Below are 230,686 nucleotides of genomic sequence, written 5' to 3'. Positions count from 1 at the left end.
CTTCGCCAGCTCGCTGTCCTGGTTATGCATCGCCGTGATCGCATCAGAAAGCTGCTGCTCGACCATGCCGCCCATGGTCATCACCTGGGTGCGGATGCTTTCCAGCTCTGCGTTGAACTGGCCGGAAATGTGTTTATTAAGATTGAGGTTGTCCATGGTTCACTCCAAATCAACCGTAGCGGCCAGTAATATAATCTTCAGTTTGTTTCTTAGCGGGCCTGGTGAACAGCGCGTCCGTATCGCTGAACTCAATCAACTCGCCCAGGTACATAAACGCGGTGTGATCGGAACAACGCGCAGCCTGCTGCATGTTGTGGGTCACGATAACCACGGTGTAATCCTGCTTCAGCTCGGTGATCAGCTCTTCAATACGCCCGGTTGAGATGGGGTCCAGCGCTGAACACGGCTCATCCAGCAGCAGCACTTCCGGGCGAATGGCGATACCGCGCGCAATACACAGGCGCTGCTGCTGACCACCGGAGAGAGAGTACCCGCTCTGGTGCAGCTTATCTTTGGTTTCGTTCCATAATGCGGCCTTGGTCAACGCCCACTGCACGCGCTCGTCCATATCCGTACGGGAAAGCTTCTCAAACAGACGCACGCCAAAGGCGATGTTGTCGTAAATCGACATCGGGAACGGCGTGGGCTTCTGGAACACCATGCCCACTTTCGCGCGCAGCAGGGCGATATCCTGGGCCTGGGTCAGAATGTTTTCGCCGTCGAGGATGATTTCACCCTCGGCGCGCTGCTCCGGATAGAGCGAATACATCTTGTTAAAGGTGCGCAGCAGCGTGGATTTACCACAGCCAGACGGACCGATGAATGCCGTGACCTGGTTCTTCGCGATATCCAGGTTGATATTCTTCAGGGCATGGAATTTGCCGTAGTAGAAGTTCAAATCACGAACCTGAATCTTACCCGGGGCAGTATCAACCATACTCATTGACTCATTTCCTCATTCGACGCCGCGAGCTGCCGCGCCGTAAAAAATTAACCGTGTTTCTTCTTCGCGAAAATGACGCGCGCCAGAATGTTCAGCAACAGTACGCAAAGGGTGATGATCAGCACCCCGGCCCAGGCCAGCTGCTGCCATTCCACGAATGGGCTCATCGCAAATTTAAAGATTGTCACCGGCAGGTTGGCAATCGGCTGCATCATGTCGGTGCTCCAGAACTGATTGGAGAGCGACGTAAACAGCAGCGGCGCCGTTTCACCCGCAATACGCGCAACGGCCAGCAGGATGCCGGTCATAATCCCGGAGATTGACGCTTTTAGCGTAATCGCGGAGATCATCTTCCATTTCGGCGTGCCCAGTGCGTAGGCCGCTTCGCGCAGGCTGTCCGGCACCAGCTTCAGCATGTTTTCGGTGGTTCGGATAACAATCGGCACCTGCAGCAGCGCCAGGGCAATCACCCCCGCCCAGCCGGAGAAGTGCTGCATCTGCGCCACCACCACGGTGTAAACGAACAGACCGACAACGATAGACGGTGCGGACAGCAGAATATCGTTGATGAAGCGAATGACTTCAGCCAGCCAGGATTTACGTCCGTACTCCGCCAGGTAGATACCCGCCATGATGCCGAGCGGGGTACCGAAGACCGTCGCCCACAGGATCAGCAGGCCGCTGCCCGCGAGGGCATTCGCCAGGCCACCGCCCGCCGTGTTCGGCGGCGGCGTCATTTCGGTGAACAGCGCCAGCGACATTCCGTCGATGCCGCGAACCACCGTCGAGAACAGGATCCACACCAGCCAGAACAGACCGAATGCCATCGTCCCCATTGAGAGCGTCAGCGCGATACGGTTTTTAATGCGGCGCTTTGCCTGCATTTTGCGGCGGGATTCCGCCAGCTCGGTGGTGTTTTGCATGTCGAGAGTCGCCATTAGCGTGCCCCCTCATTTTTAGCAAGACGCATAACCATCAGCTTGGAAATCGCCAGAACGATGAAGGTGATAACAAACAGAATCAGCCCCAGCTCCATCAGCGCCGCAACGTGCAGCCCGGATTCCGCTTCGGCGAATTCGTTCGCCAGCGCAGAGGTAATACTGTTACCCGGCATGTAAAGCGAGATGCTGTCGAGCTGGTAGGTGTTACCAATGATAAAGGTCACCGCCATGGTTTCACCCAGCGCGCGACCTAACCCCAGCATGACGCCCCCGATCACCCCATTTTTGGTGAACGGAAGCACGATGCGCCAGATAACTTCCCAGGTGGTGCAGCCGATGCCGTAGGCCGACTCTTTCATCATCACCGGGGTTTGTTCGAAGACATCGCGCATAACCGCCGCAATGTACGGAATAATCATGATGGCGAGGATCACGCCAGCCGCCAGAATACCGATACCGAATGCCGGGCCTGCGAACAGCGCGCCTACAAACGGAATGGCAGAAAGCACGTTACCCACCGGCTCTTGGAAGTAGGTGGCGAACAGCGGAGCAAAGATGAACAGGCCCCACATGCCGTAAACGATACTCGGAATGGCTGCCAGCAGTTCGATGGCGATGCCAAGCGGGCGTCGCAGCCAGCCGGGCGCCAGCTCCGTCAGGAACAGGGCAATGCCAAAGCTCACCGGAACCGCAATCAGCAGGGCGATGAACGAGGTCACCAGCGTGCCGTAGATCGGCACCAGCGCTCCAAAGACTTCGTTCGGCGCGTCCCACTCTTTGGTCCACAGGAAGGAGAAACCGAATTTCTGGATGCTCGGCCAGGAGGAGAAAATCAGAGACACGATAATGCCGCCCAGCAGCAATAGCACAATCAGCGCAGCCAGTTTTACCAGCGCGCTGAAAATCATGTCACCTTTTTTACCCGGAGGGTTAAATGCAGGCTTGGTTGCAGCCATAAATCACTCTTCTGTTAAACGCGTTTACGAAATCGCCCGGTGGCGCTGGCGCTTACCGGGCCTACAGCCGGAACCGTAGGGCGGGTAAGCGCAAGCGCCACCCGCCATTTTCGTCAGAATGCTAAATTAATACAATGCCTTACCGCTGCTGTCCTTCACGTTGGTTTTCCATGCAGCACGAATCTGCTCAACCACGCTGTCCGGCAGGCTGGCGTAATCCAGGTCGTTAGCCTGTTTGCCGCCATTTTTGTATGCCCAGTCGAAGAACTTCAGCACTTCTGCACCCTGCTCAGGCTTCTTCTGCTCTTTGTGAACCAGAATGAAGGTGGTAGAGGTGATTGGCCACGCCTCGTCGCCTTTCTGGTTAGTCAGATCCTGCGCGAAGGATTTGCTCCAGTCAGCGCCTTTGGCGGCGTTGGCGAAGTTTTCTTCGGTCGGGCTAACCGGTTTGCCGTCGGCAGATACCAGCTTGGTGTAGGCCAGGTTGTTCTGCTTCGCGTAAGCGTACTCTACGTAACCGATGGAGCCCGGCAGACGCTGTACGAACGCGGCGATACCGTCGTTACCTTTACCGCCCAGACCGGTAGGCCAGTTCACGGTAGAGCCGGCACCGACTTTCGATTTCCACTCTTCGTTCACTTTCGCCAGGTAGCTGGTGAAGACGAAGGAGGTACCTGAACCGTCAGCACGACGCACCACAGCGATGTTCTGTGAAGGCAGCTTAACGCCCGGGTTCAGTTTGGTGATGGCTTCGTCATCCCATTTTTTGATTTTACCCAGGTAGATGTCGCCCAGGGTTTTGCCGTCCAGCACCAGCTCGCCTGATTTCAGGCCAGGGATGTTAACGGCCAGCACAACGCCGCCGATGACGGTCGGGAACTGGAACAGGCCTTCCTGATTCAGTTTCTCATCAGACAGCGGGGCATCTGACGCGCCGAAATCAACGGTATTAGCGGTAATTTGTTTTACGCCACCGGAGGAGCCGATACCCTGATAGTTAACCTTATTACCGGTTTCTTTCTGGTAGGTATCTGCCCATTTGGCATACACCGGCGCAGGGAAGGTTGCACCAGCGCCAGTCAGGCTTGCTGCTGCGAATGCAGAGAAAGCGCTCATCGATAAGGTCGCGGCGACAACAGTTGCGACAGTGGTACGCATAACTTTCATAATGTCTCCTGCAAGGATTTCGTAAATCATTGTTTAAGTGGCTACGATGAGCAAAATAGGACAAACAGGTGACAGATAAATGTACGAATTATGACAGTTTTATGACAACGAAAATTTCACTTAAGAAATAGCAAAACTGTATATATTTATCAGAGAGTTAGATTAAAAGATGACGACAGGATTTCAGTAATATTTTCTTTATGTGACACTGAAAAAATAGCTGAAAATGACGGATTGTCATAAAAAAAGCTCCACCCGAAGGTGGAGCCTGGAAGGATTATTCGACGGTAACGGACTTCGCCAGGTTACGCGGCTGGTCTACGTCGGTGCCTTTGATCAGCGCAACGTGATAGGCCAACAGCTGCAGCGGAACGGTGTAGAAGATTGGCGCAATGACCTCTTCCACATGCGGCATCTCGATGATGTGCATGTTGTCGCTGCTGGCAAAACCGGCATCTTTATCTGCAAAGACGTACAGGACGCCGCCGCGGGCGCGCACTTCTTCGATGTTGGATTTCAGTTTTTCCAGCAGTTCGTTGTTAGGAGCCACAACGATGACCGGCATATCCGCATCAATCAGCGCCAGCGGGCCGTGCTTCAGCTCGCCTGCCGCGTAGGCTTCCGCGTGGATGTAAGAGATCTCTTTCAGCTTCAGCGCGCCTTCCAGCGCAATTGGATACTGATCGCCACGGCCCAGGAACAGGGCGTGATGTTTGTCAGAGAAATCTTCCGCCAGCGCTTCAATGCGTTTGTCCTGAGACAGCATCTGCTCGATACGGCTCGGCAGCGCCTGCAGGCCGTGAACGATATCGTGCTCAACGGAAGCGTCTTCGCCTTTCAGACGCGCCAGCTTCGCCACCAGCATCAGCAGAACGGTCAGCTGAGTGGTAAAGGCTTTGGTGGAGGCCACGCCGATTTCGGTACCCGCCTTGGTCATCAGCGCCAGATCGGATTCACGCACCAGGGATGAACCCGGCACGTTACAGATAGCCAGCGAACCCAGGTAGCCCAGCTCTTTTGACAGACGCAGCGCGGCCAGCGTATCCGCCGTTTCGCCTGACTGGGAAAGGGTGATCATCAGGCTGTTACGACGCACCGCGGATTTGCGGTAGCGGAATTCAGACGCGATTTCCACATCGCACGGCACGCCCGCCAGGGATTCAAACCAGTAGCGAGAGACCATACCGGAGTTATAGGAGGTGCCGCAGGCCACGATCTGAATATGCTCAACCTTGCCGAGCAGTTCGTTGGCGTTTGCGCCTAGCTCGCTCAGGTCAACCTCACCGTGGCTGATGCGCCCGGTCAGGGTGTTTTTGATGGCGTTCGGCTGCTCGTAGATCTCTTTCTGCATGTAGTGACGGTACGCGCCTTTATCGCCCGCGTCGTACTGCAGGTTTGACTCGATCTCCTGACGTTTCACCTGCTCGCCTTTGGTATCGAATACGGTCACGCTGCGGCGCGTCACTTCCGCGATATCGCCCTCTTCCAGGAAGATAAAGCGACGGGTAACCGGCAGGAGCGCCAGCTGATCGGAAGCGATGAAGTTTTCGCCCATGCCCAGACCGATAACCATCGGGCTACCTGAACGCGCTGCCAGCAGCGTGGACGGGTCGCGGGAATCCATGATCACCGTGCCGTAGGCACCGCGCAGCTGAGGGATGGCGCGCAGTACCGCTTCACGCAGCGTGCCGCCCTGCTCCAGCTCCCAGTGCACCAGGTGAGCAATCACTTCGGTGTCGGTTTCTGAGACAAAGGTATAGCCACGCGCTTTCAGCTCTTCGCGCAGCGGTTCGTGGTTTTCGATAATGCCGTTATGCACCACCACAATGTGTTCAGACACATGCGGGTGTGCGTTGCCTTCTGACGGTTCGCCGTGCGTTGCCCAGCGGGTGTGCGCGATACCGGTGCCACCGTGCAGCGCGTGTTCTTCTGCAGCCTGGGCCAGCATCTGCACTTTTCCGAGGCGGCGCAGACGGGTCATATGCCCTTCTGCATCGACCACTGCCAGACCGGCAGAGTCATAGCCACGGTATTCCAGGCGACGTAAACCTTCGAGAAGGATTTCAGCAATATCACGCTGCGCAACTGCGCCAACAATTCCACACATAGTTTTAGATTCCGAATTTAGGCATGATGCCTGCGTTGTCGCTGACCTGTATTTGCCCTTTCCGGGCACCCCGAGCCTTGTAGAGAGTGGGGTTATTTTTATGGGTACTGCCGTTGGGGGGAGGATTATTTTATCCCCTCACCCCGGCCCTCTCCCCAAAGGGGCGAGGGAGAAAACACCGCACCGAACGATCCCCTCTCCCCTGTGGGGAGAGGGTTAGGGTGAGGGGTAAATCCGTTACTTGTTCTTCACCGGGCGTTTCCAGCCCTGCTTGTTGATCTGCGGCACGCGGCTTAACACCAGCTCGTTCTCAGCCACGTCGCGCGTGACGGTGGTTCCGGCGGCAATGGTCACACCGTTGCCCACGGTAACTGGCGCCACCAGCTGCGTGTCAGAGCCGACAAACACGTCATCGCCGATGATGGTTTTAAACTTGTTGGCGCCGTCATAGTTGCAGGTAATGGTTCCCGCGCCGATGTTCACGTTATCGCCAATTTCCGCGTCGCCCAGATAGGTCAGGTGACCGGCTTTAGAGCCTTTACCCAGGCGCGCTTTTTTCATCTCAACGAAGTTACCCACGTGAGCGCCTTCCAGCAGCTCGGCCCCCGGGCGCAGACGCGCAAACGGACCAATGGTGCACGCCGCTTCAAGATGCGCATCTTCCACCACGCTGTACGGGCTGATTTCGCAGTCGTCACCAATCACGCTGTTTTTAATCACGCAGCCGGTGCCAATTTTGACGCGGTTGCCCAGCGTTACGTTGCCTTCAACGATAACGTTAGTATCAATTTCAACGTCGCGCCCGTGAGACAGCGTGCCACGCAGATCGAAACGCGCCGGATCGCGCAGCATCACGCCTGCCAGCAGCAGCTTTTCTGCCTGCTCAGACTGATAAATACGCTCAAGACGAGAAAGCTGCAGGCGGTTGTTCACGCCGTCGGTTTCGCTGACGCGCGCCGGATGAACGGCGGCAATGTCGCGCCCTTCGTGGTACGCCATCGCAATGATATCGGTGATGTAGTATTCACCCTGCGCATTGTTGTTTCTGAGCTGCGACAACCAGCGCTTCATGTCTGCGCCGTTGGCAATCAGGATACCGGTGTTAATTTCCGGGATCTGACGCTGTTCTTCGCTGGCATCTTTATGCTCAACGATGCCGGTCACCTTGCCGTTTTCACGGGTGATACGGCCATAGCCGCTCGGGTCGTCCAGCACCACGGTGAGCAGACCAATGCCACCCTGCGGTTTAGCTTCACGCAGGCGGGTCAGGGTTTCAACAGAGATCAGCGGGACGTCGCCGTAGAGCATCAGGATATCTTCGTCGTCGGCAAAGAACGGGGCGGCCTGCTGCATCGCATGGCCAGTACCGAGCTGCTCGGCCTGAAGTACCCAGTTAAGGTTGTCATCGCGCAGCGTTTGCTTGAGAAGATCGCCGCCGTGGCCGTAGACCAGATGAACCTGCTTCGCGCCGAGTTCATTTGCCGCATCAATGACATGCTGCACCATTGGCTTTCCTGCCAGCGTGTGAAGCACCTTTGGGAGATCGGAATACATGCGGGTGCCTTTGCCAGCGGCAAGAATGACCACGCTCATCGTATTATTCAACATACGCGTCCTGACTGTAATTTGAGTGAGAAGTAAAACCCTTTGACGTTGAAAATTCTACATATTTTGCGTCATAAAATGGAGTGACGCGAAAACGTTCAACATCGGCCATTAATGGCTATTTGAAGATAGTTTTAGGGGCAGAGTAAATCACTTTTGCTCTGGAAAATAGCATTCTTGCGGCAAGTCGCTAACCCACACAATAGCTTAGCTATTTTTTTGGATCATGAATAAAGATCGCTATAAAACAAAACAGCGTTTTATTTACTCAATAGTGTGACACCACAAAAAGAAACAGCGTTTCATTCTGATGATAATGGCGCTCAATTATCACTCAGGAGAATAAGATGAACTATAATATACCTCTGTCCTTAATGATGTGCAGCGCCTTTGCGGCGGGGGCTGCGGAGCAACCCGTCTGGAAAGCCATTGCGTTCGGGCAGTCTACCGACCTGAATTTCTCATCGAACGTGCTGCCGGAAAAAATTGGCGTGAATGACGTCACCGTAGACGGTAAAAAGCTGGCCTCGCAGGATAAGGTTGGCCTGTCAAAACCCGTCACCCTGGAGAGCCGGGGCGGCAAGATTGCGAACTCGCATGACGGATTAACGTTTTTCTACACCGAACTGCCGACGAAAGCGAACTTCGTCTTACAGGCCACCGTTAAGGTGGATCAGTTTGGTCCGGAAAACGGCGCTAAACCCGCAGCTCAGGAAGGCGCCGGCCTCCTGGTGCGCGATGTGCTCGGCGCGCCGCGCCAGCAGCCGCTGAAGGAAGGTTACGAGGAGTTTCCCGCGGCGTCGAACATGGTGATGAACACCATTATGACGCAGGATAAAAAGGACCATCATCGGGTCAAGCTGCAGGCCATAACGCGAGAAGGTATTTCGCATCCGTGGGGGGACGCCGGGGCTGAAATCAAAAAGCAGAGCTATCAGGAAGAGGTGGATATCAGCAAGACGCCCGCGTTCCGTTTAAAGCTGGAACGTACCGATGACGGCTTTATCACCGCCTGGGCGCCTGCAGGCAGCGATGCCTGGGTGAGAAAAAGCGTTCCGCGCGCCGACCTGATTTCCGTGCAGAACAAGGATAGTTACTACGTGGGCTTCTTCGCTTCGCGTAATGCAAAAATCACCGTATCGGATGCGTCTCTTACCACCTCGGCTGCGCATACCGTGGCGTCTGAACCCTGGGAGGCAACGCCTCTGCCGGTTGTTGTCCAGATCGCCTCTGCAAGCAAAAGCGCCATTGAGCACTATCAGGTTCAGGCACGCGCAAACTACGACGGCGTTTTTAGCGTCAGACAAAATGAAGTGGTGATCGGGAGTGATAAACCGGTCAAAGCCGGAGAGATGTACAGCGTTCCCGCCACCCTGACCGAGAGTAATGCATTTAGCCTGACGTTTACGCCCACCAGCGGTGAGGCCGTTCATCAGACGTTTAGCGTTGATAGGATAAGCGGCATGGAAACGTCTGTACTCCACGTTTCACCTGACGGCAAAGCGGACGGGCGGGGTACGCTGGACTCACCGCTGGATTTAGCTACCGCGATCGGCCTGATTGCGCCGGGCGGGAAGATTATCCTCGGTGCGGGCGACTATCCCCGGAGTGCAATCCCGCTGACGGCCAGCGGCAGTCCGGAAAAAATCACGTCACTACAGGCGGAAGGTAAAGCCGTTATTCATGGACTGCTGGTGGACGCAGGCTACTGGCACATTAAAGGGATTGAGGTAACAGACAAAAGCTTGCGTATTCAGGGCAGCCACAACCTGATTGAAAACGTCACGGCTTACCGCAACGACGATACCGGCATCCAGATATCATCCCCGGAAAAAATTGGCCGACCGCTGTGGGCCAGCTACAACCGGGTGATCGATTCTGAATCCTATGCCAATGAGGACCCGGGGAAAATCAACGCCGATGGCTTTGCCGTCAAAATGCGCGTAGGGGAGGGGAACCGGCTGGAAAACTGCTATTCCCATGACAATATCGACGATGGCTTTGACCTGTTCAACAAGATTGAGGACGGGGCCAACGGCGTTGTGACGATCGAGAATTCCATTGCCCGCAACAACACCAGCAACGGTTTTAAGCTCGGCGGTGAAGGGCAGCCTGTGGCGCATGAAGTTCGCAACAGCAAAGCCATTGGTAATCATCTGGACGGTTTCACCGATAACTTCAACCCGGGGGCGCTGGTGGTGGCGAATAACGTCGCGGTGGACAACCTTCGCTTTAACTTTATCTTCCGGCCAAGCCCGTATGGAGATGCATCAACGCAGGGCGTGTTTACCGGCAATAAATCGGTGCGTACGCAGCCCGGCATGTATGACGATGCGGTAGTGGGGAATATTGATAAGTCGAACTATTTTATCGTGAAAGGGAAGAGCGTGAACGAGCGCGGAGAGATGCTGCCAGATGGCGCTTCGCTTATCACACAGCGGTAAGCGCGGCGCCACTCGGCATTCAGCAGATTAGTGGTTGAACGTACCGAAAGAGACGTTCATGTTGCTGAAAAGAGCGATGATCTTGTTGACCAGTTTCATGATGGCATCCTGATTTCTTGAGGTTTATTTTGTGACACACTTCACAAAAAAGGAGTCTACGCCTCATTTTTTAACCGATCAAGGTTTTTGTGATGTAAATCACAAAATATTAAAACACCTTTTCAGTTTCACTTTTCCTGAAACGACGCCATAAAAAAAGCCAGCCTGGTATCCAGACTGGCTTTTGTGCTTTTCAAGCCGGTGTTACATCGCTTTTTTGGTCAACTCGATAACGCGCAGTTTCGCGATCGCTTTGGCCAGCTCCGCAGACGCCTGAGCGTAATCCACGTCACCATGAGAGCTGTTAATGTGCTCTTCAGCCTTACGCTTCGATTCCAGGGCTCGCGCTTCGTCGAGATCCTGTCCACGGATAGCGGTATCGGCCAGAACGGTCACACTGCCAGGCTGCACTTCAAGAATGCCGCCAGAAAGATAGATAAACTCTTCATGACCGAACTGTTTAACGATGCGGATCATACCAGGCTTAATGGCGGTGAGCAGCGGTGCGTGACCCGGGAAAATACCCAGTTCACCTTCACTACCCGTTACCTGGATTTTCTCGACCAGACCAGAGAACATTTGTTGCTCTGCGCTGACGACGTCCAGGTGGTAAGTCATTGCCATATCACCCTCCGATTAAGGCGTTAAAGTTTTTTGGCTTTTTCCACGGCTTCGTCGATGGAACCAACCATGTAGAACGCCTGCTCCGGCAGGTGATCGTATTCGCCTTCCATGATGCCTTTAAAGCCACGGATGGTGTCTTTCAGGGAAACGTATTTACCCGGAGAACCGGTGAATACTTCCGCAACGAAGAACGGCTGGGACAGGAAGCGCTGGATCTTACGTGCGCGTGCTACCACCAGTTTGTCTTCTTCTGACAGCTCATCCATACCCAGGATGGCGATGATGTCTTTCAGTTCCTGGTAACGCTGCAGCAGGGACTGTACGCCACGCGCGGTGTCGTAGTGTTCCTGACCAACTACCAGTGGATCCAGCTGACGGCTGGTGGAGTCCAGCGGGTCAACGGCTGGGTAGATACCCAGAGACGCGATCTGACGGCTCAGTACCACGGTTGCATCTAAGTGCGCAAAGGTGGTTGCTGGTGATGGGTCAGTCAAGTCATCCGCAGGTACGTATACCGCCTGAACGGAGGTGATAGAACCGGTTTTGGTAGAGGTGATACGTTCCTGAAGAACACCCATCTCTTCCGCCAGCGTAGGCTGATAACCTACCGCAGAAGGCATACGACCCAGCAGTGCAGATACTTCAGTACCGGCCAGGGTGTAACGGTAGATGTTATCAACGAACAGCAGAACGTCACGGCCTTCGTCACGGAACTTCTCAGCCATGGTCAGGCCGGTCAGCGCCACGCGCAGACGGTTTCCTGGCGGCTCGTTCATCTGGCCGTAAACCAGGGATACTTTGTCCAGAACGTTGGAGTCGGTCATTTCGTGGTAGAAGTCGTTACCCTCACGAGTACGTTCACCTACGCCCGCAAACACGGAGTAACCGGAGTGCTCGATCGCGATGTTACGGATCAGCTCCATCATGTTTACGGTTTTACCTACACCCGCACCACCGAACAGACCAACTTTACCGCCCTTCGCAAACGGACACATCAGGTCGATAACTTTGATGCCGGTTTCCAGCAGTTCCTGAGAGCTTGACAGCTCTTCGTAGGAAGGTGCTGCGCGGTGGATAGCCCAACGCTCTTCTTCACCGATGTCGCCTTTCATGTCGATTGGTTGACCCAATACGTTCATGATACGACCCAGTGTTGCTTTACCTACCGGGACTTCGATCGGGTGCTCAAGGTCTTTAACTTCCAGACCACGACGCAGACCGTCGGAAGAACCCATTGCGATGGTACGCACGATACCACCACCGAGCTGCTGCTGAACTTCCAGCACCAGGCTCTCGTTACCATTCTGTACCTCAAGAGCATCGTACACGCGCGGTACGGCATCCTGAGGGAACTCGACGTCAACCACGGCGCCGATTACCTGGACAATTTTTCCAGTAGCCATCTTGAATCCTCTACGAATTAACCTGGTTATACCGCGGATGCACCACCGACGATCTCGGTGAGTTCCTGAGTAATGCTGGCCTGACGAGCTTTGTTGTATACCAACTGCAGCTCTTTAATCAGGCTGCCGCCATTGTCGGTCGCGGCTTTCATCGCCACCATACGTGCGGCCTGCTCGCTGGCCAGGTTTTCAACTACGCCCTGATAAACCTGTGATTCAACGTAACGACGCAGCAGGGTATCCAGCAGCGGTTTCGGATCAGGTTCATACAGGTAATCCCAGGCTTTTTGCTTCAACTCATCATCTTCTGAAGCCGGTAACGGCAGCATCTGAGTGATGGTTGGAACCTGAGACATCGTGTTAATAAATTTGTTGCTGACAACGTACAGTCTGTCCAGACGGCCTTCATCGTAGGCCTGCAACATCACTTTAACCGGACCGATCAGTTCGGACAGGGACGGGTTATCACCCATACCGGTCACCTGGGCAACAATATTGCCACCCACGGAGTTAAAGAAAGATACGCCCTTCGAGCCGATCATTGCGATATCGCACTGAACGCCTTTCTCGGACCATGCTTTCATATCCCCCAGCAGTTTTTTGAACAGGTTAATGTTCAAGCCGCCGCACAGACCACGGTCGGTCGACACCACCAGGTAGCCCACGCGCTTAACGTCGCGTTCTTCCAGGTAAGGGTGCTTATATTCCAGATTACCGTTCGCAAGGTGACCAATCACTTTGCGCATGGTATCTGCATAAGGACGGCTGGCCGCCATGCGATCCTGCGATTTACGCATTTTGGAAGCGGCGACCATCTCCATCGCTTTAGTGATCTTTTGCGTGTTCTGGACGCTTGCGATCTTACTACGTATCTCTTTTGCGCCGGCCATGAGCTTCTCCTCAATGCCAGGCGGCCTGTCGTGAGACAAGCCGCCGGACGATTACCAGGACTGGGTTGCTTTGAAGGAATCGAGGATAGCTTTCAGCTTGCCTTCGATTTCATCGTTATAGCCACCGGTCTGGTTGATCTCTTGCATCAGCGGAGCGTGATCACGGTCGACGTAAGCCAGCAGAGCGGCTTCGAAGCTACCGATTTTCGCCAGTTCCACATCTTCGAGGTAACCGCGTTCAGCCGCGAACAGTACCAGGCCCTGCTGAGCAACAGACATTGGAGCGTACTGTTTCTGCTTCAGCAGCTCGGTCACTTTCTGACCGTGGCTCAGCTGTTTACGGGTTGCTTCGTCCAGATCGGATGCGAACTGAGAGAACGCAGCCAGTTCACGATACTGTGCCAGCGCGGTACGGATACCACCGGACAGTTTCTTGATGATCTTGGTCTGAGCAGCACCACCAACACGGGATACGGAGATACCCGGGTTAACCGCCGGACGAATACCGGAGTTAAACAGGTTGGTTTCCAGGAAGATCTGACCATCGGTAATAGAGATTACGTTGGTCGGAACGAACGCAGAAACGTCACCCGCCTGGGTTTCAATGATCGGCAGAGCGGTCAGAGAACCTGTTTTACCCTTCACTTCACCTTTGGTGAAGTTCTCGACGTATTCCGCGTTAACGCGGGATGCACGCTCCAGCAGACGAGAGTGGAGGTAGAATACGTCGCCCGGGAATGCTTCACGTCCAGGTGGACGACGGAGCAGCAGGGAAACCTGACGATAAGCAACAGCCTGTTTAGACAGGTCATCGTATACGATCAGCGCATCTTCACCGCGGTCACGGAAGTATTCGCCCATTGCGCAACCGGCGTATGGCGCCAGGTATTGCAGTGCAGCAGATTCAGACGCGGTTGCCACAACAACGATGGTGTTAGCCAGCGCGCCGTGCTCTTCCAGTTTACGAACCACGTTGGAAATGGTGGACGCTTTCTGGCCGATAGCCACGTACACGCATTTGATGCCGGAGTCACGCTGGTTGATGATGGCGTCGATTGCCATCGCGGTTTTACCGGTCTGACGGTCACCGATGATCAGTTCACGCTGACCACGACCGATTGGGATCATGGCGTCAACGGACTTATAACCCGTCTGAACAGGCTGATCAACGGACTGACGGTCGATAACGCCTGGTGCGATAACTTCGATTGGAGAGAAGCCATCGTGCTCAACCGGACCTTTACCGTCGATTGGCGCACCCAGGGTGTTAACAACGCGACCCAGCAGGCCACGGCCAACCGGAACTTCCAGAATACGGCCAGTACACTTAACCTTCATGCCTTCGGCGAGGTCAGCGTATGGACCCATCACAACTGCACCTACGGAGTCGCGCTCCAGGTTCAGTGCGATAGCGTAACGGTTACCCGGCAGGGAAATCATCTCACCCTGCATACAATCGGCCAGGCCGTGAATGCGGATAACACCGTCACTTACAGAAACAATAGTACCTTCGTTGTGAGCTTCACTCACAACATTGAACTGAGCAATGCGCTGCTTGATCAGTTCGCTGATTTCGGTGGAATTCAGTTGCATGCTCCAGTCCCCTTAAGACTGCAAGACGTCTGCAAGGCGTTCAAGACGGCCGCGTACGCTGCCATCAATGACCATATCACCCGAGCGGATGATTACGCCTGCCATTACAGACTTATCGATTTTGCAATTCAGCTTAACTTTGCGTGACAGACGTTTTTCCATCGCGGCGGTGATTTTCGCAAGCTGTTCAGTACTCAGTTCAGTCGCAGAAGTCACTTCGACTTCGGCAGTAGCTTCACTCAGCGCACGTAAGTGCTCGAACTGCTCGAGAACATCCGGGAGCACACGGAGACGACCATTCTCAGCCATCACCTTAATCAGGTTCTGGCCGTTGGCATCCAGTTGCTCTCCGCACACGGCGATAAACGACGCGGCGAGGGTATCAGGCGCTAATGCACCAGACAGCAACTCGGCCATTTGTTCGTTTTTCGTCACCTCAGCGGCAAACGCCAGCATATCCTGCCAGCGATCGACATTTTGGTGTTCGACAGCAAAGTCAAAAGCTGCTTTGGCGTAGGGGCGAGCTACCGTAACAAATTCAGACATCAGCCCCTCCCTCCTTACAGTTCAGCGACAAGTTTGTCCACGATGTCGCTGTTAGCAGCTTCATCCACGGAACGTTCGATGATCTTCTCGGCGCCAGCAACAGCCAGAATCGCAACCTGCTTACGCAGTTCTTCACGAGCACGTTTACGCTCGGCATCAATTTCAGCCTGAGCTTGTGTCACGATCTTAGTACGTTCCTGTTCTGCTTCCGCTTTGGCTTCGTCCAGGATCTGAGAACGGCGTTTGTTAGCCTGTTCAATGATTACCTGAGCTTCCGCTTTGGCTTTTTTCAGCTGGTCTGTCGCGTTGGCCTGTGCAAGGTCCAAATCTTTCTTAGCGCGTTCTGCAGAAGCCAGACCGTCAGCAATTTCTTTCTGACGTTTTTCGATGGCAGCCATTAAAGGCGGCCATACATACTTCATGCAGAACCAGACAAAGAGAATAAACGCGATGGCCTGGCCGAGGATTGTTGCGTTCATGTTCACAGCACAATACCTCTTAAATTTCTGTGGCTTGGGGTTTTAAAACTACTACTACGCGACAGCAAACATCACGTACAGACCCAGACCTACAGCGATCATTGGGATTGCATCCACCAGACCCATAACGATAAAGAACTGAGTACGCAGCAGAGGAATCAGATCAGGTTGACGCGCTGCGCCTTCCAGGAATTTGCCCCCGAGGATGCCGATACCGATCGCAGCACCGATAGCCGCCAGACCCATCATCACAGCGGCAGCCATGTACAGCAGATCCATATTCAGGTTTTCCATGACAGTCTCCAGTTTGTTTCAATTAAAACGTAGTAGTGTTGGTAAAAAAATCAGTGCTCTTCAGACGCCATCGACAGATAGACGATCGTCAGAACCATGAAGATAAAGGCTTGCAGCGTAATGATCAGGATGTGGAAAATGGCCCAAGGCACATTAAGAATCCACTGTGACCACCACGGCAGAAGACCCGCGATCAGAATGAAAATCAGCTCACCCGCATACATGTTGCCGAACAGTCGCAGACCCAGTGAAACAGGTTTAGACAGCAGGCTAACGCCTTCCAGGATCAGGTTGACCGGAATAAACGCCCAGTGGTTGAACGGCTGCAAGGTAAGCTCTTTCACAAAGCCGCTTACGCCTTTCATTTTGATGCTGTAGAAAAGAATCAGGATAAACACGCCCAGCGCCATCGACAGGGTGATGTTCACGTCCGCAGACGGTACAACACGCAGTGCAGGCAGGCCGAAGATGTGCTCGCCGATAAACGGCAGAAGGTCAATTGGCAGCAGGTCCATCAGGTTCATCAGGAAGACCCAAACGAACACGGTCAGGGCCAGCGGAGCAATCAGCTTGCTCTTGCCATGGTACATGTCTTTCACGCTGCCATGGACGAAGCCGATGATCATCTCAACGAACGTCTGGAATTTCCCTGGAACACCGCTGGTCGCTCGTTTAGCAACACCGCGGAACATGGCCAGGAACAGAAGACCCAAAACCACCGAGAAGAACATGGAGTCGATGTTGATCGTCCAGAAGGTGGCCGGGGGGTTATGCGGATCCACCAGCGAGAATGTACGCAGGTCCAGCTGAAGGTTATTCAGATGGTGACCTATGTAATCCTGCGGCGTCATATTTTCTGAAGCCATGATGCCTTTTACCCTTTGTTATTGATTACAGCTGGAGCCAGAACTTGTACCACCAGCACCAAAACCCACGTTGCTATCAGCGGCATGAATACCACTTTCAAAACCGCCAGCGCCATCACCAGTAAAGCAAAGGTCAGCAACACCTTACACACTTCGCCGAGAGCGAAGGACCAGGCCACGCGGCCTTTGGCGGGTGTATGCGCCTGATGACGCCAGGCAAAAATCATAAACAACACGTTTGGCAGAACCACCGCCAAACCCCCGCACACGGCGGAGATGCCCCAGAAGGGGTCTTTGAGGCTAAACAGCAGTCCACTTGCTATCACAGCCAGAAACTGAATGAACAGAAGCTTACGAGCAACGTTTCTACTCAAGAGCGACACAGACATCACGTTTTTACTCCTGCTCCCTTCGAGGTATGCCGCGTGTCGTATAAAACGTCCTTTAAGGCTCGGAGTCAAGCATCAAAAAGCGGACAAATTATACGGTGCGTACCCGTGATTTCAAACATTAAGTAGCGAAAAGGTGAATAAATGTTTAAATATTTTTCCCCGGCGCTATTTTTTAACTTTTGGCTAAAGTGTCGACCTTCGGACAAAACTGCAAACAGCGCGAAAACGTTGGTGATAAAGCGTGCACGAGATCACAAAATACACATTTACGATAAGGTCGTATTTATCAAAGACGTAAATCGCTTTATTTCATCTTTATGAAATTAAAGACAAAATATCGTAACTATTTTCAAAACAGCCCTGTATACAACAAAAACCTTTTATTGACATTCTTAATAAATATTTAACATTCCATTCTCGTTGCTACGACCCACTTTTAGCAGACTGATATTTTCGTAGTTGACTATCTTCACGGTGAACAATAGTGACGAGGTTAACCGTAAGAAAATCCTTAGTAACAACGAGGTTAAATTAGCACCAGTAAAATCCCTTTAGATGTGCTGTTTTTTAACACAATGAGAACAGCACAAATTCCACAATTTTTATTATATTTTTAAAAATTGTTTGGCTTAATTATCACCAGATGCCGTTCGCCATCGAGTTGAGGAATCTGTAATTTCTCAATGGATTCGACGGCAAAGCCGGCCGGAAGCTGGTCAATTTCCTCTCCAGGCAGCAGCCCTTTCAGCGCATAGAAACGGCCATTTTCAGCGGGCAGATGTTTGCACCAGCTCACCATGTCGTTCAGTGAGGCAAATGCACGGCTGATAACGCCGTCAAACGGTGGCTCCGCCGGAAACGCTTCTACCCTGCTCTGCACAGGTGTGATGTTCTCAAGCTTCAGTTCATGCTGTACCTGACGCAAAAAGCGCACGCGCTTGCCAAGGCTGTCGAGCAGCGTGAAATGGCTCTCGGGGCGGACAATCGACAGCGGAATTCCCGGCAGGCCAGGGCCAGTACCCACATCGATAAAGCGTTCACCTTTCAGCCAGGGCGCAACCACAATGCTGTCGAGGATATGGCGAACCAGCATCTCGTTGGGGTCGCGTACGGAGGTCAGGTTGTACGCTTTGTTCCATTTGTTCAGCATATCGACATAGGCCACCAGCTGATTTTTCTGGCGATCGGTGAGCGAAATACCTGCCTGATCCAGCAGACGAGAAAGTTTATTGAGCACGGTGAATACCTGTTTAGCGATTTTTCGCCCGGTGGCGCTGTCGCTTACCGGGCCTACGAATAAGTAGGGCGGGCAAGCGAAGCGCCACCCGCCAAAAAGCAATGTTCAAGAGACTACGCGCTGCGGCGCAGCATACCTTGCTTTTTCAACCACACCAGAAGAATCGAAATCGCGGCCGGTGTGACGCCAGAGATACGGGAAGCCTGGCCGATCGACACAGGTTTGTGATCGTTCAGCTTAGCGATCACTTCATTGGAAAGGCCCGTTACCTGGCGGTAGTCCAGCATTTCCGGCAGCAGCGTGTTTTCGTTGCGCTGCTGTTTTTCGATCTCATCCTGCTGACGCGCGATGTAACCTTCGTACTTCACCTGGATCTCAACCTGCTCTGCCGCTTCAGCGTCTTCCAGTCCCGGCGCGAACGCGGTCAGTTTCACCAGGTTTTCGTAGGTGACTTCAGGGCGACGCAGCAGATCTTCACCGCTGGCTTCGCGCGACAGGGGCGCTGTTAAGTGAGCGTTTACTTCGGCAGCGGTCTCCGCCTGTGGATTCACCCACGTCGTTTTCAGACGCTGGCGTTCCTGCTCAATGCGCTCCAGCTTCTCGTTGAAGCGCGCCCAGCGTTCGTCATCCACCAGACCCAGCTCGCGGCCCATTTCGGTCAGACGCAGGTCGGCGTTATCTTCGCGCAGCATCAGGCGATATTCCGCGCGCGAGGTAAACATGCGGTACGGCTCTTTGGTGCCCAGGGTGCAGAGATCGTCAACCAGCACGCCCAGATAAGCCTGGGAACGGCCCGGCGCCCAGCCCTCTTTCTCAGCAGAGAAGCGCGCGGCATTAAGACCCGCAAGCAGGCCCTGCGCAGCGGCTTCTTCGTAGCCAGTGGTACCGTTAATCTGGCCTGCGAAGAACAGACCCTGGATAAATTTGCTCTCCAGCGTCGGCTTCAGGTCACGCGGATCGAAGAAATCGTACTCAATAGCGTAGCCGGGACGCACGATTCTTGCGTTCTCCATGCCCTGCATTGAGCGAACAATTTGCATCTGCACGTCGAACGGCAGGCTGGTGGAGATGCCGTTCGGGTAAATTTCGTTGGACGTCAGCCCTTCCGGCTCCAGGAAAATCTGGTGCTGGTTACGATCGGCAAAGCGCATAACTTTGTCTTCGATCGACGGGCAGTAACGCGGGCCGATCCCTTCGATCACGCCGGCATACATTGGGCTGCGATCGAGGTTATTGCGGATCACGTCATGGGTTTTTTCATTGGTGTACGTGATATAGCACGGTACCTGCTGCGGATGGTGATCCACGTTGCCCATGAACGAGAAGACCGGCATCGGGTTATCACCGTGCTGCTGTGCCAGTACGCTGAAATCAATGGTACGCGCATCAATACGCGGCGGCGTACCGGTTTTGAGGCGGCTTACGCGCAGCGGCAGTTCACGCAGACGGCGAGACAGGGGGATCGACGGCGGATCGCCAGCACGGCCACCGCTGTAGTTGTCCAGGCCGATATGAATTTTACCGTCCAGGAATGTTCCCACGGTCAACACAACTGATTTTGCGCGGAACTTGAGGCCCATCTGGGTCACAGCGCCCACAACGCGATCGTTCTCGACGATAAGATCTTCCACCGCCTGCTGGAAGATCATCAGGTTCGGCTGGTTCTCCAGTGCGGTACGCACCGCCTGACGGTAAAGCACGCGATCTGCCTGAGCGCGGGTGGCCCGAACGGCAGGACCTTTGCTCGCGTTTAGTATCCTAAACTGAATGCCTGCACGATCGATCGCTTTCGCCATCAGGCCGCCAAGTGCATCCACTTCTTTTACCAGGTGTCCTTTCCCAATGCCGCCAATCGCCGGATTACAGGACATTTGTCCCAGCGTGTCGATATTGTGTGTCAAAAGCAGGGTCTGCTGACCCATACGCGCTGCGGCCATTGCGGCCTCAGTGCCTGCGTGACCCCCGCCAATGATGATGACGTCGAAAGGATCCTGATAAAACATGGTGGTCTGCCTCGCGTAAAGCGGTATGAAAATGGATTGAAGCCCGGGCCGTGGATTCTACTCAACTTTAGTCTTTCGAGAAAGCATTGGGATCCAGGGCTATTAAAAAGAAGATCTTTTTATTTAGAGATCTGTTCTATTGTGATCTCTTATTAGGATCGCGAACCTTTGTGGATAAGTCCGATCTCGCAAATAAGATCATGCGGTTAGAAAGGATCGTTTGCTGTGAGTGATCGGTGATCTTGGGCCGTATAAGCTGGGATCAAAATGGCACTTTATACACAGGCCAAAAACGACTACAGAGTTGTTCTTTGGATAACTACGGGTTAATACGAGCTTTTAACCAGAGTTATCCACATCTGTTTGCGCGATCTTTAAGCGTTTTTGAGTAAATTTTTCCAATCTGCTAGCCAGATCTCGGCTGGATCTTCCGGAATGTCATGATCGAGGATGTTGATCTTGAGCGTTTCACCCAGCTGTTTTGCCCCACAGGCGGTAACAGCGGCTTCGACTTTCTCTATTGCACCGCAGAAGGTGTCATATTCACGACTGCCAATACCGACCGCACCAAAACGGACGTTTGACAGATCCGGCTGTTGTTCCTGCAGTTCATCATATAAAGGTTGCAGATTATCCGGAAGATCGCCCGCACCGTGCGTGGAGGTGATCAGCAGCCAGACCCCGTCAGACGGGAGATCTTCAAGTAACGGTCCGTGCAGGGTTTCTGTAGAAAAGCCCGCGTCTTCCAGCTTCTCAGCCAGATGTTCCGCTACGTATTCCGCACCGCCAAGAGTGCTGCCGCTGATAAGGGTAATGTCCGCCATTGATCGCTCGCTCAGATAAAGAGGCGGCCATTGTACGCTGTGAACGAGCTGGGATCTACCTGTGGAAAATGTGGGAATGAAATTGCCCGATCACGGGCGGATGGTGCGCATGATCGGGTTTTGCAGGGAGATCAGGGTCTCAGTGGACTGAATTTCATCGATTGTTTGGATCTTGTTGATAAGTACCTGCTGAAGGGCATCGATAGATCGGCACATTACCTTAATGAAGATGCTGTAGTGCCCGGTGGTGTAATACGCCTCGGTGACCTCGTCCAGCGCGTTCAGTTTTTCCAGTGCGGAAGGATAGTCTTTCGCGCTTTTAAGAATAATGCCGATAAAGCAGCACACGTCATAACCCAGCTGTTTTGGGCTGACATCGATATGTGCGCCGGTGATGATCCCCGCCTGCTTCATCTTTTCTACGCGAACGTGGATGGTTCCCGGGCTGACGCCAAACTGTTTCGCCAGTTCGGCGTAAGCGGTGCGCGCATTGGCCATTAACGCTTCCAGAATGCCGCGGTCCAGATTGTCGATCTGATAATTTTCCATAGGTTTTTCTTATGAAGATTAGTGAATCTCACTATTCTAGCGCCTTATTTTATCGAATCAAAAGTGAAGGAGGCTTTTTGTTGTTTGATTATTGAATTGAGTGCCATTTCTGTTGCTTAATCAATACCAACAGGACGCAGGAGTATAAATAATGAAAACCGCTTACATCGCAAAACAACGCCAGATCAGTTTCGTTAAATCCCATTTTTCCCGCCAGCTGGAAGAGAAGCTTGGGCTGATAGAAGTTCAGGCGCCGATCCTCAGCCGCGTGGGCGACGGGACGCAGGATAACCTGTCTGGATGCGAAAAAGCGGTACAGGTGAAAGTGAAGACACTGCCAGACGCCCAGTTCGAAGTGGTTCATTCCCTTGCGAAGTGGAAGCGTCAAACCCTGGGGCAACACGACTTCAGCGCGGGCGAAGGGCTCTACACGCACATGAAAGCCCTTCGCCCCGATGAAGACCGTCTAACCGCCATTCACTCTGTCTACGTTGACCAGTGGGACTGGGAGCGCGTGATGGGTGATGGCGAACGTCATATCGGTACGCTGAAATCCACCGTTGAGGCGATCTACGCCGGGATAAAAGCGACCGAAGCGGCAGTGAGCAAAGAGTTTGGTCTGGCACCGTTCCTGCCGGAATCGATCCACTTTGTTCACAGCCAGGAGCTGCTGAGCCGCTTCCCGGATCTGGATGCCAAAGGCCGCGAGCGTGCGATTGCCAAAGAGCTGGGCGCCGTGTTCCTGATGGGGATCGGCGGCAAGCTGTCTGACGGTAAGCGCCACGACGTGCGTGCCCCGGATTATGATGACTGGAGCACTACGGGTGAGAGCGAGTTTGCCGGTCTGAACGGTGATATCCTGGTCTGGAACCCGATTCTGGAAGATGCGTTTGAACTTTCTTCTATGGGGATCCGCGTGGATGCCGATGCGCTTAAGCGTCAGCTGGCGGTAACCGGTGATGAAGATCGTCTCAAACTCGAGTGGCACCAGGCGCTGCTGCGCGGTGAAATGCCGCAGACCATCGGCGGCGGTATTGGCCAGTCTCGTCTGACCATGCTTCTTCTGCAGCTCTCTCACATTGGTCAGGTGCAATGTGGCGTCTGGCCGCAGCAGGTTCGTGAGAGCGTCGGTTCCCTTCTTTAATTAGCGCCGCCAGCGTCTGAGCAGGCGGCTACGCAGCCCGGTATCAAAGCGCCAGATATGATCGAAGATGCGCATGATGCCGGGTTTTCCATGCGCCGACATCGCCACGGCATGAAAGCGGTGCTGGTGTACCCGCTGTAACTCCTTCACTTTATTCACCACGTCATCCGGCAGCCGCTGGGCGATAAAATCGGAAATCACCACCGCGTCGGCGTCGTACCAGTCCCCGCCCTGCATACGTTCGACGATGCTGCGAAAGCAGCTGGCCAGATCGGTACCGCCGCGAAAACGCTGGCTCAAAAAGCGGATCGCCTGCTCAATCCCCTGCTGGTTCGTCAGCTCATAGCCCACCACTTCGCTGGAAAAGAGCATGATGAAACAGCGACGGCGATCGGCGAGCGCCACGCGCATCAGGGCCAGGCAGAACGCCTTCGCACACTGCTCGTTAAAACCGCCCATCGAGCCGGAGGTATCAACACAGACAATGAATGGACCGCGCGGCTGTTCATCAAAGTCCTGATGGATGACCGGGCGCTGGCTAAGCTTCTCACGCCAGGATTCGCCGTGCAGCCGGTAGGTAAGGAGCTGTTTCTCCACCAGCCGACGATAAAACTCATACTCCAGCTCGGTCATCCCCAGCGTGCTTAGCTCGGTGGGCAGCAGGCGCAGGATGTCATCGCTTTGCTGCAAGCCATCGACCTGCTCCGGCACGGTGGCCGGTTCGCGTACCAGGGTACGGAAGGTTTCCATCGGCGCATCTTTCTTTGGGACAGATTTTGCCTCCCGCGAGCGGCCCAGCTGTTCCGCAAGCTTCATCAGCTCCGGCTGCTGGGTCAGAAAGTCGCCGTACTTCACGATCAGCTGGTAGTCGCCTCGCTTCAGCTGCCCGGCGCTCATGTCCCAGAGACGCCCGGCGGCGTTTTCATTTTCTACCAGCACCTCTTCAAGCTGACCGCTCAGCGTCATACGCTCCTGAACTTCGCTGAGCAGCTGTTCGCGCTCTTCATCCAGCAGCTGCTGGTTCAGCGTCGTGGCCTGGACAACAAGGCTCAGCCGCCAGCGCTGTAAAAACAGGGTATGCAGCGCCGGAGTAAAGGTGGCGTTATCCGTGACCAGCGCGCGGGCCTGGCTTGCAAACGGAGAATGTACTTTATCAAGCAGCGTAAGGGTTTGCGGTAGCTGGACGATAAACTGCGGTGTCGACAGCCGCTGGCACTGCTGATAGCTGGCGACTTCCTCCGTCAGCTCTGGCGGGACTTCCGTCTCCTTAAACCGCTGACGCAGGCTATCGCGCCAGCGCGGGAGATCGTCGGTCATCGCCTTTTTGAGCTTTGGGAATTTTTCAAAGAAGGCCGCCAGCTGGGGGGATGCCAGAAGGGTAATGACCACCTCTTCGATCAGCCCTTCCTCGCTGACCGCCAGCATGACGTTGAGCGTGTCCAGCGTTAGCATTGACGCGCCTGTTTGATCTGCGCGCTGACGTCCTGCAGGCTGGCTTCGATGCGGCCTAACCAGTCGCTATGAATAAAGAGGCATTTTTGCTGCTCGCTGAAGCGGGTGTGCTGCTGGTGCCATTCGGTATCAAGCGCTTCCAGCTGCTGCTTGATCTCTTCCGGCACGCTATCGGAAGCGGCGCCCGGCAGCGCCAGACGCGATCCCTGCAGGCTGACGTCGCGGATCACCAGATGCTGGCTGCTGTCCACCTCCATATTCAGCGGCTGGGCAAAACCGATGCCGTTGAGCTTGCCGCGGATCTCACCGCTTTTATCGAGCCACTGCGCCAGCGCGTCGCGCTCTATCGTAACGTGAACCACCTGCATGTCGTGAAGTTTAAGCGGCTGCTGAAGCAGCAGCGTTAGCGTTGCGCCGGTCAGTTCGGCAGGCAATTCATAATGCGGCTTACGCGAGAACATGCCGCCAAGGCGGGTCACCTTCAGGGCCGTTTTATCGCTTTGCTGCTGCTGGAGCTGAATGCGCCGTTGGGCAATTGCGCCCAGCTGGTTGAGCATCGACTGCTGGCCCCAGGCGTGCCCGGTCATCAATACTTCAAGCTGCTGCTGCATCAGGTTCATGCCTTCAGCATCGTGCCAGAGGCAGTCTTTCAGCAGGATCAGATCGATTGGCGCGACGGCATCGCGTCCACTGAACAGCGCGCTGGCCTGCAGCAGGCGAATGGCTTTTTTCCAGCGACGGTCGGAAACGTAAGGCGCAGAAGGCAGTAAATCGAGCTGCTGGCGCAGCATGAAGATCAGCTCAAATACGGCATCGGGCAGTTTGATTTTGCCGATGTCCTGCTGCCACTGGTCATACTCCTCATCCGTCACCTGCAGCGAAGCGGAGACCGGATTTTCATTTTCATCCTGCTGGCTCACCAGCATGGAGCGGAAGTTGGACTTATCCTGCACTTTGTCCAGCCACAGGCGGATCAGCATGCGGTCGTAGAGGGCTTCCAGGCTGCTGTCGGCTTCGGGCAGTTCGTTTGAGGCGGCCACCAGCAGGCGCATCGGGATTTTCTCTTCGCTGGCGCCGTTGCGGAAACGACGTTCGTTAATCGCCGTCAGCAGGGTATTCAGGATCGCCGGACCGGCTTTCCAGATTTCATCGAGAAAAACTATCTCTGCTTCAGGGAGATATCCTGCGGTCAAACGTTCATAGCGCCCCTCGTCCTTAAGCGCCTGAATGGAGAGCGGACCAAAAACTTCCTCGGGCGTGGAGAAGCGCGTCATCAGGTATTCAAACGCGCGCGCGTTTTGAAAGGCAAACTTCAGCCGACGGGCAATCAGGCTTTTGGCGATACCGGGCGGGCCCAGCAAGAACACGCTTTCACCGCTTAACGCTGCCAGCAAACAGAGGCGAATGGCGTGGCTACGCTCGTAAAGGCCTTTCTCCAGCGCGCTGCTGAGGCGGGAAATTCTTTCTGCTAATAAATGTGAGTGAGCCATAATAGTTTTGCATCCTTTCGCCGTCGCGGCGGCCAATTGAAGCGAGTATAGACGTTTCAGTCTGGCCTGGTAATAGACTGAAGTGCGGCGCAATTTTCTTTGCGCTACATTAACGCGGTTGCATTTAGGGGTACGATTTTGCAATGAATCGTGCATACTGTGCGCTTTTTGTGGGCCAAGGGACTAAGCACACATTTGTTATTTAAACGAAAAGACTAGTCTATGAGCACTGATAAAAAGCAATCATTACCCGCAATAACGCTTGCGGCGATCGGGGTTGTCTATGGTGATATCGGCACCAGCCCGCTCTATACGCTTCGTGAATGTCTGTCCGGTCAGTTTGGTTTTGGTGTTGAACGTGATGCCGTATTCGGCTTTCTGTCCCTCATCTTCTGGCTGCTGATCCTGGTAGTTTCTGTTAAATATCTCTCCTTCGTTATGCGCGCAGATAACGCGGGTGAAGGTGGGATCCTGACGCTAATGTCGCTTGCCGGGCGCAATACGTCCGCCAGAATGACGTCGGTGCTGGTCATTATCGGCCTGATTGGCGGCAGCTTCTTCTATGGGGAAGTGGTCATTACGCCGGCGATTTCGGTCATGTCGGCGATAGAAGGGCTTGAGATTATCGCACCGCAGCTTGATACCTGGGTTGTGCCGCTTGCGATAATCGTGCTGACGCTGCTGTTTGCTATTCAAAAGCACGGCACCGGGCTGGTGGGTAAGCTCTTTGCGCCGATTATGCTGGCCTGGTTCCTGATCCTGGCCGCGCTCGGTTTGCGCAGCATTATCGCTAACCCCGACGTGCTGCATGCGCTGAACCCTATGTGGGCGGTGCATTTCTTCCTCGAATACAAAATGGTGTCGTTCGTGGCGCTGGGTGCGGTCGTGCTCTCCATTACCGGCGTTGAAGCGCTGTATGCCGATATGGGCCACTTCGGGAAACTGCCTATCCGCGTGGCGTGGTTTACCGTGGTTCTGCCATCGCTGGTGCTGAACTATTTCGGCCAGGGTGCGCTGCTGCTTGAACACCCTGAAGCGATTAAAAACCCGTTCTTCCTGCTGGCCCCCGACTGGGCGCTGGTCCCGATGCTGATCCTCGCCACGCTGGCGACGGTGATTGCGTCTCAGGCGGTGATTTCCGGCGTCTTCTCCCTGACCCGTCAGGCTGTGCGTCTGGGCTATCTCTCGCCGATGCGCATTATCCATACGTCTGAAATGGAATCCGGCCAGATCTACATACCTTTCATTAACTGGCTACTCTATTTTGCGGTCGTGATTGTTATCGTCAGCTTCGAACACTCCAGCAACCTGGCCGCGGCGTACGGTATTGCCGTGACGGGAACGATGGTGCTGACGACCATCCTCTCCACCACGGTGGCATACCGGAACTGGCACTGGAATAAGTTGCTCGTAGGGCTGATTCTGGTGGGCTTCCTGTGTATCGACGTGCCGCTGTTCTCCGCCAACCTCGACAAGATTGTCTCCGGCGGCTGGCTGCCGCTGACGCTGGGCCTGGTCATGTTCATCGTGATGACGACGTGGAAAAGCGAGCGCTTCCGCCTGCTGCGTCGCATGCACGAGCACGGCAACTCTCTGGAGGCGATGATCGCTTCTCTGGAAAAATCCCCGCCGGTGCGCGTGCCCGGTACGGCGGTGTATATGTCCCGTGCGCTGAACGTGATCCCGTTTGCGCTGATGCACAACCTCAAGCACAACAAAGTGCTGCACGAGCGCGTGATCCTGCTGACGCTGCGTACCGAAGATGCGCCGTACGTGCACAACGTGCGTCGCGTCCAGATCGAGCAACTGTCGCCGACCTTCTGGCGCGTGGTGGCAAGCTACGGCTGGCGCGAAACGCCGAACGTGGAGGAGGTGTTCCACCGCTGCGGTCTGGAAGGGCTGAGCTGCCGGATGATGGAGACGTCGTTCTTTATGTCGCACGAGTCGCTGATTATCGGCAAACGCCCGTGGTATCTGCGCCTGCGCGGCAAGCTGTACCTCATCCTGCAGCGCAACGCCCTGCGCGCGCCTGACCAGTTTGAGATCCCGCCTAACCGCGTGATAGAGCTGGGGACGCAGGTCGAGATTTAAGTCTTTGTGCGGGCTGAAGCCCTCACCTCGACCCTCTCCCACAGGGAGAGGGCGCAAACATAAAAAACGGTAACCTTGGGGTTACCGTTTTGCATTTACCTCCGCTCCATTTCACTTAGCGAAACGTTTCGACGTCGATCACAATTCCGTTACGTCATGATGGTTTTCTGAACACTCTTGCGTCTAAACTACTTTTAGCGAAACGTTTCGCTAGTGGAGCAAGAAAATGAAGAAAGGCACGGTTCTCAACTCAGAAATCTCATCGGTTATTTCCCGTCTTGGGCATACCGATACGCTGGTGGTTTGCGATGCAGGCTTACCAGTTCCGCGCAGCACAGCCCGTATCGATATGGCGTTAACGCAGGGCGTTCCTTCGTTTATGCAGGTACTGGACGTGGTGACGGCGGAGATGCAGGTTGAGGCGGTCATTCTCGCGGCGGAAATTAAACAACATAATCCGCAACTCCACGAAACGTTGCTCAGCCACATTGAGCAACTGCAGCAACACCAGGGAAACACCATAGAAATTCGTTACACGACGCACGAGCAGTTCAAACAACAAACCGCAGACAGTCAGGCGGTGATTCGCAGCGGGGAGTGTTCCCCGTATGCGAATATCATTCTCTGTGCTGGCGTCACCTTCTGAGGCCATCATGGACGCATTACTGCAACTCAAAGGGATCGATAAATCGTTCCCGGGCGTAAAAGCCCTCTCCGGCGCGGCGCTGAACGTCTACCCCGGGCGCGTGATGGCGCTGGTGGGCGAAAACGGTGCCGGCAAATCCACCATGATGAAAGTGCTGACCGGTATCTACCAACGCGATGCCGGATCGCTCGTCTGGCTGGGAAAAGAGACCACCTTCACCGGCCCGAAATCCTCTCAGGAAGCGGGCATCGGTATTATTCATCAGGAGCTGAACCTCATCCCTCAGCTCACCATTGCGGAAAACATCTTCCTCGGCCGCGAGTTTGTTAACCGGTTCGGCAAAATCGACTGGAAAACCATGTACGCCGAAGCGGACAAGCTGCTGGCGAAGCTGAACCTGCGCTTTAAGAGCGACCGCCTGGTGGGCGATCTGTCCATTGGCGATCAGCAGATGGTGGAAATCGCGAAGGTGCTGAGCTTTGAGTCGAAGGTCATCATTATGGATGAACCGACCGACGCCCTGACCGATACCGAAACCGAATCCCTGTTCCGCGTGATCCGCGAGCTGAAGTCGCAGGGGCGCGGGATTGTCTATATCTCTCACCGTATGAAAGAGATCTTCGAAATCTGCGATGACGTCACCGTCTTCCGCGACGGGCAGTTTATTGCCGAGCGCGAAGTGGCGACGCTGACCGAAGATTCGCTTATCGAAATGATGGTGGGGCGTAAGCTCGAAGATCAGTATCCGCATCTGGATAAAGCGCCGGGTGAGATCCGCCTGAAGGTGGACAACCTCTGCGGACCGGGCGTGAACGACGTGACCTTTACCCTGCGCCAGGGCGAAATCCTGGGCGTGGCGGGCCTGATGGGTGCCGGACGTACCGAGCTGATGAAAGTGCTGTACGGCGCACTGCCGCGCACCAGCGGTTATGTCACTCTCGACGGTCATGAAGTGGTCACCCGCTCTCCGCAGGATGGCCTGGCGAATGGCATCGTCTATATCTCTGAAGACCGCAAGCGCGACGGCTTAGTGCTAGGCATGTCGGTAAAAGAGAACATGTCCCTGACCGCGCTGCGCTATTTCAGCCATAGCGGCGGTACGCTGAAGCACAAAGACGAACAGCAGGCGGTTAGCGATTTTATCCGCCTCTTTAACGTAAAAACCCCGTCGATGGAGCAGGCGATTGGCCTGTTGTCCGGCGGCAATCAGCAGAAAGTGGCGATTGCGCGCGGGCTGATGACGCGCCCGAAAGTGCTGATCCTCGATGAGCCAACCCGCGGTGTGGACGTAGGCGCGAAGAAAGAGATCTATCAGCTGATTAACCAGTTCAAGGCCGACGGTCTGAGCATCATTCTGGTCTCTTCCGAGATGCCAGAAGTATTAGGCATGAGCGATCGCATTATCGTTATGCATGAAGGGCATCTCGGCGGTGAATTCACTCGCGAGCAGGCCACCCAGGAAGTTCTGATGGCTGCCGCTGTGGGCAAGCTTAATCGCGTGAATCAGGAGTAAGAAGATGACTACCCAGGCTGTTTCTGGTCGCCGCTATTTCACTAAGGCATGGCTGCTTGAACAAAAATCGCTGATTGCCCTGCTGGTGCTGATCGCGATTGTTTCGACCATGAGCCCGAATTTCTTCACCGTGAATAACCTGTTCAACATTCTGCAGCAGACGTCGGTGAACGCCATTATGGCGGTCGGGATGACGCTGGTGATTTTGACCTCAGGTATCGATCTGTCCGTCGGTTCCCTGCTGGCGCTCACCGGTGCGATCGCCGCTTCGATTGTCGGCATTGAAGTCAACGCGCTGGTGGCCGTGGCCGCTGCCCTGGCGGCAGGCGCGGCGATTGGTGCCGTAACCGGCGTTATTGTGGCAAAAGGCCGCGTTCAGGCGTTCATCGCCACGCTGGTGATGATGCTGCTCCTGCGCGGTGTGACCATGGTGTACACCAACGGTAGCCCGGTGAACACCGGCTTTACCGATAACGCGGATCTGTTTGGCTGGTTCGGTATCGGTCGCCCGCTGGGCATCCCGACGCCGGTCTGGATCATGGCTATCGTCTTCCTGGCGGCGTGGTATATGCTGCACCACACCCGTCTTGGTCGTTATATCTATGCCCTGGGCGGTAACGAAGCAGCAACGCGTCTGTCCGGTATCAGCGTCAATAAAGTCAAAATTATCGTTTATTCCCTGTGCGGCCTGCTGGCGTCACTGGCGGGCATCATCGAAGTGGCGCGCCTCTCCTCTGCGCAGCCAACGGCGGGCACGGGGTATGAGCTGGATGCCATTGCGGCAGTGGTTCTGGGCGGTACGAGTCTTGCGGGCGGTAAAGGTCGCATTGTTGGGACGTTGATCGGCGCACTGATCCTCGGTTTCCTGAATAATGGTTTGAATTTGTTAGGTGTTTCCTCCTATTACCAGATGATCGTTAAGGCAGTGGTGATTTTGCTGGCGGTACTGGTAGACAACAAAAAACAGTAACTGACGACACTACAGGACATCTTAGATATGAACATGAAAAAACTGGCTACCCTGGTTTCTGCTGTCGCGCTGAGCGCAACCGTAAGTGCTAACGCAATGGCGAAAGACACCATCGCGCTGGTTGTCTCAACCCTGAACAACCCGTTCTTCGTCTCCCTGAAGGATGGCGCGCAGAAAGAAGCGGACAAGCTGGGCTACAACCTGGTGGTTCTGGATTCTCAGAACAACCCGGCGAAAGAGCTGGCGAACGTGCAGGATCTGACCGTCCGTGGCACCAAAATCCTGCTGATCAACCCGACCGATTCTGACGCCGTAGGCAACGCCGTGAAGATGGCAAATCAGGCAAAAATTCCGGTGATCACCCTGGACCGTCAGGCGACGAAAGGCGACGTGGTCAGCCACATCGCGTCTGATAACGTGCTGGGCGGCAAAATCGCGGGCGATTACATCGCGAAGAAAGCCGGTGAAGGCGCGAAAGTCATCGAACTGCAGGGCATTGCCGGGACGTCAGCTGCGCGTGAGCGTGGTGAAGGCTTCCAGCAGGCTGTGGCTGCACATAAATTCAACGTGCTGGCCAGCCAGCCGGCAGACTTCGACCGTACTAAAGGTCTGAACGTGATGCAGAACCTGCTGACCGCGCACCCTGACGTGCAGGCCGTGTTCGCACAGAACGACGAAATGGCGCTGGGCGCGCTGCGTGCGCTGCAGACTGCAGGTAAATCTGATGTGATGGTTGTCGGATTTGACGGCACGCCTGATGGTGAAAAAGCGGTAAACGATGGCAAACTGGCTGCGACCATCGCTCAGCTGCCTGAGCAGATTGGCGCGACCGGCGTTGAAACTGCCGACAAAGTGCTGAAGGGCGAAAAAGTTCAGGCCAAATATCCGGTTGACCTGAAGCTGGTCATCAAGCAGTAAAAGGCGATTCAGGCAGTCGCTGGCTGCCTGAGGGACACCCTATAAAGAAAAGTGTGGCATACGCCACCGGGTAACACCGGTGGCACTCTCAGATGGACACCTCAATACATGAAAACCGCAGGCAACCTCGTCGTCCTTGGCAGTATCAATGCCGATCACATTCTTAACCTTGAAACCTTCCCGACGCCGGGCGAAACCGTCACCGGTAATCAGTACCAGGTAGCCTTCGGCGGTAAGGGCGCGAACCAGGCCGTCGCCGCCGGGCGTAGCGGGGCGAACATCGCCTTTATCGCCTGTACCGGCGACGACGATACCGGTGAGCGCGTACGCAAACAGCTGGCAAGCGACAACATCGATGTTGCGCCGGTGAGCGTGGTTGAAGGGGAATCAACCGGCGTGGCGCTGATTTTCGTTAACGCAGAAGGTGAGAATGTCATCGGTATTCATGCGGGCGCTAACGCCGCGCTGACGATTGAACGTGTTGAAGCGCAGCGCGAGATCGTCGCGGATGCGCAAGCCCTACTGATGCAGCTGGAATCCCCGGTTGAAAGCGTGCTGGCCGCCGCGAAAATTGCGCATGAAAATCATACCACTGTCGTACTTAACCCGGCTCCAGCCCGTGTATTATCAGACGAGTTGCTGGCGCTGGTGGACATCATCACCCCGAACGAAACCGAAGCGGAAAAACTGACGGGCATTCGCGTCGAAAATGATGATGATGCTGCGCGAGCCGCGAATGCACTGCACGATAAAGGCATCGGAACGGTGATCATTACCCTCGGCAGCCGTGGGGTGTGGGCAAGCGTAAACGGTGAAGGCCGTCGCGTGCCGGGCTTTAAGGTCAAAGCCATTGATACCATCGCCGCGGGAGATACCTTTAACGGTGCGCTGGTGACGGCGCTGCTGGAAGGTAAGGGAATGGATGATGCGATTCGCTTTGCCCATGCCGCCGCCGCGATCGCGGTGACGCGCAAAGGTGCGCAGCCTTCCGTTCCGTGGCGTAAAGAGATTGATGAATTTCTAAGTCAGCAGGGGTAACGCTTGGCTACGATGAAAGATGTCGCCCGCATGGCGGGCGTTTCTACCTCGACGGTCTCCCACGTGATAAACAACGATCGCTTCGTCAGCGAGGCGATTCGGGAAAAAGTCGAAGCCGCAGTAAAAGATCTCAACTATGCGCCGTCTGCGCTGGCGCGTAGCCTTAAGCTTAACCAGACCCGTACTATCGGGATGCTGATTACGGCCAGTACCAACCCTTTTTATTCTGAACTTGTGCGCGGCGTCGAGCGCAGCTGCTTCGAGCGCGGCTATAGCCTGGTGCTGTGCAATACCGAAGGCGATGAGCAGCGCATGAACCGCAACCTGGAGACGCTGATGCAAAAACGCGTCGACGGGCTACTGCTGCTTTGCACCGAAACGCACCAGCCCTCGAAAGAGATCATCCAGCGCTATCCTTCTATCCCAACGGTGATGATGGACTGGGCGCCGTTCGACGGCACCAGCGATCTGATACAGGATAACTCCCTGCTGGGCGGGGATATGGCGACGCAGCATCTTATTGATAAAGGCTATACCCGCATCGCCTGCATTACTGGGCCGCTGGATAAAACCCCGGCACGCTTGCGTCTGGAAGGGTATCTTTCGGCAATGGAACGGTCGGGGCTTGCCATTCCCGACGGCTACCGTATCACCGGCGATTTTGAATTTAACGGTGGCTTCGAGGCGATGCAAAAACTGCTGGCCCAGGAACCGCGCCCGCAGGCGGTGTTTATTGGTAATGACGCGATGGCGTTTGGTGCCTACCAGGCCCTGTATCAGGTTGGGCTTCGCGTGCCGGACGATATGGCGATAATTGGCTACGATGATATCGAACTTGCCCGTTACATGACGCCGCCGCTCACCACGATCCATCAGCCGAAGGATGAACTGGGCGAGCTGGCCATCGATGTCTTGATCCACCGTATGGCACAGCCTACGCTGCAGCAGCAACGCCTGCAGCTTACTCCTGTTCTGATGGAACGCGGCTCGGTTTAGCCTTCTCTTTGTGGCGCTCTTTAATCAGGTTTCGGCCATCTTTCGGTTTCAACAGCATAAAGACCAGCGCCGATACCACGGTGAGTGCGCCCATGGTGATAAAGGTATAGTGGAACTGCTCTACGGTATTCGTACCGTCGAATCCTTCATAAAACCGCAGCACCGCCGCACTCACGGCAACGCCAAGACTTATCGACAGCTGCTGAGTGACCGCCAGTACGCTATTGCCGCTGCTGGCGTTCTCGTCGGTCAGATCGGCGAGGGTGATGGTGTTCATCGACGTGAACTGCGTCGACATCGCCATCCCCAACACAAACAGCGGTAGGATCAGCATCCAGACGGGTAGCGCGGCGGATTGCAGCGAGAACTGCGCAATCATCAGCCCGATAAAGACCGTCACGCCTACCAGCGTCTTACGATAGCCAAACCAGCGCAGCACCTGAGTGACCGTTGATTTCGCCAGAATCGATCCCATCGCCGTGGGGGCCATCATGCAGCCAGCAATCAGCGCCGGATAACCGAAACCGACCTGCAGCATCAATGGCATCAGGAAGGGAACACAGCCTGTACCCAGGCGAGAGGCAATGTTGCCCGCCACGCCGACCGAGAAGGTGCGGGTATTGAAGAGCGACAGCGAGATCAGCGGTGTCGGATGACGGCGTGCATGACGTATATAAAGAAGGAACAGCAAAACACCGCTAAGGATGACGGACAGCGCCAGCCACGTCGCTACGATTTTCTCACCGAAAAGCTCCATTCCGCTGGAGAACAACACCAGGCTCAGTCCAAACAGGAAAAAGCCGCCCATGTCGAAGCTGCGTCTCGGCGTGGTGAAGTTCGGCATATATTTGCGGGCATAAATCAGGCCCGCCACGCCAATCGGAATATTAATCAGGAAGATCCAGTGCCAGCTCGCCCAGGTAACGAGCACGCCGCCGAGCACGGGGCCCAGTATCGGGCCGACCAGACCAGGCATGGTGACGAAGTTGAGGACGGGAAGGAGTTCGCTGCGCGGGTAGGCGCGCAGTAACGCCAGGCGCGCCACGGGCATCATCATCGCGCCGCCAATCCCCTGGAGCACGCGGAAGATCACCAGCTCCGTTAAGGAGGTGGAGAGCGCGCAGGCCAGAGAGCCAAGGGTGAAAAGCGTCACGGCTAACATGAATATTTTACGGGTGCCGAAACGGTCGGCCAGCCAGCCGCTAACGGGGATCAGCATCGCGACCGTCAGAGTGTAACTGATAATAGCGGACTGCATCGCCAGCGGGGAACGGTTAAGGCTTTGTGCGATGGCGGGTAGAGCGGTGTTGAGGATTGTGGCATCCAGTGCCTGCATAAAGAACGCCATGGCTGCAATCCACGGCAATCCGGCCATGCTGCGCGCTTTTTTCTCTGTCATTTATTTACCTGCTGGTGGGTTGGTGCAACCAACAATGCCTGACACGCACTCAGGGCCTGCTGCCCGTCGCTCTCCTGAATGGCATCAACTATCGCCTGATGCAGATCCAACTTTACCACTTCATCTTGAGTAATCGCGGTGAAATAGGTGTGGTACACCGAATGGAATAAAGAAGCGAAGGAGGTCAGGAACGGATTGGCGCTCATCATATAGATGTGTTCGTGCCAGGCCATATCAATCTCAATCCAGCGTTCGCGGTTGAAGTGCTTTTTCAGGAACACCATCTCTTCCATCAAGGTATTAAGCTGCGCTTTTTGTTCTGCCGTGCCTAGCGTGGCGGCAAGCAGGCAGGCCTGAGGCTCAAGGCTACTGCGCATCACCAGGAAATGATCGACCACCTGGTGGAAATTGTCTTCGGTCATCCACCAGGAGAGTAACTCCTGATCGAGGAAGTTCCAGTTCGCCTGAGGCATCACGCGCGTACCAATACGCGGACGCGGTAGCACCATTCCTTTTGCCGTTAACGTTTTCACCGCTTCACGAACGGCGGTACGGCTTACCCCAAACTGCTCACCCAACTCCATCTCACCTGGCAGGATGCTGCCTGGGGCATATTTACCCGCTAGGATTAGCTGAGCCAGCTTTTCTGCCAGCACATAGGAGAGATTTTTTTGTGCTGCCAGCTGTTGTGCGCTTAAGGGCATCGCTCTTATTCCTTAATGATTCATGCGGGTAAGTATGCCACCTCGAATGTGATTGTGGTTGCAGAGACATCAAATAGAACAATTTGTAGCTTGATTTCACCGCTGTTGGTGAAAAAAAACACGGTCAGAAACTTTTTTTAAATTTCCTCTTGTCACGTCAGAATAACTCCCTATAATGCGCCTCCACTGACACGGAACAACGGCTTACAGGCCGCCGGGTTAGCGGAGAAAAGCGAAAATAAGCGCTTGACTCTGAATGAGGAAAACGTATTATACGGGACCTCGCAACGGTGAGCGAAAGTCGCGTTGCACTGCTCTTTAACAATTTATCAGACAATCTGTGTGGGCACTCAAAGTGACATGGATTCTTAACGTCGCAAGACGAAAAATGAATACCAAGTCTCTGAGTGAACATACGTAATTCATTACGAAGTTTAATTCACGAGCATCAAACTTAAATTGAAGAGTTTGATCATGGCTCAGATTGAACGCTGGCGGCAGGCCTAACACATGCAAGTCGAGCGGTAGCACAGGGAGCTTGCTCTCGGGTGACGAGCGGCGGACGGGTGAGTAATGTCTGGGAAACTGCCTGATGGAGGGGGATAACTACTGGAAACGGTAGCTAATACCGCATAATGTCGCAAGACCAAAGAGGGGGACTTTCGGGCCTCTTGCCATCAGATGTGCCCAGATGGGATTAGCTAGTAGGTGGGGTAACGGCTCACCTAGGCGACGATCCCTAGCTGGTCTGAGAGGATGACCAGCCACACTGGAACTGAGACACGGTCCAGACTCCTACGGGAGGCAGCAGTGGGGAATATTGCACAATGGGCGCAAGCCTGATGCAGCCATGCCGCGTGTATGAAGAAGGCCTTCGGGTTGTAAAGTACTTTCAGCGAGGAGGAAGGTGCTGAGGTTAATAACCTCAGCAATTGACGTTACTCGCAGAAGAAGCACCGGCTAACTCCGTGCCAGCAGCCGCGGTAATACGGAGGGTGCAAGCGTTAATCGGAATTACTGGGCGTAAAGCGCACGCAGGCGGTCTGTCAAGTCGGATGTGAAATCCCCGGGCTCAACCTGGGAACTGCATTCGAAACTGGCAGGCTAGAGTCTTGTAGAGGGGGGTAGAATTCCAGGTGTAGCGGTGAAATGCGTAGAGATCTGGAGGAATACCGGTGGCGAAGGCGGCCCCCTGGACAAAGACTGACGCTCAGGTGCGAAAGCGTGGGGAGCAAACAGGATTAGATACCCTGGTAGTCCACGCCGTAAACGATGTCGACTTGGAGGTTGTGCCCTTGAGGCGTGGCTTCCGGAGCTAACGCGTTAAGTCGACCGCCTGGGGAGTACGGCCGCAAGGTTAAAACTCAAATGAATTGACGGGGGCCCGCACAAGCGGTGGAGCATGTGGTTTAATTCGATGCAACGCGAAGAACCTTACCTACTCTTGACATCCAGAGAACTTAGCAGAGATGCTTTGGTGCCTTCGGGAACTCTGAGACAGGTGCTGCATGGCTGTCGTCAGCTCGTGTTGTGAAATGTTGGGTTAAGTCCCGCAACGAGCGCAACCCTTATCCTTTGTTGCCAGCGGTTAGGCCGGGAACTCAAAGGAGACTGCCAGTGATAAACTGGAGGAAGGTGGGGATGACGTCAAGTCATCATGGCCCTTACGAGTAGGGCTACACACGTGCTACAATGGCGCATACAAAGAGAAGCGACCTCGCGAGAGCAAGCGGACCTCATAAAGTGCGTCGTAGTCCGGATTGGAGTCTGCAACTCGACTCCATGAAGTCGGAATCGCTAGTAATCGTAGATCAGAATGCTACGGTGAATACGTTCCCGGGCCTTGTACACACCGCCCGTCACACCATGGGAGTGGGTTGCAAAAGAAGTAGGTAGCTTAACCTTCGGGAGGGCGCTTACCACTTTGTGATTCATGACTGGGGTGAAGTCGTAACAAGGTAACCGTAGGGGAACCTGCGGTTGGATCACCTCCTTACCTTAAAGAACCTGCCTTTGTAGTGCTCACACAGATTGTCTGATGAATGTAGAGAAGCAAGACGGCTGCGAAGTCGAGACACTCCGTGTCCCCTTCGTCTAGCGGTTAGGACTCCGCCCTTTCACGGCGGCAACAGGGGTTCGAATCCCCTAGGGGACGCCACTTGCTGGGTGTGAGTGAAAGACACAGCCAACCGATATCTCAAAACTAACTCGGTGAGTTACGTTTGAGATATTTGCTCTTTAAAAATCTGGATCAAGCTGAAAATTGAAACGGCACACCTTAATGGTGTGTTCGAGTCTCTCAAATTTTCGCAATCATGAAGTGAAACATCTTCGGGTTGTGAGGTTAAGCGACTAAGCGTACACGGTGGATGCCCTGGCAGTCAGAGGCGATGAAGGACGTGCTAATCTGCGAAAAGCGCCGGCGAGGTGATATGAACCTTTGACCCGGCGATGTCCGAATGGGGAAACCCAGTGTGTTCCGACACACTATCGTTAACTGAATACATAGGTTAACGAGGCGAACCGGGGGAACTGAAACATCTAAGTACCCCGAGGAAAAGAAATCAACCGAGATTCCCCCAGTAGCGGCGAGCGAACGGGGAGCAGCCCAGAGTCTGAATCAGCTTGTGTGTTAGTGGAAGCGTCTGGAAAGTCGCAGGGTACAGGGTGATACTCCCGTACACGAAAGCACACATGCTGTGAACTCGAAGAGTAGGGCGGGACACGTGGTATCCTGTCTGAATATGGGGGGACCATCCTCCAAGGCTAAATACTCCTGACTGACCGATAGTGAACCAGTACCGTGAGGGAAAGGCGAAAAGAACCCCGGCGAGGGGAGTGAAAAAGAACCTGAAACCGTGTACGTACAAGCAGTGGGAGCCTCTTTATGGGGTGACTGCGTACCTTTTGTATAATGGGTCAGCGACTTATATTCTGTAGCAAGGTTAACCGTATAGGGGAGCCGAAGGGAAACCGAGTCTTAACTGGGCGTTAAGTTGCAGGGTATAGACCCGAAACCCGGTGATCTAGCCATGGGCAGGTTGAAGGTTGGGTAACACTAACTGGAGGACCGAACCGACTAATGTTGAAAAATTAGCGGATGACTTGTGGCTGGGGGTGAAAGGCCAATCAAACCGGGAGATAGCTGGTTCTCCCCGAAAGCTATTTAGGTAGCGCCTCGTGAACTCATCTTCGGGGGTAGAGCACTGTTTCGGCTAGGGGGCCATCCCGGCTTACCAACCCGATGCAAACTACGAATACCGAAGAATGTTATCACGGGAGACACACGGCGGGTGCTAACGTCCGTCGTGAAGAGGGAAACAACCCAGACCGCCAGCTAAGGTCCCAAAGTCATGGTTAAGTGGGAAACGATGTGGGAAGGCACAGACAGCCAGGATGTTGGCTTAGAAGCAGCCATCATTTAAAGAAAGCGTAATAGCTCACTGGTCGAGTCGGCCTGCGCGGAAGATGTAACGGGGCTAAACCATGCACCGAAGCTGCGGCAGCGACGCGTATGCGTTGTTGGGTAGGGGAGCGTTCTGTAAGCCGTTGAAGGTGGCCTGTGAGGGCTGCTGGAGGTATCAGAAGTGCGAATGCTGACATAAGTAACGATAATGCGGGTGAAAAGCCCGCACGCCGGAAGACCAAGGGTTCCTGTCCAACGTTAATCGGGGCAGGGTGAGTCGACCCCTAAGGCGAGGCCGAAAGGCGTAGTCGATGGGAAACAGGTTAATATTCCTGTACTTGGTGTTACTGCGAAGGGGGGACGGAGAAGGCTATGTTAGCCGGGCGACGGTTGTCCCGGTTTAAGCATGTAGGCGGAACGATTAGGTAAATCCGGTCGTTTATTAACGCTGAGGTGTGATGACGAGGCACTACGGTGCTGAAGTAACAAATGCCCTGCTTCCAGGAAAAGCCTCTAAGCATCAGGTAACACGAAATCGTACCCCAAACCGACACAGGTGGTCAGGTAGAGAATACCAAGGCGCTTGAGAGAACTCGGGTGAAGGAACTAGGCAAAATGGTGCCGTAACTTCGGGAGAAGGCACGCTGATATGTAGGTGAAGCCCCTGCGGGTGGAGCTGAAATCAGTCGAAGATACCAGCTGGCTGCAACTGTTTATTAAAAACACAGCACTGTGCAAACACGAAAGTGGACGTATACGGTGTGACGCCTGCCCGGTGCCGGAAGGTTAATTGATGGGGTTAGCGGCAACGCGAAGCTCTTGATCGAAGCCCCGGTAAACGGCGGCCGTAACTATAACGGTCCTAAGGTAGCGAAATTCCTTGTCGGGTAAGTTCCGACCTGCACGAATGGCGTAATGATGGCCAGGCTGTCTCCACCCGAGACTCAGTGAAATTGAACTCGCTGTGAAGATGCAGTGTACCCGCGGCAAGACGGAAAGACCCCGTGAACCTTTACTATAGCTTGACACTGAACACTGGTCCTTGATGTGTAGGATAGGTGGGAGGCTTTGAAGCGTGGACGCCAGTCTGCGTGGAGCCGTCCTTGAAATACCACCCTTTAATGGCTGGTGTTCTAACGTAGACCCGTAATCCGGGTTGCGGACAGTGTCTGGTGGGTAGTTTGACTGGGGCGGTCTCCTCCCAAAGAGTAACGGAGGAGCACGAAGGTTAGCTAATCCTGGTCGGACATCAGGAGGTTAGTGCAATGGCATAAGCTAGCTTGACTGCGAGAGTGACGGCTCGAGCAGGTGCGAAAGCAGGTCATAGTGATCCGGTGGTTCTGAATGGAAGGGCCATCGCTCAACGGATAAAAGGTACTCCGGGGATAACAGGCTGATACCGCCCAAGAGTTCATATCGACGGCGGTGTTTGGCACCTCGATGTCGGCTCATCACATCCTGGGGCTGAAGTAGGTCCCAAGGGTATGGCTGTTCGCCATTTAAAGTGGTACGCGAGCTGGGTTTAGAACGTCGTGAGACAGTTCGGTCCCTATCTGCCGTGGGCGCTGGAGAATTGAGGGGGGCTGCTCCTAGTACGAGAGGACCGGAGTGGACGCATCACTGGTGTTCGGGTTGTCATGCCAATGGCATTGCCCGGTAGCTAAATGCGGAAGAGATAAGTGCTGAAAGCATCTAAGCACGAAACTTGCCCCGAGATGAGTTCTCCCTGACTCCTTGAGAGTCCTGAAGGAACGTTGAAGACTACGACGTTGATAGGTCGGGTGTGTAAGCGCAGCGATGCGTTGAGCTAACCGATACTAATGAACCGTGAGGCTTAACCTTACAACGCCGAAGGTGTTTTGGCGAAGAGACGACACGATTTTCAGCTTTGATACAGATTTAACAGAATTTGCCTGGCGGCTTTAGCGCGGTGGTCCCACCTGACCCCATGCCGAACTCAGAAGTGAAACGCCGTAGCGCCGATGGTAGTGTGGGGTCTCCCCATGTGAGAGTAGGGAACTGCCAGGCATCAAACAAGTGAAGAGGCCATCCGGAAGGATGGCCTTTTTGCGTTTATAGACCAAAAAAAGGTAGGCCGGGTAAGGCAACGCCGCCACCCGGCAAGTCAGACTGCACTCCACCTCACAATAAACTCCACAATCCCTTCAACATCATTCAAATCCAACACCGGAACTTCAAGCCCCAATACAACATCACTGGCCACCGCAATCACATGCTCATCCAGCGTTAGCTCCTGAACATCATGCCCTGCATCGCTTCGAAACAGCAGGATCTTTGCAACGGCCTCATGCTTAAACCCCTCAACCAGCACCAGATCCAGCGTGGAATGATCCATTCTGCTGACCAGATAAGCGAGATCCAGCGGCGCCTCAACCGGGGTTTCAGTCATCAACGCCCAGCGTTGACGGCTTGCCACCATCGTCTGTGCCGCGCCCGCTTTGCGCAGCTCATAGCTGTCTTTTCCCGGCTTATCGACATCCATATTATGGTGCGTATGCTTAATCAATCCGGGACGAATGCCCCTGGCGCAAAGCGCTGGTATCAGTTTTTTCAGCAACGTAGTTTTACCTGTACCACTCCAGGCAGAAATAGCTAAAACGGGTATCATCGTTTCTCCTGCATTGCCTGCAAATCTTCTGTCGTATTCATGTTCACGAATGCAGGCTTCAGGTCGCTGAAGTCCACCGGATGACCGCCTGCCTGCCGCATAAACACCATCACCCTTCGCTCCCCTGCAGCCAGATAATCCTGCAAGTCAGGAACTAACGATCTATGAATCAATGCAATAGTAGGATGGTCTCGTTCGCCGTCATGCACCCAGACTACGGGAGAATTACCACGCTGCTGTACCAGACGTTCTACCAGGCAATCCGGAATATACGGCGTATCACACGAACAAAAGACAAACCACTCTCCCTGTGACTGCTGCATCACCGAAAGCATGCCAGCCAGCGGCCCCGGATAATCCGCGAGGTTATCCTGATAAACGGGAAACCCGCTGCGCTGGTAGATATCGACATGGCGGTTAGCGCTCAGCGCCAGTGCCGACACCTGATCGACAAGCATATCAGCGACGTGCCGCCATAATGGCTTACCGTTAAGGAGCTGAAGCCCTTTATCTTCCCCTCCCATGCGCGTCGCTTTGCCACCGGCCAGCACGACGCCGATAATTTCCTGGCACTGATTCACGAATATCACCTCTTTTATTGTGGGTTTGACCCTGCTAACGTGTCACTCTAAATGAAAGGAGCACCACCATGAAATGTAAACGTCTGAATGAAGTCATTGAACTCCTCCAGCCAGCCTGGCAAAAAGAGCCAGAGCTGAACCTAATGCAATTTTTACAGAAACTGGCGAAAGAGTCAGGTTTTGACGGTGAACTGACGGACCTTTCTGACGACATCCTGATCTATCACCTCAAAATGCGTGATTCTGCCAAAGATGCTGTGATTCCTGGTATTCAGAAAGATTATGAGGAAGATTTTAAAACCGCATTGCTGCGCGCGCGCGGGGTAATTAAAGAGTAAAAGCTTGTAAGCGGAGCCACCGAAATCGCCACAAGATGATATCCTGAATCATTCGTATAATTTCCGGATGATCGGATGAACGACCAGGCTTTTACTTTCCAGACATTACACCCGGATACCATTATGGACGCCCTCTTCGAGCAGGGTATTCGGGTGGAATCTGGGTTAACCCCTTTAAACAGTTACGAAAACCGCGTCTATCAATTCCAGGACGAGGACCGTCAGCGCTTTGTTGTTAAGTTCTATCGTCCAAAGCGCTGGTCTGCAGAACAAATTCAGGAAGAGCATCAGTTTACCCACGATATGCTGGATGACGATGTTCCCGTTGCTGCACCCCTGAAATTTAATAACCAAACGCTGCTAACGCACGAAGGGTTTTACTACGCTGTATTTCCAAGCCTGGGCGGCCGTCAGTTTGAGGCGGATAATATCGATCAGATGGAATGGGTTGCCCGCTATCTGGGACGCATTCATCAGACGGGACGTAAAAAGCCATTTATCGCCCGGCCCACTATCGGTATTGAGGAATATCTTATCGAACCCCGTAAGGTATTCGAAACTTCGACGCTAATCCCCAATGGATTAAAGGATAATTTCCTCAACGCGACCGATAAACTTATTGATGCGGTTAAGGCTTGCTGGCGCGATGATATTTCCACTCTGCGCCTGCACGGTGATTGCCATGCGGGGAATATCCTCTGGCGTGATGGCCCGCTGTTTGTCGATCTTGATGATGCGCGAATGGGGCCTGCTGTTCAGGATCTCTGGATGCTGCTTAACGGCGACAAAGCCGAGCAACGTATGCAGCTTGAAACCATCATTGAAGCGTATGAAGAATTCAGCCCCTTTAATTCAGACGAAATTGCCTTGATAGAACCTTTACGTGCGATGCGTTTTGTTTATTATCTCGCGTGGCTTATCAGGCGTTGGGACGATCCCGCATTCCCTCGAAATTTCCCGTGGCTCACCGGGGAGGATTACTGGCGCAGCCAGATATCCACATTTACCGAGCAGGTTAAGGTTCTGCAAGAACCCCCTTTGCAAATAACGCCGATGTATTAATTAGACACATCCAGGAGAGAGTTGATCATGAAAAAAATTTGGCTGGCGCTGGCAGGTATGATTCTGGCATTTAGCGCTTCTGCTGCACAGTTTACCGACGGTAAACAGTTCACCACGCTGGAAAAGCCGGTTGCCGGTGAGCCACAGGTTCTGGAGTTCTTCTCGTTCTACTGCCCGCACTGCTATCAATTCGAGGAAGTGCTGCACGTTTCGGATAGCGTGAAGAAAAAGCTGCCAGAAGGCACCAAAATGACCAAGTATCACGTTGAGTTCCTGGGCCCATTGGGTAAAGACCTGACTCAGGCGTGGGCGGTTGCTATGGCGCTGGGTGTGGAAGATAAAGTCACTGCCCCAATGTTTGAAGCCGTACAGAAAACCCAGACCGTTCAAACTACGGCTGATATCCGTAAAGTGTTCGTGGATGCGGGCGTGAAAGGTGAAGAGTACGACGCAGCCTGGAACAGCTTTGTGGTGAAATCTCTGGTTGCCCAGCAGGAAAAAGCGGCAGCTGACCTGCAGCTGCAGGGTGTGCCAGCGATGTTTGTTAACGGGAAATATCAGCTGAACATGCAGGGCATGGATACCAGCAGCATGGATATCTTCGTACAGCAGTATGCAGACACCGTGAAATATCTGGTTGAAAAGAAATAAGATTATTGATGTAAAAGCGCCGGTCACTGACCGGCGTTTTTGTATGAAGCTTTAATGTTGTCTATCTGCTCGTCTTTCTCGTTCCAGAGTGTATTAAGCCAAAGCTGGAAACGACGTTTGAAATTCTTATCGTTAACGTAATCGCCATGTCGCTCCGCCTCAACAGGAACCAGATCAATACGAACCACAATCCGCGTCAGCTTGCCGCTGAGCATATCGTAGAATGGTGTCTTGTCGTTTTCCGGATAGCAGAGCGTAACGTTCAGTAATTTATCGAACTGCTCGCCCAGAACATTAAGCGCCATTGCTATGCCTGCCGCCTTAGGTGGCAGTAAGTTCTTATAGGGCGAACGCGTCTGTTGGCGCTTATCTTCCGTAAAGCGGGAGCCTTCTACAAAGTTAACAATAGTCGTCGGATGCGCGCGAAATTTCTCGCAGGAGCGGCGAGTGGTCTCCACATCTTTACCGCGATGTTCGGGATGACGAAGTAAATAGCTGCGTGAATAGCGTTTCATAAACGGCATATCCAGCGCCCAGCAGGCAAGGCCGATAAAAGGAACCCATGCCAGCTGCTGCTTAAGGAAGTATTTATTCATCGGAATGTGCTTGCGGAACAGCACGCATAACACCACGATATCAGCCCAGCTGTGGTGATTGCAGATCAGCAGATACCAGTTCTTTTTATCGAGCCTTTCCAGTCCCTGGACATCCCACTTTAAATGCGGATTCAGATACAGCAGGATCGCCAGGCCTTCGCACCAGCAGTACATCATAAAATTGCAAAATGCAGACACGGCTCGCCAGACCCGGGGTACAGGCAGCAAGAGTTTAATTATTCCGGCGAGGATGATTGGCACAGAACAGGCGATAGTCACCAGAATAGTTAAAATAATGCTGAGCACTAATGTTATTGCAGCGAGCAATCTCGACATGATGAGCTTTTTCAAGTGGTTAGATAAAGAGGTGCAGCCGGTCATCCGGTGCAGGGCGCTGATTTTATCAGAAAACAGACAAAAAAATGGTGCTTTAAGGCTGTAGGCGGAAGGCTTTGACCTCTGTACAGCAGATTTATCTATTGAGGCCAGGTTGATGAGGCTTATATCCACATAGACTAAATTGCCATCAGTAAGCCATATAGACAAAAATACCATCATTAATTAACTGATAATTAAGCGTTAATTAATTTTATGTAGAACGTTTTAGCGTTTGTTATTCATATGAATTGAAAGTATGCACAAAGTTATCCACAGAACGGTTTTTGCGAGCGATCCTCACGATCGCAAAATCTTTTCCTGTTTCCGGCCCTAATAACTGATGTTTTCATCCTTCTGTGGCATCCTTTACCCATAAATTGATTAAAGGCACGGACATTATGGTTCAGATCCCAGAAAACCCTCTTATTCTCGTCGATGGCTCTTCTTACCTGTATCGGGCGTATCATGCGTTTCCTCCTCTGACCAATAGCGCAGGAGAACCGACCGGCGCAATGTACGGCGTGCTGAATATGCTGCGCAGCCTGATCCTCCAGTATCAGCCAACCCATGCGGCGGTCGTCTTTGATGCGAAGGGCAAAACCTTCCGCGACGAACTGTTTGAGCATTACAAATCTCACCGCCCGCCAATGCCGGACGATCTGCGCGCGCAGATTGAGCCGCTGCATACCATGGTGAAAGCGATGGGTCTGCCTCTGCTGGCCGTCTCTGGCGTTGAGGCCGATGACGTGATCGGCACGCTGGCGCGTGAAGCTGAAAAAATGGGCCGCCCGGTACTGATCAGCACCGGCGATAAAGATATGGCTCAGCTGGTGACGCCTGGGATCACCCTAATTAACACCATGACCAACACCATTCTGGGGCCGGAAGAGGTCGTCGCGAAATATGGCGTGCCGCCAGAGCTGATTATCGATTTTCTGGCCCTGATGGGTGACTCCTCGGACAACATTCCAGGCGTGCCGGGCGTGGGTGAAAAAACCGCGCAGGCGCTGCTGCAGGGTTTGGGCGGTCTGGATACGCTGTATTCGCAATCCGACAAAATCGCCGGCCTGACATTCCGTGGCGCAAAAACTATGGCCGCGAAACTGGAAGACAACAAAGAGGTGGCTTATCTCTCCTATAAGCTCGCTACCATCAAAACGGACGTTGAGCTTGAACTGGGCTGTGAACAGCTCCAAGTGCAGCAACCTTCCGCTGACGATCTGCTGAGCCTGTTTAAGCAATATGAATTCAAGCGCTGGATCGTTGATGTAGAAGGCGGTAAGTGGCTACAGGCAAAAGGCGCCAAGCCTGCTTCGAAGCCAAAAGAGACCATTGTCGTTGATGCTGAAGAGCTGGCGGAAGAAGAAGAAGCCGTAACCCTCTCCTTCGATAACTACGAGACCATCCTAGAAGAGTCGCAGCTGGTTGCCTGGATTGAAAAACTGAAAAAAGCGCCGGTGTTTGCCTTCGATACGGAAACCGACAGCCTCGATAACATCTCAGCCAACATGGTGGGCCTGTCGTTTGCGACAGAGCCAGGCGTTGCGGCCTACGTGCCTGTTGCGCACGATTACCTGGATGCGCCGGATCAGATCTCCCGCGAGCGCGTGCTTGAACTGATGAAGCCAATTCTTGAAGATGACAAGGTACTGAAGGTCGGGCAAAACCTGAAATATGACCGCGGCATTCTGCAAAACTACGGCATTGAACTGCGCGGGATTGCCTTCGACACCATGCTTGAATCCTACATTCTGGACAGCGTCGCGGGCCGTCATGATATGGATTCCTTATCTGACCGCTGGCTCAAGCACAAAACCATCACCTTTGAAGAGATTGCCGGTAAAGGCAAAAATCAGCTCACCTTTAACCAGATTGCTCTTGAAGAGGCGGGGCGCTACGCGGCGGAAGACGCCGACGTGACGCTGCAGCTGCACCTGAAGATGTGGCCAAAACTGCAGAAGCATGAAGGTCCGCTGAACGTGTTCCAGCATATTGAAATGCCGCTGGTACCGGTGCTTTCGCGGATTGAACGCAACGGCGTTAAGATTGACCCAACCGTTCTGCATAACCACTCTGGAGAGCTTGCACAGCGTCTGACCGAGCTTGAGCAAAAGGCCCACGAGCTTGCGGGCGAGCCGTTTAACCTGTCATCTCCTAAACAGCTACAGACCATCCTGTTTGAAAAGCAGGGTATCAAGCCGCTGAAGAAAACCCCTGGCGGCGCGCCGTCTACCTCTGAAGAGGTGCTTGAAGAGCTGGCGCTGGACTATCCGCTGCCAAAAGTCATTCTTCAGTATCGCGGTCTGGCGAAGCTTAAATCGACCTATACCGATAAGCTGCCGCTGATGATCAACCCGAAAACGGGCCGCGTGCATACCTCTTATCACCAGGCCGTTGCGGCGACCGGGCGACTCTCGTCGACCGATCCTAACCTGCAGAACATCCCGGTGCGTAACGAAGAGGGGCGTCGCATCCGTCAGGCGTTCATCGCACCAGATGACTATCTGATTGTCTCTGCGGACTACTCGCAAATTGAGCTGCGCATTATGGCGCACCTGTCGCGTGATAAGGGTTTACTGACCGCGTTTGCCGAAGGTAAGGATATCCACCGGGCGACGGCTGCTGAGGTGTTCGGCCTGCCGCTGGACAGCGTAACTAACGAACAGCGCCGCAGTGCGAAAGCGATCAACTTTGGTCTGATTTACGGCATGAGCGCCTTTGGCCTTTCCCGCCAGCTCAATATTCCGCGTAAAGAATCCCAAAAGTATATGGATCTCTACTTCGAGCGTTATCCGGGCGTGCTGGAGTACATGGAGCGCACGCGTGCCCAGGCGAAAGAAAAAGGTTACGTTGAAACCCTGGACGGTCGTCGTCTGTATCTGCCGGACATCAAATCCAGCAATGCGGCGCGTCGCGCAGGTGCAGAACGTGCCGCAATCAACGCCCCAATGCAGGGCACCGCAGCGGACATCATCAAGCGCGCAATGATTGCCGTAGATGCCTGGCTGGAAAAAGAGAAACCGCGCGTGAAAATGATCATGCAGGTGCACGATGAACTGGTGTTCGAAGTGCACAAGGACGATCTGGAAAACGTGTCTCAGAAGATCCACGAGCTGATGGAAAGCAGCATGACGCTGGATGTACCGTTGCTGGTGGAAGTGGGTAGCGGTGAAAACTGGGATCAGGCTCACTAAGGGTTTATCGAATAACGCGCGTTTTACGTAAGTTAGCAACATAACAGCGCGCGTTTTGTGACGATCATTAGAATTCCCTATGTAAAGAATGAAAAAAAACTACAAAAAGTGCTTTTTCTACAGATAAAAAAGGGGTAGAGTTAACGACGTAGGGTACAGAGGTAAGATGTTCTATCTTTCAGACCTTTTACTTCACGTAATCGGATTTGGCTGAATATTTTAGCCGCCCCAGTCAGTAATGACTGGGGCGTTTTTTATTGCGGCAAAGAAAATGTCAGGCAAAAAAAAGCGCGGACATCGCCGCGCTCGTTATTACTCTTCTTCCGCTTCCGCTTCCGTGGCGGGTTCCAGCTCGTTGAACCAGCTGTCTAGCTTCTGACGCAGCTTATCCACGCCCTGTTTTTTCAGCGATGAGAACGGCTCAACCTGCACGTCACCATTGAACGCCAGTACGGCTTCGCGAACCATATTCACCTGCGCTTTACGCGCGCCGCTTGCCAGCTTATCGGCTTTGGTCAGCAAGACCAGCACGGCGATATCGCTCTCTACGGCCCAGTCGATCATCTGCTGATCGAGATCTTTCAGCGGATGGCGAATATCCATCAGCACCACCAGGCCTTTCAGGCACTGGCGTTTTTCCAGGTATTCACCCAGCGCACGCTGCCATTTGATCTTCATCTCTTCCGGGACCTGGGCATAGCCGTAGCCCGGCAGGTCGACCAATCGCTTGCCGTCAGCCACTTCAAACAGGTTGATCAGCTGAGTACGGCCAGGTGTTTTTGAGGTACGTGCCAGGCTCTTCTGATTGGTCAGCGTATTTAGCGCGCTAGATTTCCCCGCATTGGAGCGGCCAGCGAATGCCACTTCAATACCTGTATCAGAAGGCAGGTGGCGAATATCAGGCGCACTGGTGACAAAATGCGTCTGTTGGTAGTTCCAGGTAGTCACGTGGTCGTCTCCAAAAATCGTAATCTGTGGGGGATTATACCCGAATGCGGACAAAAGACTTTGCTCATTGCAATTTGCGTGTAGGTGAAAACCCTGTTGTTTGTAGGAGATCTGCCATTAAAACTATGGGAGATTTAAGAGAAATCGCAGGTGTTTAAAAATGCAAAACATTAAATATCAGAGAGTTAATATTGGGTAATTATCTGAAAATCCGTTTTTGTACTCCTTCGTTGCTTGTTAGTTTAACGGAACAAGGTAAAGTGTGCGTCAAGGCGAGGATGCCAACAGGATAACGACTTAAGGACAAGGGTCAGGAACGCCAGGAGGCGAAGACTCAGGATTGTCAGGACGACGAGCGCCTGGAGGCGTTTTAACAGGAAAAGGAACCGTATCACGGACGGTATTAGCCAAGGGATAAACAGGGTTTGTTGTTGGCAAACATGGAATGTCTGGCCCGCTAAGGGTTGTGAGTCAGGAAAAAAGGCGACAGATTGCTCTGTCGCCTTTTTTCTTTGCTTGCTTTCTGCTAGATTTCGCCGCAATTCTATACTGAATAAAACGGCTTAAAGATAAAACATCATGAAAAAACCGACCACCGCAGCGGGCGCGAAACGCCCAGCAAAAGCACGCCGCAAAACGCGCGAAGAACTGAACCAGGAAGCGCGCGATCGCAAACGCGATAAAAAGCATCGTGGCCATGCGGCGGGTAGCCGTGCAAGCGGCAGCGGTGCAGCAGGCGCTTCTGCAAATGGTAAGGCGCAGAAAGATCCCCGTATCGGCAGTAAAACTCCCATTCCACTGGGCGTGACAGACACCCCGGTCACTAAGCAGCACAAACCAAAGAGCGAGAAACCTATGCTTTCACCGCAGGCTGAGCTGGATTTGCTGGAGAACGATGAGCGCCTGGACGCGCTGCTGGAACGTCTTGAAGAGGGTGAAACCCTGACCGCTGAAGAGCAGTCATGGGTGGATGCAAAACTGGACCGCATCGATGAGCTGATGCAGAAGCTGGGCCTGTCTTACGATGATGAAGAAGACGAAGAAGAAGAAGAAAAGCAGGAAGATATGATGCGTCTTCTGAAGGGTGGAAACTAACATTTGCACCCGGCAGGTACGATAGTCCTGCTTATAACCCTTCCGGTTATATGTTATCTGGCGTGGTTATTCGTTAAACTACGGCGGTTGTCGCGGCGACAGAAGTGGCTGCGCACCCGAATGATGGCCCCCAACGGGGCCAGAACGGGCCGCCGTATGCGAACGCGACACCAACGGAAGGAGTGAGCATGTCAGCACCAACTATCGACTGGGATTTGGCCCTAATCCAGAAATATAACTATTCCGGGCCGCGTTATACCTCTTACCCCACCGCGCTGGAGTTCTCCGATGCTTTCGGCGAGGCGGAATTTCAGCAGGCTGTCGCGCGCTATCCCGAGCGTCCGCTGTCGCTCTACGTCCATATTCCGTTCTGCCACAAGCTTTGCTACTTCTGCGGCTGCAATAAAATTGTTACCCGCCAGCAGCATAAAGCCGATCAGTACCTTGATGCGCTCGAGCAGGAAATTCTGCATCGCGCACCGCTGTTTGCCGGTCGTCACGTCAGCCAGCTTCACTGGGGCGGCGGGACGCCAACCTATCTGAATAAAACGCAAATCACCCGCCTGATGACGCTACTGCGCAGCAACTTCAATTTTGATGAAGATGCCGAAATCTCGATTGAAGTGGATCCGCGTGAAATCGAGCTGGATGTACTGGATCACTTACGCGCAGAGGGGTTCAACCGCCTGAGCATGGGCGTGCAGGACTTCAACAAAGAGGTGCAGCGCCTGGTGAACCGCGAGCAGGACGAAGAATTTATCTTTGCCTTACTCAACCACGCGCGTGACATCGGCTTTACCTCAACCAATATCGACCTGATTTACGGCCTGCCGAAGCAGACGCCGGAGAGCTTTGCCTTCACGCTAAAACGCGTGGCCGAGCTCAACCCGGACCGCCTGAGCGTCTTTAACTACGCGCATCTGCCGACGCTGTTTGCCGCTCAGCGCAAAATCAAAGATGCCGACCTGCCGTCAGCCCAGCAAAAGCTGGATATCCTGCAAGAAACCATCACCTCGCTGACCGACGCCGGCTATCAGTTTATCGGGATGGACCACTTTGCCCGTCCGGACGACGAGCTGGCGATTGCCCAGCGTGAAGGCATTCTGCACCGCAATTTCCAGGGCTACACCACGCAGGGCGATACCGATCTGCTGGGAATGGGCGTCTCCGCCATCAGCATGATCGGCGACTGCTACGCGCAGAACCAGAAAGAGCTGAAGCTTTACTATCAGCAGGTCGATGAAACCGGCAACGCCCTGTGGCGCGGTATCGCATTAACCCGTGATGACTGCATCAGACGCGACGTCATAAAGGCGCTGATCTGCAACTTCCGTCTCGACTTCCGCGACGTGGAAGCGCAGTGGAATCTGACGTTCAGTGATTATTTCGCCGAAGACCTGAAGCTCATTGCACCGCTGGCGAAAGATGGGCTGGTGGATGTGTCGGAGAGTGCGATTGAGGTTACGCCGAAAGGGCGCCTGTTGATTCGTAATATCTGCATGTGCTTTGACGCGTACCTGCGTCAGAAAGCCCGTATGCAGCAGTTCTCGCGGGTGATTTAAGCTGCAATGCTGGGTGGCGGCTTCGCCTTACCCAGCCTACAAAAGTGCGAAATGTAGGCCGGGTAAGCGAAGCGCCACCCGGCTTTTCTTCACCTTCTAGCTAGCTAAACAGCCCCACCAGCGCCGCACACAGCACTGCGGCAACGGCTGTTTGTGGCGTATGGCTTTCAGCTGCTCCGCTAGAGAGCAAATTGACTAATGATTCCAGCATGATGATCCCCCCAAATTTCCGGGCACGATCATACAAAACTCATCGGAACAGTAAAGCGCAAAATAACGGCAATTTACGCTCAAATAATCATCTTTACACAGCGGTAAAGATCACTCCATTCCCAGCTCTTTCAGCTTGCGCGTCAGGGTATTTCGGCCCCATCCCAGCAGGCGAGCGGCCTCCTGTTTATGGCCCTGCGTATGACGAAGCGCGGTGGTCAGCAGCGTGCGCTCCATCTCAGGCTGAGCCTCAGACAGCAGGTTTTGATGACCGGAACGCAGCGCGCGATCGGCCCACTGCGCCAGCAGCGTCGCCCAGCTGTCCGGCAGCGCGTGTCCGGTGCTGCTTTCCGGGACGGTGGCTTCAAAAAGCTCCGCCGGTAAATCCTGAATCAGCACTTCCTGCCCGGCGGCCATCACGGTCAGCCAGCGACAGGTGTTCTCCAGCTGGCGCACGTTGCCCGGCCAGGCCAGGCGGGTGAGGGCGGCGTCGGTTTCCGGATGCAGCAGCTTCGCTTCAACGCCCAGCTCGCGGGCAGCCACCTGCAGGAAGTGACGCGCCAGGCGCGGAATGTCTTCCCGACGCTCGCGCAGCGGCGGCAGGTGAACGCGGATCACGTTCAGGCGGTGGAATAAATCCTCGCGGAATTTACCCTCCTGCACGCGCAGCTCCAGGTTCTGGTGCGTTGCCGCGATAATGCGCACGTCGACCTTCACCGGCGCATAGCCGCCCACGCGGTAAAACTGCCCGTCGGCCAGCACGCGCAGCAGGCGGGTCTGAACGTCCAGCGGCATATCGCCGATTTCATCCAGGAAAAGCGTGCCGCCATCGGCCTGCTCAAAGCGCCCCTGACGAATGGTATTCGCGCCGGTAAACGCCCCTTTTTCATGGCCGAACAGCTCGGACTCAATCAAATCCTTCGGGATCGCCGCCATGTTCAGCGCGATAAAAGGCGCTTTTGCCCGCGGGCTATGGCGATGCAGCGCGTGGGCAACAAGCTCTTTACCGGTTCCCGATTCGCCGTTAATCAATACGCTGATGGACGAACGTGAAAGACGTCCGATAATGCGAAACACATCCTGCATCGCAGGCGCTTCGCCAATGATGTCCGTCGTGGGGCCAAAATCGGGCGCATTACGAGGCTGTTGTTGTTCCTGGTAGTGGCTGATGGCGCGTTCGACCAGCGCAACCGCCTCGTCGATATCAAACGGCTTTGGCAGGTAATCAAACGCCCCTTGCTGGTAAGCGCTCACGGCGGCATCCAGATCGGAGTGCGCCGTCATTATGATGACCGGAAGCATAGGATGGCGTTGTTTGATCTGCTTTAACAGCGCCAGCCCGTCCATTCCCGGCATGCGAATATCGGACAGCAGAACGTCCGGCGTTTTGGTCGTCAGTGCATCAAGCACCTCGCTGCCGCTCTCAAACGTCGTGCAGGTCAATCCCGCTCCGGTGAGCGCGCGTTCAAGCACCCAACGGATGGAGCTATCGTCATCGACTACCCAGACTATCCCTCGTTGCATAAACGTCACCTTTATTTTTTAATCGGCAGGAAAACCGAAAACTCGGTATGCCCCGGCCAACTGGTAAATTCAATTTTGCCAGAGTGTTGGTCAATCAGGCTGCGGGCAATGGATAACCCCAGCCCGGTCCCGCCTTCGCGGCCGCTGACCATCGGGTAAAACAGCGTGTCCTGCAGATGCGGCGGAATACCCGGTCCGTTATCTTCGATGTCGATACGTGCCGCCAGACGGTAGCGAACGCCGTGCAGCGTAAGCTGGAATGCGGTGCGGGTGCGCAGGATTATTTCGCCCCCCTCCGGCCCCAGCGCCTGCAGCGCGTTGCGCACAATATTCAGCAGAACCTGTTCGATCTGATCCGGGTCGTGCGCCAGTTCCGGCAGGCTTGGGTCGTAATCACGTACCAGCGTGACGTTGTCCGGGAGTTCCATAGAGACAAGCTTCACCACGCGCTCGGCCACTTTATGAATGCTTTCAGAGATATGCATTCCCGGCTGCTGCGGCCCTAACAGGCGGTCGACCAGGTTACGCAGGCGGTCGGCCTGTTCAATGATGACGTTGGTATACTCCGCGAGCGCGGGGTCTGGCAGCGCTTTGGTCAACAGCTGCGCCGCGCCGCGAAGCCCGCCCAGCGGGTTTTTGATTTCATGCGCCAGGCCGCGCACCAGGTCGCGAGCCGCGATTTGCTGGGCGTGCTGGAGCTGCTCCTGGCTGAGGCGGCGCTGGTTATCCATCGGCGCCATTTCGAGCAGGATCAACCCTTCAGGTAGCCGCTGCGCCGTCAGGGACAGAATGTGCGATCGCCCGTCGATCACCAGCGTCACTTCGTTATCCGTGAACCCCTGACCGGCCTGCAGACTCTCCTGCATCAAGCCAATATTCAGCGAAAAATAGCTCAACAGCTCAGGAAGCGGGGTGCCAAACAGTTTGCGCGCGCTCTGGGCGAGCAGTTGCTGCGCCGCCGGGTTGGCGTAATGCACCGCCAGCTCGTCGTCGACCAGCAAAATACTGTTAATCAAGGAATTGAGGATCTGCCCAGCATCGGGCAGCGTGCCAGTTGCCATTCAGCAGTCTCCTGGAGTTGGTTGCACTAATTTAGTGCAGTATAGCTTTTTCGTCGTAAAAAGCGCGTGAGATCAGGTTGTTGGTGGAGAAAAAAGCCCATCCGAAGATGGGCTGAAAGTTTCCACGGCAACAACTAAAAACAGCTTGCGGGTCACGCGAAAAGGTCGCGTGAAACCCGTTAAAACTTAAACGCTGTAGTACAGTTCGAACTCAACCGGGTGCGGGGTCATGCGAACGCGGTCGTTTTCTTCGGTACGCAGCGCGATGTAAGCGTCGATAGCTTCATCGGTGAACACGCCGCCAGCCGTCAGGAACTCACGGTCTGCGTCCAGCGCCTGCAGGGCTTCTTCCAGAGAGCCGGCAACCTGTGGGATCTCTTTCGCTTCTTCTGGCGGCAGGTCGTACAGGTTTTTGTCCATGGCTTCGCCTGGGTGGATCTTGTTCTTAATACCGTCCAGACCGGCCATCAGCAGCGCTGCGAAGCACAGGTATGGGTTAGCCGCTGGGTCCGGGAAGCGCACTTCGATACGGCGCGCTTTTGGCGACGCAACAACCGGGATACGGATAGAAGCAGAACGGTTACGGGCAGAGTAAGCCAGCATGACCGGCGCTTCGTAGCCTGGGACCAGACGCTTGTAGGAGTTAGTGGTTGGGTTCGCCAGGGCGTTGATCGCTTTAGCGTGTTTGATAACACCACCGATGTAGTGCAGCGCCTGCTCGGACAGACCGGCATATTTGTCGCCAGAGAACAGGTTAGTGCCGTTCTTGGACAGGGACATGTGGCAGTGCATACCGGAACCGTTGTCGCCAAACATTGGTTTTGGCATGAAGGTCGCGGTTTTACCGAAACGGTGCGCAACGTTGTGCACAACGTATTTGTAGATCTGAATCTCATCCGCTTTTTTGGTCATGGTGTTGAAGCGGGTAGCGATTTCGTTCTGGCCAGCGGTGGCCACTTCGTGGTGGTGCGCTTCAACAACCAGGCCCATCTCTTCCATGATCAGACACATGGTAGAACGAATGTCCTGTGAAGAATCGACCGGAGGAACCGGGAAGTAACCGCCTTTCACGCCAGGACGGTGACCTTTGTTACCACCTTCGTATTTGGTGGAAGAGTTCCATGCGCCTTCGATATCATCGATAGCCACGTGGGAACCAGAAATTGAAGCGCCGAAACGGATGTCGTCAAACAGGAAGAACTCTGGCTCTGGCCCGAACAGAACGGTGTCCGCGATGCCGGTAGAACGCAGGTACTCTTCAGCGCGTTTCGCGATGGAGCGTGGATCGCGGTCGTAACCCTGCAGCGTGCCTGGCTCGAGGATATCGCAACGGATGATCAGAGTCGGTTCTTCGAAGAACGGGTCAATGAGCGCGGTGGTCGCGTCCGGCATCAGAACCATGTCGGATTCGTTAATGCCTTTCCAGCCGCCAATGGAGGAGCCGTCAAACATTTTGCCTTCTTCAAAGAATTCGGCGTTCACCTGATGAGCAGGGATTGTGACGTGCTGTTCTTTACCTTTGGTATCGGTGAAGCGCAGATCAACAAACTTCACTTCATGTTCGTTCAGCATCGTCAAAACGTGTTCAGCGGACATACTTAACTCTCCAGATTGGTCATTGTCGTCGTGGTAACGAGGTCTTCAATTTCTGTTTGTACTGGCTGTTGCCATGTATTTTTTATAAAGCGAAATCTGTGCCAACTTTTAAAACACCCCCAAAAGGCGTTATCATGCGCACCATAGTGCAAAAGGGCTGCACCACGATGGATTTGTTGCACCAGTATAGTGCTTCAATGTGAACATTGAGCACCATATTGGTGCAATTTACGTTAAAGTGCCCTTTTACCGCTCCGTGAAAGCGATCACAAAGCATCTCTGCAATACTTGTTTGCGGGGGATGTTTGTGATCCTGTTTTGTAGTGCGATTAATCCGTGTACAATAACGCGCTATTTCTAAATGCCTGAGGCAAAGTTGTGATCGAAAATTTGCGTAACATCGCCATCATCGCGCACGTAGACCATGGTAAAACTACCCTGGTTGACAAGCTGCTGCAGCAATCCGGTACGTTTGATGCGCGTGCCGAAACCCAAGAACGCGTGATGGACTCCAACGATTTGGAGAAAGAGCGTGGGATTACTATCCTCGCGAAAAACACCGCGATTAAATGGAATGACTACCGTATCAACATCGTTGATACCCCAGGGCACGCCGACTTCGGTGGTGAAGTTGAACGTGTAATGTCCATGGTAGACTCCGTTCTGCTGGTCGTTGACGCAATGGATGGCCCAATGCCACAGACGCGCTTCGTGACCAAAAAAGCTTTTGCCCATGGTCTGAAGCCAATCGTTGTTATCAACAAAGTTGACCGCCCTGGCGCGCGTCCTGACTGGGTTGTTGACCAGGTCTTCGACCTGTTCGTTAACCTCGACGCGACCGACGAGCAGCTGGACTTCCCTATCGTTTACGCTTCTGCGCTGAACGGTATTGCAGGTCTGGACCACGAAGACATGGCCGAAGACATGACCCCGCTGTACCAGGCGATTGTTGACCGTGTTCCTGCACCAAACGTTGATCTCGACGGCACCCTGCAGATGCAGATCTCTCAGCTCGACTACAACAACTACGTTGGCGTCATCGGCATTGGTCGTATCAAGCGCGGTAAAGTTAAGCCTAACCAGCAGGTTACTATCATCGATAGCGAAGGCAAAACCCGTAACGGTAAAGTCGGTAAAGTCCTGACTCACCTGGGTCTTGAGCGTATCGATAGCGACATCGCTGAAGCAGGCGACATCATCGCCATCACCGGTCTGGGTGAGCTGAACATCTCCGACACCATCTGCGATCCGCAGAACGTCGAAGCGCTGCCGGCCCTGTCCGTTGATGAACCAACCGTATCCATGTTCTTCAACGTCAACACCTCTCCGTTCTGTGGTAAAGAAGGTAAGTTCGTTACTTCTCGTCAGATCCTTGACCGCCTGAACAAAGAGCTGGTGCACAACGTTGCGTTGCGCGTTGAAGAAACACCAGACGCTGATGCATTCCGCGTGTCCGGTCGTGGTGAGCTGCACCTGTCAGTTCTGATCGAAAACATGCGTCGTGAAGGTTTCGAGATGGCGGTTTCCCGTCCGAAAGTTATCTTCCGCGAAATCGACGGCCGTAAACAAGAGCCGTTCGAAAACGTCACGCTGGACGTTGAAGAGCAGCACCAGGGTTCTGTGATGCAGGCTCTGGGCGAGCGTAAAGGCGACCTGAAAAACATGAATCCAGACGGCAAAGGCCGCGTACGTCTCGACTACGTGATCCCAAGCCGTGGTCTGATCGGCTTCCGTTCAGAATTCATGACCATGACGTCCGGTACAGGTCTGCTGTACTCCACCTTCAGCCACTACGACGACGTGCGTCCAGGCGAAGTGGGCCAGCGTAACAACGGCGTGCTGATCTCCAACGGTCAGGGTAAAGCGGTTGCGTTCGCACTGTTCAGCCTGCAGGACCGCGGTAAGCTGTTCCTGGGCCACGGTGCAGAAGTTTACGAAGGCCAGATCATCGGTATTCACAGCCGTTCTAACGACCTGACCGTAAACTGCCTGACCGGTAAGAAACTGACCAACATGCGTGCGTCCGGTACTGACGAAGCAACGGTTCTGGTTCCACCGGTTAAGATGACCCTGGAGCAGGCTCTGGAGTTCATCGATGATGACGAACTGGTCGAAGTGACTCCACAGTCAATTCGTATCCGTAAACGTCACCTGACCGAGAACGACCGTAAACGCGCGATGCGTGGTCCGAAAGAAGACTAATTCACTCCTCTTTTAGTCTCTAAAACCCCGCCCTTATGGCGGGGTTTTTCTTTTTCTGCGTTGTGTCCCTCTCCATAGCCAAACCTTATCTTTCCCGCTACAGTTACTTTTCCACGGCGAAAAGGAGATAAACATGCTTTATATCTTTGATTTAGGAAATGTAATCGTCGACATCGATTTCAATCGGGTGCTGGGCGCATGGAGCGATTTTAGCCGTGTACCGCTGGCGACGTTAAAGCAGAATTTTAAGATGGGGGAAACCTTCCACCAGCACGAGCGCGGCGAGATAAGCGATGAAGAATTCGCAGAGCGCTTCTGCCATGAAATGGATCTGCCGTTAAGCTACGAACAGTTTTCCCACGGCTGGCAGGCGGTATTTGTCGCGATCCGCCCGGACGTCATCGACATCATGCAAAAGCTGCGCGAGCAGGGGCATCGCGTGGTGGTGCTGTCGAACACCAACCGTCTTCACACCACCTTCTGGCCGGATGAATATCCGGAAATCCACGCTGCGGCGGATAAAATCTATCTCTCCCAGGAGATGGGGATGCGCAAGCCGGAAGCGCGTATTTATCAGGCCGTCCTGCAGGCTGAAGGCTACTCTGCGGCCGATGCGGTCTTTTTCGACGACAATGCCGAGAATATTGAGGGAGCTAACCAGCTGGGTATCACGTCAATTCTGGTGACCGGAAAAGAGACGATACCGAACTACTTTGCGAAGCAGCTATGCTAAAAACCGTTCATCAAAAAGCGACACATCACTCGCGCCCGTTTCGGGCGTGGCTGAAACTGCTCTGGCACCGCATTGATGAAGATAACATGACGACGCTGGCGGGCAATCTCGCCTACGTGTCGTTGCTCTCACTGGTGCCGCTGGTGGCGGTTATCTTTGCGCTTTTTTCCGCGTTTCCGATGTTTGCGGACGTCAGCCTGCAGCTTCGTCATTTCGTTTTTGCGAATTTCATTCCCGCCACCGGGGACGTTATTCAGAACTACATTGAGCAGTTTGTCGCTAACTCCAGCAAGATGACGGCGGTGGGGGCGTGCGGGCTTATCGTCACCGCGCTGCTGCTGATGTACTCCATCGATAGCGCCCTGAACACCATCTGGCGGAGCAAGAAAGTCCGGCCAAAGGTTTACTCCTTTGCCGTGTACTGGATGATTTTGACGCTCGGCCCGCTGCTGGCGGGAGCGAGCCTGGCGATCAGTTCATATCTTCTTTCGCTGCGCTGGGCGAGCGACTTGAACAGCGTGATTGATAACGTGCTGCGCATCTTCCCGCTGATATTGTCCTGGCTCTCGTTCTGGCTGCTATACAGCGTGGTGCCGACGACGCGCGTGCCCAACCGTGACGCCATCGTGGGTGCCCTGGTCGCGGCCGTGCTCTTTGAATTGGGCAAGAAAGGGTTCGCGCTCTACATCACCATGTTCCCGTCGTATCAGCTGATTTACGGCGTGCTGGCGGTGATCCCCATTTTGTTTGTCTGGGTCTACTGGACCTGGTGCATCGTCTTGCTTGGTGCCGAAATAACTGTCACTCTCGGGGTCTACCGCGAACTAAAACAAGCAGCGATTGCTGAAAAACAACAAGAAGCAGACCAACCATGATTGCATTGATACAACGCGTAACCCGTGCCAGCGTCACCGTGGAGGACGAGGTGACGGGTGAAATTGGCCCAGGACTTTTGGTGTTGTTAGGTGTCGAAAAGGATGACGACGAGCAAAAAGCCAACCGCCTGTGCGAGCGCGTGCTGGGCTACCGCATCTTCAGCGATGCGGAAGGCAAAATGAACCTGAACGTGCAGCAGGCAGGCGGCAGTGTGCTGGTGGTTTCCCAGTTTACGCTGGCGGCTGATACCGAGCGCGGCATGCGTCCGGGCTTTTCGAAAGGTGCAGCGCCGGACCGTGCAGAAGCACTGTATGAGTACTTTGTTGAGCGCTGTCGCCAGCAGGACATGAACACGCAAACCGGACGATTCGCTGCAGATATGCAGGTATCGCTGGTGAACGATGGCCCCGTCACATTCTGGCTCCAGGTATGAGCCAGCTGGCGGTCAGGCCGCGGGTAACAAGAGAGAGTACAGCTATGTATCACCTTCGAGTACCGCAAACGGAAGAAGAGTTAGAGGTTTACTACCAGTTTCGCTGGGAAATGCTGCGCAAGCCATTACATCAACCGAAAGGGTCAGAACGCGACGCCTGGGACGCGATGGCGCACCATCAGATGGTGGTGGATGAAGAGGGCAATCTGGTGGCCGTCGGGCGTCTGTACATTAATGCCGATAACGAAGCCTCGATTCGCTTTATGGCCGTTCACCCGTCCGTTCAGGATAAAGGCCTCGGCACCCTGATGGCGATGACCCTGGAATCCGTTGCCCGTCAGGAAGGCGTTAAGCGCGTCACCTGCAGCGCCCGTGAAGACGCCGTCGAATTCTTTGCCAAGCTCGGTTTTGTGAATCAGGGGGAGATCGCCGCCCCGCAAACCACGCCGATTCGCCACTTTTTAATGATCAAACCCATCGCCACGCTGGACGACATCCTGCATCGCGCCGACTGGTGCGGCCAGCTGCAGCAGGCGTGGTATGAGCACATTCCGCTCAGTGAAAAAATGGGCGTGCGCATTCAGCAGTACACCGGACAAAAATTCATTACCACCATGCCGGAAACCGGTAACCAGAACCCTCACCACACGCTGTTTGCCGGTAGCCTGTTTTCCCTGGCGACCCTCACCGGCTGGGGGCTGATCTGGCTCATGCTGCGCGAACGCCATCTGGGCGGCACCATCATTTTGGCCGATGCCCACATTCGCTACAGCGCACCGATCAGCGGCAAGCCGAGCGCGGTAGCCGACCTTGGCGCACTGGGCGGCGATCTCGACCGCCTGGCGCGCGGCCGTAAGGCGCGCGTGCAGATGCAGGTGGAGCTTTTTGGTGATGAAACGGCAGGCGCGGTGTTTGAAGGCACCTATATCGTTCTGCCTGCAAAACCGTACGGTGCGTACGAAGAGGGCGGGAATGAGGAAGAGTAGGGGTCGTCTGGAAAGCGGCTCGCAAAATCGCCCGCCATTTTCTAAATATCCTTTAACACTAAATGGATAAGGAGTATTTTGCCTGAAAATTAACCGCAGATGATATACTATGGTGATATATGAGTCTTTTGGCGGACCTTGATATGGGCAGAATACTGATCGATTTGTCTGATGACGTGATTCAGCGACTGGATAACCTGAAGCAGCTGCGTAACCGGCCCCGCGCCGAATTGCTACGGGAAGCTATTGAGCAATATCTTGACCAGCAGAGTTCATCGGTTATCCGCGATGCGCTTGGCCTGTGGGGAAACCAGCAGGAAGATGGACTTGAGTATGAACGCAAGCTGCGTGAGGAGTGGTAATCATGGAGCACATGGCTGTGTTTGATACCAATATTCTCATCGATCTTTTTTATAATCGCGTTGAGGCGGCGGATGCGATTGATCGCACGGCGTCGCATAGAGCCATTAGCCTGATCACGTGGATGGAAGTCATGGTGGGCGCGCGCAAGCACGGTCATGAAGCAAAAACGGCGGCTGTGATGGGGGCTTTTGAAATTATTGATGTGTCACGTGATATCGCGGAAAGAAGCGTATTACTTCGCGAGAAGCACGGCATGAAGCTGCCCGATGCCATCATTCTGGCTACGGCTCAGAGCAGAAGTTGCCCGTTAATTACGCGCAATACGAAAGACTTTTCGGGCATCGCCGGGGTCGTTTCACCTTACCACCTGTAGGCCGGGCCAGCTTGCGCCGCCCGGCACTTTCACAGGAGATTACTCCCCTTCACCCGGGAACAGGAACGGGTTGATCGAGCTGCGGGCAAAGCCCTCCTGCTCCATCTTCGCGTCCAGAATCAGCGAGGCGAGATCGTCGGCCACGGCTTCGACTTTCGGGTCTTTTTCCTGATACAGAATCTTCAGGTAGGTCCCGCAGTCGCCGCAGCTTTCCGCTTTCACCGCCGCTTCTTCATTTTCCAGCGACCAGTAGTTCAGATCGCGGGTCTGCTCGCAGTTGCTGCACTTGATGCGCACCACGTGCCACTCGGTTTCACACAGGTTGCAGTGCAGATAGCGCAGCCCCTGAGTGGTACCGATTTGCACCATGCTTGAGACCGGCATGGAGCCGCAGACCGGGCAGAACTGGCGCGCTTCACCGTATTCGGCGCGGGCTTTGCCCGGGATCAGGCTTGCCATTTGCGCCCAGTAGAGCGACAGCGCGGCCCAGATGAATGGCGCTTTATCGCTGCTCACCAGAGAGAAGTCGGACGCGAACAGCGCGCTCGCCATCTCTTCCAGCTCCAGGTCAGAGGCTTTTTCCAGATTCTCGATAACCGCCAGCGCGGTTCCGCTCATCTCCGGCTTCAGCTCGGCAATCAGCGAGTTCAGCAGCTTATGCCAGTGCTTGTCGCGCGGCAGGACGTGAATATCCAGCGGCGGCTTGCCCTGCTCGTTGGCTTCCTTGATGCGCGCGGTTAGGTCAATGTGCAGCGGGTGGTCGTACAGCACCACCTCCTGCGCGTGGGCAACCAGCGCGGCAAAGCGCAGGAAATCGCCCAGCGGGTTATTCTCTGCCAGCTCGCGCAGACGCTCTGCGCGGCGGTTGTAGAGGTTCTTGAGCCTGGGGAATAACAACGGCGGAATGTAATCCGCCGTGCGTTTCTCGCTCGAACCCAGCTCATCTTGCGGGATTATGCGAATACTCATTCAGATGACTTTTCCTGTTTCTGGCGGACTTCACGGTACCAGCGCGGGTGATGTTTCTTCGCCCACGTGCTGGTTACCCATCCTTCCACCATCGCGGTAATGGTGCCTTTCACCCAGAGGGCGGCGTAGATATGCACCATGATAACCACAATTAACGCCACCGCGGCAAATGAATGCAGCATCAGCGCGAATCGGATCACCGGGATTGAGAAAGCAGGCGCAAAGTACGGACGCCAGATGATCACGCCGCTTACCAGCAACAGGACCAGGAAGATAATCGCCGCCCAGAATACGCATTTCTGGCCGAAGTTATAACGCCCGGTATCACCCACTTCCTCGTTGACGACGATCTTACGAATATTCTTCGCCCAAAAGATATCATCCCGATTGATTAGGTTATGGTGCCAGTATCGGAAAAACATGATGATGAACGACGCGAACATGATGACGCCAACAAACGGGTGCAGTATACGCGCCAGCTGCGGTGTCCCCATGATCTGCATCAGCCAGTTGAAGGACGGGAAGAAGAACCCCAGCCCGCTTATCGCCGCCAGCATGAAGCAGAAGGCGGTGACCCAGTGGTTGATGCGTTCCGGCGCGGTGTAGCGCACGATGGTGTCACGTTTTCTCATTTGCGCACCTCGTCTTTCTCTTCATGCAGGTTGTCGTCTTCCTCTTCCGCGCGGTTCGGACCAACGCCGACGTAGTGGAAGATGCTCGCTGCGAAGGTGGCAGCAAAACCAACCGCTGCCAGCGGTTTCCAGATGCCTTTCCAGAACTTCACGGTGGCGCTGATTTCCGGATTCTCCGGCAGGCCGTGATACAGGTTCGGCTTGTCGGCGTGGTGCAGCACGTACATCACGTGCGTACCGCCAACCCCGGCCGGATCGTACAGGCCCGCGTTGTCGTAGCCGCGGGTTTTCAGCTCGGAGACGCGCTCACCCGCCAGCGTTTTCATATCCTCTTTGGAGCCAAAGTGGATAGCGCCGGTTGGGCAGGTCTTCACGCATGCAGGCTCCTGGCCGACGGTGACGCGGTCAACGCACAGCGTGCATTTGTAGACGCGGTTGTCTTCCGGGTTCAGGCGCGGCACGTCGAACGGGCAGCCGGCGATGCAGTAGCCGCAGCCGATGCACTGCTCGGACTGGAAGTCGACGATGCCGTTGGCATACTGAATGATAGCCCCTTCTGACGGACACGCCTTCAGGCAGCCCGGATCCGCACAGTGCATACAGCCGTCTTTGCGGATAAGCCATTCCAGCTTGTCGTTCTGCTCCACTTCCGAGAAACGCATCACCGTCCAGGACTTGGCGGTCAGGTCCGCCGGGTTGTCGTACACCCCGACGTTGTGACCCACTTCGTCACGCAGGTCGTTCCACTCTGAACAGGCCACCTGACAGGCTTTACAGCCGATACAGGTGGTCACGTCGATAAGCTTCGCCACTTCCTGCTGGTGGTCCCGCGCCTGAGGCGCGGGCGTGAAACTGTTTGTCGCGGAACGACGGATAATGTCTTGAGATTGATAAGCCATAAGTCGTCTCCGTTACACCTTTTCCACGTTCACGAGGAAGGCCTTAAACTCCGGCGTCTGCGTGTTCGCATCGCCGACGAACGGCGTCAGGGTGTTCGCAATGAACCCTTTCTTCGCCACGCCCTCATAGCCCCAGTGGATCGGGATACCGATGGTGTCCACCTGCTGACCGTGAACGTTCAGCGTGCGAATACGCTTGGTCACCACCGCCTTGGCTTTGATATAGCCGCGGTTAGAGGAGACCTTCACGGTATCGCCATGGGCGATGCCGAGCTTGTTCGCCAGCTTCTCGCCGATCTCCACAAACTGTTCCGGCTGCGCGATGGCGTTAAGCAGCGCGTGCTTGGTCCAGTAGTGGAAGTGCTCGGTCAGACGGTAGGTCGTACCCACGTACGGGAACTTGTCCTTTTTACCCAGCGCGTCGAAATCGCCCTTGAAGATACGGGCTGCCGGGTTAGAGACCACGTTCGGGTGCAGCGGGTTGGTGCCCAGCGGCGTCTCAAACGGCTCGTAGTGTTCCGGGAACGGACCTTCCGCCATCTTATCGATAGCAAACAGGCGTCCCATCCCTTCAGGCTGCATGATAAACGGCCCAACGTCGCTGCCCGGTGCGGCAGTGCTGTAGTCCGGAATATCCACGCCGCCCCATTTCGCGCCGTCCCACTTCAGAAGCTGACGCTTCGGATCCCACGGGTTGCCCTGCGGGTCAGCGGACGCGCGGTTATAGAGGATGCGGCGGTTCAGCGGCCACGCCCATGCCCAGCCCAGCGTATTGCCGAGTCCCGACGGGTCGGCGTTATCGCGGTTGGCCATCTGGTTGCCTTTCGGCGTCCAGCTACCGGCAAAGATCCAGCAGCCGCTTGACGTCGTACCGTCATCGCGCAGGTGTGCGAAGGTGCTGAGCTGATCGCCTTTCTTCGCCAGAACCGCGCCGGTGGCCGGGTCGATAACGTCCGCCAGCGCCTTGCCGTTGCTCTCCATGGCCACTTCTTCCGGCGCAGGGTTTTCCGGCGTCGAGTAGTTCCAGGTCATGTTCAGCACCGGTTCCGGGTTCGCGCCGCCTTCTGCCGCATACATCTTACGCAGGCGTAAGAAGATGCCGGCCAGGATCTCGCCGTCGTTAAGGGCGATGCCCGGGGCGTCCGCGCCCTTCCAGTGCCACTGCAGCCAGCGTCCGGAGTTGACGATAGAACCGTTCTCTTCTGCGAAGCAGGTGGACGGCAGGCGGAAAACTTCGGTCTGAATCTTCGATGGATCGACGTCGTTCGATTCACCGTGGTTCTGCCAGAAGGTCGAGGTTTCGGTGTTGAGCGGGTCAATCGTCACCAGGAACTTCAGCTTCGACAGCGACTCGACAACCTTGTTTTTGTTCGGGAACGAGGCAACCGGGTTAAAGCCCTGGCAGATATAGCCGTTGACCTGGCCCTGGTGCATCATCTCGAAGTACTGCAGAACGTCGTAGCCTTTGTCCCACTTCGGCAGCCAGTCAAAGCCCCAGCTGTTTTCCGCCGTCGCTTTGTCACCGAAGAAGGCTTTCATCATCGAGACGAAGAACTTCGGATAGTTGCCCCAGTAGTTTACCTGGCCTTCGAGCAGCGGTTTTGGCGTGCTGGCGGTCAGGTAGGTCTGCAGGTCGGGCTGTTTCTCGCTCGGCAGGTTCATGTAGCCCGTCAGGCTTTGAGACAGCAGGCCGAGGTCGGTCAGGCCCTGAATGTTGGAGTGGCCGCGCAGGGCGTTCACGCCGCCGCCTGCCATCCCCATGTTGCCGAGCAGCAGCTGAACCATCGCCATGGTGCGAATGTTCTGCGCACCGATGGAGTGCTGCGTCCAGCCGAGGGCATACAGGAACGACGCGGTTTTATCCTTCGCGCTGGTCTCGGCGATCAGCTCGCACACCTTCAGGAAGTCCGCCTTCGGCGTACCGCAGATGTTTTCGACAACGTCCGGCGTATAGCGGGAAACGTGCTCTTTCAGCAGGTTCCACACGCAGCGCGGGTGTTGCAGGGTGGTGTCGCGCTTCGCAAAGCCTTTCTCGTCCAGCTCGTAGTTCCAGCTGGTTTTGTCGTACTTGCGTTTTTCCGCGTCGTAACCGCTGAACAGGCCATCGTCGAAGCTGTAGTCCTCACGCACGATCAGGCTGGCGTTGGTGTAGGCCTCGGTGTATTCGCGGTTATATTTTTCGTTGGTCATCAGGTACAGCAATACGCCTGACAGGAAAGTGATGTCAGTACCTGAACGAATAGGGGTGTAGAAATCCGCCACTGACGCCGTACGCGTAAAGCGGGGATCGATCACAATCAGTTTCGCACCGTTGTGGATTTTGGCTTCCATCGCCCAGCGGAACCCGACAGGGTGCGCTTCAGCGGCGTTACCGCCCATCACCACAATAAGGTTGGCGTTCTTGATGTCGACCCAGTGGTTGGTCATCGCACCGCGACCAAATGTTGGAGCAAGACTTGCTACCGTTGGTCCGTGTCAGACGCGCGCCTGGTTGTCGACCGCGAGCATACCGAGTGCGCGCGTGAATTTCTGGGTTAAATAACCGGTTTCGTTGCTGGAGGCAGAAGCACACAGCATGCCGGTAGAGAGCCAGCGGTTGACGGTGACGCCCTCGCCGTTCTTCTCGATAAAGTTGGCATCGCGGTCTTCTTTAATGTGTTTTGCGATGCGGTCAAACGCCTCTTCCCAGCTGATTTGCTGCCACTTGTCTGAGCCTGGCGCGCGATATTCCGGGAATTTCAGGCGGCTTTCGGAGTGGATAAAGTCCACCAGGCCAGCCCCTTTCGGGCACAACGCACCACGGTTAACCGGATGGTCCGGGTCGCCTTCGATGTGGAAGATAGACGCTTTGGCATTTTTTGCACCGTCGCCGAGGCTATACATCAACAGCCCACAGCCGACGGAGCAGTACGTACAGGTGTTACGGGTTTCGCGGGTGCGCAGCAGCTTATACTGCCGTGTTTCCGCCAGCGCTACGCCGGGCGCAAAGCCCAGTGCCGCTGCCGTTGTGCCTGCCATACCGCCAGCGCAGATCTTAAAGAACTGCCTTCTGCTGACCTGCATGGGTCACTCCTTGGTTCATTTCGACATTGCTTTGTAGTTTTACTTTGCGGTTGAGAATTGACCGCAAAGGAGAAAAATTTGCGTTAATCCCTCATTTCTCCGAGGGATATCATCAGAATACCACAATGTCGGTACGCCTGTTCCAATGGCGTTAAAACAAAGTGAACGTATTATCACGGCATTGATTATAAAATGTGATATCAATCACATTATTAACCCTGCATGTTAAAGGGGTGTAGCGGGGGGCGGGTTGCACCTCTCCCAAATGAGTAGGTAAACTCGATGCTGAAAAGTTGATCCATACTATGCGTAAGGCCTGCACTTTATGATGCAATAGCAGGCTCACCTCCGTGGTTGTTCAGGAATACCGTCGTGTCTAAACAAAACCGTGCTACCCACTCGTCACCACTGCCTGCGGGCGTTGTGGAACTGTCGGTACACAGACCGCCCCACATTGCCCACGCTACGCCCGATTTTCTGGCGGAAGAAGTGCCTGTTGCTCTGGTATACAACGGCATCTCGCACGTGGTGATGATGGCCTCGCCGAAAGATCTCGATCTATTCGCCATTGGGTTTTCCCTGTCCGAAGGCATCATCGACCATCCGCAGGAGATCTACGGCATGGACGTGGTGCAGGCCTGTAACGGTCTTGAAGTGCAGATCGAACTCTCCAGCCGCCGCTTTATGGGATTAAAAGAGCGGCGTCGCGCGCTGGCCGGCCGCACCGGCTGCGGCGTATGCGGCGTCGAGCAGCTCAACGATATCGGCAAACCCGTCGCGCCGCTGCCGTTTACCCAGACCTTCAACCTTGCGGACCTCGATAAAGCGCTGGAGCACCTCAACGATGTCCAGCCCATTGGTCAGCTGAGCGGCTGTACGCACGCGGCGGCATGGGTGCTGCCGTCGGGCGAGATCGTCGGGGGCCATGAAGATGTCGGCCGCCACGTGGCGCTTGATAAGCTGCTGGGTCGCCGCGCGCGCGAAAGCGACGTCTGGCAGCAGGGCGCTGCGCTCGTTTCCAGCCGCGCCAGCTACGAGATGGTGCAGAAAGCGGCCATGTGTGGCGTGGAGATCCTGTTTGCGGTGTCGGCGGCCACAACGCTGGCGGTAGAAGTGGCAGAGCGCTGCAACCTGACGCTGGTGGGGTTCTGCAAGCCGGGCAGGGCGACGATTTACACCCATTCACAGCGGTTAATTGTTAATCAGTAATTTTGAAAGAGAATAGCAAATCCTTCCGCTTTTAGTTGTGGGAGATGAGGTCTAGTATTTATCTCATCAAGGCACGGTGCCTTACCTAAACAACTTAACGAAAGGGTTTATCTCATGAAAAGCATCAAAACTTTTGTCGCTGTAATCGCTCTGGCTGCTTCTTTCGGTTCTTTCGCTGCGCAGACCGTGACCGCTACCGCCTCCACCATTGACGGTGCAGAAGCCAAAATTGCAGCACAGGCTCAGGACGCTGGCGCATCCTCCTACAAAATCACCCAGGCGTTCTCCGGTAACCGCGTACATATGACCGCAGAACTGAATAAATAAGCCGTGTAGCCACTGTCCCTCGCTCTCCGGAGCAGGGACAGGTTCCTTGCCTTACTCCCTCCTCTCGCCTCCCACCCACCTCTGCTGCATTAATCTCTTTTATTAGTTAAATCGTCCAGGAAATTCCTGATTACCGAAACAATAAGTGTAATAGTTCTCCTTCTTTAGTTACTTTTGTTTGAAAAATTAGCATTCCTATACACATGTTAAATATATGGTCAGACCAGGTTATTGGAAATATTCCCCTGGTAAATGGCTGCGGCTATTTTTAGCCGCTGATTCCGGTTTCATATCCAGTGGAATAATGTTTTTTCTTATTATTTAAGGAATTCCTCAGGCATAAATCTTAAAAGAATTTCAAGTCATTGATCGGAATTATTTGTAGTGATACTTTTCAAAAACAATATGTGTGTAGTTATTCTCCATAAGCCAGGCTATTTATAGTTTGGTGCTTTTAGTATTTCACCTAAATAAGGAAATTAAATGAACGCGATGTTTAAAAAAGGAATGCTGGCGTCCGTACTGGCCGTAGCGGCCTCATCTGCAATGGCGGCCTCCAGCATTGATATTCAGGTCACCGGTAAAATCGTACCTTCTTCCTGTACGCCAACCTTCACCAGCGGTGGCGGTATTGCTGACTTCGGTACCATGAAAGTAGCATCCCTGAACTCCACTTCCATGACCCCGCTGGCAGATGTAAAAGTGATCCCTATTACGATCACTTGTGAAGATGCTACCCGCATCGCTGTCACCTTTAACGATGCGCATTCTGATTCAGCGCCTACAGCAGACCTGCCGATTGCATTTGTTGACGATAACTTCTCTCTTAAGCCTAAAAGCACGTCGGGCCTGGGTATGTATAACGGCAAGAAAATTGGCGCTTATTCATTAGGCATCCAGCTGACAGAAGGTGCGGTCACCAACGATGCCGGTGATGATTTGTATCCAACGGTCTCAGTCGACAACGGTACGAGCTGGGGTACTAAATCAGGCGAGCGATATATGCAGATTGCTAACGATAAAAGCGAAATTTATTCCTTCAGCGGCACGCGGGGCGGCACGCCTGTTGCACAAACTAAAGTTAACTTTAACGTTGGCGTAGCGGCGATGATTAACCCAACCAACGATCTGAACGTTACGGATGAAGCGACGCTGGACGGTCTGACCAACGTTGAGCTGGTCTATCTGTAATCGTTTTCCGTCACCAGGGAATGCCTAACACTCCACGTCAGTGGAGTGTTATTAATCAATATTAATGGACTAATATTATGCTGCTTTTAAAGAGAACGCTGATCTGCGCCTGCCTGTTGGCCTCATTCAATGCGCTGGCCGTTGGCATGGTGCCGGATACCTCGCTGCTTATCGTCAATGAAGACGAGCAGGGCGCCAGCATGGACGTCAAAAATACCGATGCTGACGCACAGCTACTCTACACCAAAATTATCGATTTACCGGATGATCCAAAGCCGGGCCTGATTGTCACGCAGCCTGTTGTGCGCGTGGAGGGAGGTAAAACCCAGCGCGTGCGCTTTGTCATGAAAAGCAGCGCGGAGCCGCTGAAGGTAGAGCACTTCAAGCGCGTTATTTTTACCGCGATCCCACAGCGCGAAAAAAACAAAGTTAAAGTGGTCTTTAGCCAGAACCTGCCCGTGATTATTCACCCTGCTGGACTGGCAGTTAATATTGAGCCCTGGAAGGAACTCACCTGGCAGATTAAAAACGGTAACGTCGTGGTTGAAAATAAAACCCCGTATATCGTCCGTCTGGAGCAAAAAGTGAAGTTAATGGCCTCAGGCACTTTCGCGCATTTAGCCAAGACCTATATTCTGCCGGGTGAAACGCTGACCGCCACCGCCAGCAATAAAATATCGTCCTCAGAAAAGCAGATTGAAATATATCCCGCGACTCGCTATGGCTATAAAGCCCAGAGCTATATTGCCGACCTGAAAAAATAAAAATACATTTAACAGCACATGGAGTAGTTATGTTAAACGGTTCCTGTAAAAAGGGAATGCTTGCGTTTTGCCTTACCGCGCTTGCTTTCAGTATTCGGGCAGAAATAAATCCGACCGCGAATGAACCTATGGAATTGGCTCGGGCGATATTTGATACCGATGCCCTCAAAACCAATGGACTTGATACCGCAATAGCCGATTACTATTCCATGGCTGCCCGTTTTACGCCCGGTTATCATAACGTGACCGTGAACATTAACGGCAAGAAGCGTACGCTAATGCCGGTGAAATTTGATGAGGAAGGTACGCCCTGTATCGATAAAGAGTTTCTGGAAAATGCAGGGTTGATTAAACAGATTAAACGCGGCTCCTGCCCTAAAATCCATCAGTACTGGTCCGGGTCCACGATTGAATCTTCACCGGATATCGAAGAGATCTCGGTCGTTGTTCCACCCGAAGCGCTCGATCCCGACTTTGGTCGACAGTTCGCCGAGGTGCGCGGGGGTCGCGCGGCGATGCTGAACTACTCCATGTTTGGCACCCATAACCAATATGACGATGAAAATGCCGATCGTTTCCAGTCTACGCTTGAAATGGGCTTTAACGCCGGAGACTGGATTGTGCGCAGCGCGCAGTTTATCAGCGACGGCAGCGATCAAGATTTTGACATTGATTCCTCCTACACCTATGCCCAGCGTACCTTTACCGATTACGGCGTGATGGTGCAGGGCGGCCAGATCAACGTGGCCAACAGCCGCTTTAGTATCCCGAGTATTTACGGGGTCCAGATGATGCCGGATACCGCGCTTTTGCCTCAGAACGGCACGGGCGTTGAGGTGTCGGGGATTGCCCGCTACCCGCAGGCGCGCGTTGATATCCGCCAGGGCGGACAGCTTATTTACTCAACGCTCGTTCCCGCCGGGCCGTTTAACCTGGACGATGTGCCGCTTGCCAACCTCAACACCGACCTGAACGTGACGGTCACCGAGACCGACGGCAGCGAAAACCGCTTTACCGTGTCTGCGAGCACCTTTCGCAGCAACCACGTTGGGCGTGCGCCGGGCTTCACCATGGCAGTGGGCCGCGTTGAGGACATGGAAGATTCCCGCTATGAAAATCCGTGGGTGGTCTCTGCCAACAACGGCTGGTCCATCAACAAGCGCATGAACTTCCTCGCCGGTATGGTGATGGCGGATAACCACTATTACGGTTTCTCCGGCAACATCGATACCGTGCCCATGCAGAACCTGTATGCCTCGCTCGGTTTTCTGGCGTCCATCGACAACCAGACGCAAACCGACGGCAACAAAACGACGCTGGATCTGGGCTATTCCCTGCCGTACGGCATCGGCATTTCGCTGGGCGGCAGCTACGGCACGCCGGACTACCGCGAAATGCAGGAGCTCTACGGTGATGAGGATGATATCTCGCAAACCAAATACGACAGTAACGTCGGTATCAACTGGTCAAACGCGATGCTGGGCCGCTTCTCGCTCAGCTACTACCGCAATGAGAGCTGGAACAGCGAGTATGACAGCCGCCGGTTTATCACCTCGTGGTCGCAGACCTTTAAGTATTTCAACGTGAGCGTGAACTGGGAGTCGGACGTTAGCCGGAACGACAGCAGCGACAACGATCAGTTTTATGTGAACGTGTCGATCCCGCTGGGACGCACCGGCGTCACCACCAGCTCCTGGTATCGTGAAAGCGAGGGCAGAAGCTCCTACGGTACGCGCGCAATGGGTTCACTTAATGCCGAAAACCAGTACACGGTCGGCGTGACGCAGGATCATGACGAGAACACCACCAGCTGGGACAGCTCGCTGAACAGCAACCTGCACTACACCAACCTCGCGCTGGCGGCAGGCGGCGATAACGACAGCAACACCAACTATTCTGCGGCGCTGAGCGGCGGGATTGTGGCCCACGGCGACGGCGTGACCTTCTCGCCTTACCGCGTGGCGGATACGTATGCCATCGCCAGCCTGGATAAACCGGTGGCAGGCGTTGAGATTGATACCTCGCGCGGCGCGGTATGGACGGATAAATGGGGTCAGGCGGTCATTCCTGCGCTGTCGCCGTTCCGCGAAAGTACGATTGAGGTCAACACCCAAAGCCTGCCGGGGAATCTGGACGTGAGAAACGGCAGCACGGCGATCAAGGCGTCTCACGGCGCCGTGGCGAAGTGGGAGTTCGCAACGTTAAGCCAGCGCCGCGTGCTGCTGAGCATTAATCGCGCGGACGGCACGCCGCTGCCGGAAGGTGTCTCTATTGTGAACGGCGCGGGTGAATACGTGACGACCGCGCCTGAGGACGGGGTGATCTTCCTCAACGACATCTCCGCCAGCCAGCAGCTGTATGCGAAGCTGGACGACGGACGCTGCAAGCTGACGTATACCCTGCCTGAGGCGGAGCTGAATAAATTCTATGAAGAGGTGACAGGGAAATGTCTCTAAATAACGTTCGTAAATGCGCGCTGATGATCGCATTACTCTGCGGCGCGTCGACGCTACCGGCGGTTGCTCAGGCCGATGATGGCGACTGCGAAATGATGTCGGCAGTGAAGAAAGTCGACTATGGTCGCTACCGTAAAGAGGATATGCGACGGACCTCTGCTGAACACATTGGTAAGGTCTATAACGGCTATGCTTCGGTCACGCGCGAGTTTCAGGTGTCGGTGATGTGTCCGGACGCGCGTAAAATGCGCATCTCCATTAACGGTGCCGCGCGCCAGAACATGGCGTATCGCTTTACCGACTATGGCGCGATGAAAATTGAGTTCAAAGAGGGGCGGGTAGACGGCAGCTCGGTACAGCTGGCCGCCGTTGATATCGGCGCGGTTAACGTTCAGGGCGGGGCATCGCAGGTGACGCTGAAGCCCGAAAAAGCGCTGGCGGCGGTTAACGGCACGGAAGTGGCGGGAGAGCAGTTCACCGCCACCATGATGATCACGACCTATCTCTCTGAAAAAGCCTTCAGCGTGACGAACACGACGAATTTTGACGAAACGCTCACGCTTAGCGTCGATACGCTTCCCGCGCATTAATCCCTCTGATGCCCGGCAGACCTGTTCTGTCGGGCATTCTTCTTACTGCAGTCCCGCCACACGCAGCAATGCCGTCACCACCGCTGCCGCGACGATCACCACAATTAACGGCACCTTGCGCCAGGCCAGAAACACCGCAAACGCCACGCCCAGCACGCGCGCCATCCCCGCGAAATGTTCGCCTTCATAGAACGTGGTCGCCAGCGCCACCGAAAACAGCAGTACCGTTGCCGCGTCGGAAAGCAGCGCCTGAGAGCGCTCGGACAGCGCCAGCCGGTTGCCGAGTTTGGCCCCGCCGAGGCGCATCAAATACGTTCCGGCAGAAAGAATGGCGATGCCGAGAATAAAGACCGTCATATTTCCCATTATTTTTTCCTCGCGGCAAGGCCGAGTAAAGAGAGCAGCACCGGCAGGCCCACCGGCGCAAACGGCACGGCGGCCAGCGACAGCGCTGCGCCGCTGCAGGCGCGGATCAGCGTGGTGCGGTTTTTAAACGCGGGCACCACTAATGCCAGCAGGATAGCCGGGAATACCGCATCCAGCCCGATGGTTTCCGGATCTGGCAGCAGTTTGCCGACCATGGCACCCAGCAGCGCGCCCAGCGGCCAGATAATCGCCACCCCCAAACCGCACAGCCAGTAGGCGGCCTTACGCTGCTCGGGGGTTTTCTGCGACAGGCCAAAGACCACGCTTTCGTCGTTCATGATGTGGCAGCCCAAAAAGCTCAGGCCGCGCTTGCCGACCAGTTCGCGGACCGTCACGCCAAACGGCACGTGGCGGGCGTTGACCAGCAAACCGGCGGCCGCTGCCGCCAGCGGATTACCGCCGCTCGCCACAATGCCGATAAACATGAATTCCGACGCGCCCGCCAGTACGGTAAGGGAGAGCAAAAACGGCACCCACAGCGGGAAGCCATAGGCCATTGCCAGCGAGCCGTAGGACATCCCGACCACGCCCACCGCGAGGCACACCAGGATGATTGCTTTTATCGTGTCGCCTTTCAGGCAGGAGAGGTGATGCTTCATACAATTTTAGCCATATCGAACGTATTTCCATTATAATGAACGCATCAAAATCGTTTTTCAAGATGAACGATTCGTTCGATTTATAGAACTAAGGGCCGTTTATGACGCAGCCAATTAGCGTGATCGCCAAGAGTCTGGTGCGAGAACGCCTGCGAACCGGGCTTTCACTGGCGGAAATCGCTCGCCGTGCCGGTATCGCCAAATCCACGCTTTCCCAGCTGGAGTCCGGCAACGGTAACCCGAGCCTGGAGACGCTGTGGTCGCTTTGCGTGGCGCTGGATATCCCTTTCGCCCGATTGCTGGAACCACAGCAGACGACAACACAGGTCATCCGCCGTGGAGAGGGAACGAAGGTCGTTGCCGGACAGGCCAACTACGAGGCGATTTTACTGGCGGCGTGTCCGCCGGGCGCGCGGCGCGACATCTATCTGCTGCTCACCCAGCCGGGCGCAGACCGCATTTCTCAGCCGCATCCGCCGGGGTCCGTTGAACATATTATTGTGACGCAGGGGCGCGCGTTAGTCGGCCTGATCGACGCGGCGGAGGAGTTGGGGCCGGGGGATTACATCTGTTATCCCGCCGACTTACCGCATATCTTTAAGGCGCTGGAGCCGGACACGCACGCGCTGCTGGTGGCGGAACAGAACTAACCGAGATACGGAAAATCATGTCGCTTAAAGCCATTGCCAAAGAACTGGGGCTGTCAGTCACCACCGTCAGCCGCGCCCTCAACGGATATGACGACGTCTCCGCCGAGACGCGCGCCCGCGTGGAAGCAGAGGCGCAGCGCCGTGGCTACCGGCCTAACACCTTCGCCCGCCGCCTCAAGATGGGCAAAATCGACGCCGTCGGGCTGGTGTTCCCCGTGCATCCCGTTCCGCTCAATAATAGCGTTTTTATGGACATGGTCGGCGAAATTAGCCACGAACTGGCGCGACATGAAATCGACCTGCTGCTGATTGCCGATGATGATTTAGCCGATAAGCACAGCTACATGCGCATGGTGCAGAGCCGCCGCGTGGACGCGCTGATCGTGGCGCACACGCTGGATCACGATCCGCGTCTTGAGCAGCTTCAGGCTGCCGGTTTCCCTTTCCTGGCGCTCGGGCGCAGCCATCTCCCGCAGCCGTACGCGTGGTTTGACTTCGACAACTACGCCGGTACGCATCAGGCTACCCGCTGGCTGATCGAAAAAGGCCATCAGCGCATCGCGCTGCTGGGCGAAAGCAATAACCAGGCGTTTATTACCCAGCGCCGTCAGGGTTATCTGGACGCCCTGCGTGAGGCCGGGCTTTCCAGCGAATGGCTGCGCGCCATGCCGCCGTCGCGCCGCGTCGGGTACGCCACAACCAAAGAGCTTCTCGCTCTGCCGCAGCCGCCCACGGCCATCATTACCGACTGCAACACCCACGGCGACGGCGCGGCGATGGCGCTGGCGCAGATGGGGCGCTTGTCCGGCGACAGCGCGGTCTCGCTGGTGGTCTACGACGGCCTGCCGCAGGACAGCATCGTCGATATCGACGTGGCGTCGGTCATTCAGTCCACCCGTCAGGGCGTCGGAAAACAGATTGCCGATATGGTGCGCCAGCTGATTAACGGCGACGATATCGAGCGGCTTCAGGTGCTCTGGCAGCCTGAATTCTCTCCGGGTCAGACGGCCTAAACCCACTAAAATTCCAAACCCGATCACAGATCCGAAACGTTTTGGTTTGTATCCGAAACGTTTCGGATCAACACTCAGGACATCCCGACGACAGGAGATGTCTGATGCAAGATTCCATATTTCGACTCGAAAGCCATACGGTAGACGTGGTGGTGAAAACCCGCCCGTTCGCCGAAATTCTCTACTGGGGGCCGCACCTTCAGCACTTTTCGCCGCACGATGTGCTGAGCATTGCGCGTCCGGTGGCGAACGGCAGGCTGGACGTCGACTCCCCGGTCACGCTGATGGCGGAGCTGGGGCACGGCCTGTTTGGCTCGCCGGGCATTGAGGGGCATCGCCAGGGGCTGGACGGTTCCCCGGTATTCAAAACCACGCGGGTGCTACAGGACGTAAACGCCCTGACGATAACCGCTGAGGATGAGCATGCGGGGCTGCGCCTGACCAGCGAGCTGGCGCTGGATGCCAGCGGCGTGCTGGTAGTGCGCCACGGCCTGACCAATCTGAAAGCGCTGCCGTGGCAGGTGGACCGTTTCGCCGTCACGCTGCCGGTGGCCGAGCGCGCGCAGGAGGTGATGGCCTTCCACGGACGCTGGATCAGAGAATTTCAGCCGCACCGCGTGCTGCTCGAACACGACGGCTTCGTGATTGAAAACCGTCGGGGTAAAACCTCCCACGAGCACTTCCCGGCGCTGATTTCAGGTACGCCGTCGTTCAGCGAAATGCAGGGCGACCTCTGGGGCGTGCATCTGGGCTGGAGCGGCAACCACCGCCTGCGCGCGGAGGCCAAAACCGACGGTCGTCGCTATCTGCAGGCCGAAGCGCTTTACCTCCCCGGCGAAATGGCCGTGGAAGAGGGCGACACGCTCTGGACGCCGCGCCTGTACGCCAGCTACTCCGCGCGCGGCCTGAACGGCATGAGCCAGCAGTTTCACCGCTACCTGCGCGACAACGTTATCCGCTTCCCGGACGACAAACCGCGCCCGGTGCACCTCAATACCTGGGAAGGGATCTACTTCAACCACGACCCGGACTACATCATGCGCATGGCCGACGAGGCCGCGGCGCTCGGGGTGGAGCGTTTTATCATCGACGACGGCTGGTTCAAAGGCCGCAACGACGACCACGCCGCGCTGGGCGACTGGTATCTGGATGAGAAAAAATACCCGAACGGCCTGACGCCGGTAATCGACCACGTCAAACGGCTCGGCATGGAGTTCGGCATCTGGGTTGAGCCGGAGATGATCAACCCCGATTCGGATCTGTATCGCGCACATCCTGACTGGGTGCTGGCGCTGCCGGGATACGCCCAGGCGACCGGACGACACCAGCTGGTGCTCAACCTCAACATCCCTGAAGCCTTTGATTATCTTGTCGAGCGTATGTGCTGGCTGCTGGGCGATCACGCAGTCGACTACGTGAAGTGGGACATGAACCGCGAGCTGGTGCAGCCGGGACACAAGGGTAAAGCCGCCGCCGACGCGCAGACCCGCCAGTTTTACCGCCTGCTGGACGTGCTGGGCGAGCGCTTCCCGCACGTTGAGTTTGAATCCTGCTCCTCCGGCGGCGGGCGTATTGATTACGAAGTGCTGACCCGCAGCCACCGCTTCTGGGCGTCCGACAACAACGACGCCCTGGAGCGCAATACCATCCAGCGCGGCATGAGCTACTTCTTCCCGCCGGAGGTGATGGGCGCGCATATCGGTCATCATAAATGCCACGCGACCTTCCGCCAGCACAGCATCCAGTTTCGCGGGCTGACGGCCCTGTTTGGCCATATGGGGCTGGAGCTGGATCCGCTCACCGTTGATGAAAATGAACGTGAAGGCTACCGGCACTACGCCGCGCTGCACAAGCGGTGGCGCGAGGTCATTCATCACGGCACGCAGTGGCGCGTGGATATGCCGGACGCTACCACCCTGGCGCAGGGTATTGTGAGCGAAGACAAGGCGCAGGGGCTGTTTATCGTCAGCCAGCTCGCGATGCCGGATTACACCCTGATGATGCCGCTGCGCATGCCGGGGCTAGACGCCAGCGCGCGGTACCGCATCACGCTGCTCGATCACCCGAACATCCAGATTACGGGCGAGGGCGGGCACACCATGCGCAAGCTGCCGGCGTGGATGGAAGCGCCGCAAACGGCGAGCGGCGAGTGGCTGATGCAGGCGGGCATTGCGCTGCCGATTCTGGACCCGGAAACCGCCATTCTGATTGGCGTCGAACGCGTGTAAGGTTGAAGGGCCGGGCAGCCGGCCCTCCGTTGAGGATAAAAATAATGAACACAACAACCTGTACCCACAAAGACAACCCTAACTTCTGGATCTTCGGGCTGTTCTTCTTTCTCTATTTCTTCATCATGGCCACCTGCTTTCCGTTCCTGCCGATCTGGCTGTCGGACATCATCGGCCTGAATAAAACCCATACCGGGATTGTCTTTTCCTGCATCTCGCTGTCGGCCATCGCCTTCCAGCCGGTGCTGGGGGTGATTTCGGACAAGCTGGGGCTGAAAAAACACCTGCTGTGGATCATCGCGGTGCTGCTGTTCCTGTTCGCGCCGTTCTTCCTGTACGTCTTCGCCCCGCTGCTGAAAACCAATATCTGGCTGGGCGCGCTGAGCGGCGGGCTGTATATCGGCTTTGTCTTCTCTGCGGGATCGGGGGCGATTGAGGCCTACATTGAGCGCGTGAGCCGCAACAGCTTCTTCGAATACGGCAAGGCGCGGATGTTCGGCTGCCTCGGCTGGGGGCTGTGCGCCTCAACGGGCGGCATCCTTTTTGGCATCGATCCGTCGTACGTGTTCTGGATGGGATCGGGAGCGGCATTGCTGCTGATGCTCCTGCTGCTGGTCGCGAAGCCGAAGCCCAACCAGACGGCGCAGGTGATGAACGCCCTGGGTGCGAATCAGCCGCAGATCACCGCCAGAACCGTATTCAACCTGTTCCGCCAGCGCAGAATGTGGATGTTCATTCTGTACGTCATCGGTGTGGCCTGCGTGTATGACGTTTTCGACCAGCAGTTTGCCACCTTCTTTAAAACCTTCTTCGCCACGCCGCAGGAAGGCACCCGCGCCTTTGGCTTTGCCACCACGGCAGGGGAAATTTGCAACGCCATCATCATGTTCTGCTCGCCGTGGATCATCAACCGCATCGGCGCGAAAAACACGCTGCTGATTGCCGGAGTGATTATGGCGACGCGCATTATCGGCTCGTCGTTCGCCACCACCGCCGTGGAGGTCATTGCCCTCAAGATGCTGCACGCGCTGGAGGTCCCGTTCCTGCTGGTAGGCGCATTCAAGTACATCACGGGCGTGTTTGATACGCGGCTGTCGGCCACCATCTACCTGATTGGCTTCCAGTTTGCCAAACAGTCGGCGGCCATTTTCCTCTCCGCCTTTGCCGGGAATATGTATGACCGGATCGGCTTCCAGGAGACATACCTGATGCTGGGCTGCTTCGTGCTGGCGATTACGGTGGTGTCGGCGTTTACGCTGAGTGGCAGGCGGGAGATTGCTGCTAGCCGGGGCGCGGTGGAGGTGAATTAGGGAAGGGTGCTGCCGCGAATGCGGCAGCATGACTTAGGCTTCAGGCATCTCCATTGAGCGGATCGCAAAAAAGTCCTGTGAGATACCTGCGCCTTTTTCTACCGTCTGCAGGTCGTGTACAAACCATGCGTACATTTCTGGTGGTGCAGTATCCAGAGGTAATGGCCGGGGTTTACCGAGGTTTGCCGCGTGGGAGTATTCCAGAAAACGCTTCGCACGCTGCAGCGCGGGTCCATATACGCTCGGAACGATATCCCTGCGTTTGTCCATGGGGTCCTGTTCCATACTGTTTCGCATCCTGATGGCGGCATCCTTCACGTCATCAAGCCAGCCCCAGTTTTGCTGCAATACGGCCAGTTCATTTGCATACTGCCCGGCGGTCTCTTTCGCCTCCTGCGTGATGCCTGCAAATCCCGCAGATGCGCCAGCAGAGGCCAGCACATCGCCGCGCTGTTTTTCATATCTCATGCATTCCGTTCGGTACTGATAGTACTGACGGCCCAGCCAGTCGATATAGCTGTCCAGATGACGGTTCTGGCATGCGGTGCTTAATGAAGTAAAGGGCAGCGCGCTCTGGTACGCCTCTGCCCACTGCAGGACGGACTGGTTTTTAACGTTGTCCTGGACGATGAAATAGCTGGCTACGGTTTCGGAGTAAGATTTCAGACTTAGGAAATCAGGGAAAGGCACGCCCGCCATGGTCGCCTCACGGTACATCCTGTGGAGCGCCACGCGACAAAGCTCCGCACTGGGCTTCTGTTCGTCAGGTTTCAGGCCCCCGCCGATATCCTCCGCGCATCCGGGATAGAGTTCTTCCTTGTGCGCCGGGTTATTGCCGGTGCGGTACAGGCAGCGCCAGACGCGGGTTTCATGGGCGGCAACCAGATGCAGGCTTTTCTTTACCGACTCAGGCAAGGGGGTATCCTGGTCGATGGACTTGTCTCCCAGCAACACGCTAATCCCTTTTATCGGCCCGCCAAACGCAGAGATAAAGTAATCCACGCCGTTGTTGTTGCTGGCCGACGTGCGTCGCGAGCAGTCAAACAGGCCGGTAAAGACGATATCGACGGGTATGCCCTGGTAGGTGTATTTATCCCCCTCTTTCTTACAGATATCTTTCAGCAGACTGTCCAGGAATTTACGTGCCAGGGTAGCGCCGAGGTCAAAACCGAAAAGGGAGACAGAAATGAGTTTGACGGGGACCGGGCTTTTTTTAACGGCTTCTTTGTATCCCTCTTCAAACGTTATTTTGGTCGATACAATACGGGTATCGGCGCCAGTCACCAGCATATCCGCTATTGTGGGGTTATCGCGCAGCCAGGGGGTGGCTTCGATACTGGCTTTTTTGGCCGCATTTTTTGCAGTGTCGAAGGCCAGATTTTTCCATTCCGTAGGGTTAAGGAGTTTCTTACCCTGATGTTTTAAAATCTCGTACCAGCTGTTGCCTTTTAAAAAATCCACACCCGATTCTTTGGCCATTTCACCGGGCTGATCTTTTATATCATCCGTTATGCTGTCCAGACCGCTATCCATAATAGTGTGAAGCTTTTCAGCAATGGTTTCATGGAAAGGGGTACCCAGGCCAGAAATGTAAAACTTTGAGTAGTACTCTTTACTTGTTTTTTGCGCATCATCAGGAAATGCGCGAAACAAACGAGCAATATTGCTGAGTCGACGTTCTGCCGCGTCCTGTTCTATATTCCTGTGAATACCGTCAAAGAAGAAGCCAATATGCCATATCCGCGAACAGTTCCCTAAACCAGCATCTTCTGCCTGCTGCGCCCGGCTTGCCGCGGCGATAAGGCTTTCAATATCCATATATTATTTATCCTTTTTTAATTCTGAGGTTTGGTCTTTAATATCGCGAAAATCAGGATGATTAAAACCGGTACTCCACCATAACCGGACGTTTTCTTCAGGCAGGAAATAGGTATGAAGGTAGTTTTCTCCCCACTGACGTTGCGGCATGGGTAATATTTTTTTGTGGACTTCTGTTCGCACCCCGCTTTATATTGCGCAAGTGTGTAATCTACAGTCCAGATAATTTCTGCCTTATCCCCGCTTATGCTGCCGCAGCAGGTTGCTCCACCGCCACCATAAGCAAATGCATTTGCCCCCGCCACGCCGTTTACGCTAAACCCTCTTATTGGCCTGTCAATTTCACTATGAATAATCAGCGTCACCGGACCTGACGGCGGTCCCCAGACCGCAGCCCATACCGACCAGCCAAGATAAATCACCACCGGCAGTATCACTGCACCCCAAATCCATTTCCCCCAGCGGGCATAACCCCGGTTAACCGCACCGTCTATTTTGTCGAACGCGTTAAAAAATCCCATTTTAAGCCCTTAAAATCAGTGCATATTCTGGCGCTGCTTTTGCGCCACCTGTGCGGCAATATCATCGGCTGAAGGGCTGTTAAAACCCGTGCTCCACCATAAATAGACGTTGTCATCAGGCAGGAAATAGGCATGGAGATAGTTTTCACCCCACTGGCGGCCAGGCATAGGCAATACCGTGCGTCGTGTCTCTAATCTCATACCTTTAAGATATTGCTCGTGAGTTATATCCAATGTCCAGACCACTTCAGCCTTATCCCCGCTGATGCTGCCGCAGCAGGTGGCTCCGCCCCCGCCATAAGCAAATGCATTTGAGCCTGCCACTCCGTTTACGCTAAACCCCAGGATAGGTCTGTCAATTTCACTGTGAATAATCAGCGTTACCGGCCCTGACGGTGGTCCCCAGACCTCAGCCCACACCGACCAGCCAAGATAAACCACCACCGGCAGTATCAGTGCACCCCAAATCCATTTCCCCCAGCGGGCATAACCACGGTTAATTCCATTGTCAATTTTCTTATAAGCTTTGAAAAATCCCATTTTGTGTATTCATCCATGATGTTGGGGGTTGTTAATCAAGAAGTCGTAAAGCAGTGTCATACGCTAACTCAGTACCACCCTGTAATGGGGCAGCCCGGAAAAATGTATGGTTCATCTAAAGGTAAGTGGCAGGGTTACTCTGCCACAAAATGCGGAGAATCTGACGTGATCGGATAATTTGGTCACGCGGGGTTGTCCTTTGAAATGCTTTCGCCAGTAATCCATCACTAAAACCTGATTTAACTTAAGGTCAATTGGAATGGTTACATGAAGAAGAGATGCTGTAAACGGATGAAGTGCATGTCTAATTCTGAAAAATGCCTCCCCGTAGAGCGACCTCCACGGGGAGTATTTATCAGTCCAGGTAAAACACCTCTTTCAGCTCCGCGCTCACCGGGCTGTTATCCGGGTTCGACGGCATAACGTCACCCATATGCTTCCACCAGCGCTGGCAAACCTCGGTATTGGCTACCGCATTCCAGCGCTCCTCCGATTCAATCTCCACGGTTGCGAACAGCAGGTTGCGGGCTTTGTCGAGATAGATAGCGTAGTGGTGCGCGCCGTGGGCTTTCAGCACCGCCTCCAGCTCGGGCCAGATTGGATTGTGGCGGCGCGCGTACTCCTCGTGCGCCTCCGGGTTTACCTGCATGACAAAGGCTTTGCGGATCATAATGCCTCCAGGTACAGCTCGCGAACCTCATCGCGGCTGGCGGTGCGCGGGTTGCACGGCGCGCACGGATCGGCGAGGGCTTTATCCAGCCAGCCTTCGATGTCCGCTTTGGTCACGCCGAGCTGGCTGAAGCCGGACGGAATGCCGACGCGAGCGCTCAGGTCGCGAATCGCCTGTATGGCGGACATGCTGGCGGCTTCGTCGCTCATGCCGCGGGTATCCACGCCCATCGCCTGCGCCACGCGGGCAAAACGGGCGACCGCGTTCGGGCGGTTAAAGTTTTCGATGATCGGCAGCAGGATGGCGTTGCACACGCCGTGCGGCAGGTTGTGCGTTGCCCCCGGCTGGTGCGCCAGGGCGTGTACCAGACCCAGACCGGCGCTGTTAAACGCCATGCCCGCCAGATACTGGCCAAACGCCATCTGCTCGCGCGCCTCCAGGCTATGACCGTCGTCGACCGCTTTCGGTAGCCAGAGGTTGATCAGGCGAATCGCTTCCAGCGCGTTGGCGTCGGTCAGCGGGTGCGCGCCGACGGACACGTAGGCTTCAATGGCGTGGGTTAGCGCATCCATACCGGTTGCGGCGGTCACGGAGGCGGGAATATCGAGCATTACGCTGGCATCGTCCACGGCGATATCCGGGATGATGTTCGGGTCGATAATCACCTCTTTCACCTGCCGCGCGGAGTCGATGATCACCGCGTTGCTGGTCATCTCCGCCGCCGTGCCCGCGGTGGTGTTGATCGCCACCAGCGGCACGCCCGCGTTTTTCACCTTGCCGACGCCGGAGTAATCGGTTGACGGGCCGGGGTTGGCGGTGAGGATTTTGATCGCCTTGGCGGTATCAATCGGGCTGCCGCCGCCGAAGGCAATCAGGTAATCACACTCCGCATCCTGATATGCCGCATAGCCCTTTTGCACCAGCGCTTCCGTCGGGTTCGGGAACACCTCATCGAACAGGTGATACGACATCTGATGGGCGTCCAGCGCGGTAAACAGGCTGTCGAGCAGGCCCAGCTTCACCAGCTGGCCGTCGGTGACAATCAGCGCTTTTCCCCACTGCTTGTTTGCCACCAGGTTCACCATATCGCCGATTGCGCCCGCACCGTGCAGGCTGATTTTTGGTAGTGCCAACATAAAGCTCATGATAATTCTCCTTAATATGATTTTGAGGTAATCCGTTTCCCCCTCACCCTAACCCTCTCCCCGGAGGGGAGAGGGGACTGCTCGGTGCGGGTTTCACCCTCTCCCCTCCGGGGAGAGGGCAGGGGTGAGGGGCAATTTAACTCCGTCTTCGCTGCATCACCCGGCGGGTAATAATCGGCAGCGAAATCACCACGATCAGCATCGCGCCGATAATCACCGACATCACGATGCCGGGCACGTTGAGCAGGCTCAGGCCAAAGGTCACCAGCCCCATCAGGAAGGCGGCGATAATCACGCCCACCATGCTGCCGGACCCGCCGAGAATATTGACGCCGCCGAGCACCGCCATCGTCACCACCGCCAGCTCCCAGCCCATCGCGATCGTCGGGCGCGTGCTGCCCAGGCGCGAGGTGAGCAGTACCGACGCCAGGCCGGACATCAGCCCCACTAGCGCGAACAGCATCAGGTTGTGGCGCTTAACGTTAATGCCGGAGTACCACGCGCCGGTCGGGTTATTGCCGATGGCGTAGGTGCGGCGGCCAAAGTTGGTGCGGTGCAGCACAAAGGCAAATACCGCAGCCAGCACGATAAACAGCGCGAACTCGAACGACAGCGCGCCCCAGACGTAGCCCTGTCCGAACCAGGCGAAGCTCTCCGGGTAGCTGTTCAGCGCCTGATCGCCGAGCAGGATGTAGGTGATCCCGCGGTACAGGCTCATGGTGCCGATGGTGATGACGATGGACGACAGGTTAAAGCGCGTCACCAGGATGCCGTTGAACAGCCCGCACAGCAGCCCCACGCCCAGCCCGACGCAGACCAGCAGCGGCGTATCCACGCCCGCCGCTGCGCAAAAGCCCATCATCGTGGAGCTGAGCGCGATGGTGGAGGCCACCGACAGGTCAATTTCCCGGGCGATGATCAGCATCGCCATCGGCAACACGATGATCGCTTTTTCGGTGAAGTTGAACGTCGCGTCTGAGAGGTTCCAGACGTTGAGGAAGTAGGGCGAGGCCAGCGCGTTCACCACGAACACCGCCAGCGTCACCGCCAGCAGGAAGCCTTCCCAGCACAGCAGGCGCTGGAAGATGCCCGGCGCAGCAGGCACGTTTTTGATCTCTTCAGAGGCCATCATTTTGCTCATGATTTCACCGCCAGTTTCTGCCGTGCCAGCGCCGCGTCGCGCAGGATCAACCGCCCTTTACGCCTGTTGCCGCGCTCGTTCAGCAGCACCGCAATGACGATCACCGTGCCGGAAATCGCCATTTGCCAGAACGGGGAGACGCCGATCACCGGCAGGGCATTGTTGATGACGCCGAGGAACAGCGCGCCGAACAGGCAGCCGAGCACGCGCCCGGTGCCGCCCATGGTGCTGATACCGCCAATCACGCAGGCAGCGACAACCTGTAGCTCAAAGCCGTTCGCCACGTCGACGTACGCCACTGCAAAGCGCGAAATCCACAGGTAGCCGCAGAACCCGGCCAGCAGCCCGGAGAGGCAGAAGCTGACAAACTGCATTTTCCCGGCGTTGATGCCGGTGTAGTACGCCGCCGTGGCGTTGCCGCCCGCCGTGTACAGCGCCCGTCCGGTGCGGCTGAAGCGCAGGAAATAGCCCACCAGCAGCAGCGCGGCGACGGCGCACCAGCTCAGCACCGGCAGGCCCAGCACCGAGGCGCGCGGCAGGCCGAGGAAGTCCGCGCCCATCTGGTTGGCGTTCACCCAGCCGCCGCCGGAGAGCAAAAAGATAATCCCGCGGTAGATGCTCATGGTGCCGAGCGTCACCACAATTGCCGGAATGCCCAGCCTCCACACCAGCAGGCCGTTAATTGCGCCCATCAGCAGCCCGAGCGCGCTCGCGAGGATCAGCAGCGCCCAGACCGGCACGTCCGGATAGTGGAAGTTAATCAGGGCGACAATCATCCCGGTCAGCGCCAGGTTGGCCGCCATCGACAGGTCGATGCCTTTAGTAAGCAGCACCATCATCTGCCCGAGCGCGAGAATGATGAGAATCGACGTGTCGTTAAACATCTCCACCAGGTTGCCCGGCGCGATAAACGACGGCACGCGGCTGCCGATAGCGACCACCATGAGTAACACTACCGCGCCCAGCAGGGCTTCGCGGTGTTTTAACAGTGAGGTAAGCATTATGCCGCCTCCTGTTTTGCACCGCTGGCGGCGCTGACGATAGTTTCCGCCGTCGCGTCACCCGCCCGGTATTCGGCCACCATCAGCCCTTCGTGCATTACGATGATGCGGTCCGCCATGCCCATCACTTCCGGCAGCTCGGACGACACCATAATCACCGCCAGCCCCTGAGCGACCAGCTCGGACATAAATTGATGAACGGCGGCCTTTGAGCCGATATCGATACCTTTTGTCGGCTCATCGAGGATGATCGCGTCAGGATGCGTCGCCAGCCATTTGCCGATAACCACCTTTTGCTGGTTGCCGCCGGAGAGGGTCTGCACCGCCTGCTTCCAGCTAAAGGCTTTCACCTGCAGGCGCCTGGCGTATTCATCCGCCAGCCGCCATTCACGGTCGTCGTGCAGCACGCCGTTTGGGTTGAGCTTGCCGAGCTGCGGCAGGCTGATGTTTTGGGCAATGGACAGTTCGATAATCGCACCCTGCTTCTGCCGCTCTTCCGGCACGCAGACGATACCGGCTTTGATCGCATCCGCAGGCTGCCGGAAGCGCCGGGGCTGACCGTTGAGGATGATCTCTCCAGAAGATGGCCGCGTGACGCCGGAAAGCGCCTGCATCAGCTCGGTACGCCCGGCGCCGACCAGCCCGTAGAAGCCGAGGATTTCCCCTTTACGCAGGGAGAAAGAGATGTTGGCAAACTCGGTCGGGTGGCAGAGATTTTTTACCTCCAGCACCGTCTCGCCTTTTTCGCATTCCACCTTCGGGAAGGTCTGGGTAATGGCGCGCCCGACCATCATCGACACCATCCGCTCTTCGGTTATCGCACTCATCGCGCCTTCTCCGACGAACGCGCCATCGCGCAAAATGGTGTAGTGATCCGCCAGTTCGAAAATCTCGTCAAACTTGTGGGAGATAAACAGGATGGCTTTGCCCTCCTGCTTCAGGCGCTCAACGATTTGATAAAACTCGAGGATTTCATGCTGCGACAGGGCCGCTGTAGGTTCATCAAGAATAACCACCTGCGCCTCAAACGACAGCGCGCGGGCAATGGCGACCATGTGGCGCTGGGCGATGCTCAGCGTTTTCAGCGTCGCGCGCGGGTCGATTTGCACCTCAAGGCGGGTGAGGAGCGCCTGCGCCCGGCGGTGCATTTCCGTCCAGTCGAGTTTTTTCAGAAAGCCTTTGTAGAGGTACTGGCCGACAAAGATATTTTCGGTGACCGAGAGTTCATCAAACAGGACGGTTTCCTGATGAATGGCGGTAATGCCGATCTTATGCGCTGATTCCGGCGTAGGGAGGTGAACGGGGATCGCCTTGTAGAGGATTTCGCCCTCGTCGGGCTGGTAAATGCCGGTCATCACTTTGACCAGCGTCGACTTGCCCGCGCCGTTTTCGCCGATAAGCGCCGTCACCTTGCCGGGCCAGAGCGCAAGCTGCACGTTCTCAAGGGCACGCACGCCGGGGAATACCTTGGTGATGCCGGAAAGCTGTAGCAATGGGGTCATGATAGTTCTCCGTTTGGTTCACCCTCACCCCTCATCCTAACCCTCTCCCCAAAGGGGAGAGGGAATTGATCGAGCCCCTCGCACCTATTGGAGGATGGCGCCGATCGAGCCCCTCGCCCCTCTGGGGAGAGGGGTTGGGGTGAGGGGTAAGGGTTCGGTATTTATCAGAAAATCTTCGAGAACTTATCAATATTGCTGGCATCGTAGACGAACGGCTCGGCCATTGCGCCGTTGCCGTCGGCATCCAGCTTCACTTTGCCCAGCTTGCCCATGCTGGCCTCGCCCTTCGTGGCGGTGCCTTTCACCAGGTCATCCGCCAGGTAGGTTGCCGCATAGCCCAGGTCAATCGGGTTCCAGATGGCAAAGCTTTTGCTCGCGCCGGACTTCACAGCGCCCGCCATCTCGGACGGCAGGCCCAGCCCCGTCACGTACACTTTGCCGATCTTGCCCTGGTCTTTCACCGCCTGCGCCGCAGCGACAATGCCGACGGACGACGGTGAAACGATCACTTTCAGATCAGGATAGGTTTTCAGCAGGCCGACCGCCTCGCGGTAGCTTTTATCAGAGAGATCGTCCCCGTAGGCCACGGACACCAGATTGACGGACGGGTACTTCGGCAGCACCTTTTTCATCTCCGCAATCCAGGTGTTCTGGTTGGTGGAGGTTGGGGTCGCGCTCAGCACGGCCACGTCGCCTTTCTCGACGTTCAGCGCCTTCAGCGCGTCGGCGGCGAGCTTGACGTTGGTTTCGCCAATCAGGGCGTTATTGGACGGATTGAGGTGGATCTGACGTCCGGCTTTCGCCACCCCGGAATCCCACGACACCACCTTAATGCCGCGCTGCATCGCTTTTTTCAGCACCGGCACAACGGCGTCCGGATCGTTCGCGGAAATCGCGATCGCATCCACGCCCTGGGCGATCAGCCCGTTCAGCACCTCGATCTGCGCTTCCGCCGTGGTGGTGGTCGGGCCGGTATAAATCACTTTTACATCGCCTAACTCTTTGGCCGCCTCCTGCGCGCCGACGTTCGCTGCTTCGAAGAATCCATTCCCTAAGGACTTCGCCACCAGGGCGATTTTCACTTCTGCTAAAGCGGAACCGGACAACGCCAGAGCGGCAACGGTGAGGATCAAGCTTGTCTTTATTTTCATTGCTTTTACTCCACTGACTTGAGTTAGTTGTAGGGATTGCAGGTGGTTTTCGCCCCGTCTCGGTGAGCGGGGCGCGATGTTGTTATGGGTACAGATCTAACGCGGACTGCATCGGGGTGACGCCAAAGCGTTTGCCCAGGGCGATCAGCTCTTCCCGGGTGATGGTCTGCTTCATGCCGCCCATGGAATAGACCTTCACCAGCACCTCCGCGGATTTCTCGGCGGTGTCGATCAGGCCAAAGGTTTCATCCAGCGTCGGGCCGCTGCCGAAGACGCCGTGGAACGGCCACAGCACCAGGGAATGCTTTTGCATATCCACGGCGGTTGCCTGGCCGATTTCGTCGGTACCCGGCACCATCCACGGCAGAATGCCGACGCCGTCCGGGAACACCACCAGACACTCGGTGCTGCCTTCCCACAGTTTGCGGGTAATAAAATCAGCGCTGTTTTCCAGCACGTAGGTCAGGGCGATCAGGTTAGTGGCGTGGCAGTGCATGATCACGCGGTCTTTGCCGTTGGTGGCCTTGATGCGCTCGCAGTGGGAGAGGAAGTGCGCCGGCAGCTCAGAGGTTGGCACCGCTTCGTCCGTCAGGCCCCACAGAATGTGGTAGCCCGCGCCGTCGCTGTCCACCTTCACCACGCCGAGGTTGGCCTGCGGGTCGAGCTGGACGTTGCGGAAGAACTTGCCGGAACCGGTGACGATAAACGGCGTGTTGGCGAGCAGCGGCATCGGCTGGCTCAGCGCGATATAGCGCGGCTTCTGGTGGAAGTCGGCCGCGAACGGCTCGATATCCGCGTCGTCCAGGCGCAGCGTCAGGTTGCCGCCGTTGCGCTCGTCCCAGCCCTTCAGCCAGGCGTCGGAGGTGGCTTTGATCATGCCCTGGACGAACCAGGAAGTGGTGATGGTCTGCATAGTTTTCATTTCCAGTTATCGCGGTGAGAGTTTCCCCTCACCCTAACCCTCTCCCCAAAGGGGCGAGGGGATGGTTTGCTCCCTCTCCCCTTTGGGGAGAGGGCAGGGGTGAGGGGGCAGTTACCCGCGCTGACTCAACACGTCTTTCTCATACGCCCGAACGTTATCCAGCCACTGGCTGCCCGCAGGCGCGTCGTTACGCTGGCAATACATCTCCCACACCGCCTGCCACGGCAGGGATTTCTGCTCTTCCAGCAGCGCCAGACGCGCGGTGTAGTCGCCGTTTGCTTCCAGCTTTTTCAGTTCGGCAGTCGGCTCCAGCAGGGCGCGCAGCAGGGCCTTCTTCATGTTGCGGGTGCCGATAACCCACGCCGCGATGCGGTTGATGGAGGCATCGAAGAAGTCGAGGCCGATGTGCACGCGGTCAAAGAGGTCGTGGCGGATGATTTCACTGGCAATCGCCTGGGTTTCGTCATCCAGCAGCACTACGTGGTCGCTATCCCAGCGCACCGGGCGGCTGACGTGCAGCAGCAGGCGCGGCACGTAGAGCATGGCGGCGGAGATTTTGTCGGAGATCACCTCGGTTGGGTGGAAGTGGCCGGCATCCAGGCACAGCGCGGTCTGGCGGCTGGTGGCGTACCCCATGTAGAACTCGTTTGAACCGACGGTGTAGCTCTCGGCGCCGATGCCGAACAGCTTGCTCTCCACGGCGTCGATGTGGTGCGCCGGGTCCAGCTTTTCGCTGATGGCCTCATCCAGCGCGGCCAGCAGGCGCTGGCGCGGGGCCAGACGGTCAACGGTGATGTCCTTCATGCCGTCCGGGATCCAGATGTTCATCACCGACGGCGTGCCGAGCTGCTCGCCAAAATACGCGGAAACGCGGCGGCTGGCCTTCACGTGGTCGATCCAGAACTGACGGATTTCATCGTCCGCGTGGGCGAGGGTAAACCCGTCGGCGCTCAGCGGGTGCGAGAAGCAGGATGGGTTAAAGTCCAGGCCCAGCTTATTGGCTTTTGCCCACTCTACCCAGTTCGTAAAGTGTTCCGGTTTGATCTCGTTACGCGCCACCGGCTCGTCGGATTCGAGATAAATCGCGTGCAGGTTCAGACGCTTTGGCCCCGGGATCAGGCTCAGGGCCAGCTCCAGATCGGCGCGCAGTTCGGTCGCGTTACGCGCTTTGCCCGGGTAGTTACCCGTGGCCTGAATGCCACCCGTCAGGGAACCGCCCGGATTCTCGAAACCGGCGACGTCATCGCCCTGCCAGCAGTGCATAGAGACGGGCAGACGGTCGAGCTGGCGCAGGGCCTCTTCGACATCCACGCCGACGGCGGCGAAACGCTGTTTAGCCAGGTCCCAGGCTTGTTCAAGTTGAGTGGTCATGCGCAAAGCTCCTTAGTCAGTCGGTTTTGCTGAAACTGCGCCCGGTAGCGGGCAATTTCATGGCAGGGATTGGGGGTGTAGGCGGTCAGTTGGGTGTTCGCGGTGACCACCGAGCGGAAGTCGTCAACGTTGGACAGTTCGTCCAGGGTCATCAGCTGAATGCCGATATTGCCGAGCGTGGAGGCCTCCACGGGGCCCGCCACCACGGTGATGCCGCAGGCATCCGCGCAGAGCTGGTTCAGCAGCCGGTTCTGGCAGCCGCCGCCCACGATGTGCAGCTGGCTGAACGGCTTGCCGCGCAGATCGGCCAGCTCGTTGAGGATGTCGGCATACAGCAGGGCGAGGCTGTCAAAAATGCAGCGCGCCAGCTCTGCCGGGCTGGACGGCACCGGCTGCCCGGCGGCGAAACAGGCGGCCTGGATTTCGGCGCTCATGTGCGCCGGGTTGATAAAGCGGTCGTCGTTCGGGTTGATCAGGAAGGTGCAGGCCTTCAGCTTTTCGGTTTCCGCGATAAGCGCGGTCAGGTCGGTGATGTTCTGCTCTTTCAGCACCCGCTGGAGCAGCCACAGGCCCATGATGTTTTTCAGCACGCGATAGCGCCCTTCCGCGCCACCTTCGTTAGTGATGTTCGCCGCCATCGCGGCGTCGCTGGTGTAAGGCGTTTTGCTCTCAAAGCCCATCAGCGACCAGGTGCCGGAAGAAAGGTACGCCGCGTCTTTGCCTGAGAGCGGCGAGGCGATAACCGCGCTGGCGGTGTCGTGGCTTGCGACGGCAACGACGGGGATGTCGTTCCCCTGCGGGCAAATCCACTGACCGATCACATTTCCGGGATGCGTTGGCGTGCCGAACCAGGACGGCGACGCGCCCGTCCACGCCAGCAGGTTTTCGTCCCAGCTATCGGTGTTGATGTTCACCAGCTGCGTGGTGGTGGCGTTGGTGTATTCCCAGTTCATATTGCCGGTCAGGCGATAGCTCAGGTAATCCGGGATTAGCAGCGCGTGGGCCACGTTCGCGACCAGCTCCGGCTGCTGCTCGACCAGGGCGCGCAGCTGGTACAGCGTGTTAAACGGCAGGAACTGAATGCCGCTGCGCCCGTAGATGTTCTCTTTGCCAAGCTGGGCGATGGCGTGCGCCATCAGGCCGTCGGTACGGCTGTCGCGGTAGGAGACGGGCAGGCCGACGCGCTCGCCGTTACCGTCCAGCAGCACGTAGTCCACGCCCCAGGTATCAATGCCGATGCTGTCGATGCGAATGCCGGCATCGCAGACGTTGTTTAGTCCGGTGCGGATCTCCGCTTCCAGGGCATCGATATCCCAGGTCTCAAAACCGTCCTGCTTTTGCAGGCAGTTGGCGAAACGGTGCATTTCGCGAAGCGAAAGTGTGCGCTGGCCGCAGTCCCAGGTGGCGAGCATTACGCGGCCGCTGGATGCGCCTAAATCGACTGCCACACAATGGCGAAAAGTCATGGTCGGGTCCTTTCTTAAGTCATTAGCGGTGAGTGTAAGAAAGGGAAGAAAAAGGCACCTTCTCGCCACTGACAGGGCAAATCCCGTGCTGGCAAGAAAGCAAAGATGAACGTGAGGGAGTTCACAGTTTCCAGTAATGGCGGGGTTTTCAGGCAGTGTGACGCTTACCGCATTTCCCGATCTTTCCGCCTGTTTCTTGAAAAACGGACAGCTTTTGCGAAGTTTGCTGCCGAAAATTTAAGGTGAGCGCGGCAGGCCCCCATTACTATTTTGAGAACATTTCTCATTGGTGGGGGCCGTTATGACCGTACTGCACAGCGTGGATTTTTTTCCTTCGGGAGGGTCGCCCGTCGCGATTGAGCCGCGGCTCCCTCAGGCCGCGTTCCCGGAACATCATCATGATTTTCATGAGATTGTGATTGTTGAGCACGGCACGGGCATTCACGTCTTTAACGGCCAGCCGTATACCATCAGCGGCGGCACGGTGTGCTTCGTGCGCGACCACGACAGGCATTTGTATGAACATACCGACAACCTGTGCCTGACCAACGTGCTCTATCGTTCCCCGGACGCGTTCCAGTTCCTTTCCGGGCTAAACCAGCTGCTGCCGCAGGAGAAGGACGGGCACTACCCGTCGCACTGGCGGGTGAATCAGTCCACGTTGCAGCAGGTGCGACAGCTGGTGAGCCAGATGGAGCAGAGCGAGGACGGGCAGGAGACGCACGCCATCGCTACCCGCGAGCTGCTGTTCATGCAGCTGCTGGTGCTGCTGCGCCGCAGCAGCCTGGTGGAAGGGCTGGAAAATAACGACGCGCGGCTGAACCAGCTGATGGCCTGGCTGGAAGATCATTTTGCCGAGGACGTCTGCTGGGAGACGCTGGCGGAGGATTTTTCGCTGTCGCTGCGCACCCTGCATCGCCAGCTCAAGCAGCACACCGGGCTGACGCCCCAGCGCTACCTTAACCGTCTGCGGTTGATCAAAGCGCGTCATCTTTTACGCCATACGGACGAAAGCGTTACGGATATAGCCTATCGCTGCGGGTTCGGCGACAGTAACCACTTTTCGACGCTTTTTCGCCGCGAGTTTAGCTGGTCGCCGCGCGATATACGCCAGGGCAAGGATGCGTCACTTCAGTAACGCGAGGGCAGTCACCGTTTTTTAACCGCAAAAAGGCTAATAATGTCCGGTTATTCGCCGTAGAGGTCGTGGTGTGGCTGCTCAGTTAATTCTTCGCAAAGATGATTTTTTTGCCTCCGCCGGTCAGGCCGTTGCGGTGGCCGATCGCTACCCGCAAAACGTCTTTGCCGAGCACACCCACGAATTTTGCGAGCTGGTGCTGGTGTGGCGCGGCAACGGCCTGCACGTCCTCAACGACCGGCCCTACCGCATTACGCGTGGGGATCTGTTCTACATTCGCGCAGAAGATAAACACTCCTACGCCTCGGTTAACGACCTGGTGCTGCAGAACGTCATTTACTGCCCGGACAGGCTCAGGCTTAACGTCGACTGGGCGGCCAACATCCCGGGTTTTCTTGATGCACGAGGAGAACCGCACTGGCGATTAAGCAGCAGCGGTATGACGCAGGTGCGGCAGGTTATCTCCCAGCTGGAGCAGGAGAGCCAGAAGAGCGACCCGGTCGCTAACCAGATGGCGGAACTGCTTTTTGCCCAGCTGGTGATGACGCTGAAGCGCCATCGTTATGCCACCGATAACCCCTCCGCCACCACGCAAGAGGCGCTGCTGGATAAGCTCATCACCACGCTTGCGGGCAGCCTGAACAGAAGCTTCGTGCTGGAGAAATTTTGCGAGCAGGAGCAGTGCAGCGAGCGTGCGCTGCGCCAGCAGTTCCGCACCCAGACGGGGATGACGGTCAACCACTACCTGCGCCAGCTGCGCATCTGCCACGCCCAGTATCTGCTGCAGCATACGGAGCTGATGGTAAGCGAAGTGGCGATGCGCTGCGGCTTTGAGGACAGTAACTACTTTTCGGTGGTGTTTAACCGCGAGGTGGGGATGACGCCGGTTCAGTGGCGTCATCGCAGTCGAAAGGCGGCGTAATCAGTTCGCCATGCCGAGGCCAACGATGTTGGCGGCAATGATAATCACCACGCAGCCCAGGCTCAGCACGCCCACCGGACGACGCCCGGCGTTGTTCCACTCCTTCAGCACCAGCCCAACCAGCCCGCCGCACAGCACGTAGAAGCTCATGTGCAGCATCCAGCTCATGTAGTCATACTGCGCCGGAATGCTGGCGTGGCCCCAGGCGTAGAAGAAGAACTGCAGGTACCACATCAGGCCGCCGAGCGCGGAGAGCAGCACGTTGGTGATGATGAGCGGTTTTGCCAGCGAGAAGTCGGCTTTTACCGACAGGTTCTTCACTTTTGCCAGACGAATGAAGCAGAAACCGAGGTTCACCAGCGCGCCGCCGCCCATGATCACCACGTAGCTTGGCAGGGCAACGTACAGCGGGTCGACGCCCAGCGCGGCAGCCGCTTCGTGCATCGGCTTGGCGGCGTTCATGGCGAACGACATGCCCGCCGAGAAGATGCCGCACATCACCGCCAGCAGCAGGCCTTTCTTCAGGTTGAACTCTTCGGCCCTGATGCCCATCTTGCGCTCTTTCAGCTGGCCCGCGCGGGTGACGATACCCACGCCGATCACCGCGACCAGCACGCCCAGCAGCGTCATTCGTCCGCCCTGCGTGTTAATCAGCACGTCGAAGTGACCGTTGAGGATCGGCGTCATCAGGGTGCCGACGATAAGCGTGATGCCAATCGCGATGCCGATGCCCATCGACATGCCGAGATAGCGCATGGTGAGGCCGTAGTTGATGTTGCCGATGCCCCACATCGCGCCGAACAGGAAGACCGGCAGCAGGGTAGAGGCGCTGAAGGAGGAGAAGTAGCCCCAGAAATCCGGGAGCAGCATGGCGCTAATGGTCCACGGCAAAATCAGCCAGGAGACGGTACCGCCTACGGACCACATGGTTTCCCACGACCAGCCTTTTACCTTTTTAAACGGGGCATAGAAACAGGCAGCACTGGCCGCGCCTATCAAATGCCAGAAAATACCCATCGTAATCGCATGATTCATTTTTACATCCTCATCGTTTTTATAGTCGGTGGCTTCCCGCCGACTTGATGAGTGTAAAAATTAGGCGGTTTGGGAACCTTCAGAAGGTTGCCGCACTTTTGTTCTGGATGGCAATCAGCACGTTAACCGCGTGAGCAGACTCACAATTCCGCTATTAATCGAAAAATGAATAACCTTATAAAAACTACGGCATTGATAATCATTTTCAATATCATTTAATTAACTATAATGAACCAACTGCTTACGCGGCATTAACAGCTGTGCCGCCCGACAATAATGGAGAGGATTATGAGTTATACACTGCCATCCCTGCCGTATGCCTACGACGCACTGGAACCGCATTTCGACAAGCAGACGATGGAAATCCATCACACTAAACACCACCAGACCTATGTGAACAACGCGAACGCCGCGCTGGAAAGCCTGCCAGAGTTCGCGAACCTGTCTGCTGAAGAGCTGATTACCAAACTGGACCAGCTGCCAGCTGACAAGAAAACCGTGCTGCGTAACAACGCGGGCGGTCACGCTAACCACAGCCTGTTCTGGAAAGGCCTGAAAACCGGTACCACCCTGCAGGGCGACCTGAAAGCGGCTATCGAGCGCGACTTCGGTTCCGTAGACAACTTCAAAGCGGAATTCGAAAAAGCCGCTGCAACCCGTTTCGGCTCTGGCTGGGCGTGGCTGGTGCTGAAAGGCGACAAGCTGGCAGTAGTGTCTACCGCTAACCAGGACTCCCCGCTGATGGGTGAAGCAATCTCTGGCGCATCCGGCTTCCCAATCGTGGGTCTGGACGTGTGGGAACACGCTTACTACCTGAAATTCCAGAACCGTCGCCCGGACTACATCAAAGCCTTCTGGGACGTGGTGAACTGGGACGAAGCAGCAGCGCGTTTCGCCGCTAAAAAATAAGGTTGCATTGACGCCTGTGAGAAGCGAGTCTGATGACTCGCTTTTTTTATACCCACAATCTGCGTAAGGAGCCGCGATGAGCTATCCCGTTAATGTATTCTCCGGAAAAATAAGGGATTACGATGGTAGTCGCCCGAGCGCTATTGCCAAACTGCAGGTTGACGGCGAACTCACCCTCACCGAGCTGGGGCTGGCGGGGGATGAGCAGGCGGAGAAGAAAATCCACGGCGGGCCCGAGCGCGCGCTGTGCCACTATCCGCGCGAGCACTACCCGTACTGGAAAGCCGAATTCCCCGAACAGGCGGATCTGTTTGTTGCGCCCGCGTTCGGCGAGAACCTCTCAACCGAAGGGCTGACCGAGCAAAACGTCTTTATCGGTGATATTTACCGCTGGGGCGATGCCCTGATTCAGGTGACGCAGCCGCGCTCGCCGTGCTTTAAGCTCAACTACCATTTTGGCATCAGCGATATGTCCGAGCAGCTGCAAATTGCGGGTAAGACCGGCTGGCTGTACCGCGTGGTGCTGGCTGGGCAGGTTTCTGCGGACGCGCCGCTTGAGCTGGCGTCGCGCCTGAGCGATGTTTCGGTGTATGACGCCTGCGCCATTGCCTGGCATATGCCGTTTGACGACGAGCAGTATCACCGCCTGCTGTCGGCGGCGGGGTTATCAACCAGCTGGACCAGAACGATGCAGAAGCGGCGCGTAAGCGGCAAGATTGAGGATAATTCGCGGAGATTGTGGGGTAAATAAGGCGACGCTTTACCCCTCACCCTAACCCTCTCCCCAAAGGGGAGAGGGGACTTGAACACCCTCGCCCCTTTGGGGAGAGGGCCGGGGTGAGGGGAAAACTACGAACGCTTATACAACGGTAGCCACAGCGTTAACCGCAGCCCGCCCAGCGGGCTGTCGTCGGCTTTTACCCAGCCGCGGTGCTGCTGCATGGCGGTTTCAACAATCGCCAGCCCCAGCCCCGTGCCGCCAGATTCGCGGTCGCGCGCTTCGTCGGTACGGTAGAACGGACGAAAAATCTGCTCGCGGTCTTCCGGGCTGACGCCAGGACCGTCGTCATCGACAATGACGGTAATCCCGTCTTTATCCACCGAGAACGCCACCTCAATCTTCGTGTGCGAGTAGCGCAGGGCGTTACGCACGATGTTCTCCAGCGCGCTTTCCAGCGTGTTGGGGTTACCGTACAGCGGCCACGGGCCCGGCGGGAAGTTGACGGTAAAGGATTTACCCATTTGCTCCGCTTCGAACGCCGCGTTGTCCAGCACCTCGTGCCACAGGTGATTGGCTTTCACCGTTTCGCTCACCAGCGCGTTTTTCTGCTGGTTACGCGACATCACCAGCAGATCGTTAATCATGCTGTCCAGGCGGTGGGCTTCCGTCTCAATACGCTCCAGCTCTTTGCTCTCACCGCTGCGGCGGCGCAGCAGGGCGGTGCCGAGCTGTAAGCGCGTGAGCGGGGTACGCAGCTCGTGCGAGATATCCGACAGCAGGCGCTGCTGGGCGGTCATCATGCGATCCAGCGCCGTTACCATCTGGTTAAAGCTGGTGCCGGCAGCAAGGAACTCCTGCGGGCCGGCTTCCAGTTCGGGATGCTGCCGCAGGTTACCCTGCGCCACTTCATCCGCGGCGTTTTTCAACTTACGCGCCGGTTTTGCCAGGCTCCATGCCAGCCATAGCAGCAGCGGTGAACTGACCAGCATCGTAACGATCAGGAGCAGGAGCGGGCGGTCAAACAGCAGGTTGATAAAGTCGGACTGGGAATTGCTCGCCGGGCGGATCAGGTAGAGCTGGTAGTTATCTTCCCCATCCCTGACGGAGAAAGGGCCCACCATCTCAACGCGACCGTATTTTTTCTTCTGTGGGTGATCGGCGTTATCCGCCTGGCCAATGAAGTTACGGATAATCTGCATTTCATTGCGATCGGCCCCAATGACGCGGCCTTCGCTGGTCACCAGCAGCAGGCGTTGTCCGGGTGGCGCCCACTTATCGATGGCGCGAAACAGCCTGCGCCACCACATCAAATCGTTTGGCGGATCGTTTGCCAGCTCGGCTTCGACGTGCTGCTCGATCATCACGCCTTGACGTTGCTCGCTGTCGAGAAGCTCCGTCATCTGGCGTGAGTCGAGTTTTGGCAGCATCAACACGAGCATTAAAACCAGCGCCAGCGTCAGCCAGAAGATGGCAAAAATGCGGGCGGTTAAGCTTCCTATCATGAAGCGGAAACCATCAGATAGCCGCGTCCACGCAGGGTTTTAAACCATGGGTGACCGTCTTTACGTTCCGGCAGCTTGCGGCGCAGGTTAGAGATGTGCATGTCGATAGCGCGGTCGAACGGCGTGAGGCGTTTGCCCAGCACTTCCTGGCTCAAGTGTTCACGCGATACTACCTGGCCGAGATGCTGCGCCAGCAGGTAAAGCAGGGTGAACTCGGTGCCGGTCAATTCCAGAGTTTCACCGTCGAAGCTCGCTTCCTGACGGCCCGGGTTGAGGCTCAGAGAGTCCACTTCCAGCGTCGGTGAGCTGTTGTCGGTATTCTGCTGCTGCTCGCTCCAGTGGGAACGACGCAGGATCGCGCGAATACGGGCCACCAGTTCACGGTCGTTGAACGGTTTAGGTAAGTAGTCATCCGCGCCCAGCTCAAGGCCGAGTACGCGGTCAAGTTCGCTGCCGCGCGCGGTCAGCATGATAACGGGGGTCTGGTGCGTCTGGCGAAGCTCTTTCAACGTATCAATACCGTTTTTCTTCGGCATCATCACGTCGAGCAAAAGTAAATCGATGCTGTCGTCAAGGAGACTCAGCGCCTGCTCGCCATCGTGGGCAACCAGGACGTTGAAACCTTCCATGTCGAGCAACTCCTTTAAAAGGGATGTGAGCTCTCGGTCATCATCAACTAACAGGATTTTATTCATTGTTTAAATACCTCCGAGGCAGAAATTACGACATCAAGGCTATCTAATCCATGACTTTACGTTGTTTTACACCCCCTGACGCATGTTTGCAGCCTGAATCGTAGACTGTCTCTCGTTGAATCGCGACACGAAAGATTTTGGGAGCAAGTGATGCGCAAAGTTACCGCTGCCGTCATGGCCTCAACGCTGGCGTTCAGTGCGTTTAGCCAGGCTGCTGTAGCTATCATCGGCAATAACGGTTCCTCGCAAGAGGGCGCACCGCAGCATAGCAGCCAAAGCCATATGTTTGACGGCATAAGTTTAACCGAACATCAGCGTCAACAGATGCGAGATCTGATGCAGAGGGCAAGACACGACCAGCCCCCTGTTAATGTTAGCGAAATGGAGACAATGCATCGCCTTGTCACCGCAGAAAATTTTGACGAAAGCGCTGTACGCGCTCAGGCAGAAAAAATGGCAGAGGAACAGGTTGCCCGCCAGGTAGAGATGGCGAAGGTCCGCAACCAGATGTTCCACCTGCTAACGCCCGAGCAGCAGGCGGTTTTGAACGACAAACATCAGCAACAAATGGACCAGTTGCGTGAGGTTGCACGGATGCAGCGAAGCTCAGAAACGACGCTTTTCAGTAGCAATAGCAGTACCCGTAGTAACCAGTAAACCCTGTTTTCCTTGCCATAGACACCATCCCTGTCTTCCCCCACATGATGTGGGGGTTTTTTTTGCCCTTCATTCAATATTGTTAACCGTTTATTCATCCTTTGACTCCTCAACCATCCGTTATACTAGCGGCAGGGCATGACAGGAGTGTTTATGAATCAATCCTATGGACGGCTGGTTAGCCGGGCCGCAATCGCCGCGACGGTAATGGCGTCGTGTTTGCTGATCATTAAAATTTTTGCGTGGTGGTACACCGGCTCGGTCAGTATTCTGGCGGCGCTGGTGGACTCGCTGGTGGATATTGCCGCCTCGCTGACCAACCTGCTGGTGGTGCGCTATTCCCTGCAACCGGCGGATGACGAACATACCTTTGGCCATGGAAAGGCGGAATCGCTGGCCGCGCTGGCGCAAAGCATGTTTATTTCTGGCTCCGCGCTGTTCCTCTTTTTGACCGGCATCCAGCATTTAGCATCGCCGTCACCGATGAACGATCCCGGTGTAGGCGTGGCGGTTACGGTAGTTGCACTTATAAGCACACTTGTTCTTGTAACGTTCCAGCGCTGGGTGGTTCGCAAAACGCAAAGCCAGGCGGTACGGGCAGATATGCTTCATTATCAGTCTGATGTTATGATGAATGGGGCAATTCTTATTGCGCTCGGTCTGGCCTGGTATGGCTGGCATCGGGCGGATGCGTTGTTTGCGTTAGGAATAGGGGTCTATATCTTATATAGCGCCCTGCGGATGGGTTACGACGCGGTGCAGTCGCTTCTCGATCGCGCGCTTCCCGATGCAGAACGCAATGAAATTTTTGCTATCGTGACTCACTGGCCCGGCGTCAGCGGCGCTCACGATCTTCGTACGCGGCAGTCAGGGCCGACCCGCTTTATTCAGATTCACATAGAAATGGAAGACAACCTGCCGCTGGTACAGGCTCACGTTATCGCTGAGCAGGTCGAGCAGGCGATTTTGCAGCGTTTCCCGGGTTCAGACGTCATTATTCACCAGGATCCCTGCTCGGTGGTGCCCGGTCATGTTGAGCTTTCGTAATTCGTTGTAAAAAAGTGAGCAAGGCCAGCATTTTGTGGATAAATTACCGCCATATGGCCTGACCTGAATCAATTCAGCTGGAAGTGATTGATATACTATTTGCAGTATTCGACGGTTGAAGAGTTTCTTCCGGCAGCAGATTTCAATTTTGCATTCCTAAGTTCAGAGGTAGTCATGATTAAGAAAATCGGTGTGTTGACAAGCGGCGGTGATGCGCCGGGCATGAACGCGGCAATTCGTGGTGTTGTCCGTGCAGCGCTGACGGAAGGTCTGGAAGTGTTTGGCGTTTATGACGGTTACCTGGGCCTGTACGAAGACCGCATGGTTCAACTGGACCGCTACAGCGTGTCCGACATGATCAACCGTGGCGGTACCTTCCTGGGGTCTGCGCGCTTCCCGGAATTCCGTGATGAACACGTTCGTGAAGTGGCTATCGAAAACATGAAGAAACGCGGCCTGGACGCACTGGTTGTTATCGGTGGTGACGGCTCCTATATGGGTGCAAAACGCCTGACCGAGATGGGCTTCCCGTGCATCGGCCTGCCGGGCACGATCGACAACGACATCAAAGGGACTGACTACACCATCGGCTTCTTTACCGCACTGGGTACCGTTGTTGAAGCGATTGACCGTCTGCGCGACACCTCTTCTTCCCACCAGCGTATCTCCATCGTAGAAGTGATGGGCCGCTACTGTGGCGACCTGACCCTGGCCGCGGCCATTGCGGGCGGCTGCGAGTTCATCGTGGTGCCGGAAGTGGAATTTAGCCGTGAAGACCTGGTGAATGAAATCAAAGCCGGTATCGCGAAAGGTAAAAAACACGCTATCGTCGCCATCACCGAGCACATCTGCGACGTTGACGAGCTGGCGAAGTACATCGAAACCGAAACCAAACGCGAAACCCGCGCGACCGTACTGGGCCACATCCAGCGCGGCGGTTCCCCGGGTCCATACGACCGTATCCTGGCGTCCCGTATGGGCGCGTACGCGATCGACCTGCTGCTGCAGGGCCATGGCGGCCGCTGCGTGGGTATTCAGAACGAAAAACTGGTTCACCATGACATCATCGACGCTATCGAAAACATGAAGCGTCCGTTCAAGGGTGACTGGCTGGACTGCGCGAAAAAACTGTACTGATCGGCGTTTGTTTTGTGCCGGGTGGCGGCAAGGTAAATGCAAAACGGTAACCCTTGGGTTACCGTTTTTTATGGTTGCACCCTCTCCCGTGGGAGAGGGTTGGGGTGAGGGCATCAGGCCGCTTATCCACTCCTTTTATTCCACTACGTTATAGCCAATCTTTTTTTATTCTTTAATCATTGATTACCTTTCTGGCACGCTGCATTCATCAAAACACTACATAAGAGAGCTGGGCGATGAATAAATGGGGCGTGGGTTTAACATTATTGCTGGCATCGACCAGCGTTCTGGCTAAGGACATCCAGTTGCTGAACGTGTCGTACGACCCGACGCGTGAGCTGTACGATCAATACAACAAAGCCTTTGCGGCGCACTACAAGCAGGAAACCGGCGATAACGTGGTGATCCGCCAGTCTCACGGCGGCTCGGGCAAGCAGGCCACGTCCGTGATTAACGGCATTGAAGCCGACGTGGTGACCCTGGCGCTGGCCTACGACGTGGACGCCATTGCGGAACGCGGCCGTATCGATAAAAACTGGATTAAGCGCCTGCCGGACAACTCTGCGCCATACACCTCGACCATCGTCTTCCTGGTGCGTAAAGGCAACCCGAAACAGATTAAAGACTGGAACGACCTGATCAAACCGGGCGTTTCGGTGATCACCCCGAACCCGAAAAGCTCCGGCGGCGCGCGCTGGAACTACCTGGCGGCGTGGGGCTACGCCCTGCATCATAACAACGGTGACCAGGCGAAAGCCCAGGAGTTCGTCAAGTCCCTGTTTAAAAACGTCGAAGTGCTGGATTCCGGCGCGCGCGGCGCAACCAACACCTTCGTCGAGCGCGGCATCGGCGACGTGCTGATTGCGTGGGAAAACGAAGCCCTGCTGGCGACCAACGAGCTGGGTAAAGACAAGTTTGAGATCGTCACCCCGAGCGAATCTATCCTCGCCGAGCCGACCGTTTCCGTGGTCGACAAAGTGGTTGAGAAGAAAGACACCAAGGCGGTGGCGGAAGCCTATCTGAAGTATCTCTACTCCCCGGAAGGGCAAGAAATCGCGGCGAAGAACTTCTACCGACCGCGCGATCCGGCGGTAGCGAAGAAATATGACGGTGAATTCCCGAAACTGAAGCTCTTCACCATTGACGACGAGTTCGGCGGCTGGACGAAAGCGCAGAAAGATCACTTCTCTAACGGCGGCACCTTCGACCAGATCAGCAAGCGCTAAGCGTTTCTTACAGAACGACACGGTGACCCGGCGTGAGAAATCCGCCGGGTTTTTTATTTGGTCATCATTTTGCGTTACTCTTTCGCCTCTATCGAAAACAGGGAACGCGTTGTGAAAAAAATTATCATATTGGTCCTGATTGTCATCGCCCTCGCCGGCGGCGGCGTGTACTGGATGAAAGCGGGTAATCCGAATGCGTTGCGTCATATCGTTCTCGACCAGTGCGTGCCGAATCAGATCCAACACCGTAATCCCGCGCCGTGTGCGCAGGTGAAGACGGATGCCGGCTACGTGGTATTCAAAGACCGCAACGGACCGCTGCAGTATTTGCTGATGCCCACGTACCGCATCAACGGCACCGAAAGCCCGCTCCTGACCGAACCCGCTACGCCAAACTTCTTCTGGCTGGCCTGGCAGTCGCGCAACTTTATGAGCATGAAGCGCGGGGCAGAGGTGCCTGATAGCGCCATTTCGTTAACCATTAATTCGCCAACCGGACGCACGCAAAACCATTTCCATATTCATATCTCCTGCCTGCGCCCGGACGTGCGTGAGAAGCTCAATGCCGCACAGGGGCAAATCAGCACCCAGTGGCTGCCGTTCCCCGGCGGGCTGGAAGGGCATGAATACCTTGCCCGTCGCGTGACGGAGAACGAGCTGGTGCAGCGCAGCCCGTTTATGATGCTGGCGGAGGAGCTGCCGGAAGCGCGTGACCATATGGGGCGCTTCGCGCTGGCGATGGCGCAGCAGTCGGACGGATCGTTTGTTCTGCTGGCGACCGAGCGTAATCTGCTGACGCTCAACCGCGCATCGGCTGAGGAACTGCAGGATCATCAATGCGATATCCTGAATTGACCCCACCATAAATAGCGTTTACTCATCCTGCCTGTCGCCGTAGACTTGCTGAAAAATTCTACAGGAGACAGGTATGTCGCTCTGGTTAACGCATCCTCTGCTGCTTCCCTCGCTGATCGTCGGCGTCACCATCGTGCTGTGGGCGACGTCGCTGCTGCCGGAATTTCTCACCGCGCTGCTGTTCTTCACGGCGGCAATGACCGCCAGAATCGCCCCGCCGGAGGTGATTTTTGGCGGTTTTGCCTCGTCGGCCTTCTGGCTGGTGTTCAGCGGCTTTGTGCTCGGCGTGGCGATCCGCAAAACCGGGCTGGCCGACAGGGCCGCGCGGGCACTATCCGCGAAGCTCACCGACTCCTGGTTATTAATGGTCTCCAGCGTGGTGCTGCTGAGCTACGCCCTGGCGTTTGTGATGCCGTCGAACATGGGCCGCATTGCGCTGCTGATGCCGATTGTCGCGGCGATGGCAAAGCGCGCCAGCATTCCCGACGGCTCGCGCGCCTGGTTTGGCCTGGCGCTGGCCGTCGGGTTCGGCACCTTCCAGCTCTCGGCCACCATCCTGCCCGCTAACGTCCCGAATCTGGTCATGAGCGGCGCGGCGGAAGGCTCGTACGGTATTCACCTGAACTATGTGCCGTACCTGCTGCTGCACACGCCGGTGCTGGGTATCCTCAAAGGCATGATCCTGATAGGCCTGATCTGCTGGCTATTTCCCGGCAGCCCGAAACCGGCGAAGGATGTGGCACCGTCTGGACCGATGGGAAGGGATGAAAAACGCCTCGCCTGGCTGCTGGCGGTGGTGCTGGTGATGTGGGTGACGGAGAGCTGGCACGGTGTAGGACCGGCCTGGACGGGGCTGGCGGCGTCGGTCGTTGTGCTGCTGCCGCGCGTTGGCTTTATCACCGGAGAAGAGTTCTCGACGGGCGTGAATATGCGCACCTGTATTTACGTCGCCGGTATTCTGGGGCTAGCGATTACCGTAACGCAAACCGGGATCGGTACGGCGGTGGGTGAGGCGCTGCTGCAGGTCGTGCCGCTGGATGCGGAGAGGCCGTTCACCAGCTTCCTGGCGCTGACGGGGATCACCACGGCGCTCAATTTCATCATGACCGCGAACGGCGTTCCTGCACTCTATACCACGCTGGCGCAGAGCTTTTCGGACGCCACCGGTTTCCCGCTGCTTTCGGTGATCATGATTCAGGTGCTGGGTTATTCCACGCCTCTGCTGCCGTATCAGGCGTCGCCGATTGTGGTAGCGATGGGCTTAGGAAAGGTGCCTGCAAGGGCGGGGATGATGCTTTGTCTCGCGCTGGCCATTGCAACGTATCTTGTGCTACTGCCGCTGGATTATCTGTGGTTTAACCTACTGGGACAGCTGTAAAAAAGCCCGGTGGCGCTGACGCTTACCGGGCCTACAGAACCGTAGGGCGGGTTAGCGAAGCGCCACCCGCCACAGAGGCAATTACGCCTGCTTAGCCGCTTCTGCTGCTTTAACGATCACCGCGAAAGCGTCAGCTTTCAGGGATGCACCGCCAACCAGCGCGCCGTCGATGTCCGGCTGGGTGAACAGCTCAGCAGCGTTCGCTGCGTTTACGGAACCGCCGTACTGGATGATCACTTGCTCAGCCACTTTCGCGTCGGCTTTAGCAATGTGGTCACGGATGAATTTGTGAACCGCCTGAGCCTGTGCAGGGGTTGCAGATTTGCCGGTACCGATCGCCCAGACTGGCTCATAAGCGATAACTGCGCCTTCGAACGCCGCTGCGCCCTGAGTTTTCAGCACGGCGTCGATCTGACGTGCGCACACTTCTTCGGTTTTGCCCGCTTCGTTTTCTGCTTCGGTTTCACCGATGCACAGAACCGGAGTCAGGCCCTGCTCTTTCAGCACGGCAAATTTCTTCGCGATGAACTCGTCGGATTCTTTGTGGTAGGTACGACGCTCGGAGTGGCCGATGATGATGTATTTCGCGCCGATATCTTTCAGCATTTCAGCGGAGGTTTCACCGGTGAACGCGCCAGACAGGTTAACGTCAACGTTCTGCGCGCCCAGCACGATGTGGCTGCCGTCAGCGGCACGTTTAGCCAGATCCAGGTACATATCAGGCGGAGCAATAGAAACCGCACAGCCCGTCACGCCAGCCAGCTCTTTGCGCAGGTTCGCAACCAGTTCGTTTACCATGTGGCGGCTGCCGTTCAGTTTCCAGTTACCCATCACTAAAGGATGTCGCATTTCAATTCTCCACGCTAAATAAGCGAATTAAGGAATATGGCCACCCTCACGGGCAGCATGGTCTGTGAATCAGTATAGAGATTTTCCCTCGAAAGGCTTTGCTTTTTGTCATTAATTCGCCCCTCCGAGTGCGTCTGATAGTGCCAGCTTAATCGGTTCAACAGCGAAGGTCAGTCCTTTTTCGCCGTTATCTGCCACAACATAGCGAATAGCGCCCTCTGTCTCGGCGTAGTAGCGCTTGTTTTTCCCGGCGGTCAGCAATTTTTGCAGCTTTTGCTGGCTTTGGGCTTTGGTGAGCGCGGGCGTGAAGGCGCGTAAAACGGCGCTCATGTATTCCTGCGCCTTCGCTTTAGCGGCTTTCTGCTCCGGCCCCTGAATAGGGAGCCAGGTGAGCTGCATGCTTTTGATTTTTAGCGTGCCGCGCTCCAGCGCCGTCGACGCGTATAAATTCTCGTTTATCTTACTGGCTGCGCGGGTCAGCGTCGGCGTATCGCGTGCGCTATCAATGGCGCGAAATTCATCCAGTGGCAGCGTCGGGTTGTCTTTATTAAAGGCTTCACGGAACTGGCTGATGGAGAGATCGAACGACGGGGCGCCCGCCAGCAGATACGGCGCGGTAGCCGGGGCGGTGGTTTCGGCGGCGTGCAGGGAAACGCTGGCGCTGAGCATCGCTAAACAGAGGAAAAGAGAGTGTGCCGAAAATTTCATCAATGTTGTCCCTGGCCGTAACTGCTCATGATTAAAACGATATCTGCTCGGCTTGTCAAAAGGTCACAACTCCAGGGTAAAATGCGGGCTAAACGATAATAAGGAACCTTACATGACCATACAGCAGTGGCTGTTTTCATTCAAAGGGCGTATCGGACGCCGTGATTTCTGGGTCTGGATGGTGACGTGGATCGTCGCCATGCTGCTTCTGTTTTTTGTGGCCTACAACGCGTGGTTGAGCACGCAAACGGCGGCCTTCGCGCTGGTCTGCCTGCTGTGGCCAACCGCCGCAGTGGTGGTAAAACGCCTGCACGATCGCGGACGCTCCGGCGCGTGGGCATTTTTGATTATTCTGGCGTGGATGCTGGTGGCGGGAAACTGGTCGATGCTGCCGTCCATCCTGCCGTGGGTGGTTGGCCTGCTGCTGCCAACGATCATCTTCGTGATGATAGTTATCGATCTGGGCGCGTTTATCGGCACCCAGAGCGAAAATAAATACGGTAAAGACACCCTTGAGGTGAAGTACCGCTGATCACCAGTAGTGTTCAGCCGTCATATGGCCCGGTCGGCGGCGAAGATGCTTCGTCATCTGCCGGGTATCCTTAAGCAGTTGCTGCGTGTCGCGCACCATCTGCGGGTTGCCGCACAGCATGACGTGGCTGGTCTCGGTGTTCATCGGCAGGCCAACCGCCGCTTCCAGAGCCCCACTTTCAATCAGCGCCGGTACGCGCCCCGTCAGTGAACCCGCCGCCGTTTCGCGGCTGACCACGGTCTGAATTTTCAGCTTCCCGCCGTACTGCTGCTCAAGCTCCTGCATCTGCGGAAGATAGCTTAGATCTGCGGCGTAGCGCGCGGCGTGAACCAGCACGATGTTTTTGAATCGCTCAAGGTCTTTGCCGTACTGCAGAATAGAGAGATAAGGGCCGATGGCCGTACCGGTCGCCAGCATCCAGAGGGTGTCGCAGTCCGGGATTTCGTCCAGCACGAAGAAACCTGCCGCTTCGCTCACAATCTGCACATCGTCGCCCGGCTTTAGCGCCGCGAGGCGCGGGCTGAGCTTGCCGTCCGGGACGGTGACAAGATAGAACTCGAGATCCGGGTTATCCGGCGCGTTGACGTATGAGTAAGCGCGCTGCACGCGTTCGCCGTCGACGTCCAGCCCCAGCTTCGCGAACTGTCCGGCTGTGAACGGGTGGACGGGAGCATGTAGGGTGAGACTAAATAGCGCATCGGTCCAGAACTGTACCTTTGTGACTTTACCTGTTACCCAGTCCGCCATGATCTTCTCCTGTGCTTTTTCTCTGTTCTATCTTCCGTATTTGTGGTGACGATTTCCAGCCCGCTCGGGCCGGAAAGCTCAATCGATCAAACGGTTTTACAGAATGTGCGTCTGCACGTCCGGGTCTTTGCGATCGAGATAGTGGATAGACTGGATGCGGCGAATGGTGCGTGATTTACCGCGGATCAGCAGCGTTTCGGTGGTCGCCATGTTGCCCTTGCGGGTGATGCCGTCCAGCAGATCGCCTTTGGTGATGCCCGTCGCGGAGAACACTACGTTATCGCTGCGGGCCATGTCGGTTAGTGCGAGGACTTTATTAGCCTCGATCCCCATCGCCGCACAGCGTGCCAGCTCGTTTTCACCGATGCGGCGGTTCTCTTCGCTGTCGCCCTTAACGTCGTGACGCGCCAGCAGGCGCGCCTGCATGTCGCCGTCCAGGGCGCGGATCACCGCCGCAGAGACCACGCCTTCCGGCGCGCCGCCGATGCCGTAAAGCACGTCCACCTCGCTGTCCGGCATACAGGTCAGAATCGAGGCGGCAACGTCACCGTCGGGGATAGCAAACACGCGCACGCCGAGTTTTTGCATCTGCGCGATGGTGGCGTCGTGGCGCGGTTTCGCCAGAATGGTGACGGTCAGCTCGCTGAGCGGTTTGCCCAGCGCGTTGGCGATGTTGTTGAGGTTCTCTTCCAGCGGCAGGCTGAGGTCGATTGCGCCTTTCGCGCCAGGGCCGACAATCAGCTTTTCCATGTACATATCCGGTGCGTTGAGGAAGCAGCCTTTATCGCCCACGGCGAGCACCGCTAAGGCATTGGCCTGGCCCATCGCCGTCATGCGCGTGCCTTCGATCGGGTCGACCGCGATATCCAAGGCATCGCCTTTGCCGGTACCGACTTTTTCACCGATATAGAGCATCGGTGCTTCGTCGATCTCGCCTTCGCCGATCACGATAGTGCCGTCGATATTGACCTGGTTAAGCACAATGCGCATGGCATGGACGGCTGCACCGTCGGCGGTATTTTTGTCGCCACGACCCAACCATTTATAGCCTGCGAGGGCGGCAGCTTCGGTGACGCGGGAAAACTCGATAGCAAGTTCACGTTTCATGAGGTACTCGTGCAATCAAAAGGAATTGCACGAAGTTTATCACAGAGTGGGTAAGGTGCGGTCTGTACTCCCCTCACCCTAACCCTCTCCCCAAAGGGGCGAGGGGACGTAAAACACCCTCTCCCCTTTGGGGAGAGGGCCGGGGGGAGGGGTATTACTCTTCGTGCTCTTCCCACGCCAGGGCGCGCTTCACCGCTTTCTTCCAGCCGCTGTAGCGGTAGTTGCGCTCGGTGGTTTCGATACCCGGGCGGAACTCGCGTTCGATGACCGCTTTTTCCTGCAGCTCGTCCAGGTTCTGCCAGAAGCCGACCGCCAGACCCGCCAGATATGCCGCACCCAGCGCCGTCACTTCACGCACTTCAGGGCGCTCAACGCGGGTGCCCAGAATGTCGGACTGGAACTGCATCAGGAAGTTGTTGGCTACCGCACCGCCGTCCACGCGCAGGGCGTGCAGACGAATACCGGAGTCAGCCTGCATCGCTTCCAGCACGTCGCGCGTCTGGTAGGCGATGGATTCCAGGGTGGCGCGAATGATGTGGTTAGAATTCACGCCGCGCGTCAGGCCGAAAATCGCGCCGCGGGCATACGGATCCCAGTACGGCGCGCCCAGACCGGTGAACGCAGGCACCACGTACACGCCGTTGGTGTCTTTCACTTTGGTCGCGAAGTACTCGGAGTCGAACGCATCGCCGATCAGCTTCATCTCGTCGCGCAGCCACTGAATGGACGCACCCGCCATGAACACCGCACCTTCCAGCGCATAGTTCACTTCGCCGCGCGGGCCGCAGGCGATGGTGGTCAGCAGGCCGTTTTCTGATTTCACCGCTTTCTCGCCGGTGTTCATCAGCATAAAGCAGCCGGTACCGTAGGTGTTCTTCGCCATCCCTTCCTTAACGCACAGCTGGCCGAACAGCGCCGCCTGCTGGTCACCGGCGATACCGGCGATAGGAATACGGGTGCCGCCCTTACCGCCGATGTTGGTCTGGCCGTACACTTCGGAAGACTTACGCACTTCAGGCAGCATCGCGCGCGGGATGTCCAGCGCGTCCAGCATCTTGTCATCCCACTCAAGGGTGTTGATGTTGAACAGCATGGTGCGCGAGGCGTTGGTGTAGTCGGTGACGTGCACGCGTCCCTGGGTCATCTTCCAGATAAGCCAGGTATCGACGGTACCGAACAGCAGCTCGCCGCGTCGTGCGCGCTCGCGTGAGCCTTCCACGTGGTCGAGGATCCACTTTACCTTGGTGCCGGAGAAATACGGGTCAATCACCAGGCCGGTGGCGCTGCGGATGTACTCTTCCATTCCGTCACGCTTCAGCTTTTCGCAGATTTCTGCGGTACGACGGCACTGCCAGACGATAGCGTTATAAATGGGCTTACCGGTTTCGCGCTCCCAGACTACGGTGGTTTCACGCTGGTTGGTGATACCGATGGCGGCAATTTCGTCGGAACTGATGTCGGCTTTCGCCAGCACTTCGACCAGCGTGGAGCTTTGCGACGCCCAGATCTCCATTGGATCGTGTTCTACCCAGCCTGGACGAGGATAAATTTGTTCGAATTCGCGCTGTGACACGCTGACGATGTTCGCGTCATGATCCATTACGACAGCGCGGGAGCTGGTGGTGCCCTGGTCGAGCGCAACGATATATTTTTTTTCGGTCATGGTATGTGTCCCGTAGTCAGATTACAGCGAAGCTTTTTGCTGTGCAGGAGAGGTCGTTTCTTTCTCTTCTTCCACACAGGTGTCGCACGGTAAGTGGCGACCAATTAATTTGCGATAGCCGAATGCACCCAGCGCCGCCCCTACGATTGGCCCAAACAGCGGGACCAGGAAGTAAGGAATGTCCTTGCCGCCGGTGAAGGCGACGTCGCCCCATCCTGCGAAGAAGGCGAAGGTTTTTGGCCCCAGGTCACGCGCCGGGTTCATCGCGAAGCCGGTCAGTGGACCCATTGATGCGCCGATAACCGCAATCAGCAGGCCAATCAGCAGCGGGGCCAGCGGGCCGCGCGGAATGCCGTTGCCGTCATCGCCCAGCGCCATGATGACGCCCATCAGAATAGCGGTAATCACCATTTCAACTGCGAACGCCTGCACAAAATTGATATGCGGGTTCGGATAGGTTGAGAAGATGCCTGCCAGATCCAGACTTTCGACACTGCCGCGCACCATATGATGCGTCTGTTCGAAGTCGATGAAAAGATTGTAATAAAGCCCGTAAACTAACGCCGCTGCGCAAAAGGCGCCGGCAAACTGAGAAATGATAAAAGGGACCACTTTGCGCCTGTCGAAGCACGCGAACAGCCACAGCGCGATGGTCACCGCCGGGTTAAGATGTGCACCGGAAACTCCGGCAGTCAGGTAGATGGCCATCGCCACGCCCAGACCCCAGATGATACTGATTTCCCACTGACCAAAACTGGCACCCGCCACTTTCAGTGCAGCGACACAGCCCACTCCGAAGAATATCAACAACCCGGTACCAAGGAACTCGGCAATGCACTGGCCTTTTAAGGTTGATGTCTGACTCATAATCGGAATCCTGAAGAGATGAATGTTTATTGTTAGCGCGGTCGCCCGTGACAACCACGATGTCCTGTAGACATAGTGTTAATTTATCGTTAACGAGCAAAAACGAGAAATATCGAAATCAAAATGTGTGGTCTGCGTCAATAAAATGAGCGTTTTCGCGCCATAAAGCGCGTTTTTGCATCAGTCGCGAACTGTGAGCTGAATCATTTCATTAACTAAAGAGTTAACAATTTAGGGGTATATGACGCGAACGCACCAGGACCAGACCTAAAAGTGTTGCAAACCGCGATCTGCGTGGCGTGTCGCTGGACACAGAGCGCCGCGCTCCATACAATCGACGGTATATGTCGTGCGCGTTTACGTTAAAGCGTCGCCTTGCAATTCAGGAGAGGTAGCATCATGTCTTTAGAAGTGTTTGAGAAACTGGAATCGAAAGTACAGCAGGCGATCGACACCATCACCCTGCTGCAGATGGAAATTGAAGAGCTGAAAGAGAAGAACAACTCCCTGGCACAGGAAGTTCAGAACGCTCAGAACGGCCGCGAAGAGCTGGAGCGCGAAAACAACCAGCTGCGCGAACAGCAGAACGGCTGGCAGGATCGCCTGCAGGCGCTGCTGGGACGTATGGAAGAAGTCTAATTCCCAACGGACCGCGATCCCGAGGAACAAAAAACCGCCACATTGCTGATGGCGGTTTTTTTATGGTTCACGCTTACTGGTTTGCTACTCGATATCCAGCGCATCCTCGGAAAGGATGATACCGGTATTGTCGGCGTAAAGATGGTCGCCGGAGAAGAAGGTCACGCCGCCGAAATTCACGCGCACGTCGCTCTCGCCGATGCCGTCGCCCGCTGCGCCTACCGGAATGGCCGCGATGGCCTGAATTCCGATATCCAGGTCTTCAAGATCGTCCACCTGGCGCACGGAGCCGTAGACCACGATGCCTTCCCACTCATTCTGGACGGCAATTCCCGCCAGTTCAGCATCAATCAATGCACGGCGCACGGAACCGCCGCCGTCGACCACCAGAACGCGGCCACGGCCGTTCTGTTCGAGCAGATCGTACAGCAACCCGTTATCCTCGAAACATTTCACCGTGATGATTTGTCCGCCAAACGACGACCGTCCACCAAAGTTGGAGAACAGCGGTTCAACGACGTTGACATCTTCCTGGTAGATGTCACAAAGCTCGGAGGTATCGTATTTCATAGGTTTAACGCTCTATTGCTGCGAATGTGTTCAGTATATCGTGCGAAACGCGTTGTTGGCAAAATCATCAATTGTTAATTGATATTTGTCAGTTAACTCAGCGTCTGGCTGAGGACAATCCCAATGACGAACAACAGGTTAGTCAGCAGCGCGCCTTTAACCGTGCGTTCCAGCATTGGCGGCATGGCGGCAGGGCTGAGCTCGCGCATCACGAACCGCGCCTGCTTAATCAGCAGCGGTGCAGCCAGCACAAACAGCCAACCCCACAGGCTGTGCAGGGAAAGCAGGTTAAACAGCGCCAGGCACGCCAGAGAACCCATCAGCAGGCAGGCGTGATAACGACGCGCGTTCACTGGCCCGAGGCGCACGGCCAGCGTGTTCTTGCCGTTCTCACGGTCGCTGTCGATATCGCGCAGGTTGTTGATATTCAGCACGGCTGTCGCCAGCAGGCCGCAGGCGGTGGCGGGCAGGAACAGGGCAGGAACGACGGTATGTGCCTGCAGGTACCAGCTTCCCATCACGCTCAGCCAACCGAAGAACACCAGCACGGAGATATCACCCAGCCCAATATAACCGTAAGGACGCGTGCCGACGGTGTAGGTAATGGCCGCGATAATCGCCAGCAAACCCAGCACCAGGAAGCCAATAAAATCGCTGGCGGTTTTAGACGCGACCGTGACCAGCGCCAGGCCGGACAAGCAAATCAGCACCACGGTGATTATCAGCGCGCGCTTCATTTGCGCCTGAGTAATAACGCCTTTCTGCATTCCGCGCAGCGGTCCGATGCGGTCGGGCTTGTCGCTGCCTTTCACCGCATCGCCATAGTCGTTGGCGAGGTTGGAGAGAATTTGCAGCAGGCCCGCGGTAATAAGCGCAAGCCCGGCGACCAGCGGATCGAAATGACCCTGCCACCAGGCGAGGGCGGTGCCGACAATAATCGCAGCGAATGCCAGAGGAAGTGTTTTTGGGCGCAAACTCTCGAGCCACGCCTGAGTACGGCTGATATCAGTCATAGTTATTTAGCCAATAAAAATGGGGGCATTAGCCCCCATCAACAGTGATGAAAATGCAATAACCGCGATTATAGGATAAAACGGCTCAGATCTTCATCTGCCACTAACGCATCCAGGTGTTTACCCACATAATCTGCGTCAATGGTAATGGTTTGACCGTTAAGGTCGCTCGCATCATAAGAGATATCTTCCACCAGTCGCTCCAGCACGGTGTGCAGACGACGCGCACCGATGTTTTCGGTGGTTTCGTTCACCTGCCATGCGGCCTGGGCGATACGTTTGATACCGTCTTCGGTGAACTCGATATTCACGCCTTCGGTCGCCATCAGCGCTTTGTACTGAACGGTAACAGAGGCGTTTGGCTCGGTCAGGATGCGCTCGAAATCTTCAGTGGTCAGCGCCTGCAGCTCAACGCGGATGGGCAGACGACCCTGCAGCTCAGGGATCAGGTCAGACGGGCTGGCAACCTGGAACGCACCTGAAGCGATGAACAGGATGTGGTCCGTTTTCACCATACCGTGCTTGGTAGAGACGGTGCAGCCTTCAACCAGCGGCAGCAGGTCGCGCTGAACGCCTTCGCGGGACACGTCCGGGCCGGAGCTGTTGCCGCCGCGCTTACAGATCTTATCGATTTCGTCGATAAACACGATGCCGTGTTGCTCAACCGCGTCGATCGCATCCTGCTTCAGCTCTTCCGGGTTCACCAGCTTCGCCGCTTCTTCTTCAATCAGGAGCTTCATCGCGTCTTTGATTTTCAGCTTGCGTGCCTTTTGCTTCTGGCCGCCCAGGTTCTGGAACATGGACTGCAGCTGGCTGGTCATCTCTTCCATGCCGGGAGGCGCCATGATTTCTACGCCCATTGGCGAGGCAGCAAGATCGATCTCAATCTCTTTGTCGTCCAGCTCGCCTTCACGCAGCTTCTTGCGGAATGCCTGGCGCGCGGCGGAAGGCTCAGCCTGCTGTTCAGACTGGCCCCAGTTGTTCTTCGCCGGTGGGATCAGCACGTCGAGAATACGCTCTTCGGCCATCTCTTCGGCGCGGTAGCGATTTTTCTCGATAGCCTGAACGCGCACCATCTTGATTGCCGAATCGGTCAGATCGCGGATGATGGAGTCCACTTCTTTACCCACGTAGCCCACTTCGGTGAATTTGGTGGCTTCCACCTTGATGAACGGCGCGTTAGCCAGCTTCGCCAGACGACGGGCGATTTCAGTTTTACCGACGCCGGTCGGGCCGATCATCAGAATGTTTTTCGGCGTCACTTCGTGGCGCAGCTCTTCATCAAGCTGCATACGACGCCAGCGGTTACGCAGGGCGATCGCCACGGAACGCTTGGCGTTGTCCTGGCCGATAATGTGTTTGTTCAGTTCGCTGACAATTTCGCGTGGGGTCATTTCAGACATGGGAGATCCTTACGCTTTGGAGGTCAATTCTTCGATGGTGTGGTTATGGTTGGTATAAATGCAGATATCACCTGCAATATCCAACGCCTTCACCGCGATATCGCGTGCGTTCATGTCGGTGTTTTCCAACAGCGCGCGGGCTGCAGCCTGGGCGTACGGGCCGCCAGAGCCGATGGCAATCAGGTCGTTTTCTGGCTGAATGACGTCACCGTTGCCGGTGATGATCAGCGAGGCGGTTTCGTCGGCCACGGCCAGCAGCGCTTCGAGCTTGCGCAGCATACGGTCGGTACGCCAGTCTTTTGCCAGCTCAACGGCGGCTTTCACCAGATGACCCTGGTGCATTTCCAGTTTGCGTTCAAACAGTTCAAACAGCGTGAAGGCGTCCGCCGTGCCGCCTGCAAAACCGGCGATCACTTTGTCGTTGTAAAGACGACGCACTTTCTTCACGTTGCCCTTCATGACGGTATTGCCCAGCGTGGCCTGGCCATCACCGGCGATTACCACATGGCCGTTACGGCGTACACTTACTATTGTTGTCACGAGCAGACCCCCTGGTTACAAATTCGGGAAACAGAAGCCCTGAGCCAGTGCTCAGGGCTGAATTAAATGATAGATGGGGGGGATTTTGGGGGTTTCAACCCCCGGAGGCGAGTCGAATGCAGTTTGTGTGACCGGCTACTTTCAAACGAGAGATAGTGCCGTCGGCATTCTCTTTGCCTTTAACCGGGCCAATCACCACGCGATTCCAGCCGTTATTGGTGGTAATGCGTGAATCAAACCCTTCAAAGGCCAGCTGAGCACGTACCGTTTCGGCCTGTTCTGCACCTTTAAACGAACCGCACTGCACCATCCAGCGGCGCTCGTCTTTCTTCTCAGCCGTTTGCTTCGGCGCTTCGGTCTCTTTGGTGACCGGCGCGGCCTGCTGCGTTTTCGGCTGCTGCGCGGTGGTGTGCGCTGGGGTCTGGAGCAGATCCTGATACGGCTGTGACGTTTGCTTTTGCGGCTGCGCTTTTGGCTGCTGAACAGGCTGAGATTGCACCGTGCGCACCTGCTGCTGTGGCTGTGCTTTCGGCTGCTGTACCGGCTGAGTTTGCGTCCACTGCTGCTGTTGCTGCTGCTGAATTTGCGCCTGGCGCTGACGCTGCAGCTGTAGCGTTTGCTGACGCTGCGCCGGCGTTTGTTCGTTCCACGGCACTTCATTCAGCTGCGTAGGCTGCTGACGCATATCGGCCTGCATCTGTGCCAGAAGCTGGCGCTGTTCGTCCGTCAGCTGATCGGCATTTTTCACTTCGCCACCGGCTGAAGGCTCGGTAGGCGCACGCACGCCAGGCTGGCGGCTTTCCAGCTCTTTAATATAGCGCCAGCGTTCTTCAGGCTTCGGCGGCAGGCCATTACCGGCCACCTTATTACCCTGAAGGGCCTCAGACTCTTCTTTTTTATGGTGCGTAATAAAGTACAGGCCGCCAATAAAGGCCACCAGTACAGCCGCAGCAATAGCGACCATTGCTGGCGAGACGGCAGGCAGGTTGCGTTGCTTGCTTTTTGAACTGCTCTTTTTGCGTCGCGAAGGTGCCGGCTGGCCGCGACGTACATAATCTCGTTGTGCCACTATCGTTTCGCTGTCTTTATTCGTTCGTCAGTCCGCCATGTTACTTAAGCGGCGGGGCTTTGACCAGATAAGGGTGTCCTAAAGGCATTTACTTTAAGTCAATGCCTGGGTAGAGCCGCGAATAATCAGTTCGCAGTCCAGCAGCCGCGAGCCGCTGCTAACTGTTTGACCGTGCAGTTGATCCAGCAGAAGCAGCATGGCTTCACGGCCAATCTGGTAACGCGGTTGGGCAACGGTGGTGAGCGGCGGATCGCAAAATTCTGAAAGCGAAATATTATCGAACCCGATAATCGACAGGTCTTTTGGCACGCGCAAACCCCGGCGTTTAGCATGGGAGAGCGCGCCCAGCGCCATCACGTCGCTATGGCAGAACACGGCCGTCGGCGGTTCAGGCAACGCCAGCAGCTTCTCGAGCGCTTGACCCCCCGCTTCAAAGGTAAAGTCACCGCGCGCAATGTAGTGTGGATCGACGATGGCACCGGTGCGGCGCAGCGCCTGAACGTAGCCCTGCAGGCGGTAGTGGCAGAGCGGCATCTCTTCCGGCCCGGCGATACAGCCAATGCGTTTATGCCCCAGCTCCTGGAGGTAATTCACGGCATTAAAGGCCGCCGTCAGGTTATCGATATGAACCGTCGGCAGCTCCAGTTCCGGCGCGAACTCGTTGGCCATCACCATTGGCGGCAAATTGCGCTGTTCTTCGATGCTGGCATCAAACGGCAGGCGGGAGCCAAGCAGCAGCATACCGTCAATCTGCTTGGTGATAATGAGGTCGATGAAGGTTTTTTCCTGCTGATTCTGGTGGGCGCAGTCGCCAATCAGCACCAGGTAGCCCTGCTCCGCAGCCGTCACTTCGATGCCGCGGATAATCTCGCTGAAGAAGGGATCGCAGATGTCCGGCACAATCACCAGGATAGTGCGCGACTCGTTGCGCTTCACGTTACGCCCCATCGCCTGCGGGAAATAGCCCACTTCCAGCGCAGCCTGTTCAACCCGGTTGCGGGTTGCCTGAGAGACTTTATCCGGGTTCATTAATGCGCGGGACACGGTTGCTGTAGAGACTTGTGCTTTCTCAGCAACGTCTTTCATGGTCGCCGTGGCAACCTCTTTCCTGGACTTCAACGTCTTCTCCTCGCCTGAACACCGAACTTCTGACGATCCCATTTTTACAGATAGTTAATGGAATCGGTTACAGAATTTTCATAAAAAGTGTGAGGAGCGTTAAATTTTTCGATCCGTATTCAGCCTTCAATCGGATCGACGTCAAGAACCCACTTCACTTTACGCGCTTCTGGCAGGGTATTGATGAGCGCCAGCGTGCCGCTGACGATGTGTTGTAAGCGTATGCGCGAAGGGTGCTGGAGCAAAAGCTGCCAGCGGAAGCGCCCGCCGCGTTTCGGGGCAAGCGCCGGAACCGGGCCCAATATCCACAGCTGATTATCCACCAGCGGGCTGGCCTGCAGGAGATTTCTTAGCTGCTGCAGAAAAAGCGGCGCCTGCTGGTTGTTATGATCTTCCGCGCGGATGATGACGTGGCTTGTCCACGGCGGCAGCTGCATGGTCTGGCGTTCGGCCAGCGCCTGTTCGGCAAAGGCGTCATAGCCTTTATGCAGCAAGGTTTGCAGCAGCGGATGATCCGGATGGTGCGTTTGCAGTACCACTTCGCCCTGCTTGCCCGCGCGTCCGGCACGCCCGGCCACCTGCGTATAAAGCTGGGCGAAGCGTTCGGCTGAACGGAAATCCGCTGAGAACAGCGCGCCGTCAACGTCCAGCAGGGCGACCAGCGTGACGTCCGGGAAGTGATGCCCTTTGGCCAGCATCTGGGTGCCAATCAGGATGCGTGCGCCACCGCGATGGACTTCCGCCAGCTGCTGTTCCAGCGCGCCTTTACGGCTGGTGGTGTCCCGGTCAATTCGGGAAATCGGCACGTCAGGGAAGAAGGGGCCAAGCACCTGTTCCAGCTGTTCCGTACCCAGACCGACCGGCACGATATGCGTTGAGCCGCACGACGGGCACTGGCGCGGCACCGGGCGCTGGCTGTCGCAGTGGTGGCAGCGCAAATGCCGCTGGGCCTGATGAAAAGTGTAGTAATGATCGCAGCGGGGGCATTCCGCAATCCAGCCGCAGTCGTGGCACAGCAGGGCGGGTGCGAATCCGCGCCGGTTCAGGAACAGAATCACCTGGTTGCCCGCCTGCAGGTGCTGGCGCATACGGGTAATCAATGCCGGCGCAAGCCCGGCCTGCACCTGCTGGCCTTTGAGATCCAGCACGTGCTGAATGGCCGGGCGCGCGTTCCCCGCGCGGCGCGTCAGGCGCAGCATGTGGTATTTACGCTGGCGAACGTTGTGCAGCGTTTCAAGGGCGGGCGTTGCGGAGCCGAGAATGATGGGTATTTGTTCGCTGTGGGCGCGATACACCGCCAGATCGCGGGCGTGATAGCGCCAGCCTTCCTGCTGTTTATAGGAGCTGTCGTGCTCTTCGTCGATCACGATAACGCCAAGATTTTTAAACGGCGTAAACAGCGACGAGCGGGTGCCGATCACAATCGCCGCTTCGCCGTTTTTGGCTTTGAGCCAGGCGCTGAGGCGTTCGCTGTCGTTTAGCCCGGAGTGCAGCACCTCAACGGGCGCGTTAAAGCGTTCGCGGAAGCGGGCGATGGTCTGCGGCGTCAGGCCAATTTCTGGCACCATCACCAGCGCCTGTTTGCCCTGAGCGAGCACGTTTTCCAGCACGCTCAGGTAGACTTCAGTTTTACCCGAGCCGGTGACGCCCGCCAGCAGCCAGGCGGAAAAATGGTCCGAGGCGCTGTGAATCGCCCCCACGGCGGTGGCCTGCTCGGTGTTCAGGCGCAGGCGATCGCCGGAGACGGAGAAGCCGTCGCGCCAGTCGTGAAGGGCGGGCGCTTCGCTTGCCAGTTCGCTCAGCCCTTTCTTTCTTAATGCCTGTAGCGCGGCTTCGCTCACCTCAAGCTCGTCGACCTGATGCCGCCAGATTTTCCCCTGACGCAGTGCCGCGAGCGCCTGCTGCTGTTTCTGCGAACGCTTCAGGCTGTTAATGTCCACGGCCTGACCCTGCTCGGTAGCAAACCAGTACCACATTGGCGCATGGCTGGCGCTTTTGCCCTGGCGCAGCATGATCGGCAGGGCGTGGAACAGGACGTCGCCAATGGGGTGGTGATAATAATCCGCCGCCCACAGCAGAAGTCGCCAGGTGCTGGTGGAGTAAACCGGCTCGCTGTCCAGTACCTCAACAACCGATTTCAACTCATTGAGCGGCAACTCGCTTTTCTCGCTGACGGAAACCACGATCCCCACGCGCTGCTGTTTGCCAAACGGCACGGTCACGCGGCAGCCCGCTTTGGCGCTCATGCTGTCGGGCAGCAGATAGTCAAAGGTGCGGGGGAGCGGAACGGGCAGGGCAACGTGAGCGACGGGCATCGAATCTTCCTGACTTGAAAAGTGGCGCGTTAGTATACACATTAGTGAAAGCGGCGTGCGGATCAGTTTGCATACGCTGGTCAAATTCTGTATGATTCGCCGCCTTTGGTGTATATTACGCCAGAGAAATTACATTCAACATCGCGTGGTGTCTGGCGTTAGGGCTGGAAGAGCGACGCGGCCTTAACTGAGGTTCTCCCATGAAAAAAGATATTCACCCGAAATACGAAATGATTACTGCAAACTGCTCTTGCGGTAACTCTATCCAGATCCGCTCCACCGTGGGTCACGATCTGAACCTGGACGTGTGCGGCAAATGCCACCCGTTCTACACTGGTAAGCAGCGTGATGTTGCAACCGGTGGCCGTGTTGACCGCTTCAACAAGCGTTTCAGCATCCCGGGCGCTAAATAAGCATCCAGAAGAAGCCGCCTTCGGGCGGTTTTTTTGTGCCTGTAATATCCCTCCTGAATAAATTCTTATATTATATTTGCCTCTCAAATAATTAATAACGCGCGGCCGGTTTTAATATATTTGTCTGGTGTATTCTTTAACGGATAGTGAACTGCATCTTCATTTTCTTGAGTTCTTTGCCACAATTATTCTTTGTGTGTCAAAAAATAAAAGGTTTCCCTCAATTTGTAAAATTACACTTCGCTCGACATCAATTCTTATTTGCCATTTCAAACAAAATGGCTTTCAGGGCGTGTTTACTTCGAGGGAAATGTTATGAAATTGAAGCAACTCTTATTTGTGCTGCCATTAATCTCCTGCGCGGCGCAGGCGGGGTATGTGGATTACCGACACGAGTATTACGACGACGGGCGTAACTACGACCGTGTGTACATGTCGCACCGCTTTGGCACCGGCTTTGGCGTCGCCGTTGAGGCGGTATCGCGTTCCGATAATAAGCAGTCAAACGACGCGCTTAATAATATGGAAAGTAACAGCAACGAATATACCGCCAGCTACCAGTTCACCTGGCATGGATTTATCTGGCAGCCGGGCGTCGCCGTTGAAATGGGCGACGATATGGCTATCTACAAGCCTTATTTACGCGTGCAGTATAATATTAACGACAGCTGGTGGACGGCGTTCCGCTATCGTACGGAATACACCCGCCGCAATGCGGACGGTAAAGATGACCGTATGGTTTATCGTCCGGAAATGTGGCTGGGATATAATATTGATAACTGGATGTTCGAGCTAAACGGTATTTATAAATTTGCCGACAACGAAGATTTGTACAACAACAAAAAAGAAGATTACGAATATAACTTCCGCGTGGCGTATAACATCGACTCGTGGATACCGTTTGTGGAGGTAGGTAACGTCTCCTCCGGCTATAACACCGCCACCAGTGACGATCGCCAGACGCGCCTGCGCGTTGGCTTAGGCTATAACTTCTGAGAAACCATCCCGCTGAGCACTCTCAGCGGGATCGCACCGCAGTTAGTATTCCCACGTATCCGGGTCGATACCCAGTTCACGCATGATCACCTTCGCCTCTTCCGGGATTTCATCACTGCGCTCTTTGCGCAGATCTTCATCGTTCGGCAACGGTTGACCGGTAAACGCATGCAGGAACGCTTCGCACAGCAGTTCACTGTTGGTCGCATGACGCAGGTTGTTCACCTGACGACGCGTACGTTCATCGGTGAGGATCTTCAACACCTTCAGAGGAATGGAAACCGTAATTTTCTTTACTTGTTCACTCTTCTTACCGTGCTCAGCGTATGGGCTGATATATTCGCCGCTCCATTCAGCCATGAGATACCTTTAATCCTCTCAGTCATTTATCTAAAGGTGCAAAACCTGTAAACGCCCGTTTTGAACCGTAATCTTGCCTAGTTTACCGTAGAGACGATACCGTGGCACGGATATTGCCGCTGCAGCGTGCACTAAAGCATATAATTTTAACGGCTATTTGCGCATTGCTCAATCTATACGCAAAGAAGTTTAGATGTCCAGATGTATTGACGTCCATACTTTCAATGTTTACTCTGGTGCCTGACTTTTCACCTCTTTCGCCAGGAAGCCTTCACCATGACGCGTAAACAGGCCACCATCGCAGTGCGTAGCGGATTGAACGATGACGAACAGTACGGCTGCGTTGTCCCGCCGATTCATCTTTCCAGTACCTACAATTTCACCGGATTTAATGAACCCCGCGCGCATGACTACTCGCGCCGTGGCAACCCAACGCGTGACGTGACCCAGCGCGCGCTGGCGGAGCTGGAAGGTGGCGCTGGCGCGGTATTAACCAATACCGGCATGTCCGCCATCCACCTGGTGACGACGGTGTTCCTGAAGCCTGGCGATCTGCTGGTTGCGCCGCACGACTGTTACGGCGGCAGCTATCGCCTGTTTGATAGCCTGGCGAAGCGCGGCTGCTATCGCGTGCTGTTTGTCGATCAAAACGACGAGCAGGCGCTAAAACAGGCGCTGGCCGAGCAGCCGAAGCTGGTTCTGGTAGAAAGTCCAAGCAACCCATTGTTGCGCGTTGTCGACATTGCGAAAATTTGTCAGCTCGCAAGGGATGCGGGAGCGATAAGTGTAGTGGATAATACGTTCCTCAGTCCGGCCCTTCAGAACCCGTTAGCACTGGGTGCCGATCTTGTATTGCATTCATGCACTAAATATCTGAACGGTCATTCTGACGTGGTGGCAGGCGTGGTGATTGCAAAAGATCCCGACGTTGTCACTGAACTGGCATGGTGGGCCAATAACATTGGCGTCACCGCGAGCGCCTTCGACAGCTACCTGCTGCTGCGCGGCATCCGCACCCTGTCGCCACGCATGGAAGTGGCGCAGCGCAATGCCCAGGCGATCGTCGATTTCCTGAAAACCCAGCCGCTGGTGAAGAAGCTCTATCACCCGTCGCTGCCGGAAAATCAGGGGCACGAGATTGCCGCGCGCCAGCAGAAGGGATTTGGCGCGATGTTAAGTTTTGAACTGGACGGTGACGAGCAAACGCTGCGTCGCTTCCTGAGCGGGCTGTCATTGTTTACGCTGGCGGAATCATTAGGTGGGGTTGAAAGCTTGATCTCCCACGCCGCGACCATGACGCACGCAGGTATGGCACCGGAAGCACGTGCCGCCGCCGGGATTTCCGAGACGCTGCTGCGTATCTCGACCGGTATTGAAGATTCTGAAGATTTAATTGCCGATCTGGAAAATGGCTTCCGGGTCGCAGCCAAGGGGTAATCATGAGTGTGATAGCGCAGGCAGGGGCGAAGGGTCGTCAACTGCACAAGTTTGGTGGTAGTAGTCTTGCTGACGTGAAGTGTTACCTGCGCGTTGCAGGGATCATGACCGAGTATTCACAGCCGGGTGACATGATGGTTGTCTCGGCGGCGGGCAGCACCACTAACCAGTTGATCAGCTGGCTGAAACTGAGCCAGACCGATCGCCTTTCTGCGCATCAGGTGCAACAGTCCTTACGTCGTTACCAGAGCGAGCTGATTGCCGGCCTGCTGCCTGCGGACGTGGCGGACGGGCTGATTAGCGCCTTCACGCACGATCTTGAGCGCCTGGCGGCCCTGCTGGACAGCGGCATTACCGACGCGGTCTATGCCGAAGTGGTGGGCCACGGTGAAGTGTGGTCCGCGCGCCTGATGGCCGCCGTGCTGCAACATCTGGGCGTGGAGGCGGCCTGGCTCGACGCGCGTGATTTTCTGCGCGCCGAACGCGCCGCGCAGCCGCAGGTGGATGAAGGGTTGTCCTACCCGCTGCTGCAACAGCTGCTGGTGCAGCATCCGGGCAAACGCATTGTTGTCACCGGCTTTATCAGCCGCAGCAACGCGGGCGAAACCGTGCTGCTGGGCCGTAACGGCTCGGACTACTCGGCAACGCAAATCGGTGCCCTGGCGGGCGTGTCCCGTGTCACCATCTGGAGCGACGTGGCCGGCGTATACAGCGCGGACCCGCGCAAGGTGAAAGATGCCTGCCTGCTGCCGCTGCTGCGTCTGGACGAAGCCAGCGAGCTGGCGCGCCTGGCGGCACCGGTACTGCACGCCCGTACGCTGCAGCCGGTTTCCGGCAGCGATATCGACCTGCAGCTGCGCTGCAGCTATACCCCGGATCAAGGCTCTACCCGTATCGAACGCGTACTGGCCTCCGGTACGGGCGCGCGTATTGTTACCAGCCATGATGACATTTGTCTGATTGAGTTCCAGGTGCCGTCGGGCCAGGACTTCAGGCTGGCGCATAAAGATATCGACCTGATTCTGAAGCGTGCGCAGGTGCGTCCGCTGGCCGTTGGCGTTCATAACGACCGCCAGCTCTTGCAGTTCTGCTACACCGCCGAAGTGGCGGACAGCGCCCTGAAAATTCTGGATGAAGCGGGCCTGCCGGGCGAGCTTCGCCTGCGTCAGGGTCTGGCCCTGGTGGCGATGGTGGGCGCGGGCGTCACCCGTAACCCGCTGCACTGCCACCGCTTCTGGCAACAGCTGAAAGGCCAGCCGGTGGAGTTCACCTGGCAGTCGGAAGAGGGCATCAGCCTGGTGGCCGTTCTGCGTAAGGGCCCAACCGAAAGCCTGATTCAGGGCCTGCACACCTCCCTGTTCCGCGCCGAAAAACGCATTGGCCTGGTGCTGTTCGGCAAAGGCAATATTGGTTCCCGCTGGCTGGAGCTGTTCGCCCGCGAGCAGGAAACGCTTTCTGCGCGTACGGGATTTGAATTTATTCTGGCAGGCGTGGTGGACAGCCGCCGCAGCCTGCTGAACTACGAAGGGCTGGACGCCAGCCGCGCGCTGGCCTTCTTTAACGATGAAGCGGTCGAGCAGGATGAAGAGTCCCTGTTCCTGTGGATGCGCGCACACCCGTATGACGATCTGGTGGTGCTGGACGTGACGGCCAGCGAGCAGCTTGCGGATCAGTATCTGGATTTCGCCAGCCACGGCTTCCACGTCATCAGCGCCAACAAGCTGGCGGGGGCGAGCAGCACCGATAAATACCGCCAGATCCACGACGCGTTTGAAAAGACCGGTCGTCACTGGCTCTACAATGCCACCGTTGGCGCGGGGCTGCCGGTTAACCACACCGTTCGCGACCTGATTGAAAGCGGCGACAGCATTCTGGCGCTGAGCGGCATCTTCTCCGGCACGCTCTCCTGGCTGTTCCTGCAGTTTGACGGCACCGTGCCGTTTACCGACCTGGTGGATCAGGCGTGGCAGCAGGGCTTAACCGAGCCCGATCCGCGCGTGGACCTCGCCGGGAAAGACGTGATGCGCAAGCTGGTGATCCTGGCGCGTGAAGCGGGTTATGACATTGAACCGGGTCAGGTTCGCGTAGAGTCGCTGGTGCCTGCGGGCTGTGAGGAAGGGTCTGTGGATCACTTCTTCGAAAACGGCGACGAGCTGAACGAGCAGATGGTACAGCGTCTGGAAGCCGCCAACGAGATGGGCCTGGTGCTGCGCTACGTGGCGCGTTTCGAGGCGAACGGTAAAGCGCGCGTAGGCGTGGAGGCGGTGCGTCCTGAACATCCGCTGGCGGCACTGCTGCCGTGCGATAACGTCTTCGCTATCGAAAGCCGCTGGTACCGCGATAACCCGCTGGTGATCCGCGGCCCGGGCGCGGGGCGCGATGTGACTGCCGGGGCGATCCAGTCCGACATTAACCGCCTGGCTAAGCTGCTGTAACACCCCTCACCCCGGCCCTCTCCCCAAAGGGGCGAGGGTGTCATTGTTCCCTCTCCCCTTTGGGGAGAGGGTTAGGGTGAGGGGCCTTCTCACCCTCATCCTGAATTTCTCTCATCTTCCCTGAGCAATCCTCACCGTTATTGTTGATTATTTCTGTTGACGCCACTCCGCTTTTCCGTCATTTTTACATCTGGACGTCTAAACGTATAGAAGTTCACAACACAACAAACAACGACATGCGATTGATAGAGGTAAGGTATGAGCTTTTTTCACGCCAACCAGCGGGAAGCCCTGAATCAGAGCCTGGCCGAAGTAAACGGCCAGATTAACGTCTCTTTTGAATTTTTCCCGCCGCGCACCAGTGAAATGGAGCAAACCCTGTGGAGCTCTATCGATCGCCTGAGCAGCCTGAAGCCGAAGTTTGTCTCCGTGACCTACGGCGCTAACTCCGGCGAGCGTGACCGTACGCACAGCATCATCAAAGGCATTAAAGATCGTACCGGTCTGGAAGCGGCACCGCACCTGACCTGTATCGACGCCACGCCTGACGAACTGCGCGCGATCGCCCAGGATTACTGGAATAACGGCATTCGCCACATTGTCGCCCTTCGCGGCGACCTGCCGCCGGGGAGCGGTAAGCCGGACATGTACGCCACCGATCTGGTCGCGCTGCTGAAAGACGTGGCCGACTTCGATATCTCCGTTGCCGCTTACCCTGAAGTCCACCCGGAAGCGAAAAGCGCGCAGGCGGATCTGCTTAACCTCAAGCGTAAAGTGGACGCTGGTGCAAACCGCGCCATTACGCAGTTCTTCTTTGACGTGGAAAGCTATCTGCGCTTTCGCGATCGCTGCGTCTCGGCGGGTATCGACGTCGAAATTATTCCGGGTATTCTGCCGGTGTCGAACTTCAAGCAGGCGAAGAAATTTGCCGATATGACCAACGTGCGTATTCCTCACTGGATGTCAAAAATGTACGAGGGGCTGGACGATGACCCGGAAACCCGCAAGCTGGTGGGTGCCAATATCGCGATGGACATGGTGAAGATCCTCAGCCGCGAAGGGGTGAAGGACTTCCACTTCTATACCCTGAACCGCGCGGAGATGAGCTACGCCATTTGTCATACTCTCGGCGTTCGTCCGGCGTAACCAGTAAAAAGCCCTCATAAAGTGAGGGCTTTTTAGTCAGATGAAAAGTTAAAAGGTATTAACTATCGAATCTGTGGATTAATTCAACTATATCTTATTGCTAGTGGTGTATATCGTAACGGTAATACTCTAAAGGGAGCATAGCGATGAGCACGTCAGACGATACCAATAATGCGGCATCAGCCGGTAAATGCCCGTTTCATCAGGGCGGCGTCGATCACAGCGCGGGTGCAGGCACCGGCAGTAAAGAGTGGTGGCCAAAACAACTCCGCATCGACCTTCTGAACCAACATTCCAACCGTTCTAACCCATTGGGTGAAGACTTCGACTACCGCAAAGAATTTAGCAAGCTCGATTACTCTGCTCTCAAGGGCGATCTCAAAGCCCTCCTGACCGATTCACAGCCCTGGTGGCCAGCCGACTGGGGCAGCTACGCGGGCCTGTTTATTCGTATGGCCTGGCACGGTGCGGGTACCTATCGTTCCGTTGACGGACGCGGCGGTGCCGGACGCGGACAACAGCGCTTTGCGCCGCTGAACTCCTGGCCTGATAACGTGAGTCTAGATAAGGCGCGTCGTCTTCTGTGGCCTATCAAGCAAAAATACGGACAAAAAATCTCCTGGGCCGACCTGTTTATCCTCGCGGGCAACGTGGCGCTGGAGAACTCCGGCTTCCGCACCTTTGGTTTTGGTGCCGGGCGTGAAGACGTCTGGGAACCGGATCTGGACGTGAACTGGGGCGATGAAAAAGCCTGGCTGGCCCACCGTGACCCGGAAGCGCTGGCGAAGCGTCCTCTGGCCGCCACCGAAATGGGCCTGATTTACGTTAACCCGGAAGGGCCAAACGCCAGCGGTGAGCCGCTGTCTGCGGCGGCTGCTATCCGCGCCACCTTCGGCAACATGGGCATGAACGATGAAGAGACCGTGGCGCTGATTGCGGGCGGCCATACTCTCGGTAAAACCCACGGTGCGGGTGAAGCGACCCATGTTGGCACCGACCCGGAAGCGTCACCGATTGAAGCGCAGGGCCTGGGCTGGGCCAGCACGCTCGGCACCGGTATCGGCGCAGACGCCATCACCTCTGGTCTGGAAGTCATCTGGTCACAAACGCCGACCCAGTGGAGCAACTACTTCTTCGAGAACCTGTTCAAATTCGAATGGGTACAGACCCGCAGCCCGGCAGGTGCGATTCAGTTTGAGGCGGTAGATGCGCCAGAGATCATGCCTGACCCGTTCGACCCGTCGAAAAAACGCAAGCCAACCATGCTGGTCACCGACCTGACGCTGCGTTTTGACCCGGAATTCGAGAAAATTTCCCGCCGCTTCCTGAACGATCCGCAGGCCTTTAACGAAGCCTTCGCGCGCGCGTGGTTCAAGCTGACCCACCGCGATATGGGGCCAATCTCTCGCTACCTTGGGCCGGAAGTGCCGAAAGAAGAACTGATTTGGCAGGATCCGCTGCCGCAGCCGTTCTTCCATCCAACCGCAGCGGATATTGAAAGCCTGAAATCGGATATTGCGGCTTCCGGCCTGTCCGTGAGCGAGCTGGTGTCCGTGGCGTGGGCGTCTGCGTCGACCTTCCGCGGTGGTGATAAGCGCGGTGGGGCAAACGGTGCGCGTCTGGCGCTTGCGCCTCAGCGCAGCTGGGATGTCAACGCCGCAGCGGTGCGCGCTCTGCCGGTACTGGAAGAGATTTATAAGTCCGCTCACAAAGCCTCACTGGCCGACATCATCGTGCTGGCGGGCGTTGTCGGCGTTGAGCAGGCAGCGAAAGCCGCAGGCGTCTACGTCAACGTACCGTTCACGCCGGGCCGCGTCGATGCGCGTCAGGACCAGACGGATATCGAGATGTTTAACCTGCTCGAACCGGTTGCCGACGGCTTCCGCAACTACCGTGCGCAGGTGGATGTGTCCACCACCGAGTCGCTGCTGATCGACAAAGCCCAGCAGCTGACGCTGACCGCGCCGGAACTGACGGTGCTGATCGGCGGCCTGCGCGTGTTGGGTGCCAACTTTGACGGCAGCAAGAATGGCGTGTTCACAGACCGTGAGGGCGTGCTGAGCACCGATTTCTTCGTGAATCTGCTGGACATGAACACCCAGTGGAAGGCGACCGACGAATCTAATGAACTGTTTGCCGGTAGCGACCGCGCCAGCGGTGAAGTGAAATACACCGCGACCCGCGCCGATCTGGTATTCGGCTCCAACGCCGTCCTGCGCGCGCTGGCCGAAGTTTACGCCAGCAGCGATGCCAGCGAGAAGTTCGTTCGGGACTTCGTGGCAGCATGGGCGAAGGTGATGGATTTGGATCGGTTTGACCTGAAGTAATAGCAATCCCCGCCGCGGCGGGGATTTTTTTGTCAAAAATGTAGGCCGGGTAAGGCGTAGCCGCCACCCGGCTATTTCGTTACTCCCACTCCTGTAAGAACCGCTGCCCGTACTGGTCGGCCACCAAAAGCGCCGCGTAAACCTGATCCGGCGACACGCCGCCCGGCATGTTGTGGATGGTTTCACCTTCCGCGCAGGACGCTTCCGCTATCAGACGCATTTTGGCGGGAATATCCTCTTTGATGTTCAGCTGTGCCAGGGTGATCGGCAGCCCCACGCTGTGGCAAAGCGCGGCAACGGTCTCTATTTCTTCTACCGGCGCGTTTTCCAGCACCAGCTGCGTCAGCGTGCCGAACGCCACTTTTTCGCCGTGATAGAAGTGATGCGCATCCGGCACCGCGGTCATCCCGTTGTGAATGGCATGAGCCGCCGCCAGTCCGCCGCTTTCGAAACCGACACCGCTGAGATAGGTGTTCGCTTCGATAATGCGTTCCAGCGCGGGCGTCACCACGTGCTGTTCCGCCGCGAGCATCGCCTTCTCACCCTCTTCAACCAGCGTGTTGTAGCACAGCTCGGCCAGGGCTAATGCCGCCTGCGTGCACTTGCCGCCCGCCATGGTGGTGGCACCGCTGCGCGAGCAGGCGCGTGCTTCAAACCAGGTTGCCAGCGCATCGCCAATCCCGGCAGCCAGCAGGCGCGCGGGCGCGCCCGCCACCACTTTGGTATCAACAATGACCATGTTCGGGTTGTGCGGCAGCATCAGGTAGCGATCGAATTCACCGCTGTCGGTGTAAATCACGGAAAGGGCGCTGCACGGGGCGTCGGTGGAGGCGATGGTAGGGGCAATCGCAACGGGCACATTCATAAAGTGGGCAAGCGCTTTGGCGGTATCCAGCGTTTTACCGCCGCCGATACCCAGCACAGCCATGCAGTCGGCACTGTCGGCCAGCTTTTTCAAGCGCTCGATTTCATTTTGTGAACATTCGCCGCCAAACGGCGCGATTTCGGCGTGCAGCTCTGCCTGTTTAAAGCTCTGGCGCAGGGTTTCTTCGGCAAAGCCCAGCACAAATTTATCGCCAACAACCAGCCAGCGCTGCGCCAGCGGTTTTAGATAGTCGCCGAGACGGGTAAGCACATCAGCGCCCTGGATGTATTTCCCAGGCGATTGAATGATACGGTCCATAACAGTTCTCCCTTAGAGGTTGAGGTTACCAAACGCGTTTTTCCAGTCCTGCTCGAACTTCTCTATGGCTGACTCTACCGCCGGGGTGCCGAGCATTTGTTGCGCTACGTCTAAAGGAAGCGTGATTGCTTCACATCCGGCGAGCAGGCAGTCCAGCGCCTGACGCGGCGTCTTGAAGCTGGCGGCCAGCACTTTGCTTTCCGACGCGTGCAGTTCCAGCAGGGACTGCAGCTCCTGCACCATGCGAATGCCGTCGCCGCCCTGAGCATCGACGCGGTTGACGTACGGCGCGACATATTTCGCGCCTGCCAGTGCGGCGAGCAACCCCTGCGAGGCACTGTAAACGGCGGTGCCCAGCGTGGTAATGCCCTCTTTTTTCAGCGCCGTGATCGCGATAAGCCCCTCAGCCGTCACCGGGATTTTCACCACGATGTCAGGGATGGCGTTGTTCAGGCGTTTGGCTTCCGCCACCATACCGTCGGCATCGCGGCTCATGGTCTGGGCAAACAGCGTGCCCTCCGGCCCGATGGCCTTCTGCAGACGCGGCAGCACGTCCCAGATAGATTCTCGGCTGGTGGCGATGATGCTCGGGTTGGTGGTCACGCCCGCAATGGGAAAAATGCGGGCCAGGCGCTCAACTTCCGCCACGTTAGCGGTATCCAGATACAGTTCCATTACTCTTCCTCGTATTAAAGTTCTAATTCGTGTTCTAACAGGGAGGCGATGGCCTCTTCTGAACTGGCGTTAACCAGCGCGCTGCGGAAATCGTCATGCATGATGCGGCGGGCCAGGCGCGAGAAAATGCGCATATGCTGGTCGCCCGCGGCGTGTTTGTTCAGCGTCAGCATGATGATGAACTGTGCTTCTTCATCGCCCCACATGACGGGGGATTTCAGGCGCGCAACGCTGATGGTGGATTGCTCAATATGCTCAGACTTGCTGTGCGGAATGGCGAAGCTGAAGCCAAGCCCGGTAGAGAAAACGGCTTCACGCGCCCATAGATCGGCCTCCAGCTTGCGGGGATAGCGGCAGCGTCCGGCGAGCAGCAGGTTATCGGTCATCCCTTTCATGACCTCTTCTTTACTGTTCCAGTCGTTATTCAGCGAAATACAGCGTGGCGTCACCAGCGGCGTGTCCTGCTGGCTCATGCGGAACTGCGCCAACAGGTGCTCCACTTCAAGCGAGGTGCGACACGCCATCGCCTGGTTCAGCAGCTGGCGGCAGGCGCGGCTATCAAGCTGTGCCAGACGGGCTTTGGTTGCCGGAATAGAAGGCGAGCCCATGCTCAGCTCGTCCAGACCCAGACCCACCAGCAACGGCAGTACTGAACCTTTTGCGCCCAGCTCGCCGCACAGGCCAATCCATTTTCCCTGACGATGGACGGCCTGTACCGCGTAATCCAGCGCGCGCAGGAAGGCCGGGTTCAGGCTGTTGTAATGGCGGGTGACTTTGGCGTTGTCGCGGTCGACGGCCAGCAGATACTGCGTCAGGTCATTGCTGCCAATGCTAAAGAAATCAATCTCTTCACAGCACTGGTCGATGATAAACATCACCGAAGGCACTTCCAGCATGATGCCGAGCGGGATTGTTTCATCAAAAGGAACGTGTTCAGCGCGAAGCTGCTGTTTCGCTTCGGCGAGCTTCTCTTTAACCCACAGGATCTCTTCCATGGAGGAGATCATCGGGATCATGATCTTCAGATTGCCGTGAGCAGAGGCGCGCAGGATCGCCCGAAGCTGGGTAGTGAAAAGCGTTGCGTACTCTTCGTAAATGCGTACGGCGCGGTAGCCGAGGAACGGGTTATTCTCCGCCGGAATGTTCAGGTACGCTACCGGCTTATCGCCGCCGATATCCATGGTGCGTACGATAATGCTGCGCCCGTTTGCACTTTCCAGCGCCTGACAGAAAATGTTGTACAGCTCGTTTTCACCGGGCGCGCTGCTGCGGTCCATATACAGCATTTCGGTGCGAAACAGGCCAACGCCCTCGGCGCCGTTACCAAATGCTGCCTGCGCTTCTACTGCGTGGGCAATGTTCGCGGCAATCTCGATGCGAAGGCCGTCGGCGGTTCTGGCTTCCCTGTCGAGCCAGATGCGTTGCTGTTCGCGTAATGCCTGTTGTACCCGTGCTTCCTGGCGGTAGTAGCGTGCCACCGCATCGCTGGCGTTGACCACGACCGCGCCGGCATTGCCATCCACAAAGACAGGCTGGTTGCGCCATTCCAGTAGGCTTTCACTGTGGACACCCACCAGCGTGGGAATATTAAATGAGCGCGCAAGAATCACAGTGTGCGAGGTGGTTCCGCCGCTTTTTAACAGCAGTCCTTTGAGTAAGGTTTTATCCAGTTCCAGGAACTGGCCGGGCGTGAGGTCGTCAGCAAGACAGACGGTCGGCTGCGTCAGCTGGCCCGGCGCGGGGAAGCGCTGTTCACCGTAGATTTGCTGCAGAAGCTGATAGCAAACATCGCGCACATCCAGCACGCGTTCCTGCAGATAGCTGCTGCTGGAACGAGAGAACGCATCGCAGAAATGGTTCGCAGTGGCGATTGTTGCCTGCGCGCAGCTTAGCCCCTGGCTCACGCCCGCAAGCAGATGCTGTCGCAATGAGGCATCCGTTGCCAGCGAGCGATGGGCTTCAAGAATTGCGCTGGCGGTGCTGTCGCTGTCGAGCGCGCGTAGCTCAATGTTTTTCACCAGCAGCTTGAGGCCGCTATCCAGTGCGGACTGCTCTTCTTCTGGGCTTTTTGCTTCGGGTAAATCCGTAAGGACATTGAGATCAAGCGAGGTCAGTAGGGTCAGGATGCCCTGGGCGCTGCCGCTGCAAACGGGCAGGGCGCGAAACAGGGTGGGATTGAGGCGCGTGAGCGATTCTGGCAGCGGATCAAGTTCGGTATTGATGACATCTTCAAGCGGTGTGTCACAGTGTGGAAACTCTTCTCGAAGCCATTTTTCCAGGTGCTGGCAGGCGCTTTGTTCATCCTCTCCCTCGATCACCAGCCGACAGGCATCGCCAGCCAGCGTATCGGTGCCAATCAGCGCCAGCGCGCTCCTGGCATCAGCTTTCCGGTCCGTACGCAGGTTGTGCCACTCAATATGCGACTTAAACGTATTGCACAGCGTTTCCACATGACTTGCCGGACGCGCGTGAACACCGTTGGGCAATTCACAGGTAAATTCCACTACCAGAGCCATACACATACTCCTGAAACGAATAGTCATTCACTGAGCACAGGATACGAGCGTGGTGATGAATCGCGCCATGTGACAAATCTGCCAAAAGCTGGACAAATGTAATGTCACGCGAAAAGTGAGATTTGACTCACAGGTTATGCAGGTTTGCTTAATGTGCTCTGCTGGTGAAATGTCGAGGCGGATCGCATTTTTATTTCGACATTACAAAAATCCAGTAAATGGCCTTTTTGTCTCCTGTCCGCGGTCTTTCTGATTGCCTATTGTTGCCACAACATCTTTACGGGTTTAGGCCAGGAGCGACATATGAAAGAGTTGGTGCATATTCTCAAGAACACGCGGCAGCATCTGATGACGGGGGTGTCGCACATGATCCCGTTCGTGGTCGCGGGCGGTATTTTGCTGGCCGTCTCGGTCATGCTTTATGGCAAGGGTGCAGTACCGGATGCGGCAACCGATCCCAACCTCAAAAAGCTGTTCGACATCGGCGTGGCAGGGCTGACGCTGATGGTGCCATTCCTGGCCGCCTACATTGGCTATTCCATTGCCGAACGTGCCGCGCTTGCGCCCTGCGCTATTGCTGCCTGGGTCGGTAATAGCTTCGGTGCGGGTTTCTTCGGCGCCATTATTGCCGGGATACTTGGCGGGATAGTGGTCTGGTATCTGAAAAAACTGCCGGTTCCAAAAGTTCTGCGCTCCGTCATGCCTATCTTCATCATCCCTATCATTGGCACCTTTGTTACCGCAGGCATCATGATGTGGGGGCTGGGCGAGCCCGTAGGTGCGCTGACGACGGGCTTAACCCAGTGGCTGCAGGGGATGCAGCAGGGCAGCATCGTGTTCCTGGCCGTCATCATCGGGCTCATGCTGGCCTTTGATATGGGTGGTCCAATTAACAAAGTGGCCTATGCCTTCATGCTGATCTGCGTGGCTCAGGGTGTTTACACCGTAGTAGCAATCGCGGCGGTAGGTATCTGTGTGCCGCCTCTGGGCTTAGGCCTGGCGACGCTGATTAACCGCAAAAACTTTACCGGCGAAGAGCGCGAAGCAGGGAAAGCGGCGCTGGTGATGGGCTGCGTAGGGGTGACCGAAGGGGCGATTCCGTTCGCCGCCGCCGACCCTCTGCGCGTTATTCCTTCCATCATGCTCGGCTCTGCGTGCGGTGCGGTAACTGCCGCCGTGATGGGCGCACAGTGCTATGCCGGATGGGGCGGGCTAATCGTTCTGCCGGTCGTCGACGGCAAGCTGGGCTATATCGTGGCGGTTGCTGTCGGGGCGGTAGTGACGGCTATCAGCGTCAACGTGCTGAAGAGTCTTGCCCGTAAGAATACAAAACAGGTCGAGGAAAAAGAGGATGACCTGGATCTGGATTTCGAAATTAACTGAGTGAGGAAGAGAACATGGCTCGAATTATCGCAGTAACAGCTTGCCCGTCTGGCGTCGCTCATACCTACATGGCGGCCGAGGCGCTTGAAAGCGCCGCCAAAGCCAAAGGTTGGGAAGTGAAGGTTGAGACGCAGGGGTCGATCGGTCTTGAGAACGAACTGACGGCAGAAGACGTGGCCGCCGCGGATATGGTGATCCTGACCAAGGATATCGGCATTAAATTTGAAGAGCGCTTTGCCGGGAAAACCATCGTGCGCGTCAACATCAGCGACGCGGTAAAACGCGCCGACGCCATCATGAACAAAATTGATGCCCACCTGGCGCAAACCGCCTGATGCTCTCCCGCCCTTCGGGGCGGGCTTGTTTTTCCTCTACAGGAGTTCCCTCATGACGAATCGTACCCAGCGTTTGAAAGACGCACTCTTTGCCAGCCCGCGTGAAATCTCGCTTGAGCGTGCCTTGCTTTATACCGCCAGCCATCAGCAGACGGAAGGCGAGCCGGTGATTATCAGGCGCGCGAAAGCGACGGCGTACATTCTTGACCATGTGAACATCGCGATTCGTGATGAGGAGCTGATTGCCGGGAACCGCACCGTTAAACCGCGCGCGGGCATTATGTCGCCTGAGATGGACCCCTACTGGCTGCTTAAAGAGCTGGATCAGTTTGCCACGCGTCCGCAGGATCGCTTCGATATCAGCGACGAGGACAAGCAGACCTACCGTGAGGTGCTGTATCCCTACTGGGAAAAGCGGTCGATGAAGGATTTCATCAACAGCCAGATGACGGATGAGGTGAAAGCGGCCGTTGGCACGCAGATTTTTAGCGTCAACCAGACGGATAAAGGGCAGGGGCATATCATTATTGATTATCCGCGCCTGCTCAATAACGGCCTGGGTGCGCTGGTTGAGGAATTGCGCGAACGCTGCGCCCGCGATGCGCAGAACACGTTCTATGCCGCCGCGCTGATCCTGCTTGAAGCGTCCCAGCGTCATATACTGCGCTATGCATCACTGGCTGAAAAGTTGGCTGCAAGCAGCGACGTAGCGCGGCGTGAAGAGTTATTGAAGATTGCAGAAATCTCGCGCCACAACGCGCAGCATAAGCCGCAAACGTTCTGGCAGGCGTGTCAGCTTTTCTGGTACATGAACGTCATTTTGCAGTACGAATCCAACGCCAGCTCGCTCTCTATCGGGCGTTTTGACCAGTATATGCTGCCGTTTTATCAGGCCTCGCTCTCACAGGGCGAAGCACCCGCGTTCCTGAAAGAGATTCTGGAATCGCTGTGGGTGAAGTGCAATGACGTGGTGCTTTTACGCTCGACCAGCAGCGCCCGCTATTTTGCCGGGTTTCCGACCGGGTATACCGCGCTATTGGGCGGCCTGACGGAGAACGGTCGTAGCGCGGTGAACGTGCTTTCCTTCCTGTGTCTGGATGCCTACCAACGCGTTCAGCTTCCGCAGCCCAACCTCGGCGTGCGGGTGAACGAGCTTATCGACCGGCCTTTCCTGCTTAAAACCGCAGAGACGATCCGCCTGGGCACCGGTATTCCGCAGATTTTCAATGATGAAGTGGTGGTACCTGCCTTCCTGAATCGCGGCGTGTCGCTGGAAGACGCGCGCGATTACGCGGTCGTTGGCTGCGTTGAGCTATCTATTCCCGGTAAAACCTACGGTTTGCACGATATTGCCATGTTTAACCTGCTGAAAGTCATGGAAATCGCCATGCAGGAAAACGAAGGCAAGGCAGACCTGAGTTATGAAGGATTGCTGGAACATATTCGCACCAAAATCAATCACTACATTGCGCTCATGGTCGAGGGAAGCAATATCTGCGATATCGGCCATCGCGACTGGGCCCCAGTGCCGCTGCTCTCTTCCTTCATAAGCGATTGTCTGGAAACAGGGAAAGACATTACCGAGGGCGGGGCGCGCTATAACTTCTCTGGCGTACAGGGGATCGGGATAGCCAACCTGAGTGATTCACTGCACGCGCTTAAAGGGCTTGTCTTTGAACAGCAGCGCTTAAGTTTTGATGAGCTCTTAGCCGTGTTAAAAGCGAACTTTGGTACCCCTGAGGGCGAAAAGGTGCGTGCAAGGCTGATTAATCGCTTCGAAAAATACGGCAATGATATTGATGATGTCGACAACATCAGCGCTGAACTGCTGCGCCACTACTGTAAAGAGGTCGAAAAATACCGGAACCCGCGCGGCGGGCAGTTCACGCCGGGCTCTTATACCGTATCGGCACACGTGCCGCTGGGTGCAGTTGTTGGCGCGACACCGGATGGCCGCTATGCCGGCGAGCAGCTGGCGGACGGCGGGCTCTCACCGATGCTTGGACAAGATATGCAGGGCCCAACGGCAGTACTCAAATCGGTGAGCAAGCTGGATAACTATCTGTTATCTAACGGTACGCTGCTCAACGTCAAATTCACACCAGCAACGCTGGAAGGCGACGCGGGGCTACAAAAGCTGGCCGATTTCCTCCGTGCGTTCACGCAGCTTAAATTGCAGCACATCCAGTTCAACGTGGTGAATGCGGATACGCTGCGTGAAGCACAGCAGCGCCCGCAGGATTTTGCTGGTCTGGTGGTACGCGTGGCCGGATACAGCGCCTTCTTTGTTGAGTTATCGAAGGAGATCCAGGATGACATTATCCGCCGTACAGCGCATCAGCTGTGATGTAGTTGAAACAAGCGCCAGTATGGCGCGTATTTTCAACATTCAGCGCTATTCGTTGAATGACGGATGCGGCATCCGTACGGTGGTCTTTTTTAAAGGCTGTCCTCACCGCTGTCCGTGGTGCGCAAACCCGGAGTCGATCTCGCCGAAAATAGAGACGGTTCGCCGGGAAAGTAAATGCCTTCACTGCACGCCCTGCCTGCGTGATGCGGACGAGTGCCCGTCCGGCGCGTTTGAGCGCATCGGGCGGGATGTGACGCTGGACGAGCTGGAAAATGAGGTGATGAAAGACGACGTGTTCTTTCGCTCATCGGGCGGTGGCGTCACGCTTTCCGGAGGGGAAGTGTTGATGCAGGCGCCTTTTGCAACCCAGTTTTTACAGCGGCTGCGTCGTTACGGCGTGCATACGGCCATTGAAACGGCAGGGGATGCGCCCTTGTCCCGGTTATTGCCACTAGCGCGCCAGTGCGATGAAGTGCTGTTTGATTTGAAGATCATGGACCCCGAAAAGGCACGTTCTTCGGTGGCAATGAATTTGCCCAGGGTAATGGATAATTTTATGCAGCTTGTGGCGGAAGGGATAAACGTGATCCCCCGCGTGCCGCTTATTCCGGGCTATACGCTCAACGAAACGAACATGGCGCGCGTGCTGGCGTTTCTGCTACCTTCTGGAATACGGCAACTGCATTTATTGCCGTTTCATCAGTACGGAGAACCAAAATACCGTTTGCTGGGGCAGGAGTGGGGGATGCAGCAGGTGGCCCCTCCGACAGAAGCAGAGGTCTCTGCAATGCGCATAATGGCGGAACGTGAAGGATTCAATGTCACCGTAGGAGGTTAAGAATGACAGTGCTAACGGGACGTCATCTGGTAGCGGTAACGGCTTGCGTCAGCGGCGTTGCGCATACCTATATGGCCGCTGAGCGTCTGGAGAAAATCTGTCAGCAAGAGAAGTGCAGCATTCTCATTGAAACGCAGGGCGCGCTGGGCGTTGAAAATGCACTTACGGACGACGATGTACGCCGCGCCGATGCGGTATTGCTTATTACGGATATTGAGCTGGCAGAGAGTGAACGCTTCGAAAATGCCCGCTACGTAAAGTGCGGAATTAATGCTTTTTTACGTGACCCGCAGAAGGTGATGGGCGCAGTACGAAAACTGCTTTCCGCGCCGCAACATACTCAACTCATTCTGGACTAGCCGCTTTTTCGGTGAGCTGGCTGTGATACTGGCGGCGATACTCCGAAGGCGATCGCTCCGTATTTTTCCGGAATAACCGGCAGAAGTAGTTACTGTCGACAAACCCGCAGGCATGCGCCACCTCTTTCACCTTCAGGTCATAGCCTTTCAGCAGCTGACGCGCGCGCTCAAGCCTGGTGTGGGTCAGGTATTCATTGAAACCCACTGCGCCCGTTTTCTGGAAGAGATGCGACAGATAGTTTGGGGAGATGTAAAACGCCTGGGCAACGGACTCTCGGGTTAGCGGGGCGGCATAGTGTTCGTCGATGTAGACCCTGATAGCTTCGAACAGAGCCTGACTGCGGGAGGCTGTCTGTATTTGACTGCCCAAGAGATCCACACAGTGGCTGAGCAGGCTGGCGACAACCAGCCGTGCGGTTTGCTGCTCGTGCGGTTGCATCTGCATTTCATGGAGAGTTTGCAGCAGGAATGAGCCAATGCGAGGGCCACGGCGGGCAACGTGTTGCTTTGCCAGGTTGCGTACCTCAACACCGTCCCAGTGCAGGAGGCTAAATCCAAGCTGCTGTTTACCAAACAGGATGCTCAACGTCGTCGCGGGCTTCTGCCATTGCGGGTCATTCCAGCCGCCGGCCGGGACGTATAAAACATCACCCCGCTGTAAAACGCAGCCAGCCAGGTCTTTCATCGAACCTTCGATCACGATCTCCAGACGCGGAAAATCGACCTGCAAGGCAAGTTCGGGGGCGGAGGTCGCGGAGTTTGCAAAATGCACCTGACGCAGCGGCGTTGTGCCGTTGATCAGGTCAGTCAGGATATGGGTGATGTCGTGGTGCATGGTGTGGATACCAGGATATTGCCGGGTGGCGCTAACGCTTACCCGGCCTACTTATCGTAGGCCTGTGCAAGCGCAGCGCCGCCGGGCGTAAAGCATTAGCCGGTGTTACGCATACCTGCGGCAACGCCCGCAATCGTCACCATCAGCGCCTGTTCAACGCGTGGGTCCGGCTCTTTGCCTTCTTCTTCCGCCAGACGGGAACGGTGCAGCAGCTCTGCCTGCAGAACGTTCAGCGGGTCGGTGTAGATGTTACGCAGCTGGATCGACTCGGCAATCCACGGCAAATCTTCCATCAGATGCGAATCGTTCGCGATGTCCAGCACCACCTTGATGTCGCCTTCCAGCAGTTCGCGCAGCTCTTTACCCAGCTTCCACAGCTCGGGTTTCACCAGGCGCTGATCGTAGTATTCCGCCAGCCACAGGTCGGCTTTCGAGAAGACCATCTCCAGCATGCCCAGACGGGTAGAGAAGAACGGCCAGTCGCGGCACATGGTTTCCAGCTCGCTCTGCTTGCCGTCTTCTACCACTTTCTGCAGCGCGGCGCCGGCACCCAGCCAGGCGGGCAGCATCAGGCGGTTTTGCGTCCAGGCGAAGATCCACGGAATCGCGCGCAGAGACTCAACGCCGCCGGTCGGGCGACGCTTGGCCGGACGCGAGCCCAGCGGCAGTTTACCCAGCTCCTGCTCAGGGGTTGCTGAGCGGAAGTAAGGCACGAAATCTTTGTTTTCACGCACGTAGCCGCGGTACAGATCGCAGGAGATGTCCGACAGCTCGTCCATGATGCGGCACCAGGACTCTTTCGGCTCCGGCGGCGGCAGCAGGTTTGCTTCCAGTATCGCGCTGGTATAGAGCGACAGGCTGCTGATGGTCACTTCCGGCAGGCCGTACTTGAAGCGGATCATTTCGCCCTGTTCGGTGACGCGCAGGCCGCCCTTCAGGCTTCCCGGCGGTTGAGAAAGAAGCGCTGCATGAGCAGGCGCGCCGCCGCGGCCAATGGAGCCGCCGCGTCCGTGGAACAGCGTCAGCTCGATACCGGCTTTCTCGCAGGTTTTGATCAGCGCGTCCTGCGCCTGATACTGCGCCCAGGATGCCGCCATCACGCCCGCATCTTTCGCGGAGTCGGAATAGCCAATCATCACCATCTGCTTGCCCTGAATGAAGCCGCGATACCAGTCGATGTTCAGCAGCTGCGTCATGACGTCGTTGGCGTTATTCAGGTCGTCGAGGGTCTCAAACAGCGGGGCGACCGGCAGAGCGTAGTCGATTCCCGCTTCTTTCAGCAGCAGATGAACGCCCAGCACGTCGGACGGGGTCTTCGCCATGGAGATCACATAGGCGGCCACCGATCCTTTCGGCGCATCAACGATCGCTTTACAGGTGTTGAGCACTTCGCGGGTTTCGTTGCTTGGCTCCCAGCTGCGCGGCAGCAGAGGGCGCTTCGAGTTCAGCTCGCGGATCAGGAAGGCCTGCTTGTCGGCTTCGGACCAGCTTTCATAATCGCCGATGCCGAGATAGCGGGTCAGCTCGCCCAGCGCTTCTGTATGACGGGTACTTTCCTGACGTACGTCGATACGCACCAGCGGCACGCCGAAACACTTCACGCGACGCAGAGTGTCGAGCAGTTCGCCATTGGCGATGATGCCCATCCCGCAGGCCTGCAGTGATTTATAACAGGCGTAGAGCGGCTCCCAGAGCTGTTCGTTCTGGCTGAGCAGCCCTTCCGGCTTCGGCAGGCGCTGACCTTTCAGACGCGCTTCCAGCCAGGCCTGAGTGGCCATCAGCTGACCACGCAGTTTTTTCATCAGGAAACGGTACGGCTCGCTGGCACCTTCTTCCCCGGCCAGCGCGCGCAGCTCCGGCGTGGCTTCAACCATCGACAGCTCGGAGATCAGCACCTGAATGTCTTTCAGGAACAGGTCGGTGGCCTTCCAGCGGCTCAGCAACAGGACGTGACGGGTAATTTCCGCGGTCACGTTCGGGTTGCCGTCGCGGTCGCCGCCCATCCAGGAGGTGAAGCGGACCGGAACAAAATCAACCGGCAGGCGATAGCCCAGGTTTTCTTCCAGCTGTTCGTTCAGCTCGCGCAGGTAATTCGGAACCCCTTCCCACAGGCTATTTTCCACCACCGCAAAGCCCCATTTTGCTTCGTCGACCGGGCTTGGGCGATGCTTACGAATCTCATCGGTATGCCAGGACTGGGCAATCAGCTGGCGCAGGCGGCGCATCAGCTGGTTACGTTCGTAGTCGGCAATGTCTTTGTTATCCAACTGCTTCAGGCAGTTGTTCACTTCCACCATTTTGTGGATCAGGGTACGACGGGTGATTTCGGTTGGGTGCGCGGTGAGCACCAGCTCAAGCGAAAGTGACTCCACCGCTTTTTTGATGGTGGCTTCGTTGAGGTCTGGCTGATCTTTGAGTTTACGCAGGGTTTTGGCAATGACTTCCGGGTTGCTGGCCGCTTCACCTTTTGGCGAAATGCTGTGGTATTGCTCAGCGGTATTCGCGAGGTTCAGGAACTGGCTGAACGCGCGGGCAACAGGCAAGAGCTCATCATTCGACAGGTTCTGCAAGGTGGTGAGCAGTTCCTGACGATTAGCCTCGTTACCTGCACGGGAAGATTTGGACAGCTTGCGGATGGTTTCAACGCGGTCGAGGATGTTCTCCCCCAACGCGTCTTTGATGGTATCTCCAAGCACTTTGCCGAGCATGCTGACATTACTACGCAACGCGGAATATTGTTCGTTCATAAAAACCCAGTCACCCCATCATTTTTGTTTATGCCCAGGCGAAAATCTTCTGGACATTATTTTGTCATCTCCCTTTATAAAGCCACGTAAAACCCCCGTCGTCAATTGCTGCGAAAACGGTTCAGCAAACGAATAAATGCGGGCAATTTACGAAATTTAATTCGCATTGCGTCAGATAAGAGATGCTTATGGGAATGTGACGGAGATCGCGGGATTTTTCCCCTCACCCTAACCCTCTCCCCAAAGGGGAGAGGGAACTTGAACACCCTCGCCCCTTTGGGGAGAGGGCAGGGTGAGGGGCAGTTTTTAATGCCAGCAGAAGTGATGCACAACCTGGGTAATCAGTTCGCGGGTTGGCTTGATGAAGCGGGTTTCCAGGTATTCATCCGGCTGGTGGGCCTGATTAATGGAGCCCGGGCCAAGCACCAGCGTTGGACACAGGGTCTGAATAAACGGCGCTTCGGTGCAGTAGTTCACTACGTCGGTTTTCTCGCCGAGCAGTTTTTCTACCACCTGCACAAGCTGGTGGTCCGGCGGGCATTCATAGCCAGGAATCGGCGGATGCAGCTCGGAAACCGTCAGGCGGCCCGGCCAGCGCTCGCTTACCGGGGCCAGCGCTTCGTTCAGCAGGCCGTCGAGATCGCTCAGCGTCATGCCCGGCAGCGGGCGGATGTCCATGTGCAGCTCGCAGCAGGCGCAGATACGGTTAGAAGCATCCCCGCCGTGCAGGCTGCCGAGGTTCAGCGTCGGATACGGCACGGTGAACGCCTCATAGTGATAGCGTTCTTTCAGATCGTCGCGCAGGGTCATGATGCGGCCGATGGCGTCATGCATCAGCTCGATGGCGTTCACGCCGCGCGCCGGATCGCTGGAGTGGCCGGACTGGCCGAGGACGCGCACGGCGGTAGAAATGTGGCCTTTATGCGCGCGAATCGGTTGCAATGAGGTTGGCTCACCGATGATCGCGCAGTCCGGGCGAATGGACGTGTTTTCAGAGAAGTAGCGCGCGCCCGCCATGCTGGTCTCTTCATCGGCGGTTGCCAGAATGTAGAGCGGCTTTTTCAGCGTCGTCACGTCCACGTCACGCAGCGCGTCGAGGATAAAGGCGAAGAAGCCTTTCATGTCCGCCGTGCCCAGGCCGTAAAGCTTGTTGTCGTGCTCGGTCAGGGTGAACGGGTCGCGCGTCCAGCGGCCGTCGTCAAAGGGAACGGTATCCGTATGGCCGGCCAGCAGCAGGCCGCCCGCGCCGTTTCCGGTACTGGCGAGCAGGTTGAATTTGTGGCGTGTTCCGGGGACGGGCTGAACCTCAACGTTAAACCCAAGATCGCTAAACCAACCCGCCAGCAGATTGATTAAAGACTCATTGCTCTGATCCAGCGCTTCTTCCGTTGCGCTGATGGACGGAGTGGCAATCAGGGCGCGGTAGATCTCGATAAATGGCGGTAAGTTCATTTTCATTGTTGACACACCTTAGGTCGTGATAGTATCAATATTCATGCAATAAATGTGAATAAAAATACATTAACGTTGAGCATAAAGGAACCCGATGTTGAATACGCTGATTGTAGGCGCTAGCGGTTATGCGGGCGCAGAGCTTGTAAGCTACGTGAATCGCCATCCACATATGACCATAACCGCTTTGACCGTGTCAGCGCAAAGCAATGATGCAGGAAAGTTAATTTCCGATTTGCATCCGCAGCTTAAGGGTATTGTTGACCTGCCGCTGCAGCCGATGTCCGACATCAGCGAGTTTACCGACGGCGTCGACGTGGTGTTTTTAGCCACCGCGCACGAGGTCAGCCACGACCTGGCGCCGCAGTTTTTAGCCGCTGGCTGCGTGGTGTTCGACCTCTCCGGCGCGTTCCGCGTTAACGACGGCGCGTTCTACGAAAAATATTACGGTTTCACCCATCAGCACCCGGATCTGCTTGAAAAAGCGGTGTACGGTCTGGCGGAGTGGAGCGCGCATAAACTGAAAGAAGCGAGCCTGATTGCCGTGCCGGGCTGCTACCCGACGGCGGCGCAGCTTTCCCTGAAGCCGCTGATCGACGCGGGCCTGCTGGATCTGAACCAGTGGCCGGTGATCAACGCCACCAGCGGCGTGAGCGGAGCCGGGCGCAAGGCCGCCATCTCCAACAGCTTCTGCGAAGTGAGCCTTCAGCCGTATGGCGTGTTTAATCACCGTCATCACCCTGAAATCACCACCCATCTTGGCGCGGACGTTATTTTCACCCCGCACCTGGGCAGCTTCCCGCGTGGGATCCTCGAAACCATTACCTGTCGCCTGAAGCCGGGCGTGACCAAAGAACAGATTGGTGAGGTCTTCACGCAGGCGTATGCGGATAAACCGCTGGTGCGCCTGTACGACAAAGGCGTGCCGGCGCTGAAAAACGTGGTCGGCCTGCCGTTCTGCGACATCGGCTTTGCCGTGCAGGGCGAGCATCTCATCGTGGTCGCCGCAGAAGATAACTTACTCAAAGGCGCTGCCGCACAGGCAATGCAGTGCGCAAATATTCGTTTCGGCTTCCCGGAAACGCAGGCTCTTATTTAAGGTGTGATGATGAACCCATTAATTATCAAACTCGGTGGTGTACTGCTGGACAGCGAAGAAGCGCTGGAGCGTCTGTTTACCGCGCTGGTGAACTATCGCGAATCACACCAGCGTCCGCTGGTGATTGTGCACGGCGGCGGCTGCGTGGTGGACGAGCTGATGAAAGGGCTCAACCTGCCGGTGGTAAAGAAAAACGGCCTGCGCGTGACGCCTGCCGATCAGATTGACATCATTACCGGCGCGCTGGCGGGTACGGCGAACAAAACGCTGCTGGCGTGGGCGAAGAAACACCATATCGCGTCCGTTGGCCTCTATCTGGGCGATGGCGACAGCGTAAAAGTGACCCAGCTCGACGAACAACTCGGCCACGTTGGACTCGCGCAGCCAGGTTCGCCTAAGCTGATTAACACCCTGCTGGAGGGCGGGTTCCTGCCGGTGGTGAGCTCCATCGGCGTGACCGAAGAGGGCGAGCTGATGAACGTCAACGCTGACCAGGCGGCGACCGCGCTGGCGGCAACGCTGGGTGCGGATCTGATCCTGCTCTCCGACGTGAGCGGCATTCTGGACGGCAAAGGCCAGCGCATTGCGGAAATGACCGCCGAGAAAGCCGAGCAGCTGATTGACCAGGGCATTATCACCGACGGTATGATTGTTAAAGTGAACGCCGCGCTGGACGCCGCGCGCACGCTGGGCCGCCCGGTGGATATCGCCTCCTGGCGTCACGCGGAGCAGCTCCCGGCGCTGTTTAACGGCACGCCGATTGGCACGCGTATTTTAGCGTAATCGATTTAATGTTTTGTAGGCCCGGTAAGCGCAGCGCCACCGGGCAATGAAATTCAAAGATATTAAGGAAGCATGTTATGGCACTTTGGGGTGGGCGTTTTACACAGGCAGCGGATCAGCGGTTCAAACAGTTCAACGACTCTTTGCGCTTCGACTACCGCCTGGCCGAACAGGATATCGTCGGCTCTGTGGCCTGGTCCAAAGCGCTGGTGACGGTTGGCGTGCTGACCGCAGACGAACAGCAGCAGCTGGAAGAGGCGCTGAACAACCTGCTTGAAGAGGTACGTCTGGATCCGCAGCAAATCCTGCAAAGCGATGCTGAAGATATTCACAGCTGGGTGGAAGGCAAGCTTATCGACAAAGTCGGCCAGCTGGGTAAAAAGCTGCACACCGGGCGCAGCCGTAACGACCAGGTCGCCACCGATCTGAAGCTGTGGTGTAAAGATACCGTTGGCGAACTGCTGGCGGCCAATCGTCAGCTGCAGAGCGCGCTGGTGGAAACCGCGCAGAATAACCAGGACGCGGTGATGCCGGGTTATACCCACCTGCAGCGCGCGCAGCCGGTGACGTTTGCCCACTGGTGTCTGGCCTACGTTGAGATGCTGGCGCGCGATGAAAGCCGTCTGCAGGATACCCTGAAGCGTCTGGACGTCAGCCCGCTGGGCAGCGGCGCGCTGGCCGGTACGGCGTATGAAATCGACCGCGAACAGCTGGCAGGCTGGCTGGGCTTTGCCTCCGCCACCCGCAACAGCCTGGACAGCGTCTCTGACCGTGACCACGTGCTTGAGCTGCTCTCCAATGCCTCTATCGGCATGGTGCACCTGTCGCGCTTTGCCGAAGACCTGATCTTCTTTAACTCTGGTGAAGCGGGCTTTGTCGAGCTGTCCGACCGCGTGACCTCAGGCTCGTCCCTGATGCCGCAGAAGAAAAACCCGGACGCGCTGGAGCTGATTCGCGGCAAATGTGGCCGCGTGCAGGGTGCGCTGACCGGCATGATGATGACCCTGAAAGGGCTGCCGCTGGCGTACAACAAAGACATGCAGGAAGACAAAGAAGGGCTGTTCGACGCGCTCGACACCTGGCTGGACTGTCTGCATATGGGCGCGCTGGTGCTGGATGGCATTCAGGTGAAACGCCCGCGCTGCCAGGAAGCGGCGCAGCAGGGCTATGCCAACTCTACCGAACTGGCGGATTATCTGGTGGCGAAAGGCGTACCGTTCCGCGAGGCGCACCATATTGTGGGTGAAGCGGTGGTGGAAGCGATTCGTCAGGGTAAACCGCTGGAAGATCTGACGCTTGCTGACCTGCAGAAGTTCAGCGCGGTTATCGGGGATGATGTGTATCCGATCCTGGCGCTGCAGTCTTGCCTGGACAAGCGTGCGGCGAAAGGCGGCGTGTCGCCGAAGCAGGTGGCGCAGGCGATTGCGGATGCGAAAAACCGGTTGGTTTGACAATATTGCGGTGTGATGCCCTCACCCCAACCCCTCTCCCACAGGGAGAGGGGCTCGATCGGTTCCCTCTCCCTCTGGGAGAGGGCTAGGGTGAGGGAAAAACGGAGCCTGGCTTAGTGCCGGGCTTTTTTACGCAAAAAAAAAGCGGACCACGGGGTCCGCAAAAGTTCACGTTGGCTTTAGTTGTTCGAGTTTTGAGAGAAACTCGCTGACGGTGCAGGGACGTCAAGGGTCAAACACGTGCCGCCTCGTCTATGTGGTGTATTATTCAACAGAATGCTTGATAGGGATAATCGTTCGTTGCTATGCTATCTATCGCCATGAACTATCGTGGCGACGGAGGATGAATAATGAATATTCGTGATCTTGAATACCTGGTAGCGTTAGCCGAGCATCGCCACTTTCGCCGCGCGGCAGATTCCTGCCACGTCAGCCAGCCCACGCTGAGCGGCCAGATCCGCAAGCTGGAAGATGAGCTGGGCGTGATGCTGCTGGAGCGCACCAGTCGTAAGGTACTGTTCACCCAGGCCGGTTTGCTGCTGGTGGATCAGGCGCGCACCGTGCTGCGCGAGGTCAAAGTGCTCAAGGAAATGGCAAGCCAGCAGGGGGAGGCGATGTCCGGCCCGCTGCATATTGGCCTGATCCCTACCGTTGGCCCGTACCTGCTGCCGCAGATCATTCCGATGCTGCACCAGACGTTCCCGAAACTCGAAATGTACCTGCATGAAGCGCAAACCCATCAGCTGCTGGCGCAGTTGGATAGCGGCAAGCTCGACTGTGCGATTCTGGCGCTGGTCAAAGAGAGCGAAGCCTTTATCGAAGTGCCGCTGTTCGACGAGCCGATGATGCTGGCGATCTATGAAGATCATCCGTGGGCGAACCGCGATCGCGTGCCGATGGCCGATCTGGCGGGTGAAAAGCTGCTGATGCTGGAAGATGGCCACTGCCTGCGCGACCAGGCGATGGGCTTCTGCTTTGAAGCGGGGGCCGATGAGGATACCCATTTCCGCGCAACCAGCCTCGAAACGCTGCGTAATATGGTCGCGGCGGGAAGCGGTATTACGCTGCTGCCTGCGCTGGCGGTGCCGCACGAGCGTAAGCGTGATGGCGTGGTCTATCTGCCGTGCATCAAACCCGAACCGCGTCGCACGATCGGGCTGGTTTATCGTCCGGGGTCACCGCTGCGCAGCCGCTATGAGCAGCTGGCAGAGGCCATCCGTGGTTCGATGGATGGCCATTTTGACAACGCGTTAAAACAGGCGGTTTAAGCCGTTCAGCGCAGCTACCCGATAGGCTTCCGCCATCGTCGGGTAGTTAAAGGTGGTGTTAACGAAGTACTCGATGGTGTTACCACCGCCTTTCTGCTCCATTATTGCCTGGCCGATATGAATGATTTCCGCCGCGCGTTCACCGAAGCAGTGAATGCCGAGGATTTCCTTCGTCTCGCGATGGAACAGGATCTTCAGCGTACCCACGCTCATCCCCACGATTTGCGCCCGCGCCAGATGTTTAAACTGCGCGCGACCTACCTCGTAAGGCACCTTCATCGCCGTCAGCTGCTGCTCGGTTTTACCCACTGAACTGATTTCAGGGATGGTGTAGATACCCGTCGGAATATCTTCGATCAGGTGCGCCGTCGCTTCGCCTTTTACCAGCGCCTGTGCGGCAATGCGTCCCTGGTCGTAAGCGGCAGAGGCCAGGCTTGGGTAGCCAATCACGTCGCCAACCGCGTAAACGTGCGGCAGGGCGGTCTGATACATGCTGTTGACCTTCAGCTGACCGCGGCTATCGGTCTCAAGGCCGATGTTTTCCAGCTTCAGTGAATCGGTATTGCCGGTACGGCCGTTGGCGTACAGCAGGCAGTCGGCTTTTAGCTTTTTGCCAGACTTCAGGTGCATGATCACCCCGTCGTCGCAGCCTTCAATTTTCTCGTACTCTTCGTTGTGACGAATGACCACGCCGCTGTTCCAGAAGTGGTAGGAGAGCGAATCTGACATCTCCTGATCGAGGAACGCCAGCAGGCGGTCGCGGGTGTTGATCAGGTCAACTTTGACCTCCATTCCGCGGAAGATCGACGCGTATTCACAGCCAATCACGCCCGCGCCGTAGATAATCACGTGGCGCGGTTCATGGTGCAGGCTGAGGATAGAGTCGCTGTCGTACACGCGCGGGTGCGAGAAATCGACGTCGGCCGGATGGTAAGGGCGTGAACCGCAGGCGATCACGAATTTTTCGGCGGTGAGCGTTTCAATCGAACCGTCGTGGCACTCGAGCGCCAGCGTGTGTTCATCCACAAAATGCGCGTTGCCCTGTAGGATCTCGCAGTGGTTACGCTCATAGAACCCCTGGCGCATGCGCGTCTGCTGGTTAATGACGGTATCCGCGTGATTGAGGATGTCGGCAAAGGAGGAACGAAGAAGTCGAGAGTGGTCGCTGTAGAGAGGGTTCTGGTTAAATTCGATAATGCGGCTAACGGCGTGGCGGAGGGCTTTTGAAGGGATGGTGCCCCAGTGGGTGCAACCGCCGCCAACGTTATGATAGCGCTCGATGACCGCGACTCTGGCTCCCTGTTTCACCAGCCCCATAGCAGCACCTTCGCCGCCGGGGCCGGAACCAATAACTATTGCGTCGTAATCGTAGGAATGTGACATGGCAAGGCTTACCTGTTCTTATACATAAAAGCAACAGAATCATAACATCATTGCAGAAGTAACCCAATTATCGTTGTGCTTTTTTCCGGCAGTGGAGCACAAACCGCACGTAAACATTCATTCACAAAGCCAGGTAAACAGATTAATTTTATTCTCTGGTATAGTGCCAGCAGGCCTTTGGAAGGATTCAACTATCGTGATGGGCGTAAGAGCACAACAAAAAGAGAAAACCCGGCGTTCGCTGGTGGAAGCGGCATTCAGTCAACTGAGTGCTGAGCGAAGTTTTGCCAGCCTGAGCCTGCGCGAAGTCGCACGCGAGGCCGGGATTGCGCCAACGTCCTTCTATCGTCATTTCCGCGATGTGGATGAACTGGGTCTGACCATGGTCGACGAGAGCGGCCTGATGCTGCGCCAGCTGATGCGCCAGGCGCGTCAGCGTATCGCAAAAGGGGGCAGCGTGATCCGCACCTCCGTGTCGACTTTTATGGAATTTATCGGCAATAACCCCAACGCGTTTCGCCTGCTGCTGCGCGAGCGTTCGGGAACGTCAGCCGCATTTCGTGCCGCCGTCGCGCGTGAAATTCAGCACTTTATCGCGGAACTTGCCGACTATCTGGAAATCGAAAACCATATGCCGCGTGCTTTCACGGAAGCACAGGCCGAAGCAATGGTCACTATTGTCTTCAGTGCCGGTGCGGAAGCGCTGGATGTGAGCATTGAACAACGCAAGCAGCTCGAAGAGCGACTGGTATTGCAGCTGCGCATGATTTCGAAAGGCGCGTACTACTGGTATCGCCGTGAACAAGAGAAGTTAGCACATCAAACCGATGAGTGAAGGTGAGTAATGAAACAGTCAGGTCAGGATAAAGGAACGTTGTTGCTGGCATTGATCGCTGGCTTATCCATTAACGGCACGTTTGCGGCTGTGTTCAGCTCTATCGTCCCGTTCTCGATTTTCCCGATTATCGCGCTGGTGCTGACGGTGTACTGTTTGCATCAACGCTACCTGAACCGCACCATGCCGGTCGGGCTACCGGGGCTGGCTGCCGCCTGCTTTATTCTGGGCGTGCTGCTGTTTAGCACCGTGGTACGCGCGGAGTATCCGGATATCGGCTCTAACTTCCTCCCTGCCGTGCTGTCGGTGGCGCTGGTGTTCTGGATTGGCTCGCGCATGCGTAGCCGTAAGAGCCAGTTACCGGAGTAAAGGTTTTTCCATTGTAGGCCGGATAAGCGAAGCGCCATCCGGCTTTTTTTGGCAGGTGGCGCTTCGCTTCAAGGCCCCCATTACTTCGCCGTGAGCAGTACGCCGCACTCCATATGGTGCGTATACGGGAACTGATCGAACAGCGCCAGGCGTTCAACATTGTGCGTCTGGCTTAATGTTTCGAGGTTTTTGCACAGCGTCTCCGGGTTACAGGAGATGTACAAAATGCGCGGGTACGCCTGCACCATCTTCTCGGTTTCGCTGTCCAGGCCACTGCGCGGCGGATCGACAAAAATCGTCTCGCACTGGTAGCTCTTCAGATCGATCCCTTCCAGGCGGTTAAACTGGCGCACGCCGTTCATCGCCTGGGTAAACTCTTCTGCAGCCATGCGAACGATCTGCACGTTGTCGATATGGTTGGCGGCAATGTTGTACTGCGCGGCGGCCACCGACGGCTTGGCGATTTCCGTTGCCAGGACGCGATCGAAGTTACGCGCCAGCGCCAGCGAGAAGTTGCCGTTACCGCAGTACAGCTCAAGCAGATCGCCCGTTGCCCCTTCCGTCGCCTTCAGCGCCCACTCCAGCATCTGCACGTTCATCGCGGCGTTCGGCTGGGTGAAGCTGTTCTCGACCTGACGATACACCATCTCTTTACCCGCCAACGGCAGACGTTCGTCGATGTAATCCTGGTCCAGCATAATCTTGGTTTTAGTCGCGCGGCCAATCAGGTGCACGTTGATGTTCTGCGCCCGCAGCGCATCGCGCAGGGCTTCTGCGTGCTCGCGCCACTCGTCGTTTAATGCTTTGTGGTACAGCAGCGAGACGATAGCCTGATTGCTTTGGGTGGTCAGATAGTCAATCTGGAACAGCTTGTGGCGCAGCACCGGGTTGTTGCGCACGCCGTCCATTATCAGCGTCATCAGCTGGTTAATCAGCTCACTCGCCGCCGGGAAGCTGTCCACGCGAATACGGGACTTCGTCTGCTGATCGAAAATGATGTGGTACAGGTCGTCACCGTCGTGCCAGATGCGGAACTCGGCGCGCATGCGGTAGTGGCTGACAGGGGAGCGGAACACCTCGGGAACGGGCGCGTTGAACGGCGTCATCATACTTTGCAGGCGGACGACTTTCTCTGCCAGCTGCGCGTCGTACTGTTCTGTCGGGAGGTGTTCTGGGGTCATGATGCGTCCTGAGTGATAAAGAATTACGCGGGGATTGTAGGCATTGTTCAGGGGATGTCCAGACTTAATGGCCAATAGCTATCTGGACATCTATACGTGTCTAATTGTAGCATTCTGTTTCCGGTCTCCTGAGAGTGAAAAGGGAATCCAGTGTAAATCTGGAGCTGACGCGCAGCGGTAAAGACTGGCGGGATGAGAGTTATAGACACTGTGAAAACGGGAAGTCTTCATCCATAAACGCCACCTAGCCCGAAGACCTGCCGGGATCACGTCGCATTTGGTTTCATCATCGCGTGCTATAGATGAGGCCTGCGGCATCCTTCTTATATTGTGGATGCTTTAACAATGATTAAAAAAGTATCGCTGCTGACGGCGCTGTCCGTCACGGCATTTTCGGGCTGGGCGCAGGATAGCTCAGACTCGTTGGTGGTGACGGCAAATCGTTTTGAACAACCGGCAAAAACTGTTCTGGCACCGACGTCCGTTGTGACGCGTGAAGATATTGAACGCTGGCAGGCAAAGAGCGTAGTGGAAATCATGTCTCGTTTGCCTGGCGTGGATATCGCCCAAAGCGGTGGCCTGGGTTCGACCTCTTCTACGTTTATTCGCGGAACGGAATCTCGCCATGTGCTGGTGCTGATTGACGGCATTCCTTTGAATAACGCCGGGATCAGCAACGTTCCCGATCTGAGCCAAATTCCAACGTCGCTGATTCAGCGCATTGAGTACATCCGCGGTCCGCGTTCGGCCCTGTATGGCTCCGACGCGATTGGCGGCGTGATTAACATCATCACCGGGCGCGATAAGCCGGGTGCAGAAATTTCAGCGAGCGTCGGCTCTAAGGGCTATCAGACCTATGATGGCGCTTTCCAGCAGGTGCTGGATAAAACCAAAATCACGATGGCGGGTAACTATACCTATACCCGTGGTTTTGATATCGCTGCAAAGGATGCGCCCCGCCAGCCGGATCGTGACGGCTTTATGAGTAAGTCACTGTACGGCTCCGTGGAGCAGCAGATTACCGATAGCGTAAGCGGCTTCTTCCGTGGCTTTGGCTATGACAACCGCTCTGCGTATGACGGTTACGATCACTATGACGCCAGCTTTACGATCGATGGACGACCGGATACTCGCCAGCTCTACAGCCAGAACTGGGATACCGGTCTGCGTTACAACCAGGGGATTTATCAGTCTCAGCTGGTGGCGGGTTACGGTCGCAGTAAAGACCAGAACTACGATCCGAAAAAAGGCCGCTACGCTGACTCCGCCACCATGGATGACGTGAAGCAGTACACCACTCAGTGGCTGAATACGGTTGAAGTGGGGCACGGTAATATCGGTGCGGGTCTGGACTGGCAAAAGCAGAAGACGCAGGCAGGAACGGGCTACCTGGATAAAGGTTACGAACAGCGCAATACCGGCGTGTTCGTATCGGCGATGCAGCAGTTCAGCAGCGTGACGCTGGAAGCGGCGGCGCGTAATGACGATAACTCTAACTTTGGCAATCACGCCACCTGGCAGACCAGCGCCGCGTGGGAGTTCATTGAGGGGTATCGCATCATCGGTTCTTACGGCACAGCGTATAAAGCACCGACCATGAGCCAGATCCACAGTAAGGATTACGGTAACCCGGATCTTAAGCCAGAAGAGAGTAAGCAGTGGGAAGGCGGGTTTGAAGGCCTGACGGGACCGGTAAACTGGCGTGTGACGGGCTATCGTAATGATATCGATAACCTCATTAATAGCGACCCGCGGACTTACCGTTATTACAACGTTGATGAAGCCCGTATCAAAGGGATCGAGGCGACGGCCCAGTTCGACACTGGCCCGGTAGGGCATCAGATTTCTTACGACTACGTCGACCCGCGTAATGCGAAAACTAACGAAGTCCTGGCACGCCGTTCTAAGCAGCAGGTTAAGTATCAGCTCGACTGGCAGGTGTGGGATCTCGACTGGAACCTGGCGTACCGTTATCTGGGCACCCGCTATGACGTTGCCGTTGATCCGAATACCTATGCAACAGAACGCGTGAAAATGGGCGGCGTAAGCCTGTGGGATGCTGCGGTTTCATATCCTGTCACCTCTCACCTTACAGTTCGTGGTAAAATAGCCAACCTGTTCGATAAAGATTACGAGACAGTTTATGGCTATCAAACTGCAGGACGGGAATACACCTTGTCTGGCAGCTACACCTTCTGATCCGCGTCCCACCGTGCTGGTGTTTGATTCCGGCGTCGGTGGGCTTTCGGTCTATGATGAGATTCGGCATCTCCTGCCGGACCTTCATTACATCTACGCCTTCGATAACGTCGCATTCCCTTACGGGGAAAAGAGTGAAGACTTTATCGTTGAGCGTGTGCTTGAAATCGTCACCGCGGTACAACAGCGCTACCCACTGGCGCTGGCGGTCATTGCCTGCAACACGGCAAGCACCGTTTCCCTTCCTGCCCTGCGCGAAAAATTCCCGTTCCCGGTTGTGGGCGTTGTCCCTGCAATAAAGCCAGCCGCGCGCCTGACGGCAAATGGCATTGTCGGCCTGCTCGCAACGCGCGGCACGGTAAAGCGTCCTTATACGCGCGAACTTATCGATCGCTTTGCTAATGAATGCCAGATCGCAATGCTGGGGTCGGCTGAGCTGGTGGAAATGGCAGAAGCCAAGCTGCATGGCGAGGCGGTATCGCTTGACGAACTGCGCCGCATTCTTCGCCCTTGGCTGCGTATGCCGGAGCCACCGGATACCGTCGTATTGGGTTGTACCCACTTCCCGCTATTACAGGAAGAGCTGTTAGAGGTGCTGCCTGAGGGGACGCGTCTGGTAGATTCTGGTGCTGCTATCGCACGACGCACGGCCTGGCTGCTTGAACATGAAGCCCCTAATGCAAAATCGTCTGACGCGAATATCGCTTTTTGCATGGCAATAACAAAAGAAACTGAGCAACTTTTACCCGTTTTACGCCGGTATGGCTTTGAAACGCTCGAAAAACTGGCGCTGTAGTCCGATTTTGAGCAAAAAAGAGACGGTTAAACGTTTTTTTTAAAAGAGGGGTTGTCAACGTCTGAGAACTCCCTATAATGCGCCTCCACTGACACGGAACAACGGCTTACAGGCCGCCGGGTTAGCGGGGTTCAGCGATGAACGCCAACAGAGAAAAGTGAAAATAATCGCTTGACTCTGAATGAGGAAAACGTATCATACGGGACCTCGCAACGGTGAGCGAAAGCCGCGTTGCACTGCTCTTTAACAATTTATCAGACAATCTGTGTGGGCACTCAAAGTGACATGGATTCTTAATGTCTTCGGACAATAAATGAATACCAAGTCTCTGAGTGAACATACGTAATTCATTACGAAGTTTAATTCACGAGCATCAAACTTAAATTGAAGAGTTTGATCATGGCTCAGATTGAACGCTGGCGGCAGGCCTAACACATGCAAGTCGAGCGGTAACACAGGGAGCTTGCTCCTGGGTGACGAGCGGCGGACGGGTGAGTAATGTCTGGGAAACTGCCTGATGGAGGGGGATAACTACTGGAAACGGTAGCTAATACCGCATAACGTCGCAAGACCAAAGAGGGGGACCTTCGGGCCTCTTGCCATCAGATGTGCCCAGATGGGATTAGCTAGTAGGTGGGGTAACGGCTCACCTAGGCGACGATCCCTAGCTGGTCTGAGAGGATGACCAGCCACACTGGAACTGAGACACGGTCCAGACTCCTACGGGAGGCAGCAGTGGGGAATATTGCACAATGGGCGCAAGCCTGATGCAGCCATGCCGCGTGTATGAAGAAGGCCTTCGGGTTGTAAAGTACTTTCAGCGAGGAGGAAGGTGTTGAGGTTAATAACCTCAGCAATTGACGTTACTCGCAGAAGAAGCACCGGCTAACTCCGTGCCAGCAGCCGCGGTAATACGGAGGGTGCAAGCGTTAATCGGAATTACTGGGCGTAAAGCGCACGCAGGCGGTCTGTCAAGTCGGATGTGAAATCCCCGGGCTCAACCTGGGAACTGCATTCGAAACTGGCAGGCTAGAGTCTTGTAGAGGGGGGTAGAATTCCAGGTGTAGCGGTGAAATGCGTAGAGATCTGGAGGAATACCGGTGGCGAAGGCGGCCCCCTGGACAAAGACTGACGCTCAGGTGCGAAAGCGTGGGGAGCAAACAGGATTAGATACCCTGGTAGTCCACGCCGTAAACGATGTCGACTTGGAGGTTGTGCCCTTGAGGCGTGGCTTCCGGAGCTAACGCGTTAAGTCGACCGCCTGGGGAGTACGGCCGCAAGGTTAAAACTCAAATGAATTGACGGGGGCCCGCACAAGCGGTGGAGCATGTGGTTTAATTCGATGCAACGCGAAGAACCTTACCTACTCTTGACATCCAGAGAACTTAGCAGAGATGCTTTGGTGCCTTCGGGAACTCTGAGACAGGTGCTGCATGGCTGTCGTCAGCTCGTGTTGTGAAATGTTGGGTTAAGTCCCGCAACGAGCGCAACCCTTATCCTTTGTTGCCAGCGGTTAGGCCGGGAACTCAAAGGAGACTGCCAGTGATAAACTGGAGGAAGGTGGGGATGACGTCAAGTCATCATGGCCCTTACGAGTAGGGCTACACACGTGCTACAATGGCGCATACAAAGAGAAGCGACCTCGCGAGAGCAAGCGGACCTCATAAAGTGCGTCGTAGTCCGGATTGGAGTCTGCAACTCGACTCCATGAAGTCGGAATCGCTAGTAATCGTAGATCAGAATGCTACGGTGAATACGTTCCCGGGCCTTGTACACACCGCCCGTCACACCATGGGAGTGGGTTGCAAAAGAAGTAGGTAGCTTAACCTTCGGGAGGGCGCTTACCACTTTGTGATTCATGACTGGGGTGAAGTCGTAACAAGGTAACCGTAGGGGAACCTGCGGTTGGATCACCTCCTTACCTTAAAGAACCTGCCTTTGTAGTGCTCACACAGATTGTCTGATGAAAAATAGCAGTAAAAATCTCTGCAGGCTTGTAGCTCAGGTGGTTAGAGCGCACCCCTGATAAGGGTGAGGTCGGTGGTTCAAGTCCACTCAGGCCTACCAAACTCCTTTTAAAGGATGAGCGGTACAGAGATTGCAAACGATGGGGCTATAGCTCAGCTGGGAGAGCGCCTGCCTTGCACGCAGGAGGTCTGCGGTTCGATCCCGCATAGCTCCACCATCCTTTTACTGCGAAATACAAGAAAACTTCAGAGTGAACCTGAAAAGGTGCACTGCGAAGTTTTGCTCTTTAAAAATCTGGATCAAGCTGAAAATTGAAACGACACACCTTAATGGTGTGTTCGAGTCTCTCAAATTTTCGCAATCATGAAGTGAAACATCTTCGGGTTGTGAGGTTAAGCGACTAAGCGTACACGGTGGATGCCCTGGCAGTCAGAGGCGATGAAGGACGTGCTAATCTGCGAAAAGCGCCGGCGAGGTGATATGAACCTTTGACCCGGCGATGTCCGAATGGGGAAACCCAGTGTGTTCCGACACACTATCGTTAACTGAATACATAGGTTAACGAGGCGAACCGGGGGAACTGAAACATCTAAGTACCCCGAGGAAAAGAAATCAACCGAGATTCCCCCAGTAGCGGCGAGCGAACGGGGAGCAGCCCAGAGTCTGAATCAGCTTGTGTGTTAGTGGAAGCGTCTGGAAAGTCGCAGGGTACAGGGTGATACTCCCGTACACGAAAGCACACATGCTGTGAACTCGAAGAGTAGGGCGGGACACGTGGTATCCTGTCTGAATATGGGGGGACCATCCTCCAAGGCTAAATACTCCTGACTGACCGATAGTGAACCAGTACCGTGAGGGAAAGGCGAAAAGAACCCCGGCGAGGGGAGTGAAAAAGAACCTGAAACCGTGTACGTACAAGCAGTGGGAGCCTCTTTATGGGGTGACTGCGTACCTTTTGTATAATGGGTCAGCGACTTATATTCTGTAGCAAGGTTAACCGTATAGGGGAGCCGAAGGGAAACCGAGTCTTAACTGGGCGTTAAGTTGCAGGGTATAGACCCGAAACCCGGTGATCTAGCCATGGGCAGGTTGAAGGTTGGGTAACACTAACTGGAGGACCGAACCGACTAATGTTGAAAAATTAGCGGATGACTTGTGGCTGGGGGTGAAAGGCCAATCAAACCGGGAGATAGCTGGTTCTCCCCGAAAGCTATTTAGGTAGCGCCTCGTGAACTCATCTTCGGGGGTAGAGCACTGTTTCGGCTAGGGGGCCATCCCGGCTTACCAACCCGATGCAAACTACGAATACCGAAGAATGTTATCACGGGAGACACACGGCGGGTGCTAACGTCCGTCGTGAAGAGGGAAACAACCCAGACCGCCAGCTAAGGTCCCAAAGTCATGGTTAAGTGGGAAACGATGTGGGAAGGCACAGACAGCCAGGATGTTGGCTTAGAAGCAGCCATCATTTAAAGAAAGCGTAATAGCTCACTGGTCGAGTCGGCCTGCGCGGAAGATGTAACGGGGCTAAACCATGCACCGAAGCTGCGGCAGCGACGCGTATGCGTTGTTGGGTAGGGGAGCGTTCTGTAAGCCGTTGAAGGTGGCCTGTGAGGGCTGCTGGAGGTATCAGAAGTGCGAATGCTGACATAAGTAACGATAATGCGGGTGAAAAGCCCGCACGCCGGAAGACCAAGGGTTCCTGTCCAACGTTAATCGGGGCAGGGTGAGTCGACCCCTAAGGCGAGGCCGAAAGGCGTAGTCGATGGGAAACAGGTTAATATTCCTGTACTTGGTGTTACTGCGAAGGGGGGACGGAGAAGGCTATGTTAGCCGGGCGACGGTTGTCCCGGTTTAAGCATGTAGGCGGAACGATTAGGTAAATCCGGTCGTTTATTAACGCTGAGGTGTGATGACGAGGCACTACGGTGCTGAAGTAACAAATGCCCTGCTTCCAGGAAAAGCCTCTAAGCATCAGGTAACACGAAATCGTACCCCAAACCGACACAGGTGGTCAGGTAGAGAATACCAAGGCGCTTGAGAGAACTCGGGTGAAGGAACTAGGCAAAATGGTGCCGTAACTTCGGGAGAAGGCACGCTGATATGTAGGTGAAGCCCCTGCGGGTGGAGCTGAAATCAGTCGAAGATACCAGCTGGCTGCAACTGTTTATTAAAAACACAGCACTGTGCAAACACGAAAGTGGACGTATACGGTGTGACGCCTGCCCGGTGCCGGAAGGTTAATTGATGGGGTTAGCGGCAACGCGAAGCTCTTGATCGAAGCCCCGGTAAACGGCGGCCGTAACTATAACGGTCCTAAGGTAGCGAAATTCCTTGTCGGGTAAGTTCCGACCTGCACGAATGGCGTAATGATGGCCAGGCTGTCTCCACCCGAGACTCAGTGAAATTGAACTCGCTGTGAAGATGCAGTGTACCCGCGGCAAGACGGAAAGACCCCGTGAACCTTTACTATAGCTTGACACTGAACACTGGTCCTTGATGTGTAGGATAGGTGGGAGGCTTTGAAGCGTGGACGCCAGTCTGCGTGGAGCCGTCCTTGAAATACCACCCTTTAATGGCTGGTGTTCTAACGTAGACCCGTAATCCGGGTTGCGGACAGTGTCTGGTGGGTAGTTTGACTGGGGCGGTCTCCTCCCAAAGAGTAACGGAGGAGCACGAAGGTTAGCTAATCCTGGTCGGACATCAGGAGGTTAGTGCAATGGCATAAGCTAGCTTGACTGCGAGAGTGACGGCTCGAGCAGGTGCGAAAGCAGGTCATAGTGATCCGGTGGTTCTGAATGGAAGGGCCATCGCTCAACGGATAAAAGGTACTCCGGGGATAACAGGCTGATACCGCCCAAGAGTTCATATCGACGGCGGTGTTTGGCACCTCGATGTCGGCTCATCACATCCTGGGGCTGAAGTAGGTCCCAAGGGTATGGCTGTTCGCCATTTAAAGTGGTACGCGAGCTGGGTTTAGAACGTCGTGAGACAGTTCGGTCCCTATCTGCCGTGGGCGCTGGAGAATTGAGGGGGGCTGCTCCTAGTACGAGAGGACCGGAGTGGACGCATCACTGGTGTTCGGGTTGTCATGCCAATGGCATTGCCCGGTAGCTAAATGCGGAAGAGATAAGTGCTGAAAGCATCTAAGCACGAAACTTGCCCCGAGATGAGTTCTCCCTGACTCCTTGAGAGTCCTGAAGGAACGTTGAAGACTACGACGTTGATAGGTCGGGTGTGTAAGCGCAGCGATGCGTTGAGCTAACCGATACTAATGAACCGTGAGGCTTAACCTTACAACGCCGAAGGTGTTTTGGCGAAGAGACGACACGATTTTCAGCTTTGATACAGATTAACAGAATTTGCCTGGCGGCTTTAGCGCGGTGGTCCCACCTGACCCCATGCCGAACTCAGAAGTGAAACGCCGTAGCGCCGATGGTAGTGTGGGGTCTCCCCATGTGAGAGTAGGGAACTGCCAGGCATCAAATTAAGTAGTAAGCCGGTGCATAAATCCGGTGGTTACAGAAGTCTTCGGTGGAGCGGTAGTTCAGTCGGTTAGAATACCTGCCTGTCACGCAGGGGGTCGCGGGTTCGAGTCCCGTCCGTTCCGCCACTTATTAAGTCATTAAGCCTGCCTTCTGGGCAGGCTTAATGGTAAGAAGATTTAGGGGCGTAGCTCAGTTGGTAGAGCACCGGTCTCCAAAACCGGGTGTCGCGAGTTCGAGTCTCTCCGCCCCTGCCATATAGAATCCTTTGCTTCGGCAAAGGATTTTTTTTTGCCTCAAAAACGATAAGTACTCCCCAGAAGATTCAGCCTGCATTTCTGCAGGCTTATGCATCAATCCAAGATGTTGATTTTTAGCAGATCTTTAATCTGAGATTGCTTGTCACTGTTTTGCAGCCAGATAGCATACAGCGGTCTGGAAAGCGTCGTAGAATCAGTTACGGTATGCAGGCCTGCTTTAGTTCCTGCCCAACGGATGGGTAACCAGGTACAACCCTTCAATAAAGCCAGCTGCTGACAGGCGATTTCTGCAGAACTCGTCGTTAACTGCGGAACATCATCGCTGGCGATTAATCCCGCTTCATGCTGTTGAAAGTCGGGTCCCCATTCAAGGCGCAGATAACTCAGATCTGTTTTCATCATCGACGGCTCTGATGCATAAAGAGCAAGGCCGAATTGGCCTACAATCTGGCTGCTAAATTCGTCCATCTTGGGGGCTTCTGTCGTGATTAAAAGATCCAGCTGCCGCTCATGAAGTTGCTTAACCAGCGACTGGCGTTGCGCAATTCTGGCTTCAAACTGCAGATGCCCGTGTGAATGATACAGCCGGGTAAGCCACTGACTAAGCATACATTCCCACAGGGAAGCGCTGGCCCCTATCGAAAATTCATTGTGCCTCGAAGTATGGGCTACCTCTTTACGTGCAGCCTGCCAGGTATTCATCAGCGTCTCTGCGTACGGGAGCAGCTTCTCACCGGCAGGCGTTAAGCGAATATTGTTGCGATGGCGGGTAAAAAGATTCACACCCAGTTGATTTTCCAGTTGTCGAATACGAAAACTGACCGCTGACTGCGTCAGGTAAAGGGCTTCAGCTGCTCGCCCGAAGTGCCGTGTTCTGCTCACTTCAAGGAAAGTTTTTAGCAATTCCGTATCCACATCTTTCTCCGCAAAATTATTTGTCGTTATGATTTAAATGTTTTGTTTTACACTCTGTCAAGCGTAACTAATACTCCGCGCCATAAATAGCTCGGCCAAAGAATTAGGAGCGTGTAGGATGGCGGAAAGCTTTACGACGACTAATCGTTTTTTCGACAATAAACATTATCCGCGCGGGTTCTCTCGTCACGGCGATTTCACCATCAAAGAAGCTCAGCTGCTTGAGCGCCATGGTTATGCCTTTAACGAGCTGGATCTGGGTAAGCGTGAGCCTTCAACTGAAGACGAAAAGCAGTTTGTCTCTGTTTGCCGTGGTGAGCGTGAGCCAGAGTCTGAAGCGGAACGTGTATGGATCAAGTATATGGCACGCATAAAGCGTCCAAAGCGCTTCCACACGCTGTCTGGCGGTAAGCCACAGATGGAAGGTGCAGAAGACTACACCGAGTCTGACGATTAAGTTGATAAGAAGGGGCTACGGCCCCTTTTTTATGCCAGTAATTTTTGCAGGTGTAGTAGTAGCCTGTCGATCGCCCGATAGCTCAATGCTTCCTGAAGATGGTGTCTCTCAATATCGGTGACGCCTTCCACATCGGCAATAGTTCTCGCCACTTTCAGCAGGCGCTGCCAGGCGCGGATGGAAAGTCCAAAGCGCGTCAACGTCTCCTCAAGCCAGCATGCGTCCTCGACCTTAAGCTGGCAAAACTGCCGAATCTCAGCATTATCCAGACGCGCATTCAGCTTATGTTGACGTGCGTATTGACGGCTCTGAGCGCCAATAACGCGATCGCGAACGTCGGCAGTGCTTTCACCTTTTACGCCGCTCTGACTGAGCAGCCCTGGCGGCGGCAATGGGATTTCAAGAGATAAATCGAAACGATCCAGGAAAGGGCCAGACAATTTACCCAGATAACGCAGCGTCTGTTCCGGCGTGCAGCGGTTATGATTACCCTGATAGTGCCCCGATGGGCTGGGGTTCATTGCCGCGACGAGCTGGAACTGCGCGGGATAGCTTATTTTGGCTCGCGTGCGTGAGATATGTATCTCACCGGATTCAATGGGTTCCCTCAGGGCATCCAGCACGCGGCGCTCAAACTCAGGCAGCTCATCAAGAAACAATATGCCGTTGTGTGCCAGCGAAATTTCCCCCGGGCCAGGAATTGAACCCCCACCGACCATCGCCGTAAGCGAAGCGCTGTGATGCGGTGAGCGAAAAGGGCGGCGTCGCCATTGTTTATGTAACGAGGTGGCATTCACCAGGCTGTATATTGCGGCGCTCTCAAGTGCCTCGCGGTTATTAAGCGGGGGCAGTAAGCCATTCAGCCTGCTCGCCAGCATGGTTTTACCTGTACCCGGCGGGCCAATAAGCAGAAGGTTATGTCCCCCTGCGGCGGTGATCTCCAATGCTCGCTTCCCCTGCTCCTGGCCAATTATATCGCTGAGGTCGTCCGTCATGTCTGGTATAGCATCCCCCCTTTCTTCAGGTTCAGCCAGTTCATGCCGACCTTCGAGGTACGCGCAGACTTCCTGCAAGTGCCCGGCTATCAGGCATCCTTTCTCTGCGATAAGGCTCACTTCTGATTCATTTTCATTGGCTACAATGATATTCCGACCCGCGTGGATAGCTTCAAGCGCACCCGAGATTGCTCCAGGAACGCCTCTTAATGCGCCTGTAAGCGCCAATTCACCGATGAACTCATACGAGCCTAACCTTGTCGTATTGAGCTGCTCAGAAGCCGCGAGAAGCGCAATTGCGATAGGTAAATCATATCGCCCTCCCTCCTTGGGGAGATCGGCCGGAGCGAGATTGATGGTGATCTTCTTTGCAGGGAAGGTATAACCGCTATTGATAATCGCGCTGCGTACCCGATCCCGGGCCTCTTTTACCGTCGTTTCAGGCAGGCCGACAAGGGTGAGTCCGGGCAGGCCATTGCTGAGATGAACCTCTACGGAAATCAACGGTGCTTTCACCCCAATTGCCGCACGCGTATAAACCACTGACAGTGACATTAGCACTACCTCCTGGCATAACTATGCCAGCAACTCTTAACCCTGTTTACCGTCATTTCGCCTCTTTACGACGCCTGTTCCTGCTTTTTAACCTCATTATGAAAGTGTTACATCATGGCGGAATCTACCTCGCAAAAGGCCCTATACCCTCGTTTTGATGAGTGACTCGCGCAGAAAAAAATGAAAAATATTCATTTTCTTTTTTTGTCATATAAAACAACGATTTTTAGCAAAATGATTTGCTCGCTAACAAAATTCGTCATAAATAAATCTTGTGTTTGATTGAAAAACTGTGATAACTCTTTAGGTATTCCTTCGAACAAGATGCAAAAAGAACTGAAAATGACAGCCCTTCTACGAGTGATTAGCCTGGTCGTGATTAGCGTGGTGGTGATTATTATCCCACCGTGCGGGGCTGCACTTGGACAAGGAAAGGCTTAAGAATCAAGCCTTAACGAACTAAGACCCCCGCACCGAAAGGTCCGGGGGTTTTTTTATGACTAAAAAACGTAAACGAGGAGCAGAGAATGAAAACTAGCACAAAATTCTGTTTCTCCCGATTTATGACGGGGAACTAACTATGAATGGTGCACAGTGGGTAGTACATGCGTTGCGCGCGCAGGGAGTCGAGACAGTATTCGGATATCCGGGTGGCGCAATTATGCCGATTTACGATGCACTGTATGACGGCGGCGTGGAACACCTGTTGTGCCGACACGAGCAGGGTGCAGCGATGGCGGCCATTGGCTATGCCCGTGCGACCGGTAAAAACGGCGTGTGTATGGCGACGTCAGGTCCGGGCGCAACGAACCTGATCACCGGCCTGGCTGACGCGCTGTTGGATTCTGTTCCCGTTGTTGCCATCACCGGGCAGGTAGCGTCTCCGTTCATCGGTACGGATGCTTTCCAGGAAGTGGACGTGCTCGGGTTGTCGCTGGCCTGCACCAAGCACAGTTTCCTCGTTCAGTCTCTGGAAGAACTGCCGCGCGTGATGGCAGAAGCGTTCGAGGTGGCAAGTTCAGGCCGCCCTGGCCCGGTTCTGGTGGATATCCCGAAAGATATCCAGGTCGCACTCGGCGATCTGGAACCGCATTTCTCCACCGTGGTAAATGAAGACGCGTTTCCCCATGCGGAAGTTGACGAGGCGCGCCAGATGCTGGCACAGGCGAAACAGCCGATGCTGTACGTCGGCGGTGGCGTCGGCATGGCGCAGGCCGTTCCAGCCCTGCGCGACTTTATCGCAACCACGCAGATGCCAGCGACCTGCACGCTGAAAGGTCTCGGTGCTGTCGACGCGGATTACCCATACTATCTGGGCATGCTGGGGATGCACGGCACCAAAGCGGCAAACCTGGCGGTGCAGGAGTGCGACTTGCTCATCGCCGTGGGGGCCCGTTTTGACGATCGCGTCACCGGCAAGCTGAATACCTTTGCGCCGAACGCCAAAGTCATCCATATGGATATCGACCCGGCGGAGATGAACAAGCTGCGTCAGGCGCACGTGGCGCTGCAGGGCGATCTCAACGCGCTGTTACCCGCGCTGCAGCAGCCGCTGGATATCAACCCATGGCGTCAGCACGCCGCAGACATGCGCGCCGAACACGCCTGGCGTTACGACCATCCCGGCGAGGCCATCTACGCGCCGCTGCTGTTGAAGCAGCTGTCTGACCGTAAACCGGCAGACAGCGTCGTCACCACCGACGTAGGCCAGCACCAGATGTGGTCCGCACAGCACATGACCTACACCCGCCCGGAAAACTTCATCACCTCCAGCGGGTTAGGGACGATGGGCTTCGGTCTGCCAGCCGCCGTTGGCGCGCAGGTTGCCCGCCCGAACGACACCGTTATCTGTATCTCCGGTGACGGCTCCTTCATGATGAACGTACAGGAGTTGGGCACCGTTAAGCGTAAGCAGCTGCCGCTGAAAATCGTCTTGCTCGACAACCAGCGTTTAGGGATGGTTCGCCAGTGGCAACAGCTCTTCTTCCAGGAGCGCTACAGCGAAACGACTCTTACCGATAACCCCGATTTCCTCACCCTGGCCAGCGCCTTTGGCATCCCTGGCCAGCACATCACCCGTAAAGATCAGGTTGAAGCGGCGCTCGACACCATGCTGAACAGCGATGGGCCTTACCTGCTTCATGTCTCAATCGATGAACTCGAGAACGTCTGGCCGTTGGTACCGCCCGGTGCCAGTAACTCACAAATGATGGAGAAATTATCATGATGCAGCATCAGGTCGCCGTACAGGCTCGCTTCAACCCGGAAACCTTAGAACGCGTTTTGCGCGTGGTGCGTCATCGTGGTTTTCAGATTTGCTCTATGAATATGGAAACGGCCACGGACGCGCAGAACATCAGTATCGAATTAACCGTTGCCAGCCCGCGGTCGGTCGACTTACTGTTTAGTCAATTATCAAAACTGGTAGACGTTGCCCATGTTGCCATCTGCCAGAGCACAACCACATCACAACAAATCCGCGCTTAAGCGTGACAGGACGAAAAAATGACGACGAAAAAAGCTGATTACATTTGGTTCAACGGTGAGATGGTTCGCTGGGAGGACGCGAAGGTTCACGTGATGTCCCACGCGCTGCACTACGGTACCTCCGTATTTGAAGGCATCCGCTGCTACGACTCTCACAAAGGACCAGTGGTGTTCCGCCATCGCGAACACATGCAGCGTCTGCATGACTCAGCCAAAATTTATCGTTTCCCGGTTTCCCAGAGCGTCGACGAGCTGATGGAAGCCTGCCGCGAGGTGATCCGCAAGAACAACCTGACCAGCGCGTATATCCGTCCGCTGGTGTTCGTGGGCGACGTCGGCATGGGCGTGAACCCGCCAGCCGGATACAACACCGATGTGATCATTGCCGCGTTCCCGTGGGGTGCCTACCTGGGTGCTGAAGCGCTGGAGCAGGGGATCGATGCAATGGTCTCTTCCTGGAACCGCGTTGCGCCAAACACCATCCCGACCGCCGCGAAAGCGGGCGGTAACTACCTTTCTTCCCTGCTGGTCGGTAGCGAAGCGCGCCGCCACGGCTATCAGGAAGGTATTGCCCTGGACGTGAACGGCTACATTTCCGAAGGCGCAGGCGAAAACCTGTTTGAAGTAAAAGACGGCATTCTGTTCACCCCGCCTTTCACCTCGTCCGCGCTGCCGGGCATCACCCGTGACGCCATCATCAAGCTGGCAAAAGATCTGGGTATCGAAGTGCGCGAGCAGGTGCTGTCCCGCGAATCCCTGTATCTGGCCGACGAAGTGTTCATGTCCGGTACCGCGGCTGAAATCACGCCGGTGCGCAGCGTAGACGGTATCCAGGTCGGCGAAGGCCGCTGTGGCCAGGTCACCAAACGTATTCAGCAAGCGTTCTTCGGCCTGTTCACCGGCGAAACAGAAGATAAATACGGCTGGTTGGATCAGGTTAATCACTAAGCATAAATTTGGGACGGCACGCACCGTCCCATTAAATAGTCAGACGGGAGTAAATAAAGCATGCCTAAGTATCGTTCAGCCACCACCACCCACGGCCGTAACATGGCGGGTGCCCGCGCACTGTGGCGCGCCACCGGAATGACCGACGCCGATTTCGGCAAGCCGATTATCGCCGTGGTGAACTCCTTCACCCAGTTCGTACCGGGCCACGTGCACCTGCGCGATCTCGGAAAGCTGGTTGCCGAGCAAATCGAAGCCTCCGGCGGCGTGGCGAAAGAGTTCAACACCATTGCGGTGGATGACGGTATCGCGATGGGTCACGGGGGCATGCTCTATTCACTGCCGTCGCGCGAGCTGATCGCCGACTCGGTTGAGTACATGGTTAACGCCCACTGCGCCGATGCGATGGTCTGCATCTCCAACTGCGACAAAATCACCCCGGGGATGCTGATGGCCTCCCTGCGCCTGAACATTCCGGTGATCTTCGTCTCCGGCGGTCCAATGGAAGCGGGGAAAACCAAGCTCTCCGACAAAATCATCAAGCTCGATCTGGTCGATGCGATGATTCAGGGCGCGGACCCGAAAGTCTCTGACGAGCAGAGCGACCAGGTTGAGCGCTCCGCGTGCCCGACCTGCGGCTCCTGCTCCGGGATGTTCACCGCCAACTCCATGAACTGCCTGACCGAAGCGCTGGGCCTCTCTCAGCCGGGCAACGGCTCGCTGCTGGCGACCCACGCCGACCGTAAGCAGCTGTTCCTCAACGCCGGTAAGCGCATCGTTGAGCTGACCAAGCGCTACTACGAACAGGACGACGCCAGCGCGCTGCCGCGCAACATCGCCAGCAAAGCCGCGTTTGAGAACGCCATGACGCTGGATATCGCCATGGGCGGCTCCACCAACACCGTTCTCCACCTGCTGGCCGCCGCGCAGGAAGCCGAAATCGACTTCACCATGAGCGATATCGACAAGCTCTCCCGTAAAGTGCCGCAGCTGTGTAAAGTCGCGCCGAGTACCCAGAAGTACCACATGGAAGACGTACACCGTGCGGGCGGCGTGCTGGGCATTCTGGGCGAGCTGGATCGTGCGGGCCTGATGAACCGTGAAGTGAAAAACGTGCTCGGCCTGACGCTGCCGGAGTCGCTGGACCAGTACGACGTGATGCTGACCAAAGACGACGCGGTGAAAAAGATGTTCCGCGCCGGTCCGGCGGGCATCCGCACCACTCAGGCGTTCTCGCAGGACTGCCGCTGGGACACCCTGGACGATGACCGCGCCGAAGGCTGTATCCGCTCGCTGGAGCACGCCTACAGCAAAGACGGCGGTCTGGCCGTGCTGTACGGTAACTTCGCGGAAAACGGCTGCATCGTAAAAACCGCAGGCGTGGACGACAGCATCCTGAAATTTACCGGCCCGGCCAAAGTTTACGAAAGCCAAGACGATGCGGTTGAAGCCATCCTCGGCGGTAAAGTGGTGGAGGGTGATGTGGTCGTCATTCGCTACGAAGGGCCGAAAGGCGGCCCGGGCATGCAGGAGATGCTCTACCCAACCACCTTCCTGAAATCTATGGGACTCGGTAAGGCCTGCGCGCTGATCACCGACGGACGTTTCTCCGGCGGCACCTCCGGCCTCTCTATCGGCCACGTTTCGCCGGAAGCGGCAAGCGGCGGCAACATCGCCATCATTGAAGACGGCGACCTGATCGAAATCGATATTCCAAATCGCGGCATTCAGCTGAAGCTGAGCGACCAGGAAATTGCGGCCCGTCGCGAAGCGCAGGAAGCCCGCGGCGACAAAGCCTGGACGCCGAAAGATCGCCAGCGTGAAGTCTCCTTCGCCCTGCGCGCCTACGCGAGCCTTGCCACCAGTGCGGATAAAGGCGCGGTGCGCGATAAATCTAAACTTGGGGGCTAATGATGGCCGAGTCTCAACCCTTATCCGCCGCCCCCGAGGGGGCGGAATACCTGAGAGCGGTGCTGCGCGCGCCGGTCTATGAAGCCGTGCAGGTCACCCCCCTGCAGAAAATGGAAAAACTCTCTTCGCGCCTCGACAACGTGATCCTGGTGAAGCGCGAAGACCGTCAGCCGGTGCACAGCTTCAAGCTGCGCGGCGCCTACGCGATGATGGCCGGGCTGACCGACGAGCAGAAAGCGCGCGGTGTGATCACCGCGTCGGCAGGCAACCACGCCCAGGGCGTGGCGTTCTCGTCTGCCCGTCTGGGGCTGAAAGCGCTGATCGTGATGCCGGTTGCCACGGCGGATATTAAAGTCGATGCGGTGCGCGGCTTCGGCGGCGAAGTATTGCTCCACGGCGCTAACTTTGACGAAGCAAAAGCCAAAGCGATCGAGCTGGCGCAGCAGCAGGGTTTCACCTGGGTGCCGCCGTTCGACCATCCGATGGTGATTGCCGGGCAGGGCACGCTGGCGCTTGAGCTGCTGCAGCAGGATGCCCATCTCGACCGCGTGTTTGTGCCGGTCGGCGGCGGCGGCCTGGCTGCGGGCGTCGCGGTGCTGATCAAACAGCTGATGCCGCAGATTAAAGTGATTGCCGTTGAAGCGGAAGACTCAGCCTGTCTGAAGGCGGCGCTGGATGCCGGTCATCCGGTGGATCTGCCGCGCGTCGGGCTGTTTGCCGAAGGCGTGGCGGTGAAACGCATCGGGGATGAAACCTTCCGCCTGTGCCAGGAGTATCTCGACGACATCATCACCGTCGACAGCGACGCCATCTGCGCGGCGATGAAAGATCTGTTCGAGGACGTGCGCGCGGTAGCGGAACCGTCCGGCGCGCTGGCGCTGGCGGGGATGAAAAAATACGTCGCGCAGCACAACATTCGCGGCGAGCGTCTGGCGCACGTGCTGTCTGGTGCGAACGTGAATTTCCACGGTCTGCGCTACGTTTCCGAGCGCTGCGAGCTGGGCGAACAGCGTGAAGCGCTGCTGGCGGTGACCATTCCGGAAGAGAAGGGCAGCTTCCTCAAGTTCTGCCAGCTGCTGGGCGGTCGTTCGGTAACGGAGTTCAACTACCGCTTTGCCGACGCCAAAGACGCCTGCATTTTTGTTGGCGTGCGCCTGAGCCGGGGCGTGGAGGAGCGTAAAGAGATCCTCCACCTGCTGCATGAGGGCGGCTACAGCGTGGTGGATCTCTCCGACGACGAGATGGCGAAGCTGCACGTACGCTACATGGTCGGCGGGCGTCCGTCGAAGCCGCTGCGGGAGCGCCTGTTCAGCTTCGAGTTCCCGGAATCGCCGGGCGCGCTGCTCAAGTTCCTGCATACTCTTGGAACGCACTGGAACATTTCCCTGTTCCACTACCGCAGCCACGGCACCGACTATGGCCGCGTGCTGGCGGCGTTCGAGCTGGGCGAGCACGAGCCGGATTTCGAAACGCGATTGAACGAGCTGGGCTATGAGTGTCACGACGAAACCCATAACCCGGCGTTCAGGTTCTTCCTGGCGGGCTAGGGTGCTCGGGAAAATGCCTGATGGCGCTGCGCTTATCAGGCCTACGTTCTTTCGAGCCGTAGGCCGGACAAGGCGCTCGCGCCGCCATCCGGCTAGTGGTTGGGCAGGATCTTCCAGAACGCATCAATAAGCGGCTCATGCAGCCGCTTTTTTTGTGCACAGACGCCAAGCTCAAACGGCGTTTTCTCATCGCTGCGCTCTAAAATCATCACGCGATTGCGTACCGGTTCCGGGCTGTTCTCCAGCACCACTTCCGGCAGGAGCGCCACGCCGCAGCCCAGCGCCACCATCGAGACCATCGCCTCATGGCCGCCCACCGTCGCGTAAATTGACGGATTGCTGATCTTCTGACGGCGGAACCATAGCTCAATGCGGCGGCGGACCGGCCCCTGATCGGCCATGATGAACGGCACCGTGGACCAGTCCGGTTTCTCCACCGACACCTGGTTACGCACCGGGCAGGGCAGGGCAGGGGCAATCAGCACCACCGCCAGATTTTCCAGCATCGAAAACGCCACCGCGCCCGGCAGGGTTTCGGGCTTTCCGGCAATGGCGAGATCGGCTTCACCCGTCACCACTTTTTCCATGGCGTCCGCAGCGTCGCCGGTGGTGAGCTTGATTTCGACCGACGGATGTTCCGCGCGAAAGCGATCGAGGATGGGCGGCAGATGGCTATAGGCCGCGGTCACGGAGCAGAAAATATGCAGCTCGCCGGAAAGCGACGGCCCCTGCTGGTCAATGGTGTGCCGCAGCTGCTGGTACTGTAGCAAGGTCTGCTGGGCAAAGACGCGCAGTTCTTCCCCGGCTTCGGTGAGGGTGACGGTGCGGTTATCGCGCACAAACAGCGGCTGGCCCAGATCCTCTTCCAGGCGCTGGATCTGGCGCGAAAGCGTAGAGGGGCTGACGTGCATCGCCCGGGCGCTGCGGCCAAAGTGGCGGCTTTCCGCCAGATGCAGGAACAATTTCAAATCGCGTAAATCCACGGATTTCACCCCCTCTTTTTACATTGCAGAAATTGCAACGTGACGTTGTGAATATATCAATTTCCGCAATAAATTTCCTGTCATATAGTAAGTTCATTCTCGCATAAGCGAACCGAACAATAAGACGCATAACATCACGAGGTATCACCCATGGCTAACTACTTTAATACACTGAACTTGCGCCAGCAGCTGGCGCAGCTGGGCAAATGCCGCTTTATGGGCCGCGATGAATTTGCCGATGGCGCGAGCTACCTTCAGGGTAAAAAAGTGGTCATCGTCGGCTGTGGCGCACAGGGTCTGAACCAGGGCCTGAACATGCGTGACTCCGGGCTGGATATCTCCTACGCCCTGCGTAAAGAAGCGATCGCTGAGAAGCGTGCTTCCTGGCGTAAAGCGACCGAAAACGGCTTCAAAGTGGGTACCTACGAAGAGCTGATCCCGCAGGCCGATCTGGTGGTTAACCTGACGCCGGACAAGCAGCACTCAGACGTGGTGCGTGCGGTTCAGCCAATGATGAAAGACGGCGCGGCGCTGGGTTACTCCCATGGCTTCAACATCGTTGAAGTGGGCGAGCAGATCCGTAAAGACATCACCGTAGTGATGGTGGCGCCGAAGTGCCCGGGTACGGAAGTGCGTGAAGAGTACAAACGCGGTTTCGGCGTGCCGACGCTTATCGCAGTTCACCCGGAAAACGATCCGAAAAGCGAAGGCATGGCGATTGCCAAGGCCTGGGCAGCAGCGACCGGCGGCCACCGCGCGGGCGTTCTGGAATCTTCCTTCGTTGCCGAAGTGAAATCTGACCTGATGGGTGAGCAGACTATCCTCTGCGGTATGCTGCAGGCCGGCTCTCTGCTGTGCTTCGACAAGCTGGTGGAAGAAGGTACTGACCCGGCCTACGCGGAAAAACTGATTCAGTTCGGCTGGGAAACCATCACCGAAGCGCTGAAGCAGGGCGGCATCACGCTGATGATGGACCGTCTGTCCAACCCGGCAAAACTGCGTGCTTACGCGCTGTCTGAACAGCTGAAAACCATCATGGCGCCGCTGTTCCAGAAACACATGGACGACATCATTTCCGGCGAGTTCTCCTCCGGCATGATGGCGGACTGGGCGAACGACGATAAAAATCTGCTGACCTGGCGCGAAGAGACCGGTAAAACCGCGTTTGAAAACGCTGCACAGTTCGACGGCAAAATAAGTGAGCAAGAGTACTTCGATAAAGGCGTACTGATGATCGCGATGGTAAAAGCAGGCGTTGAGCTGGCGTTCGAAACCATGGTGGATTCCGGCATCATCGAAGAGTCTGCATACTATGAATCGCTGCACGAGCTGCCGCTGATCGCGAACACCATCGCCCGTAAGCGTCTGTATGAAATGAACGTGGTTATCTCTGATACCGCAGAATACGGTAACTACCTGTTCTCTTACGCCTGCGTACCGCTGCTGAAAGAGTTCATGACCACCCTGCAGACGGGCGATCTGGGCAAAGCGATTGCGGAAGGTGCGGTCGATAACGCGCAGCTGCGTGACGTAAACGAAGCGATTCGTAGCCACGACATCGAGAAAGTGGGCCAGAAGCTGCGTGGCTACATGACCGATATGAAGCGTATAGCGGTAGCGGGCTAATAACCTAGTCGGGTGGCGCTTCGCTTACCCGACCTACAAAACCGTAAGATGTAGGCCGGGTAAGGCGTAGCCGCCACCCGGCTTTTTTAATTGCGATACAGTACTTTTATAATGTGATAACCGAACTGGGTGTGCAGCGGTCCGGTTGGCTCCAGTACCGGGCAAGAGAAGACCACTTTATCGAACGCCGGAACCATCTGGCCCTGGCGGAATTCACCCAGATCGCCGCCGCGTTTGCCGGACGGGCAGATGGAGTGCTTCTTCGCCAGCTTGCCGAAGTCGGCGCCGTTTTTGATCTGCTCCAGAAGATCCTGAGCCAGTTTCTCTTCTTTAACAAGGATATGCAGTGCTGCTGCTGTTTTTGCCATGATCGTGCCTTGAGTGGTATGGATTAGGCTCGCTATACTACCACGCTGTTATTCTCCCCTCCTGACTTTCATTGAGCGATCATTTATGCGTTTAAACCCCGGACAACAACAAGCCGTCGAATTTGTCACCGGACCCTGTCTGGTGCTGGCAGGTGCAGGATCCGGTAAAACCCGCGTGATCACCAACAAAATCGCCCATCTGATCCACAACTGCGGGTACCAGGCGCGCCACATTGCGGCGGTTACCTTTACCAATAAAGCGGCGCGTGAGATGAAAGAGCGTGTCGGCCAGACGCTGGGCCGTAAAGAGGCGCGCGGGCTGATGATCTCCACCTTCCACACGCTGGGGCTGGATATCATCAAACGCGAGTATGCGGCGCTGGGAATGAAGTCCAACTTCTCGCTGTTTGACGACACCGATCAGGTCGCATTGCTCAAAGAGCTTACCGAAGGGCTGATCGAGGATGACAAAGTTCTGCTGCAGCAGCTGATCTCGACGATCTCCAACTGGAAAAACGATCTCATGACGCCGGCCCAGGCTGCGGCGATCGCCAAAGGCGAACGGGATCGGATCTTCGCCCACTGCTACGGCCTGTACGATGCGCACATGAAAGCGTGCAACGTGCTGGATTTCGATGACCTGATCCTGCTGCCCACGCTGCTTCTGCAGCGCAATGAAGAGGTGCGCGAGCGCTGGCAGAATAAAATCCGCTACCTGCTGGTGGATGAGTATCAGGATACCAACACCAGCCAGTACGAGCTGGTGAAATTGCTGGTAGGGCAACGCGCGCGCTTTACCGTTGTGGGCGATGACGATCAGTCTATCTACTCCTGGCGCGGCGCGCGACCGCAAAACCTGGTCCTGCTGAGCAAGGATTTCCCGGCGCTGCAGGTGATCAAGCTGGAGCAAAACTACCGTTCATCCGGTCGAATACTGAAGGCGGCGAACATACTTATCGCCAACAACCCCCACGTGTTCGAGAAACGCCTGTTCTCCGAGCTGGGCTACGGGGCGGAGCTGAAGGTGCTTAGCGCCAACAATGAGGAGCATGAAGCCGAACGCGTTACCGGGGAGCTGATTGCCCACCACTTCGTCAACAAAACCGAATATAAGGATTACGCGATCCTCTATCGCGGCAACCATCAGTCGCGCGTCTTTGAAAAGATGCTGATGCAGAACCGTATTCCGTACAAAATTTCAGGCGGTACCTCGTTCTTCTCGCGTCCGGAAATTAAGGATCTGCTGGCCTATCTGCGCGTGCTGACCAACCCGGATGACGACAGCGCCTTCCTGCGCATCGTGAACACGCCGAAGCGCGAGATTGGCCCGGCGACGCTGCAAAAGCTCGGTGAATGGGCGATGACACGCAACAAAAGCATGTTTACCGCCAGCTTCGACATGGGGCTAAGCCAGACGCTGACCGGACGCGGCTATGACTCGTTAACCCGCTTTACCCACTGGCTGGGTGAGGTGCAGCGCCTGGCAGAACGCGAGCCTGTGGCCGCCGTGCGTGATTTGATCCACGGTATTGATTACGAATCCTGGCTTTACGAAACCTCCGCCAGCCCGAAAGCGGCAGAGATGCGCATGAAAAACGTCAACCAGCTCTTTAGCTGGATGACCGAAATGCTGGAAGGCTCTGAGATCGACGAACCGATGACCCTGACGCAGGTGGTCACCCGCTTTACGCTACGCGACATGATGGAGCGCGGCGAGAGCGAAGAGGAGGCCGATCAGGTTCAGCTGATGACCCTGCATGCGTCGAAAGGGCTGGAATTCCCTTACGTCTACCTGGTCGGGATGGAAGAGGGCCTGCTGCCGCACCAAAGCAGTATTGATGAAGATAACGTCGACGAAGAGCGCCGACTGGCCTACGTGGGCATCACCCGCGCCCAGAAAGAGCTGATCTTTACCCTGTGCAAAGAGCGCAGACAGTATGGCGAGCTGGTGCGCCCGGAGCCGAGTCGTTTCCTGCTGGAGTTACCGCAGGACGACCTCATATGGGAGCAAGAACGCAAAGCGATCACTGCTGAAGAGCGTATGCACAAAGGTCAGGCTAACGTAGCTAACATTCGCGCCATGCTGGCAAAAGCTAAAGAGAAGGGATAATTCAGAAGGCGTTGTAGGCCGGGTAAGCGCAGCGCCACCCGGCATTTTTCCCGCGCTTAATTTACCTCAAGCGGCCAGTGCACATAGCTCTGCCACTGACATTCCTGTTCGACCAGCTCTGCACCCAGCGGGTGGTTATCCATCCATTTTTTCGGCAGCGTCAGCGTAAGCTTCTCGTCTTCTGCCGCAAGCGTTATGGCAGGAAGAAGATCGTCTCGGCGGCGGTTGGCAAATAAAATCGCCAGGCGAAGTAAACGGCAAAGATGTTCAGCCACGCGCGGCGGAACGGCATTCTGCTGATGGAGCGAAGAGAGATCGACGGCGTTAGTCTGGTTCAGCAGAAGCGTTGCCAGAAGCTTTTTCTGCGCGGGGGTATAGCCCGGCAAATCGAGATTACGTACCAGCCAGGCCGCATGGAGAGGGGCTTGCTTGTACTCGACGCTTAGGCCAATTTCATGCAGCGCGCACGCACTGAGCAGTAAATCGCGGCTTAACGGTTCAATATCCCAGCAGTGTTTAACCTGATCGGCGAACAGCGACGCGAGTTGTCCTACGCGCTGTGCCTGATCGGTGTCTACGATAAAGCGGCGCTGCACGTTGCGCAGCGTACGGCTGCGGATATCCTGATCGACCGACAGATGCAGCATCCCGTAGACCAAACCCTCGCGCAGGGCGCCCCCGGCCAGGGTCATACACTGGATGTTCAGCTCGGTGAAAATGGCGATCAGAATGGCAAGCCCGCTTGGGAAAACCAGCGCGCGTTCCAGCGTGAGCCCTTCAATTTCAAGCTCTTCAAGACGACCGCACTGAATAGCGCGCTGCTTAAGCTGCTGGAGCTTGGGAAGCGTAATCCGCTCGTCCATCCCCTGCGCCATCATGATTTCCTGCAGTGCCTGTACCGTACCAGAGGCACCGACGCAGACCTTCCAGCCGTGGTAACGCAGTTTTTCCATCACCGGACGCAGCACGTCGCGAGCGGCGTTTTCCGCCTCGTCGAAGTTCTCCTGGGCGAGATTTCGGTCGGTAAAGTAGCGCTCAAGCCAGGTTACGCAGCCCATCGACAGGCTGAACAGCGAGGTCGCCTGGGCACCTGTGCCGGTCACCAGTTCGGTGCTTGCTCCGCCGATATCCACCACCAGGCGACGATCGTCACCCCCGGTAGTATGCGCAACGCCCTGATAAATCAGGCGAGCTTCCTCTTCACCGCTGATGACCTGAACCGGACAGCCGAGGATTTCCTGCGCTTTGGCAATAAAATCGACGGCGTTAACCGCCAGGCGGAGCGTCGCTGTCGCGACAACACGGATTTGCGCATGCGGGATATCCTGCAAGCGTTCTGCAAAGAGGCGCAGACACTGCCAGCCACGTTCCATGGCTTCGGGGGAAAGATGATTATCACTGCTCAGGCCCGCCGCGAGGCGGACCTTGCGCTTAATGCGCGTCAGCGTTTGTATGCTTCCCGCTACCTCACGCACAACCAGCATATGAAAACTATTAGAACCGAGATCAATTGCCGCATATAGCGAGGTAGAGGTGAGCATCATGTCTTAACCTGAACGACGACGATTGCGCGGTGGACCGGAACGACGCGGGCCATTGCCGGCGCGAGGGCGGGTAAGACGCTTAGGCGGCGGCAGTTCGCTTAACAGCGCTTCCGGGTTGTATTTGCTCTGCGGGATAGAGTGACCGATGTAGGTCTCAATGGCCGGAAGGTTCAGCGCATACTCTTCGCACGCAAGGCTAATAGAGTGACCGCTTGCACCTGCGCGACCGGTACGCCCGATACGGTGAACGTAGTCTTCGCAGTCGTCTGGCAGATCGTAGTTAAAGACGTGCGTTACGGCTGGAATATGCAGACCGCGTGCGGCGACGTCGGTTGCGACCAGAATATCGAGGTCGCCACGGGTAAATTCTTCAAGAATACGCAGGCGTTTTTTCTGCGCCACGTCGCCGGTCAGCAGGCCGACGCGGTGACCGTCTGCAGCCAGATGGCCCCAGATGTCTTCACAGCGGTGTTTAGTGTTCGCAAAAATAATGGCGCGATCTGGCCACTCTTCTTCGATTAGCGTCTGCAGCAGGCGCATTTTCTCTTCATTAGAAGGGTAGAAGAGCTCTTCTTTAATGCGGTGGCCGGTTTTCTGCTCGGGTTCCACTTCTACATATTCGGCGTTGTTCATTTGTTCAAACGCCAGCTCGCGAACGCGATAAGAAAGGGTTGCAGAGAACAGCATGTTCAGACGCTGGTTGGCAGCAGGCATGCGGCGGAACAACCAACGAATATCTTTAATGAAGCCCAGATCGTACATACGGTCCGCTTCATCCAGCACGACAACCTGGATTGCACCGAGGTTAATGTGATTCTGTTTGGCGTAATCAATCAGGCGACCGGTGGTGCCGATAAGGATATCTACACCGCTTTCCAGCACTTTCAGCTGCTTATCGTAGCCGTCGCCGCCATAGGCCAGGCCAAGCTTCAGGCCAGTCGCCTGAGCCAGAGGTTCCGCGTCTGCGTGGATCTGTACCGCCAGTTCTCGCGTCGGAGCCATAATTAGCGCGCGCGGCTGGTTAACGTTGCGGTCTGCAATCGCGGGGTGAGAAAGTAAATAATGAAACGTTGACGTTAAAAACGCCATCGTTTTGCCAGTACCGGTTTGCGCCTGCCCTGCAACATCGCGGCCGGCCAGCGTCAGCGGCAGGGCGAGAGCCTGAATGGGCGTGCAGTTATGAAACCCTTTTGTTTCAAGGGCTTCAATCACCTTTGGGTGCAGGGCGAAGTCGGAAAACTTCTGTTCTGTTAAGTGTGTTTTGCTCATAGTGCGTTAGAATATCAGCTTACTATTGCTTTACGAAAGCGTATCCGGTGAAATAAAGTCAACCTTTAGTTGGTTAATGCGACATCAACACGTCGTTGGTGGAGTCGAAACCAACGTACCAGGCTTATTCCTGTGGAGTTATATATGAGCGATAAAATTATTCACCTGACTGACGACAGTTTTGACACGGACGTACTTAAGGCTGACGGGCTGATCCTCGTCGATTTCTGGGCTGAATGGTGTGGTCCTTGCAAAATGATCGCCCCGATTCTGGATGAGATCGCTGACGAATATCAGGGCAAACTGACCGTTGCCAAACTGAACATCGACCAGAACCCGGGCACCGCGCCAAAATACGGTATCCGTGGCATTCCGACCCTGCTGCTGTTCAAAAACGGTGAAGTGGCGGCGACCAAAGTGGGCGCACTGTCCAAAGGTCAACTGAAAGAGTTCCTGGACGCTAACCTGGCGTAAGGTTTCTCGGCTGCGCGTCCAGAGCGCCTAAATTGTGTGGATCTCTGGACGCCCGGCTTTAGTCGTGCTAAGTTAGCTATGACTTCGTTTTAAACATATCTTGTTGTTTGAATCTTGTTTTACCCGATACTTCCCGTTGTTGACATACACAGTGCGTGAAGTTGCTAGATTCCGGGCTTGTCACTCAATCCGTCTTGTCGTTTCAGTTCTGCGTTCTTTCCCTGTGACCAGACAGCGAACAGACATGAGTCGATGGCCGCTAAACAGGCATGGATGACCCTGCCATACCATTCACAACATTAAGTTCGAGTATCACCCCGAGTTTAAGAACCCACACCATTATGAATCTTACCGAATTAAAGAATACGCCGGTTTCTGAGCTGATCACTCTCGGCGAAAATATGGGGCTGGAAAACCAGGCTCGTATGCGCAAGCAGGACATCATTTTCGCCATCCTGAAGCAGCACGCTAAGAGTGGCGAAGATATCTTTGGCGACGGTGTGCTGGAGATATTGCAAGACGGATTTGGTTTCCTCCGCTCTGCAGACAGCTCCTACCTCGCCGGCCCTGACGACATCTACGTATCCCCTAGCCAAATCCGCCGTTTCAACCTCCGCACTGGTGACACCATTTCAGGTAAGATTCGTCCTCCAAAAGAGGGTGAACGCTACTTTGCGCTGTTGAAAGTTAACGAAGTTAACTACGACAAACCAGAAAACTCGCGCAATAAGATCCTGTTTGAGAACTTAACGCCGCTGCACGCGAACTCTCGCCTGCGCATGGAGCGTGGTAACGGTTCTACCGAAGACTTGACCGCTCGCGTTCTGGACCTGGCTTCGCCAATTGGTCGTGGTCAGCGTGGTCTGATTGTCGCGCCGCCGAAAGCGGGTAAAACCATGCTGCTGCAAAACATTGCGCAGAGCATCGCGTACAACCACCCAGACTGCGTGCTGATGGTGCTGCTGATTGACGAGCGTCCGGAAGAAGTGACCGAGATGCAGCGTCTGGTTAAAGGTGAAGTTGTGGCTTCTACCTTCGACGAACCGGCATCTCGTCACGTTCAGGTTGCGGAAATGGTTATCGAGAAGGCGAAACGCCTGGTTGAGCACAAGAAAGACGTGATCATCCTGCTCGACTCCATCACCCGTCTGGCGCGTGCCTACAACACCGTTGTTCCTGCGTCAGGTAAAGTGCTGACCGGTGGTGTGGACGCTAACGCCCTGCATCGTCCGAAGCGCTTCTTCGGTGCTGCACGTAACGTGGAAGAGGGCGGCAGCCTGACCATCATCGCGACGGCGCTGATCGATACCGGCTCCAAAATGGACGAGGTTATCTACGAAGAGTTTAAAGGTACAGGTAACATGGAACTGCACCTCTCTCGTAAAATCGCTGAAAAACGCGTCTTCCCGGCTATCGACTACAACCGTTCCGGTACCCGTAAAGAAGAGCTGCTCACCACGCAGGAAGAGCTGCAGAAAATGTGGATCCTGCGCAAAATCATCCATCCAATGGGTGAAATCGACGCAATGGAATTCCTCATCAATAAACTGGCGATGACCAAAACCAACGACGATTTCTTCGACATGATGAAACGCTCGTAACGCAAATAAAGCCAGCAAACGCCACGTTTTTACGTGGCGTTTTTCATTTATGGCTTATACGCTATAACCTCAGACTGCCAATTTTGACCAGCCGGTGCGACAATAAGATTATTCGCAGAGAAAAAACATTAATAGATTGAATAATAAACAAATGGGATTGTAAGAGGTGTGCTTTATGCCTTTAGGCGCGGCGCCTTCGTGGTTATACTTCCTTGACTAACTTTGTTGAGAACATCCATTGTGAACCTACTTGATACGTTTACTGAGCTAACCAGTATTTTTTTATTCACCACCTGCTTTTTGTTTCTGGCACGTAAGGTGGCGAAATATCTGGGGCTGGTGGATAAACCCAACTTCCGAAAACGCCATCAAGGCATGATCCCCCTGGTGGGCGGTATCTCCGTTTTTGCGGGCATCTGCTTTGCCTTCGCGATTGCTGATTATTATATTCCGCATGCCAGACTGTATCTAATTTGTGCGACGGTGCTGGTCGTGGTAGGGGCACTCGACGATCGTTATGACATCAGCGTCAAAATTCGCGCTTTTGTTCAGGCGGCGGTCGGTATCGCGATGATGGTGGTTGCAAAACTGCATCTCAGCAGTCTGGGCTACATCGTTGGCTCATGGGAGATGGTGCTTGGCCCGTTTGGCTATTTCCTTACCCTTTTTGCCGTGTGGGTTGCGATAAACGCGTTCAATATGGTGGATGGCATTGATGGCCTGCTGGGGGGACTCTCCTGCGTCTCATTTGCTGCTATCGGTATGATTTTGTGGTTTGATGGGCAATACAGTCTCGCCATGTGGTGTTTCGCTATGATTGCCGCCATTCTGCCTTATATCCTGTTGAATCTTGGTGTGCTTGGGCGTCGCTATAAAGTCTTCATGGGCGATGCGGGCAGCACGCTTATTGGATTTACCATCATCTGGATCTTGCTTGAAACCACGCAGGGTAAGGTTCATCCAATTAGCCCGGTAACTGCGCTATGGATCATTGCCATTCCGCTAATGGATATGGTGGCAATTATGTATCGCCGCCTGCGTAAAGGGATGAGTCCTTTCTCAGCCGACCGACAGCATATTCATCATTTGATCATGCGAGCAGGATTTACTTCCCGTCAGGCTTTTGTGCTTATTACGCTGGCGGCTGCTATTCTTGCGGGGATTGGCGTGGCAGCGGAATATGCCCACTTTATTCCTGAGTGGGTTATGTTGGTATTGTTCTTGCTTGCGTTTTCCCTGTATGGCTATTGCATTAAACGCGCCTGGAAAGTTGCGCGTTTCGTTAAGCGTATCAAGCGCAGGATGCGTCGAAATAGTGGCAATAATCCAACTTTAACTAAATAAACTGGGATTGTGATGACTCAACCGTTGGCGGGAGCAAAATCAGAGATGACCGAAAATGAGCTGGATATTCGTGGCTTGTTTCGCGTGTTATGGGCAGGCAAGCTGTGGATTGCTGGGGTCGCAATAGGCTTTGCGCTTGTTGCGCTCGCCTACACCTTCTTTGCAAAACAAGAGTGGAGCGCCACGGCGATCGCTGACAGACCAACGGTTAATATGCTGGGCGGGTACTACTCGCAGCAGCAGTTCTTGCGTAATCTGGATATCAAAGCCAATCTCGCTACGCCCGATCAAGCATCCGTCATGGATGAAGCCTACAAAGAGTTCGTGATGCAGCTTGCGTCCTGGGATACCCGTCGTGATTTCTGGAATCAGACGGACTATTACAAGCAGCGCATGGCGGGTAACAGTAAAGCAGATGCCGCTCTTCTGGATGACATGATTAACAATATCCAGTTTATGCCGGGTGATGCGCTTCGCAACATAAACGATAGCGTGAAGCTAATCGCTGAAACCGCGCCAGATGCCAACAACCTGCTGCGTCAGTATGTCGCCTTTGCCAGCCAGCGTGCGGCGAGCCATCTGAACGATGAGCTTAAAGGCGCATGGGCTGCCCGTACGATTCAGATGAAAGCCCAGGTGAAACGGCAGGAAGAGGTGGCTAAGGCCATTTTCAACCGCCGCGTGCACAACATTGAGCAGGCGCTGAAAATTGCGGAACAACACAATATCTCCCGCAGTGAGACGGATGTTCCGGCTGATGAACTGCCTGATTCCGAAATGTTCCTGCTTGGTCGCCCAATGCTGCAGGCGCGTCTGGAAAACCTCCAGGCCGTAGGCCCGGACTTTGATCTCGACTACGATCAAAACCGCGCCATGCTGAACACGCTGAACGTAGGGCCGACATTGGATTCCCGTTTTCAGACCTATCGTTATTTAAGAACGCCTGAAGAACCTGTAAAACGCGATAGTCCGCGCCGCGCATTCCTGATGATTATGTGGGGAATTGTGGGTGCACTGATCGGCGCTGGCGTGGCGTTAACGCGTCGCCGCACACACTGAGAACGCCGTCTACGATGAAGGCTGCGGCCTTCATCGCTTAATCGAAGAGAATCGATGTGAAAGTACTTACCGTATTTGGCACCAGGCCGGAGGCCATAAAGATGGCGCCTCTGGTTCATGCGCTGGCCAGAGATCCTGATATTGAAGCGAAGGTATGCGTTACTGCTCAGCATCGGGAGATGCTCGATCAGGTCTTGTCTCTCTTTTCTATCGTCCCGGATTACGATCTCAATATTATGAAGCCGGGACAAGGATTAACGGAGATCACCTGCCGTATTCTGGAAGGGTTAAAGCCTATTCTGGAATCGTTTAAACCAGACGTCGTGCTGGTGCATGGCGACACCACTACAACGGTTGCCACAAGCCTGGCCGCATTTTACCAGCGTATCCCCGTGGGGCACGTTGAGGCCGGTTTACGCACCGGCAACCTTTACTCGCCGTGGCCGGAAGAGGCTAACCGTACGCTCACCGGGCATCTGGCGATGTACCACTTCGCGCCTACGGAAAACTCGCGTCAGAACCTGCTGCAAGAAAATATCGCCGATAACAAAATCTTTGTGACCGGGAATACGGTGATTGACGCCCTGATTTGGGTGCGTGACCGTGTGCTGGCGAATACCGATCTTCAGGCGAAACTTGCCGCGCGTTACCCGTTCCTGAACAACGGTAAGAAGACGATTCTGGTGACGGGCCACCGTCGCGAGAGCTTTGGCCGTGGCTTTGAGCAAATCTGCCACGCGCTGGCTGAAATCGCGGCGCAGAATGAAGATGTGCAGATTGTCTATCCGGTGCATCTCAACCCTAACGTCAGCGAGCCGGTTAACCGCATCCTCGGCCATGTCGACAACGTCCTGCTGATTGAACCACAGGACTACATGCCGTTTGTCTGGCTGATGAACCACGCCTGGCTGATCCTCACCGATTCCGGCGGCATTCAGGAAGAGGCGCCTTCCCTCGGCAAGCCCGTGCTGGTGATGCGTGAAACGACCGAACGCCCGGAAGCGGTTACCGCGGGCACGGTGCGTCTGGTGGGAACGGACACGCAGCGTATCGTCGACGAGGTCACGCGCCTGCTGCACGATGACGAAGAATATCAGGCGATGAGCCGGGCCCATAACCCGTACGGTGATGGGCAGGCTTGTGGCCGTATTTTGCATGCACTTAAACACAATCGGGTATCGCTATGAGTTTTACTACCATTTCTGTCGTGGGTCTTGGCTATATTGGACTGCCTACTGCGGCTGCCTTTGCTTCTCGTCAAAAGCAGGTTGTGGGCGTGGACATCAACGCGCGAGCGGTAGAAACCATTAACCGCGGCGAAATTCATATCGTAGAGCCCGATCTCGACCGCGTGGTGAAAAAAGCGGTGGAGGGGGGATTCCTGCGCGCCAGTACCACCCCGGTTGAAGCCGATGCATATCTGATTGCGGTTCCAACGCCGTTTAAAGGCGAGCACGAGCCGGACATGGTTTACGTTGAGGCGGCGGCGAAATCTATCGCCCCTGTCCTGAAGAAAGGGGCGCTGGTCATTCTGGAATCCACGTCGCCAGTGGGCGCCACCGAACAGATGGCGCAGTGGCTGGCGGAGGCGCGCCCTGATTTGAGCTTCCCGCAGCAGGCGGGAGAGCAGGCCGATATTAATATCGCCTACTGCCCGGAGCGCGTTCTGCCAGGCCAGGTAATGGTCGAACTGATTAAAAACGATCGCGTGATCGGCGGCATGACCCCGGTCTGCTCCGCGCGCGCCAGCGAGCTGTACAAAATTTTCCTCGAAGGCGAATGCGTAGTGACCAACTCCCGCACCGCTGAAATGTGCAAACTGACGGAAAACAGCTTCCGCGACGTCAACATCGCCTTTGCGAACGAACTGTCGCTGATTTGCGCCGATCGGGGGATTAACGTCTGGGAATTGATTCGCCTTGCGAATCGCCATCCGCGCGTCAACATTCTCCAGCCCGGCCCTGGCGTTGGGGGGCACTGTATCGCCGTCGACCCGTGGTTTATCGTGGCGCAAAATCCGAAGCAGGCCCGTCTGATCCGCACCGCGCGCGAAGTTAACGACAGTAAGCCGCACTGGGTGCTGAACCAGGTAAAAGCCACGGTCGCAGACTGCCTGGCCGAGAGCGGCAAACGCGCCAGCGAGCTGAAAATTGCCTGTTTTGGCCTGGCCTTTAAGCCAAACATCGACGATCTGCGCGAAAGTCCGGCGATGGAAATTGCCGGGATGATTGCCGAGTGGCACAAGGGCGAAACGCAGGTGGTTGAGCCGAATATTCACGCGCTGCCCGCAAAGCTGGCGGGGCACTGCACGCTTACCGCTCTGGATGATGCGCTGGCAACGGCGGACGTTCTGGTACTGCTGGTGGATCATAACGCGTTCAAAGCCATCCCTGGCGATGCGGTATCTCAGCAGTATGTGGTGGATACGAAGGGTGTGTGGCGTTGAGTCAACTCAATGGCGTGCTTGAACCTCTGGAATGGGAGAGCGCTTTCTTCGGCCTGCCTTCTGCCATCGTTCGCCTGAGCGACGACGCTCCTGTCATGACGGAAGCCGACTTTGCGGCCTGGCAACGCGTGCAGGCGAAGGTTCCGGCAAGCCGAGTTGACGTGCTGGATGCGCTCCAGCAGCACGGGTTTCGGCTGGTTGAAGGCGAGGTTGACCTCTCCATCGCGCTAACCCGACATGTTTCAGCTGGCGCGGAGGTAGCAACCGAGCAGGATATCCCGGCGCTCCGGCAGCTTGCCGCGCAGGCGTTTTCCCGGAGCCGTTTTCGCGCGCCCTGGTACGCGCCAGAGGACAGCGGCCGTTTTTACGCCCAATGGATTGAGAACGCGGTCAAAGGAACATTCGACCACGTCTGCCTGGTTTTCCGTGCAGCAGATGGCCAGATTCAGGGATTTGTGTCGCTTCGCAAGCTCAGCGAACATGAGGCGCGCATTGGCCTGCTCGCAGGGCGCGGCATGGGCGAGAAACTTATGCAGGCGGCGCTACGCTGGGCACAGCAGCAGCAGCTTACCACTTTGCGCGTGGGAACCCAGATGGGCAATACCGCCGCACTTAAACGTTATATTGCGAGTGGCGCCAACGTAGAAGCCACCGCTTACTGGCTATACAGGTGACAAGATGATCCCATTTAACGCACCACCCGTCGTCGGAACCGAACTCGACTATATGCAGTCTGCCATGGGCAGCGGCAAGCTCTGTGGCGACGGCGGTTTTACGCGCCGCTGCCAGCAGTGGATGGAACAGCGTTTTCACAGCGCCAAAGTGCTGCTGACGCCGTCCTGTACGGCATCTCTGGAGATGGCGGCGCTGCTGCTGGACATCCAGCCCGGCGATGAAGTGATTATGCCAAGCTACACCTTCGTCTCCACGGCGAACGCGTTTGTCCTGCGCGGAGCGAAAATCGTCTTTGTCGATGTGCGTCCGGATACCATGAACATCGATGAAACGCTGATTGAAGCCGCGATCACCGAGAAAACACGTGCGATTGTCCCGGTTCACTACGCGGGCGTCGCCTGTGAAATGGACACCATTATGGCGATCGCCAAAAAGCATGACCTGTTTGTGGTGGAAGATGCCGCGCAGGGCGTAATGTCCACCTACAAAGGGCGCGCGCTGGGAACCATCGGCCATATCGGCTGCTTTAGCTTCCACGAAACCAAAAACTACACCGCAGGCGGTGAGGGCGGTGCGACGTTGATTAACGATCGTGCGCTGGTGGAACGTGCCGAGGTGATCCGTGAGAAAGGCACTAACCGCAGCCAGTTCTTCCGCGGTCAGGTCGACAAATATACCTGGCGCGATATTGGCTCAAGCTACCTGATGGCGGATCTGCAGGCGGCCTACCTGTGGGCGCAGCTGGAGGCCGCAGAGCGTATTAATCTGCAGCGCCTGTCCCTGTGGCAGACCTACTACGACGCGCTGGAGCCGCTGGCAAAAGCGGGGCGCATTGAGCTGCCAACCCTTCCGGCTGATTGCGTCCACAATGCCCATATGTTCTACATTAAGCTGCGCGATAACGACGATCGCAGCGAGCTGATTGCCTGGCTGAAAGAGGCCGAGATCATGGCGGTGTTCCACTATATTCCCCTGCACTCAAGCCCGGCCGGTGAGGCGTTTGGCGTGTTTGCGGGCGAAGATCGCTACACCACAAAAGAAAGTGAGCGTTTGCTTCGCTTGCCACTGTTCTACAACCTCGCGCCTGCTAATCAGCGCACGGTGATTAATACCCTTCTGAGTTATTTCGGCTGATATGTCTCTGGCGAAAGCATCGGTGTGGACGGCGGCGTCCACGCTCGTAAAAATTGGCGCCGGGCTGCTGGTCGTCAAGCTGCTGGCCGTCTCATTTGGCCCCTCAGGCGTCGGGCTGGCGGGCAATTTCCGTCAGCTGGTCACCGTGTTAGGCGTGTTAGCCGGCGCCGGGATCTTCAACGGCGTCACCAAATACGTAGCCCAATATCACGACGATCCGGCCCGGCTGCGCAACGTGGTCGGCACGTCATCGGCTATGGTGTTGGGCTTCTCGACGCTGTTGGCCATTGTCTTTTTGCTGGCTGCCGCGCCTATTAGCCAGGGGCTGTTTGGACATACGCATTATCAGGGGCTGGTGCGCCTGGTTGCCCTCGTCCAGATGGGCATCGCCTGGGCGAACCTGCTGCTGGCGTTAATGAAAGGCTTCCGCGATGCTGCCGGGAACGCCCTTGCGTTGATTCTGGGCAGCATCATCGGCGTTATTGCCTATTACGTTTGCTATCGTCTGGGCGGCTATGAGGGCGCGTTGCTGGGGCTGGCGCTGGTGCCAGCATTGGTGGTTGTGCCTGCTGCGTTTATGCTGATGCGCAGAGGCGTTATCCCCCTAAGCTACCTCAAGCCGCAGTGGGACAAAGTGTTGGCCAGCCAGTTAGGGAAATTTACCCTGATGGCGCTCATTACGTCGGTCACCCTTCCGGTGGCCTATGTGATGATGCGAAACCTGCTGGCGGCGCATTACAGCTGGGATGAAGTGGGGATCTGGCAGGGCGTGAGCAGCATTTCAGATGCCTACCTCCAGTTTATAACGGCTTCCTTTAGCGTCTATTTGCTGCCAACCTTATCGCGGCTGACCGTAAAAAAGGATATTACCCGCGAGATTATCCGCTCCCTGCGGTTTGTGCTTCCTGCCGTGGCAGCGGCCAGTTTTACCGTTTGGCTACTGCGCGACGTCGCCATCTGGCTGCTCTTCTCGGCGAAGTTTACCGCCATGCGCGATTTGTTTGCCTGGCAGCTGGTGGGCGATGTGCTGAAAGTAGGCGCTTACGTTTTCGGCTATCTGGTGATAGCGAAAGCCTCGCTGCGGTTGTATATCCTGGCGGAAATTAGCCAGTTTACGCTGCTGACGGCGTTCTCCCACTGGCTAATCCCCGGGCACGGTGCGCTAGGGGCTGCTCAGGCCTATATGGCGACCTATATTGTTTATTTCGCTGCCTGTTGCGGCGTATTTTTACTTTGGCGTAAACGCGCATGACTGCACTGATTCACATACTGGGATCGGACATCCCACACCATAACCAGACCGTTTTACGGTTCTTTAACGATGAACTGGCATCCGGCACAGCCGACGCGCGCGAGTTTATGGTTGCAGGCCAGGACAACGGCCTGAGCGCGACGTGTCCGATGCTCAACATCCGCTTCTGGCCAGATAAAGCCGCGCTGGCGAAGGCGGTTGTGGAAAAAGCGAAAGCAGACCGTGAGCAGCGCTTCTTCTTCCACGGACAGTTTAATACCGGCCTGTGGCTGGCGCTGCTGAGCGGCGGGATCAAGCCTTCCCAGTGCAGCTGGCATATCTGGGGCGCAGACCTCTACGAAGTCTCCCGCGGCTTGAAATTCCGCCTCTTCTACCCGCTGCGCCGCATGGCCCAGGGGCGTGTAGGCTGCGTATTCGCAACCCGTGGCGATCTCAACTACTTTGCAAAGCAACATCCCAGCGTACACGGTGAGCTGCTCTATTTCCCGACGCGCATGAACCCTGCGCTGAACAACATGGCTGACGATACGCCGCGCGAGGGTAAACTGACGATTCTGATCGGTAACTCCGGGGATCGCAGCAATGAGCACGTGGCGGCGCTTCGGGCGGTACATCAGCAGTTTGGCGACACGGTAAAAGTGGTTGTGCCCATGGGCTATCCGGCCAACAACGACGCTTACATTGATGAAGTTCGCCAGCAGGGGCTTGCGCTATTCAGCGCTGAGAACGTGCAAATATTGCAGAATAAGCTGGAGTTTGATGACTATCTGGCGCTGCTGAGAACGTGCGATCTGGGCTATTTTATCTTTGCCCGTCAGCAGGGAATTGGTACGTTATGTCTGCTGATCCAGGCGGGTGTTCCGTGCGTGCTCAACCGCGAAAACCCGTTCTGGCAGGATATGACCGAGCAGCACATTCCGGTGCTGTTTACCACGGATACGCTGAATGTCGCGGTGGTGCGTGAAGCGCAGCGGCAGCTTGCGCTGGTGGACAAAAGTGCCATCGATTTCTTTAGCCCGAACTACCTCACGCCGTGGCATCGCGCGCTGCGTATCGCTGCAGGAGAAAACGCATGAGCCAGTTGCAATTCAGCGGCTTGTTGGTGGTTTGGCTACTGAGCACGTTATTTATCGCCACGCTGACCTGGTTCGAATTCCGCCGCGTGCGTTTCAATTTTAACGTGTTCTTCTCGTTACTTTTCCTTTTGACCTTCTTCTTCGGCTTCCCGCTGACCAGCATTCTGGTTTTCCGCTTTGATGTTGCGGTCGCGCCGCCGGAGATCCTGCTGCAGGCGCTGCTTTCCGCGACCTGCTTCTATGCGGTGTACTACGTTACCTACAAAACGCGGCTACGTTCAGCGAAAGCGGCCGGGCCACGGCGACCGCTGTTCACCATGAACCGGGTGGAGACGCATCTGACGTGGGTGATGCTGATGGCTATCGCGCTGGTGAGCGTGGGCATCTTCTTCATGCACAACGGATTCCTGCTGTTCAAGCTGCAGTCCTACAGCCAGATCTTCTCTGCCGAAGTCTCAGGCGTGGCGCTCAAGCGTTTCTTCTACTTCTTCATTCCGGCGATGCTGGTCATTTTCTTCCTGCGTCAGGACAGCAAAGCCTGGCTGTTCTTCCTGGTCAGCACCGTCGCGTTCGGTATTTTAACCTACATGATTGTGGGCGGTACGCGCGCTAACATCATCATCGCCTTTGCGATCTTCCTGTTTATCGGCATTATTCGCGGGTGGATCTCCCTGTGGATGCTGGTCGCTGCAGGCGTTTTTGGCATTGTAGGGATGTTCTGGCTGGCGCTGAAGCGCTACGGGTTAAACGTTGCCGGTGATGAAGCGTTTTACACCTTCCTGTACCTCACGCGCGACACCTTCTCGCCGTGGGAAAATCTGGCCTTGCTGCTGCAAAACTACGACAAAATCGACTTCCAGGGTCTGGCACCTATTGTGCGAGACTTCTATGTCTTTATCCCGACCTGGCTGTGGCCCGATCGTCCGGGTGTCGTACTTAATACGGCGAACTACTTTACCTGGGAAGTGCTGAACAACCATTCCGGCCTGGCGATTTCACCGACGCTGATCGGTTCGCTGGTCGTGATGGGTGGGACCTGGTTTATCCTTCCCGGCGCGGTTGCCGTTGGATTGATTATCAAGTGGTTCGACTGGCTTTATCAGCGGGGTAACGAAGAGGCAAACCGCTACAAGGCTGCCATTTTGCACAGTTTCTGTTTTGGTGCCATTTTCAATATGATCGTGCTGGCGCGCGAGGGGCTGGATTCGTTTGTTTCCCGCGTCGTTTTCTTTATAGTCGTTTTCGGCGTCTGCCTGCTGCTGGCCAAGCTGCTGTACTGGCTGTTTGACAGCGCGGGGCTTGTACACAAGCGCGAGCCACAGGGCAGCAGAACGCTGTCGCAAGTCTGAGTAAGGAAGGTCATGACAGACACAACTACTGCGCCGCGCTATGCGCTGCGCGGTCTCCAGCTGATTGGCTGGCGAGATATGCAACACGCGCTGGATTTTCTGTTCGCGGACGGACAGATGAAATCGGGCACGCTGGTGGCTATTAACGCGGAAAAAATGCTGGCGGTAGAAGACAACGCTGAAGTCAAAAGCCTGATAGAGGCCGCTGAGTTTAAATATGCTGACGGTATCAGCGTGGTGCGCTCTATTCGTAAAAAGTTTCCCGGTGCTAATGTTTCTCGCGTGGCAGGAGCCGATCTCTGGGAGCAGCTTATGGCCCGTGCGGGCACTGTAGGCACGCCGGTATTCCTGATTGGCGGTAAGCCAGAGGTACTGACGCAGACCGAACAAAAGCTGCGCCGTCAGTGGAATGTTAACATTGTGGGCAGCCAGGACGGTTACTTCAAACCTGAAGATCGTCAGGCGCTGTTTGAACGCGTGCGCGACAGCGGGGCGAAAATCGTTACCGTGGCGATGGGATCGCCGCGTCAGGAGATCCTGATGCGAGATTGCCGTCTGGTCTGCCCGGATGCGCTCTATATGGGCGTTGGCGGCACCTATGACGTGTTCACCGGCCACGTTAAGCGCGCGCCAAAGTTTTGGCAAAAATTGGGCCTGGAGTGGCTCTATCGCCTGTTATCACAACCGACGCGCATCAAACGTCAGATCCGTCTGCTCCGCTACCTCGCTTGGCACTACACCGGAAAAATGTAATCAAAATGTAGCGCGATATGCTGTTCGCGCTGCAACTCCCCCGCAAAACTGCTGCCTTTATGTCCAATGCATTCATTTTTTTAATGCATCGTTTGCCATTTGGCCGAATTTGAGAAACCATTCGCTCCGTATTTCAGTACCCCTAAAAAACAAAAATCGGCCCAAGCCGGAAAACAGCAAACACAACCGAGGATTTATGGCAGAGAAAAAACCGGAGCTACAGCGTGGGCTGGAAGCTCGACATATTGAATTGATAGCGCTGGGCGGCACTATCGGCGTTGGCCTATTCATGGGCTCCGCAAGCACGCTCAAATGGGCTGGCCCTTCCGTCCTGCTGGCGTACATCATCGCCGGGCTGTTCGTTTTCTTCATCATGCGTTCGATGGGCGAAATGCTGTTTATGGAGCCGGTGACCGGTTCTTTCGCCGTTTACGCGCACCGTTATATGAGTCCGTTTTTTGGCTATCTCACGGCCTGGTCGTATTGGTTTATGTGGATGGCGGTAGGCATCTCGGAAATCACCGCGATAGGGGTCTACGTGCAGTTCTGGTTCCCGGATATGGTCCAGTGGATACCTGCGCTTATCGCCGTGGGGCTGGTGGCGCTGGCGAATCTGGCGGCAGTGCGCCTCTACGGTGAGATTGAGTTCTGGTTCGCGATGATCAAAGTCACCACGATTATCGTGATGATTGTGGTCGGCCTGGGCGTGATCTTCTTCGGCTTTGGCAACGGTGGGCACTCCATCGGATTCGGCAACCTCACCGAGCACGGCGGTTTCTTCGCGGGCGGCTGGAAAGGTTTCCTGACGGCGCTGTGTATCGTGGTGGCGTCCTACCAGGGCGTCGAGCTCATTGGCATTACGGCGGGTGAGGCCAAGAACCCGCAGGTCACGCTGCGTAGCGCGGTAGGGAAAGTGCTGTGGCGTATCCTGATTTTCTACGTGGGTGCGATCTTCGTTATCGTGACTATCTTCCCGTGGAATGAAATCGGCACGACCGGTAGCCCCTTCGTCCTCACCTTTGCGAAGATTGGCATCACGGCTGCAGCGGGCATCATCAACTTTGTGGTGCTGACGGCGGCGCTATCCGGCTGTAACAGCGGCATGTACAGCTGCGGGCGAATGCTCTTTGCGCTCGCCAAAAACAACCAGCTGCCGGCGGCGATGAGTAAAGTCTCACGTGCGGGCGTACCGGTTGCCGGCGTGGCGGTATCCATTGCGATTCTGCTCATTGGCTCTTGCCTGAACTACATCATCCCGAACCCGCAGCATGTCTTTGTTTACGTCTATAGCGCCAGCGTGCTGCCGGGAATGGTGCCGTGGTTTGTGATCCTGATAAGCCAGCTGCGTTTCCGTCAGGCGCACAAGCAGGCGATTGCCAGCCATCCGTTCCGCTCGATTTTGTTCCCCTACGCGAACTATGCGACGATGGTGTTCCTGATTTGCGTATTAATCGGTATGTACTTTAATGAAGATACCCGCATGTCGCTGTTTGTCGGGGCGATCTTCCTGGCCGCCGTCACGGTAGCCTATAAGTTATTTGGCCTGGGTCGCCGTTCCACCACGTAGAAAGTGGAGGATTAAGCGGCAAAATGTGCAAACCATAACCAAACGCGCATATTTTTCAAAAAAGCACTAGACAGCGGGGACGGAGGTACGTAATATCCAGCCCCGCAACGGCGCTAAGCGCCCGTAGCTCAGCTGGATAGAGCGCTGCCCTCCGGAGGCAGAGGTCTCAGGTTCGAATCCTGTCGGGCGCACCATTTACCCGGTGCTGGAGCTGCGGTGGTCTGAGAAGTAGTCAGTACCGCGTGAGTTAAGAATACAGTGGTGGCTATAGCTCAGTTGGTAGAGCCCTGGATTGTGATTCCAGTTGTCGTGGGTTCGAATCCCATTAGCCACCCCATTATTTGAAAGAGTTGTGAATTGCGAAGGTGGCGGAATTGGTAGACGCGCTAGCTTCAGGTGTTAGTGTCCTTTGGATGTGGGGGTTCGAGTCCCCCCCCTCGCACCACGACTTTTTAAATGAATTGAACTAAAAATTCAAAAAAAGCAGTACATCGGCGAGTAGCGCAGCTTGGTAGCGCAACTGGTTTGGGACCAGTGGGTCGGAGGTTCGAATCCTCTCTCGCCGACCAATTTTGAACCCCGCTTCGGCGGGGTTTTTTGTTTTCTGCCTTTCACTCTGCCTGTCGTCATTCCCCAACAAACAGTACTCCCTCCTGTCGCGATTTAACGACATTTAAATCATTGAAAAATAATAATATCGTGTGTTTCTGATATTGCTGTCTCTTAATGACGACACTTCAGGATAATAAACAGTCGTTTCCACGGGGTCAGGCGGAGCTTAGCAGCAGAATTTCCTTTTATCTTAAAATGTTGCGTAATGTAAAAGTTCTGCGTGATACATTGGCACGTAACGTGCAATAATATACCTGTAGATGCTCATTCCATCTCTTATGTTCGCCTTAGCGCCTCATAAACTCAGGAATGACGCAGAGCCGTTTACGGTGCTTATCGTCCACTGACAGATGTCGCTTCGGCCTCATCAAACACCATGGACACAACGTTGAGTGAAGCACCAAATATGTTGTCATACAGACCTGTTTAACGCCTGCTTTTATAGCAGGCGTTTTTTTATGCCTTATTCCGCATAGCAGTATAATACTACCGCAACCAGAAGCAGTGCGCCTGTCGATATAGCATACAGCGCATGTATCGCCCCGTATTCAGCCGCCGTCATCGCGGCAATGCTGGTAAAGAGCGAAGCACTGAGTGTCTGCCATCGCCAGGCTTTACCGCTGGCAGCTGAAATCTGTACGGCTTGAAAGCTACTGAGTACGCCGAACGTACCCGCCGCAAAAACAATATTCGACGCCAGATGTGCGACGAAGATCGCTGCCAGCGCGCATGCCACCCATCCGGAAAAAAATGGAAGTGTTCCGTAAGCCGCTAAAAAAATGGCAAGGCAGATCAGCAACCTTGGGGTGTGTGCCGCAAACCGCGTCAGGCTGTCTCTTTTTAGCAGAAGAGGGCCGCAAAGCTGTCCCATACTCCTGGCGAAAAGCAGAGGCAGCGCAAGACCTGCCGCGTCCTCTGGCTGGATCTGCTGCGCCAGCGCCGGCAGCAGTGCCATTGCCGGTGAACCGACCGCGGCTAGCGCGGGAAGGAGCAGCAGGCTGCGTTTTTGCCGGAGAGTCAGCGTCTGCCAGCTTAGAGAAACGGTGGAATTCTCTTTGGCGGGTACCGATGTTATGCGTGTTTCAAAGAACCGCCCGGCCAGAAATAGCATCAACAACGACCCGAGGAAGCTGGCGGCATCAATTGCCAGCAGGTCCCATACCGGAATTCTGTGAAAGAGCAGCACGCCCAGCCCCGTTCCTAACAGAATCTGAGAAGCGAAAATCACGTTCTCCAGACAGGCAGCGGCAGGCAATTCTGATTCACTGAGTCCGTGCTTGAAGAGCAGCGCAAGCGCAGGCCAGCTCATTCCACTTAGCAACGCTTCAGTGGACTGCACGGCAAGCAACGCAGGAATGCTGTGATAATGAACGCCGAGCAGCGGAAAGAGCAGGGCGAGTAAGCCCAACAGCTCGGTGAACATTAGCAGAGACAGGGGGGAAAACCGTTGGCATAGCTTTTCAGCGAGCATACTTCCGATAAACCCGGGTAGCGTGGCAAACAGGAAGGCGAGCGTTAACAGCGCCGTTGGTGCAGCCCACTGCAGCAGTAAACCAAAGACAACCACCTGGGTTAAGCCGTTTCCCAGCGACGAAAAAATAAAGGCGCAGCTCATCAGGCGCAGCCAGCCGTGAGCGCGGAGCGCCTCAATAAGCGTATACAAAAGGGAGTTCATGACGATTTCCTTTCAAAAACGATATAGTCCACGCGCAATTTGCACGTGTATAAATAAAGGTTAATGAAAAGAGATCGTTACATTGGCGGGTTCGTATCCTGATTGAGATGTAAAGAATGTAGCAGGAGAGCCGCAATAAAAAAAGGAGGCCGCCTGGCCTCCTTTTTAGTTACGGCTGAGTGCCGTTATTCTGCAACGTCAGCATAAGTCCATCGCGCCGCATGGCGGCAGCTTCTTCCGGCTTATGCTGCTTGTCCAGCGCATCGGCCAGCCAGGCGTAGTCAAAGGCATCCGGGCGCTGCTTCAGCGCCGCGCGGAATGCCAGGCTCGCTTCCTGCCACTCGCCGTGCTTCATCAGCGACTGACCGAGCGTGCTCCACAGCAGCGGACGATCGCCAACGGTTTTGATCTGCTGGCGCAGCACTTTCTCGATTTGCTCCGGATTATTGGTTTTCAGGCGCGGGATCACCATGACCAGACGATCGTCGTACTGACGTTTCAGGCCGTCGAGAAGGATCTCCTGCGCGGTGTCATGATCGTCACATTCAATCAGATGTTCCGCCATTGCCACCTGCAGTGGAACCTGCTGACGCGTTTTACGGCTTTGATTCTTCCACCAGGTTTTCAGCCCATCGCTGCCCAGATCGGCACGGGCCTGATCCATCAGCCCAATCCATGCGAGGCGCTGAAGTTCATCACGATGCTCGTCATCGCCCACGTCGGCTTTCGCCATGGAAGGAATGATGTCCAGCAGCGAGCCCCATGCGCCGGTGCGAATATAGGCCTGCTCGGCAAGCCGCAGCACCTCAGGGTGACGGGGGGTAATTTCCAGCAGGCGATCGATGCCGTGACGCGCCGCGTGGTTTTCGTTACGCGCCAGCTGTAAGCGAACGCGGGTGATTTCGACCGGAATCGGATCTTTGGAAGACAGCTCAGACGCACGCTCAAGATGCTGATTGGCACGGGCTTCATCACCACGCTGCTGCGCGGCTTCAGCGGCCAGCAGGTAGTTCACCACCGGCTGCTCGGCGTGGTCGGCATTCTTCGACATCAGCTTTTCAACCTGCTGATAATCACCTTCGGCCAGCTTGAGCAGCGCCTGCTCGGTTTGCTTACGGGCGCGTCGGCGCTTACGGCCAACGAACCAGCCGCGGGTATGCGCTCCGGTACGGAAGATGCGGCGCAGGACCCATTCGACAGCAAACAGGACCACGACCCCGAGGATCAGGATAATCACCAGCCCCGTCACGCTTGTCTCGATATTGTAGTTATCCGTCTGGATCAGCACATAGCCCTGGTGCCCCGCAAGCATGGGCCCCAGCACGATCCCAGCGATCAGCAGGATAAAGAGGAAGAGAACTTTAAGCATCGTTACTCTCCTTGTGGTGCGCTTTCAGGTGCTGGCGTAGCGGCAGGCGCTTCGGCAGCGGGCTGCGCCGCAACGCCTGGCTGTGCCAGCAGGTTACGCACGCGCGTCTGCATCAGCTTCTCGAGGATCGGCTGGCTTTCCAGCTTATCCGGCACGTTCATGGTGATGTTCTGCTGACTCAGCTTATCAATATCGTCGAGGAACGCGGTGGTCGTCGCATCATCGGTATTGTAGTAAGCGCGTACCCACGTTGAGACGTTATCCAGCGCCTGCTTGTAAGTCTCTTCCTGATGACGCGGTACGGCCTGTGCCGCAACCAGCAGGCGAGAGCGAATATTTTCACGCAGGTAGATATCCTGATTCGGCGCCAACAGCGGTACGGCTGTTTCATCGCGGCGGCGGATGGTAATAAAGCTGTCCATAAAGTTCTGCCAGCTTTTTTGCAGGTTCACGCGCCATTCGCTCAGGGAACTGGACAGCTCGGTGCCGTCGGAATCCATCGGGGAGTCGTCGTCGTTATTATCCGCCAGCTGCAGGTTATCAATCTGATTTGAGAGCTGATTAACCTTGAGAATGATGCCGTCGTAATCCACCTGCGACACCGCAGACAGGCTGGCGATATCTTCGGTAATGGCGCGGCGCGCGGTAATCAGGCTTGGGTCATTCATGTCAGCCAGGCTTGCGTCAGCGCTTTTCAGCAGCGCGGCGGCGGTGGTGACGTCCTGATCGCTCCACAGCTTACGTCCGGCCAGCTTCACCAGAAAATCGGCCTGTGAGAGCAGCCAGGTTTTGGCATCGGTCCCGGAAATGGTGGCGACTTTTTCCTGCACTTCGCCCAGCTGTTTGGTCAGCTCTTCCTGCTTGCTGTTGGCGGCTGCGAGCGCGGCAGACTGCTGTTTGATCACGCCTTCCAGCTCGGTCTTCTGCGTCTCCTGCGCTTTTTGCAGGGCGGTGACCTGGTTCACCAGCGCGTCGCTGGTTGCCGTCTGGTTGGTGCCTTGTTTCTTCACCAGTCCGTAAAGACCCACGCCTGCGGCGAGGGCAATCGCGATGGCAACAACGCTCAGCGTCAGGCTGGTTTTGTTGCTGCCGTTTTTCTTCTCAGCGGCCTTTTCAGTCGTCTCTGGCTGTGGCGTAACCTCCACAGTCTCCCTGGTCTCTTCAACCACGGCGGAGGATTTGTCTTGTTCCGTCATTATGGCTTCCCGTTATGAGAGTTATTGTAATGCGCGCAGGAGCGCATCGTTGTCGGCGTTATCAGCGATCCGAATATCTTGCCAGCCCAGTTCCCGGGCGTGGTTCGCCAGACGCTCACTGACGACCAGAAGCCGACAGCGGAGTAACCAGTTTTCACGATACCATTGCGGAATGAGCGCCCAAAGCTGCTGCAGCATCTCGCCGCTGGTGACCACCAGGGTATTGATGCCGCGCATGTGCCAGCGCATCGCCTCTTCCGCACCGTCATAATCTTTTGCACAGCGCTGATAGCATTCGCAGAACGTGACGTCGGCGCCGCGCTCGCGCAGGGTTTCGCCCAACAGTTCACGCCCACCGTTACCGCGTAAAATCAGCGCGCGTTTTCCGGCAATAGTTTGTAATTCAGGTAATTGTAGCAAGACTTCGCTGATTTCCCGATCTAACGGATAGCGAACGTCTGTTCCACTAACGGTATGCAGAGCCAGCGCGGTAGTGCGACCAATTGCGAAATAGCGGGGTGAGGATGGCCAATGGCGTCCTTCCTGCTGCAGCTGCGCATGGGCAAATTCCACGGCGTGCTGCGATAGCGCAAACAGGAGGTCGCCTTCCTGCAGGGTATTCATCTTGTCGGTGAGCAAAGAAAGCTCCCGACCGGGGGAGAATTCAATCAACGGAAAACTCCAGGCCACCTGCCCCAGTGCGCGCAGACGGCTCACTAATTGCTCTCCTGCGGGAGAAGGGCGGGTGACAAGAATACTCATGCAGGGGGTTCTCCGTTATAAACCTCGGCCAAAATTTCACGCGCGCCGTTATTCAGCAGCTCTTCCGCCAGCGATACGCCAAGCGCTTCGGCATCCTGCGGCTGGCCGCGACGTTCGCCGCGTACCATCTGCGAACCGTCCGGCGCGCCAACCAGCGCGCGCAGCCACAGTTCACCGTCTGTTAATTCAGCATAGCTGCCAATTGGCACCTGACATCCCCCTTCAAGGCGGGTATTCATGGCGCGTTCGGCTTTTACGCGGATAGACGTCTCGTCGTGATTGAGCGGCGCAAGCAGTTCGCGGGTTTTCGCATCGTCCAGGCGACACTCAATCCCCACCGCACCCTGACCCACGGCCGGGAGCGAAAGCTCGGGCGGCAGCGCGACGCGAATGCGAGACTCCAGCCCCAGGCGCTTAAGGCCTGCGACGGCGAGAATAATGGCATCGTAATCGCCGTTATCCAGCTTGCCCAGCCGCGTGCCGACGTTACCGCGCAGCGACCGGATCACGAGGTCCGGACGGCGCTCAGCCAGCTGACACTGGCGGCGTAAACTTGATGTGCCAACCACGCTGCCCTGAGGCAAGGCATCGAGAGAATCATAGTGATTGGAGACAAACGCATCGCGCGGATCGTCCCGCTCGCAGATGGTCACCAGTCCCAGCCCTTCCGGAAACTCTACCGGCACGTCTTTCATCGAATGCACGGCGATATCGGCGCGGTTCTCAAGCAGTGCCGTTTCCAGCTCTTTGACAAACAAGCCTTTACCGCCGACTTTCGCCAGCGGTGTATCAAGAATCACATCGCCACGCGTGACCATCGGCACCAGCTCGACGCGCAATCCGAAATGGCAGGCCTCAAGGCGCTGCTTAACATAATGTGCCTGCCAGAGCGCAAGGGGGCTTTGGCGTGTGGCAATTCTCAAAACATTGTCTAACATGCTTGTTACCGTCATTATCAATCACTAACCATCCTAACATTGTTGACTCTAGGATGGCAGTTTTACGGTTGATGAAGATAAAGAGGGACAAGGCGGCGTACGCGTCGACCGCAGCCGTATTCAGGAATTTACACGTTCAGATCGGTGCTACACTTGTATGTAGCGCATCTTTCTTTACGGTCAATCGGCAAGGTGTTAAATTGATCACGTTTTAGACCATTTTTTCGTCGCTACCACCATAAAGATAAGGGCGAAAAAGGGTAACGGTTATCTTTTTGAAATACTGCGGGCTCGCCATTATTCGATTGTGGAATAACGTGCAACACCCGGAAACATCAGGCGATACGTCTTGTACCTCTATATTGAGACTCTGAAACAGAGACTGGATGCCATAAACCAACTGCGTGTCGATCGCGCGCTTGCTGCCATGGGCCCTGCTTTCCAGCAGGTGTACAGTCTTCTGCCGACATTATTGCACTATCACCATCCGCTGATGCCGGGTTACCTCGATGGTAACGTTCCCAAGGGCATTTGCCTCTTCACGCCTGATGAAACCCAACAGCATTATCTGAACGAGCTGGAACTCTACCGCGGCATGCCGCCCCAGGACTCCCCAAAAGGTGAACTTCCGATAACGGGCGTTTACTCCATGGGAAGTACCTCATCGGTAGGGCAAAGCTGTTCTTCTGACCTGGATATCTGGGTCTGTCATCAATCCTGGCTCGACAATGAAGAGCGCCAGCTGCTGCAGCGTAAATGCAGCCTGCTGGAGAGCTGGGCGGCGTCGCTCGGCGTGGAAGTGAGCTTCTTCCTGATTGATGAAAACCGTTTCCGCCATAACGAAAGCGGCAGTCTCGGTGGTGAAGACTGCGGCTCGACCCAGCACATGCTGCTGCTGGACGAATTCTACCGTAGCGCCGTACGCCTGGCCGGTAAGCGTATTCTGTGGAATATGGTGCCGTGCAGTGAAGAAGAGCATTACGACGATTACGTCATGTCGCTGTACTCGCAGGGCGTACTGACGCCGAATGAATGGCTGGATCTGGGCGGCCTCAGCTCCCTGTCCGCCGAAGAGTACTTTGGCGCAAGCCTCTGGCAGCTCTATAAGAGCATCGATTCACCGTATAAAGCGGTGCTGAAAACGCTGCTGCTCGAGGCTTACTCCTGGGAATATCCCGCGCCGCGCCTGCTGGCGAAAGACATCAAGCAGCGCCTGCACGACGGTGAGATTGTCTCCTACGGGCTCGATGCCTACTGCATGATGCTCGAACGCGTCACCGAATACCTGAAAGCCATTGATGACACCACGCGTCTTGACCTGGTGCGTCGATGTTTCTATCTCAAAGTCTGTGAAAAACTCAGCCGCGAACGCGCGTGCGTTGGCTGGCGTCGTGAAGTGGTTAGTCAGTTAGTCAAAGAGTGGGGATGGGACGAAGAGCGTCTGTCCATGCTCGACAACCGCGCCAACTGGAAAATCGATCAGGTGCGTGAAGCGCACAACGAACTGCTCGATGCGATGATGCAAAGCTACCGTAACCTGATCCGCTTTGCGCGCCGTAACAACCTCAGCGTTTCTGCCAGCCCGCAGGATATCGGCGTCTTGACCCGTAAACTGTACGCCGCGTTTGAAGCGCTGCCGGGTAAAGTTACCCTGGTTAACCCGCAGATTTCGCCGGACCTGTCAGAACCGAACCTCACCTTTATCTTTGTGCCGCCGGGCCGCGCAAACCGCACCGGGTGGTATCTCTACAACCGTGCGCCAAGCATGGACTCGATCATCAGCCATCAGCCGCTGGAGTATAACCGCTACCTGAACAAGCTGGTGGCCTGGGCCTGGTTCAACGGCCTGTTGACCTCGCGCACGCGCCTGTTTATTAAAGGCAACGAGGTCGTTGATCTCGCTAAGCTGCAGGAGATGGTCGCAGATGTCTCGCACCACTTCCCGCTGCGTCTGCCTGCGCCAACGCCAAAAGCGCTCTACAGCCCGTGCGAAATTCGCCATCTGGCGATTATCGTCAATCTGGAATACGACCCGACGGCGGCCTTCCGCAATCAGGTGGTCCACTTTGACTTCCGCAAGCTGGACGTCTTCAGCTTTGGCGAGCAGCAAAACTGCCTGGTGGGCAGCGTAGATCTGCTGTACCGAAACTCGTGGAACGAGGTGCGTACCCTGCACTTCAACGGCGAGCAGGCGATGATCGAAGCGCTGAAAACCATTCTCGGCAAGATGCACCAGGACGCCGCGCCGCCGGACAGCGTGGAGGTGTTCTGCTATAGCCAGCATCTGCGCGGACTGATCCGTACCCGCGTTCAGCAGCTGGTGTCTGAATGCATTGAGCTGCGCCTCTCAAGCACCCGCCAGGAAACCGGACGCTTCAAAGCGCTGCGCGTCTCCGGCCAGACCTGGGGCCTGTTCTTCGAACGCCTGAACGTGTCGGTACAGAAGCTGGAAAACGCCATCGAGTTCTACGGCGCGATTTCGCACAACAAGCTGCACGGCCTGTCGGTTCAGGTGGAAACCAACCACGTCAAGCTGCCGCAGGTGGTGGACGGATTCGCCAGCGAAGGGATTATTCAGTTCTTCTTTGAAGAGTCGGGTGATGATGCCGGGTTTAACATCTACATTCTGGACGAGACCAACCGCGCCGAAGTGTATCACCACTGCGAAGGCAGCAAAGAGGAGCTAGTGCGTGACGTCAGCCGCTTCTATTCGTCGTCGCATGACCGCTTTACCTACGGCTCAAGCTTTATCAACTTTAACCTGCCGCAGTTCTATCAGATCGTGAACGTCGACGGTCGCGCACAGGTGATCCCGTTCCGTAATCAGGCCGTTGCGCCTGCCGTGCCTGCCAGCCAGGATACCGCGCCGCTGTTGCAGCAGTATTTCTCCTGAGGTGTTTCGCCGGGTGGCGCTGACGCTTACCCGGCCTACGGTTCGAGCTGTTGTAGGCCCGGTAAGGCGTAGCCGCCACCGGGCAACAAAACTACCTGAAACTCACAGCCTCACCCGCCTGCGCCGTCGCCGCCTGCTCCAGCAGATCCCAGAACGTTTCGCCGCTGCGGTCGCATACCCACTCGTCACCCTTCATATCGAAGTGATAGCCGCCCTGTTTGGCCGCCAGCCACACCTGGTGAAGGGGCTCCTGGCGGTTAATAATGATTTTGCTGCCGTTCTCAAAGCTTAACGTCAGGATGCCGCCGTTGATTTCACAATCGATATCGCTGTCGCCGTCCCAGTCGTCCAGACGCTCTTCGATGGTCATCCACAGGGTGTCGGCAAGGCGATGGAATTCACTGTCGTTCATGGTTTTGTTCCTGTTTTTCGTGATGGCGGCAGTATAACGCTAAATAATTCCCGTTGCAGGAAAGCGGCAAACTCTTGCTTTTGTGTCTTCTCCTGCGATGATAGAAACAGATTTGAACTTACGGGCAACTTTATAATGAAAAACGTCTTTGGAACGCTGGCCGTTCTCATCACGCTGTTTAGCCTGACCGGCTGTGGGCTGAAAGGGCCGCTGTACTTCCCGCCTGCGGATAAAACCGCACCGCCGCCAACGAAGCCTGTGCAAAGCGGCATTGAGTCAACCACGCCAGATACCAACGATCGTGGCAATGATGGTGGCCCGACTCAGGTTAATCTCTGACAGATTACGTTCTGTACCCGCGCAATGGAGCGAATGATGCAGTTCTCTAAAATGCATGGCCTTGGCAACGATTTTATGGTCGTCGACGCGGTAACGCAGAATGTCTTTTTCTCCCCGGAGCTGATCCGCCGCCTGGCAGATCGGCATCTGGGCGTCGGGTTCGATCAGCTGCTGGTGGTTGAGCCGCCGTACGATCCCGATCTCGATTTCCACTACCGCATCTTTAACGCCGACGGTAGCGAAGTTAACCAGTGCGGCAACGGCGCGCGCTGTTTTGCCCGCTTTGTCCGCCTGAAAGGGCTGACCAACAAACGCGATATCCGCGTCAGTACTGCGAACGGCCGTATGGTGCTCAGCGTCACCGACGACGAGCTGGTACGCGTGAACATGGGCGAGCCAAACTTCGAGCCTTCCGCCGTGCCGTTCCGCGCAAACAAAGCGGAAAAGACCTATATTATGCGTGCGGCCGAGCAGACAGTATTGTGCGGCGTCGTCTCGATGGGCAACCCGCACTGCGTGATTCAGGTTGATGATGTGGTAACCGCTGCGGTCGAAAGCCTCGGCCCGGTGCTGGAAAGCCACGAGCGCTTTCCTGAGCGGGCGAACATCGGCTTTATGCAGGTGGTGAAGCGCGAGCATATTCGCCTGCGGGTTTACGAGCGCGGCGCGGGCGAAACCCAGGCCTGCGGCAGCGGTGCCTGTGCAGCCGTTGCGGTAGGCATCTCCCAGGGATTACTGGCAGAAGAGGTTCGCGTGGAGTTACCGGGCGGTCGGCTTGATATCGCCTGGAAAGGACCGGGTCATCCACTGTATATGACGGGCCCGGCGGCACATGTCTATGACGGGTTTATCCATCTATGAAACAACCAGGGGAAGAACTGCAGGAAACAGTGACGGAGTTGGACGACAGCGCTGTTGTTGATTATCTGCTGAACAATCCTGAGTTTTTTATTCGCAATGCACGCGTCGTCGAAGCGATGCGCGTGCCGCATCCGGTTCGCGGGACCGTGTCGCTGGTTGAATGGCACATGGCGCGCTCCCGCAACCACATCAATCAGCTCGAAGAGAATATGACGCTGCTGATGGAGCAGGCCAGCAATAACGAAAGCCTGTTCTATCGGCTGCTGAATTTGCAGGCACGCCTGGCCTCCGCGCATAGCCTTGAAGAGTTTCTCAGCCGCTTCCACCGCTGGGCGCGCGAGCTTGGTCTGGCGGGCGCGACGATTCGCCTCTTCCCGGACCGCTGGCGCATTGGCGCGCCGTCTGGTTTCACCCATCTGGCGCTCAGCCGCCAGGCATTTGAGCCGCTGCGCATTCAGCGTCTGGGCCATGAGCATCACTATCTGGGGCCGCTGAACGGGCCTGAGCTGCTGGTGGTACTGCCGGAAGCCAAAGCGATTGGCTCGGTAGCGATGTCGCTGATGGGGCGCGACGGCGATCTGGGCGTCATGTTATTCACCAGCCGCGACGCGCATCACTATGAGCAGGGGCAAGCCACGCACCTGCTGCAGGAGATTGCCCTGATGCTGCCCGAGCTGCTGGAGCGCTGGATTGAGCGCGTATGACGGACGCCCTGCTCGCCGCTGACGTTGCGCGCTTTCTGCGCTATCTGGGCGTGGAGCGTCAGCTTAGCCCCATTACGCTGCTCAACTACCGGCGCCAGCTCGATGCCATCATGCAGATTGCCGATGAGATCGGCCTGAAAACCTGGCAGCAGTGCGATGCCGCCACGGTTCGCGGGTTCGTCGTGCGCAGCCGTAAAAAAAACCTTAGCCCGGCAAGCCTTGCGCTCAGGCTGTCTGCGCTGCGCAGTTTCTTCGACTGGCTGGTGAGCCAGGGCGGATTAAAAGCCAATCCGGCGAAAGGCATCGCCACGCCAAAAGCCCCGCGCCATCTGCCGAAAAATATCGACGTCGACGACGTAAACCGCCTGCTGGATATCGACCTTAACGACCCGCTGGCCGTGCGCGACCGCGCGATGCTGGAGGTGATGTACGGTGCGGGCCTGCGTCTTTCCGAGCTGGTGAATCTCAATATCAAACATCTCGATCTCGAATCCGGTGAGGTGTGGGTGATGGGTAAAGGCAGCAAAGAGCGCCGTCTGCCGATTGGCCGCAACGCGGTCTCCTGGATTGAGCACTGGCTGGATCTGCGCGGGCTGTTTGGCGCAGAAGAAGATGCGCTATTTTTATCGAAGCTCGGCAAGCGGATCTCGGCGCGTAACGTGCAGAAGCGCTTTGCGGAGTGGGGCATTAAGCAGGGGCTGAACAGCCACGTTCACCCGCACAAGCTGCGCCACTCTTTTGCCACACACATGCTGGAATCAAGCGGCGATCTGCGCGGCGTGCAGGAACTCCTGGGCCACGCGAATCTGTCGACCACTCAAATCTATACCCACTTAGACTTCCAACACCTTGCCTCGGTGTATGACGCGGCGCATCCACGCGCCAAACGGGGGAAATAATGCGTTTTTACCGCCCACTCGGTCAGATCTCGGCCCTGACGTTTGACCTTGATGACACCCTTTATGACAACCGCGAGGTGATCCTGCGTACCGAGCAGGAGTCGCTGGCGTTTGTGCAGAACTACCATCCCGCGCTGAAAGCGATGCAGAACAAGGACTTTCAGCAGCTGCGTCAGTCCCTGCGTGAAACCGAGCCGGAGATTTACCACGACGTGACCGAATGGCGCCGCCGCGCGGTCGAGCAGGCGATGCTCAACGTTGGCCTGAGCGCGCGCGAGGCGGCTATTGGCGCGGAGGCGTCGATGGAGAACTTTGCCAAATGGCGCAGCCGTATCGACGTGCCGCAGGAGACTCACGACACGCTGGCGAAGCTCGCCGAAAAGTGGCCGCTGGTGGCCATCACCAACGGCAATGCCCAGCCTGAACTCTTTGGCCTCGGGGATTACTTTGAATTCGTGCTGCGCGCGGGCCCGCACGGGCGCTCGAAGCCGTTCAACGATATGTATCACCTGGCGGCGGAGAAGCTAAACCTGCCGCTCGGTGAGATCCTGCACGTCGGCGACGACCTCACTACGGACGTGGCCGGGGCAATCCGCTGCGGCATGCAGGCCTGCTGGATCAGGCCGGAAAACGCCGACCTGATGACCACGCTCGACAGCCGTCTTCTGCCGCACGTGGAAATTTCGCGGTTGGCATCCCTCACGACGCTGATATAATCACCAGTAATATTGTATAAATTACCAGGGTTTTGCAGTTGTAGGCCCGGTAAGCGAAGCGCCACCGGGCGTTTTGCTGTGTTCCTGAATACTATGTGACGGTGCCAATGGACGTTTCTTACCTGCTCGACAGCCTTAATGACAAACAGCGTGAAGCCGTAGCGGCCTCGCGCACCAACATGCTGGTGCTGGCTGGGGCGGGCAGTGGTAAGACGCGCGTGCTGGTTCACCGCATTGCCTGGCTGCAGAGCGTGGAGAACTGCTCCCCGTACTCCATCATGGCGGTGACGTTTACCAACAAGGCGGCGGCGGAGATGCGTCACCGTATCGCGCAGCTGATGGGCACCAGCCAGGGCGGCATGTGGGTCGGCACCTTCCACGGCCTGGCGCACCGCCTGCTGCGCGCGCACCATATGGACGCCAACCTGCCGCAGGATTTCCAGATCCTCGACAGTGAAGACCAGCTCCGCTTGCTGAAGCGCCTGATCAAGGCGATTAACCTCGACGAGAAGCAGTGGCCGCCGCGTCAGGCGATGTGGTACATCAACGGCCAGAAAGACGAAGGGCTGCGCCCGCACCACATTCAGAGCTTCGGCAACCCGGTCGAGCAGACCTGGCAGAACGTCTACAAGGCCTATCAGGAAGCCTGCGATCGCGCCGGTCTGGTGGATTTCGCCGAGCTGCTGCTGCGCGCCCACGAGCTGTGGCTCAACAAGCCGCACATCCTGCAGCACTACCGTGAGCGCTTCACCAATATCCTGGTGGACGAATTCCAGGATACCAACAACATCCAGTACGCGTGGATCCGCCTGCTGGCCGGTGATACCGGCAAGGTGATGATCGTGGGCGATGACGACCAGTCGATCTACGGCTGGCGCGGGGCGCAGGTTGAAAACATCCAGCGCTTCCTCAATGATTTCCCCGGCGCACAGACCATTCGTCTGGAGCAGAACTACCGCTCGACGAACAACATCCTCAGCGCGGCTAACGCCCTGATCGAAAATAACAACGGCCGTCTGGGTAAAAAGCTGTGGACCGACGGCGTCGACGGTGAACCGATCTCGATTTACTGCGCGTTCAACGAACTCGACGAAGCGCGCTTCGTGGTGAACCGCATCAAAACCTGGCAGGACAACGGCGGCGCGCTGGAGCAGTGCGCCATTCTCTATCGCAGCAACGCCCAGTCGCGCGTGCTGGAAGAGGCGCTGCTGCAGGTGAGCATGCCGTACCGCATTTACGGCGGTATGCGCTTCTTCGAACGTCAGGAAATCAAGGACGCGCTCTCGTACCTGCGCCTGATCGCCAACCGTAACGATGACGCGGCCTTTGAGCGCGTGGTGAACACGCCAACGCGCGGCATTGGTGACCGCACGCTGGACGTGGTGCGTCAGGCCTCGCGCGACCGCCAACTGACGCTGTGGCAGGCGTGCCGCGAGCTGTTGCAGGAAAAGGCCCTCGCCGGACGTGCCGCCAGCGCGCTGCAGCGCTTTATTGAGCTGATAGACGCTCTGGCGCAGGAAACCGCCGACATGCCGCTGCACGTGCAGACCGACCGGGTGATCAAAGACTCCGGCCTGCGCATCATGTACGAGCAGGAGAAGGGCGAGAAGGGCCAGACCCGTATTGAGAACTTAGAGGAACTGGTGACGGCAACGCGCCAGTTCAGCTACAACGAAGAAGACGAAGACCTGATGCCGCTGCAGGCGTTCCTTTCCCACGCCGCGCTGGAAGCGGGCGAGGGGCAGGCGGACACCTGGCAGGATGCGGTTCAGCTGATGACCCTGCACTCCGCCAAAGGCCTGGAGTTCCCGCAGGTGTTCATCGTCGGCATGGAAGAGGGGATGTTCCCGAGCCAGATGTCGCTGGATGAGGGCGGCCGGCTGGAAGAGGAGCGTCGTCTGGCCTACGTCGGCGTGACCCGTGCGATGCAAAAGCTGACGCTGACCTACGCCGAAACCCGCCGTCTGTACGGCAAAGAGGTCTATCACCGTCCGTCGCGCTTCATCGGCGAGCTGCCGGAAGCGTGCGTGGAAGAGGTGCGCCTGCGCGCCAGCATCAGCCGTCCGGTCAGCCATCAGCGCATGGGCGCGCCGATCTCGGAAAATGACACGGGCTACAAGCTGGGCCAGCGCGTGCGCCATTCGAAGTTTGGTGAAGGCACCATCGTGAATCTGGAAGGCAGCGGCGAGCACAGTCGTCTGCAAGTGGCGTTCCAGGGGCAGGGGATCAAATGGCTGGTGGCGGCCTATGCGAAGCTGGAAACAGTCTAACATTCAGAAAAATATCATTATTTTGTAATGATCTGCTAACCTTATACGTTGAAGGTCAATTAATGCCCTTCAGCGTCCCGTTGCGTGTTGACGCCACAGTTATAGCTGGCGTAACATGCGCGCACGATTACGCTAAGAGGACATTCGCCTTGGACACACCCAGTAGATACTGGCTCAATTCCCTGTCATCCAGGAACAACTCCTAAGGCTATCTCCTCTTGCTGATGGCCTTAGTGGTTGTCAGCGACTGCATTATTCCCGTCGCGCTGAGTCAGGCTGTTTAATGGTCTGAAACCCAATTTGTTTCTGTGTGCCCACCGAACTGTCCGATATTTTTTGCATTGGGAGTCCCGGTCATGTTGAGCGCATTTCAACTCGAAAAAAACCGACTGACTCGGCTTGAAGCCGAAGAGTCACAGCCCCTCATTGATGCCGTATGGGTGGATCTGGTCGAGCCGGACGACGATGAGCGCCTTCGCGTACAATCTGAGCTGGGGCAAAGCCTGGCAACCCGCCCGGAACTGGAAGACATCGAAGCATCTGCACGTTTCTTTGAAGACGAAGACGGCCTGCACATCCACTCCTTCTTCTTCTTTGAAGATGCCGACGACCACGCGGGTAACTCTACCGTGGCGTTTACCATCCGCGACGGCCGTCTGTTTACCCTGCGCGAGCGTGAACTGCCTGCGTTTCGTCTCTACCGCATGCGCGCCCGCAGCCAGGCGATGGTGGACGGCAACGCCTACGAGCTGCTGCTCGACCTGTTCGAAACCAAAATCGAACAGCTGGCGGATGAAATAGAGAACATCTACAGCGATCTGGAAAAACTCAGCCGCGTGATCATGGAGGGCCATCAGGGCGATGAATACGACGAAGCGCTCTCCACGCTGGCAGAGCTGGAAGATATCGGCTGGAAGGTGCGTTTGTGTCTGATGGATACCCAGCGCGCGCTGAACTTCCTGGTGCGCAAGGCGCGTCTGCCGGGCGGCCAGCTGGAGCAGGCGCGTGAGATCCTGCGCGATATCGAATCCCTGCTGCCGCACAACGAATCCCTGTTCCAGAAGGTAAACTTCCTGATGCAGGCGGCGATGGGTTTTATCAACATCGAGCAGAACCGCATCATCAAGATCTTCTCGGTGGTATCCGTAGTGTTCCTGCCGCCGACGCTGGTGGCATCCAGCTATGGGATGAACTTCGAGTTTATGCCGGAGCTGAAGTGGAGCTTTGGTTACCCGGGGGCGATTATCTTCATGATCCTCGCGGGATTGGCGCCGTATCTATACTTTAAGCGGAAGAACTGGCTTTGAGAAATTGCCCGGTGGCGCTGCGCTTACCGGGCCTACGATCGTGTTCCCTCTCCCTTTGGGAGAGGGTTAGGGTGAGGGGAGCACTACAACCCTTTGCGCACCCTGCGCTGGGTATAAATCGCATCCGCAACAAAGATGGCCAGCGCCACCCAGATGAAGGCGAAGGTCACCATCTTGTCCGCGCCCGGCACTTCACCGTAAAACACCACAGCCAGCAGGAACATCAGCGTCGGGCCAATGTACTGGAAGAAGCCCAGCGTGGAGAGCCGCAGGCGCGTCGCCGCACCGGTGAAGCACAGCAGAGGAATGGTGGTCACCACGCCCGCCGCCATCAGCATCAGGTTCAGCGACCACGGGTTACTGCCCATGTGGCTGGTGGCGCTGTCTGCGATGCCAAACAGATAAATTGCCGCTACCGGCAGCAGCCACAGGGTTTCAAACAGCATCCCGGTCTGCGCTTCCACGGCAATTTTCTTACGCACCAGGCCGTAGAAAGCAAAGCTAAACGCCAGGCCGAGGGCAATAATCGGCAGCGAACCGAAGGTCCAGAGCTGCACCAGCACGCCGCAGAAGGCCAGAATGACGGCCACCCACTGCATACGGCGGAAGCGTTCGCCGAGGAAAATCATCCCCAGCACGATGTTCACCAGCGGGTTAATGAAGTATCCCAGGCTCGCTTCGAGCATGTGATGGTTATTCACCGCCCAGATGAACAGCAGCCAGTTGCCGCCAATCAGCACCGCAGAGAGCGCCAGCAGGAATACCTTTTTAGGGGTTTTTAGCAGCGTTTTGACGCCCGACCACTGACGGCTGATGCTCATCAGCGCAATCATAAAGAAGAACGACCAGATAACGCGGTGAGTGAGGATCTCGTCAGCCGGAACGTAGGCGATAAGCTTGAAGTACGCCGGTGCGATACCCCAAATAAAATAAGCGGCAAGGGCGAGTAAAACGCCCTGCCGCGTCTGTTTAGCATCCATCGGGATAATCCGTTACAAAATAGTGAATTAATTTTACCCGATTTTGCCGCCTCAACCCACCATATAAGTGGCGGTCGCGCTGGCGATGTACACCTGTTCTTCGTTATGCAACTCAACGCGCGCCACGGCGACTTTGTTCCCCGCGCGCAGCAGGCTGCTGCTGCAGGTAAAGCGATTGCCCCTTCCCGGGCGCAAATAATCGACGCGTAAATCAATGGTCCCCATGCGCGACAGGCGCTGGCGGAGTTCGTCTTCATTAATGGTGTCGTGACGCGTCAGCGTGCTGCCGACGCAGACCAGCCCTGCCGCCACGTCCAGCGCGGAGGCAATCACGCCGCCGTGCAAAATGCTTTGCGCCCAGTTGCCTACCATCATTGGCTGGTTGTTGAAGCTCAACTGAGCAAAGTCTTTCTCGTATCGCTCCAGCTCCAGACCGAGCGCGCGGTTAAAGGGCATGTGATAAACAAAAATCTCGCCCACGAGCTTTAAGGCTTCTTCGGCGGTAAGCATGGCTGACATGAGACGTCTCATCCTTGTTGTTAACAAAATGTTGATTTTATGCCTCAACCATAATGATTTCCACTTTCAGAAACGAGTAGGCGGAAGTTGTCGCAGAAGTCTGTAGAATGCCCGGACAAAACGATTCATTAAATGTAACGATTTCAGGAGAACACCACCGATGCGGACGTATCTGGCCTGGTTACTGGCGGCGGTTGCGCTGCCCTTCACAGCATATGCGCAGGAAGCGACCATAAAAGAGGTGCACGATAAACCTGCCGTTAAGGGCAGCATCATCGCCAATATGCTTCAGGAGCACGACAATCCGTTCACGCTCTACCCGTACGACACCAACTACGTGATTTACACCCAGACCAGCGATCTCAACAAAGAGGCCATTCGCTCCTATAACTGGTCCGATAATGCGCGTAAGGATGAGGTGAAGTACCAGCTCAGCCTCGCTTTCCCGTTCTGGCGCGGCATTCTAGGGCCGAACTCGGTGTTCGGTGCCTCCTACACGCAGAAATCCTGGTGGCAGCTTTCCAACAGCGGGGAGTCCTCGCCGTTCCGCGAAACCAACTATGAGCCGCAGCTGTTCCTCGGCTTCGCAACGGACTACGAGTTCGCAGGCTGGACGCTGCGCGACGTCGAAGTGGGCTTTAACCATGACTCCAACGGTCGCTCCGATCCAACCTCGCGCAGCTGGAACCGCGCCTACACCCGCCTGATGGCGCAGAACGGCAATTTTATGGTGGAGGTGAAGCCGTGGTATGTGGTGGGCAGCACCGACGATAACCCGGATATCACCAAATACATGGGCTACTACCAGCTCAAGATTGGCTACCAGCTAGGCGATGCGGTGCTGAGCGCCAAAGGCCAGTACAACTGGAACACCGGCTACGGCGGCGCAGAGCTGGGCCTGAGCTATCCGGTGACGAAGCACGTGCGTCTTTACACGCAGGTGTACAGCGGATACGGCGAGTCGCTGATCGACTACAACTTCAATCAGACCCGCGTGGGTGTGGGCGTCATGCTGAACGATATTTTCTAGGCCGCTCGAATGTTTTTACGTTAAACGTTGAAGTTTCTTTCTCAGGCGCTGAAAATAGCGCCTGTTTCATTTCTGGCATATGGGGTTAACGTGGCGCAGGCGGAAGTATTGAATCAGGAATCGCTGGCTAAACAGGTTTTGCAGGAAACCTTTGGCTACCAGCAGTTCCGTCCTGGCCAGGAAACCATCATTGAAACCGTGCTGGAAGGCCGCGACTGCCTGGTCGTGATGCCAACCGGCGGCGGAAAATCGCTCTGCTATCAGGTGCCCGCGCTGGTGCTGAACGGCCTGACGGTCGTGGTATCGCCCCTGATTTCCCTGATGAAAGACCAGGTGGATCAACTGCTCGCCAACGGCGTGGCGGCCGCCTGTCTTAACTCCACGCAAACCCGCGAGCAGCAGCAAGAGGTGATGGCGGGTTGCCGCACCGGACAGATCCGCCTGCTTTACATCGCGCCGGAACGCCTGATGCTGGATAACTTCCTCGATCATCTCGCGCACTGGAATCCGGTCCTGCTGGCGGTGGATGAAGCGCACTGTATCTCCCAGTGGGGACACGACTTCCGCCCGGAATATGCCGCCCTCGGCCAGCTGCGTCAGCGCTTCCCCGAGCTGCCGTTTATGGCGCTTACCGCCACGGCGGATGATACGACGCGTCTGGACATCGTTCGTCTGCTCGGGCTAAAAGACCCTTATATTCAGGTCAGCAGCTTCGACCGCCCGAACATCCGCTATATGCTGATGGAAAAATTCAAGCCGCTGGATCAGCTCCTGCGCTACGTTCAGGAGCAGCGCGGCAAGTCCGGCATCATCTACTGCAACAGCCGTGCGAAGGTCGAAGACACCGCCGCGCGTCTGCAAAACCGCGGTTTTAGCGCCGCCGCGTATCACGCCGGGCTGGAGAACCACATCCGCGCCGACGTGCAGGAGAAATTCCAGCGCGACGACCTGCAGATTGTGGTCGCGACGGTGGCGTTCGGGATGGGGATCAACAAGCCCAACGTGCGCTTCGTGGTGCACTTCGACATCCCGCGCAATATTGAATCCTACTATCAGGAAACCGGCCGCGCCGGGCGTGACGGCCTGCCGGCGGAAGCGATGCTGTTTTACGATCCGGCCGACATGGCGTGGCTGCGCCGCTGCCTGGAAGAGAAGCCTCAGGGTCAGCTGCAGGATATCGAGCGCCACAAGCTCAACGCGATGGGGGCGTTTGCCGAAGCGCAAACCTGCCGCCGTCTGGTTTTGCTCAACTACTTTGGCGAGGGGCGTCAGGAGCCGTGCGGCAACTGTGATATCTGTCTTGACCCGCCGAAGCAGTACGATGGCCTGATGGACGCGCGTAAGGCGCTCTCGACCATTGGCCGCGTCAACCAGCGCTTCGGGATGGGCTACGTGGTGGAAGTCCTGCGTGGGGCCAACAACCAGCGCATCCGCGACATGGGCCACGACAAGCTGCCGGTTTACGGCATCGGTAAAGAGCAGAGCCACGAGCACTGGGTAAGTATTATTCGCCAGCTGATCCACCTCGGCTTTGCCACGCAAAATATTGCCCAGCACTCCGCGCTTCAGCTCACGGAGGCTGCGCGCCCGGTGCTGCGGGGTGAAGTTGAACTCAAGCTCGCCGTGCCGCGCGTTATCGCTCTCAAGCCGCGCGTGATGCAGAAATCCTACGGCGGCAACTACGACCGCAAGCTGTTTGCCAAACTGCGCAAGCTGCGTAAAGCCATTGCCGATGAAGAGAACATCCCGCCTTACGTGGTGTTCAACGACGCGACGCTGATTGAGATGGCCGAGCAGATGCCGCTCAGCGCCAGCGAGATGCTGAGCGTCAACGGCGTCGGCACGCGCAAGCTGGAGCGCTTCGGGAAAGAGTTTATGGCGCTCATCCGCTCTCACGCCGATGGTGATGACGAGGAGTAGTCAGCCGGGCGAAAAAGTGCCAGGATGGTGACTCACTACATTATTTCCCCGCGAGCTAATTATGTTAATGCTATTTCTCACCGTGGCGTTAGTGCACCTCGTTGCGCTGATGAGCCCTGGCCCTGACTTTTTCTTCGTGTCGCAAACCGCCGTCAGCCGCTCCCGCAAAGAGGCGATGATGGGCGTGCTCGGTATTACCATGGGCGTCATGGTCTGGGCGGCAGTCGCGCTGCTCGGCCTGAACCTGATCCTGGCGAAGATGGCCTGGCTGCATAACATTATTATGGTCGGCGGCGGGCTGTACCTGTGCTGGATGGGCTACCAGATGCTGCGCGGGGCGCTGAAGAAAGAAGAGAAAAAACCGGAAGAGCCCAAGGTGGAGCTGGCAACGGGCGGACGCAGCTTTGTGAAAGGGCTGCTGACCAACCTGGCGAACCCGAAAGCGATTATCTATTTCGGCTCCGTGTTCTCGCTGTTTGTGGGCGATAGCGTGGGCGCGGGCGCGCGCTGGGGGATCTTCCTGCTGATCGTCGTTGAGACGTTTGCGTGGTTCACCGTGGTGGCCAGCCTGTTCGCCTTACCGGCGATGCGCCGCGGCTACCAGCGCATCGCGAAGTGGATCGACGGCTTCGCCGGCGCGCTGTTCGCCGGCTTCGGCATTCATCTCATCATCTCTCGCTAAGCATGACGCGCTGACGCAAGCAGCGCGCCAACCAGCATAAACAGCGAACCAAAGATTTTATTCAGGGCCTTCATCTGCTTAGGCCCTTTAATCCACGCCGCAATTCGCTGCGCCAGCGTCGCGTAACCAATCATTACGATAATATCGACGATAATGGTGGTCGCGCCCAGCACCACGTACTGCATCACCTGCGGTTGGTTCGGCACGATAAACTGCGGGAACAGCGCGGCCAGGAAGACGATACTTTTCGGGTTGGTCAGGTTCACGAACACCGCGCGTTTAAACAGATGGCCGCGCGTTTGCGTCCGGGAGAGCGTATTCAGGTCAATCGAGCCTGCCGCGCGCCACTGCTGAATACCCAGCCAAATCAGATACGCCGCACCGGCCCATTTCAGCACCTCAAAGGCCAGCACCGAGCGTGAGAATAGCGTTCCCAGACCAATCCCGACCAGCACAATGTGAATGCCCAGCCCGGTCTGCAGTCCGGCGATCGACGCCGCCGCACCGCGATAGCCGTGGTTGATGGAGGTAGTCATCGTATTGATTGCACCCGAGCCTGGTGAAAGGCTGAGGATAATGGATGTCAGCAGGTAGGCGAACCACCACTCGAAGGTCATTTGAAACTCCCGAACCGTCTATTTTTATGCCACAATACGCTATTGTTGAGTCATTTTGTGACCGGTGAAGAAAAAAACGATATTCCCTGGATTACGTGAGTGGAAACCCAATGTTTCAGCAGAAAAAGGACTGGGAAACACGAGAAAACGCTTTTGCTGCTTTCTCTATGGGGCCGCTGACCGATTTCTGGCGGCAGCGTGAGGAAGATGAGTTTACGGGCGTCGGGGGCATCCCGGTGCGCTTCGTTCGTTTCCGAAATGAGAAAAACGATCGGGTGATCGTCGTCTGCCCTGGGCGTATCGAAAGCTACGTTAAATACGCTGAGCTGGCCTACGACCTGGTCCATATGGGGTTCGACGTGCTGATTATCGACCACCGTGGGCAGGGGCTGTCAGGTCGTATGTTACCTGATACGCACCGGGGGCACGTGGATAATTTCAGCGATTACGTCGATGACCTTGCCGCCTTCTGGCAACAGGAAGTGCAGCCCGGGCCGTGGCGCAGGCGGTATATACTTGCCCACTCCATGGGCGGGGCGATCTCCACGCTGTTTTTACAGCGCCACGCTCACCAGTGCGATGCCATTGCGCTCACCGCGCCGATGTACGGCATCGTTATACGTTTTCCGGACTGGATGGTACGCCATCTTCTCGACTGGGCTGAGGGCCATCAGCGCATTCGCGAAGGCTATGCCATCGGCACAGGACGCTGGCGCGCGCTGCCGTTTGCCATCAACGTCCTGACCCATAGCCGGCAGCGCTATCGCCGTAACCTGCGCTTTTACGCCGATGAGCCGCGCCTGCGCGTCGGTGGCCCCACCTGGCACTGGGTGCGGGAAGGCATTCTGGCCGGTGAGCAGGTGCTTGCCGGGGTCGGTGATGATGACACGCCGACGCTCCTGATTCAGGCGGAAGAAGAGCGTGTGGTGGATAACCGCATGCACGACCGCTATTGTGAACTGCGCGCTGCCGCCGGTCACCCCTGCGAAGGGGGTAAACCGCTGGTCATCAACGGCGCGTACCATGAGATCCTTTTTGAAAAGGACGCCATGCGCTCAGTCGCGCTCAACGCCATCGTCGAGTTTTTCGACCGGCATAACTGATTATTGTTTTCCACCAGAGGTTGAAATCCCTATGTACCAGGTTGTTGCATCTGACTTAGATGGCACGCTGCTTTCCCCCGACCACACCCTGTCGCCTTACGCGAAAGAGACCTTAAAACTCCTGACTGCCCGTGGCGTGAACTTCGTGTTCGCTACCGGCCGCCACCACGTGGACGTGGGGCAGATCCGCGATAATCTGGAAATCAAATCGTACATGATCACCTCCAACGGGGCGCGCGTGCACGATACCGATGGCAACCTGATCTTCACCCACAACCTGGATCGCGACATCGCCGCCGATCTGTTCGGCGTGGTGCACAATAACCCGAATATCGTCACCAACGTTTACCGCGACGACGACTGGTTTATGAACCGTCACCGCCCGGACGAAATGCGTTTCTTCAAGGAAGCGGTGTTTAACTACTCCCTGTACGAGCCGGGCCTGCTGGAGCCGGAAGGGATCAGCAAGGTGTTCTTCACCTGCGAAAGCCATGAAGAACTGCTGCCGCTGGAGCAGGCGATCAACGCCCGCTGGGGCGACCGCGTTAACGTGAGCTTCTCCACGCTGACCTGTCTGGAAGTGATGGCGGGCGGCGTGTCCAAAGGCCACGCGCTGGAAGCCGTCGCGAAACGTCTGGGCTTTGAGCTGAAAGACTGCATCGCGTTCGGCGACGGCATGAACGATGCCGAGATGCTCTCCATGGCGGGTAAAGGCTGCATCATGCAGAACGCGCACCAGCGCCTGAAAGACCTGCACCCGGAGCTGGAAGTGATCGGCACCAACGGCGATAACGCCGTGCCTAAGTACCTGCGCAAGCTGTTCCTTGAATAATCTTCATTTGATTGTTTGTTGCTCAGTTGTCAACTAAAGAGTTCGCTACAATGCCTGTCCTTCTTTATGAGAGACAAGCATTGTGGCGCTACTCATTATTACCACTATTCTGTGGGCCTTCTCCTTTAGCCTGATTGGCGAATACCTTGCCGGTTCGGTCGACAGCTACTTCTCGGTGCTGATGCGCGTGGGGCTGGCGGCGCTGGTGTTCCTGCCGTTCCTGCGCACGCGCGGGCAATCGCTGAAAACGATCCTGCTCTATATGCTGGTGGGCGCGATGCAGCTCGGCATCATGTACCTGTTCAGCTTCCGGGCCTACGTCTACCTCTCCGTCTCTGAATTCCTGCTGTTCACCGTGCTGACGCCGCTCTATATCACGCTGATTTACGATCTGCTCAGCAAGCGCCGCCTGCGCTGGGGATACCTGCTGAGCGCCGCGCTGGCGGTGGTGGGGGCGGCGATTATCCGCTACGACAAAGTCAGCGATCACTTCTGGACCGGGCTGATGTTCGTCCAGCTCGCCAATATCAGCTTTGCTATCGGCATGGTGGGCTACAAACGCCTGATGGAGACCCGCCCGATGCCGCAGCACAACGCGTTTGCGTGGTTCTATATGGGCGCGGCGATAGTCGCGGTGGCGGCGTGGTTTATGCTCGGTAACCCGCAGAAGCTGCCGACCACCCCCGTGCAGTGGGGCGTTCTGGTCTGGCTGGGCGTGGTGGCCTCTGGGCTGGGATACTTCATGTGGAACTACGGCGCTACGCAGGTAGACGCCGGTACGCTGGGGATCATGAACAACGTGCATGTGCCTGCCGGGCTGCTGGTTAACCTCGCCATCTGGCAGGAGCAGCCGCACTGGCCGAGCTTCCTTATTGGGGGAGCGGTGATCCTGGCTTCGCTGTGGGTACATCGCCGGTGGGTCGCTCCGCGCTCCGCACAAACGGAAGATGGTCGCACGCGTGGTTCCGCGCTGAGCGAATAAACGCCTCCGTTACCGGCTGACGCTGCTCGCCGTCGCGCACGGCGGAGTACAGCCGGCTCCACAGTCCATCGCCCAGGGTTTTGGTGACCACCAGACCCTGGCGTTCAAAACTCTCTACTACCCAATGCGGCAGCGCCGCGATGCCCATTCTGGCCGCCACCATCTGAATCAGCAGCAGGGTGTTATCCACGCTTTTCAGCTGTGGGCTAATGCCCGCAGGCTGCAGGAAGTGACGCCAGATATCCAGACGGCTGCGCTGCACCGGGTAAATCAGCAGCGTTTCCGTCGCCAGGTCTTCCGGCGTGATGCGCGTTTTGCTCGCCAGCGGATGATCCGGCGCCAGCACCAGGCGCACTTCGAAATCAAACATCGGCGAATAGTGCAGGCCGCTGCGCGGCAGAATATCCGATGTCATCACCAAATCCAGTTCGCCCTGCTGGAGCGACGGCTGTGGGTCAAAGGTCACGCCGGATTTAAAGTCCATCTCCACCTGCGGCCACTTCTGGCGGAAGTTCTCAAGCGCGGGGGTCAGCCACTGAATGCAGCTGTGGCATTCAATGGCGATGCGGAGCGTGGTCTGCTGCGGCTCGTTGCAGGACTGCAGCGCGCTGGCGATCTGCGGCAGCACCTGATTGGCCAGCTGCAGCAGGATCTCCCCCTGCGGCGTAAAGCGCAGGGGCTGACTCTTGCGCACAAAAAGACGAAAGCCGAGGCGTTGTTCCAGATCGCTGAACTGGTGAGAAAGGGCGGACTGCGTCTGGTGCAGCGTGGCCGCAGCGGCCGCGAGCGAACCGCAGTTCCGCAACGCTTGTAGCGTTTTCAGGTGTTTAATCTCGATCATGAAAGTCCTTCACTTCGCCATGAACATATTGCGCTTGAGGAATATACAGTACCTGCCAATTATAGATGTGTAAACATCTGGACGTCTAAATAACGAATTTCTCCAAGGGGTACACCATGACAATCCGCAATCACACTCTCGGTTTCCCTCGCGTTGGCCTGCGTCGCGAGCTGAAAAAAGCGCAAGAAAGCTACTGGGCAGGCAACGCCACCCGTGAAGACCTGCTGGCCGTGGGCCGCGAGCTGCGCGCCCGCCACTGGGATCAGCAAAAACAGGCGGGCGTTGACCTGCTGCCGGTGGGCGATTTCGCCTGGTACGACCATGTTCTGACCACCAGCCTGCTGCTTGGCAACGTGCCGGCTCGTCATCAGAACAAAGATGGATCGGTGGATATCGATACCCTGTTCCGCATCGGCCGCGGCCGTGCGCCAACGGGTGAGCCAGCGGCGGCGGCGGAAATGACCAAGTGGTTCAACACCAACTATCACTATATGGTGCCGGAATTCGTAAAAGGTCAGGAGTTCAGGCTGACCTGGACGCAGCTGCTGGACGAAGTAGACGAAGCGCTGGCGCTGGGTCATCAGGTGAAGCCCGTCCTGCTGGGGCCGGTAACCTACCTATGGCTGGGTAAAGTGAAGGGCGAACAGTTCGACCGCCTCAGCCTGCTGAAAGATATTTTGCCGGTCTACAAACAGGTGCTGATTGAGCTGGGCAAGCGCGGCATTCAGTGGGTACAAATCGACGAACCGGCGCTTGTGCTCGAGCTGCCGCAGGCGTGGCTCGATGCCTTCAAACCGGCATATGACGCGCTCGTCGGTCAGGTAAAACTCCTGCTGACCACCTATTTCGAAGGCGTGACGCCTAACCTGAAGACCATCACCGCGCTGCCGGTGCAGGGTCTGCACGTTGACCTGGTCCACGGGAAAGATGATGTTAACGAGCTGCACAGGCGTCTGCCAGCGGACTGGCTGCTTTCTGCGGGGCTGGTCAACGGTCGAAACGTCTGGCGTGCCGATCTGACCGAGAAATACGCACAAATTAAGGACATCGTCGGCAAACGTGAGCTGTGGGTAGCCTCGTCCTGCTCGCTGCTGCACAGCCCGATCGATCTGAGCGTGGAGACCCGTCTTGATGCCGAGGTGAAAAGCTGGTTCGCGTTCGCGCTGCAAAAATGTGAAGAGCTGACGCTGCTGCGCGACGCGCTGAACGGTGGCGACACGACGGCGATCGCCGAATGGAGCGCCCCGATCCAGGCGCGTCGCCACTCTACTCGCGTACATAATCCGGCGGTGGAGAAACGCCTGGCGGGCATCACCGCTCAGGATAGCCAGCGTCAGAGCCCGTATGAAGTACGCGCCGAAGCGCAGCGTGCCCGTTTCAATTTACCTGCATGGCCGACCACCACAATTGGTTCTTTCCCGCAAACCACTGAAATCCGCGGCCTGCGCCTGGACTTCAAAAAGGGCAACCTGGATGCGAACAACTACCGCACCGGCATCGCGGAGCACATCAAGCAGGCGATTATTGAACAGGAGCGCCTGGGGCTGGACGTGCTGGTGCACGGCGAGGCCGAGCGTAACGACATGGTGGAATATTTTGGCGAGCATCTGGACGGCTTCGTCTTTACCCAGAACGGCTGGGTGCAGAGCTATGGTTCCCGCTGCGTGAAGCCACCGGTGGTGATCGGCGACGTCAGCCGTCCGGAACCGATCACCGTTGATTGGGCGAAGTATGCCCAATCCCTGACCGACAAGCCGGTGAAAGGGATGCTGACCGGCCCTGTGACCATTCTCTGCTGGTCCTTCCCGCGTGAAGACGTAACCCGAGAGACCATCGCCAAACAGATTGCGCTGGCGCTGCGTGATGAAGTGGCCGATCTTGAAGCGGCGGGCATTGGCATCATTCAGATTGACGAGCCTGCGCTGCGTGAAGGTCTGCCGCTGCGCCGCAGCGACTGGGATGCCTACCTGCAATGGGGCGTGGAAGCGTTCCGCATCAACGCCGCAGTGGCAAAGGACGATACCCAGATCCATACCCACATGTGCTACTGCGAATTTAACGACATCATGGATTCAATTGCCGCGCTGGATGCGGACGTGATCACCATCGAGACCTCGCGTTCAGACATGGAGCTGCTGGAGTCGTTTGAGGAGTTCGACTACCCGAACGAAATCGGGCCGGGCGTGTATGACATTCACTCTCCGAACGTGCCGAGCGTGGAGTGGATTGAAGCCCTGCTGCAAAAAGCGGCCCAGCGTATCCCGGCAGAGCGCCTGTGGGTGAACCCGGACTGCGGCCTCAAAACGCGCGGCTGGCCGGAGACGCGCGCGGCGCTGGCGAACATGGTGAAGGCGGCGCAGAATTTGCGTCAGGCGTAGTGATGCTGGATTGCCCGGTAAGGCGTAGCCGCCACCGGGCTTTTTTGCTTTATGCTTTCTTTCCGCCGTACTGGCTAAACCACGCCAGCATCCGCTGCCAGCCGTCTTTGGCTGATTCTGCGTGATAGCTCGGACGATAATCGGCGTTAAACGCGTGCCCGGCTTCCGGGTAGACCACAATCTCCGCCTTCGCGTTTGCCGCACGCAGCGCATGGCGCATGGTCTCAACCGTATCAAGCGGAATGCCAGTGTCTTGCCCACCGTACAGCCCTAACACCGGCGCATTTAAATCCGTTGCGATATCAACGGGATGCTTCGGTGAATTCAGCGTTTTTTCGCCCACCAGCTTGCCGTACCAGGCCACGGCAGCCTTCAGCTGCGGGTTATGCGCGGCGTAAAGCCAGCTAATGCGCCCGCCCCAGCAGAAGCCAGTGATCATCAGACGGTGCGGATCGCCGCCGTTGCGCGCCGCCCAGCTGGCAACGTGGTCGAGGTCGGCCAGCACCTGCGCGTCCGGAACTTTGCTCACCAGGTTACTGAACAGCGTGGGGATATCGCTGTAATCGTTCGGATCGCCCTGACGGAAATAGAGCTCAGGCGCAACGGCCAGATAGCCTTCCAGCGCCAGACGGCGGCAGAGGTCGCGAATATGTTCGTGAACGCCAAAAATCTCCTGAACCACAATAACGATAGGCAGCGGGCCGTCTGCCGATTTTGGCCGCGCGTGGTAAGCAGGCATATTTTCCCCCTGAGAGGGGATGGACGTCTCACCCGCGGTAATGGCTTCTTCAGGGGTTGAAACGATGGTTGAAGCATGCGGGGCTGCAGCAGGTGCAAAACCAGTTTTTTCAGTCATGGCATTCTCCGTACCAATGAGTTAATTAGCGCAAAGGTAAATATAGACACCAGGTTAACAACCCACATTGCCCTGGAGGGGTTATCTTTTGTGCAGCATCCCATGATTTAACTTGTTAATGTGATGTGAATCACTATTTTATGGAAATTAACTGCAATCATTTTCATTCATGGTGAAGTGTGTCACGAAATTGTGCGTACCGCTTCTGTAAAGTACCTTTTTACTTCTTCTGACTAACCGACCCACAGAGGAGTCACCCTATGTCTAAGTCTGATGTTTTTCATCTCGGCCTCACTAAAAACGATTTACAAGGGGCTACGCTCGCTATCGTCCCCGGCGATCCTGAGCGTGTGGAAAAGATCGCCGCGCTGATGGATAAGCCGGTCAAGCTGGCAGCCCATCGTGAATTCACTACCTGGCGTGCAGAGCTGGATGGCAAAGCGGTGATCGTGTGCTCTACCGGCATCGGTGGCCCGTCAACTTCCATTGCCGTTGAAGAACTGGCGCAGCTGGGTATTCGTACCTTCCTGCGTATCGGTACGACCGGCGCTATCCAGCCGCACATCAACGTGGGTGACGTGCTGGTGACGACCGCGTCCGTCCGTCTGGACGGTGCAAGCCTGCACTTTGCACCGATGGAGTTCCCGGCGGTAGCCGACTTCGAATGCACCACCGCGCTGGTTGAAGCCGCGAAATCCGTGGGCGCAACTACCCACGTGGGCGTAACCGCCTCTTCCGACACCTTCTACCCGGGCCAGGAACGTTACGACACCTTCTCAGGCCGCGTGGTGAGCCGCTTCAAAGGCTCTATGGAAGAGTGGCAGTCCATGGGCGTGATGAACTACGAAATGGAATCAGCAACGCTGCTGACCATGTGCGCAAGCCAGGGTCTGCGTGCCGGTATGGTGGCGGGTGTTATCGTCAACCGTACCCAGCAGGAGATCCCGAACGCGGAAACTATGAAGCAGACTGAAAGTCACGCGGTGAAAATCGTGGTGGAAGCGGCGCGTCGCCTGATCTAATCCTCTCTTCTGAGACACAAGGCCGACGCGTTCGGCCTTTATTTTTTGCGTAGCGCCTCGCAGGAAAACCCTTTCAAACTGGACGTTTATACAGCACAATTCTATTTTGTGCGGGTAATACGTTGATGCAGGGGGCATTGTGGATATCTCAGTCCTGATTTATGCGGTGATTGCGCTGGCGGGCGTGGCGATAGGCTGGCTCATTTCCAGCTATCAGCATGCACAGCAGAAGGCCGACCAGTTGGCAGAGCGCGAAGAGATAGTCGCTGAATTAAGCGCGGCAAAGCAGCAGCTTGCGCTGAGCGACCACTGGCGCGACGAGTGCGAATTGCTCAACAACGAGCTGCGCAACCTGCGCGATATCAACACCTCGCTGGAGGCCGATCTCCGTGAAGTCACCACCCGCCTTGAATCCACCCAGCTGCATGCGGAAGACAAAATCCGCCAGATGATCAACAGCGAGCAGCGCCTCAGCGAGCAGTTCGAAAACCTTGCGAACCGCATTTTTGAGCACAGCAACCGCCGCGTGGATGAACAAAACCGCCAGAGCCTGAGCGGCCTGCTGACACCGCTGCGCGAGCAGCTGGACGGCTTTCGCCGTCAGGTGCAGGACAGCTTTGGCCAGGAGGCGCGCGAGCGCCATACCCTGGCGCATGAAATTCGCAATCTCCAGCAGCTGAACGCGCAGATGGCGCAGGAGGCAGTCAATCTGACGCGCGCCCTGAAAGGGGATAACAAAACGCAAGGCAACTGGGGGGAAGTGGTTCTGACCCGCGTGCTGGAGGCTTCTGGGCTTCGCGAAGGTTACGAGTACGAAACGCAGGTGAGCATCGAAAACGATGCCCGCTCGCGCATGCAGCCGGATGTTATAGTGCGGCTGCCGCAGGGCAAGGATGTGGTGATTGACGCCAAAATGACGCTGGTGGCCTACGAGCGCTACTTCAATGCCGAAGACGACTACACCCGCGAGTCGGCGCTGCAGGAACACATTGCCTCCGTGCGTAACCACATTCGTCTGCTGGGCAGAAAAGATTACCAGCAGCTGCCGGGGCTGCGCTCGCTGGATTATGTGCTGATGTTCATTCCGGTTGAACCGGCATTCCTGCTCGCCCTCGACAGACAGCCCGAACTGATTACCGAAGCATTGAAAAATAACATTATGCTCGTCAGCCCAACCACGCTGCTGGTGGCCTTGCGTACCATTGCCAACCTGTGGCGCTACGAGCACCAGAGCCGCAATGCCCAACAGATAGCCGATCGCGCCAGCAAGCTGTACGACAAAATGCGCCTGTTCGTGGACGATATGTCCTCGGTGGGGCAAAGCCTGGACCGTGCGCAGGATAACTACCGCCAGGCGATGAAAAAGCTCTCCTCCGGGCGCGGCAACCTGCTGGCTCAGGCCGAAGCGTTCCGCAGCCTGGGGGTAGAAGTTAAACGCGAGATTAATCCGGAATTGGTTGAACAGGCGACGTCGCAGGATGAAGAATTCCGGCTGCGTGAAGGCCATGATGAACAAAAGACAGACAGCGGAAACAACGATTTAGCGGCTAAAATAGCGCCGGATGAACAGCCGACGCGTTTGTTTCGCGGTGGTTGAATCGTAGGGCAAATGCGCCCAATCTGTTACACTTCCCGAACATTTGACTGATAAGCAGGCTCTGAGATGGTTGACGATTCACAAGACACGACGCACTTTGGCTTTCAGACTGTTGCCAAAGCACAGAAAGCGGACATGGTGGCCCACGTATTTCATTCCGTGGCGGCGAAGTACGATGTGATGAATGACCTGATGTCGTTCGGCATTCATCGCTTGTGGAAGCGCTTTACTATTGACTGCAGCGGCGTGCGTCGCGGACAAACGGTGCTGGATTTAGCCGGCGGTACGGGCGATTTGACGGCGAAGTTCTCCCGTCTGGTGGGTGAAACCGGTCGCGTTGTGCTGGCTGACATTAACGACTCCATGCTGAAAATGGGACGCGAAAAGCTGCGTAACATCGGCGTGGTCGGTAACGTGGAATACGTGCAGGCAAATGCCGAAGCGCTGCCGTTCCCGGACAATACCTTTGACTGCATCACCATCTCGTTTGGCCTGCGTAACGTCACCGATAAAGACAAAGCGCTGCGCTCCATGTACCGCGTGCTGAAGCCGGGTGGACGCCTGCTGGTGCTTGAGTTCTCCAAGCCTATTATCGATCCCCTGAGCAAAGCCTACGACGCTTATTCATTCCATGTGCTTCCGCGCATTGGTGAACTGGTGGCAAACGACGCGGAAAGCTACCGCTACCTGGCGGAATCAATTCGCATGCACCCGGATCAGGACACCCTGAAAGCGATGATGCAGGACGCGGGCCTGGAAAACGTTGAGTACTTCAACATGACGGCGGGTGTCGTCGCGCTACACCGCGGTTATAAGTTCTGAGTGGAGGTGTCACGTGCCCTTTAAACCCTTAGTCACCGCAGGCATCGAGAACGTACTGAATGCCTTTCTGTATCGCGCACCCGCGCTGAAGGCAGCGCGTCAGCGGCTGAACGGAAAGGTGCTGCGTATCGTTTTAAAAGAGTTCTCGACGCCGCTCGTGCTGGTCTTCAGCGAACGCCAGCTTGACGTTCTGGGTGAGTGGGAAGGCGAGGCCGACTGCTCGGTCATTACGCACGTGAGCGTCCTGCCAAAACTGCGTGATCGCCAACAGCTTACGGCACTCATCCGCAGCGGTGAGCTGGAGGTGGAAGGCGATATTCAGGTCGTGCAAAACTTCGTTGCGCTCAGCGATCTGGCTGAGTTCGACCCGGCAGAACTGCTCGCGCCCTTTATCGGCGATATTGCCGCCGAAGGGATCGGTAAAGCCCTTCATGGCGGTGCGGCTTTCCTGCGCAAAAGCCTGCAGCGTCAGCAGCGCTACGCGGCAGAAGTGCTGACCGAAGAGTGGCGTATGGCGCCCGGTCCGCTGGAAGTGGCCTGGTTTGCGGAAGAAACCGCGGCTGTAGAACGTGCGGTTGATGCGTTAACCAAACGGCTGGAAAAACTGGAGGGCAAATGACGCCTGGTGAAATTCGGCGCCTCTACTTTATCGTTCGCACCTTTCTGAGCTACGGGCTCGACGAACTTATCCCCAGAATGCGTATCACGCTGCCGCTTCGAATCTGGCGACGCACGCTGTTCTGGATGCCAAATCGTCATAAAGATAAGGTTTTAGGCGAGCGCCTGCGTCTTGCACTGCAGGAGCTGGGTCCGGTATGGATCAAGTTTGGTCAGATGCTCTCTACCCGCCGCGATCTCTTCCCGCCGCAAATTGCCGATGAACTGGCGATGCTGCAGGATCGTGTTGCGCCATTTGACGGTGAGCGAGCGAAGAAGCAGATCGAAGAATCAATGGGCAATATTCCCGTTGAAACCTGGTTTGACGATTTCGACATTCAGCCTCTGGCATCTGCGTCCATTGCTCAGGTGCACACGGCACGGTTGAAAGAAAACGGCAAAGAGGTGGTTATCAAGGTCATCCGCCCGGATATCCTGCCGATCATTAAAGCTGACATGAAGCTGATTTATCGTCTGGCCCGCTGGGTGCCGCGCCTGCTGCCTGATGGTCGCCGCCTGCGTCCTATGG

The 230,686-nt window shown here is 56.2% G+C and carries 199 protein-coding genes, 9 tRNA genes, 6 rRNA genes, 1 pseudogene and 1 riboswitch (2 of these 216 only partly in view); of the genes and pseudogenes, 123 read left to right on the top strand and 92 right to left on the bottom strand.

Annotated features, from left to right (window positions below; all coding sequences use genetic code 11):
- From phoU to glmU, 7 genes are all read right to left on the bottom strand, one after another.
- Positions 1-156 carry the start of a phosphate signaling complex protein PhoU gene (gene phoU, locus VPX56_RS22915; RefSeq protein WP_003861153.1) on the bottom strand. The gene continues 570 nt to the left of window position 1, outside the view, so only the first 156 of its 726 coding nucleotides appear in the window; it begins with the start codon at positions 154-156; its stop codon lies off the left edge, out of view.
- A 13-nt stretch (positions 157-169) separates the two neighbouring features.
- The gene (gene pstB / locus VPX56_RS22910) at positions 170-943 is read right to left on the bottom strand and encodes a phosphate ABC transporter ATP-binding protein PstB (protein WP_131634545.1); all 774 of its coding nucleotides are present in this window, start codon (positions 941-943) and stop codon (positions 170-172) included.
- A gap of 47 nt (positions 944-990) precedes the next feature.
- Positions 991-1,881, bottom strand: coding sequence for a phosphate ABC transporter permease PstA (pstA, locus tag VPX56_RS22905; protein ID WP_119936476.1), 891 nt, complete (start codon positions 1,879-1,881; stop codon positions 991-993).
- Entirely contained in the window at positions 1,881-2,840 is a 960-nt protein-coding gene (pstC, locus tag VPX56_RS22900) for a phosphate ABC transporter permease PstC (protein WP_131634544.1), read from the bottom strand. Before pstC ends, pstA begins: the two co-directional genes overlap by 1 nt.
- A 126-nt stretch (positions 2,841-2,966) precedes the next feature.
- A complete protein-coding gene (pstS, locus tag VPX56_RS22895; RefSeq protein ID WP_131634543.1) occupies positions 2,967-4,007 on the bottom strand; it encodes a phosphate ABC transporter substrate-binding protein PstS in 1,041 nt (346 codons plus the stop codon).
- Positions 4,008-4,284: 277 nt separating this feature from the next.
- Entirely contained in the window at positions 4,285-6,114 is a 1,830-nt protein-coding gene (glmS, locus tag VPX56_RS22890; protein WP_131634542.1) for a glutamine--fructose-6-phosphate transaminase (isomerizing), read from the bottom strand.
- A gap of 237 nt (positions 6,115-6,351) precedes the next feature.
- Entirely contained in the window at positions 6,352-7,722 is a 1,371-nt protein-coding gene (gene glmU / locus VPX56_RS22885) for a bifunctional UDP-N-acetylglucosamine diphosphorylase/glucosamine-1-phosphate N-acetyltransferase GlmU (RefSeq protein ID WP_326469093.1), read from the bottom strand.
- Positions 7,723-8,066: 344 nt separating this feature from the next.
- Between glmU and VPX56_RS22880 the strand changes: the two genes are divergently transcribed.
- Positions 8,067-10,163 carry a right-handed parallel beta-helix repeat-containing protein gene (locus VPX56_RS22880; RefSeq protein WP_326469091.1) on the top strand — a complete coding sequence of 699 codons (2,097 nt, stop codon included), beginning with the start codon at positions 8,067-8,069 and terminating at the stop codon, positions 10,161-10,163.
- A gap of 303 nt (positions 10,164-10,466) precedes the next feature.
- On the opposite strand, the gene VPX56_RS22875 is transcribed toward VPX56_RS22880, so the two are convergent.
- The 13 genes from VPX56_RS22875 to asnC form a co-directional block, all read right to left on the bottom strand.
- Positions 10,467-10,886, bottom strand: coding sequence for a F0F1 ATP synthase subunit epsilon (locus VPX56_RS22875; RefSeq protein WP_003862360.1), 420 nt, complete (start codon positions 10,884-10,886; stop codon positions 10,467-10,469).
- A 20-nt stretch (positions 10,887-10,906) separates the two neighbouring features.
- Positions 10,907-12,289: a F0F1 ATP synthase subunit beta gene (atpD, locus tag VPX56_RS22870; protein WP_006177559.1), complete on the bottom strand. Its 1,383-nt coding sequence runs from the start codon at positions 12,287-12,289 to the stop codon at positions 10,907-10,909.
- A 26-nt stretch (positions 12,290-12,315) separates the two neighbouring features.
- Positions 12,316-13,179: a F0F1 ATP synthase subunit gamma gene (gene atpG / locus VPX56_RS22865; protein ID WP_131634539.1), complete on the bottom strand. Its 864-nt coding sequence runs from the start codon at positions 13,177-13,179 to the stop codon at positions 12,316-12,318.
- 51 nt (positions 13,180-13,230) lie between these two features.
- A complete protein-coding gene (gene atpA, locus VPX56_RS22860) occupies positions 13,231-14,772 on the bottom strand; it encodes a F0F1 ATP synthase subunit alpha (RefSeq protein ID WP_028017764.1) in 1,542 nt (513 codons plus the stop codon).
- Positions 14,773-14,784: 12 nt separating this feature from the next.
- The gene (gene atpH, locus VPX56_RS22855) at positions 14,785-15,318 is read right to left on the bottom strand and encodes a F0F1 ATP synthase subunit delta (RefSeq protein WP_010426590.1); all 534 of its coding nucleotides are present in this window, start codon (positions 15,316-15,318) and stop codon (positions 14,785-14,787) included.
- 14 nt (positions 15,319-15,332) lie between these two features.
- A complete protein-coding gene (atpF, locus tag VPX56_RS22850) occupies positions 15,333-15,803 on the bottom strand; it encodes a F0F1 ATP synthase subunit B (RefSeq protein ID WP_014072436.1) in 471 nt (156 codons plus the stop codon).
- A gap of 48 nt (positions 15,804-15,851) precedes the next feature.
- The gene (gene atpE, locus VPX56_RS22845) at positions 15,852-16,091 is read right to left on the bottom strand and encodes a F0F1 ATP synthase subunit C (RefSeq protein ID WP_000429386.1); all 240 of its coding nucleotides are present in this window, start codon (positions 16,089-16,091) and stop codon (positions 15,852-15,854) included.
- A 50-nt stretch (positions 16,092-16,141) separates the two neighbouring features.
- Entirely contained in the window at positions 16,142-16,957 is an 816-nt protein-coding gene (gene atpB / locus VPX56_RS22840; protein ID WP_100167517.1) for a F0F1 ATP synthase subunit A, read from the bottom strand.
- An 8-nt stretch (positions 16,958-16,965) separates the two neighbouring features.
- The gene (gene atpI, locus VPX56_RS22835) at positions 16,966-17,346 is read right to left on the bottom strand and encodes a F0F1 ATP synthase subunit I (protein WP_008500194.1); all 381 of its coding nucleotides are present in this window, start codon (positions 17,344-17,346) and stop codon (positions 16,966-16,968) included.
- A gap of 616 nt (positions 17,347-17,962) precedes the next feature.
- The gene (gene rsmG, locus VPX56_RS22830; protein WP_131634538.1) at positions 17,963-18,586 is read right to left on the bottom strand and encodes a 16S rRNA (guanine(527)-N(7))-methyltransferase RsmG; all 624 of its coding nucleotides are present in this window, start codon (positions 18,584-18,586) and stop codon (positions 17,963-17,965) included.
- A gap of 113 nt (positions 18,587-18,699) precedes the next feature.
- Positions 18,700-20,589: a tRNA uridine-5-carboxymethylaminomethyl(34) synthesis enzyme MnmG gene (mnmG, locus tag VPX56_RS22825; RefSeq protein WP_131634537.1), complete on the bottom strand. Its 1,890-nt coding sequence runs from the start codon at positions 20,587-20,589 to the stop codon at positions 18,700-18,702.
- A 374-nt stretch (positions 20,590-20,963) separates the two neighbouring features.
- On the bottom strand, positions 20,964-21,413 hold the full coding sequence (mioC, locus tag VPX56_RS22820; protein WP_131634536.1) for an FMN-binding protein MioC: 450 nt from the start codon (positions 21,411-21,413) through the stop codon (positions 20,964-20,966).
- A 90-nt stretch (positions 21,414-21,503) separates the two neighbouring features.
- Positions 21,504-21,962 carry a transcriptional regulator AsnC gene (gene asnC, locus VPX56_RS22815; protein WP_119936493.1) on the bottom strand — a complete coding sequence of 153 codons (459 nt, stop codon included), beginning with the start codon at positions 21,960-21,962 and terminating at the stop codon, positions 21,504-21,506.
- A gap of 151 nt (positions 21,963-22,113) precedes the next feature.
- Here asnC and asnA point away from each other — a divergent pair, with 151 nt between their 5' ends.
- On the top strand, positions 22,114-23,106 hold the full coding sequence (asnA, locus tag VPX56_RS22810; protein WP_326469083.1) for an aspartate--ammonia ligase: 993 nt from the start codon (positions 22,114-22,116) through the stop codon (positions 23,104-23,106).
- Here asnA and viaA read toward each other — a convergent pair whose 3' ends face one another.
- Both viaA and ravA read right to left on the bottom strand, forming a co-directional pair.
- Positions 23,107-24,558, bottom strand: a complete 1,452-nt coding sequence (viaA, locus tag VPX56_RS22805) for an ATPase RavA stimulator ViaA (RefSeq protein WP_131634534.1) — start codon at positions 24,556-24,558, stop codon at positions 23,107-23,109. It abuts the gene before it with no gap.
- Positions 24,552-26,048, bottom strand: coding sequence for an ATPase RavA (gene ravA / locus VPX56_RS22800; RefSeq protein ID WP_131634533.1), 1,497 nt, complete (start codon positions 26,046-26,048; stop codon positions 24,552-24,554). Before ravA ends, viaA begins: the two co-directional genes overlap by 7 nt.
- Positions 26,049-26,270: 222 nt before the next feature.
- On the opposite strand from ravA, the gene kup reads away from it, so the two are divergent.
- The 7 genes from kup (at position 26,271) to rbsR (ending at position 34,220) form a co-directional block, all read left to right on the top strand.
- Entirely contained in the window at positions 26,271-28,139 is a 1,869-nt protein-coding gene (kup, locus tag VPX56_RS22795; RefSeq protein ID WP_131634532.1) for a low affinity potassium transporter Kup, read from the top strand.
- A gap of 226 nt (positions 28,140-28,365) precedes the next feature.
- Positions 28,366-28,785, top strand: a complete 420-nt coding sequence (gene rbsD / locus VPX56_RS22790; RefSeq protein ID WP_131634531.1) for a D-ribose pyranase — start codon at positions 28,366-28,368, stop codon at positions 28,783-28,785.
- A gap of 7 nt (positions 28,786-28,792) precedes the next feature.
- Complete coding sequence (rbsA, locus tag VPX56_RS22785; RefSeq protein WP_263610663.1) at positions 28,793-30,298, top strand: ribose ABC transporter ATP-binding protein RbsA; 1,506 nt, start codon at positions 28,793-28,795, stop codon at positions 30,296-30,298.
- A 4-nt stretch (positions 30,299-30,302) separates the two neighbouring features.
- Positions 30,303-31,268 carry a ribose ABC transporter permease gene (gene rbsC, locus VPX56_RS22780; RefSeq protein ID WP_119936500.1) on the top strand — a complete coding sequence of 322 codons (966 nt, stop codon included), beginning with the start codon at positions 30,303-30,305 and terminating at the stop codon, positions 31,266-31,268.
- A 27-nt stretch (positions 31,269-31,295) separates the two neighbouring features.
- Positions 31,296-32,186 carry a ribose ABC transporter substrate-binding protein RbsB gene (gene rbsB, locus VPX56_RS22775; protein ID WP_008503498.1) on the top strand — a complete coding sequence of 297 codons (891 nt, stop codon included), beginning with the start codon at positions 31,296-31,298 and terminating at the stop codon, positions 32,184-32,186.
- A 108-nt stretch (positions 32,187-32,294) separates the two neighbouring features.
- Positions 32,295-33,224 (top strand): ribokinase, encoded by a 930-nt coding sequence (gene rbsK, locus VPX56_RS22770; RefSeq protein WP_131634529.1) that lies wholly within the window; start codon positions 32,295-32,297, stop codon positions 33,222-33,224.
- A gap of 3 nt (positions 33,225-33,227) precedes the next feature.
- Positions 33,228-34,220 (top strand): ribose operon transcriptional repressor RbsR, encoded by a 993-nt coding sequence (gene rbsR, locus VPX56_RS22765; protein WP_131634528.1) that lies wholly within the window; start codon positions 33,228-33,230, stop codon positions 34,218-34,220.
- Here rbsR and mdtD read toward each other — a convergent pair.
- Positions 34,186-35,619, bottom strand: a complete 1,434-nt coding sequence (gene mdtD / locus VPX56_RS22760) for a multidrug transporter subunit MdtD (RefSeq protein ID WP_131634527.1) — start codon at positions 35,617-35,619, stop codon at positions 34,186-34,188. The two genes, rbsR and mdtD, sit on opposite strands and share 35 nt — an antisense overlap.
- Complete coding sequence (locus VPX56_RS22755) at positions 35,616-36,323, bottom strand: FadR/GntR family transcriptional regulator (protein ID WP_326469073.1); 708 nt, start codon at positions 36,321-36,323, stop codon at positions 35,616-35,618. The genes mdtD and VPX56_RS22755 overlap by 4 nt, the downstream gene beginning before the upstream one ends.
- Positions 36,324-36,779: 456 nt before the next feature.
- Here VPX56_RS22755 and VPX56_RS22750 point away from each other — a divergent pair.
- The 4 genes from VPX56_RS22750 (at position 36,780) to rrf (VPX56_RS22735) (ending at position 41,757) form a co-directional block, all read left to right on the top strand.
- Positions 36,780-38,319: ribosomal RNA gene (locus tag VPX56_RS22750) — 16S ribosomal RNA — on the top strand.
- An 87-nt stretch (positions 38,320-38,406) separates the two neighbouring features.
- Positions 38,407-38,481: transfer RNA gene (locus tag VPX56_RS22745), tRNA-Glu, on the top strand.
- 184 nt (positions 38,482-38,665) lie between these two features.
- Positions 38,666-41,571, top strand: a 23S ribosomal RNA gene (locus VPX56_RS22740).
- Between the two features lie 70 nt (positions 41,572-41,641).
- Positions 41,642-41,757: ribosomal RNA gene (gene rrf / locus VPX56_RS22735) — 5S ribosomal RNA — on the top strand.
- The 16S, 23S and 5S rRNA genes sit together here with 1 tRNA gene alongside, the layout of an rRNA operon.
- Positions 41,758-41,854: 97 nt before the next feature.
- Here the strand turns inward: rrf (VPX56_RS22735) and mobB are convergent.
- A complete protein-coding gene (gene mobB, locus VPX56_RS22730) occupies positions 41,855-42,358 on the bottom strand; it encodes a molybdopterin-guanine dinucleotide biosynthesis protein MobB (protein WP_131635573.1) in 504 nt (167 codons plus the stop codon).
- A complete protein-coding gene (mobA, locus tag VPX56_RS22725; protein ID WP_326469070.1) occupies positions 42,355-42,939 on the bottom strand; it encodes a molybdenum cofactor guanylyltransferase MobA in 585 nt (194 codons plus the stop codon). The genes mobB and mobA overlap by 4 nt, the downstream gene beginning before the upstream one ends.
- Before the next feature lie 68 nt (positions 42,940-43,007).
- On the opposite strand from mobA, the gene VPX56_RS22720 reads away from it, so the two are divergent.
- From VPX56_RS22720 to dsbA, 3 genes are all read left to right on the top strand, one after another.
- Entirely contained in the window at positions 43,008-43,277 is a 270-nt protein-coding gene (locus VPX56_RS22720; protein WP_010436801.1) for a YihD family protein, read from the top strand.
- Between the two features lie 75 nt (positions 43,278-43,352).
- Positions 43,353-44,339, top strand: a complete 987-nt coding sequence (locus VPX56_RS22715) for a serine/threonine protein kinase (RefSeq protein WP_131635575.1) — start codon at positions 43,353-43,355, stop codon at positions 44,337-44,339.
- Between the two features lie 27 nt (positions 44,340-44,366).
- Positions 44,367-44,990 (top strand): thiol:disulfide interchange protein DsbA, encoded by a 624-nt coding sequence (dsbA, locus tag VPX56_RS22710; RefSeq protein WP_131635576.1) that lies wholly within the window; start codon positions 44,367-44,369, stop codon positions 44,988-44,990.
- A 23-nt stretch (positions 44,991-45,013) separates the two neighbouring features.
- On the opposite strand, the gene VPX56_RS22705 is transcribed toward dsbA, so the two are convergent.
- On the bottom strand, positions 45,014-45,922 hold the full coding sequence (locus VPX56_RS22705) for an acyltransferase (protein WP_326472176.1): 909 nt from the start codon (positions 45,920-45,922) through the stop codon (positions 45,014-45,016).
- 440 nt (positions 45,923-46,362) lie between these two features.
- On the opposite strand from VPX56_RS22705, the gene polA reads away from it, so the two are divergent.
- Together polA and VPX56_RS23090 are read left to right on the top strand one after the other, a co-directional pair.
- Entirely contained in the window at positions 46,363-49,158 is a 2,796-nt protein-coding gene (gene polA, locus VPX56_RS22700) for a DNA polymerase I (RefSeq protein ID WP_326469067.1), read from the top strand.
- A 166-nt stretch (positions 49,159-49,324) separates the two neighbouring features.
- Positions 49,325-49,372, top strand: coding sequence for a small protein SpfP (locus tag VPX56_RS23090; RefSeq protein ID WP_071892919.1), 48 nt, complete (start codon positions 49,325-49,327; stop codon positions 49,370-49,372).
- A gap of 98 nt (positions 49,373-49,470) precedes the next feature.
- On the opposite strand, the gene yihA is transcribed toward VPX56_RS23090, so the two are convergent.
- Positions 49,471-50,106 (bottom strand): ribosome biogenesis GTP-binding protein YihA/YsxC, encoded by a 636-nt coding sequence (gene yihA / locus VPX56_RS22695; RefSeq protein ID WP_326469065.1) that lies wholly within the window; start codon positions 50,104-50,106, stop codon positions 49,471-49,473.
- A 579-nt stretch (positions 50,107-50,685) separates the two neighbouring features.
- On the opposite strand from yihA, the gene yihI reads away from it, so the two are divergent.
- Together yihI and hemN are read left to right on the top strand one after the other, a co-directional pair.
- A complete protein-coding gene (yihI, locus tag VPX56_RS22690; protein ID WP_263611024.1) occupies positions 50,686-51,201 on the top strand; it encodes a Der GTPase-activating protein YihI in 516 nt (171 codons plus the stop codon).
- A 188-nt stretch (positions 51,202-51,389) separates the two neighbouring features.
- A complete protein-coding gene (hemN, locus tag VPX56_RS22685; protein ID WP_326469063.1) occupies positions 51,390-52,763 on the top strand; it encodes an oxygen-independent coproporphyrinogen III oxidase in 1,374 nt (457 codons plus the stop codon).
- Between the two features lie 100 nt (positions 52,764-52,863).
- Here the strand turns inward: hemN and VPX56_RS22680 are convergent, their stop codons facing one another.
- The 4 genes from VPX56_RS22680 to glnA all read right to left on the bottom strand — a co-directional run bounded on the left by VPX56_RS22680 (position 52,864) and on the right by glnA (position 57,154).
- Complete coding sequence (locus VPX56_RS22680) at positions 52,864-52,974, bottom strand: YshB family small membrane protein (RefSeq protein WP_125358805.1); 111 nt, start codon at positions 52,972-52,974, stop codon at positions 52,864-52,866.
- Positions 52,975-53,084: 110 nt separating this feature from the next.
- Positions 53,085-54,497 carry a nitrogen regulation protein NR(I) gene (glnG, locus tag VPX56_RS22675; RefSeq protein WP_131635582.1) on the bottom strand — a complete coding sequence of 471 codons (1,413 nt, stop codon included), beginning with the start codon at positions 54,495-54,497 and terminating at the stop codon, positions 53,085-53,087.
- Positions 54,498-54,508: 11 nt separating this feature from the next.
- Positions 54,509-55,558 (bottom strand): nitrogen regulation protein NR(II), encoded by a 1,050-nt coding sequence (glnL, locus tag VPX56_RS22670; protein ID WP_263611021.1) that lies wholly within the window; start codon positions 55,556-55,558, stop codon positions 54,509-54,511.
- Positions 55,559-55,744: 186 nt separating this feature from the next.
- A complete protein-coding gene (gene glnA, locus VPX56_RS22665; protein ID WP_023333896.1) occupies positions 55,745-57,154 on the bottom strand; it encodes a glutamate--ammonia ligase in 1,410 nt (469 codons plus the stop codon).
- 378 nt (positions 57,155-57,532) lie between these two features.
- Here glnA and typA point away from each other — a divergent pair, with 378 nt between their 5' ends.
- From typA to VPX56_RS22630, 7 genes are all read left to right on the top strand, one after another.
- Positions 57,533-59,356 carry a ribosome-dependent GTPase TypA gene (gene typA / locus VPX56_RS22660; protein WP_039032182.1) on the top strand — a complete coding sequence of 608 codons (1,824 nt, stop codon included), beginning with the start codon at positions 57,533-57,535 and terminating at the stop codon, positions 59,354-59,356.
- 133 nt (positions 59,357-59,489) lie between these two features.
- On the top strand, positions 59,490-60,089 hold the full coding sequence (gene yihX, locus VPX56_RS22655) for a glucose-1-phosphatase (protein ID WP_326469058.1): 600 nt from the start codon (positions 59,490-59,492) through the stop codon (positions 60,087-60,089).
- On the top strand, positions 60,083-60,964 hold the full coding sequence (locus VPX56_RS22650) for a virulence factor BrkB family protein (RefSeq protein WP_326469056.1): 882 nt from the start codon (positions 60,083-60,085) through the stop codon (positions 60,962-60,964). Before yihX ends, VPX56_RS22650 begins: the two co-directional genes overlap by 7 nt.
- Positions 60,961-61,398 carry a D-aminoacyl-tRNA deacylase gene (dtd, locus tag VPX56_RS22645; RefSeq protein WP_263611018.1) on the top strand — a complete coding sequence of 146 codons (438 nt, stop codon included), beginning with the start codon at positions 60,961-60,963 and terminating at the stop codon, positions 61,396-61,398. The genes VPX56_RS22650 and dtd overlap by 4 nt, the downstream gene beginning before the upstream one ends.
- 44 nt (positions 61,399-61,442) lie before the next feature.
- Positions 61,443-62,384: a fatty acid biosynthesis protein FabY gene (gene fabY / locus VPX56_RS22640; RefSeq protein ID WP_165500738.1), complete on the top strand. Its 942-nt coding sequence runs from the start codon at positions 61,443-61,445 to the stop codon at positions 62,382-62,384.
- Between the two features lie 119 nt (positions 62,385-62,503).
- Positions 62,504-62,746, top strand: a complete 243-nt coding sequence (locus VPX56_RS22635) for a ribbon-helix-helix protein, CopG family (protein WP_010436846.1) — start codon at positions 62,504-62,506, stop codon at positions 62,744-62,746.
- 2 nt (positions 62,747-62,748) lie between these two features.
- Positions 62,749-63,120, top strand: a complete 372-nt coding sequence (locus tag VPX56_RS22630; protein ID WP_326469052.1) for a type II toxin-antitoxin system VapC family toxin — start codon at positions 62,749-62,751, stop codon at positions 63,118-63,120.
- Positions 63,121-63,159: 39 nt separating this feature from the next.
- On the opposite strand, the gene fdhE is transcribed toward VPX56_RS22630, so the two are convergent.
- Genes fdhE through fdnG form a run of 4 tightly spaced genes read right to left on the bottom strand, consistent with a single transcriptional unit; the run spans position 63,160 to position 68,683 of the window.
- A complete protein-coding gene (gene fdhE, locus VPX56_RS22625) occupies positions 63,160-64,089 on the bottom strand; it encodes a formate dehydrogenase accessory protein FdhE (protein ID WP_131635589.1) in 930 nt (309 codons plus the stop codon).
- Complete coding sequence (fdoI, locus tag VPX56_RS22620; protein ID WP_008501832.1) at positions 64,086-64,721, bottom strand: formate dehydrogenase cytochrome b556 subunit; 636 nt, start codon at positions 64,719-64,721, stop codon at positions 64,086-64,088. The genes fdhE and fdoI overlap by 4 nt, the downstream gene beginning before the upstream one ends.
- The gene (gene fdxH, locus VPX56_RS22615; protein ID WP_131635591.1) at positions 64,718-65,620 is read right to left on the bottom strand and encodes a formate dehydrogenase subunit beta; all 903 of its coding nucleotides are present in this window, start codon (positions 65,618-65,620) and stop codon (positions 64,718-64,720) included. The genes fdoI and fdxH overlap by 4 nt, the downstream gene beginning before the upstream one ends.
- Positions 65,621-65,632: 12 nt before the next feature.
- Positions 65,633-68,683: a formate dehydrogenase-N subunit alpha gene (fdnG, locus tag VPX56_RS22610; RefSeq protein WP_326469048.1), complete on the bottom strand. Its 3,051-nt coding sequence runs from the start codon at positions 68,681-68,683 to the stop codon at positions 65,633-65,635.
- A 372-nt stretch (positions 68,684-69,055) separates the two neighbouring features.
- Here fdnG and fdhD point away from each other — a divergent pair, with 372 nt between their 5' ends.
- From fdhD to VPX56_RS22580, 6 genes are all read left to right on the top strand, one after another.
- Entirely contained in the window at positions 69,056-69,892 is an 837-nt protein-coding gene (gene fdhD, locus VPX56_RS22605) for a formate dehydrogenase accessory sulfurtransferase FdhD (RefSeq protein WP_326469046.1), read from the top strand.
- A 114-nt stretch (positions 69,893-70,006) separates the two neighbouring features.
- Entirely contained in the window at positions 70,007-70,219 is a 213-nt protein-coding gene (locus tag VPX56_RS22600) for a YdgH/BhsA/McbA family protein (RefSeq protein WP_114980033.1), read from the top strand.
- Between the two features lie 483 nt (positions 70,220-70,702).
- Positions 70,703-71,410 carry a DUF1120 domain-containing protein gene (locus VPX56_RS22595; protein ID WP_326469041.1) on the top strand — a complete coding sequence of 236 codons (708 nt, stop codon included), beginning with the start codon at positions 70,703-70,705 and terminating at the stop codon, positions 71,408-71,410.
- A 77-nt stretch (positions 71,411-71,487) separates the two neighbouring features.
- Positions 71,488-72,174 (top strand): fimbria/pilus chaperone family protein, encoded by a 687-nt coding sequence (locus VPX56_RS22590; RefSeq protein WP_131635595.1) that lies wholly within the window; start codon positions 71,488-71,490, stop codon positions 72,172-72,174.
- Positions 72,175-72,203: 29 nt separating this feature from the next.
- The gene (locus VPX56_RS22585) at positions 72,204-74,630 is read left to right on the top strand and encodes a fimbrial biogenesis usher protein (protein ID WP_326469039.1); all 2,427 of its coding nucleotides are present in this window, start codon (positions 72,204-72,206) and stop codon (positions 74,628-74,630) included.
- The gene (locus VPX56_RS22580; RefSeq protein WP_131635597.1) at positions 74,621-75,220 is read left to right on the top strand and encodes a DUF1120 domain-containing protein; all 600 of its coding nucleotides are present in this window, start codon (positions 74,621-74,623) and stop codon (positions 75,218-75,220) included. The genes VPX56_RS22585 and VPX56_RS22580 overlap by 10 nt, the downstream gene beginning before the upstream one ends.
- Before the next feature lie 42 nt (positions 75,221-75,262).
- On the opposite strand, the gene VPX56_RS22575 is transcribed toward VPX56_RS22580, so the two are convergent.
- Both VPX56_RS22575 and VPX56_RS22570 read right to left on the bottom strand, forming a co-directional pair.
- Positions 75,263-75,586 (bottom strand): AzlD domain-containing protein, encoded by a 324-nt coding sequence (locus VPX56_RS22575; protein ID WP_326469036.1) that lies wholly within the window; start codon positions 75,584-75,586, stop codon positions 75,263-75,265.
- The gene (locus VPX56_RS22570) at positions 75,586-76,245 is read right to left on the bottom strand and encodes an AzlC family ABC transporter permease (RefSeq protein ID WP_326469034.1); all 660 of its coding nucleotides are present in this window, start codon (positions 76,243-76,245) and stop codon (positions 75,586-75,588) included. The genes VPX56_RS22575 and VPX56_RS22570 overlap by 1 nt, the downstream gene beginning before the upstream one ends.
- Positions 76,246-76,346: 101 nt before the next feature.
- Between VPX56_RS22570 and VPX56_RS22565 the strand changes: the two genes are divergently transcribed.
- From VPX56_RS22565 to VPX56_RS22550, 4 genes are all read left to right on the top strand, one after another.
- Positions 76,347-76,895, top strand: a complete 549-nt coding sequence (locus tag VPX56_RS22565; protein ID WP_010436871.1) for a helix-turn-helix domain-containing protein — start codon at positions 76,347-76,349, stop codon at positions 76,893-76,895.
- Between the two features lie 17 nt (positions 76,896-76,912).
- Positions 76,913-77,908, top strand: a complete 996-nt coding sequence (locus VPX56_RS22560) for a LacI family DNA-binding transcriptional regulator (protein WP_326469032.1) — start codon at positions 76,913-76,915, stop codon at positions 77,906-77,908.
- A 104-nt stretch (positions 77,909-78,012) separates the two neighbouring features.
- Positions 78,013-80,136 (top strand): alpha-galactosidase, encoded by a 2,124-nt coding sequence (locus VPX56_RS22555; RefSeq protein ID WP_326469030.1) that lies wholly within the window; start codon positions 78,013-78,015, stop codon positions 80,134-80,136.
- 44 nt (positions 80,137-80,180) lie between these two features.
- Positions 80,181-81,446 carry an MFS transporter gene (locus tag VPX56_RS22550; protein ID WP_326469028.1) on the top strand — a complete coding sequence of 422 codons (1,266 nt, stop codon included), beginning with the start codon at positions 80,181-80,183 and terminating at the stop codon, positions 81,444-81,446.
- Positions 81,447-81,479: 33 nt separating this feature from the next.
- Here VPX56_RS22550 and VPX56_RS22545 read toward each other — a convergent pair whose 3' ends face one another.
- The 12 genes and pseudogenes from VPX56_RS22545 to rhaB all read right to left on the bottom strand — a co-directional run bounded on the left by VPX56_RS22545 (position 81,480) and on the right by rhaB (position 94,694).
- Positions 81,480-83,264 carry a DUF2235 domain-containing protein gene (locus VPX56_RS22545; protein WP_326469026.1) on the bottom strand — a complete coding sequence of 595 codons (1,785 nt, stop codon included), beginning with the start codon at positions 83,262-83,264 and terminating at the stop codon, positions 81,480-81,482.
- A gap of 3 nt (positions 83,265-83,267) precedes the next feature.
- Positions 83,268-83,785: pseudogene (locus tag VPX56_RS22540) on the bottom strand (DUF3304 domain-containing protein).
- A gap of 15 nt (positions 83,786-83,800) precedes the next feature.
- Positions 83,801-84,325 (bottom strand): DUF3304 domain-containing protein, encoded by a 525-nt coding sequence (locus VPX56_RS22535; protein ID WP_326469024.1) that lies wholly within the window; start codon positions 84,323-84,325, stop codon positions 83,801-83,803.
- A gap of 355 nt (positions 84,326-84,680) precedes the next feature.
- Positions 84,681-84,995: an L-rhamnose mutarotase gene (rhaM, locus tag VPX56_RS22530; RefSeq protein WP_131635603.1), complete on the bottom strand. Its 315-nt coding sequence runs from the start codon at positions 84,993-84,995 to the stop codon at positions 84,681-84,683.
- Positions 84,992-86,140 carry a lactaldehyde reductase gene (fucO, locus tag VPX56_RS22525; RefSeq protein ID WP_131635604.1) on the bottom strand — a complete coding sequence of 383 codons (1,149 nt, stop codon included), beginning with the start codon at positions 86,138-86,140 and terminating at the stop codon, positions 84,992-84,994. Before fucO ends, rhaM begins: the two co-directional genes overlap by 4 nt.
- A gap of 136 nt (positions 86,141-86,276) precedes the next feature.
- Entirely contained in the window at positions 86,277-87,281 is a 1,005-nt protein-coding gene (locus VPX56_RS22520; protein WP_326469020.1) for an ABC transporter permease, read from the bottom strand.
- The gene (locus VPX56_RS22515; RefSeq protein WP_326469018.1) at positions 87,278-88,282 is read right to left on the bottom strand and encodes an ABC transporter permease; all 1,005 of its coding nucleotides are present in this window, start codon (positions 88,280-88,282) and stop codon (positions 87,278-87,280) included. The genes VPX56_RS22520 and VPX56_RS22515 overlap by 4 nt, the downstream gene beginning before the upstream one ends.
- Complete coding sequence (locus tag VPX56_RS22510) at positions 88,282-89,784, bottom strand: sugar ABC transporter ATP-binding protein (RefSeq protein WP_326469016.1); 1,503 nt, start codon at positions 89,782-89,784, stop codon at positions 88,282-88,284. Before VPX56_RS22510 ends, VPX56_RS22515 begins: the two co-directional genes overlap by 1 nt.
- Positions 89,785-89,948: 164 nt before the next feature.
- Positions 89,949-90,935, bottom strand: a complete 987-nt coding sequence (rhaS, locus tag VPX56_RS22505) for a rhamnose ABC transporter substrate-binding protein (protein WP_326469014.1) — start codon at positions 90,933-90,935, stop codon at positions 89,949-89,951.
- Between the two features lie 82 nt (positions 90,936-91,017).
- Positions 91,018-91,848 (bottom strand): rhamnulose-1-phosphate aldolase, encoded by an 831-nt coding sequence (gene rhaD / locus VPX56_RS22500; protein ID WP_326472174.1) that lies wholly within the window; start codon positions 91,846-91,848, stop codon positions 91,018-91,020.
- Between the two features lie 120 nt (positions 91,849-91,968).
- Positions 91,969-93,228: an L-rhamnose isomerase gene (gene rhaA, locus VPX56_RS22495; RefSeq protein WP_263611001.1), complete on the bottom strand. Its 1,260-nt coding sequence runs from the start codon at positions 93,226-93,228 to the stop codon at positions 91,969-91,971.
- Complete coding sequence (rhaB, locus tag VPX56_RS22490; protein WP_326469011.1) at positions 93,225-94,694, bottom strand: rhamnulokinase; 1,470 nt, start codon at positions 94,692-94,694, stop codon at positions 93,225-93,227. Before rhaB ends, rhaA begins: the two co-directional genes overlap by 4 nt.
- 301 nt (positions 94,695-94,995) lie before the next feature.
- On the opposite strand from rhaB, the gene rhaS (VPX56_RS22485) reads away from it, so the two are divergent.
- On the top strand, positions 94,996-95,832 hold the full coding sequence (gene rhaS / locus VPX56_RS22485; protein WP_131635610.1) for an HTH-type transcriptional activator RhaS: 837 nt from the start codon (positions 94,996-94,998) through the stop codon (positions 95,830-95,832).
- A gap of 73 nt (positions 95,833-95,905) precedes the next feature.
- Positions 95,906-96,754, top strand: a complete 849-nt coding sequence (gene rhaR, locus VPX56_RS22480; RefSeq protein WP_326469010.1) for an HTH-type transcriptional activator RhaR — start codon at positions 95,906-95,908, stop codon at positions 96,752-96,754.
- Here rhaR and rhaT read toward each other — a convergent pair whose 3' ends face one another.
- A complete protein-coding gene (rhaT, locus tag VPX56_RS22475; protein WP_263610998.1) occupies positions 96,755-97,789 on the bottom strand; it encodes an L-rhamnose/proton symporter RhaT in 1,035 nt (344 codons plus the stop codon).
- Between the two features lie 288 nt (positions 97,790-98,077).
- On the opposite strand from rhaT, the gene sodA reads away from it, so the two are divergent.
- Complete coding sequence (gene sodA, locus VPX56_RS22470; RefSeq protein ID WP_010436906.1) at positions 98,078-98,698, top strand: superoxide dismutase [Mn]; 621 nt, start codon at positions 98,078-98,080, stop codon at positions 98,696-98,698.
- Between the two features lie 76 nt (positions 98,699-98,774).
- Complete coding sequence (gene yiiM / locus VPX56_RS22465; protein WP_326469009.1) at positions 98,775-99,449, top strand: 6-hydroxyaminopurine reductase; 675 nt, start codon at positions 98,775-98,777, stop codon at positions 99,447-99,449.
- A gap of 98 nt (positions 99,450-99,547) precedes the next feature.
- Here the strand turns inward: yiiM and cpxA are convergent, their stop codons facing one another.
- Complete coding sequence (cpxA, locus tag VPX56_RS22460; protein ID WP_263610996.1) at positions 99,548-100,921, bottom strand: envelope stress sensor histidine kinase CpxA; 1,374 nt, start codon at positions 100,919-100,921, stop codon at positions 99,548-99,550.
- Positions 100,918-101,616 carry an envelope stress response regulator transcription factor CpxR gene (cpxR, locus tag VPX56_RS22455; protein ID WP_003862004.1) on the bottom strand — a complete coding sequence of 233 codons (699 nt, stop codon included), beginning with the start codon at positions 101,614-101,616 and terminating at the stop codon, positions 100,918-100,920. Before cpxR ends, cpxA begins: the two co-directional genes overlap by 4 nt.
- A 150-nt stretch (positions 101,617-101,766) precedes the next feature.
- On the opposite strand from cpxR, the gene cpxP reads away from it, so the two are divergent.
- The 6 genes from cpxP to VPX56_RS22425 all read left to right on the top strand — a co-directional run bounded on the left by cpxP (position 101,767) and on the right by VPX56_RS22425 (position 107,916).
- Complete coding sequence (cpxP, locus tag VPX56_RS22450) at positions 101,767-102,273, top strand: cell-envelope stress modulator CpxP (RefSeq protein WP_326469005.1); 507 nt, start codon at positions 101,767-101,769, stop codon at positions 102,271-102,273.
- Positions 102,274-102,426: 153 nt separating this feature from the next.
- Positions 102,427-103,320 carry a CDF family cation-efflux transporter FieF gene (gene fieF, locus VPX56_RS22445; protein WP_131635616.1) on the top strand — a complete coding sequence of 298 codons (894 nt, stop codon included), beginning with the start codon at positions 102,427-102,429 and terminating at the stop codon, positions 103,318-103,320.
- Positions 103,321-103,494: 174 nt separating this feature from the next.
- Positions 103,495-104,457, top strand: coding sequence for a 6-phosphofructokinase (pfkA, locus tag VPX56_RS22440; RefSeq protein ID WP_131635617.1), 963 nt, complete (start codon positions 103,495-103,497; stop codon positions 104,455-104,457).
- 236 nt (positions 104,458-104,693) lie between these two features.
- Complete coding sequence (locus tag VPX56_RS22435; protein ID WP_131635618.1) at positions 104,694-105,683, top strand: sulfate ABC transporter substrate-binding protein; 990 nt, start codon at positions 104,694-104,696, stop codon at positions 105,681-105,683.
- Between the two features lie 111 nt (positions 105,684-105,794).
- Positions 105,795-106,538 carry a CDP-diacylglycerol diphosphatase gene (locus VPX56_RS22430; RefSeq protein WP_326469001.1) on the top strand — a complete coding sequence of 248 codons (744 nt, stop codon included), beginning with the start codon at positions 105,795-105,797 and terminating at the stop codon, positions 106,536-106,538.
- A 73-nt stretch (positions 106,539-106,611) separates the two neighbouring features.
- The gene (locus VPX56_RS22425) at positions 106,612-107,916 is read left to right on the top strand and encodes an SLC13 family permease (RefSeq protein ID WP_326468999.1); all 1,305 of its coding nucleotides are present in this window, start codon (positions 106,612-106,614) and stop codon (positions 107,914-107,916) included.
- An 81-nt stretch (positions 107,917-107,997) separates the two neighbouring features.
- Here the strand turns inward: VPX56_RS22425 and tpiA are convergent, their stop codons facing one another.
- Complete coding sequence (gene tpiA, locus VPX56_RS22420; RefSeq protein WP_119938128.1) at positions 107,998-108,765, bottom strand: triose-phosphate isomerase; 768 nt, start codon at positions 108,763-108,765, stop codon at positions 107,998-108,000.
- A gap of 111 nt (positions 108,766-108,876) precedes the next feature.
- Positions 108,877-109,434, bottom strand: a complete 558-nt coding sequence (locus VPX56_RS22415; RefSeq protein WP_407655156.1) for a DUF1454 family protein — start codon at positions 109,432-109,434, stop codon at positions 108,877-108,879.
- A 151-nt stretch (positions 109,435-109,585) separates the two neighbouring features.
- On the opposite strand from VPX56_RS22415, the gene VPX56_RS22410 reads away from it, so the two are divergent.
- Complete coding sequence (locus VPX56_RS22410) at positions 109,586-110,005, top strand: DUF805 domain-containing protein (RefSeq protein WP_326468995.1); 420 nt, start codon at positions 109,586-109,588, stop codon at positions 110,003-110,005.
- Here the strand turns inward: VPX56_RS22410 and fpr are convergent, their stop codons facing one another.
- The 4 genes from fpr to VPX56_RS22390 form a co-directional block, all read right to left on the bottom strand.
- Positions 110,006-110,752 (bottom strand): ferredoxin--NADP(+) reductase, encoded by a 747-nt coding sequence (fpr, locus tag VPX56_RS22405; protein ID WP_131635623.1) that lies wholly within the window; start codon positions 110,750-110,752, stop codon positions 110,006-110,008.
- 96 nt (positions 110,753-110,848) lie between these two features.
- Positions 110,849-111,859 carry a class II fructose-bisphosphatase gene (glpX, locus tag VPX56_RS22400; RefSeq protein WP_326468993.1) on the bottom strand — a complete coding sequence of 337 codons (1,011 nt, stop codon included), beginning with the start codon at positions 111,857-111,859 and terminating at the stop codon, positions 110,849-110,851.
- Between the two features lie 154 nt (positions 111,860-112,013).
- Complete coding sequence (glpK, locus tag VPX56_RS22395; protein WP_131635625.1) at positions 112,014-113,522, bottom strand: glycerol kinase GlpK; 1,509 nt, start codon at positions 113,520-113,522, stop codon at positions 112,014-112,016.
- A gap of 21 nt (positions 113,523-113,543) precedes the next feature.
- Complete coding sequence (locus VPX56_RS22390) at positions 113,544-114,389, bottom strand: MIP/aquaporin family protein (RefSeq protein ID WP_131635626.1); 846 nt, start codon at positions 114,387-114,389, stop codon at positions 113,544-113,546.
- A gap of 399 nt (positions 114,390-114,788) precedes the next feature.
- Here VPX56_RS22390 and zapB point away from each other — a divergent pair, with 399 nt between their 5' ends.
- Positions 114,789-115,028, top strand: a complete 240-nt coding sequence (gene zapB, locus VPX56_RS22385; RefSeq protein ID WP_131635627.1) for a septal ring assembly protein ZapB — start codon at positions 114,789-114,791, stop codon at positions 115,026-115,028.
- A gap of 84 nt (positions 115,029-115,112) precedes the next feature.
- Here the strand turns inward: zapB and rraA are convergent, their stop codons facing one another.
- The 7 genes from rraA to priA form a co-directional block, all read right to left on the bottom strand.
- Positions 115,113-115,598, bottom strand: coding sequence for a ribonuclease E activity regulator RraA (gene rraA, locus VPX56_RS22380; RefSeq protein WP_042718157.1), 486 nt, complete (start codon positions 115,596-115,598; stop codon positions 115,113-115,115).
- Positions 115,599-115,690: 92 nt separating this feature from the next.
- Positions 115,691-116,617: a 1,4-dihydroxy-2-naphthoate polyprenyltransferase gene (menA, locus tag VPX56_RS22375; RefSeq protein WP_131635628.1), complete on the bottom strand. Its 927-nt coding sequence runs from the start codon at positions 116,615-116,617 to the stop codon at positions 115,691-115,693.
- A gap of 62 nt (positions 116,618-116,679) precedes the next feature.
- A complete protein-coding gene (gene hslU / locus VPX56_RS22370; protein WP_131635629.1) occupies positions 116,680-118,014 on the bottom strand; it encodes an HslU--HslV peptidase ATPase subunit in 1,335 nt (444 codons plus the stop codon).
- A gap of 9 nt (positions 118,015-118,023) precedes the next feature.
- Positions 118,024-118,554, bottom strand: a complete 531-nt coding sequence (hslV, locus tag VPX56_RS22365) for an ATP-dependent protease subunit HslV (protein WP_008501802.1) — start codon at positions 118,552-118,554, stop codon at positions 118,024-118,026.
- A gap of 94 nt (positions 118,555-118,648) precedes the next feature.
- Positions 118,649-119,623 carry a cell division protein FtsN gene (gene ftsN, locus VPX56_RS22360; protein WP_263610990.1) on the bottom strand — a complete coding sequence of 325 codons (975 nt, stop codon included), beginning with the start codon at positions 119,621-119,623 and terminating at the stop codon, positions 118,649-118,651.
- A gap of 93 nt (positions 119,624-119,716) precedes the next feature.
- Positions 119,717-120,742 (bottom strand): DNA-binding transcriptional regulator CytR, encoded by a 1,026-nt coding sequence (cytR, locus tag VPX56_RS22355; RefSeq protein ID WP_131635631.1) that lies wholly within the window; start codon positions 120,740-120,742, stop codon positions 119,717-119,719.
- Positions 120,743-120,861: 119 nt separating this feature from the next.
- A complete protein-coding gene (priA, locus tag VPX56_RS22350; protein WP_326468984.1) occupies positions 120,862-123,057 on the bottom strand; it encodes a primosomal protein N' in 2,196 nt (731 codons plus the stop codon).
- A 200-nt stretch (positions 123,058-123,257) separates the two neighbouring features.
- Between priA and rpmE the strand changes: the two genes are divergently transcribed.
- Both rpmE and VPX56_RS22340 read left to right on the top strand, forming a co-directional pair.
- Positions 123,258-123,470 (top strand): 50S ribosomal protein L31, encoded by a 213-nt coding sequence (gene rpmE / locus VPX56_RS22345; RefSeq protein ID WP_003862040.1) that lies wholly within the window; start codon positions 123,258-123,260, stop codon positions 123,468-123,470.
- 315 nt (positions 123,471-123,785) lie between these two features.
- The gene (locus tag VPX56_RS22340) at positions 123,786-124,466 is read left to right on the top strand and encodes an oligogalacturonate-specific porin KdgM family protein (RefSeq protein WP_326468982.1); all 681 of its coding nucleotides are present in this window, start codon (positions 123,786-123,788) and stop codon (positions 124,464-124,466) included.
- Between the two features lie 42 nt (positions 124,467-124,508).
- On the opposite strand, the gene metJ is transcribed toward VPX56_RS22340, so the two are convergent.
- Positions 124,509-124,826: a met regulon transcriptional regulator MetJ gene (gene metJ / locus VPX56_RS22335; RefSeq protein WP_007369220.1), complete on the bottom strand. Its 318-nt coding sequence runs from the start codon at positions 124,824-124,826 to the stop codon at positions 124,509-124,511.
- A gap of 276 nt (positions 124,827-125,102) precedes the next feature.
- Here metJ and metB point away from each other — a divergent pair, with 276 nt between their 5' ends.
- The 4 genes from metB to katG all read left to right on the top strand — a co-directional run bounded on the left by metB (position 125,103) and on the right by katG (position 132,171).
- Positions 125,103-126,263, top strand: a complete 1,161-nt coding sequence (metB, locus tag VPX56_RS22330) for a cystathionine gamma-synthase (RefSeq protein ID WP_131635635.1) — start codon at positions 125,103-125,105, stop codon at positions 126,261-126,263.
- 2 nt (positions 126,264-126,265) lie between these two features.
- Positions 126,266-128,698, top strand: coding sequence for a bifunctional aspartate kinase/homoserine dehydrogenase II (locus VPX56_RS22325; protein ID WP_131635636.1), 2,433 nt, complete (start codon positions 126,266-126,268; stop codon positions 128,696-128,698).
- Positions 128,699-128,956: 258 nt separating this feature from the next.
- A complete protein-coding gene (gene metF / locus VPX56_RS22320) occupies positions 128,957-129,844 on the top strand; it encodes a methylenetetrahydrofolate reductase (RefSeq protein WP_131635637.1) in 888 nt (295 codons plus the stop codon).
- A gap of 146 nt (positions 129,845-129,990) precedes the next feature.
- A complete protein-coding gene (gene katG / locus VPX56_RS22315; protein WP_326468975.1) occupies positions 129,991-132,171 on the top strand; it encodes a catalase/peroxidase HPI in 2,181 nt (726 codons plus the stop codon).
- A gap of 79 nt (positions 132,172-132,250) precedes the next feature.
- Here katG and gldA read toward each other — a convergent pair whose 3' ends face one another.
- Genes gldA through ptsP form a run of 3 tightly spaced genes read right to left on the bottom strand, consistent with a single transcriptional unit; the run spans position 132,251 to position 136,545 of the window.
- Complete coding sequence (gene gldA / locus VPX56_RS22310) at positions 132,251-133,354, bottom strand: bifunctional L-1,2-propanediol dehydrogenase/glycerol dehydrogenase (RefSeq protein ID WP_131635639.1); 1,104 nt, start codon at positions 133,352-133,354, stop codon at positions 132,251-132,253.
- A gap of 12 nt (positions 133,355-133,366) precedes the next feature.
- Entirely contained in the window at positions 133,367-134,029 is a 663-nt protein-coding gene (fsa, locus tag VPX56_RS22305) for a fructose-6-phosphate aldolase (RefSeq protein WP_326468973.1), read from the bottom strand.
- Between the two features lie 14 nt (positions 134,030-134,043).
- Positions 134,044-136,545 carry a phosphoenolpyruvate--protein phosphotransferase gene (ptsP, locus tag VPX56_RS22300; protein WP_326468971.1) on the bottom strand — a complete coding sequence of 834 codons (2,502 nt, stop codon included), beginning with the start codon at positions 136,543-136,545 and terminating at the stop codon, positions 134,044-134,046.
- 303 nt (positions 136,546-136,848) lie between these two features.
- Between ptsP and VPX56_RS22295 the strand changes: the two genes are divergently transcribed.
- Genes VPX56_RS22295 through VPX56_RS22275 form a run of 5 tightly spaced genes read left to right on the top strand, consistent with a single transcriptional unit; the run spans position 136,849 to position 141,810 of the window.
- The gene (locus VPX56_RS22295) at positions 136,849-137,928 is read left to right on the top strand and encodes a PTS fructose transporter subunit EIIC (protein WP_131635642.1); all 1,080 of its coding nucleotides are present in this window, start codon (positions 136,849-136,851) and stop codon (positions 137,926-137,928) included.
- Between the two features lie 14 nt (positions 137,929-137,942).
- Positions 137,943-138,263, top strand: a complete 321-nt coding sequence (locus VPX56_RS22290) for a PTS fructose-like transporter subunit IIB (protein WP_023326311.1) — start codon at positions 137,943-137,945, stop codon at positions 138,261-138,263.
- Between the two features lie 52 nt (positions 138,264-138,315).
- On the top strand, positions 138,316-140,610 hold the full coding sequence (locus VPX56_RS22285; protein ID WP_131635643.1) for a formate C-acetyltransferase: 2,295 nt from the start codon (positions 138,316-138,318) through the stop codon (positions 140,608-140,610).
- Positions 140,576-141,451: a [formate-C-acetyltransferase]-activating enzyme gene (locus VPX56_RS22280; protein WP_326468967.1), complete on the top strand. Its 876-nt coding sequence runs from the start codon at positions 140,576-140,578 to the stop codon at positions 141,449-141,451. The genes VPX56_RS22285 and VPX56_RS22280 overlap by 35 nt, the downstream gene beginning before the upstream one ends.
- A gap of 2 nt (positions 141,452-141,453) precedes the next feature.
- A complete protein-coding gene (locus VPX56_RS22275; protein ID WP_131635645.1) occupies positions 141,454-141,810 on the top strand; it encodes a PTS fructose-like transporter subunit IIB in 357 nt (118 codons plus the stop codon).
- Here the strand turns inward: VPX56_RS22275 and VPX56_RS22270 are convergent.
- The 3 genes from VPX56_RS22270 to argE form a co-directional block, all read right to left on the bottom strand.
- Positions 141,797-142,645 (bottom strand): helix-turn-helix transcriptional regulator, encoded by an 849-nt coding sequence (locus VPX56_RS22270; RefSeq protein WP_131635646.1) that lies wholly within the window; start codon positions 142,643-142,645, stop codon positions 141,797-141,799. The genes VPX56_RS22275 and VPX56_RS22270 overlap by 14 nt on opposite strands.
- Positions 142,646-142,740: 95 nt before the next feature.
- On the bottom strand, positions 142,741-145,392 hold the full coding sequence (ppc, locus tag VPX56_RS22265; RefSeq protein WP_131635647.1) for a phosphoenolpyruvate carboxylase: 2,652 nt from the start codon (positions 145,390-145,392) through the stop codon (positions 142,741-142,743).
- 306 nt (positions 145,393-145,698) lie between these two features.
- A complete protein-coding gene (argE, locus tag VPX56_RS22260) occupies positions 145,699-146,850 on the bottom strand; it encodes an acetylornithine deacetylase (RefSeq protein ID WP_119938155.1) in 1,152 nt (383 codons plus the stop codon).
- Positions 146,851-146,938: 88 nt separating this feature from the next.
- Here argE and argC point away from each other — a divergent pair, with 88 nt between their 5' ends.
- The 4 genes from argC to oxyR all read left to right on the top strand — a co-directional run bounded on the left by argC (position 146,939) and on the right by oxyR (position 151,445).
- Positions 146,939-147,943 carry an N-acetyl-gamma-glutamyl-phosphate reductase gene (gene argC, locus VPX56_RS22255; RefSeq protein WP_326468964.1) on the top strand — a complete coding sequence of 335 codons (1,005 nt, stop codon included), beginning with the start codon at positions 146,939-146,941 and terminating at the stop codon, positions 147,941-147,943.
- A gap of 6 nt (positions 147,944-147,949) precedes the next feature.
- A complete protein-coding gene (gene argB / locus VPX56_RS22250; RefSeq protein WP_131635650.1) occupies positions 147,950-148,726 on the top strand; it encodes an acetylglutamate kinase in 777 nt (258 codons plus the stop codon).
- Between the two features lie 77 nt (positions 148,727-148,803).
- The gene (gene argH, locus VPX56_RS22245; RefSeq protein WP_326468962.1) at positions 148,804-150,177 is read left to right on the top strand and encodes an argininosuccinate lyase; all 1,374 of its coding nucleotides are present in this window, start codon (positions 148,804-148,806) and stop codon (positions 150,175-150,177) included.
- Between the two features lie 350 nt (positions 150,178-150,527).
- A complete protein-coding gene (gene oxyR, locus VPX56_RS22240) occupies positions 150,528-151,445 on the top strand; it encodes a DNA-binding transcriptional regulator OxyR (RefSeq protein WP_326468960.1) in 918 nt (305 codons plus the stop codon).
- On the opposite strand, the gene sthA is transcribed toward oxyR, so the two are convergent.
- Positions 151,428-152,828: a Si-specific NAD(P)(+) transhydrogenase gene (sthA, locus tag VPX56_RS22235; protein WP_131635653.1), complete on the bottom strand. Its 1,401-nt coding sequence runs from the start codon at positions 152,826-152,828 to the stop codon at positions 151,428-151,430. The two genes, oxyR and sthA, sit on opposite strands and share 18 nt — an antisense overlap.
- A 196-nt stretch (positions 152,829-153,024) precedes the next feature.
- Here sthA and fabR point away from each other — a divergent pair, with 196 nt between their 5' ends.
- Together fabR and VPX56_RS22225 are read left to right on the top strand one after the other, a co-directional pair.
- Positions 153,025-153,663 (top strand): HTH-type transcriptional repressor FabR, encoded by a 639-nt coding sequence (fabR, locus tag VPX56_RS22230; protein ID WP_125915679.1) that lies wholly within the window; start codon positions 153,025-153,027, stop codon positions 153,661-153,663.
- A 9-nt stretch (positions 153,664-153,672) separates the two neighbouring features.
- Positions 153,673-154,032 (top strand): YijD family membrane protein, encoded by a 360-nt coding sequence (locus VPX56_RS22225; protein WP_131635654.1) that lies wholly within the window; start codon positions 153,673-153,675, stop codon positions 154,030-154,032.
- Between the two features lie 80 nt (positions 154,033-154,112).
- Here VPX56_RS22225 and trmA read toward each other — a convergent pair whose 3' ends face one another.
- Complete coding sequence (gene trmA, locus VPX56_RS22220; protein ID WP_326468957.1) at positions 154,113-155,213, bottom strand: tRNA (uridine(54)-C5)-methyltransferase TrmA; 1,101 nt, start codon at positions 155,211-155,213, stop codon at positions 154,113-154,115.
- 104 nt (positions 155,214-155,317) lie between these two features.
- Positions 155,318-155,492: riboswitch (cobalamin riboswitch) on the top strand.
- A gap of 66 nt (positions 155,493-155,558) precedes the next feature.
- On the opposite strand from trmA, the gene btuB reads away from it, so the two are divergent.
- From btuB to VPX56_RS22175, 9 genes are all read left to right on the top strand, one after another.
- Positions 155,559-157,412 (top strand): TonB-dependent vitamin B12 receptor BtuB, encoded by a 1,854-nt coding sequence (btuB, locus tag VPX56_RS22215; RefSeq protein ID WP_326468955.1) that lies wholly within the window; start codon positions 155,559-155,561, stop codon positions 157,410-157,412.
- On the top strand, positions 157,357-158,208 hold the full coding sequence (murI, locus tag VPX56_RS22210) for a glutamate racemase (RefSeq protein ID WP_326468953.1): 852 nt from the start codon (positions 157,357-157,359) through the stop codon (positions 158,206-158,208). The genes btuB and murI overlap by 56 nt, the downstream gene beginning before the upstream one ends.
- A gap of 381 nt (positions 158,209-158,589) precedes the next feature.
- Positions 158,590-160,129 (top strand): 16S ribosomal RNA (locus tag VPX56_RS22205).
- 69 nt (positions 160,130-160,198) lie between these two features.
- Positions 160,199-160,275: transfer RNA gene (locus VPX56_RS22200), tRNA-Ile, on the top strand.
- A 42-nt stretch (positions 160,276-160,317) separates the two neighbouring features.
- Positions 160,318-160,393, top strand: a tRNA-Ala gene (locus VPX56_RS22195).
- 173 nt (positions 160,394-160,566) lie between these two features.
- Positions 160,567-163,472: ribosomal RNA gene (locus VPX56_RS22190) — 23S ribosomal RNA — on the top strand.
- Positions 163,473-163,541: 69 nt separating this feature from the next.
- Positions 163,542-163,657: ribosomal RNA gene (gene rrf / locus VPX56_RS22185) — 5S ribosomal RNA — on the top strand.
- Between the two features lie 55 nt (positions 163,658-163,712).
- Positions 163,713-163,789, top strand: a tRNA-Asp gene (locus VPX56_RS22180).
- 53 nt (positions 163,790-163,842) lie between these two features.
- Positions 163,843-163,918 (top strand) — tRNA-Trp (locus VPX56_RS22175).
- Between the two features lie 96 nt (positions 163,919-164,014).
- Here the strand turns inward: VPX56_RS22175 and hdfR are convergent.
- Positions 164,015-164,836 (bottom strand): HTH-type transcriptional regulator HdfR, encoded by an 822-nt coding sequence (gene hdfR / locus VPX56_RS22170; protein ID WP_326468951.1) that lies wholly within the window; start codon positions 164,834-164,836, stop codon positions 164,015-164,017.
- Between the two features lie 118 nt (positions 164,837-164,954).
- On the opposite strand from hdfR, the gene VPX56_RS22165 reads away from it, so the two are divergent.
- Positions 164,955-165,293 carry a MaoP family protein gene (locus VPX56_RS22165; protein ID WP_119938168.1) on the top strand — a complete coding sequence of 113 codons (339 nt, stop codon included), beginning with the start codon at positions 164,955-164,957 and terminating at the stop codon, positions 165,291-165,293.
- Positions 165,294-165,322: 29 nt separating this feature from the next.
- On the opposite strand, the gene VPX56_RS22160 is transcribed toward VPX56_RS22165, so the two are convergent.
- Positions 165,323-166,843: a YifB family Mg chelatase-like AAA ATPase gene (locus VPX56_RS22160; RefSeq protein ID WP_131635716.1), complete on the bottom strand. Its 1,521-nt coding sequence runs from the start codon at positions 166,841-166,843 to the stop codon at positions 165,323-165,325.
- Between the two features lie 342 nt (positions 166,844-167,185).
- On the opposite strand from VPX56_RS22160, the gene ilvL reads away from it, so the two are divergent.
- The 7 genes from ilvL (at position 167,186) to ilvA (ending at position 173,736) form a co-directional block, all read left to right on the top strand.
- On the top strand, positions 167,186-167,284 hold the full coding sequence (gene ilvL / locus VPX56_RS22155) for an ilv operon leader peptide (RefSeq protein WP_071824223.1): 99 nt from the start codon (positions 167,186-167,188) through the stop codon (positions 167,282-167,284).
- 86 nt (positions 167,285-167,370) lie between these two features.
- Positions 167,371-167,421, top strand: coding sequence for a peptide IlvX (gene ilvX / locus VPX56_RS22150; RefSeq protein WP_207389462.1), 51 nt, complete (start codon positions 167,371-167,373; stop codon positions 167,419-167,421).
- 2 nt (positions 167,422-167,423) lie between these two features.
- Positions 167,424-169,070, top strand: coding sequence for an acetolactate synthase 2 catalytic subunit (gene ilvG / locus VPX56_RS22145; protein ID WP_326468947.1), 1,647 nt, complete (start codon positions 167,424-167,426; stop codon positions 169,068-169,070).
- On the top strand, positions 169,067-169,330 hold the full coding sequence (gene ilvM, locus VPX56_RS22140) for an acetolactate synthase 2 small subunit (RefSeq protein WP_006179206.1): 264 nt from the start codon (positions 169,067-169,069) through the stop codon (positions 169,328-169,330). Before ilvG ends, ilvM begins: the two co-directional genes overlap by 4 nt.
- An 18-nt stretch (positions 169,331-169,348) precedes the next feature.
- Complete coding sequence (gene ilvE, locus VPX56_RS22135; protein WP_263611265.1) at positions 169,349-170,278, top strand: branched-chain-amino-acid transaminase; 930 nt, start codon at positions 169,349-169,351, stop codon at positions 170,276-170,278.
- Between the two features lie 60 nt (positions 170,279-170,338).
- On the top strand, positions 170,339-172,189 hold the full coding sequence (ilvD, locus tag VPX56_RS22130; protein WP_326468945.1) for a dihydroxy-acid dehydratase: 1,851 nt from the start codon (positions 170,339-170,341) through the stop codon (positions 172,187-172,189).
- 2 nt (positions 172,190-172,191) lie between these two features.
- On the top strand, positions 172,192-173,736 hold the full coding sequence (ilvA, locus tag VPX56_RS22125; protein ID WP_131635722.1) for a threonine ammonia-lyase, biosynthetic: 1,545 nt from the start codon (positions 172,192-172,194) through the stop codon (positions 173,734-173,736).
- A 92-nt stretch (positions 173,737-173,828) separates the two neighbouring features.
- Here the strand turns inward: ilvA and ilvY are convergent, their stop codons facing one another.
- Positions 173,829-174,719, bottom strand: a complete 891-nt coding sequence (ilvY, locus tag VPX56_RS22120) for an HTH-type transcriptional activator IlvY (protein ID WP_131635713.1) — start codon at positions 174,717-174,719, stop codon at positions 173,829-173,831.
- A 150-nt stretch (positions 174,720-174,869) separates the two neighbouring features.
- Here ilvY and ilvC point away from each other — a divergent pair, with 150 nt between their 5' ends.
- On the top strand, positions 174,870-176,345 hold the full coding sequence (gene ilvC / locus VPX56_RS22115; RefSeq protein ID WP_326468942.1) for a ketol-acid reductoisomerase: 1,476 nt from the start codon (positions 174,870-174,872) through the stop codon (positions 176,343-176,345).
- Between the two features lie 86 nt (positions 176,346-176,431).
- Here ilvC and ppiC read toward each other — a convergent pair whose 3' ends face one another.
- Positions 176,432-176,713 (bottom strand): peptidylprolyl isomerase PpiC, encoded by a 282-nt coding sequence (ppiC, locus tag VPX56_RS22110; RefSeq protein ID WP_006812396.1) that lies wholly within the window; start codon positions 176,711-176,713, stop codon positions 176,432-176,434.
- 85 nt (positions 176,714-176,798) lie between these two features.
- On the opposite strand from ppiC, the gene rep reads away from it, so the two are divergent.
- Positions 176,799-178,823 (top strand): DNA helicase Rep, encoded by a 2,025-nt coding sequence (rep, locus tag VPX56_RS22105; protein WP_131635710.1) that lies wholly within the window; start codon positions 176,799-176,801, stop codon positions 178,821-178,823.
- Between the two features lie 56 nt (positions 178,824-178,879).
- Here the strand turns inward: rep and gppA are convergent, their stop codons facing one another.
- A complete protein-coding gene (gene gppA, locus VPX56_RS22100; protein ID WP_131635721.1) occupies positions 178,880-180,364 on the bottom strand; it encodes a guanosine-5'-triphosphate,3'-diphosphate diphosphatase in 1,485 nt (494 codons plus the stop codon).
- 6 nt (positions 180,365-180,370) lie between these two features.
- The gene (gene rhlB, locus VPX56_RS22095; protein ID WP_131635709.1) at positions 180,371-181,636 is read right to left on the bottom strand and encodes an ATP-dependent RNA helicase RhlB; all 1,266 of its coding nucleotides are present in this window, start codon (positions 181,634-181,636) and stop codon (positions 180,371-180,373) included.
- 144 nt (positions 181,637-181,780) lie between these two features.
- Here rhlB and trxA point away from each other — a divergent pair, with 144 nt between their 5' ends.
- The 17 genes from trxA to VPX56_RS22010 all read left to right on the top strand — a co-directional run bounded on the left by trxA (position 181,781) and on the right by VPX56_RS22010 (position 196,935).
- Positions 181,781-182,110 (top strand): thioredoxin TrxA, encoded by a 330-nt coding sequence (trxA, locus tag VPX56_RS22090; protein ID WP_006179218.1) that lies wholly within the window; start codon positions 181,781-181,783, stop codon positions 182,108-182,110.
- A 341-nt stretch (positions 182,111-182,451) separates the two neighbouring features.
- Positions 182,452-183,711, top strand: a complete 1,260-nt coding sequence (gene rho / locus VPX56_RS22085; RefSeq protein ID WP_001054528.1) for a transcription termination factor Rho — start codon at positions 182,452-182,454, stop codon at positions 183,709-183,711.
- Positions 183,712-183,951: 240 nt separating this feature from the next.
- On the top strand, positions 183,952-185,055 hold the full coding sequence (gene wecA, locus VPX56_RS22080; protein WP_131635708.1) for a UDP-N-acetylglucosamine--undecaprenyl-phosphate N-acetylglucosaminephosphotransferase: 1,104 nt from the start codon (positions 183,952-183,954) through the stop codon (positions 185,053-185,055).
- Positions 185,056-185,067: 12 nt separating this feature from the next.
- Complete coding sequence (gene wzzE, locus VPX56_RS22075; RefSeq protein WP_131635707.1) at positions 185,068-186,114, top strand: ECA polysaccharide chain length modulation protein; 1,047 nt, start codon at positions 185,068-185,070, stop codon at positions 186,112-186,114.
- Between the two features lie 56 nt (positions 186,115-186,170).
- Positions 186,171-187,301 (top strand): non-hydrolyzing UDP-N-acetylglucosamine 2-epimerase, encoded by a 1,131-nt coding sequence (gene wecB, locus VPX56_RS22070; RefSeq protein ID WP_131635706.1) that lies wholly within the window; start codon positions 186,171-186,173, stop codon positions 187,299-187,301.
- Positions 187,298-188,560 (top strand): UDP-N-acetyl-D-mannosamine dehydrogenase, encoded by a 1,263-nt coding sequence (gene wecC / locus VPX56_RS22065; protein WP_131635705.1) that lies wholly within the window; start codon positions 187,298-187,300, stop codon positions 188,558-188,560. The genes wecB and wecC overlap by 4 nt, the downstream gene beginning before the upstream one ends.
- Positions 188,557-189,234 (top strand): dTDP-4-amino-4,6-dideoxy-D-galactose acyltransferase, encoded by a 678-nt coding sequence (gene rffC / locus VPX56_RS22060; protein ID WP_131635704.1) that lies wholly within the window; start codon positions 188,557-188,559, stop codon positions 189,232-189,234. The genes wecC and rffC overlap by 4 nt, the downstream gene beginning before the upstream one ends.
- Before the next feature lie 4 nt (positions 189,235-189,238).
- The gene (gene rffA / locus VPX56_RS22055; RefSeq protein WP_263611274.1) at positions 189,239-190,369 is read left to right on the top strand and encodes a dTDP-4-amino-4,6-dideoxygalactose transaminase; all 1,131 of its coding nucleotides are present in this window, start codon (positions 189,239-189,241) and stop codon (positions 190,367-190,369) included.
- Between the two features lies 1 nt (position 190,370).
- Positions 190,371-191,621, top strand: coding sequence for a lipid III flippase WzxE (wzxE, locus tag VPX56_RS22050; RefSeq protein WP_326468934.1), 1,251 nt, complete (start codon positions 190,371-190,373; stop codon positions 191,619-191,621).
- On the top strand, positions 191,618-192,697 hold the full coding sequence (locus tag VPX56_RS22045) for a TDP-N-acetylfucosamine:lipid II N-acetylfucosaminyltransferase (RefSeq protein WP_326468932.1): 1,080 nt from the start codon (positions 191,618-191,620) through the stop codon (positions 192,695-192,697). Before wzxE ends, VPX56_RS22045 begins: the two co-directional genes overlap by 4 nt.
- Entirely contained in the window at positions 192,694-194,046 is a 1,353-nt protein-coding gene (gene wzyE, locus VPX56_RS22040) for an ECA oligosaccharide polymerase (RefSeq protein ID WP_131635700.1), read from the top strand. The genes VPX56_RS22045 and wzyE overlap by 4 nt, the downstream gene beginning before the upstream one ends.
- 12 nt (positions 194,047-194,058) lie before the next feature.
- Positions 194,059-194,799, top strand: a complete 741-nt coding sequence (gene wecG / locus VPX56_RS22035) for a lipopolysaccharide N-acetylmannosaminouronosyltransferase (protein WP_326468930.1) — start codon at positions 194,059-194,061, stop codon at positions 194,797-194,799.
- A gap of 196 nt (positions 194,800-194,995) precedes the next feature.
- Positions 194,996-196,366 carry a bifunctional threonine/serine APC transporter ThrP gene (gene thrP, locus VPX56_RS22030; RefSeq protein WP_326468928.1) on the top strand — a complete coding sequence of 457 codons (1,371 nt, stop codon included), beginning with the start codon at positions 194,996-194,998 and terminating at the stop codon, positions 196,364-196,366.
- Positions 196,367-196,483: 117 nt separating this feature from the next.
- A tRNA-Arg gene (locus VPX56_RS22025) sits at positions 196,484-196,560 on the top strand.
- Positions 196,561-196,627: 67 nt separating this feature from the next.
- Positions 196,628-196,703, top strand: a tRNA-His gene (locus VPX56_RS22020).
- Positions 196,704-196,725: 22 nt separating this feature from the next.
- Positions 196,726-196,811, top strand: a tRNA-Leu gene (locus VPX56_RS22015).
- Positions 196,812-196,858: 47 nt separating this feature from the next.
- A tRNA-Pro gene (locus VPX56_RS22010) sits at positions 196,859-196,935 on the top strand.
- A 506-nt stretch (positions 196,936-197,441) separates the two neighbouring features.
- Here VPX56_RS22010 and VPX56_RS22005 read toward each other — a convergent pair.
- From VPX56_RS22005 to hemC, 5 genes are all read right to left on the bottom strand, one after another.
- A complete protein-coding gene (locus VPX56_RS22005) occupies positions 197,442-198,653 on the bottom strand; it encodes an MFS transporter (protein WP_326468926.1) in 1,212 nt (403 codons plus the stop codon).
- 169 nt (positions 198,654-198,822) lie between these two features.
- On the bottom strand, positions 198,823-200,022 hold the full coding sequence (hemY, locus tag VPX56_RS22000) for a protoheme IX biogenesis protein HemY (RefSeq protein ID WP_263611281.1): 1,200 nt from the start codon (positions 200,020-200,022) through the stop codon (positions 198,823-198,825).
- 2 nt (positions 200,023-200,024) lie between these two features.
- The gene (hemX, locus tag VPX56_RS21995) at positions 200,025-201,218 is read right to left on the bottom strand and encodes a uroporphyrinogen-III C-methyltransferase (protein WP_326468924.1); all 1,194 of its coding nucleotides are present in this window, start codon (positions 201,216-201,218) and stop codon (positions 200,025-200,027) included.
- Between the two features lie 21 nt (positions 201,219-201,239).
- Complete coding sequence (gene hemD, locus VPX56_RS21990; protein ID WP_326468922.1) at positions 201,240-201,980, bottom strand: uroporphyrinogen-III synthase; 741 nt, start codon at positions 201,978-201,980, stop codon at positions 201,240-201,242.
- Positions 201,977-202,918 carry a hydroxymethylbilane synthase gene (hemC, locus tag VPX56_RS21985; RefSeq protein WP_326468920.1) on the bottom strand — a complete coding sequence of 314 codons (942 nt, stop codon included), beginning with the start codon at positions 202,916-202,918 and terminating at the stop codon, positions 201,977-201,979. The genes hemD and hemC overlap by 4 nt, the downstream gene beginning before the upstream one ends.
- 349 nt (positions 202,919-203,267) lie before the next feature.
- Here hemC and cyaA point away from each other — a divergent pair, with 349 nt between their 5' ends.
- Entirely contained in the window at positions 203,268-205,811 is a 2,544-nt protein-coding gene (gene cyaA, locus VPX56_RS21980) for a class I adenylate cyclase (protein ID WP_326468918.1), read from the top strand.
- A 91-nt stretch (positions 205,812-205,902) separates the two neighbouring features.
- Here the strand turns inward: cyaA and cyaY are convergent, their stop codons facing one another.
- Positions 205,903-206,223, bottom strand: coding sequence for an iron donor protein CyaY (cyaY, locus tag VPX56_RS21975; RefSeq protein WP_131635691.1), 321 nt, complete (start codon positions 206,221-206,223; stop codon positions 205,903-205,905).
- A gap of 135 nt (positions 206,224-206,358) precedes the next feature.
- On the opposite strand from cyaY, the gene lptM reads away from it, so the two are divergent.
- The 8 genes from lptM (at position 206,359) to corA (ending at position 213,319) form a co-directional block, all read left to right on the top strand.
- Positions 206,359-206,562 carry an LPS translocon maturation chaperone LptM gene (gene lptM / locus VPX56_RS21970; protein WP_131635690.1) on the top strand — a complete coding sequence of 68 codons (204 nt, stop codon included), beginning with the start codon at positions 206,359-206,361 and terminating at the stop codon, positions 206,560-206,562.
- Positions 206,563-206,598: 36 nt separating this feature from the next.
- Positions 206,599-207,423, top strand: coding sequence for a diaminopimelate epimerase (dapF, locus tag VPX56_RS21965; RefSeq protein ID WP_131635719.1), 825 nt, complete (start codon positions 206,599-206,601; stop codon positions 207,421-207,423).
- Positions 207,420-208,127 carry a DUF484 domain-containing protein gene (locus VPX56_RS21960; RefSeq protein ID WP_131635689.1) on the top strand — a complete coding sequence of 236 codons (708 nt, stop codon included), beginning with the start codon at positions 207,420-207,422 and terminating at the stop codon, positions 208,125-208,127. The genes dapF and VPX56_RS21960 overlap by 4 nt, the downstream gene beginning before the upstream one ends.
- Positions 208,124-209,026 (top strand): tyrosine recombinase XerC, encoded by a 903-nt coding sequence (gene xerC, locus VPX56_RS21955; protein WP_131635688.1) that lies wholly within the window; start codon positions 208,124-208,126, stop codon positions 209,024-209,026. Before VPX56_RS21960 ends, xerC begins: the two co-directional genes overlap by 4 nt.
- Positions 209,026-209,742 carry a 5-amino-6-(5-phospho-D-ribitylamino)uracil phosphatase YigB gene (gene yigB / locus VPX56_RS21950; protein ID WP_131635687.1) on the top strand — a complete coding sequence of 239 codons (717 nt, stop codon included), beginning with the start codon at positions 209,026-209,028 and terminating at the stop codon, positions 209,740-209,742. Before xerC ends, yigB begins: the two co-directional genes overlap by 1 nt.
- A 107-nt stretch (positions 209,743-209,849) precedes the next feature.
- Entirely contained in the window at positions 209,850-212,012 is a 2,163-nt protein-coding gene (uvrD, locus tag VPX56_RS21945) for a DNA helicase II (RefSeq protein WP_326468913.1), read from the top strand.
- Positions 212,013-212,161: 149 nt separating this feature from the next.
- Positions 212,162-212,218, top strand: coding sequence for a YsgD/CorL family protein (ysgD, locus tag VPX56_RS21940; protein ID WP_212743980.1), 57 nt, complete (start codon positions 212,162-212,164; stop codon positions 212,216-212,218).
- A 150-nt stretch (positions 212,219-212,368) separates the two neighbouring features.
- Positions 212,369-213,319: a magnesium/cobalt transporter CorA gene (gene corA / locus VPX56_RS21935; protein WP_006179243.1), complete on the top strand. Its 951-nt coding sequence runs from the start codon at positions 212,369-212,371 to the stop codon at positions 213,317-213,319.
- An 83-nt stretch (positions 213,320-213,402) separates the two neighbouring features.
- Here the strand turns inward: corA and rarD are convergent, their stop codons facing one another.
- A complete protein-coding gene (rarD, locus tag VPX56_RS21930) occupies positions 213,403-214,299 on the bottom strand; it encodes an EamA family transporter RarD (RefSeq protein ID WP_193136476.1) in 897 nt (298 codons plus the stop codon).
- 51 nt (positions 214,300-214,350) lie between these two features.
- Positions 214,351-214,818: an acyl-CoA thioesterase YigI gene (gene yigI / locus VPX56_RS21925; RefSeq protein ID WP_131635683.1), complete on the bottom strand. Its 468-nt coding sequence runs from the start codon at positions 214,816-214,818 to the stop codon at positions 214,351-214,353.
- Positions 214,819-214,978: 160 nt separating this feature from the next.
- On the opposite strand from yigI, the gene pldA reads away from it, so the two are divergent.
- From pldA to rhtC, 3 genes are all read left to right on the top strand, one after another.
- Complete coding sequence (gene pldA, locus VPX56_RS21920) at positions 214,979-215,848, top strand: phospholipase A (protein WP_326468907.1); 870 nt, start codon at positions 214,979-214,981, stop codon at positions 215,846-215,848.
- A 90-nt stretch (positions 215,849-215,938) separates the two neighbouring features.
- Complete coding sequence (gene recQ, locus VPX56_RS21915; protein WP_131635681.1) at positions 215,939-217,768, top strand: ATP-dependent DNA helicase RecQ; 1,830 nt, start codon at positions 215,939-215,941, stop codon at positions 217,766-217,768.
- Positions 217,769-217,829: 61 nt separating this feature from the next.
- On the top strand, positions 217,830-218,450 hold the full coding sequence (gene rhtC / locus VPX56_RS21910) for a threonine export protein RhtC (RefSeq protein WP_131635680.1): 621 nt from the start codon (positions 217,830-217,832) through the stop codon (positions 218,448-218,450).
- Here rhtC and rhtB read toward each other — a convergent pair.
- On the bottom strand, positions 218,447-219,067 hold the full coding sequence (rhtB, locus tag VPX56_RS21905; RefSeq protein ID WP_131635679.1) for a homoserine/homoserine lactone efflux protein: 621 nt from the start codon (positions 219,065-219,067) through the stop codon (positions 218,447-218,449). The genes rhtC and rhtB overlap by 4 nt on opposite strands.
- Before the next feature lie 110 nt (positions 219,068-219,177).
- Here rhtB and pldB point away from each other — a divergent pair, with 110 nt between their 5' ends.
- The 3 genes from pldB (at position 219,178) to VPX56_RS21890 (ending at position 221,984) form a co-directional block, all read left to right on the top strand.
- The gene (gene pldB / locus VPX56_RS21900) at positions 219,178-220,170 is read left to right on the top strand and encodes a lysophospholipase L2 (protein WP_131635678.1); all 993 of its coding nucleotides are present in this window, start codon (positions 219,178-219,180) and stop codon (positions 220,168-220,170) included.
- Between the two features lie 31 nt (positions 220,171-220,201).
- Positions 220,202-221,002, top strand: a complete 801-nt coding sequence (gene yigL / locus VPX56_RS21895; protein WP_131635677.1) for a sugar/pyridoxal phosphate phosphatase YigL — start codon at positions 220,202-220,204, stop codon at positions 221,000-221,002.
- An 82-nt stretch (positions 221,003-221,084) separates the two neighbouring features.
- Positions 221,085-221,984 (top strand): carboxylate/amino acid/amine transporter, encoded by a 900-nt coding sequence (locus VPX56_RS21890; RefSeq protein WP_131635676.1) that lies wholly within the window; start codon positions 221,085-221,087, stop codon positions 221,982-221,984.
- Here VPX56_RS21890 and metR read toward each other — a convergent pair.
- Entirely contained in the window at positions 221,872-222,825 is a 954-nt protein-coding gene (gene metR / locus VPX56_RS21885) for an HTH-type transcriptional regulator MetR (RefSeq protein WP_131635675.1), read from the bottom strand. The genes VPX56_RS21890 and metR overlap by 113 nt on opposite strands.
- A gap of 116 nt (positions 222,826-222,941) precedes the next feature.
- On the opposite strand from metR, the gene metE reads away from it, so the two are divergent.
- Positions 222,942-225,203: a 5-methyltetrahydropteroyltriglutamate--homocysteine S-methyltransferase gene (gene metE, locus VPX56_RS21880; protein WP_326468898.1), complete on the top strand. Its 2,262-nt coding sequence runs from the start codon at positions 222,942-222,944 to the stop codon at positions 225,201-225,203.
- Positions 225,204-225,252: 49 nt separating this feature from the next.
- On the opposite strand, the gene VPX56_RS21875 is transcribed toward metE, so the two are convergent.
- Positions 225,253-226,059 (bottom strand): dienelactone hydrolase family protein, encoded by an 807-nt coding sequence (locus VPX56_RS21875; protein ID WP_326468896.1) that lies wholly within the window; start codon positions 226,057-226,059, stop codon positions 225,253-225,255.
- Positions 226,060-226,319: 260 nt separating this feature from the next.
- On the opposite strand from VPX56_RS21875, the gene udp reads away from it, so the two are divergent.
- The 5 genes from udp to ubiB form a co-directional block, all read left to right on the top strand.
- Positions 226,320-227,081, top strand: a complete 762-nt coding sequence (gene udp / locus VPX56_RS21870) for a uridine phosphorylase (protein WP_003860792.1) — start codon at positions 226,320-226,322, stop codon at positions 227,079-227,081.
- Positions 227,082-227,220: 139 nt separating this feature from the next.
- On the top strand, positions 227,221-228,678 hold the full coding sequence (gene rmuC / locus VPX56_RS21865; protein ID WP_326468894.1) for a DNA recombination protein RmuC: 1,458 nt from the start codon (positions 227,221-227,223) through the stop codon (positions 228,676-228,678).
- 66 nt (positions 228,679-228,744) lie between these two features.
- Positions 228,745-229,500, top strand: coding sequence for a bifunctional demethylmenaquinone methyltransferase/2-methoxy-6-polyprenyl-1,4-benzoquinol methylase UbiE (ubiE, locus tag VPX56_RS21860; RefSeq protein ID WP_006179275.1), 756 nt, complete (start codon positions 228,745-228,747; stop codon positions 229,498-229,500).
- 13 nt (positions 229,501-229,513) lie between these two features.
- Positions 229,514-230,119 carry a ubiquinone biosynthesis protein UbiJ gene (gene ubiJ / locus VPX56_RS21855; RefSeq protein ID WP_131635671.1) on the top strand — a complete coding sequence of 202 codons (606 nt, stop codon included), beginning with the start codon at positions 229,514-229,516 and terminating at the stop codon, positions 230,117-230,119.
- Positions 230,116-230,686, top strand: partial view of a ubiquinone biosynthesis regulatory protein kinase UbiB gene (gene ubiB, locus VPX56_RS21850; protein ID WP_131635670.1) — the 5' end (the start) only. Its footprint extends 1,070 nt past the window's final position; only the first 571 of its 1,641 coding nucleotides appear in the window; its start codon is at positions 230,116-230,118; its stop codon lies beyond the right edge, outside the window. Before ubiJ ends, ubiB begins: the two co-directional genes overlap by 4 nt.

It is taken from the genome of Enterobacter wuhouensis (assembly GCF_035835995.1).
Classification (GTDB): domain Bacteria; phylum Pseudomonadota; class Gammaproteobacteria; order Enterobacterales; family Enterobacteriaceae; genus Enterobacter; species Enterobacter wuhouensis.
This window is presented reverse-complemented; position numbering and strand designations above follow the sequence as displayed.

Excerpts from the sequence above, each read along its gene's own strand:
- pstB (WP_131634545.1), bottom strand. The coding sequence starts at position 943 with ATGAGTATGGTTGATACTGCCCCGGGTAAGATTCAGGTTCGTGATTTG.
- pstA (WP_119936476.1), bottom strand. The coding sequence starts at position 1,881 with ATGGCGACTCTCGACATGCAAAACACCACCGAGCTGGCGGAATCCCGC.
- pstC (WP_131634544.1), bottom strand. The coding sequence starts at position 2,840 with ATGGCTGCAACCAAGCCTGCATTTAACCCTCCGGGTAAAAAAGGTGAC.
- pstS (WP_131634543.1), bottom strand. The coding sequence starts at position 4,007 with ATGAAAGTTATGCGTACCACTGTCGCAACTGTTGTCGCCGCGACCTTA.
- glmS (WP_131634542.1), bottom strand. The coding sequence starts at position 6,114 with ATGTGTGGAATTGTTGGCGCAGTTGCGCAGCGTGATATTGCTGAAATC.
- glmU (WP_326469093.1), bottom strand. The coding sequence starts at position 7,722 with ATGTTGAATAATACGATGAGCGTGGTCATTCTTGCCGCTGGCAAAGGC.
- VPX56_RS22880 (WP_326469091.1), top strand. The coding sequence starts at position 8,067 with ATGAACTATAATATACCTCTGTCCTTAATGATGTGCAGCGCCTTTGCG.
- VPX56_RS22875 (WP_003862360.1), bottom strand. The coding sequence starts at position 10,886 with ATGGCAATGACTTACCACCTGGACGTCGTCAGCGCAGAGCAACAAATG.
- atpD (WP_006177559.1), bottom strand. The coding sequence starts at position 12,289 with ATGGCTACTGGAAAAATTGTCCAGGTAATCGGCGCCGTGGTTGACGTC.
- atpG (WP_131634539.1), bottom strand. The coding sequence starts at position 13,179 with ATGGCCGGCGCAAAAGAGATACGTAGTAAGATCGCAAGCGTCCAGAAC.
- atpA (WP_028017764.1), bottom strand. The coding sequence starts at position 14,772 with ATGCAACTGAATTCCACCGAAATCAGCGAACTGATCAAGCAGCGCATT.
- atpH (WP_010426590.1), bottom strand. The coding sequence starts at position 15,318 with ATGTCTGAATTTGTTACGGTAGCTCGCCCCTACGCCAAAGCAGCTTTT.
- atpE (WP_000429386.1), bottom strand. The coding sequence starts at position 16,091 with ATGGAAAACCTGAATATGGATCTGCTGTACATGGCTGCCGCTGTGATG.
- atpB (WP_100167517.1), bottom strand. The coding sequence starts at position 16,957 with ATGGCTTCAGAAAATATGACGCCGCAGGATTACATAGGTCACCATCTG.
- atpI (WP_008500194.1), bottom strand. The coding sequence starts at position 17,346 with ATGTCTGTGTCGCTCTTGAGTAGAAACGTTGCTCGTAAGCTTCTGTTC.
- mnmG (WP_131634537.1), bottom strand. The coding sequence starts at position 20,589 with ATGTTTTATCAGGATCCTTTCGACGTCATCATCATTGGCGGGGGTCAC.
- mioC (WP_131634536.1), bottom strand. The coding sequence starts at position 21,413 with ATGGCGGACATTACCCTTATCAGCGGCAGCACTCTTGGCGGTGCGGAA.
- asnC (WP_119936493.1), bottom strand. The coding sequence starts at position 21,962 with ATGGAAAATTATCAGATCGACAATCTGGACCGCGGCATTCTGGAAGCG.
- asnA (WP_326469083.1), top strand. The coding sequence starts at position 22,114 with ATGAAAACCGCTTACATCGCAAAACAACGCCAGATCAGTTTCGTTAAA.
- viaA (WP_131634534.1), bottom strand. The coding sequence starts at position 24,558 with ATGCTAACGCTGGACACGCTCAACGTCATGCTGGCGGTCAGCGAGGAA.
- ravA (WP_131634533.1), bottom strand. The coding sequence starts at position 26,048 with ATGGCTCACTCACATTTATTAGCAGAAAGAATTTCCCGCCTCAGCAGC.
- kup (WP_131634532.1), top strand. The coding sequence starts at position 26,271 with ATGAGCACTGATAAAAAGCAATCATTACCCGCAATAACGCTTGCGGCG.
- rbsD (WP_131634531.1), top strand. The coding sequence starts at position 28,366 with ATGAAGAAAGGCACGGTTCTCAACTCAGAAATCTCATCGGTTATTTCC.
- rbsA (WP_263610663.1), top strand. The coding sequence starts at position 28,793 with ATGGACGCATTACTGCAACTCAAAGGGATCGATAAATCGTTCCCGGGC.
- rbsC (WP_119936500.1), top strand. The coding sequence starts at position 30,303 with ATGACTACCCAGGCTGTTTCTGGTCGCCGCTATTTCACTAAGGCATGG.
- rbsB (WP_008503498.1), top strand. The coding sequence starts at position 31,296 with ATGAACATGAAAAAACTGGCTACCCTGGTTTCTGCTGTCGCGCTGAGC.
- rbsK (WP_131634529.1), top strand. The coding sequence starts at position 32,295 with ATGAAAACCGCAGGCAACCTCGTCGTCCTTGGCAGTATCAATGCCGAT.
- mdtD (WP_131634527.1), bottom strand. The coding sequence starts at position 35,619 with ATGACAGAGAAAAAAGCGCGCAGCATGGCCGGATTGCCGTGGATTGCA.
- VPX56_RS22755 (WP_326469073.1), bottom strand. The coding sequence starts at position 36,323 with ATGCCCTTAAGCGCACAACAGCTGGCAGCACAAAAAAATCTCTCCTAT.
- mobB (WP_131635573.1), bottom strand. The coding sequence starts at position 42,358 with ATGATACCCGTTTTAGCTATTTCTGCCTGGAGTGGTACAGGTAAAACT.
- VPX56_RS22720 (WP_010436801.1), top strand. The coding sequence starts at position 43,008 with ATGAAATGTAAACGTCTGAATGAAGTCATTGAACTCCTCCAGCCAGCC.
- VPX56_RS22715 (WP_131635575.1), top strand. The coding sequence starts at position 43,353 with ATGAACGACCAGGCTTTTACTTTCCAGACATTACACCCGGATACCATT.
- dsbA (WP_131635576.1), top strand. The coding sequence starts at position 44,367 with ATGAAAAAAATTTGGCTGGCGCTGGCAGGTATGATTCTGGCATTTAGC.
- VPX56_RS22705 (WP_326472176.1), bottom strand. The coding sequence starts at position 45,922 with ATGTCGAGATTGCTCGCTGCAATAACATTAGTGCTCAGCATTATTTTA.
- polA (WP_326469067.1), top strand. The coding sequence starts at position 46,363 with ATGGTTCAGATCCCAGAAAACCCTCTTATTCTCGTCGATGGCTCTTCT.
- yihI (WP_263611024.1), top strand. The coding sequence starts at position 50,686 with ATGAAAAAACCGACCACCGCAGCGGGCGCGAAACGCCCAGCAAAAGCA.
- hemN (WP_326469063.1), top strand. The coding sequence starts at position 51,390 with ATGTCAGCACCAACTATCGACTGGGATTTGGCCCTAATCCAGAAATAT.
- VPX56_RS22680 (WP_125358805.1), bottom strand. The coding sequence starts at position 52,974 with ATGCTGGAATCATTAGTCAATTTGCTCTCTAGCGGAGCAGCTGAAAGC.
- glnG (WP_131635582.1), bottom strand. The coding sequence starts at position 54,497 with ATGCAACGAGGGATAGTCTGGGTAGTCGATGACGATAGCTCCATCCGT.
- glnL (WP_263611021.1), bottom strand. The coding sequence starts at position 55,558 with ATGGCAACTGGCACGCTGCCCGATGCTGGGCAGATCCTCAATTCCTTG.
- glnA (WP_023333896.1), bottom strand. The coding sequence starts at position 57,154 with ATGTCCGCTGAACACGTTTTGACGATGCTGAACGAACATGAAGTGAAG.
- yihX (WP_326469058.1), top strand. The coding sequence starts at position 59,490 with ATGCTTTATATCTTTGATTTAGGAAATGTAATCGTCGACATCGATTTC.
- VPX56_RS22650 (WP_326469056.1), top strand. The coding sequence starts at position 60,083 with ATGCTAAAAACCGTTCATCAAAAAGCGACACATCACTCGCGCCCGTTT.
- dtd (WP_263611018.1), top strand. The coding sequence starts at position 60,961 with ATGATTGCATTGATACAACGCGTAACCCGTGCCAGCGTCACCGTGGAG.
- fabY (WP_165500738.1), top strand. The coding sequence starts at position 61,443 with ATGTATCACCTTCGAGTACCGCAAACGGAAGAAGAGTTAGAGGTTTAC.
- VPX56_RS22635 (WP_010436846.1), top strand. The coding sequence starts at position 62,504 with ATGAGTCTTTTGGCGGACCTTGATATGGGCAGAATACTGATCGATTTG.
- VPX56_RS22630 (WP_326469052.1), top strand. The coding sequence starts at position 62,749 with ATGGAGCACATGGCTGTGTTTGATACCAATATTCTCATCGATCTTTTT.
- fdhE (WP_131635589.1), bottom strand. The coding sequence starts at position 64,089 with ATGAGTATTCGCATAATCCCGCAAGATGAGCTGGGTTCGAGCGAGAAA.
- fdoI (WP_008501832.1), bottom strand. The coding sequence starts at position 64,721 with ATGAGAAAACGTGACACCATCGTGCGCTACACCGCGCCGGAACGCATC.
- fdxH (WP_131635591.1), bottom strand. The coding sequence starts at position 65,620 with ATGGCTTATCAATCTCAAGACATTATCCGTCGTTCCGCGACAAACAGT.
- VPX56_RS22600 (WP_114980033.1), top strand. The coding sequence starts at position 70,007 with ATGAAAAGCATCAAAACTTTTGTCGCTGTAATCGCTCTGGCTGCTTCT.
- VPX56_RS22595 (WP_326469041.1), top strand. The coding sequence starts at position 70,703 with ATGAACGCGATGTTTAAAAAAGGAATGCTGGCGTCCGTACTGGCCGTA.
- VPX56_RS22590 (WP_131635595.1), top strand. The coding sequence starts at position 71,488 with ATGCTGCTTTTAAAGAGAACGCTGATCTGCGCCTGCCTGTTGGCCTCA.
- VPX56_RS22585 (WP_326469039.1), top strand. The coding sequence starts at position 72,204 with ATGTTAAACGGTTCCTGTAAAAAGGGAATGCTTGCGTTTTGCCTTACC.
- VPX56_RS22580 (WP_131635597.1), top strand. The coding sequence starts at position 74,621 with ATGTCTCTAAATAACGTTCGTAAATGCGCGCTGATGATCGCATTACTC.
- VPX56_RS22575 (WP_326469036.1), bottom strand. The coding sequence starts at position 75,586 with ATGGGAAATATGACGGTCTTTATTCTCGGCATCGCCATTCTTTCTGCC.
- VPX56_RS22570 (WP_326469034.1), bottom strand. The coding sequence starts at position 76,245 with ATGAAGCATCACCTCTCCTGCCTGAAAGGCGACACGATAAAAGCAATC.
- VPX56_RS22565 (WP_010436871.1), top strand. The coding sequence starts at position 76,347 with ATGACGCAGCCAATTAGCGTGATCGCCAAGAGTCTGGTGCGAGAACGC.
- VPX56_RS22560 (WP_326469032.1), top strand. The coding sequence starts at position 76,913 with ATGTCGCTTAAAGCCATTGCCAAAGAACTGGGGCTGTCAGTCACCACC.
- VPX56_RS22555 (WP_326469030.1), top strand. The coding sequence starts at position 78,013 with ATGCAAGATTCCATATTTCGACTCGAAAGCCATACGGTAGACGTGGTG.
- VPX56_RS22550 (WP_326469028.1), top strand. The coding sequence starts at position 80,181 with ATGAACACAACAACCTGTACCCACAAAGACAACCCTAACTTCTGGATC.
- VPX56_RS22545 (WP_326469026.1), bottom strand. The coding sequence starts at position 83,264 with ATGGATATTGAAAGCCTTATCGCCGCGGCAAGCCGGGCGCAGCAGGCA.
- VPX56_RS22535 (WP_326469024.1), bottom strand. The coding sequence starts at position 84,325 with ATGGGATTTTTCAAAGCTTATAAGAAAATTGACAATGGAATTAACCGT.
- rhaM (WP_131635603.1), bottom strand. The coding sequence starts at position 84,995 with ATGATCCGCAAAGCCTTTGTCATGCAGGTAAACCCGGAGGCGCACGAG.
- fucO (WP_131635604.1), bottom strand. The coding sequence starts at position 86,140 with ATGAGCTTTATGTTGGCACTACCAAAAATCAGCCTGCACGGTGCGGGC.
- VPX56_RS22520 (WP_326469020.1), bottom strand. The coding sequence starts at position 87,281 with ATGAGCAAAATGATGGCCTCTGAAGAGATCAAAAACGTGCCTGCTGCG.
- VPX56_RS22515 (WP_326469018.1), bottom strand. The coding sequence starts at position 88,282 with ATGCTTACCTCACTGTTAAAACACCGCGAAGCCCTGCTGGGCGCGGTA.
- VPX56_RS22510 (WP_326469016.1), bottom strand. The coding sequence starts at position 89,784 with ATGACCCCATTGCTACAGCTTTCCGGCATCACCAAGGTATTCCCCGGC.
- rhaS (WP_326469014.1), bottom strand. The coding sequence starts at position 90,935 with ATGAAAATAAAGACAAGCTTGATCCTCACCGTTGCCGCTCTGGCGTTG.
- rhaD (WP_326472174.1), bottom strand. The coding sequence starts at position 91,848 with ATGCAGACCATCACCACTTCCTGGTTCGTCCAGGGCATGATCAAAGCC.
- rhaA (WP_263611001.1), bottom strand. The coding sequence starts at position 93,228 with ATGACCACTCAACTTGAACAAGCCTGGGACCTGGCTAAACAGCGTTTC.
- rhaB (WP_326469011.1), bottom strand. The coding sequence starts at position 94,694 with ATGACTTTTCGCCATTGTGTGGCAGTCGATTTAGGCGCATCCAGCGGC.
- rhaS (WP_131635610.1), top strand. The coding sequence starts at position 94,996 with ATGACCGTACTGCACAGCGTGGATTTTTTTCCTTCGGGAGGGTCGCCC.
- rhaT (WP_263610998.1), bottom strand. The coding sequence starts at position 97,789 with ATGAATCATGCGATTACGATGGGTATTTTCTGGCATTTGATAGGCGCG.
- sodA (WP_010436906.1), top strand. The coding sequence starts at position 98,078 with ATGAGTTATACACTGCCATCCCTGCCGTATGCCTACGACGCACTGGAA.
- yiiM (WP_326469009.1), top strand. The coding sequence starts at position 98,775 with ATGAGCTATCCCGTTAATGTATTCTCCGGAAAAATAAGGGATTACGAT.
- cpxA (WP_263610996.1), bottom strand. The coding sequence starts at position 100,921 with ATGATAGGAAGCTTAACCGCCCGCATTTTTGCCATCTTCTGGCTGACG.
- cpxR (WP_003862004.1), bottom strand. The coding sequence starts at position 101,616 with ATGAATAAAATCCTGTTAGTTGATGATGACCGAGAGCTCACATCCCTT.
- cpxP (WP_326469005.1), top strand. The coding sequence starts at position 101,767 with ATGCGCAAAGTTACCGCTGCCGTCATGGCCTCAACGCTGGCGTTCAGT.
- fieF (WP_131635616.1), top strand. The coding sequence starts at position 102,427 with ATGAATCAATCCTATGGACGGCTGGTTAGCCGGGCCGCAATCGCCGCG.
- pfkA (WP_131635617.1), top strand. The coding sequence starts at position 103,495 with ATGATTAAGAAAATCGGTGTGTTGACAAGCGGCGGTGATGCGCCGGGC.
- VPX56_RS22435 (WP_131635618.1), top strand. The coding sequence starts at position 104,694 with ATGAATAAATGGGGCGTGGGTTTAACATTATTGCTGGCATCGACCAGC.
- VPX56_RS22425 (WP_326468999.1), top strand. The coding sequence starts at position 106,612 with ATGTCGCTCTGGTTAACGCATCCTCTGCTGCTTCCCTCGCTGATCGTC.
- tpiA (WP_119938128.1), bottom strand. The coding sequence starts at position 108,765 with ATGCGACATCCTTTAGTGATGGGTAACTGGAAACTGAACGGCAGCCGC.
- VPX56_RS22415 (WP_407655156.1), bottom strand. The coding sequence starts at position 109,434 with ATGCTCAGCGCCAGCGTTTCCCTGCACGCCGCCGAAACCACCGCCCCG.
- VPX56_RS22410 (WP_326468995.1), top strand. The coding sequence starts at position 109,586 with ATGACCATACAGCAGTGGCTGTTTTCATTCAAAGGGCGTATCGGACGC.
- fpr (WP_131635623.1), bottom strand. The coding sequence starts at position 110,752 with ATGGCGGACTGGGTAACAGGTAAAGTCACAAAGGTACAGTTCTGGACC.
- glpX (WP_326468993.1), bottom strand. The coding sequence starts at position 111,859 with ATGAAACGTGAACTTGCTATCGAGTTTTCCCGCGTCACCGAAGCTGCC.
- glpK (WP_131635625.1), bottom strand. The coding sequence starts at position 113,522 with ATGACCGAAAAAAAATATATCGTTGCGCTCGACCAGGGCACCACCAGC.
- VPX56_RS22390 (WP_131635626.1), bottom strand. The coding sequence starts at position 114,389 with ATGAGTCAGACATCAACCTTAAAAGGCCAGTGCATTGCCGAGTTCCTT.
- zapB (WP_131635627.1), top strand. The coding sequence starts at position 114,789 with ATGTCTTTAGAAGTGTTTGAGAAACTGGAATCGAAAGTACAGCAGGCG.
- rraA (WP_042718157.1), bottom strand. The coding sequence starts at position 115,598 with ATGAAATACGATACCTCCGAGCTTTGTGACATCTACCAGGAAGATGTC.
- hslU (WP_131635629.1), bottom strand. The coding sequence starts at position 118,014 with ATGTCTGAAATGACCCCACGCGAAATTGTCAGCGAACTGAACAAACAC.
- priA (WP_326468984.1), bottom strand. The coding sequence starts at position 123,057 with ATGCCCGTCGCTCACGTTGCCCTGCCCGTTCCGCTCCCCCGCACCTTT.
- rpmE (WP_003862040.1), top strand. The coding sequence starts at position 123,258 with ATGAAAAAAGATATTCACCCGAAATACGAAATGATTACTGCAAACTGC.
- VPX56_RS22340 (WP_326468982.1), top strand. The coding sequence starts at position 123,786 with ATGAAATTGAAGCAACTCTTATTTGTGCTGCCATTAATCTCCTGCGCG.
- metJ (WP_007369220.1), bottom strand. The coding sequence starts at position 124,826 with ATGGCTGAATGGAGCGGCGAATATATCAGCCCATACGCTGAGCACGGT.
- metB (WP_131635635.1), top strand. The coding sequence starts at position 125,103 with ATGACGCGTAAACAGGCCACCATCGCAGTGCGTAGCGGATTGAACGAT.
- VPX56_RS22325 (WP_131635636.1), top strand. The coding sequence starts at position 126,266 with ATGAGTGTGATAGCGCAGGCAGGGGCGAAGGGTCGTCAACTGCACAAG.
- metF (WP_131635637.1), top strand. The coding sequence starts at position 128,957 with ATGAGCTTTTTTCACGCCAACCAGCGGGAAGCCCTGAATCAGAGCCTG.
- katG (WP_326468975.1), top strand. The coding sequence starts at position 129,991 with ATGAGCACGTCAGACGATACCAATAATGCGGCATCAGCCGGTAAATGC.
- gldA (WP_131635639.1), bottom strand. The coding sequence starts at position 133,354 with ATGGACCGTATCATTCAATCGCCTGGGAAATACATCCAGGGCGCTGAT.
- fsa (WP_326468973.1), bottom strand. The coding sequence starts at position 134,029 with ATGGAACTGTATCTGGATACCGCTAACGTGGCGGAAGTTGAGCGCCTG.
- ptsP (WP_326468971.1), bottom strand. The coding sequence starts at position 136,545 with ATGGCTCTGGTAGTGGAATTTACCTGTGAATTGCCCAACGGTGTTCAC.
- VPX56_RS22295 (WP_131635642.1), top strand. The coding sequence starts at position 136,849 with ATGAAAGAGTTGGTGCATATTCTCAAGAACACGCGGCAGCATCTGATG.
- VPX56_RS22290 (WP_023326311.1), top strand. The coding sequence starts at position 137,943 with ATGGCTCGAATTATCGCAGTAACAGCTTGCCCGTCTGGCGTCGCTCAT.
- VPX56_RS22285 (WP_131635643.1), top strand. The coding sequence starts at position 138,316 with ATGACGAATCGTACCCAGCGTTTGAAAGACGCACTCTTTGCCAGCCCG.
- VPX56_RS22280 (WP_326468967.1), top strand. The coding sequence starts at position 140,576 with ATGACATTATCCGCCGTACAGCGCATCAGCTGTGATGTAGTTGAAACA.
- VPX56_RS22275 (WP_131635645.1), top strand. The coding sequence starts at position 141,454 with ATGACAGTGCTAACGGGACGTCATCTGGTAGCGGTAACGGCTTGCGTC.
- VPX56_RS22270 (WP_131635646.1), bottom strand. The coding sequence starts at position 142,645 with ATGCACCACGACATCACCCATATCCTGACTGACCTGATCAACGGCACA.
- ppc (WP_131635647.1), bottom strand. The coding sequence starts at position 145,392 with ATGAACGAACAATATTCCGCGTTGCGTAGTAATGTCAGCATGCTCGGC.
- argE (WP_119938155.1), bottom strand. The coding sequence starts at position 146,850 with ATGAAAATGAACTTACCGCCATTTATCGAGATCTACCGCGCCCTGATT.
- argC (WP_326468964.1), top strand. The coding sequence starts at position 146,939 with ATGTTGAATACGCTGATTGTAGGCGCTAGCGGTTATGCGGGCGCAGAG.
- argB (WP_131635650.1), top strand. The coding sequence starts at position 147,950 with ATGATGAACCCATTAATTATCAAACTCGGTGGTGTACTGCTGGACAGC.
- argH (WP_326468962.1), top strand. The coding sequence starts at position 148,804 with ATGGCACTTTGGGGTGGGCGTTTTACACAGGCAGCGGATCAGCGGTTC.
- oxyR (WP_326468960.1), top strand. The coding sequence starts at position 150,528 with ATGAATATTCGTGATCTTGAATACCTGGTAGCGTTAGCCGAGCATCGC.
- sthA (WP_131635653.1), bottom strand. The coding sequence starts at position 152,828 with ATGTCACATTCCTACGATTACGACGCAATAGTTATTGGTTCCGGCCCC.
- VPX56_RS22225 (WP_131635654.1), top strand. The coding sequence starts at position 153,673 with ATGAAACAGTCAGGTCAGGATAAAGGAACGTTGTTGCTGGCATTGATC.
- trmA (WP_326468957.1), bottom strand. The coding sequence starts at position 155,213 with ATGACCCCAGAACACCTCCCGACAGAACAGTACGACGCGCAGCTGGCA.
- btuB (WP_326468955.1), top strand. The coding sequence starts at position 155,559 with ATGATTAAAAAAGTATCGCTGCTGACGGCGCTGTCCGTCACGGCATTT.
- murI (WP_326468953.1), top strand. The coding sequence starts at position 157,357 with ATGGCTATCAAACTGCAGGACGGGAATACACCTTGTCTGGCAGCTACA.
- VPX56_RS22165 (WP_119938168.1), top strand. The coding sequence starts at position 164,955 with ATGGCGGAAAGCTTTACGACGACTAATCGTTTTTTCGACAATAAACAT.
- VPX56_RS22160 (WP_131635716.1), bottom strand. The coding sequence starts at position 166,843 with ATGTCACTGTCAGTGGTTTATACGCGTGCGGCAATTGGGGTGAAAGCA.
- ilvL (WP_071824223.1), top strand. The coding sequence starts at position 167,186 with ATGACAGCCCTTCTACGAGTGATTAGCCTGGTCGTGATTAGCGTGGTG.
- ilvG (WP_326468947.1), top strand. The coding sequence starts at position 167,424 with ATGAATGGTGCACAGTGGGTAGTACATGCGTTGCGCGCGCAGGGAGTC.
- ilvM (WP_006179206.1), top strand. The coding sequence starts at position 169,067 with ATGATGCAGCATCAGGTCGCCGTACAGGCTCGCTTCAACCCGGAAACC.
- ilvE (WP_263611265.1), top strand. The coding sequence starts at position 169,349 with ATGACGACGAAAAAAGCTGATTACATTTGGTTCAACGGTGAGATGGTT.
- ilvD (WP_326468945.1), top strand. The coding sequence starts at position 170,339 with ATGCCTAAGTATCGTTCAGCCACCACCACCCACGGCCGTAACATGGCG.
- ilvA (WP_131635722.1), top strand. The coding sequence starts at position 172,192 with ATGGCCGAGTCTCAACCCTTATCCGCCGCCCCCGAGGGGGCGGAATAC.
- ilvC (WP_326468942.1), top strand. The coding sequence starts at position 174,870 with ATGGCTAACTACTTTAATACACTGAACTTGCGCCAGCAGCTGGCGCAG.
- ppiC (WP_006812396.1), bottom strand. The coding sequence starts at position 176,713 with ATGGCAAAAACAGCAGCAGCACTGCATATCCTTGTTAAAGAAGAGAAA.
- rep (WP_131635710.1), top strand. The coding sequence starts at position 176,799 with ATGCGTTTAAACCCCGGACAACAACAAGCCGTCGAATTTGTCACCGGA.
- gppA (WP_131635721.1), bottom strand. The coding sequence starts at position 180,364 with ATGCTCACCTCTACCTCGCTATATGCGGCAATTGATCTCGGTTCTAAT.
- rhlB (WP_131635709.1), bottom strand. The coding sequence starts at position 181,636 with ATGAGCAAAACACACTTAACAGAACAGAAGTTTTCCGACTTCGCCCTG.
- trxA (WP_006179218.1), top strand. The coding sequence starts at position 181,781 with ATGAGCGATAAAATTATTCACCTGACTGACGACAGTTTTGACACGGAC.
- rho (WP_001054528.1), top strand. The coding sequence starts at position 182,452 with ATGAATCTTACCGAATTAAAGAATACGCCGGTTTCTGAGCTGATCACT.
- wzzE (WP_131635707.1), top strand. The coding sequence starts at position 185,068 with ATGACTCAACCGTTGGCGGGAGCAAAATCAGAGATGACCGAAAATGAG.
- wecC (WP_131635705.1), top strand. The coding sequence starts at position 187,298 with ATGAGTTTTACTACCATTTCTGTCGTGGGTCTTGGCTATATTGGACTG.
- rffA (WP_263611274.1), top strand. The coding sequence starts at position 189,239 with ATGATCCCATTTAACGCACCACCCGTCGTCGGAACCGAACTCGACTAT.
- wzxE (WP_326468934.1), top strand. The coding sequence starts at position 190,371 with ATGTCTCTGGCGAAAGCATCGGTGTGGACGGCGGCGTCCACGCTCGTA.
- VPX56_RS22045 (WP_326468932.1), top strand. The coding sequence starts at position 191,618 with ATGACTGCACTGATTCACATACTGGGATCGGACATCCCACACCATAAC.
- wzyE (WP_131635700.1), top strand. The coding sequence starts at position 192,694 with ATGAGCCAGTTGCAATTCAGCGGCTTGTTGGTGGTTTGGCTACTGAGC.
- wecG (WP_326468930.1), top strand. The coding sequence starts at position 194,059 with ATGACAGACACAACTACTGCGCCGCGCTATGCGCTGCGCGGTCTCCAG.
- thrP (WP_326468928.1), top strand. The coding sequence starts at position 194,996 with ATGGCAGAGAAAAAACCGGAGCTACAGCGTGGGCTGGAAGCTCGACAT.
- VPX56_RS22005 (WP_326468926.1), bottom strand. The coding sequence starts at position 198,653 with ATGAACTCCCTTTTGTATACGCTTATTGAGGCGCTCCGCGCTCACGGC.
- hemY (WP_263611281.1), bottom strand. The coding sequence starts at position 200,022 with ATGCTTAAAGTTCTCTTCCTCTTTATCCTGCTGATCGCTGGGATCGTG.
- hemX (WP_326468924.1), bottom strand. The coding sequence starts at position 201,218 with ATGACGGAACAAGACAAATCCTCCGCCGTGGTTGAAGAGACCAGGGAG.
- hemD (WP_326468922.1), bottom strand. The coding sequence starts at position 201,980 with ATGAGTATTCTTGTCACCCGCCCTTCTCCCGCAGGAGAGCAATTAGTG.
- hemC (WP_326468920.1), bottom strand. The coding sequence starts at position 202,918 with ATGTTAGACAATGTTTTGAGAATTGCCACACGCCAAAGCCCCCTTGCG.
- cyaY (WP_131635691.1), bottom strand. The coding sequence starts at position 206,223 with ATGAACGACAGTGAATTCCATCGCCTTGCCGACACCCTGTGGATGACC.
- lptM (WP_131635690.1), top strand. The coding sequence starts at position 206,359 with ATGAAAAACGTCTTTGGAACGCTGGCCGTTCTCATCACGCTGTTTAGC.
- dapF (WP_131635719.1), top strand. The coding sequence starts at position 206,599 with ATGCAGTTCTCTAAAATGCATGGCCTTGGCAACGATTTTATGGTCGTC.
- VPX56_RS21960 (WP_131635689.1), top strand. The coding sequence starts at position 207,420 with ATGAAACAACCAGGGGAAGAACTGCAGGAAACAGTGACGGAGTTGGAC.
- xerC (WP_131635688.1), top strand. The coding sequence starts at position 208,124 with ATGACGGACGCCCTGCTCGCCGCTGACGTTGCGCGCTTTCTGCGCTAT.
- yigB (WP_131635687.1), top strand. The coding sequence starts at position 209,026 with ATGCGTTTTTACCGCCCACTCGGTCAGATCTCGGCCCTGACGTTTGAC.
- uvrD (WP_326468913.1), top strand. The coding sequence starts at position 209,850 with ATGGACGTTTCTTACCTGCTCGACAGCCTTAATGACAAACAGCGTGAA.
- corA (WP_006179243.1), top strand. The coding sequence starts at position 212,369 with ATGTTGAGCGCATTTCAACTCGAAAAAAACCGACTGACTCGGCTTGAA.
- rarD (WP_193136476.1), bottom strand. The coding sequence starts at position 214,299 with ATGGATGCTAAACAGACGCGGCAGGGCGTTTTACTCGCCCTTGCCGCT.
- yigI (WP_131635683.1), bottom strand. The coding sequence starts at position 214,818 with ATGTCAGCCATGCTTACCGCCGAAGAAGCCTTAAAGCTCGTGGGCGAG.
- pldA (WP_326468907.1), top strand. The coding sequence starts at position 214,979 with ATGCGGACGTATCTGGCCTGGTTACTGGCGGCGGTTGCGCTGCCCTTC.
- rhtC (WP_131635680.1), top strand. The coding sequence starts at position 217,830 with ATGTTAATGCTATTTCTCACCGTGGCGTTAGTGCACCTCGTTGCGCTG.
- rhtB (WP_131635679.1), bottom strand. The coding sequence starts at position 219,067 with ATGACCTTCGAGTGGTGGTTCGCCTACCTGCTGACATCCATTATCCTC.
- pldB (WP_131635678.1), top strand. The coding sequence starts at position 219,178 with ATGTTTCAGCAGAAAAAGGACTGGGAAACACGAGAAAACGCTTTTGCT.
- yigL (WP_131635677.1), top strand. The coding sequence starts at position 220,202 with ATGTACCAGGTTGTTGCATCTGACTTAGATGGCACGCTGCTTTCCCCC.
- metR (WP_131635675.1), bottom strand. The coding sequence starts at position 222,825 with ATGATCGAGATTAAACACCTGAAAACGCTACAAGCGTTGCGGAACTGC.
- metE (WP_326468898.1), top strand. The coding sequence starts at position 222,942 with ATGACAATCCGCAATCACACTCTCGGTTTCCCTCGCGTTGGCCTGCGT.
- VPX56_RS21875 (WP_326468896.1), bottom strand. The coding sequence starts at position 226,059 with ATGACTGAAAAAACTGGTTTTGCACCTGCTGCAGCCCCGCATGCTTCA.
- udp (WP_003860792.1), top strand. The coding sequence starts at position 226,320 with ATGTCTAAGTCTGATGTTTTTCATCTCGGCCTCACTAAAAACGATTTA.
- ubiE (WP_006179275.1), top strand. The coding sequence starts at position 228,745 with ATGGTTGACGATTCACAAGACACGACGCACTTTGGCTTTCAGACTGTT.